This window comes from Bombilactobacillus sp. ESL1197, assembly GCF_058107145.1.
The window spans coordinates 57672-288357 of sequence record NZ_JBYLTY010000001.1; the positions used below are offsets into that span (position 1 = coordinate 57672).

201 protein-coding genes, 1 tRNA gene, 3 rRNA genes, 1 riboswitch and 1 other annotated feature (2 of these 207 only partly in view) are annotated in these 230686 nt (G+C 38.5%); of the genes, 70 read left to right on the plus strand and 135 right to left on the minus strand.

Translation table 11 applies throughout. From position 1 onward, the window contains the following. Both AC3B6B_RS00145 and AC3B6B_RS00150 read left to right on the plus strand, forming a co-directional pair. Positions 1–7, plus strand: the 3' end of a protein-coding gene (locus tag AC3B6B_RS00145) for an aminotransferase class I/II-fold pyridoxal phosphate-dependent enzyme (protein WP_489756693.1). It extends 1175 nt beyond the left edge of the window; the window shows 7 of its 1182 coding nt (coding positions 1176–1182); the start codon falls outside the window, past its left edge; it ends in the stop codon at positions 5–7. Continuing rightward, on the plus strand, positions 7–996 hold the full coding sequence (locus AC3B6B_RS00150; RefSeq protein WP_489756694.1) for a D-2-hydroxyacid dehydrogenase: 990 nt from the start codon (positions 7–9) through the stop codon (positions 994–996). Before AC3B6B_RS00145 ends, AC3B6B_RS00150 begins: the two co-directional genes overlap by 1 nt. 269 nt (positions 997–1265) lie before the next feature. Here AC3B6B_RS00150 and AC3B6B_RS00155 read toward each other — a convergent pair whose 3' ends face one another. Further along, positions 1266–2741, minus strand: coding sequence for a phage tail tip lysozyme (locus AC3B6B_RS00155; RefSeq protein WP_489756695.1), 1476 nt, complete (start codon positions 2739–2741; stop codon positions 1266–1268). Between the two features lie 234 nt (positions 2742–2975). Here AC3B6B_RS00155 and AC3B6B_RS00160 point away from each other — a divergent pair, with 234 nt between their 5' ends. Then, the gene (locus AC3B6B_RS00160) at positions 2976–4262 is read left to right on the plus strand and encodes an APC family permease (RefSeq protein WP_489756696.1); all 1287 of its coding nucleotides are present in this window, start codon (positions 2976–2978) and stop codon (positions 4260–4262) included. Between the two features lie 107 nt (positions 4263–4369). On the opposite strand, the gene AC3B6B_RS00165 is transcribed toward AC3B6B_RS00160, so the two are convergent. Genes AC3B6B_RS00165 through AC3B6B_RS00175 form a run of 3 tightly spaced genes read right to left on the minus strand, consistent with a single transcriptional unit; the run spans position 4370 to position 6690 of the window. Continuing rightward, on the minus strand, positions 4370–5164 hold the full coding sequence (locus AC3B6B_RS00165; protein WP_489756697.1) for a metal ABC transporter permease: 795 nt from the start codon (positions 5162–5164) through the stop codon (positions 4370–4372). 1 nt (position 5165) lies between these two features. Continuing rightward, complete coding sequence (locus AC3B6B_RS00170) at positions 5166–5795, minus strand: metal ABC transporter ATP-binding protein (protein ID WP_489756698.1); 630 nt, start codon at positions 5793–5795, stop codon at positions 5166–5168. Next, complete coding sequence (locus AC3B6B_RS00175) at positions 5788–6690, minus strand: metal ABC transporter solute-binding protein, Zn/Mn family (RefSeq protein WP_489756699.1); 903 nt, start codon at positions 6688–6690, stop codon at positions 5788–5790. The genes AC3B6B_RS00170 and AC3B6B_RS00175 overlap by 8 nt, the downstream gene beginning before the upstream one ends. Positions 6691–6972: 282 nt before the next feature. Between AC3B6B_RS00175 and AC3B6B_RS00180 the strand changes: the two genes are divergently transcribed. Beyond that, positions 6973–7404, plus strand: a complete 432-nt coding sequence (locus AC3B6B_RS00180) for a Fur family transcriptional regulator (protein WP_489756700.1) — start codon at positions 6973–6975, stop codon at positions 7402–7404. A 34-nt stretch (positions 7405–7438) separates the two neighbouring features. Here the strand turns inward: AC3B6B_RS00180 and AC3B6B_RS00185 are convergent, their stop codons facing one another. Further along, entirely contained in the window at positions 7439–8623 is a 1185-nt protein-coding gene (locus tag AC3B6B_RS00185; protein ID WP_489756701.1) for a MalY/PatB family protein, read from the minus strand. A 247-nt stretch (positions 8624–8870) separates the two neighbouring features. Here AC3B6B_RS00185 and AC3B6B_RS00190 point away from each other — a divergent pair, with 247 nt between their 5' ends. The 5 genes from AC3B6B_RS00190 to AC3B6B_RS00210 all read left to right on the plus strand — a co-directional run bounded on the left by AC3B6B_RS00190 (position 8871) and on the right by AC3B6B_RS00210 (position 13906). Continuing rightward, positions 8871–9869, plus strand: coding sequence for an ADP-ribosylglycohydrolase family protein (locus tag AC3B6B_RS00190; RefSeq protein ID WP_489756702.1), 999 nt, complete (start codon positions 8871–8873; stop codon positions 9867–9869). Between the two features lie 10 nt (positions 9870–9879). Continuing rightward, positions 9880–11247 (plus strand): purine-cytosine permease family protein, encoded by a 1368-nt coding sequence (locus AC3B6B_RS00195; RefSeq protein ID WP_489756703.1) that lies wholly within the window; start codon positions 9880–9882, stop codon positions 11245–11247. Next, the gene (locus AC3B6B_RS00200; protein ID WP_489756704.1) at positions 11237–12121 is read left to right on the plus strand and encodes a PfkB family carbohydrate kinase; all 885 of its coding nucleotides are present in this window, start codon (positions 11237–11239) and stop codon (positions 12119–12121) included. The genes AC3B6B_RS00195 and AC3B6B_RS00200 overlap by 11 nt, the downstream gene beginning before the upstream one ends. Before the next feature lie 305 nt (positions 12122–12426). Continuing rightward, entirely contained in the window at positions 12427–13518 is a 1092-nt protein-coding gene (locus tag AC3B6B_RS00205) for an MFS transporter (protein ID WP_489757687.1), read from the plus strand. Between the two features lie 61 nt (positions 13519–13579). Next, on the plus strand, positions 13580–13906 hold the full coding sequence (locus AC3B6B_RS00210; RefSeq protein ID WP_489756705.1) for a hypothetical protein: 327 nt from the start codon (positions 13580–13582) through the stop codon (positions 13904–13906). A 72-nt stretch (positions 13907–13978) separates the two neighbouring features. Here the strand turns inward: AC3B6B_RS00210 and AC3B6B_RS00215 are convergent, their stop codons facing one another. The 11 genes from AC3B6B_RS00215 to AC3B6B_RS00265 form a co-directional block, all read right to left on the minus strand. Beyond that, on the minus strand, positions 13979–14455 hold the full coding sequence (locus tag AC3B6B_RS00215; RefSeq protein ID WP_489756706.1) for a PTS sugar transporter subunit IIA: 477 nt from the start codon (positions 14453–14455) through the stop codon (positions 13979–13981). A 1-nt stretch (position 14456) separates the two neighbouring features. After that, on the minus strand, positions 14457–15641 hold the full coding sequence (locus AC3B6B_RS00220; protein ID WP_489756707.1) for a MalY/PatB family protein: 1185 nt from the start codon (positions 15639–15641) through the stop codon (positions 14457–14459). After that, positions 15631–17235 (minus strand): maltose/glucose-specific PTS transporter subunit IIBC, encoded by a 1605-nt coding sequence (gene malX, locus AC3B6B_RS00225; protein WP_489756708.1) that lies wholly within the window; start codon positions 17233–17235, stop codon positions 15631–15633. The genes AC3B6B_RS00220 and malX overlap by 11 nt, the downstream gene beginning before the upstream one ends. A gap of 154 nt (positions 17236–17389) precedes the next feature. Continuing rightward, positions 17390–18145 carry a MurR/RpiR family transcriptional regulator gene (locus tag AC3B6B_RS00230; protein WP_489756709.1) on the minus strand — a complete coding sequence of 252 codons (756 nt, stop codon included), beginning with the start codon at positions 18143–18145 and terminating at the stop codon, positions 17390–17392. Positions 18146–18313: 168 nt separating this feature from the next. Then, positions 18314–19009 carry an ATP-binding cassette domain-containing protein gene (locus AC3B6B_RS00235; RefSeq protein ID WP_489756710.1) on the minus strand — a complete coding sequence of 232 codons (696 nt, stop codon included), beginning with the start codon at positions 19007–19009 and terminating at the stop codon, positions 18314–18316. 12 nt (positions 19010–19021) lie between these two features. Next, complete coding sequence (locus tag AC3B6B_RS00240; RefSeq protein ID WP_489756711.1) at positions 19022–19786, minus strand: hypothetical protein; 765 nt, start codon at positions 19784–19786, stop codon at positions 19022–19024. Positions 19787–19797: 11 nt separating this feature from the next. After that, complete coding sequence (locus AC3B6B_RS00245; RefSeq protein WP_489756712.1) at positions 19798–20874, minus strand: YcaO-like family protein; 1077 nt, start codon at positions 20872–20874, stop codon at positions 19798–19800. A 12-nt stretch (positions 20875–20886) separates the two neighbouring features. Further along, entirely contained in the window at positions 20887–21912 is a 1026-nt protein-coding gene (locus tag AC3B6B_RS00250; RefSeq protein ID WP_489756713.1) for a YcaO-like family protein, read from the minus strand. 5 nt (positions 21913–21917) lie between these two features. Then, the gene (locus AC3B6B_RS00255) at positions 21918–22754 is read right to left on the minus strand and encodes a nitroreductase family protein (protein ID WP_489756714.1); all 837 of its coding nucleotides are present in this window, start codon (positions 22752–22754) and stop codon (positions 21918–21920) included. Continuing rightward, positions 22744–23616, minus strand: coding sequence for an McbB family protein (locus AC3B6B_RS00260; protein WP_489756715.1), 873 nt, complete (start codon positions 23614–23616; stop codon positions 22744–22746). The genes AC3B6B_RS00255 and AC3B6B_RS00260 overlap by 11 nt, the downstream gene beginning before the upstream one ends. 93 nt (positions 23617–23709) lie before the next feature. Next, on the minus strand, positions 23710–23934 hold the full coding sequence (locus AC3B6B_RS00265) for a hypothetical protein (protein WP_489756716.1): 225 nt from the start codon (positions 23932–23934) through the stop codon (positions 23710–23712). A 314-nt stretch (positions 23935–24248) separates the two neighbouring features. On the opposite strand from AC3B6B_RS00265, the gene AC3B6B_RS00270 reads away from it, so the two are divergent. After that, complete coding sequence (locus tag AC3B6B_RS00270; RefSeq protein ID WP_489756717.1) at positions 24249–24875, plus strand: nitroreductase family protein; 627 nt, start codon at positions 24249–24251, stop codon at positions 24873–24875. A 56-nt stretch (positions 24876–24931) separates the two neighbouring features. Beyond that, complete coding sequence (locus tag AC3B6B_RS00275; RefSeq protein WP_489756718.1) at positions 24932–25330, plus strand: GNAT family N-acetyltransferase; 399 nt, start codon at positions 24932–24934, stop codon at positions 25328–25330. A 178-nt stretch (positions 25331–25508) separates the two neighbouring features. On the opposite strand, the gene AC3B6B_RS00280 is transcribed toward AC3B6B_RS00275, so the two are convergent. Both AC3B6B_RS00280 and AC3B6B_RS00285 read right to left on the minus strand, forming a co-directional pair. Continuing rightward, positions 25509–27233 (minus strand): pyruvate oxidase, encoded by a 1725-nt coding sequence (locus AC3B6B_RS00280; RefSeq protein ID WP_489756719.1) that lies wholly within the window; start codon positions 27231–27233, stop codon positions 25509–25511. 244 nt (positions 27234–27477) lie between these two features. Beyond that, a complete protein-coding gene (locus AC3B6B_RS00285) occupies positions 27478–27903 on the minus strand; it encodes a PaaI family thioesterase (protein WP_489757688.1) in 426 nt (141 codons plus the stop codon). Here AC3B6B_RS00285 and menB point away from each other — a divergent pair. The 3 genes from menB to AC3B6B_RS00300 all read left to right on the plus strand — a co-directional run bounded on the left by menB (position 27884) and on the right by AC3B6B_RS00300 (position 30941). Continuing rightward, positions 27884–28699 (plus strand): 1,4-dihydroxy-2-naphthoyl-CoA synthase, encoded by an 816-nt coding sequence (gene menB / locus AC3B6B_RS00290; protein ID WP_489756720.1) that lies wholly within the window; start codon positions 27884–27886, stop codon positions 28697–28699. The genes AC3B6B_RS00285 and menB overlap by 20 nt on opposite strands. A 236-nt stretch (positions 28700–28935) precedes the next feature. Beyond that, positions 28936–30354 (plus strand): o-succinylbenzoate--CoA ligase, encoded by a 1419-nt coding sequence (locus AC3B6B_RS00295; protein ID WP_489756721.1) that lies wholly within the window; start codon positions 28936–28938, stop codon positions 30352–30354. A 53-nt stretch (positions 30355–30407) separates the two neighbouring features. After that, complete coding sequence (locus AC3B6B_RS00300; RefSeq protein ID WP_489756722.1) at positions 30408–30941, plus strand: DUF308 domain-containing protein; 534 nt, start codon at positions 30408–30410, stop codon at positions 30939–30941. A 57-nt stretch (positions 30942–30998) separates the two neighbouring features. Here AC3B6B_RS00300 and AC3B6B_RS00305 read toward each other — a convergent pair whose 3' ends face one another. Beyond that, positions 30999–32369, minus strand: a complete 1371-nt coding sequence (locus AC3B6B_RS00305) for an NAD-dependent succinate-semialdehyde dehydrogenase (protein WP_489756723.1) — start codon at positions 32367–32369, stop codon at positions 30999–31001. A 334-nt stretch (positions 32370–32703) separates the two neighbouring features. On the opposite strand from AC3B6B_RS00305, the gene AC3B6B_RS00310 reads away from it, so the two are divergent. Together AC3B6B_RS00310 and AC3B6B_RS00315 are read left to right on the plus strand one after the other, a co-directional pair. Next, entirely contained in the window at positions 32704–33138 is a 435-nt protein-coding gene (locus AC3B6B_RS00310) for a MarR family winged helix-turn-helix transcriptional regulator (RefSeq protein WP_489756724.1), read from the plus strand. A 10-nt stretch (positions 33139–33148) separates the two neighbouring features. Continuing rightward, positions 33149–33586, plus strand: a complete 438-nt coding sequence (locus AC3B6B_RS00315) for a GNAT family N-acetyltransferase (protein ID WP_489756725.1) — start codon at positions 33149–33151, stop codon at positions 33584–33586. Positions 33587–33700: 114 nt separating this feature from the next. On the opposite strand, the gene AC3B6B_RS00320 is transcribed toward AC3B6B_RS00315, so the two are convergent. The 8 genes from AC3B6B_RS00320 to AC3B6B_RS00355 all read right to left on the minus strand — a co-directional run bounded on the left by AC3B6B_RS00320 (position 33701) and on the right by AC3B6B_RS00355 (position 42254). Beyond that, positions 33701–34396: an L-ribulose-5-phosphate 4-epimerase gene (locus AC3B6B_RS00320; protein ID WP_489756726.1), complete on the minus strand. Its 696-nt coding sequence runs from the start codon at positions 34394–34396 to the stop codon at positions 33701–33703. Positions 34397–34467: 71 nt separating this feature from the next. Beyond that, a complete protein-coding gene (locus tag AC3B6B_RS00325; RefSeq protein ID WP_489756727.1) occupies positions 34468–35340 on the minus strand; it encodes an L-ribulose-5-phosphate 3-epimerase in 873 nt (290 codons plus the stop codon). Then, complete coding sequence (locus AC3B6B_RS00330) at positions 35337–36869, minus strand: FGGY-family carbohydrate kinase (RefSeq protein WP_489756728.1); 1533 nt, start codon at positions 36867–36869, stop codon at positions 35337–35339. Before AC3B6B_RS00330 ends, AC3B6B_RS00325 begins: the two co-directional genes overlap by 4 nt. A 12-nt stretch (positions 36870–36881) precedes the next feature. After that, positions 36882–37886, minus strand: a complete 1005-nt coding sequence (locus AC3B6B_RS00335) for a hypothetical protein (RefSeq protein ID WP_489756729.1) — start codon at positions 37884–37886, stop codon at positions 36882–36884. Positions 37887–38002: 116 nt separating this feature from the next. Beyond that, positions 38003–38959 carry an NAD(P)-dependent oxidoreductase gene (locus AC3B6B_RS00340; RefSeq protein WP_489756730.1) on the minus strand — a complete coding sequence of 319 codons (957 nt, stop codon included), beginning with the start codon at positions 38957–38959 and terminating at the stop codon, positions 38003–38005. A gap of 108 nt (positions 38960–39067) precedes the next feature. Beyond that, positions 39068–40036: an amidohydrolase family protein gene (locus tag AC3B6B_RS00345; protein WP_489756731.1), complete on the minus strand. Its 969-nt coding sequence runs from the start codon at positions 40034–40036 to the stop codon at positions 39068–39070. Positions 40037–40057: 21 nt separating this feature from the next. After that, a complete protein-coding gene (locus AC3B6B_RS00350) occupies positions 40058–41509 on the minus strand; it encodes a PTS transporter subunit IIC (RefSeq protein ID WP_489756732.1) in 1452 nt (483 codons plus the stop codon). Positions 41510–41522: 13 nt separating this feature from the next. Then, positions 41523–42254 carry a hypothetical protein gene (locus AC3B6B_RS00355; protein WP_489756733.1) on the minus strand — a complete coding sequence of 244 codons (732 nt, stop codon included), beginning with the start codon at positions 42252–42254 and terminating at the stop codon, positions 41523–41525. A 146-nt stretch (positions 42255–42400) separates the two neighbouring features. Here AC3B6B_RS00355 and AC3B6B_RS00360 point away from each other — a divergent pair, with 146 nt between their 5' ends. After that, positions 42401–43411, plus strand: a complete 1011-nt coding sequence (locus AC3B6B_RS00360) for a LacI family DNA-binding transcriptional regulator (RefSeq protein WP_489756734.1) — start codon at positions 42401–42403, stop codon at positions 43409–43411. 172 nt (positions 43412–43583) lie between these two features. Here the strand turns inward: AC3B6B_RS00360 and celB are convergent, their stop codons facing one another. From celB to AC3B6B_RS00440, 16 genes are all read right to left on the minus strand, one after another. After that, positions 43584–44954, minus strand: coding sequence for a PTS cellobiose transporter subunit IIC (celB, locus tag AC3B6B_RS00365; protein ID WP_489756735.1), 1371 nt, complete (start codon positions 44952–44954; stop codon positions 43584–43586). After that, positions 44954–46330 (minus strand): glycoside hydrolase family 1 protein, encoded by a 1377-nt coding sequence (locus tag AC3B6B_RS00370; RefSeq protein WP_489756736.1) that lies wholly within the window; start codon positions 46328–46330, stop codon positions 44954–44956. Before AC3B6B_RS00370 ends, celB begins: the two co-directional genes overlap by 1 nt. A gap of 226 nt (positions 46331–46556) precedes the next feature. Next, positions 46557–48197 carry a mannitol dehydrogenase family protein gene (locus AC3B6B_RS00375; RefSeq protein WP_489756737.1) on the minus strand — a complete coding sequence of 547 codons (1641 nt, stop codon included), beginning with the start codon at positions 48195–48197 and terminating at the stop codon, positions 46557–46559. Between the two features lie 280 nt (positions 48198–48477). Beyond that, positions 48478–49263, minus strand: coding sequence for a 2-keto-4-pentenoate hydratase (locus AC3B6B_RS00380; RefSeq protein WP_489756738.1), 786 nt, complete (start codon positions 49261–49263; stop codon positions 48478–48480). Positions 49264–49580: 317 nt separating this feature from the next. Further along, positions 49581–50129, minus strand: a complete 549-nt coding sequence (locus AC3B6B_RS00385; protein ID WP_489756739.1) for a cysteine hydrolase family protein — start codon at positions 50127–50129, stop codon at positions 49581–49583. A gap of 267 nt (positions 50130–50396) precedes the next feature. Beyond that, a complete protein-coding gene (locus tag AC3B6B_RS00390) occupies positions 50397–51104 on the minus strand; it encodes a B3/B4 domain-containing protein (RefSeq protein WP_489756740.1) in 708 nt (235 codons plus the stop codon). Between the two features lie 250 nt (positions 51105–51354). Next, entirely contained in the window at positions 51355–53580 is a 2226-nt protein-coding gene (locus AC3B6B_RS00395) for a putative mucin/carbohydrate-binding domain-containing protein (protein WP_489756741.1), read from the minus strand. Positions 53581–53994: 414 nt separating this feature from the next. Further along, positions 53995–54939 carry an aldo/keto reductase gene (locus tag AC3B6B_RS00400; protein WP_489756742.1) on the minus strand — a complete coding sequence of 315 codons (945 nt, stop codon included), beginning with the start codon at positions 54937–54939 and terminating at the stop codon, positions 53995–53997. Between the two features lie 258 nt (positions 54940–55197). After that, positions 55198–57144, minus strand: a complete 1947-nt coding sequence (locus AC3B6B_RS00405; protein WP_489756743.1) for a M13 family metallopeptidase — start codon at positions 57142–57144, stop codon at positions 55198–55200. A gap of 162 nt (positions 57145–57306) precedes the next feature. Further along, on the minus strand, positions 57307–58137 hold the full coding sequence (locus AC3B6B_RS00410; RefSeq protein WP_489756744.1) for a phosphoenolpyruvate hydrolase family protein: 831 nt from the start codon (positions 58135–58137) through the stop codon (positions 57307–57309). Position 58138: 1 nt separating this feature from the next. Next, entirely contained in the window at positions 58139–59353 is a 1215-nt protein-coding gene (locus AC3B6B_RS00415) for a Tm-1-like ATP-binding domain-containing protein (RefSeq protein ID WP_489756745.1), read from the minus strand. A gap of 85 nt (positions 59354–59438) precedes the next feature. After that, complete coding sequence (locus tag AC3B6B_RS00420) at positions 59439–60623, minus strand: phosphoenolpyruvate hydrolase family protein (RefSeq protein WP_489756746.1); 1185 nt, start codon at positions 60621–60623, stop codon at positions 59439–59441. A gap of 231 nt (positions 60624–60854) precedes the next feature. Continuing rightward, a complete protein-coding gene (locus AC3B6B_RS00425) occupies positions 60855–62324 on the minus strand; it encodes a UDP-glucose--hexose-1-phosphate uridylyltransferase (protein WP_489756747.1) in 1470 nt (489 codons plus the stop codon). Positions 62325–62329: 5 nt separating this feature from the next. Beyond that, positions 62330–63505, minus strand: coding sequence for a galactokinase (locus tag AC3B6B_RS00430; protein WP_489756748.1), 1176 nt, complete (start codon positions 63503–63505; stop codon positions 62330–62332). A 65-nt stretch (positions 63506–63570) separates the two neighbouring features. After that, positions 63571–65775, minus strand: a complete 2205-nt coding sequence (locus AC3B6B_RS00435) for an alpha-galactosidase (RefSeq protein WP_489756749.1) — start codon at positions 65773–65775, stop codon at positions 63571–63573. A gap of 11 nt (positions 65776–65786) precedes the next feature. Next, on the minus strand, positions 65787–67715 hold the full coding sequence (locus AC3B6B_RS00440; RefSeq protein ID WP_489756750.1) for a sugar MFS transporter: 1929 nt from the start codon (positions 67713–67715) through the stop codon (positions 65787–65789). A gap of 158 nt (positions 67716–67873) precedes the next feature. Between AC3B6B_RS00440 and AC3B6B_RS00445 the strand changes: the two genes are divergently transcribed. Both AC3B6B_RS00445 and AC3B6B_RS00450 read left to right on the plus strand, forming a co-directional pair. Then, entirely contained in the window at positions 67874–68761 is an 888-nt protein-coding gene (locus tag AC3B6B_RS00445; RefSeq protein ID WP_489756751.1) for an AraC family transcriptional regulator, read from the plus strand. Positions 68762–68857: 96 nt separating this feature from the next. After that, positions 68858–69871, plus strand: coding sequence for an NAD(P)H-dependent glycerol-3-phosphate dehydrogenase (locus AC3B6B_RS00450; protein WP_489756752.1), 1014 nt, complete (start codon positions 68858–68860; stop codon positions 69869–69871). Between the two features lie 293 nt (positions 69872–70164). Here AC3B6B_RS00450 and AC3B6B_RS00455 read toward each other — a convergent pair whose 3' ends face one another. The 6 genes from AC3B6B_RS00455 to AC3B6B_RS00480 all read right to left on the minus strand — a co-directional run bounded on the left by AC3B6B_RS00455 (position 70165) and on the right by AC3B6B_RS00480 (position 76169). Beyond that, positions 70165–71421 carry a Fic family protein gene (locus AC3B6B_RS00455; RefSeq protein ID WP_489756753.1) on the minus strand — a complete coding sequence of 419 codons (1257 nt, stop codon included), beginning with the start codon at positions 71419–71421 and terminating at the stop codon, positions 70165–70167. Between the two features lie 365 nt (positions 71422–71786). Then, positions 71787–72257, minus strand: coding sequence for a universal stress protein (locus AC3B6B_RS00460; protein ID WP_489756754.1), 471 nt, complete (start codon positions 72255–72257; stop codon positions 71787–71789). Between the two features lie 20 nt (positions 72258–72277). Further along, complete coding sequence (locus tag AC3B6B_RS00465; protein ID WP_489756755.1) at positions 72278–73528, minus strand: carboxylate--amine ligase; 1251 nt, start codon at positions 73526–73528, stop codon at positions 72278–72280. 490 nt (positions 73529–74018) lie between these two features. After that, the gene (locus AC3B6B_RS00470) at positions 74019–74891 is read right to left on the minus strand and encodes a hypothetical protein (protein ID WP_489756756.1); all 873 of its coding nucleotides are present in this window, start codon (positions 74889–74891) and stop codon (positions 74019–74021) included. Between the two features lie 186 nt (positions 74892–75077). After that, positions 75078–75596: a GNAT family N-acetyltransferase gene (locus tag AC3B6B_RS00475; protein WP_489756757.1), complete on the minus strand. Its 519-nt coding sequence runs from the start codon at positions 75594–75596 to the stop codon at positions 75078–75080. Between the two features lie 81 nt (positions 75597–75677). Further along, entirely contained in the window at positions 75678–76169 is a 492-nt protein-coding gene (locus AC3B6B_RS00480) for a hypothetical protein (protein ID WP_489756758.1), read from the minus strand. A 496-nt stretch (positions 76170–76665) separates the two neighbouring features. Here AC3B6B_RS00480 and AC3B6B_RS00485 point away from each other — a divergent pair, with 496 nt between their 5' ends. Next, positions 76666–78555, plus strand: a complete 1890-nt coding sequence (locus tag AC3B6B_RS00485) for a beta-glucoside-specific PTS transporter subunit IIABC (RefSeq protein WP_489756759.1) — start codon at positions 76666–76668, stop codon at positions 78553–78555. Positions 78556–78615: 60 nt separating this feature from the next. Here the strand turns inward: AC3B6B_RS00485 and AC3B6B_RS00490 are convergent, their stop codons facing one another. Then, the gene (locus tag AC3B6B_RS00490; protein WP_489756760.1) at positions 78616–79098 is read right to left on the minus strand and encodes a universal stress protein; all 483 of its coding nucleotides are present in this window, start codon (positions 79096–79098) and stop codon (positions 78616–78618) included. Positions 79099–79314: 216 nt separating this feature from the next. Between AC3B6B_RS00490 and AC3B6B_RS00495 the strand changes: the two genes are divergently transcribed. After that, a complete protein-coding gene (locus tag AC3B6B_RS00495; RefSeq protein WP_489756761.1) occupies positions 79315–80127 on the plus strand; it encodes a tyrosine-protein phosphatase in 813 nt (270 codons plus the stop codon). Positions 80128–80343: 216 nt separating this feature from the next. Beyond that, entirely contained in the window at positions 80344–81408 is a 1065-nt protein-coding gene (locus AC3B6B_RS00500; RefSeq protein WP_489756762.1) for an alcohol dehydrogenase catalytic domain-containing protein, read from the plus strand. Between the two features lie 80 nt (positions 81409–81488). Here AC3B6B_RS00500 and AC3B6B_RS00505 read toward each other — a convergent pair whose 3' ends face one another. Continuing rightward, on the minus strand, positions 81489–83855 hold the full coding sequence (locus AC3B6B_RS00505) for a phosphoketolase family protein (RefSeq protein ID WP_489756763.1): 2367 nt from the start codon (positions 83853–83855) through the stop codon (positions 81489–81491). Positions 83856–83997: 142 nt separating this feature from the next. Beyond that, positions 83998–84723, minus strand: coding sequence for a GntR family transcriptional regulator (locus AC3B6B_RS00510; protein ID WP_489756764.1), 726 nt, complete (start codon positions 84721–84723; stop codon positions 83998–84000). 229 nt (positions 84724–84952) lie between these two features. On the opposite strand from AC3B6B_RS00510, the gene AC3B6B_RS00515 reads away from it, so the two are divergent. Then, complete coding sequence (locus AC3B6B_RS00515) at positions 84953–87544, plus strand: BspA family leucine-rich repeat surface protein (protein WP_489756765.1); 2592 nt, start codon at positions 84953–84955, stop codon at positions 87542–87544. Between the two features lie 205 nt (positions 87545–87749). Here the strand turns inward: AC3B6B_RS00515 and budC are convergent, their stop codons facing one another. Next, positions 87750–88523 carry a meso-2,3-butanediol dehydrogenase gene (budC, locus tag AC3B6B_RS00520; RefSeq protein ID WP_489756766.1) on the minus strand — a complete coding sequence of 258 codons (774 nt, stop codon included), beginning with the start codon at positions 88521–88523 and terminating at the stop codon, positions 87750–87752. A 62-nt stretch (positions 88524–88585) separates the two neighbouring features. Between budC and AC3B6B_RS00525 the strand changes: the two genes are divergently transcribed. After that, positions 88586–88924, plus strand: a complete 339-nt coding sequence (locus AC3B6B_RS00525; RefSeq protein ID WP_489756767.1) for a winged helix-turn-helix transcriptional regulator — start codon at positions 88586–88588, stop codon at positions 88922–88924. Here AC3B6B_RS00525 and AC3B6B_RS00530 read toward each other — a convergent pair. Both AC3B6B_RS00530 and AC3B6B_RS00535 read right to left on the minus strand, forming a co-directional pair. Beyond that, positions 88921–89823, minus strand: coding sequence for a TIM barrel protein (locus AC3B6B_RS00530; RefSeq protein WP_489756768.1), 903 nt, complete (start codon positions 89821–89823; stop codon positions 88921–88923). The two genes, AC3B6B_RS00525 and AC3B6B_RS00530, sit on opposite strands and share 4 nt — an antisense overlap. Positions 89824–89861: 38 nt before the next feature. Continuing rightward, positions 89862–90995 carry an NADH-dependent flavin oxidoreductase gene (locus tag AC3B6B_RS00535; protein ID WP_489756769.1) on the minus strand — a complete coding sequence of 378 codons (1134 nt, stop codon included), beginning with the start codon at positions 90993–90995 and terminating at the stop codon, positions 89862–89864. A gap of 150 nt (positions 90996–91145) precedes the next feature. Between AC3B6B_RS00535 and AC3B6B_RS00540 the strand changes: the two genes are divergently transcribed. The 4 genes from AC3B6B_RS00540 to AC3B6B_RS00555 all read left to right on the plus strand — a co-directional run bounded on the left by AC3B6B_RS00540 (position 91146) and on the right by AC3B6B_RS00555 (position 96160). Next, entirely contained in the window at positions 91146–91766 is a 621-nt protein-coding gene (locus AC3B6B_RS00540) for an endonuclease III domain-containing protein (RefSeq protein ID WP_489756770.1), read from the plus strand. Between the two features lie 56 nt (positions 91767–91822). Further along, the gene (locus AC3B6B_RS00545; protein ID WP_489757689.1) at positions 91823–93352 is read left to right on the plus strand and encodes a ClC family H(+)/Cl(-) exchange transporter; all 1530 of its coding nucleotides are present in this window, start codon (positions 91823–91825) and stop codon (positions 93350–93352) included. A 166-nt stretch (positions 93353–93518) separates the two neighbouring features. Beyond that, positions 93519–94670: a cation:proton antiporter gene (locus tag AC3B6B_RS00550; RefSeq protein WP_489756771.1), complete on the plus strand. Its 1152-nt coding sequence runs from the start codon at positions 93519–93521 to the stop codon at positions 94668–94670. A gap of 134 nt (positions 94671–94804) precedes the next feature. After that, entirely contained in the window at positions 94805–96160 is a 1356-nt protein-coding gene (locus AC3B6B_RS00555; RefSeq protein WP_489756772.1) for a hemolysin family protein, read from the plus strand. 97 nt (positions 96161–96257) lie between these two features. On the opposite strand, the gene AC3B6B_RS00560 is transcribed toward AC3B6B_RS00555, so the two are convergent. After that, entirely contained in the window at positions 96258–97457 is a 1200-nt protein-coding gene (locus tag AC3B6B_RS00560; protein WP_489756773.1) for a CPBP family intramembrane glutamic endopeptidase, read from the minus strand. Positions 97458–97775: 318 nt separating this feature from the next. Here AC3B6B_RS00560 and AC3B6B_RS00565 point away from each other — a divergent pair, with 318 nt between their 5' ends. Then, entirely contained in the window at positions 97776–99104 is a 1329-nt protein-coding gene (locus AC3B6B_RS00565; RefSeq protein WP_489756774.1) for a YhgE/Pip domain-containing protein, read from the plus strand. 2 nt (positions 99105–99106) lie between these two features. Next, entirely contained in the window at positions 99107–99685 is a 579-nt protein-coding gene (locus AC3B6B_RS00570) for a TetR/AcrR family transcriptional regulator (protein ID WP_489756775.1), read from the plus strand. A gap of 288 nt (positions 99686–99973) precedes the next feature. On the opposite strand, the gene asnA is transcribed toward AC3B6B_RS00570, so the two are convergent. Beyond that, the gene (gene asnA / locus AC3B6B_RS00575; RefSeq protein WP_489756776.1) at positions 99974–100981 is read right to left on the minus strand and encodes an aspartate--ammonia ligase; all 1008 of its coding nucleotides are present in this window, start codon (positions 100979–100981) and stop codon (positions 99974–99976) included. A gap of 62 nt (positions 100982–101043) precedes the next feature. After that, positions 101044–101279 (minus strand) — a binding site (T-box leader). 187 nt (positions 101280–101466) lie between these two features. Here asnA and AC3B6B_RS00580 point away from each other — a divergent pair. From AC3B6B_RS00580 to AC3B6B_RS00595, 4 genes are all read left to right on the plus strand, one after another. Beyond that, a complete protein-coding gene (locus AC3B6B_RS00580; protein ID WP_489756777.1) occupies positions 101467–102822 on the plus strand; it encodes a sugar porter family MFS transporter in 1356 nt (451 codons plus the stop codon). 112 nt (positions 102823–102934) lie between these two features. Beyond that, positions 102935–104278, plus strand: a complete 1344-nt coding sequence (gene xylA / locus AC3B6B_RS00585) for a xylose isomerase (RefSeq protein WP_489756778.1) — start codon at positions 102935–102937, stop codon at positions 104276–104278. Between the two features lie 112 nt (positions 104279–104390). After that, a complete protein-coding gene (xylB, locus tag AC3B6B_RS00590) occupies positions 104391–105887 on the plus strand; it encodes a xylulokinase (RefSeq protein WP_489756779.1) in 1497 nt (498 codons plus the stop codon). A 172-nt stretch (positions 105888–106059) separates the two neighbouring features. Next, the gene (locus tag AC3B6B_RS00595; protein WP_489756780.1) at positions 106060–107232 is read left to right on the plus strand and encodes an ROK family protein; all 1173 of its coding nucleotides are present in this window, start codon (positions 106060–106062) and stop codon (positions 107230–107232) included. 153 nt (positions 107233–107385) lie between these two features. Here AC3B6B_RS00595 and AC3B6B_RS00600 read toward each other — a convergent pair whose 3' ends face one another. Further along, on the minus strand, positions 107386–108630 hold the full coding sequence (locus AC3B6B_RS00600; RefSeq protein ID WP_489756781.1) for an MFS transporter: 1245 nt from the start codon (positions 108628–108630) through the stop codon (positions 107386–107388). 8 nt (positions 108631–108638) lie between these two features. Then, positions 108639–110303 (minus strand): glycoside hydrolase family 43 protein, encoded by a 1665-nt coding sequence (locus AC3B6B_RS00605; protein ID WP_489756782.1) that lies wholly within the window; start codon positions 110301–110303, stop codon positions 108639–108641. Between the two features lie 158 nt (positions 110304–110461). Between AC3B6B_RS00605 and AC3B6B_RS00610 the strand changes: the two genes are divergently transcribed. The 3 genes from AC3B6B_RS00610 (at position 110462) to AC3B6B_RS00620 (ending at position 114439) form a co-directional block, all read left to right on the plus strand. Continuing rightward, complete coding sequence (locus tag AC3B6B_RS00610) at positions 110462–111280, plus strand: helix-turn-helix transcriptional regulator (RefSeq protein WP_489756783.1); 819 nt, start codon at positions 110462–110464, stop codon at positions 111278–111280. A 677-nt stretch (positions 111281–111957) separates the two neighbouring features. Further along, a complete protein-coding gene (gene fba, locus AC3B6B_RS00615) occupies positions 111958–112872 on the plus strand; it encodes a class II fructose-1,6-bisphosphate aldolase (protein ID WP_489756784.1) in 915 nt (304 codons plus the stop codon). A 154-nt stretch (positions 112873–113026) separates the two neighbouring features. Beyond that, entirely contained in the window at positions 113027–114439 is a 1413-nt protein-coding gene (locus AC3B6B_RS00620; RefSeq protein WP_489756785.1) for a C69 family dipeptidase, read from the plus strand. Positions 114440–114615: 176 nt separating this feature from the next. On the opposite strand, the gene AC3B6B_RS00625 is transcribed toward AC3B6B_RS00620, so the two are convergent. Together AC3B6B_RS00625 and AC3B6B_RS00630 are read right to left on the minus strand one after the other, a co-directional pair. Continuing rightward, entirely contained in the window at positions 114616–115539 is a 924-nt protein-coding gene (locus AC3B6B_RS00625) for an alpha/beta hydrolase (RefSeq protein WP_489756786.1), read from the minus strand. Beyond that, a complete protein-coding gene (locus AC3B6B_RS00630) occupies positions 115536–116183 on the minus strand; it encodes an HAD hydrolase-like protein (protein WP_489756787.1) in 648 nt (215 codons plus the stop codon). The genes AC3B6B_RS00625 and AC3B6B_RS00630 overlap by 4 nt, the downstream gene beginning before the upstream one ends. A 73-nt stretch (positions 116184–116256) precedes the next feature. Here AC3B6B_RS00630 and AC3B6B_RS00635 point away from each other — a divergent pair, with 73 nt between their 5' ends. Then, positions 116257–118581: an HAD-IC family P-type ATPase gene (locus AC3B6B_RS00635; RefSeq protein ID WP_489756788.1), complete on the plus strand. Its 2325-nt coding sequence runs from the start codon at positions 116257–116259 to the stop codon at positions 118579–118581. Positions 118582–118684: 103 nt separating this feature from the next. On the opposite strand, the gene AC3B6B_RS00640 is transcribed toward AC3B6B_RS00635, so the two are convergent. Further along, a complete protein-coding gene (locus tag AC3B6B_RS00640) occupies positions 118685–119065 on the minus strand; it encodes a YueI family protein (protein ID WP_489756789.1) in 381 nt (126 codons plus the stop codon). 17 nt (positions 119066–119082) lie between these two features. After that, on the minus strand, positions 119083–119826 hold the full coding sequence (locus AC3B6B_RS00645; RefSeq protein ID WP_489756790.1) for a glycosyltransferase family 2 protein: 744 nt from the start codon (positions 119824–119826) through the stop codon (positions 119083–119085). A gap of 59 nt (positions 119827–119885) precedes the next feature. Here AC3B6B_RS00645 and AC3B6B_RS00650 point away from each other — a divergent pair, with 59 nt between their 5' ends. Next, the gene (locus AC3B6B_RS00650) at positions 119886–120656 is read left to right on the plus strand and encodes a tyrosine-protein phosphatase (RefSeq protein WP_489756791.1); all 771 of its coding nucleotides are present in this window, start codon (positions 119886–119888) and stop codon (positions 120654–120656) included. Between the two features lie 85 nt (positions 120657–120741). Here the strand turns inward: AC3B6B_RS00650 and AC3B6B_RS00655 are convergent, their stop codons facing one another. The 3 genes from AC3B6B_RS00655 to AC3B6B_RS00665 form a co-directional block, all read right to left on the minus strand. Then, entirely contained in the window at positions 120742–121725 is a 984-nt protein-coding gene (locus AC3B6B_RS00655; protein WP_489756792.1) for a LacI family DNA-binding transcriptional regulator, read from the minus strand. Positions 121726–121845: 120 nt separating this feature from the next. Continuing rightward, positions 121846–123270 (minus strand): glycoside hydrolase family 32 protein, encoded by a 1425-nt coding sequence (locus AC3B6B_RS00660; protein WP_489756793.1) that lies wholly within the window; start codon positions 123268–123270, stop codon positions 121846–121848. A gap of 21 nt (positions 123271–123291) precedes the next feature. Then, positions 123292–124566, minus strand: a complete 1275-nt coding sequence (locus AC3B6B_RS00665; RefSeq protein ID WP_489756794.1) for an MFS transporter — start codon at positions 124564–124566, stop codon at positions 123292–123294. Positions 124567–124951: 385 nt separating this feature from the next. Here AC3B6B_RS00665 and AC3B6B_RS00670 point away from each other — a divergent pair, with 385 nt between their 5' ends. Then, entirely contained in the window at positions 124952–125644 is a 693-nt protein-coding gene (locus tag AC3B6B_RS00670) for a hypothetical protein (RefSeq protein ID WP_489756795.1), read from the plus strand. 66 nt (positions 125645–125710) lie between these two features. Here the strand turns inward: AC3B6B_RS00670 and AC3B6B_RS00675 are convergent, their stop codons facing one another. Together AC3B6B_RS00675 and AC3B6B_RS00680 are read right to left on the minus strand one after the other, a co-directional pair. Continuing rightward, the gene (locus AC3B6B_RS00675; protein WP_489756796.1) at positions 125711–126253 is read right to left on the minus strand and encodes a TetR/AcrR family transcriptional regulator; all 543 of its coding nucleotides are present in this window, start codon (positions 126251–126253) and stop codon (positions 125711–125713) included. Positions 126254–127027: 774 nt separating this feature from the next. After that, positions 127028–127660 (minus strand): hypothetical protein, encoded by a 633-nt coding sequence (locus tag AC3B6B_RS00680; protein ID WP_489756797.1) that lies wholly within the window; start codon positions 127658–127660, stop codon positions 127028–127030. A gap of 627 nt (positions 127661–128287) precedes the next feature. Here AC3B6B_RS00680 and trpX point away from each other — a divergent pair. Genes trpX through AC3B6B_RS00695 form a run of 3 tightly spaced genes read left to right on the plus strand, consistent with a single transcriptional unit; the run spans position 128288 to position 130987 of the window. Continuing rightward, positions 128288–129292, plus strand: a complete 1005-nt coding sequence (gene trpX, locus AC3B6B_RS00685; RefSeq protein WP_489756798.1) for a tryptophan ABC transporter substrate-binding protein — start codon at positions 128288–128290, stop codon at positions 129290–129292. Continuing rightward, positions 129289–130191 (plus strand): ABC transporter permease, encoded by a 903-nt coding sequence (locus AC3B6B_RS00690; RefSeq protein ID WP_489756799.1) that lies wholly within the window; start codon positions 129289–129291, stop codon positions 130189–130191. The genes trpX and AC3B6B_RS00690 overlap by 4 nt, the downstream gene beginning before the upstream one ends. Next, the gene (locus tag AC3B6B_RS00695; protein ID WP_489756800.1) at positions 130181–130987 is read left to right on the plus strand and encodes an ABC transporter ATP-binding protein; all 807 of its coding nucleotides are present in this window, start codon (positions 130181–130183) and stop codon (positions 130985–130987) included. The genes AC3B6B_RS00690 and AC3B6B_RS00695 overlap by 11 nt, the downstream gene beginning before the upstream one ends. 26 nt (positions 130988–131013) lie before the next feature. Here AC3B6B_RS00695 and AC3B6B_RS00700 read toward each other — a convergent pair whose 3' ends face one another. The 3 genes from AC3B6B_RS00700 to AC3B6B_RS00710 all read right to left on the minus strand — a co-directional run bounded on the left by AC3B6B_RS00700 (position 131014) and on the right by AC3B6B_RS00710 (position 135284). Further along, positions 131014–132489: a glycoside hydrolase family 1 protein gene (locus AC3B6B_RS00700; RefSeq protein ID WP_489756801.1), complete on the minus strand. Its 1476-nt coding sequence runs from the start codon at positions 132487–132489 to the stop codon at positions 131014–131016. A gap of 146 nt (positions 132490–132635) precedes the next feature. Beyond that, the gene (locus AC3B6B_RS00705; RefSeq protein WP_489756795.1) at positions 132636–133328 is read right to left on the minus strand and encodes a hypothetical protein; all 693 of its coding nucleotides are present in this window, start codon (positions 133326–133328) and stop codon (positions 132636–132638) included. A 315-nt stretch (positions 133329–133643) separates the two neighbouring features. Continuing rightward, positions 133644–135284: a peptide ABC transporter substrate-binding protein gene (locus AC3B6B_RS00710; RefSeq protein WP_489756802.1), complete on the minus strand. Its 1641-nt coding sequence runs from the start codon at positions 135282–135284 to the stop codon at positions 133644–133646. A 219-nt stretch (positions 135285–135503) separates the two neighbouring features. Between AC3B6B_RS00710 and AC3B6B_RS00715 the strand changes: the two genes are divergently transcribed. After that, complete coding sequence (locus AC3B6B_RS00715) at positions 135504–136031, plus strand: GNAT family N-acetyltransferase (RefSeq protein WP_489756803.1); 528 nt, start codon at positions 135504–135506, stop codon at positions 136029–136031. Here AC3B6B_RS00715 and AC3B6B_RS00720 read toward each other — a convergent pair whose 3' ends face one another. Together AC3B6B_RS00720 and AC3B6B_RS00725 are read right to left on the minus strand one after the other, a co-directional pair. Continuing rightward, positions 136032–136973: an alpha/beta hydrolase gene (locus AC3B6B_RS00720; RefSeq protein ID WP_489756804.1), complete on the minus strand. Its 942-nt coding sequence runs from the start codon at positions 136971–136973 to the stop codon at positions 136032–136034. It abuts the gene before it with no gap. After that, the gene (locus AC3B6B_RS00725; protein WP_489756805.1) at positions 136974–138158 is read right to left on the minus strand and encodes an MFS transporter; all 1185 of its coding nucleotides are present in this window, start codon (positions 138156–138158) and stop codon (positions 136974–136976) included. A gap of 79 nt (positions 138159–138237) precedes the next feature. On the opposite strand from AC3B6B_RS00725, the gene AC3B6B_RS00730 reads away from it, so the two are divergent. Both AC3B6B_RS00730 and AC3B6B_RS00735 read left to right on the plus strand, forming a co-directional pair. Continuing rightward, positions 138238–139344: a hypothetical protein gene (locus AC3B6B_RS00730; protein ID WP_489756806.1), complete on the plus strand. Its 1107-nt coding sequence runs from the start codon at positions 138238–138240 to the stop codon at positions 139342–139344. After that, positions 139322–140155, plus strand: coding sequence for an alpha/beta hydrolase (locus AC3B6B_RS00735; RefSeq protein ID WP_489756807.1), 834 nt, complete (start codon positions 139322–139324; stop codon positions 140153–140155). The genes AC3B6B_RS00730 and AC3B6B_RS00735 overlap by 23 nt, the downstream gene beginning before the upstream one ends. Before the next feature lie 173 nt (positions 140156–140328). Here AC3B6B_RS00735 and AC3B6B_RS00740 read toward each other — a convergent pair whose 3' ends face one another. The 24 genes from AC3B6B_RS00740 to fabZ (AC3B6B_RS00855) all read right to left on the minus strand — a co-directional run bounded on the left by AC3B6B_RS00740 (position 140329) and on the right by fabZ (AC3B6B_RS00855) (position 163337). Next, the gene (locus tag AC3B6B_RS00740) at positions 140329–140778 is read right to left on the minus strand and encodes a threonine/serine exporter family protein (protein ID WP_489756808.1); all 450 of its coding nucleotides are present in this window, start codon (positions 140776–140778) and stop codon (positions 140329–140331) included. Between the two features lie 17 nt (positions 140779–140795). Beyond that, entirely contained in the window at positions 140796–141551 is a 756-nt protein-coding gene (locus tag AC3B6B_RS00745; RefSeq protein WP_489756809.1) for a threonine/serine exporter family protein, read from the minus strand. Positions 141552–141627: 76 nt separating this feature from the next. Continuing rightward, positions 141628–141744 (minus strand): 5S ribosomal RNA (gene rrf / locus AC3B6B_RS00750). Positions 141745–141817: 73 nt separating this feature from the next. After that, positions 141818–144734, minus strand: a 23S ribosomal RNA gene (locus AC3B6B_RS00755). A gap of 155 nt (positions 144735–144889) precedes the next feature. Beyond that, a 16S ribosomal RNA gene (locus AC3B6B_RS00760) occupies positions 144890–146456 on the minus strand. Together the 16S, 23S and 5S rRNA genes form the textbook arrangement of a ribosomal RNA operon. A gap of 399 nt (positions 146457–146855) precedes the next feature. After that, complete coding sequence (locus tag AC3B6B_RS00765) at positions 146856–147983, minus strand: LCP family protein (protein WP_489756810.1); 1128 nt, start codon at positions 147981–147983, stop codon at positions 146856–146858. 147 nt (positions 147984–148130) lie between these two features. Then, a complete protein-coding gene (locus AC3B6B_RS00770) occupies positions 148131–148877 on the minus strand; it encodes an aspartate/glutamate racemase family protein (RefSeq protein ID WP_489756811.1) in 747 nt (248 codons plus the stop codon). Between the two features lie 2 nt (positions 148878–148879). Beyond that, positions 148880–150412, minus strand: coding sequence for a UDP-N-acetylmuramoyl-L-alanyl-D-glutamate--2,6-diaminopimelate ligase (locus tag AC3B6B_RS00775; RefSeq protein WP_489756812.1), 1533 nt, complete (start codon positions 150410–150412; stop codon positions 148880–148882). Next, entirely contained in the window at positions 150409–151452 is a 1044-nt protein-coding gene (locus tag AC3B6B_RS00780) for a sensor histidine kinase (protein WP_489756813.1), read from the minus strand. Before AC3B6B_RS00780 ends, AC3B6B_RS00775 begins: the two co-directional genes overlap by 4 nt. A 2-nt stretch (positions 151453–151454) precedes the next feature. Continuing rightward, a complete protein-coding gene (locus AC3B6B_RS00785) occupies positions 151455–152141 on the minus strand; it encodes a response regulator transcription factor (protein ID WP_489757690.1) in 687 nt (228 codons plus the stop codon). A gap of 70 nt (positions 152142–152211) precedes the next feature. Further along, positions 152212–153207, minus strand: a complete 996-nt coding sequence (locus tag AC3B6B_RS00790) for a zinc-ribbon domain-containing protein (RefSeq protein ID WP_489756814.1) — start codon at positions 153205–153207, stop codon at positions 152212–152214. 158 nt (positions 153208–153365) lie between these two features. Beyond that, positions 153366–154109: a carboxyltransferase subunit alpha gene (gene accA / locus AC3B6B_RS00795; RefSeq protein ID WP_489757691.1), complete on the minus strand. Its 744-nt coding sequence runs from the start codon at positions 154107–154109 to the stop codon at positions 153366–153368. Positions 154110–154125: 16 nt separating this feature from the next. Next, positions 154126–154983 (minus strand): acetyl-CoA carboxylase carboxyltransferase subunit beta, encoded by an 858-nt coding sequence (locus AC3B6B_RS00800; RefSeq protein WP_489756815.1) that lies wholly within the window; start codon positions 154981–154983, stop codon positions 154126–154128. Further along, complete coding sequence (locus AC3B6B_RS00805; protein ID WP_489756816.1) at positions 154976–156361, minus strand: acetyl-CoA carboxylase biotin carboxylase subunit; 1386 nt, start codon at positions 156359–156361, stop codon at positions 154976–154978. Before AC3B6B_RS00805 ends, AC3B6B_RS00800 begins: the two co-directional genes overlap by 8 nt. A gap of 12 nt (positions 156362–156373) precedes the next feature. Continuing rightward, the gene (gene fabZ, locus AC3B6B_RS00810; RefSeq protein ID WP_489756817.1) at positions 156374–156820 is read right to left on the minus strand and encodes a 3-hydroxyacyl-ACP dehydratase FabZ; all 447 of its coding nucleotides are present in this window, start codon (positions 156818–156820) and stop codon (positions 156374–156376) included. Between the two features lie 17 nt (positions 156821–156837). Further along, the gene (locus AC3B6B_RS00815) at positions 156838–157263 is read right to left on the minus strand and encodes an acetyl-CoA carboxylase biotin carboxyl carrier protein (protein ID WP_489756818.1); all 426 of its coding nucleotides are present in this window, start codon (positions 157261–157263) and stop codon (positions 156838–156840) included. Further along, entirely contained in the window at positions 157264–158496 is a 1233-nt protein-coding gene (gene fabF / locus AC3B6B_RS00820; protein ID WP_489756819.1) for a beta-ketoacyl-ACP synthase II, read from the minus strand. A gap of 11 nt (positions 158497–158507) precedes the next feature. After that, positions 158508–159242 carry a 3-oxoacyl-[acyl-carrier-protein] reductase gene (gene fabG / locus AC3B6B_RS00825; RefSeq protein WP_489756820.1) on the minus strand — a complete coding sequence of 245 codons (735 nt, stop codon included), beginning with the start codon at positions 159240–159242 and terminating at the stop codon, positions 158508–158510. Next, positions 159242–160192, minus strand: a complete 951-nt coding sequence (locus AC3B6B_RS00830) for an ACP S-malonyltransferase (RefSeq protein ID WP_489756821.1) — start codon at positions 160190–160192, stop codon at positions 159242–159244. The genes fabG and AC3B6B_RS00830 overlap by 1 nt, the downstream gene beginning before the upstream one ends. Next, entirely contained in the window at positions 160182–161135 is a 954-nt protein-coding gene (gene fabK / locus AC3B6B_RS00835; protein ID WP_489756822.1) for an enoyl-[acyl-carrier-protein] reductase FabK, read from the minus strand. The genes AC3B6B_RS00830 and fabK overlap by 11 nt, the downstream gene beginning before the upstream one ends. A 2-nt stretch (positions 161136–161137) precedes the next feature. Then, positions 161138–161386: an acyl carrier protein gene (locus AC3B6B_RS00840; protein ID WP_489756823.1), complete on the minus strand. Its 249-nt coding sequence runs from the start codon at positions 161384–161386 to the stop codon at positions 161138–161140. A 26-nt stretch (positions 161387–161412) separates the two neighbouring features. Continuing rightward, a complete protein-coding gene (locus tag AC3B6B_RS00845) occupies positions 161413–162384 on the minus strand; it encodes a beta-ketoacyl-ACP synthase III (protein WP_489756824.1) in 972 nt (323 codons plus the stop codon). Between the two features lie 6 nt (positions 162385–162390). Further along, positions 162391–162852 (minus strand): MarR family winged helix-turn-helix transcriptional regulator, encoded by a 462-nt coding sequence (locus AC3B6B_RS00850; protein WP_489756825.1) that lies wholly within the window; start codon positions 162850–162852, stop codon positions 162391–162393. Positions 162853–162896: 44 nt separating this feature from the next. Further along, complete coding sequence (gene fabZ / locus AC3B6B_RS00855) at positions 162897–163337, minus strand: 3-hydroxyacyl-ACP dehydratase FabZ (protein WP_489756826.1); 441 nt, start codon at positions 163335–163337, stop codon at positions 162897–162899. A 194-nt stretch (positions 163338–163531) separates the two neighbouring features. Between fabZ (AC3B6B_RS00855) and AC3B6B_RS00860 the strand changes: the two genes are divergently transcribed. After that, positions 163532–164287 (plus strand): biotin--[acetyl-CoA-carboxylase] ligase, encoded by a 756-nt coding sequence (locus AC3B6B_RS00860; RefSeq protein ID WP_489756827.1) that lies wholly within the window; start codon positions 163532–163534, stop codon positions 164285–164287. A 199-nt stretch (positions 164288–164486) separates the two neighbouring features. Here AC3B6B_RS00860 and AC3B6B_RS00865 read toward each other — a convergent pair whose 3' ends face one another. Together AC3B6B_RS00865 and AC3B6B_RS00870 are read right to left on the minus strand one after the other, a co-directional pair. Further along, entirely contained in the window at positions 164487–164750 is a 264-nt protein-coding gene (locus AC3B6B_RS00865; RefSeq protein WP_489756828.1) for a SemiSWEET family transporter, read from the minus strand. Between the two features lie 79 nt (positions 164751–164829). Further along, entirely contained in the window at positions 164830–165462 is a 633-nt protein-coding gene (locus tag AC3B6B_RS00870) for an NAD-dependent epimerase/dehydratase family protein (protein WP_489756829.1), read from the minus strand. Between the two features lie 74 nt (positions 165463–165536). Here AC3B6B_RS00870 and AC3B6B_RS00875 point away from each other — a divergent pair, with 74 nt between their 5' ends. Beyond that, positions 165537–166286: a threonine/serine exporter family protein gene (locus AC3B6B_RS00875; protein ID WP_489756830.1), complete on the plus strand. Its 750-nt coding sequence runs from the start codon at positions 165537–165539 to the stop codon at positions 166284–166286. Positions 166287–166298: 12 nt separating this feature from the next. Next, a complete protein-coding gene (locus tag AC3B6B_RS00880) occupies positions 166299–166754 on the plus strand; it encodes a threonine/serine exporter family protein (protein WP_489756831.1) in 456 nt (151 codons plus the stop codon). A gap of 142 nt (positions 166755–166896) precedes the next feature. On the opposite strand, the gene AC3B6B_RS00885 is transcribed toward AC3B6B_RS00880, so the two are convergent. Next, positions 166897–167142 (minus strand): hypothetical protein, encoded by a 246-nt coding sequence (locus AC3B6B_RS00885; RefSeq protein ID WP_489756832.1) that lies wholly within the window; start codon positions 167140–167142, stop codon positions 166897–166899. Then, complete coding sequence (mgtA, locus tag AC3B6B_RS00890) at positions 167139–169781, minus strand: magnesium-translocating P-type ATPase (RefSeq protein ID WP_489756833.1); 2643 nt, start codon at positions 169779–169781, stop codon at positions 167139–167141. The genes AC3B6B_RS00885 and mgtA overlap by 4 nt, the downstream gene beginning before the upstream one ends. Before the next feature lie 203 nt (positions 169782–169984). After that, positions 169985–170147, minus strand: a riboswitch (M-box (ykoK) riboswitch). Between the two features lie 209 nt (positions 170148–170356). Here mgtA and AC3B6B_RS00895 point away from each other — a divergent pair. After that, entirely contained in the window at positions 170357–171793 is a 1437-nt protein-coding gene (locus AC3B6B_RS00895) for a nicotinate phosphoribosyltransferase (protein WP_489757692.1), read from the plus strand. A 95-nt stretch (positions 171794–171888) separates the two neighbouring features. On the opposite strand, the gene AC3B6B_RS00900 is transcribed toward AC3B6B_RS00895, so the two are convergent. Together AC3B6B_RS00900 and AC3B6B_RS00905 are read right to left on the minus strand one after the other, a co-directional pair. Then, positions 171889–172416, minus strand: a complete 528-nt coding sequence (locus AC3B6B_RS00900) for a flavodoxin (RefSeq protein ID WP_489756834.1) — start codon at positions 172414–172416, stop codon at positions 171889–171891. A gap of 138 nt (positions 172417–172554) precedes the next feature. After that, entirely contained in the window at positions 172555–173994 is a 1440-nt protein-coding gene (locus AC3B6B_RS00905; RefSeq protein ID WP_489756835.1) for a 6-phospho-beta-glucosidase, read from the minus strand. Positions 173995–174517: 523 nt separating this feature from the next. On the opposite strand from AC3B6B_RS00905, the gene AC3B6B_RS00910 reads away from it, so the two are divergent. Genes AC3B6B_RS00910 through AC3B6B_RS00920 form a run of 3 tightly spaced genes read left to right on the plus strand, consistent with a single transcriptional unit; the run spans position 174518 to position 177072 of the window. Then, positions 174518–175261, plus strand: a complete 744-nt coding sequence (locus tag AC3B6B_RS00910) for a hypothetical protein (RefSeq protein WP_489756836.1) — start codon at positions 174518–174520, stop codon at positions 175259–175261. Further along, positions 175262–175933, plus strand: a complete 672-nt coding sequence (locus AC3B6B_RS00915) for an ABC transporter ATP-binding protein (protein ID WP_489756837.1) — start codon at positions 175262–175264, stop codon at positions 175931–175933. After that, positions 175930–177072 carry an ABC transporter permease gene (locus tag AC3B6B_RS00920; protein ID WP_489756838.1) on the plus strand — a complete coding sequence of 381 codons (1143 nt, stop codon included), beginning with the start codon at positions 175930–175932 and terminating at the stop codon, positions 177070–177072. The genes AC3B6B_RS00915 and AC3B6B_RS00920 overlap by 4 nt, the downstream gene beginning before the upstream one ends. A gap of 146 nt (positions 177073–177218) precedes the next feature. On the opposite strand, the gene AC3B6B_RS00925 is transcribed toward AC3B6B_RS00920, so the two are convergent. Further along, positions 177219–177665 (minus strand): pyridoxamine 5'-phosphate oxidase family protein, encoded by a 447-nt coding sequence (locus tag AC3B6B_RS00925; RefSeq protein WP_489756839.1) that lies wholly within the window; start codon positions 177663–177665, stop codon positions 177219–177221. Between the two features lie 188 nt (positions 177666–177853). On the opposite strand from AC3B6B_RS00925, the gene amaP reads away from it, so the two are divergent. Genes amaP through AC3B6B_RS00940 form a run of 3 tightly spaced genes read left to right on the plus strand, consistent with a single transcriptional unit; the run spans position 177854 to position 179127 of the window. After that, complete coding sequence (gene amaP / locus AC3B6B_RS00930; RefSeq protein ID WP_489756840.1) at positions 177854–178411, plus strand: alkaline shock response membrane anchor protein AmaP; 558 nt, start codon at positions 177854–177856, stop codon at positions 178409–178411. A 12-nt stretch (positions 178412–178423) separates the two neighbouring features. Further along, the gene (locus AC3B6B_RS00935) at positions 178424–178603 is read left to right on the plus strand and encodes a DUF2273 domain-containing protein (RefSeq protein WP_489756841.1); all 180 of its coding nucleotides are present in this window, start codon (positions 178424–178426) and stop codon (positions 178601–178603) included. A gap of 29 nt (positions 178604–178632) precedes the next feature. Continuing rightward, on the plus strand, positions 178633–179127 hold the full coding sequence (locus AC3B6B_RS00940; RefSeq protein WP_489756842.1) for an Asp23/Gls24 family envelope stress response protein: 495 nt from the start codon (positions 178633–178635) through the stop codon (positions 179125–179127). A 249-nt stretch (positions 179128–179376) separates the two neighbouring features. Here AC3B6B_RS00940 and AC3B6B_RS00945 read toward each other — a convergent pair whose 3' ends face one another. From AC3B6B_RS00945 to AC3B6B_RS00960, 4 genes are all read right to left on the minus strand, one after another. Continuing rightward, a complete protein-coding gene (locus AC3B6B_RS00945; RefSeq protein WP_489756843.1) occupies positions 179377–180246 on the minus strand; it encodes an aldo/keto reductase in 870 nt (289 codons plus the stop codon). Positions 180247–180949: 703 nt separating this feature from the next. Continuing rightward, positions 180950–182356 (minus strand): DHA2 family efflux MFS transporter permease subunit, encoded by a 1407-nt coding sequence (locus AC3B6B_RS00950; RefSeq protein ID WP_489757693.1) that lies wholly within the window; start codon positions 182354–182356, stop codon positions 180950–180952. Positions 182357–182585: 229 nt separating this feature from the next. Further along, positions 182586–183158 carry a DNA-3-methyladenine glycosylase I gene (locus AC3B6B_RS00955; RefSeq protein ID WP_489756844.1) on the minus strand — a complete coding sequence of 191 codons (573 nt, stop codon included), beginning with the start codon at positions 183156–183158 and terminating at the stop codon, positions 182586–182588. After that, positions 183145–183771, minus strand: a complete 627-nt coding sequence (locus tag AC3B6B_RS00960; protein WP_489756845.1) for a histidine phosphatase family protein — start codon at positions 183769–183771, stop codon at positions 183145–183147. Before AC3B6B_RS00960 ends, AC3B6B_RS00955 begins: the two co-directional genes overlap by 14 nt. A gap of 314 nt (positions 183772–184085) precedes the next feature. On the opposite strand from AC3B6B_RS00960, the gene AC3B6B_RS00965 reads away from it, so the two are divergent. After that, on the plus strand, positions 184086–184988 hold the full coding sequence (locus tag AC3B6B_RS00965) for a LysR family transcriptional regulator (protein ID WP_489756846.1): 903 nt from the start codon (positions 184086–184088) through the stop codon (positions 184986–184988). 76 nt (positions 184989–185064) lie between these two features. Here the strand turns inward: AC3B6B_RS00965 and scrK are convergent, their stop codons facing one another. The 3 genes from scrK to AC3B6B_RS00980 all read right to left on the minus strand — a co-directional run bounded on the left by scrK (position 185065) and on the right by AC3B6B_RS00980 (position 187993). Continuing rightward, positions 185065–185940 (minus strand): fructokinase ScrK, encoded by an 876-nt coding sequence (gene scrK / locus AC3B6B_RS00970; protein ID WP_489756847.1) that lies wholly within the window; start codon positions 185938–185940, stop codon positions 185065–185067. A 120-nt stretch (positions 185941–186060) separates the two neighbouring features. Next, the gene (locus AC3B6B_RS00975) at positions 186061–186795 is read right to left on the minus strand and encodes a LytR/AlgR family response regulator transcription factor (protein ID WP_489756848.1); all 735 of its coding nucleotides are present in this window, start codon (positions 186793–186795) and stop codon (positions 186061–186063) included. A gap of 1 nt (position 186796) precedes the next feature. Continuing rightward, positions 186797–187993, minus strand: coding sequence for a GHKL domain-containing protein (locus AC3B6B_RS00980; RefSeq protein ID WP_489756849.1), 1197 nt, complete (start codon positions 187991–187993; stop codon positions 186797–186799). A 480-nt stretch (positions 187994–188473) separates the two neighbouring features. Between AC3B6B_RS00980 and AC3B6B_RS00985 the strand changes: the two genes are divergently transcribed. The 4 genes from AC3B6B_RS00985 to AC3B6B_RS01000 all read left to right on the plus strand — a co-directional run bounded on the left by AC3B6B_RS00985 (position 188474) and on the right by AC3B6B_RS01000 (position 193985). Then, positions 188474–189040: a hypothetical protein gene (locus AC3B6B_RS00985; protein WP_489756850.1), complete on the plus strand. Its 567-nt coding sequence runs from the start codon at positions 188474–188476 to the stop codon at positions 189038–189040. 276 nt (positions 189041–189316) lie between these two features. Further along, positions 189317–190744, plus strand: a complete 1428-nt coding sequence (locus AC3B6B_RS00990; protein WP_489756851.1) for a C69 family dipeptidase — start codon at positions 189317–189319, stop codon at positions 190742–190744. A gap of 89 nt (positions 190745–190833) precedes the next feature. Further along, a complete protein-coding gene (locus AC3B6B_RS00995; protein WP_489756852.1) occupies positions 190834–191829 on the plus strand; it encodes a D-2-hydroxyacid dehydrogenase in 996 nt (331 codons plus the stop codon). A gap of 488 nt (positions 191830–192317) precedes the next feature. After that, on the plus strand, positions 192318–193985 hold the full coding sequence (locus tag AC3B6B_RS01000) for a glycoside hydrolase family 13 protein (protein ID WP_489756853.1): 1668 nt from the start codon (positions 192318–192320) through the stop codon (positions 193983–193985). A gap of 69 nt (positions 193986–194054) precedes the next feature. On the opposite strand, the gene AC3B6B_RS01005 is transcribed toward AC3B6B_RS01000, so the two are convergent. Both AC3B6B_RS01005 and AC3B6B_RS01010 read right to left on the minus strand, forming a co-directional pair. After that, on the minus strand, positions 194055–194207 hold the full coding sequence (locus AC3B6B_RS01005) for a hypothetical protein (RefSeq protein ID WP_489756854.1): 153 nt from the start codon (positions 194205–194207) through the stop codon (positions 194055–194057). A 125-nt stretch (positions 194208–194332) separates the two neighbouring features. Further along, a complete protein-coding gene (locus tag AC3B6B_RS01010; protein ID WP_489756855.1) occupies positions 194333–195187 on the minus strand; it encodes a CAP domain-containing protein in 855 nt (284 codons plus the stop codon). Positions 195188–195334: 147 nt separating this feature from the next. Here AC3B6B_RS01010 and AC3B6B_RS01015 point away from each other — a divergent pair, with 147 nt between their 5' ends. From AC3B6B_RS01015 to AC3B6B_RS01030, 4 genes are all read left to right on the plus strand, one after another. Next, positions 195335–195790 (plus strand): MarR family winged helix-turn-helix transcriptional regulator, encoded by a 456-nt coding sequence (locus tag AC3B6B_RS01015; RefSeq protein WP_489756856.1) that lies wholly within the window; start codon positions 195335–195337, stop codon positions 195788–195790. Beyond that, positions 195783–196724, plus strand: a complete 942-nt coding sequence (locus tag AC3B6B_RS01020) for a nucleoside hydrolase (RefSeq protein ID WP_489756857.1) — start codon at positions 195783–195785, stop codon at positions 196722–196724. The genes AC3B6B_RS01015 and AC3B6B_RS01020 overlap by 8 nt, the downstream gene beginning before the upstream one ends. 243 nt (positions 196725–196967) lie before the next feature. Beyond that, positions 196968–198767: a heavy metal translocating P-type ATPase gene (locus tag AC3B6B_RS01025; protein ID WP_489756858.1), complete on the plus strand. Its 1800-nt coding sequence runs from the start codon at positions 196968–196970 to the stop codon at positions 198765–198767. 266 nt (positions 198768–199033) lie between these two features. Beyond that, positions 199034–199894 (plus strand): helix-turn-helix domain-containing protein, encoded by an 861-nt coding sequence (locus AC3B6B_RS01030; protein WP_489756859.1) that lies wholly within the window; start codon positions 199034–199036, stop codon positions 199892–199894. 151 nt (positions 199895–200045) lie between these two features. Here AC3B6B_RS01030 and AC3B6B_RS01035 read toward each other — a convergent pair whose 3' ends face one another. The 11 genes from AC3B6B_RS01035 to yycF form a co-directional block, all read right to left on the minus strand. After that, positions 200046–200801 carry a YibE/F family protein gene (locus AC3B6B_RS01035; protein ID WP_489756860.1) on the minus strand — a complete coding sequence of 252 codons (756 nt, stop codon included), beginning with the start codon at positions 200799–200801 and terminating at the stop codon, positions 200046–200048. Next, on the minus strand, positions 200798–201886 hold the full coding sequence (locus AC3B6B_RS01040) for a YibE/F family protein (protein ID WP_489756861.1): 1089 nt from the start codon (positions 201884–201886) through the stop codon (positions 200798–200800). The genes AC3B6B_RS01035 and AC3B6B_RS01040 overlap by 4 nt, the downstream gene beginning before the upstream one ends. Positions 201887–201994: 108 nt before the next feature. Next, positions 201995–202351, minus strand: coding sequence for an arsenate reductase family protein (locus AC3B6B_RS01045; protein WP_489756862.1), 357 nt, complete (start codon positions 202349–202351; stop codon positions 201995–201997). A gap of 161 nt (positions 202352–202512) precedes the next feature. Beyond that, positions 202513–203121, minus strand: a complete 609-nt coding sequence (gene apf, locus AC3B6B_RS01050) for an aggregation-promoting factor (protein WP_489756863.1) — start codon at positions 203119–203121, stop codon at positions 202513–202515. A gap of 367 nt (positions 203122–203488) precedes the next feature. After that, entirely contained in the window at positions 203489–203968 is a 480-nt protein-coding gene (rlmH, locus tag AC3B6B_RS01055; protein ID WP_489756864.1) for a 23S rRNA (pseudouridine(1915)-N(3))-methyltransferase RlmH, read from the minus strand. 314 nt (positions 203969–204282) lie between these two features. Beyond that, entirely contained in the window at positions 204283–205542 is a 1260-nt protein-coding gene (locus tag AC3B6B_RS01060; RefSeq protein ID WP_489756865.1) for a S1C family serine protease, read from the minus strand. A 187-nt stretch (positions 205543–205729) separates the two neighbouring features. Next, positions 205730–206518, minus strand: coding sequence for an MBL fold metallo-hydrolase (locus AC3B6B_RS01065; RefSeq protein ID WP_489757694.1), 789 nt, complete (start codon positions 206516–206518; stop codon positions 205730–205732). Continuing rightward, complete coding sequence (locus tag AC3B6B_RS01070) at positions 206508–207347, minus strand: two-component system regulatory protein YycI (RefSeq protein WP_489756866.1); 840 nt, start codon at positions 207345–207347, stop codon at positions 206508–206510. The genes AC3B6B_RS01065 and AC3B6B_RS01070 overlap by 11 nt, the downstream gene beginning before the upstream one ends. Before the next feature lie 3 nt (positions 207348–207350). Next, complete coding sequence (locus AC3B6B_RS01075) at positions 207351–208682, minus strand: YycH family regulatory protein (RefSeq protein WP_489756867.1); 1332 nt, start codon at positions 208680–208682, stop codon at positions 207351–207353. Next, positions 208666–210540, minus strand: coding sequence for a cell wall metabolism sensor histidine kinase WalK (gene walK, locus AC3B6B_RS01080; protein ID WP_489756868.1), 1875 nt, complete (start codon positions 210538–210540; stop codon positions 208666–208668). The genes AC3B6B_RS01075 and walK overlap by 17 nt, the downstream gene beginning before the upstream one ends. Before the next feature lie 15 nt (positions 210541–210555). Then, positions 210556–211281 (minus strand): response regulator YycF, encoded by a 726-nt coding sequence (yycF, locus tag AC3B6B_RS01085; protein ID WP_489756869.1) that lies wholly within the window; start codon positions 211279–211281, stop codon positions 210556–210558. Positions 211282–211403: 122 nt separating this feature from the next. Between yycF and AC3B6B_RS01090 the strand changes: the two genes are divergently transcribed. Together AC3B6B_RS01090 and AC3B6B_RS01095 are read left to right on the plus strand one after the other, a co-directional pair. Then, positions 211404–211476 (plus strand) — tRNA-Lys (locus AC3B6B_RS01090). Between the two features lie 184 nt (positions 211477–211660). Further along, positions 211661–214141: a glycoside hydrolase family 2 TIM barrel-domain containing protein gene (locus tag AC3B6B_RS01095; RefSeq protein WP_489756870.1), complete on the plus strand. Its 2481-nt coding sequence runs from the start codon at positions 211661–211663 to the stop codon at positions 214139–214141. Positions 214142–214219: 78 nt separating this feature from the next. Here AC3B6B_RS01095 and AC3B6B_RS01100 read toward each other — a convergent pair whose 3' ends face one another. Further along, positions 214220–215389: a pyridoxal phosphate-dependent aminotransferase gene (locus tag AC3B6B_RS01100; protein ID WP_489756871.1), complete on the minus strand. Its 1170-nt coding sequence runs from the start codon at positions 215387–215389 to the stop codon at positions 214220–214222. Between the two features lie 156 nt (positions 215390–215545). On the opposite strand from AC3B6B_RS01100, the gene AC3B6B_RS01105 reads away from it, so the two are divergent. Next, complete coding sequence (locus AC3B6B_RS01105; protein ID WP_489756872.1) at positions 215546–215986, plus strand: 8-oxo-dGTP diphosphatase; 441 nt, start codon at positions 215546–215548, stop codon at positions 215984–215986. Positions 215987–215999: 13 nt separating this feature from the next. Here AC3B6B_RS01105 and AC3B6B_RS01110 read toward each other — a convergent pair whose 3' ends face one another. Next, positions 216000–216419 (minus strand): GtrA family protein, encoded by a 420-nt coding sequence (locus AC3B6B_RS01110; protein ID WP_489757695.1) that lies wholly within the window; start codon positions 216417–216419, stop codon positions 216000–216002. Positions 216420–216504: 85 nt separating this feature from the next. Here AC3B6B_RS01110 and AC3B6B_RS01115 point away from each other — a divergent pair, with 85 nt between their 5' ends. Then, positions 216505–217947, plus strand: a complete 1443-nt coding sequence (locus AC3B6B_RS01115) for an APC family permease (protein WP_489756873.1) — start codon at positions 216505–216507, stop codon at positions 217945–217947. Positions 217948–218079: 132 nt separating this feature from the next. Here AC3B6B_RS01115 and AC3B6B_RS01120 read toward each other — a convergent pair whose 3' ends face one another. Both AC3B6B_RS01120 and AC3B6B_RS01125 read right to left on the minus strand, forming a co-directional pair. Continuing rightward, positions 218080–220716 carry a transglycosylase domain-containing protein gene (locus tag AC3B6B_RS01120; RefSeq protein ID WP_489756874.1) on the minus strand — a complete coding sequence of 879 codons (2637 nt, stop codon included), beginning with the start codon at positions 220714–220716 and terminating at the stop codon, positions 218080–218082. A 12-nt stretch (positions 220717–220728) separates the two neighbouring features. Further along, positions 220729–221994, minus strand: a complete 1266-nt coding sequence (locus tag AC3B6B_RS01125; RefSeq protein WP_489756875.1) for a hypothetical protein — start codon at positions 221992–221994, stop codon at positions 220729–220731. 45 nt (positions 221995–222039) lie between these two features. Between AC3B6B_RS01125 and AC3B6B_RS01130 the strand changes: the two genes are divergently transcribed. Continuing rightward, a complete protein-coding gene (locus tag AC3B6B_RS01130; RefSeq protein WP_489756876.1) occupies positions 222040–222960 on the plus strand; it encodes a hypothetical protein in 921 nt (306 codons plus the stop codon). A 112-nt stretch (positions 222961–223072) separates the two neighbouring features. Here the strand turns inward: AC3B6B_RS01130 and AC3B6B_RS01135 are convergent, their stop codons facing one another. The 7 genes from AC3B6B_RS01135 to AC3B6B_RS01165 all read right to left on the minus strand — a co-directional run. After that, on the minus strand, positions 223073–224356 hold the full coding sequence (locus tag AC3B6B_RS01135) for an adenylosuccinate synthase (protein WP_489756877.1): 1284 nt from the start codon (positions 224354–224356) through the stop codon (positions 223073–223075). Positions 224357–224425: 69 nt separating this feature from the next. Continuing rightward, on the minus strand, positions 224426–225574 hold the full coding sequence (locus AC3B6B_RS01140) for a hypothetical protein (protein ID WP_489756878.1): 1149 nt from the start codon (positions 225572–225574) through the stop codon (positions 224426–224428). Between the two features lie 3 nt (positions 225575–225577). Further along, the gene (gene dnaB / locus AC3B6B_RS01145; protein WP_489756879.1) at positions 225578–226954 is read right to left on the minus strand and encodes a replicative DNA helicase; all 1377 of its coding nucleotides are present in this window, start codon (positions 226952–226954) and stop codon (positions 225578–225580) included. Between the two features lie 179 nt (positions 226955–227133). Further along, entirely contained in the window at positions 227134–227862 is a 729-nt protein-coding gene (locus tag AC3B6B_RS01150; RefSeq protein ID WP_489757696.1) for an LrgB family protein, read from the minus strand. Next, positions 227862–228299 (minus strand): CidA/LrgA family protein, encoded by a 438-nt coding sequence (locus AC3B6B_RS01155; protein WP_489756880.1) that lies wholly within the window; start codon positions 228297–228299, stop codon positions 227862–227864. Before AC3B6B_RS01155 ends, AC3B6B_RS01150 begins: the two co-directional genes overlap by 1 nt. 316 nt (positions 228300–228615) lie before the next feature. Then, on the minus strand, positions 228616–229068 hold the full coding sequence (gene rplI / locus AC3B6B_RS01160; RefSeq protein WP_489756881.1) for a 50S ribosomal protein L9: 453 nt from the start codon (positions 229066–229068) through the stop codon (positions 228616–228618). A 13-nt stretch (positions 229069–229081) separates the two neighbouring features. Next, a protein-coding gene (locus tag AC3B6B_RS01165) for a DHH family phosphoesterase (RefSeq protein ID WP_489756882.1) crosses the window boundary here: on the minus strand, positions 229082–230686 show its 3' portion. The gene runs 429 nt beyond the window's last position; the window shows 1605 of its 2034 coding nt (coding positions 430–2034); its start codon lies off the right edge, out of view; its stop codon occupies positions 229082–229084.

Genomic DNA, 230686 nt, shown 5'->3' on the forward strand with positions numbered 1-230686 from the left:
AAACTAATGAAAATTTTATTATTGAGTGTTCGTGACGATGAAAAAAAGGCAATTAACAATTGGCAAGAACGCCATCCAGAAGTCCAAGTGACAATGTCTGATCAAGAACTCCATCCGGAGACGATTGACTTAGTGAAAGATTATGATGGTTTAGTTATTCAACAACGCAGTCCCATTGAATCCAGTGTTTATCCCGCTTTGAAGGCCGCGGGCCTTCAGCAAATCACTACCCGCACCGCTGGCGTTGATGTCATTGATTTAGCATTAGCTAAACAAAATGGCCTTCAAGTCAGCAACGTTCCTGCTTATTCGCCCCGCTCCGTCGCTGAGCTAACGCTCGCCCATACTTTACGTTTAATTCGGAAGCAAGAGTTGGTTGATCAACGAGTTGCTCAACAAGATTACCGCTGGGCCGGTCTACAAGGAACAGAGATTCACACTTTAACCATCGGAATTATTGGTGCCGGTCGGATTGGTGGCACGTCCGCAAAATTATTTAATTTGCTGGGCGCTCAGGTGATTGCTTATGATACCAAACCTAATCATGAGTTGGATTCGATTTTAACTTTCAAAACGAAAACAGAAGTACTGCAAGAAGCCGATGTATTATGCTTACATGTGGACTTAAACCCCACCTCCGAGGACTTGATTGATGCTCCCGAGCTCAAATTAATGAAACCGACGGCCTATTTAATCAATGAATGCCGTGGACCAGTCGTTGACAACGATGCTTTGATTGCTGCTCTACAAGAAAAGCGCTTAGCAGGTGCTGCTTTGGATGCTGTTTCTGGTGAAGAAAAATTCTTTAACTTTGATTTACGTAACAAACCATTACCAAGCAAACAATTAGAAATCTTGCAGGCCATGGATAATGTCATTATCACCCCTCACGTGGGTTTTTACACTAATGTAGCGGTCCAAAACATGGTGGATATTAGCCTAGACGATACTTTACAGCTCATTAGTACTGGCACATGTGAACACCTCATCAAGTGATAAGGCAATCCTATTAGATATAGTTTGAGTCACATAAAAAAGGTTCATCCAAATTTGGACGAACCTTTTTTAAAATTTCTATCTGCTCATTAATCCTTTTTATTGTACAAAAAAAGTCACATCCAGCAAAATGAAAGTGACTTCGCAACAGTCCCCGCAAAAAATGCTAGAGATATTGTAGATTTTTCTTCCTATCCTTCTAAACTTAATAATTATTTTTTGTCAACAATCTACTAATTTTTGTCTCAGCTTCTATTAATATAGTAGATTTAATTTAATTTGGGCACATAATTCCAACTACCATCAGCCGCATTAATCACTAGCCACGTATAGCCTTCAGCACTGACGGTTTTAAAATAATGCACCGTTTCGCCAGGATTATAATGACCTAAAATCTTGCTTTGCAAACTCGGCGTTAGATGAATACTCGATAAAGTCTGCACCACATAGATTTGCAAAACATTCGTATCTGCCGTTGGTTCAGGTAACAATAAATAGCAGAGATTCCCCGAAGCACTGCGATATTCTAACCACCAATGATCATTTTGATAAAATTTGCGTTGATATTTAATCAGCGTATGTTCCGGCAATTGACCAATCGTATCCGCCTGCGAATTGGGTTGATCATAAACTGGGATCGCTTTTAAAATATGGTATTCGCCGCTAGTATTAATGATGCGTTTCGATGCAATTAATAAGTAACGCAAATCTTTTGACGCGGAACGATAAGCTAACCAATCACCCGCACTATTCGTGAGTTGTTTTTCATAATGAATGACTTTGCCTGCCGCTAGCGTTCCAATTTTTTTGGCCGTAATTTCGGGCTGATCGTAGACAATCGTCTTCTTTAATAAAGTATAGGCGTGACGTGGTGGTTCATGTTGCACTGGTGTTTGATTAGCTGCTGCTTGACTGGGGATTAATACATAACACTTTTGCCCCCGGGGATTGTAATAAACCAGCCAAGTTTGGCCGGCAATTTGTTCCGTATTAACATAATTAATTGTTTCACCAGCCGCGTACTCACCTACAATCATGCCATCTTCATCAGGTTGCAAGCGAATCGGAGTAACTTGATTGACCGTATAATTACGTGGAACAGCTGCTGTTTCGTTTTGAGGTTGTTGTAAATAATGATACCAATACTGAGCTTGTGTCCCACGTTGCAGTTGCAAAGTAGGCGCTACTCCCCGATAGCTCTTTGCAAAAACCTCCGCTAAAACTTCTGGTTTGGCAGTACTTTGAATATATTGCACCCCTGTCATTTCATAAATGGTTGATGGTTGAAAATGTTGACTGATTTGTAATTCGTAATTTAAAAAGGCACACTGCCCTACAACCGTTTGATAATCCAAGTGCTGGTGCTGACACCAACCCGCTAGTTCCGCTAATTTGGTCCACTGCAACAAACCATAACCTTGATTTTGCAGATTAACTTGCAACTGGCTGACAACAGACATATTGCCTAATACTCCCGCAATCGCCTGTTCACTCCAATCCTTAGCTAATAATTCTTGCCGCACTGTCCGTGCAGTTTTAATTTGAAAGGGCTGATAATCAGCACTATAAACCAAACTGGACATGCGGTAAATACTCTGAGCTGTTACCAATTCTGAGGCATTGTCAGAAGTAGAACTGGTATCAGGGTGATCGTTGGCAGCCGCTGCTTGTTCAGGAGTTAATTTAGGTAAAATGGAAGTTTGAAAATGACGCTTAGAAAAATGCGATGAATTTTTTTTCTTCATTAAATTAAGTTCCTTCAATTAAATTCCTACAAAATAATGAAAGCTCTAGATTTATTTTAATACAAAACAGCAGAAATTGCTGTGCAGTTAAAACAAATAATTAATTATCTAACTAGCAATCATTTCAGCAATCCAAGTTTTAAACTTATTTTGACCAATCAAAATCCTAACTGAAACTAATGCACTTCGTTATACTCAACTTATGACAATAATAATTGAGAGGAATGTGGCCCCATGCAACAACACAAATTAGGATTTTTCAGTATTGTTTTACTTGGCGTTAATGGCATCATTGGTTCTGGAATTTTTCTACTGCCACAACAAATCGCTCATTTGGTCGGCAATGGTAGCTTTTTAGTCATTATTTTTGACGCCTTTTTAGTCATCAGTCTTGCCCTTTGTTTCGCCCAAGCGGCGACTTACTTTCATGAAGATGGCGGCGCTTATTTGTATGCCAAAAGTGCCTTTGGCAATTTTGTGGGGTTTGAAGTCGGCTTTATGACTTGGGCCATTTGCATTATTGCTCAAGCAACTATGGGTGCTGCTTTAGCCACCGAACTTCAAGCAATCTTTCCCACTATTTTGCACCCAAAGATTATTGTTACCCTCCTGATTATCTCTTTAGCTTTATTAAACATTGGCGGTGTGAAAGTTTCCAAAATGTTGATTAATTGTAGTTCATTAGCTAAATTAATCCCCTTAATCCTTTTTATTGTCGTGGGTAGCTTTTTTATCCACGGGACTAATTTGCACACTCAATGGCCCGCTTCACAAAAGCTCATGCAAAATTTTGCGCCAGCAGCAGTGACCATGTTTTATGCCTGTACCGGCTTTGAAAGTATGGTCTTAGCTGCTGGAGAGATGCAGCACGTCCAAAAGAATTTACCGCGGGCTATTATCGTCGTGATCGGTTGCGTTACTAGTATTTATTTACTCATTCAAATCGTGGCTACGGGCATTTTGGGAGCTCAATTATCCCAAGTTGCCGTACCGCTACAACAAGCTGCACACCAAGTTACCGGTTCGTGGGGACAAGCCGTAATGGCTAGTGGGACTTTGCTGTCTATGCTCGGGGTTCTAATCACTTCGAGTTTTGTCACACCGCGCGCGGCCGTTGCTTTAGCAGCTGATGGTAGCCTGCCACATTGGTTAAATTGGCGCAACCATCACCAAGCGCCAGTGTTGGCCATCATAATTGGCACTGCCTTGACTTTAATCATTACTTGGCAAGGATCATTCAACTTGTTGGCACAAATTAGTGCCGTTTCGCGTTTTGCTCAATATCTGCCAACTTGTCTGGCCGTTTTAGTTTTTGCTAAAACCAAAACCTTAACCGCCCAACAGTTTAAATTAAAAGGTGGACCCTTTATTCCTCTATTGGCTATTGGCGTTAGCTGCTGGTTACTAACGCAAGTTCCCCACCACCAACTATTGTTAGGCTTAGGTGCATTACTCTTAGGCGTTCCCCTTTATGTCGGCATGAAAATTTACCGTCATTGGCAAGTACGAACTAAATCATAATTTTAACCATAAAAAAAGAAAGCGGCTGGGACACAAATCGTTTAATTAACTAATGTTCACCCTGAACATTAATTTTAGTGTCCCTACCTCTTTCTTGACCGTTCAATTTAATTACGCACTACTTTATGATACAAAGCGGCGCCCAGATACAAGATAGTTTCAATAGTAGTAATAAAAAAGGTCACCGGTAAATTGGTCCAATAACCGAGCATTAAACCCAACCACGTTCCCATTAAGGCTAAAACAATGCTTATCATGATTAAACTGTGTACCGACTTGCCAAAGAATTGCGCCGTTGCTGCTGGCAAAGTTAATAATGCAAAGACTAACAGTGAGCCGACAATTTGCGACACAATACTAATCGTTAACGACATCATCACCAAAAAAACTAAATTAATTAACCAACTCAGTCGCACACTATTTTGAGCCCCGACTGGATCAAAGGCATCAAATTTTAACCGTCGATAAATCAACAATAAAACAACACATTCGATAATGGCAATGAGTAAAATTTGGTGTACATCATGCGTACTGATGCCCACAATACTACCAAATAAAATATTGGTGGCATAAGAAGAGCTGGCTTTGGAAATCGACAAAAACAAAACTCCTAGACCCATAAAAAAAGCGGAAATCAAACTAATAATGGTGCCCTTCAAGGCCTTGGTTTTATTAAAGCAACCCGCAATCAGTGCACTCAAAACTGTAAAACAGAGCATGCCATTTAAAGGACTCCAATTGAGCCATAAGCCAAAACTAGCCCCCGAAAAACCAATTTCAGACATCGTGTGCGTTAAGAAAGATAATTTTTTGGCAGTCACAAAAACGCCAATAATCCCACATAATAATGAAATGATGGTGGCGACGATAAACGCATTTTGCATAAATTCATACTGAAACATTCTAATCACGTCCTTGTAATTCTAAGCGTTTAGCTTGACCGTAATGCTGTAGTAATTCCGGATCATGAGTAATAAAGATAACGGTCGTGCCTTGGTGATTCAATTCTTCAACTACATCCATTACTTCAAACTTAGCTTGTTGATCTAAACTCGCCGTGGGTTCATCCAGAATTAGTAATTGCGGTTGATCCACAATTGCTTGAGCTAAATAAGCGCGTTGCTTCTCACCACCGGACATTTGTCCCATCCGTAATGTTTGCTTTTTCAGTAAATGCACCCGTGTTAAAGCAGTCTGCACTTGGCCCTTTTCCTGAGTAGTCAACCACGGACGCAAAGAATGACTGAGCTTTAAGGTAACAAAATCCTTAGCTGCTAAAGGGTAATCTTCATCCAAATTACGAAATTGCGGAACATAACCAATTTGGTTTAAACTAATACGTTCAATTAACTGTCCTTTAGTTGGCAATAATTGTTTTAAAATCACGCGTAATAAGGTGGTTTTGCCCGAACCATTCGGACCAGTAATACAAAAAAAATCTCCTTGCGTAATCGCAAAAGATAGATTTTGAAAAACAATTTTTTGTTCAAACTGAACACTTAGTTGATCTGCTTGAATCAAAACTTTATTCATGTGCTTGCGCCTCAATTTTTTGAACTTGACGATATTGCCGCTGCATCCACTCTTGGTAAGTTAAATGCGCTGGCTGAGTTTCAGTAACTTTAACAATCGGAACATGATGTTTCTGCGCTAATTGAACTAAATTATCAACCACCGTATTGGTTGTTTGTTGATTAACAACAAAAAAAGCAATTTTGTGTTCGGTAATTAACCGCTGTAACTCTTGCACAGCTTGAGGAGTCGGATCAGAACCTTCTTCAATGGCTTTAGCAAACTGTTTATTAGCTACTTGATAGCCCATTTGGTGTAACGAGTAATTAAAGACGGGTTCACTGACCGCCACTAACTTTTTAGTGCGTTGTGCTTTAATTTGGTGTAACTGGGTTTGTAGAGGTGCTAAGGTTTTTAAATAGCGGGTTTGATTGCGCTCAAAATCGTGACGGTATTGTGGTAATTGGTGACTCAACTTTTTGGTTAATACCACGGACGTTTGTGCTAAAGCCTGCGGGTCATACCAAATGTGCGGATTAGCTCCGAGCGACTTGTGCATCACTTGCCCCACATTAATGGCTTGCACTTGCTGGTTATCTACCAATAATTTATCCATCCAACTGTCATAGCCTAAGCCATTATACACGGCAATTTTTGCTTGACTGGCAGTTTTAGCATCCTGCGTTGTCGGTTCAAAATCGTGCGGATCAGCATTGGGATTAGTAATTAACGATTGAACCTTGGCATGGGAACCAGCAATTTGTCGAGCTAACTGAGCATAAGTCGGCGTAGAAGTAACAATCTGCAGTTTTTGCTGTGTCGCTTGCGGCTGTGAATCTAGCTTTTGACAACCAGTAACGATGAACAAAGTCAAAACCAAAATCAGCCACAACCATCGCCGTTGTTGAACCTTCATCAAAGTAATTCCTCCACTACATAAATTAGCATTAGCTAAATAGTAATAATTACTTTTTAGATTGTATCATACTTTATTTTAGTCGTCTAACCAATAACATAGTAATATTTTATTGCGAGTATTTTTCAACAATAACGATCATAATCCATTAAATAATAGTTTTGATAATTATCCCTTCTACCATAAAGAACTATTCTTTCGTAGCTGTATGCTATAATTAAAGCGTTTGAGAAAGCCACTACATAATTTTGAGCAACATAATTATTATCTAGGAGTAATTCAATGGAACCATTACAACTAGCTTTTCAAATTCTACAAGACAATCATCTCAAACTCACCAAGCAACGCCGCAGCTTATTAGAATATTTAGTTCAACACAGCAATTACTACATTTCCTTAGCCCAATTAGATCAACACTTACGGGCAACTTTTCCAAAAATGAGTCATGAAACCATTTATCGTAATGTCAAAGAAATGCAAAACTTGGCGATCGTTGAAACTAAAATGTTCACCAATGGCTTGCGCGTGAAATTCCAGTGTGACTTCACTACCAAAGAACATAGCCACTTCATTTGCCAAATTTGTGGTCGCGCTTATGAAATTCCCTTACCCGATTTTGAAGTAGCTTTACAGCAATTAAAAAATGCCCAAATTGACTCCTTTCATGTTGAAGTCTTGGGCATTTGTGAAAAGTGTCAGCACCAAAAACTTTAGTACTGCACTCAGATTACTAACTAATTAACCGCAACTATTTAGCCAAAGCTTGCAGAACTTTGATCAGGCGTTGCACACCTTGTTCTAACGTGGCTCTGGAAGTAGCAAAATTCAAGCGAATAAACAGCCCATCAGCGTCAGTTAAACCAAACTCACTGTTCGTTTGGACACCAACGCCACCTTGATCTAAAGCTTGTTGTAATTCTTGTTCAGAAACCTTTAAATAACTGACATCAATCCAAGATAAATAAGTGGCTTGACTGCGCGTTACCTTAGCTGGCGTTTGTTCTTCAATTTGCGTCGTCAAAAACTGTAAATTGGCTGCTAAATAACGCAATAACTCACTCAACCAGTCTTGACCGTTCGTATAAGCAGCTTTTAAAGCGGGCAAAGCAAACGCTGTTGGTAAATCCGGATTCGAAGCATACGCTGCTACTTGTTGCATTGCTGTTTGATAAGCTTCATTTGTAGTGTAGTAATAGGCAAATTGTAAACCTGCCAAGTTAAACGTTTTGGAAGGTGACTTAAAAGTAATAATGTGATCTTGATATTCAGGACAAACTGTAGCCAATGGCGCATAATGATTGCCGGGTAAAATCAAATCACTATGAATATCATCAGATAAAATAATCACGTGGTACTTCTGACAAATTTGGACAAAATTTTTCAATTCCGCCGTTGTCCAGACCCGCCCGGTTGGATTATGCGGATTACATAAAATCGCCATTTTGACCTGGTTAGCTTTGATCTTATCTTCAAAATCCGCCCAGTCAATTTGATAGCCCTGCATAGTCTTTTTCAAAGGATTAGTGATTAATCGGCGTTTGCTCTCCTCCACTGCAATTTTAAAGTGACCGTACAACGGCGTTTGCGTAATAATCGCATCACCTTCGTTAGTTAAACCGCGAATGGCCAGCGACAATCCATTGACTACGCCAGCACTATAGCCTAAATTATCTGGATCAATCTGCCAATTGTTTTGTTGTTGCAACCACTGCGCAATTACCTGGGGAATATCCGTCATGTTTGGTTCCACATTGTAACCATAAATTCCTTGCGCGGCTTGTTTTTGAATTGCTTCAACCACGGCCTTGGGTGATTGAAAGTCCATATCTGCAATCCACATGGGAATTACATCGGGATTATCGTAGACATCTTTTGCACCGTCCCACTTAATACTATACGTATTTTTACGTTGATTAACTTGGTCAAAGTTCATATTAATTACTCCTTTTTCTCAACATTATATGATTAATTTTACTACAAAGATTAGACCATTTTAAAAAAATGAATTGCTTAAGTCAACATTCATCAATAATTATTACATTATTTTATTTTTAATAGCTATTTTTCATCCTAGTCAATCAAGTGTCCGCTTGAATGGCTATTTATTTTTGTTCGATTTTAAACTATCATTAAAAATGATTAACGTTGCTAGTTATTTTTTAACAATAAAGGAGAAAACATTGCGTTCCAATAATAAAATTTTAGGAACTTTATATGGTCAAGCGATCGGTGATGCTCTAGGCATGCCTACTGAACTCTGGACGCAACAACAAATCCAGGCCACTTTCCCTAATGGAATTAGTGATTTTGTTGCCGGCCCTGCCAACAACGACATTGCCAAATATTTTCAACGCGGGCAATACACCGATGACACTAACCAAGCCTTAGTTATTTTAGAATCTTTGATTCAAACTAATTGGCAACCCGAGACGGACAATTTAGTCCAACATCTTTTAGCCTGGGCAAAAGATGTTAATGCTTGGGAAAATAATATTCTCGGACCTAGTAGTAAAGCTGCCTTAACTTTAGCGCTACATCATCAACCTACAGCTTCTGTGACCGCCACCGCTTTGACCAACGGTGCCGCCATGCGAATTGCGCCGATTGGTACTTTATTTACCCCTGATCAGCAAAATGATTTGGTGCAACTGGTTGTGCAAGTTACTCAGGTTACCCATTCGAGTGATGTTGCTTATAGTGGTGCGTGCTTAATTGCTGGTGCCGTCAGTGCGGCCATGGTCTACACTGATTGGGAACAAATTGTTGATTTTGCGTTGCAAACTAGCGCGTTAGGGTTTCAGCAAGGAGCTCCGACTTGGGCGGCAAACATCAACCAGCGTGTTAAATTAGCCATACACTTAGCCCAACAATTTCAGCAACAACCACAGCAATTTCGCCAAGCAATCTATGAAGTGCTGGGAACCGGCACGATGCTCTCGGAAAGTGTGCCGGCAGCGTTTGCCATTGCTTATTATTGGCGTGATGTTCAAAAGTGTGCACTCTTCTGTGCTAATTTAGGGGGCGACACCGATACCATTGGTGCCATGGCCACCGCCATTTGTGGCGCTTATCAAGGAGTTGAGGCAATTCCTCCTAACTGGCTTCAACTGATTGATCAACAAAATCCCCAGCATAATTTGCAGAGCATTGCACAAGCAATTAACCAGTTTCGCCAATAAGGAGTAAATCATGACTAAACAAGAACAAATTATTATTCCAAAAAAAGAACGTACCTTGAAACCACTAGCTTTATTTTATAATTGGTTTGCCGCTAACATTGGTATTATGGGATTCGTTTATGGTGCCATTATTGTTAGCTACCATTTGTCAATGTTTCAAGCCGTCTTAGCCGCTTTAATTGGTTCTCTGTCCTTTATTTTTCCGGGTTTTATCGCCATGATTGGGCAAAAAAATGGTATCACGACTTTTAAACTGAGCCGCGCACCGTTTGGTATTAATGGCAATAAAATTCCTAATATCGTAGCGTGGATTAACATGGTCGGTTGGCTCGCCGTTAATATTATTACCGGAACTTTATTATTCGTTGCCATGTTGCAGACTTTGCACTTACCCAAAAATCCCGTCACCATTTTGATTTGTCTGTTGATTTTCACCAGTTTAATTGTCTTATCCGGCTTTTTAAAAGAAGACCTATTAGCCAAAATTCAAACGTGGCTAAGTTGGATTTTTGGAATTTTAACCTTTGTAATTTTTATTTTCTTCTTATTAAAAACCAATTGGCAAACTGCCTGGTCTATGCATCATGGTTCTTGGATCAAAGGTTGGTTGCCTGCAGTCAGCATCATTGCTGCGGGTTCGGGCATTTCTTGGTCTATGGCTGCTGCTGATTGGGGCGCTTACGTCCAACCGCAAACCAATTTGCATAAAACTTTTTGGTCGACGACCCTTGGCGGTGCTTTGCCATTGTTTGTGTTAATGATTGGTGGGATTTTCTTAAGCACTAGTGCCCCAACTTTGGCTAATAGTAGCGATCCTTACCAAGTGATGTACAGCGTCTTACCAACTTGGATGGGTGTCTTATACTTCTTGATTGCCGCTGGCGGTTTAGTGCCCCAGTGTATGGTTTCTTTTCGCTCCGCACGGATTAATCTGCAAACCTTTGGCATTAATCTCAAACAATCGAGTTCCTTAATTGTTCATAGTTTGCTCGTTTTTGGAATTGCTATTTATGTTTTATTCTTTTCTGCTGGCTTCTTAAGTAACTTCGAACTTTTCTTAAATTTCTTAGGTATTTGTTTAGTAACTTGGTTGGCCGTCTTTTTAAGTGACTTTTTGTTTAAACGCCAACACGGCTATGACCTCAAGTTGATTCAAACTCAAACTGCTCCCAAATATCGCTGGTTTAATATTCTAACGTGGTTAATTGCTACTGTAAGCGGATTGTTATTTACTAATAATGCTGTTTGGCAGGGACCCTTTGCTTACGGTATTTTTAAAAATAATAGCCTAGGTGTCTTTGTGGCCGCCTTAGTAGCCTTAATCTTAATCGCCATTGAACAGATCTTCAACCAGGGAGGAAAACAAAATGCAGCCTAAAGTCTTAGTTATCGGCGCTGCCTTAGTGGATTTGCTGACCCAAGTATCTAGTTTACCGACTTCCGGCAGCGATATCGGCGCTAGTTCGCCTCAGACCACGGTCGGGGGATGTGCGCTCAATGTTTACAGTGCTTTACAACAGCAACAAATTGCCAGTGACTTACTCGTGCCGCTTGGTCAAGGACCATTTGCCCAAATTATTCAACAGCAATTTCAGCAATGGCACATCGAGCCTTTGTTAGCGCAAGGACACCAAGACAACGGCTGGGATTTATGTTTAGTTGAGCCTAATGGAGAACGGAGCTTTTTAACTTTCGCTGGGATTGAATTACAATGGCAAGCAGATTGGTTTCAGGCTTGCGATTGGGCCAGTTACCAATATATCTATCTTAGTGGCTATGAGTTAGAAAATTCATCTTGTGCCCAGCTAATTTTGCACCAATTACAGACCCATGCCCCGCACACACCAATTTTATTTGATACCTCGCCACGCATTGGCACCATTGAACAAGCTACTTTACAAAAACTCTGGCAATTGCCAACTATGGTTCACGCTAATCAAGTTGAATTACAAACCTTGGCGCCCCAAACCACCGATCTCCAGCAACAATTAGCGACTATTTTTGCTGTCACCCAACAGCCCGTTATCGTAACGTTAGGCGCCCGTGGGTGCGTCATTTACGATGGTCAAACTTATCAAAGCGTTCCTGCTCCAAAAATTAAAACTATCCAAAATACCAGCGGCGCTGGTGATGCTCATTGTGGCGGCCTCTTAGCTGGTTTAATGCAGCAAAAATCGTGGTCTAATACTTTACAGCAAGCTAACCAAGTTGCAGGCACTATTGTTCAAAAACTAAACAGTAATTTTTATTAACCAGCTGCGAGCAAAATCGAGTAAAAGCTGAGTACTAACCTAGATTAGACTTTGAAGTTTGCTTTTTAACTTAAAAGTCTAATTGTAGTTAAACGCAAGCTTTTGTGTTGCGAGCGTAATTATAACCAGCTGCGAGCAAAACCGAATACTAACTGCAACTCATGAAACTAGTCAAACACAAATTTATATTATAAAATTAATGAAAAATGTTTAAATATTGAGGGTTATTATTCTATGTTCAATCACAAAACCAGAAAACTGCTACTCGGCATTGTCATTCTAGCAATTATTGCGCGCCTATCATCATCAACCTCGCCCGCGGACAAGCTTTTCCACATGCCAATAGTACGGCTGTAGAGTCCATCGCCACGATTGGTGATGCCGCTGCTGTGATTTCCGCTTTAGTCTTTGGTAAATTGTTAGACCGCTGGACTTTTAAACAAATTGCTTTAATTAGTGTTAGCATTTTAACGTTGGGCGGCTTATTACCGCTTCTTTTTCATCAATCAGTCAATCAATTATTGCTTTGGGGCTTTTTAGCAGGGCTAGGAACCGGCGGGATCACGACTATCTTACCTAGTTTACAAGCCTATACCTTCCAAGGTGAGCAACTCGCCACCATGCTCGGCAGCGTTGTGGCCTTAGAAAATGGTTCATCAATGGTGATGGTCTTCTTTAGTGGGCTGTTAGCAAGCCACAACTGGCTACACGCTTACTATCTTTTCTTTTTAGCAGCAATGGCTTTAATTATTATTAGTTTTGTCGTACCTAATAAACGTCCAGATCAAAAAGCAGACACAGACGAAAACACTCAAGTTACTCAAACTAAGTTTGGCTCAATTATCTATTATTTGATTGTGGCCAGCGTCATGATTGCGTTAGAAGCCGTGCTCTATAATAAAAATGCTGTTTATATTCAACATTTCCATTTAGGAACACCCGCTTTAACGGGCCGGATTATGATGTTGGATGGCTTGGCTGCTATTGTGATGGGTCTTGTTATCCGTTGGGTACGCCAATTATTTAAACAATATCTTTTAGTGGCCAATTTCTTTCTAGTCGCCCTCGGCGGTTTTTTATTACTAAGACTGCACACCACCACTAGCATTGCCATTGCCACCTTTTTAATTGGAAGTGGCAGTGCCCTTACCTTAATGACAGTTCCTTATCTACTCTCTGGCTTAGCCACCGCCAAACATTATCCCCTAGTCATGGGCTGTTTTTCCGCGATTACCAGTCTTGGATTTTCCGGATCCGCTTTATTTTTCAACAATTTAGTTCCTAAATTTAGTCCCAACTTACTAACCGGAACTTACCAATTACAAATTATCATCGCGTTAGTAATGGGCGTCATTATTTTTCTACGCACCTTTTTTCAACAACGGTTAAAAAATTAATTTTACAATCAAGAGTTTTCGTGTCATGATTAAAGTATGTAATTAGAGGAGGATGAGATATTTGGCACAGCCATATAGTGAAAAAGCGGTTGCTGCATTTTTACAATTTTACGTACATCACTTTCAGGATGATGATTTAGAGGTTATTTCTCAATATGATGTCGATCATCATGTCACTGAATTAAATGCTTTTATTGCTCATGATCGCAGCTTTCGAATGAAAGATATTGTTCCAGTTTTAATCAAACAACATTCAGATATTATCAACGCCTTGTTGGAAGACTTGTTAAAGAATGCTGGACTAGAGATGGAACAACTCAATACACCACAATTGTGGGAAAATTGGTATCGTGAAGAAAAAGCTAAAATCAAGGAACCAGAACGTTAAACATAGCTTAAATAAAAAAACTGTCAGTGAACGCCGTAAAAAGTGTTCACTGACAGTTTTTTTTAATGAGAACTATTCCAAAGTTGCCACGACAGCTCCTGCATTGACTGTTTGCAGGTCATTCACTTGAAGTTGTTCTTCTTTTAAATTAGTAAAGATAACAATGACACTCGGATTTTTCTGCTGCTGTTGAATCATGGCCAAATCCATCTGTGCTAAAGCTGTGCCTGCTGTCACACTTTGGCCGGCTTGCACCTTAATCTCAAAAGGGGCACCATTTAATTCGACCGTATCAATCCCTAAATGTAATAAAACTTCATGATCTTGCTGATCCTTTAGAGTAATCGCGTGCTTCGTAGGAAAAATGGATACAATGGTACCATTAACGGGCGCGACTACTTGACCGTCGCTAGGAATCACCGCATAACCTTGCCCCATCATGCCACTTGAGAAGACTCCGTCCTTCAAAGCAGCTAAAGTAATTAATTGCCCATTGGCCGGTGCGACTATTTCATCTGCTACTCTTTTTTTCTTTTTCAAGCCAAACATCTTAAAACCTCCCGTCGATAAATTTCTTAATCCGCGATAAAGCCGTTTTGATTTGAGAGCGCGGCATTGCTAAATTAATCCGTGTAAAGTCTTGACCGTCACCGACAAAGTCCGTCCCCGCTTCTAAGATAACGCCTTGTTGCGTAGCCAACTCTTGCGTAAACTCTGCACCACTAATTCCCAAATCGCTAACTTTGACCCACAAGAGATATGATGATTCCATAGGAATCAATTGTAGCCGCTGATCTGTTAACATTTGTTGGGCTAATTCATAATTCTGTGAAACATAATCGACCATCGCGCGCCGCCAATCGTTCCCCGTTTGATAACCGGCAACAATAGCTGTAATTCCGAAAATATTCGGTGACGTAATCGAATTTTTTTGATAGTTAGCGCGCAAATGTGCACGTAATTGTGGATTAGGAATAATTGAATATGATGTTTTTAAGCCACCTAGATTAAAGACTTTATTCGGCGAAGTCAAAAAGATTAAATTTTGTAAATACTTGTCCGGTAAACTCAACGCTGAAGTGTGGTGACCATTATTTAAAATGTGTTCACTATGAACTTCATCGCTGACCATAATTACTTGATTATCCAAGCACAGTTGGGCCACGCGTTCAATTTCTTGTGGCGACCAGATCCGCCCGGAAGGATTATGCGGATTACAGAAAAATAATAAATGTGGTTGTTGAACCTGTAATTGGTGCTCTAAGTCATCCCAAGCAATTTCATAGCGATTATTTTTTAAAATTAACGGACTCATTCCAACCGGCACGTGATTATCGCGAGCGCAGCGGCCAAAAGGACCGTAAGTGGGTGTCAAAGTCATCACACCATGTTGGGCGTCACAAAATTGTTGCACTAAATTATACATCGTCGCCACACTACCATAGCCTAACGTAATCCAGGCTGGATCGACAAAGACTTGGTGTTGCTGTTGTTGCCATTGTACTACGGTTTGATAAAATTCCGGATACGTGTACGTATAACCAAAGGTTCCCCGCTGACTAGCTTTCATGAAAGCATCTAAAATTCCTTGGGGGGAACGAAAGTCCATATCAGCAATCCACATGGGAATAAAATCGTCCGGAATAGGACCAAATTCGTGTTCAATAATCGTCCGATCCCACTTGCGACATTTTTCATCATGACGATCAATAATTTCATCAAAGTTATACTCCATCAGCTTGTGTAGTTTCTCCTTTACCGATTGATTGCTCTTTTAATACCGCATCAAATTGTTTACGCACTGTGGCAATTTGGGTGCCAATAATCACTTGCACATTTTGTTTATCTAAAATCATAACTCCTAACGCGCCAGCTGCTTTCAATTGTTCTTCATTCACTAAATCCGTATCCTGAACAATCAAACGTAAGCGGGTCACGCAGTTATCGACGTTCACAATATTAGCGGCACCACCAACACCTGCCAAAATTTGTGGCACATCGAATTGCTCACCTGAATCCTCTGTATCTGTTGCACTAGCGTGCTTTTCACGACCAGGAGTCTTTAAGTTATACTTTTCAATGGCCCATTTGAAAACAAAGTAGTAAATGGCAAACCAAACCACTCCGACAATTGGGACAATCCACCAACGAGTAGCGGGTCCTTGCAAGACACCAAAGATCAACCAATCTAAAATACCACCATCAGTATTGCCAATCCCAACATTTAATAAGGCCATCACCATATAACCTAAACCAGACATAATACTATGGAAAATATACAAAGCTGGTGAAATAAATAAGAATAAGAACTCAATTGGTTCCGTAATTCCCGTTACAAACGAAGCAATCACTCCCGAAATCAACAAGCCTTTAACTTTCTTCCGATTTTCAGGGAAGGACGTTTTATAAATCGCTAATGCGACTGCTGGTAAAGCAAACATCATCGTGGGCATATAACCTTGCGATAAGAAGGCGGTCGCATGGTGGCTAATCGGCAAGCCGTGTTGCAATTCCTGATAAAAGATATTTAACGCTCCGACAACGTGATGACCGGCCACCACTGCGGTCCCACCAGCTTGAGTAAAACGAATCATCGCTAACAAAATATGATGCAAACCTAGCGGAATCAATAACCGTAAACAAGTACCATAGATAAATGGTCCAAAGACACCGGCTTTTTGAATCAGCCAACCTAAGCTGTTAATAGCTGTTGAAAAGATCGGCCAAATCATGGGAATTACTAAGCCCACTAAAGCCATAACCAAGGCTGTCATAATCGGTACAAAACGCGTGCCACTAAAGAATGCAAACGAATCTGGTAACTGCGTTTGGTAAAAATGAATATGAATAACATACACAATTAAACCGACAATAATTCCACCTAAAACACCCATTTCAATAGTTTGAATCCCAAAGGTGTTCGATTGACCGGCAGCTTGCATTTTGCTGACAGGAACTAGTTGATGGGTAACTTTTAAATAAAAGTTAATGGACATATTCATCACAAAATAGCCCACAAATCCTGCAAAAGCAGCAATACCTTTTTCTTCACGGGCTAAACCTAACGGAATCGCCATCGCAAACATAATTGGTAAATAAGTAAAGGCAAAACCACCAATTGTCGACATAAACTGAAAGATCAAGTGAATTGGTGTGATCTTTAAAAATGGTAATAATTTAAGCATACTCGGGCTGGAAAAGGCACTCCCAATTCCTAATAACAAGCCCATAAATGCCAATAACGAAACTGGTAACATGAAAGTTTTACCTAAACCTTGGAAAAACTCCCAAGCAGTAACTTTTTTCTTTGGTTCTTCTTGTTCCGACATCTCGTTACTCCTTCTCTTTTTTTGAATACGATTACAGAATAAAACAAATTTACTGGCGAAAATAGCCCTTTCAAGGATAATGTCGGAATTTACATTTTTTGTAAATGGTTACAATTTTAACAATAAAAAACGAACGACCTAGTAAATCTGGTAACTACAAACAATATTGGTAAATATACTCATCAATAATTAACTCCACTAACCGTAAAAGTGGAATGCGCGTCGACAAATCCAAATCTTGATAATAAATGTTCGGAACTGGCAGCTCAAAAGCTTCGGTGACTTTCCCCGCCAAAGAACTCTGAACATTGCCAATAATGCCAACCGTATTAACCAACCGTTGCTGTAAAATTCCCGCACAACGCCCCATCACCGCGGTTTCTCCGGAACAAGAGATCAAAAATACCAAATCGCTAGGATCAATCGTGGAGACCACCCGATCAATCTCATCCCATTCGGAACGACTCGAAGAATTTTTACCTGCAAACATTAAGCGCCGCGCACCATCCACTGCCACCGTATAAGACGGTCCCAATCCTAAAAATTCAATATGGTGCGCTTGATTAATTAATTGCGTCACCCGCTTTAACTGTAATAAATCTAAGTCTTCGCGCCCAATCAGAGGAATTGCACCCGAATGCTTTAAAAAATCCCTTTTGGTGATTTGCTCTGCCTGCTCGCCTTCCAACGCTTTACGCAAATAAAACTTAAATTCCGTTAAATTTTGATAGCCTAATTTTTTGATCGTCCGACTAACTGTTGCTGTCGATACATAAGTTTGCCGCGCAATTTGGGCAATATCCTGCTTTAAAAATTCAGGTGCCGCGCGTTTCAGATAGTCAAACACTTGCCGTTCTGCGGTACTTAAAGTTGCACTTTGCCGTTCAATATTTTTAAAAAATAAAGTCATCGCTGTCTCCCTTTGACCATTGTAAAAAAATTCACTTGTTTATTATAAAGATTTTGAGCTTTAACTGCAGCAAAATCAATTATTTTATCACTAAAAAAGTCTTCATCATAATCAGTAAGTTCCTAACTATGATGAAGACTTAACAATGATACGAAAATTAATTAATTACTACTCATTACCTGTTAAGACAGCAAAAGCTTCTTCAGGATCAGATTTTTGTGCGACGGCTATAAACTCTTCAAAGCTATTAAAAGTTCGAATTTTTTGATGACTCAGCAGATGAATATAACAATCAGCTTCTACCAAGTGTTGCAAATCATGCGTAGTAACAATTACTAATTTCTGAGGATCTTGAGCTAAAGTTAAAAGTTGATCGTTGATTTGTCTATTAGCTACTGGATCCACGCCGCTTGTAGGTTCATCAAGTAGAAAAACATTCTTTTGTAAAAAACTTTCCAAAAAGATTAACAACCAGCGCTTTTCTCCCACAGACATAGATCCTAATTTACGATTCATTAAACCAGAATATAACTTTTTAAAGTGCGGGCTTAATTGATTAACTTCAATCTTTTGATAGCCAGTAGCAATCCCAAAAATAAATTGCTTTAAATCATTACCATTTAAGGAACCAAAGAAGATTGGATTTTGCGTTTGATAAACAATTTCGTTAGTCTTTATCGATGACACAATTGTTCCATTATCAACTTTTTGAACACCACTGATCAGGTCAAACAACGTGCTCTTTCCGGAACCGTTATACCCAATTAAATAATTAATTTTTCCAGGCAAAAATTGACAATCACAGTTTTTGAAGATTGTATGATCCTGATAACTAAATGAAATATTATCCAAAACAATTTTCATGTCCACACACTCCTAATTTCTAGATGTTAAGGAATTGATTCTAACTTTAGCACTGGCCACATAACCAATGAAAAAATAAATGATAAATAAAACAAAAATCGACAATACTTGATATAGGTTAATCACATGTGGAGTTTTAAACAAATTAAGTATGACAACAATAACTTGTGTTACATAATCAGCTGGATTCATGCCAAAAAGTAACTCTCCCCAAAAGGAACCCGTATCTTGACGAACAGCCGATAACCAGATTAACCCTAGTAGTATTAAATTAGCCAAGATGCTACTTGTATTCACGCGCATTGGAAAAATGGTTAGCAATACGCTAAATAACATGACTGGTATGGCCGAACAAATATAAATCAATGTATAGATCAAAATAATCATAATTATTTTGTTAAAATTAAATATTGCCATAAAAATTCCAAACATCAAGACACACAAATATCCAAAAATAAATTCACTCACTAGTAGGCCATAGACTGGAAATTTGCGATTTCCTCCAGATATCATCGTGACAGTTTTTAAAAAACCACTTTCGCGAAAACTAATTATTTGTAATGCAATTCCATTGATAGCTACTGAAACAATCATATATGCTAGATAATCACTGGTTGAAGCTAACAATTTAATTATGGAAATACCTCCTATAGATAATCGTCGAAAGTTAGAAAAAATATATAAAGCAGTTGGTAATAACAAAGTATATATAAGTGGTATTTTTTCAGACCAAATAATTTTATTAAAGGTTTTAGCATAATTAAGAATAATTTTCATGTTGTTTAACCTCACGGAAAAGGAATTGACTTGCCCATGTTAGGAAAGTCTTGTATTCCAAACACATTAGCTATCTTATATTTATGTGGATCAATTATTTGAGTATTCATGTGTGGAAAAGCATCAGGGGAAAAAACTTTAACTATTCTTAGGTTAGTTTGACTAATAGCAGGAGGTATTGAAAGAGCATAATAATCTATAGGAACTTTTTGTATAACTTTTTTTAAATTAATCAAATTGCTGTTTTGACATTTTTCAGGATAATAGTTCGTAATATCTCCCTCCAAAAAAGTATATTTTTGAATAAATTCTTTAGAAGTTTGATTTAAAAAATTTCTCTTATATAACTCTTGTTCATTTAAATTGGGGTTGTTTTGGTACAATAAAATAGATTCATAGCTTTGACAAAATTCATCCAATGCACCTTTTAAAGCCTCACTAAAAGATAGGTTTGCATCCAAGCCTATAGAAAATGAATCTTTATTACCTCCTATTATTAAAATAACAAAAATATCGCTATACAAAGAAATATCATAGACTTTAAAGTAAGAAAAAATACTACTGAACCTTTTAATTAAATGCCTACTTTCAGGATAATTATTTAATAAATTTATAGGGTACTCTCTTCCCCTTTTTTTAGATAACCAAGTCAATATTAAAGACTGTCTCTCCACAAACTCCAAAATAGCAGCATAAAGTGCTAATTCAGAATTAGTATGCGAAGCAACGCCACACGAATCAGTAAATATTTTCTTATATCCATTTAATCCTCTTAGTGAATAATTCATATATACTTCAGCTGGATTAACATTTAACACACTGTCATCAAATAACGAAAAAGCAGGTATTTTAGAAATTTTTGAATTAATATTGTAAAACATGGACAATCTTTCATTATATTCTCCAAAGCATGCCATTACTGCATTTTTTTTATTAAACGTTGCAGAGTTACCAGTTGCGTTCTTTATCTTTAAGGGTAATATCGAAGTATGACAAAAGTTTGTTTCTAAGAATTTTTTATCCTCAAAAGATATATTTTGTATCAAAAATGAACTATCTATATTTGCATTATTATTTTTTATATACATGATAATATGTCCTTACATAATTGGATTATCAGGAAAATCATTTTTTAAAACATCTCTACTTATTCTATGATATATCTTTCTATCAAATTTAAGATTTTGCTTAAATGGTACATAATTGATCAATTCAGGAGAAAAAGATCTTATACAAATCAATTTTTTATATGAAACGCTCAGTGAATGAATATATAAATGATTTGTAAATCTACGTAATGACAATTTTAAGTCTTTAATAGAGATATTATTTTCATTACGCCAATTGAAAGATTCTTTTTTTGAGTATGATGATAGTTTCCTTTCGGTATTAATATCATCAAAAGACTTTTTCTTCATTGAAGTATAGTTATCATAAAGCATTCCCTTATAATCAATAATACTATTATTATCATTTTCTATTTTGGCTAAAAAGACCGCTTCATTAACAGCTTTTTCTAAAGAATACTTTAAAGAAAGACCAGACCCCGTACCCACAACAATTGGATGTCCATTTACGTATAAAAATACATAAACAACTAAAACAGGATAAAAACTATCATTGATAAAAACTTTATGATCATAATTTTCCCCTGTGATATTAATCAAAATATTTTTCATTGATTCAGAATACAATTGATATCCTTCATTGTTATACCAGAAAAGCATTGTAGCATTCTTTTCAATCAATTCTAATATGGAATTATACACAGCATAGTTACCATTAGTATCTGCTGCTGTAGAAGTTGTATCTAGACATCCTTTATCAGCAAAATAGAAATTATTTTTGTTTATTTCTTTTACACAACCGCTAAAAATGTCAATAGTTTGAACAAGGATTTCGTTGCTTGAACTTCCAGACAAACTTCTTCTTTCTACTGATTCCGAAAATGCTTTTTTTGTTGCTAATAATTTATTAATTCCAAAGGACCCACAATCATTGGGTGAATAGGTATCTTCATTTAATAGAATGCCTATTCTAGAAGATGCAAAAAAAGATTTTGTTTTATCACAACTAAACATTGTATTATAGATGTGGTTGTTATCATCTGGATAGACAGTAAACATAATATTCACCTATTAGTATCTTTCAATCCAAACCACTGTAGAAGAGTAACAGGCGTCATTTTCGCATTCAATCCACAGGCACGAGTCAACGCATTATCATTAAATCCAGACCAAATACAATCCCCGAATTCCTTATAACACGATACATGAGATAAGTGTAAACTCTCTGCAATTAATCCTGATTCTATTAGTGCATGCCTATATCCTCTACGACCATATTTTAAAATAGCTCTTTCTAAATCTATTGCATATGCAAAACATATATTAGACAAAAGTTGGCCAGGAAAAGCCGAGTTAACATTTATTGATAACATTTTAAAATCTTTTTTATTGGATATCTTCTTAATCAATTGAAGTGAATAATGCTCTGAATCATAAACATATACACCTGCATCAATATCTTGTATTTCATTATTACTAAAAACAATCATAACTGGAATTACTGGATACAGCCCTCCTGCTGAACCATAATTTTTTGAGCCTAATCCCTCATATCTACCAAACGCCTTACCTAATATATCTGCTATTTTACTTTTATCAATATATTTATCTTTTTTAAAATGTCTCGTAGATTGAGGATAATTATAATTAGGTATCTTATAATTAGGAAACATTTCTATAGTATCTAAAGGGTTATCTGGAAGTATGTCTTTATACTCCACAAGTTTTTCCCATTCTATAACTCCTGAATTGAAAGTCCAGTTATAAGGAACCTGCCAGGTCGTTGATTGATGAAATTTTTCAATATCATTTAATATTCGTTTACTTAATAATTGTTCTGACATTTTTTTTGCAATTAAAAGTTCCTTTTCAGAAGATGCACTTTTATCATTATTTTTCATAACAATCACATAACTCCCAATATACAGAAAAGTCTTTATATACTTTGTTATTATTTAAATCTATTTTTGTAACTAACGAAAGCGACTCTGGATTAATGCTAGAATATTCACCGTCTCCTATAAAATTATTTATTATGGAAAACAATGACAAGGAAATAAAGTCTTTCTGGTAGTCTGGTAATTGTGTACTTATAATCATTTCACTATCTGTTTTATAAATATCATCAATTATTTCTTGATAACTTACATCTCCGGTAGTGTTAATACGTAATTGAGCTTTTATATTCTCCAAATTACACTGATGACAAGGATTATACCATTCGGTTTTATACAAATTATCTATATAATAATTGCCAGCATAATAATAACCAAACAATGATATGCTATTGCTATCAATGATTTTTTCTCTAATCAAGTTGGCATCCTTAAAACTGTATTTCGTTAAAGAAACTATTATCATATCATCAGTAGATAAATTCATGTTTAAAAATTCTTGAACCTCAGTAACACTAATACTTTCTACATTTAAATCTAATTTAGATCTTAAATAAGAAAAAACATTGGATTTAATATGCAAGTCATCTGATACAATCACAATATTTTTAATTTCAATTGAATATGTTGTGATGCTTTTTTTTAAAACTTTTTTATTTATTAAAAATGATATAAGCTCATCAGTATCTTCACAAAAAACACTATATATTTCATCATATGAGACAAGCTTTCTTGAATCTCTATCCCATTTAAATAAAAGGTTTGACAAATCTTTATCATTGATAACAGTTATACCATATTCATTTTGAAGTAACTCATTTACACCACTATATAAGAAAAAGGGTAATATTTCATAACTACCTTTCATTTTATGATTCCTCCATATGGCCAATTTATTATAATCTTCAATATATTATTTAAGGCCACATGTGATACCATGCGACCTTAAAATAATATATTTTTACCTTTTGCTTACAGTAGAACTACCACTACTAGAAGAACAACAAAAGTAATTATTACCATCATGTATTTCGGTTAATTTATTACTTTTAAGACTTCCTCCATATCCAAATTTATGTTCTGAATTTTGTTCCAAAGATCTATTAAGTTTTGCACTTGCTTTTTTGTCTCGAATTTTCAAATAATCTTTTGTTTTTAAAGAATCCTTGGCTTTAATAGTTTGCATATTTTAATCCTCCTATATGAATGTAATTAGAATTATATTAATATAAGATTAAAAGTCAATGGCATTTTTTAATTTATTATTGCTCAATATCAAGATTAACTACAATCTTGTATCAAAGTATTACTTCAGAATAGCTTTAACTTAATAAATAGTTTTTTTATGTGCCAAAATTGTTAGCTTAATAGAATTTTTTAAAATTCAATTCTGGAACCTTTTAAAGTTGACTTTCCAAATCACCAGCCCAATGTTAGCCTTTTCATTTTTTAACAATAAAACTATAATAAAGTTAGATTAAATAAGAAGAAGGCTAAAACATGAACCAAGAGATGATTAATTTTTTAGTAGCACGTAAATCCATTCGTAAATATGATCCGGCCCAAACTATTTCCGATGAAACTATTAATAAAATGTTGGAGTTGGCAGCCACGGCACCTTCTAGTAACAACGCGCAGCCCTGGAAAGTCGTGGTGATCAAAGACAAAGCTAAGTTAAAAGTTTTACGTCAGTTGGCTTCCGACCAAGAGCAAGTCGAAACAGCCTCAGCACTGTTCTTTATTTTAGGCGATTTATCTGCTTATCAAACCGAAACTCTAACCGATTTTTCCATTAATCATGGCTTGTTAGATGCCCATGATCAAACGGCCATTACTGCATATCAACAGGGCTTAGAAAACTTTTATCAAACACACCCCGAAGATAAAACTGCGCAAGGTGTTAATTTAGACACTGGTTTATTTGCGATGAATTTAATGCATGTGGTGCGGTGTTTTGGCTATGATTCCGTGGCAATGCGTGGCGTTGATTTTCCTAAAGTCATGGATTGCTTAAATATTGATTCCCATTTAATTCCGATTATGTTCTTATCCGTCGGTATAGCCGCCGAACAAGGTAACGATAAACAACGCTATCTTGTATCGGATTTTGCTCGGATTATTGAATAAGTTTCAAAACTAATTTATCATATAAAACAAACTATAATACTCAGGGAAGTGCAAGCATGATTACTTACAGTAACCAAGTCAACGTGACAGTTGAAACCTATATTGATCTTTTAAAAAGATCCACTTTAGCTTTGCGCCGCCCAATCGAGCAACCTAAAAAGATTGCGCAAGTCTTAAAGGATTCTGATATTCTCTGGACTGCTTGGGATCAAGACCAACTAGTCGGGGTAGCCCGCGCCTTAGTTGATTCTGGCTATGATCTTTGCTACTTAAGTGACCTAGCCGTAGATGCTAACTATCAAAAACAAGGTATTGGTAAAACATTAGTTAACAAATTAAATACACAAATTGGTCCGCACACCAAACTTTATTTATTAGCGGCACCCAAAGCAATGGAATATTATCCAAAGATTGGTTTCGAGAAAGTGGAGAATGCTTTTCAATTAAGAAAATAATCCTTAGTTTATTTAGATTGAAATGATTCATTCAATATGTAAATAAAATAAGATTTTAACTCTAGGTTAGTTGAAAAAACTTGGTTAAAATCTTATTTTTTATTGTTATCCATTTTCTAAAAATGGTTATACCAAAAAAGCCGTCTTCTCTCGAAAACGACTTTCAGCAAACTATATTTTATAAAAATTGCCGTAAGATTTCACGTAATGGTGGCATCTTAGGGATTTGGAACTTGTCTTTGAAATATTCAAAACCAAACTTCAAATAACCTTCAGCTTCATCTTTAATAATCTTACCTGGTAATGGAGCTTCATCATAAACCGCAGCATTAATTAAAACTGGCTTAGTAGGGTTCTTGTATTGTTCCATAGCTTGAGCAAATTCTTCATCGTTAGTAACATTGATGCCAATACCACCACAAGCTTCAGCAAATTTAGCAAAATCAATATCTGCCAAATCAATGCCGTAATTTTGTTGGCCCGCAGATTGTTGTTCATATTCAATGAAGGCTAACAAATGATTATTTAACACAACAACGACCATTGGCAAATCATATTTAACTGCAGTAACAAAGTCTTGCATGACCATGGCAAAAGCACCATCGCCGCAAACTGCATAAGTTGGGCGTTGTGGCATCGCAATTTTAGAAGCAATGGATCCCGGTAAAGCACAGCCCATAGTTCCTAACCATGCAGAAATCGTATATTTTTGCGTGGACTTAACATCAACAAACCGGGCACCAAATGAAGTTGAAGTCCCCACATCAACGGACCAAACCGTATTAGCTGGTGCCACTTCACTCATTTTAGCAAACATCTTGGATGGTAAAACGCCATTATGCTTCTTGTTCTTAACGTCGTTCATCCAAGCGCGCCAAGTTTGCATATTCTTTTGACAAGCTTTTAAGAATGGCCGATCGCTGATCACTTCGCCACGGGTATTTAATAAGGTTAATGCATCTTTGGTATCTGCCACGATCGCCAAATCAATATTATGACGGTGACCAATTTTACTTGGGTCATTATCAATTTGAATTGTTGGAATCTTTTGATTGATATAAGGTGCATAAGGATAATCAGTTCCGATTAACATTAATAAATCGGCGTTAAACATTGCTTCATAAGCAGGTTTCGTACCTAATTTACCGATTTGTCCTAACGCATTGGGATGATCATCATCAATGGTTCCCTTAGCGGGCATTGTTTGAATAAATGGAATGGAGTAACGTTCCACAAATTCTTTAGCTTGTTCTTGCGCTTCTTTAGCACCGACACCAATCAAAGCTACTGGCTTTTTGGCTTTTTTGATCATGGCTAAAGCTTGATCAATATCTTTCACATCAGCACTGGGAGCATCCAAACGGAATTGATCAGCCGTTGGTTTAAACGTATCAGAAATTTTATGATCCGGTACATCATCTGGAATCGTCAAAACTGCAACGCCTTTATTCGTATAAGCGGCCCGAATTGCTTCGTCCATAACTGCTGGTAAGGTTTCTGGGTTAGTTACCAAACGATTATAAACAGCAACGTCTTCGAACAATTGTGGTGTATTGACTTCTTGGAAGAAACCAGTATTTAATAAATGAGATTGAATTTGACCCAAAATAGCCACAACTGGTGCGTGATCCATCTTAGCATCATATAAACCATTTAACATATGAATGGCACCAGGTCCACCAATGGACAAGCAAACACTCACTTGACCAGTTAATTTGGCATGCGAAGCAGCAGCTAACGCAGCAACTTCTTCATGCCGAACTTGTGTAAATTTAATTTGATCGCGTTTGCGATACAAAGCTTCAATGGTTGTATCTACAGAATCCCCAGGTAAACCATATACATTATCAATGCCCCAAGCTTGCATAACTTGAACCATTTTATCGGCAGCATTAATTTTCATTATATCTCTCCATCTCCGATTAAATCTGAACAACATCTTGAAATTACATTATTCTACTCTACCACGAATCAATCACAAACAAAAGTTAAATGCCCAATCCTAATTAATTAGGAAAAATTTAATATTTTCACATTCATTTGTGAAGACAGCTACAATCTCCCCCTTCCTGCAAAATTTGAACCACCAATTCTAAAGAATCAACTTAGCACTTTTCCTCAACACCAAACTTTGATATGCTAAGATGTTATTTAGAGGATTTAGCTACTGCCATCAAGGTGACAGTACTGATACTAGTTGGCTCTTGGATTGAAGTTTGATAAGTACTAGCTTGCCAAACTTGAATCCGCCGACCAATTTGAATCGGGTGTGCTTCTGCAAATAATTCACCTTGCTTCACCGAACGTAAATGATTCGTTTGAATTTGTGTGCCGACGGCTACTTGCTCAGCTGGTAAATTTAAATTAGCGCCTAAACTAGCCGCGGTTTCGGCTAAAACACTATTCATGCCTCCATGCAACTGGCCGTAAGGTTGTAAGACTTGTGCTGTAATGGGTAATTGCAATAAAACCGTTTGGGGAGCTTGGTGTAGGATTTTGATCCCGAGATATTGAATTAAATCGATTGTTCTGACCTCCAGAAAGGAAAATTTTATGACGAATTGGCAAACTATTAAGAATTATTCAGAAATTTTATTTGAGCGACAAGATAAAATCGCCAAAATTACAATTAATCGCCCCCAGGTGCGTAACGCCTTTACTCCGGACACGATTCAAGAAATGATTGAGGCCTTTAACTATTGCCGTGACGACGCAAGTATTGGTGTAATTATCTTAACCGGTCAAGGCGATTTAGCCTTTTGTTCCGGTGGTGACCAAAAAGTGCGCGGCAACGGTGGATACGTTGGTAAAGATAAAATTGCCCGGCTCAACGTCTTAGACTTACAACACTTAATTCGCGTGATCCCGAAGCCCGTGATTGCCATGGTCAAAGGCTGGTCCGTTGGTGGGGGTAATATCTTACAATTAGTCTGTGATTTAACCATTGCGGCTGACAATGCCCAGTTCATGCAAACAGGACCAAAAGTTGGTAGTTTTGATGCCGGTTATGGCTCCGCTTATTTAGCCCGAGTCATTGGTCATAAGCGCGCCAAAGAAGTCTGGTTTTTATGCAAACCTTATAGTGCCCAAGAGGCTTTTGAAATGGGCTGGATCAATAAGGTCGTTCCGTTGGCCGACGTTGAAACGGAAACGCTAGCTTGGTGTCACGAAATTTTAAAGAAATCACCAACCGCCATTCGCTTCATTAAGGCTGCCATGAATGCTGATACGGACGGCCTAGCCGGTCTGCAACAAATTGCTGGCGACTCCACCATGTTATTTTATGAGACAGATGAAGGTAAAGAAGGTCGTGACGCTTTCTTAGAAAAACGCGAACCCGATTTCGATAAGTTCCCCAAGTTCCCATAACAAGCTGTGAACAAAATTGGTTAAAAGCTGAAGACTAACCTAGCCCAATTTAAAAGTCGTTTTTTGACTTTGAATTTGGCGTAGTTAGATACATTCTTTTGCTCTTTGGAGCGCAATTATCAAGCTGCAAACCTAAACATTTGATGATCTTCATCGCACACCTAGTAACCAAAGACTGAAATCCAACAGTGGTTCCAGTCTTTTTTGAGGCTCAGCCTTTAGAAAGAAGTTTTTTAATGCAAAACTGGTTAAACAAACGAACGCAATTATCACCTAACAAAATAGCCTTATATTATCAAGACCAGTACTATACATTCCAACAAATTCAACAATTAGTCAAACATCGTGCCCAAAAATTGGCCAACTTATCCATTCACCCCCAAGATCATGTGGGGTTATTTGGACACAATACTTTAGATACTTATTTGAATATCTTAGCATTGCAACAATTAAATGCGACCATTGTCTTTTGCAATATTCGCTTAGCCGCGACCGAATTAGTCCAACAATTACAAGATGCTCAAGTAAAGTTCTGTCTGAGTGATCAAAACGACTTACAATTGCCAACAGATAAGGTTCAAATCATTACTCCACATTCTTTATCCACATTAGCGCCCCAACCCTATTCCACTTTCAGCATTCAAAGTGACGATGTGGCTAGTTTGATGTATACGTCGGGAACCACGGGGCAACCGAAAGGTGTGTTGCAAACTTATGGTAATCACTGGGCCTCTGCCATGAACACTTTATTGAATTTTCAAATTACGGCCAGTGATTGTTGGCTGTGCGTGGTACCATTGTTTCATATCTCAGGCTTTTCTATTTTGCTGCGCTCTTTAATTTACGGCATTCCGTTGTATCTAGCAGATAAGTTTGACGCTACCAACGATAATCAATTACTTTGTCAACAACCAATCACGATTATGTCAGTGGTCCCCACTATGCTCCAAGAACTCTTGCAAGTTAAAACTACTGCCTACAACTCCCGCTTTCGCTTAATGTTTCTCGGAGGAGCCCCTATTGATCAAAAAACCTTACAAGTTTGTCAAACCCAACATATTCCGGTAGTACAATCTTATGGTATGACCGAAACCTGCTCCAACGTTGTAGCCTTAAATCCTCCAGATGCACAACGTAAATTAGGCTCTTGTGGTCAAGCTTTATTCAGCAATCAAATTCGCATTGCGCCAAACGGTGAGATCCAGCTCCAATCTCCAGCATTAACCCCGGGTTATTGGCAAAAGCCGGAATTATTTCAACAAAAATTAACCGCTGATGGCTGGTTTAAAACGGGCGACATTGGCTATCTGGATGATGAACAATTTTTATTCGTGCAAGGCAGAATTGATGATATGTTCGTTTCTGGTGGTGAGAATATTTTCCCCGCCGAAATTGAAAATCTGTACCAACAATTACCCCAAATTCACAATATTTGTGTGACCCACCAGTCTGATCGTCACTGGGGTAGTGTTCCCGTTGCTTATGTCGAATTGAACCAGCCCGTCACTGCCGCACAATTAACCGCCTATGGTCGCCAATATTTAGCACACTATAAAGTTCCCGTGGAATTTCGGCAAGTCGCAGCTTTACCGAAAACCAGCAGTGGTAAACTAAAACGGCAGGGACTCGAACAACTAAAATTCCAATTGCTTTAACAAAAATTGCCCTTGATTATGAACGTGATTCACACAAAGAGGAGTTATTGACTATGAAACAATATTATCGCCAATTTAATTGGTATCGCTGGCTCAGAATTATTTTTCTCGCAGTCACCGGAATTGTTATTTTAATTAATCCCGATAAAAGTTTAAACGCGATTTTATATTTAATTTCTGCTTACCTGATCGGTCTAGGATTAATCGCTTTACATGATGGTTGGCTCTTATCCAAAAGTCATAGCGACAATAATAGCCCGTACACCACTGCGGTAGTTTCTTTTTTACTAGCAATTCTCATCTTTCCCATTGCCCACCTCTTGCTTCCACTCTTACCCGTTATTTTAGGCATTGTCTTATTAGTTAACGGTGTCAATCAATTTTTTAACGCCCGCAGCAATCGCAAATATATCAATGTGACTCCGTGGTGGGACTACTGCTACTCTTTGTTATTAATCATTTTAGGTATTGCCTTAGTCTTTAATCCCTTTGATATGTTGCGCTTTTTCTTTCGTTTATTGGGCGGCGGTTTAATCATTTTAGCCGTCATGGAATTTATCAATACCCGTATTTATAAAAATAAGTAGTAAAAAAAGATTCGCCGAAACGGGCGAATCTTTTTGATTACTTCAATTTTGTAAAATTTATTTCTTTGGTTCAAATACCAAGTGCTCATTAACAAAGGCATTTAAGCCCAAATCGCTTAATTCCCGACCATAGCCAGAGTTTTTGACGCCACCAAATGGTAATTCTGGTAAAGAAGCCCAGCCAGAATTAATAAAGGACATCCCCGTTTCAATTTTCGCAGCCACAGCTTTCGCATGATCGACATCACCTGAAAAGACCGTATTGCCTAGGCCGTAACTTGAATCGTTCGCCAAATCAATTGCTTCTTGTTCAGAATTAACTTTATAAACCGAAGCAACCGGACCAAACATTTCTTGATTAAAGATCGGATTATCTTTGTCAATGTCAGTTAAAATTGTTGGTTGGAAGAAGAAACCTTTGCTGTCAATTGGTTCGTTACCATAAACTAATTTGGCACCATGTTCGATAGCCGTATCGACTTGTTGCTGTAATTTTTCTTGCGCACTCTTTGAACTCAAAGGTGCTACAACCGTTGTGGGATCCATGGGATCACCAATTTTAGCATTCGCAAAAGCTTCCTTTAACATGGCAACAAAACTGTCATACTTATCGGCCATGACAATGAAACGTTTGGAAGAAGTGCAGACTTGTCCCGCATTATACAACCGTGCATCCGGGGCAATCTTCTTTAATTCAGCGTCATCAGCATCACTTAAAATAATGAAGGCGTCGTTACCACCTAATTCCAAAGTCGACTTCTTCAAAGCATCACCGGCTTCTTTCGCTACTGAAGCGCCACCACGTTCAGAACCAGTTAAGCAAACCCCAGCTACGCGCGGATCATGAATGGCTTTTGACACCAAGTCATAACTAATAAAGAGGTTGGTTAATGCGCCTTTCGGGGCACCAGCTTTTAAAACTAAGTCCGCTAATTTTTGGGCTGAAGTTGGGCAAATCGAAGCATGCTTCAAAATCATGGGGTTACCAACAATAAAGTTCGGAGCAAAGACCCGTACTACTTGATATAGTGGAAAGTTCCAGGGTTCAACTGCCACAATAATTCCAGTTGCTTGTTTTAAGTAATAAGCTTTACCAGCAGGGGTTTCTAATGGAACTGACTGCATTAATTCTTCACCGTGCTGCGCATAATATTCGGCAATGGCCGCACACAATTGCACTTCGCCTTTAGCCTCCGTCAATAACTTACCCATATCATAGGTCATTGCCTTCGCTAACTCATCTTCATTTTCTGTGAGCGCTTGCGCAATTTGGTGTAAAATTTGGGCACGTTCAGCCACCGGTTGGTCGCGCATTGCTTTGTAGAGTTGGTGACCAGTAGCTAGCGCTGCTTCAAGGTCAGCTGGTGTTGCATCATCATACTGTTTTAATAGTTCACCTGTATAAGGATAGATTGTTTGATATGCCATAAGAGACACTCCTTTCAAAATTCACAATATCATTATAATACTATCTGTGCTATTCAGCGACACTAAAGCGTTTATTTTTAGGTCATAATATCGTTTACTAAGTTTTAACTTATAAAAAATATAATCAAATTCAATTCACAAACTTGAAAAACCAGCTTTTATTTTCAGGATATCTTAATCATACTGAACCCCCGAATTTTTTTGTAAATTTAAACGTACAATGCCACAGCGTATTTTATCCTTAACTCTGAATAAGAACACAAAAATTAATTTTAATTATTTTTAGTGGACAAAAGCCACTATCCATTATTATAATAAGTCAAAAGGAGGTGATATGGAAATGGATCCCAACTCAGCTGCGTTAATTCGGCATTTTAACCGACATTATACTTTACTATTAGGCATCTTAGATAAGCAAGTTTTCGATACTGACTTAACTTGGCCCGAGAGTCGAATGCTTTTAGAGATTAGTTTTCATTATCCAGTCACGCCGATGAAGCTGTCCCGGTCGTTACATCTGGATAAAAGCTATACTAGCCGTTTAATCAATCAACTTGTGCGCAAACAGGAAATCACAAAAGAACCTTCTTCAACGGATTTACGTTCAGTGGATATCTTCTTAACTTCCCATGGTCAGCAAACTGTGGCTTACCTTAATCAAAAATCGGATGCACAAATCCAAAAAATTATTGCTTCTGTTCCTGAACGACAGCAGACCCAATTGTATCAAGCTTTTAAATTAATCAATACGATTTTGTTTGAGAAATGAGGTAAATTTTATGTGGCAGGCAAAAAATTTCGAGACATTAACCCCTTACGAACTATACCAAATCTATTTTTTAAGAACTAAAACTTTTGTCGTTGATCAAAAACGAATCTATCAAGAAGTTGATGCTCACGACTTAACGGCTTGGCATGTCTTTAACATTGTTGATCAGCAAGTTATCGCCTATGCGCGCATTTTTCCAGAAGGCGACCATCTTACTTTCGGCCGTGTGGTAACTGATCAAAAATATCGTGGTCAAGGCTTAGGACGAGAATTAATGGAACAGATCTTCCAAACCATTACAGCACAATTTCCCGGCAAACCAATTGCTATTGAAGCACAACAACAAGTTGAGGCGTTCTATCAAAAATTCGACTTTGTCAGTCAAGGACAACCGTTCATCTTTGAGTCAACACCACACATTAAGATGGTTCATTCAGCATTGTCCTAACGCCATCGAACTCCAGACCAAATTGCAACTAATATGACCCCCGAAGTTGTCCTAGCTTCGGGGGTCACAGCGTTACTCACATTTAGTTATTGTATTGAAAAGCATTTTTAAAAATTATTTTTGACCGTAATATGCATTATCACCATGTTTTCGGTAATAATGTTTATCCAACAAATATTGCGGCAAATGACAATTAGCTCGGGTTAATTGCATCGTATGATAGTCTTCAGCGGCCACTGTTTCCAGCACTTTGGCATTATAGACAGCATTTTGAGCATCATTTCCCCAAGCAAACGGTCCGTGTTGACTCACTAATGTTCCCGGAGTCGCCTGATAATCCAAGTGGCGCTCCTTAAAAGTTTCTACAATGGCTTGACCGGTATTTTCTTCATAACCCGCTTCAATTTCTTGTTGGGTCAAAGCCCGCGCTGCCGGAATATCATTGTAAAAAGTATCCGCATGGGTCGTATTTAAAGCTGGAATATCCATTTTAGCAGCCGCAAAAGCAACTGCCCACGGTGAATGGGTGTGCACAATCCCACCAATTTTGGGAAAAGCATTATACAAAACCACATGCGTAGGAGTATCACTTGAAGGATTCAAGTCACCTTCAACGACTTGCCCTTGCAAATTAACCACAACTAAATCTGCTGGTTGCAAAGCATCATATGCTACTCCCGAAGGCTTAATGACAAAGAGACCTTGCTTACGATCAATGCCCGAGACGTTACCCCAGGTAAAAGTCACTAAGTCTAATTTCGGTAATTGCATATTGGCTTCATAAACTTCTTGTTTTAATTGTTCTAACATGTTAACCCCCCTCAATTAAAAATTTGCTGACAACTGGGATTTCAACTAATCCTCAACTTTTAGCACCTGTTTTATAGAGCAGCTTGCTTTAAGCCCACTTGCGCAAACAATTGGTCAAAAAATTCCTTCGCTTGGCGCACTTTAGCCACGGGATCAGCAGCTTTTTGACTCCACATTTCTACTGTAAAACTTCCAGCATAACCGAGTCGCTTAAAAGCGCGTAAGCACCCTTCAAAATCTACGTCACCTTGACCAAAGGGTACTTCTTTGAACTGGCCCGGACTAGTAGTAGTTACTTTTTTAGTATCTTTTAAATGAACCGCCACAATTTGTTTCATATTGATCTCTAAATCAGTAATAACATCATTTTGCGGCCATGCTGAAATATTGCCAATATCCGGATATCCTTGCAGCCATGGACTAGCAATTTGCTGTTTAACTTCTTGAATTTTACTCAAGGAATTTAAAAACGGATCATCCATCGTTTCAATGGAGAGCATGACTAATCTGGAGGCTGCCATATCGACACAGCGTTGTAAATTTTCAATAAATAGTTCATGACTTAACGGAGTCTTTTTATCATAATAAACATCGTAGCCCGCTAATTGAATGTTTCGAATGCCTAAGTCTACCGCTAAGTCGAGTGCTTGTTGCATCATAGTCAGCGCCTTTTCTTGAATTGCCGGATCCTTCGCTCCCAAAGGGTAACGCCGGTGTCCAGACAACATTAACGTATTAATATGACTATGCGTTACCCACAAAGCTTGCCGAAATTCTTGTCGTTCCCGACGGCTCCACGTTAAACGTTTTAAGCGCTCATCACTTTCATCAATCGAAAATTCCAAAAAGTTAAACCCTAATTCATGTACCAATTCAAACGTTTGTTGCCACGTTAAATTTTGCGGTAATGCTTTTTCGTAAATGCCTAATGGATTAGTGATCATTTTGTACCTCCCAATTGTTGCTGTAACTGCACTACGGCTGGCCAACTAGTATTTAAAGCTTGCACTAATTCTTGATAGACTTGATATTTGGCTTGATACACAGCACTAGCTTGTAAATCTGGTTCAAAGCGTTGCTTAACGTGTGTCATTTGGTGAACGGCCGTTTTAAAGTCGGGCCAAGCCCCTTGAGCCACCGCACAACAAATGGCACCTCCTAACCCGCCTAATTCCGTAGCTTGCGGAATTTCCACAGGTAATTGCAAAACATCCGCAAACATTTGCATCCATTGCATTGAATTAACCGCTCCACCAGACAAGCGAACAACTTGTGGCTGCGTGGTGACTTGTAATAACTGTTGGACATGGGTCTTATGTGCAAAACAAATACCCTCATAAACTGCCCGAATCAACTCAGATTTACTGGTATTACTCCGTAAACCGATTAAGGCTCCCTGCGCATCGGGATGCGCATTACTCCCGTACAGAAATGGCAAGAAGAAGACCTGCGCATAACTCGGATCGGTAACCTTTAAAAAATCTTCTAAATAGTCATAGATTGAACGCTGTTGTTTCTTTGCGTTAAGCGTTTCATCAGCTAACAACATTTTAATCATTAAAGCCAAATTGCCGGCTGATGTCGGGCTAGAGGCTTCAACTAAATTTTGTTGTGTCACGAAGAGCGAATTCATCAAACCTAATTGTTGGGGGGCACGCGCCGAACCCACTAGTAAGTTCATATTCCAAGTACCTGCAATCATACTTAATAAACTTTCATCCAAAACGCCCGTCGCTAACGTACAAGCATCAATATCAAACATGCCCCCAAAAACTGGTGTTTGGGGCTTTAAGCCGGTCACTTGCGCGGCAGCTGCGGTTAAATGCCCACACATCGTGGTTGCTTGCACTAATGGTGGCAAGGCTGCTTTGATTTCGGGGATCCCAAAGAAGTCAAGTAAGCGCTCATCATACTGTTGCGTTGTCAAATTGAGCAAGTTATTGCCCGAAGCATCACCGATTTCTTGATAGATTTCTCCCGTTAACAGGTAGCGAATAAAATCCTTATTAGAAAAAACGGTCCCTATTTGTTGATAAACGGCCGGTTGATTTTGTTTGAGCCAAGCTAATAAAACAGGCGCTTGACTAGCCATGACATGTTGTTGACTAATGGGATAAATTTGAGTAACTTGCGCTTCAAATTGTTGTGCTAGCTCAATAGCTCGCTGATCAGTCGATAAAATACCATTATGAAAAATTTGCTGGTGACGATCTAAGAGATATAGTCCTTTGCCATGTCCTACAACCGTCACTGCGGCAATTTGTTCAGCGCTCAAGGCTGCTTGTGTCAGAGCTTGTCTAATGGCTTGACCCAAATGTGCCAATAAATCTTGCAGTTTAATTTCTTGAACCTCGGCATCTGCTCGGACTTTTTGAGTGGGAAACGCACTAACTGCTACCTGTTGCCCATTCAGGTCACAAATCACTACTTTGGTTTTGGTACCACCATTATCAATCGTTAAATAATACCGCATGACCTATTCCTCCTAATCCAGCAAGATTTGGTAAACTGCCACTTCATTAGCCTCGCGATTAGCCGCTAACAAATAAGATTGTTGCTGCTTTTGATAAACCAAAACATTACTGGGACCAACACCAGTTTCAATTAATTGCAGTTTTAAATCGGGATGCTCAATTAACGCTAAGCCTTGTTGCCCAGCTCGCCAACCGAATAGGAAATACTCTCGACTCCCAATCGGCCCGCCAAAAAGTGCATGTCCAAAGGGGGTGGGAGTGGTTGTTTGTTGCAATAACTGAAAATGTTGATCATATAAGCGTAAATGTGCCCCGTGAAAATCCGTAATGGTTAAATACTCTGGCGCACCATCTTGATTAATATCCGCACAACAAATATCGGACGTCGCGGCTGTGGTCAATTGTTGTAACTGCCACGACTGCGTTTCAGTCGGCCAACTTAAACGGAAAACTCCTTCTCGACCCGTGATTAAAGAACAAGTCGCTAAACGCTGATAACCATGATTTTGCGTAATGCGCTGTTTGAGTGCGTGCAGGTTAAGCAGGCGTGCTTGATCATCATCATATTCCCCCACCCAAATTTTACCGGGATCTGACCAATCGTTCGTCTTTTGTTTACTGTTAGCAATCGAGCAACCAACATACCAAAAGCCCGTTTGCCCGGTTTTGGGAATAATATCAAAGCGGTGAATATACGGACACTCACCGACAATTGTTTGTTGCCAACCGTGTCCCGTAAAAGTTTCTTTGACAATCCGACAGGTGGCTGAGTTAAAGCCGGGATAAAACTTTTGTGTTGCTAAAAAATTCAAAGTGCCAGGAATAGCAACTAACGTCATCGTGCCCCCAATATTGGGCCAGACAGTGATTTTTTGCCAATGATGATTCAAATCATAGGCATAACAAGGTTGGTCTTCTTCGGAAGCAACAATCAAAAAATCCTGATTTAAAGCTTGTAAGTGTAACAAAGCATAACAGTGATCCAATTGATCACTAAAAACTTTTTTAAATTTCATTTGGAACACCTTGCCTCTATTCAAAAATAAAAGAAGGTTAGGACAACAATTTGCCCCAGCCTCCTATGAATCAGACGAACATCTGCTAAAGCTTGCGATTAACTTTTCATTTAAATTTACTGATTAACTTGATTAGGCGCACTATGATCTTGGAAGTAATTAATCAAGTTAGTCGAAGCTTCTTGCGCGATCGCCGTGCGCGCTTCTAACGTACCCGTCCCGGCGTGTGGACTTAAGACTACATTATCTAAGTCTCTTAGAGCTTGTGGAATATTGGGTTCTGTCTCAAAAACATCTAATCCCGCACCCGCAATTTCGCCGGTTTGTAAAGCTTTGATGAGATCATCTTGCTTAATTAATACTCCCCGGGCGGCATTTACAATATAAGCAGTTGGTTTCATCTGCCGAAAAACAGCTGCATTAAAAATACCAATGGTCGATGGTAAGGAAGGTGCATGTAACGTAATTACATCACTTTGCTGAACCAAAGTCTCAAAATCAACATATTTCACGGCTAATTTTTGTTCCAAGTCACTATCTAATCGGCGTGCATCATTATAGATAACTTGCATGCCTAAAACTTGGGCAAATGCTGCTACTTGCGAACCAATGCGGCCCATACCGTAAACCCCTAAGGTTTTACCTTGTAAGCTCATGCCCATGTATTTCTGCTCGGAAACATCAACCCAGTCGCCGCGCCGGACCAGTTGATCATAAAAATGTAAGCGCCGCACCGTTGCCAAGATCAAGGCAATCGTCATTTCCGCCGTTGGTACACGCACCCCTTGGGGACAATTAGTTACCACAATACCTTTTTGTTTCGCATACTCAATATCAATATGGTCAAAACCTACACCATTAGCGGTAATAATTTTCAAGTTAGGACCCGCATCAATCAGTTCGCGATCCGCTTTGGTGCCCATTAATAACAGACCGTCGTATTCTTTTAAATGCTCCAAAATCCAGGCGCGCGTTTCAATTTCTGGTTCATAGGTCACATCAAACGTGGCTTTTAATTCCGTTAAACCCGCTTCTGGAATAATTCCTGTGACTAAAATTTTTGCTTTACTCATTAATTGATTGCTCCTTTATTAATTCATCGGTGAACTCATTAGCTGGAAGTTCTAGTTGCACTCTCAACTAGCTTTATTTGTCTAGTAAGTAGCTTAGACTAGTCTGCGTTATTTTTTAAACACGGGATCTTCGGCTACCCGCATGGCTTGCACATTTTTTTCTTTAAAGTAAATGCGTTCGGCATTGTTATACATCACATCTTCTAATTCACTAGGCGTAAAGATATCCGTCGCTTCTAACCAAGTTGCTAAATTATGATAGGAGTTAAAAGTTGAAGACCACGGAGAATCTGTGCCCCAGAAAATCCGTTTAGCACCTAGGACACTCTTAGCTAAGCGCACATCTTTTTGACACCGTGGAAATGGAAATTCCGTCTCCCCTTCAATGTCTTGAATAGCTGATAATTCGGTCGCAATATTGTCATACGGTTGCCATTGGGTTAATGCATTTTCTAAACGATCCAAATGATCCGCATTCGGGAAAGATAAGTGACAAACCACAAAATCTAACTGTGGATAGCGCTGTGCTAAGGTGGCGATTGCTTCGGGTTCATAACTAAATTGAGTATAATCACCATAATCAGTCGTAATGACAAAACCAGGATAGTCCGCTAAATAGTGCAAAATCTTACCCACTTCTGGATTAGTATCTAAGCGAAATGGTTTGTGATAACCGTGCAGACCGCCACCTTCACTAATTTCAAACTTTAAAGCCCGAAAGCCTAAGTCTTCGACATGCCGCCGCACAATTTGCATCGCATTTTCAGTAAAAGGATCAACCGAAAAAGCGGCCACAAAACGCTCAGGATACTTTTTAACTGTTTGGTAAGAATAATAGTTTTGGTAACCATTCAAACTACCTTGTAATAAAACCGCCTTATTAATACCGTTGTCATCCATCACTTGCAATGCTGATTCGGCTAAGAAATTATCATCACCCCAGCCATCAGGAATTAATTTGACTAATGTACCATCATCCCAAATCGTTTGCCCATGACCTAAAGGTGTCATGCGTCCTTTGCCGTTTAAGCCAGCAATTGACCGTACTAAATGTAAATGTCCATCAATTTTTTTCATCATGAAACTTCCTTTCTCAAATCAATACTCAATTTTTTCTTGACTACCAGCGTAACCAGCATTTTTATCCGCCATCTTGTTCAAATAGCGCCAAATCTGTGGCCGATATCTGCGTAATACATACAACAGTACCAAGTAAACAACAATTACTAAACCAATCCACAGTGGATTCTTCGAAATAAAGGCAGCAAAGACTAGTGCATTCAAGGGCCGTGCCATCAAATTAAAACTCGTAATCAAGACAATGCCAGCTGGAATTGCCGCACCGTAATGTGACACAGCTCCCGTATAAATGCTGCCTAACCAGCTAGAAGCATACAGACCTAAACTAAACCAAACAATGCCGTTCGCGATTACTTTTAAAATATTGCCCCGTGTTAAGGCGACAATGGATTCCACCATGAACGGCAAGGAAATCAAGTCCACAATTGGCAAAGTTTTATTTCCCGGTAAGATAAAGGCGATTAACACCATAATTGGAATTAAGATCACGCCCGAAATAATGGTTGCAGGTTCACCATAACCAACGCCATCATCAACGCCCAAGAACCACCGCTTTTTATCTTTGACCGGATCAACTTGACTCGCAGTTTGCGTTTGTTGCTTTTTGCGCTTGTCAATTTCATCTGCCAACGGCGTAAAGGCTTTGGAAAAGACGTCCGTAATTAATGGGAAAATTGTCATGACCGCTGACAACTCAATCGCAAAGGATAAGATTTGCCCCCAAGCTTTTAAAGTTCCCAGTTTCGTTAAGTTACCCAAAATGCCAATCAATAAACCTAAAATAGCTCCTAACGTTGTCGGTTCGCCAAAGACACCCAGTTTATTTTTAAAGTATTCCGGAGTCATCTTAACCTTGTTAAAACCTAATAAATTCCACAATGGATCTAAAATAATAGCCGGAATCACTTGCTCAATATTATGTAGCGAAGCGACTGATGCATTCTTCACCCCATAATAATCAGACCAACGATCCGCTTGGACTTCTGCTAATAATAGTGCATATAGTAACATAAAGAATGATAGTCCCAAAGATAACCAGAAGTTATGCGTAACGTAATAACATAACGTGCCCCAAATCATAAAACCAAAATTATTCCATAAATTCGAAGCCATAAAGATTTTAGTCACACCGAAAGCAAATAATAACAACTCCGCAATTAAACCAAAAACGAAGAAACTTAAACCAACTGATGAACCAAACGAAGCTAACGAGCCTGCTTGCCAGCCAATATCTACGACCGGTAATTTAATTCCCGTTTGGTTGACCATTTGCTTAATGATTTTCGTGACAACTGGTGTAAAAGCTTGAATAATCCAACCAAAGCCAGTTAAACCAACTCCTGCATAGAACGCACTCATCATCGCTGTTTTAACTTTTACCCGTAAACAAACTGCGACAATAAAAATCATGATCGGAACCACTACGCTAGCACCAAAAACTTGAAATATTTGATTGACTGTTTCTAACATAACTTCACCTTCCTTACTGCGCTAACAAATGTTGAATTTGTTGTAAATTTTGCGCTAACGTAGCCTGATCAGTGGCATATTCCAAACCAATTTGCTCAACTTTCGACACTGTCGGCAAAAAGTCTGACCATGAAATTGATCCTTGCATTAAATCCGTCGTCACTTGTTGATTTTGAACATTTTTCAAATGCAAGTAGTTCGTGACTGGCTGTAAAGTTTGCCAGGCTTGAGTAATACTAGCATCTAGCCAATACCAGTTCGCCACGTCAAAACAATAATGAACGTTTGTCAATTGTGGGGTGAGACTTTGAAAGAACTGTGCAGTTTGTGTCAAATCACTTTGAGTCGGGGTTTGATTATTCTCAATCTCTAATTGACAATCTGCTGGCAAAATTTGCGCTAATTGCGTTGCCCAATTAGCATTCGTAGGCGCAAATTCACCTAAATTCAGTTTTAACGACTGTGCCTGTAAAGTTTGCTGTAAGTGGACATACTGTGACAATTTAGGATTTAGTTGTCCGGCTTGAAACAAAACATCATTAATACTTAAATACAACGGCAAATTAATTTGTTGGGCTTGTTTTTGTAGTTGTTGTAAAACTAATGGCTGTAAATCCAACCATTCACTACGTAACTCCAGCACATCAAAACCTAATAATTTAGTTTGTTGCATAATTTTTTGATATGGCACCTGTGCTTGAATCAAGTGCTGAAAAACAGCAGTATTGGCAATATATTTTGGCATTTTATCACCTCCTTTAATTTTTTGTGAAATAAATATCAATATTAAACGATTAACCTTTTAACTTAACGGTTAAAGGTCATTTACCATTTGCCCGCACGAATCTGCTATACTAAAGATAAAAATTATCTCTGTTCGAAGGTTACATTATGACAAAATTAACAATTAAAGATATTGCCCAAATGGCAAACGTTTCAACCGCCACTGTCTCTAATTTTTTAAACGGTAATTACCAACGAATGTCATTAAAAACGCGACAAAAATTAGAAACCATTGTTCGCAGTACTAACTTTGCTCCTAACGGTAGTGCCCGCAATTTGGCCCGCAACGAAAATAACACTATTGGCATTTCTCTCGCCGACATTACTAATCCTTTTACTTCGCAAATGTTATCTGGTATTTACGATCAATGCGATCGGTTCAACTACCGCGTTCTTTTTACCAATTCGAACAATCGTGAACAAAAGGAAATGGATAATATTATCCGTTTAACTAATGAGAAAGTGGCAGGCATGATCGTCGATCCAGTCAATCCGGATAGTCCGGTCTATAAATCACTGTCGAATCAAACAACTGTCATGGTTGACCGCCAACAAAGTCCCTTGAATATTGACACTGTTGCAACTGATAACGTCGAATCAGTCAAACAATTAGTTGCTAAGATGAAGCAGAAAAACTATGATTTATACTTTGTCACTTGGCCCTTTCAAAACATTAGTACTCGGACTCAGCGCTTTGAAGGTTTTTTAAAAGCCACCGGTTATCGCAACACGGTCGATCACTTGTTAACCGTGCCACATAACGGCTTAGATCAAGAATACGAACAATTCACAAATAATCTAGCCACCATCATGCACCAACAACGCAATAAAAAGATTGGTTTTTTCTGTATGAATGCGCGGGTACTACTACGGTTATTAAAAGCTATGCAAACACTCAATTATAGTTATCCCGCAGATTATGGAGTTGCAACCTACGAAGAGTTTGATTGGATGCAAGTGATTAATCCAAAAATTAGCTGCATTCGCCAAGACTCCTTTTTAATTGGGCAAACCGCTATTCAATTATTACATCAAAAAATCACTACCAAAGATCGTGGTTCGCAAGCACCACAATTAAAACTTATTCCCACCAAACAGATTACCGGCGCCAGTTTTTAAACCAAATACCGATTTGGTTGAGCAAATTTAGTTAACCGTTTAACTAAATTACAATCTTATTGTATTCGTTTTCCTCCAATTGTCAACCTTAATTTTTCAGCGTGTTGTTTCTAATAACTTGCTGATACTAAAAAAGCCGCAGATTCCTGCGACTTTTGAACTGTACAAATTTTTAATTTACTGGATTAGCGACTGGTTCGGAAGTTGCTTGTTGTTCCTCTTGATATAATTTCTTGTCATACATCTTCAAAAATGGATAGTAAATGACTAGTGACACGACTAAATTCAACAACGCCACTGCGGCAGCCATCAAATTGCCACTTGTTCCAATAAAAGCGCCAACACCCACCGGCAAAATCCAGGCAATCGCGGCGTTAACATAACCCACAAAGTGTAGTTTAATTGCCACATAGGCAATGGAAGCTAAGATCATGGGATTAACGATAAACGGAATAATCAAATATGGATTATAAACAATCGGTGCTCCAAAAATCACTGGTTCGTTAATATTGAAGATGGCTGGTAAAATCGCTGTTTTGCCTAAAGTTTTCAATTGCGCCGATTTGGCCACAGTTAGCATTAAAATTACTAAGCCCAGCGTACCACCAGCGCCACCAATAAAGACCCACATATTAATAAAATCGCCGGCAAAAATATTATGCTGACCATTAATATTTTCGGTTAAAGCCACTAATAAAATGGGGTTTACAAAACTATTCTTGATAATTGCCGTCCCGTGAACACCAACAGCCCAGAGTAAGTGAATCAATAATAAAATTACCATCATGCCTAACCATGATCCGGTCAGATTTTTGACAAAGCCAAATGGTGCAGATAATAGTTGATGTAAATCGGTCCCCATTAAGCCTAAGATAATATCTAAACCAATCATTACCACTGCCACTAAAATAGCGGGAATTAACGAGGCGAAGGAGCGACTAACACCTTCCGGGACCCCTTGGGGCATTTTAATGGTGACATTTTTATTGACACACAAACGGTACAGCTGCACGGCAATAACTCCCGTAATAATTGCAATAAAAATTCCGACGCCACCAAAGCGAGTCAGCCAACCATTAACCATGGATACTCCACCAGCTAGATAGTTATGGGCGGCAACCACTTTATCTGCACCCACAGCGGATCCTTTTTGCCAAGAAATACTAGGAATGGTTAACAAAAACGCAAATAATGACAGTAAAGCTCCGGTAAACGAATTAAGTTGAGTTTCCCCAGCTTTGCGATATTGTTCAATGTAATAATAACCTAAAGCCACTGCGTAATAGAGCGCAATGGAACCCAAAGCCATGGTATTGCCCAACATGTAAAAGCCACTAAATTTCATAATGGTATTTTTGAAAAAATTAGCCGCAAAGGGAAAAATTTGTGGCAAATTATTTAAAATTAGAAAGATAGACGCCACAATCGTAAAGGGCACTGCTGCCAAACTGGCATCCATGATGGCCCGAATGATTTTGGTATTGGCTAATTTATTGAGTGGCGGTAACAAGTACTTATTTAAAAAATCAAAGATTGCTTGCATTACTCGACTCCTCGCTGTTTAATCACTTGCTGATACCAGAAATAACTATCTTTGGGATAACGGGCCAGCGTTTTTAAATCTTGCTCTGTCCGATCGACATAAATTAAGCCATAACGCTTTTTCATTCCTTCATGCACACTCACTAAATCTAAGGCTGACCACGGTAAATAACCTTTAACAGGCACTCCAGCTGCCACAGCCTGTTGCACACTAAAAATATGTTGTTTGAGATAATCAATACGGTATGGATCATGAATTTGGTGATCACTGGTCAATTCATCATATGCCCCTAAGCCATTTTCCGTAATATAAATTGGCAATTGATAGCGATCATTAATGACTTCCAGTGTTGTTTGTAAACCTAAAGGATCTACTGTCCAGTTAAAATCATTTTTCTGTAGATACGGATTGGTCAAGCCTTTATAAAAGCCTTCTTCATAGACGTCTTCTGATTGCTGATCGCTGACGCCACTGAGCCGGTCTTGGTGCGTCTTGGGATATTCAACAGTTACACTCGTGTAATAATTGATTCCCAAAAAGTCCGGAAAGTTCTCGGTTACCAAAGCTTGATCTTCTGGTAAAATTTCCAAATCAATGCCGGTTTGGTGTAAATAAGATTTAAACAGGGGATTCAGCCGCCCACGTACCGAAAAGTCTAAATACGCCCAGTTCCGCACCGCATTAAAATATTCCGCCGCACGAATGTCTTTCGGATCAGCACTCCCCGGATAAACGTAAGAAATATTAGGCACTGGACCAATTTGAGCCTGCGGTAACATTTGGTGGCATAAAGCAAAGGCCTTTTTTTCAGCAATCATTAGATTATAAAAAGCTTGGTAGCGCTGCTGATGAGTATAAGTAAAACCTAAAATTTTGCGATCAGCTAACAACATAATGTTAGGTTCATTAATAGTTAACCAATAATGAACTTGATCACCAAAATTTTCAAACAAAGTTTGTGCATATTGCTCATAGGCTTGGACCGTTTGTCGATTAGTCCAACCACCTTGGTCCTGCAAGCTCTGGGGCAAATCAAAGTGATACATTGTCACCATCGGTTCAATATCAAAGTGATGCATTGTATTAAACACGTCTTGATAATGTTTAATCGCTAACGGATTAACCGCACCCACACCTTGGGGAATAATCCGCGTCCACGGGATCGAAATCCGTAACGCCTTGGCTCCCATCCGAGCCAATAATTCAATATCTTCCTGATAGCGGTGATAATGATCACTAGCCACTGTAAAATCAGCAATTTGTGGATCGCGTTGGCGACAGTCTTGCACCGAAGCAGACTTGCCATCTTCACTTGCCGCCCCTTCGGTTTGGTGGGCTGATAATGATGCCCCCCATAAAAAATCTTTATCTAGCATAATAACTCCTTTATTTTAAGTATATTAATTCAGAATCATCTGTCATACGAAGCATTATGAAAGCCTTACCATGCTTTGTCAAGTAAGTGCTGTCCTTCACCAAACAAATATCGTATTCTAACGTAAAAACTTATTTTGTACAACAAAAAAGCACCTAAAATATAGGCACTCCATTGTAATTTTTTAAAGTTAGTTATTGCGTAGTAACAAATTATATCCCTGTCACCTAATGAAATCGCTCCCCCTTAGTGGTCACTGTATCGTGCAACACTTGCCGTACCGCACCCGGGCCAGCAATTAAGCGTTGAAAGTAATTTTCAACCTTAGTACCCACGCCAATTGCATAGAGATCATTCCCAAAACTACTACGATTACTTAAGATGGGCTGTAAAACCTGGTGCACATCTACATCAGAAGCTCCTAACTGTACGTCTTGTACATAAGCTTTTAAGGTTGCCAATTGGGGATCGGGACTTTGCACAAACTGCTGTCCTTGGTCATCTACACCCATTAAGTAACGACACCAACCTGCTAAAATTAAAGGAATAAATTCCAAAGTTTGCGGATCACGTGTGGGATCATCTACATAATGTTGCAACGTTACTCCATAGCGGATCGCTAATAATTGTGACGTATCCGTGGCAATCCGATATGGGGTATCTGGAATATTTTTATTAGGCAAACGCTTGTCAATTAATTCTGCAATAAACTTTTGTGGATTAATAATCTTGGGATCTTTGACTACGGGTAAAGCTTCACCATAACCCAAATTCTTGATTAAACCTAATAAATCGGCATCAGCCACTTCATCAGCAATCGAAGTAAAGCCTAGTAACGAGCCGAAGATTGCTAAGGCAGTATGCAAAGGATTCAAGCACGCCGTTACTTTCATTTGATCAGCATCATTAACCGTGGCTCGGTCAGTCATAATAACCCCCGCTTGTTCCAACTGCGGACGCCCATTTGGAAAGTTATCCTCAATGACTAAATAGTGCACTTCCTCAGTGTTGGCAAAGGGTGCAATCACGGTGGTTTTAGCTGTGGTCAAAATTTGTGTATCACTAAAACCACTTTGTTGTAATTGTTGGGCTACATCAGCACTTGGACTGGGCGTAATCCGATCAATCATACTGCACGGGAAGGTGATTAACTCAGGATTAGTCAAATAATCAATAAAATCGGCTGCTACCAACTGATTATCAACCCAGCCTTTGGCAATTCGTAAAACTTCCGTTTGCAGTTTTAAACCATTCTGTGAAAAGTTATCGGTACTGACTAACGCTAGTGGTAATTGACCAGCTTTAAAACGTTCATATAACAAGTGCGCCACAATACCCATATTGGTGATTGGTGCCTCCGGTCCGTGAGCAATGTCTGCCTGGGCTGCCTTGGTTAAGTTGCCGGCCACATCAACTAATGAATAACCTTTTTCCGTAATTGAAAAAGTCACCAATTGTAGTGTTGGTGCCACAAAATAGTTCGTCAATTGCGCCCACTGCTGGGCATCATTATGATCTACAAATAGTGAAGCGGCCACACTAGCTAACAATTCTTTATCTAACGTGCCGTCCTCTTTGAGAACAACACTAAGCATCCGATTATTGGCTGGCTGATAAATTTTTTCAATCACTTCGGGATCAAAAGTTTCCGCCACAATGATTCCGCGGTCTAATTCCCCCTGATTTAATAAATCTTGAGCAATCTTTGCATGAAAACAACGAAATAAATTGCCGCCACCAAAATGAATCCAAATGGGAGCTTGGAGCGTTTTTTGCGTGAGCGCAGTTTGATCGTATTGGGGAACGGTAATGCCCGCCTCTCGAAAACTTGCTGCTTGTTGTTGATAATCATCCGTCAATCGAACCATATCATTACTCCTTTAAGTTTAGTTATGCTTAAGTAAATATTAGCCAAGTAACTCAACTAGTAGCTGCTGCTCTGACTAATTGGTTTGATATTCCTAGAAAGACAGTTACGCTCGCCATTGTTTCTAGAATTAAGCTTGATTTTGCGTAATCGCTTTCTAAAAATATCTTTTATTATACCATTTTTAATTTTAGCTATAAAACATTAAAAGAGCCTAACTTCGATCACCGATCGAACATTAGACCCTTAAATCATTTAAAACATGACCACTAATAATGACATTAGTCAGTTACATTCAAAGTGACTGTTCCAAAATCATCCGTAAATTTTGCTTCCCAAGTTCCTGGTTGTAAGTGTGGCGGCAAGATAAATGTTCCGGTTGACGCATGCGTCCCCGCTGGGAAACTAAAGCCTTGCTCAGACAATTTTTTAACTAACCATTTTAAAGCTGTCACTGGATTACCCAAAACTTCACTGCCTTGGCCATGGGCTTGTTCCTCACCATTAAAAGTTAAAACTGCAAAAACGTGAGCTAAATCCGCTAGCTTTAAGGTAGCACCATCTTTCACCTTGCCACCCACGACTGCGCCCCCAACAGCCGTATCACTTAATACTAAATATTTATTCAGATCCGGGAACCAGTTCGTAAACCGCGCATCAGGCACCTCCATATCCGCAGCAACATAACAATTTTGTAACAACTCGGTTTCTGACATTGTAGGGGTCAGCGGTCGTTTAGCAGTAAATTCAAATTCAACTTCGACCAAAGGCTCATTGTAATCTTTCAAACTCAAGGTGGTTCCAGAATCTAAAAATTTGTCCGCTACCTGCGCGCCATAAAGTGGTGAATCAGCATCAAACATTTTTTGCGTTTGCTCTGAAGTTAAAGATACCTTATAACCGGCTGTGGGCTGCCCCTTTAATTTCATCACTGATTGTTGCACCTCATATGCTGTGTCAAAATCATTGACCACATCAGCATAATCAAAACTTTGGAGTGGTTGATTATTCTTAAATGCTTGGTATAAATCCTTAGCTAATTGGTTTTGTTGTTCTGTCAGTGTCATGATACTCTCTCCTTTGTTAGAGAAATAAAAAAGATCCGCGGCTTATATTTTAAGCAGCGGACCTATGAAATGAATCATCAGCTGCCTACCAAATTGGCTTTGATAGGCACCACAAGTTGTCAGCACCTATCATTCAATAATGATAATGCTGATAATAATTTGTGTAGTTGCTTGTACTGATGATGTCATTGTTTTACCCCTCTTTAGTATTTTATAATTTAGTTATAAAACTTTAATTTAGAAATGTCAACAGTTAATCTAATTCAATTTCAAAACTAAGTAACTATTGACAAGTCTTCAAAGTCAAAATGGAAAGCTTAAATATATTTTTCCACGTCAACGGTTTTGATAATTGTCGCAAATTCTTGATCCAAGGTAGCAATTGACACATCCTGAACTTCTTGGGCGCTATAACTTTGACCACGATAATCCTTAATTGCAAAAGAAGCCGTTGCATCTTCCACTAAGTAAGTATCAAATCCTAAATTTCCAGCCATTCGCGTAGTGGTGGATACGCAATGCGGCGTGGTCAATCCACAAATGAATAATTTTTTAATTTGATGCTCTCGTAAAATATTTTCTAATTTAGTTCCAATAAAAGCACTGTTCACCGTTTTCTCCAAAACAATTTCCGAAGATAAAGGTTCGGCCTGCTCTTGAAATTGGAAACCAGGACTTTGAAAATAAAACCGCGATTGCGGATCATCACTAATATGATGTACGTTAATAACTAATTTTTCTTGCTTACGAAAAATTTGTAACAACTGTTGCACATTATCTTCAGCAAATTCATTATTCCGCGCTCCCCAGCTACCATCGCGAAAAGTTTTTTGTACATCAATTACCACTAATGCTACATTTTCCATATCAAATTCTCCTTATTGATTAACTAAATTTTAGAGATTAGTTTGTATTTTAACTATAGCGATGTCTTATATATCTTTGATTTGACAATAAATACCCTGATACTATCACTTTAGACCAAAGTTTACCACACGTTTTCAGCTGTTCAAATCTGACTTACCAATTATTTCTGCAACTGAATAGATCACTACCATTCACAACACTATACGGAAAAAGCTGTTCATCAACTTACGATGAGCAGCCTTTTTATTTCAAGAATATTAAAGATGTTACTTACTAAAATCAATCGCTGGATTTTCCTGATTAACAAGCCAAGTTTGCGTTTGGACTCCTAAATATTTCTGTAGTAGATTTTGCAACAATTCTACAGCTTGCTTTTGATCATCCGCACGTTCAGGATTAACATTTTCTAAATAGAAAATCACATTTTTAGAATGTTCACTAATCTCTACGCGACTACTATCCCGCCAATTCCAGCACCGACAAACAACTGACTCTTCATCTTGATAAATTACTTCACCTGGCAAAGCTTCCTCAGCAGAATCTTCGCCAATTGGGAAGAACTGCTCACCACCGTGCGCAATCGTTAACTCTAAATGGCCTTGCAACAAATCCATGTCCTGTCCACCCAAAGGAAATGCCCAAGTCAAGGACACAATATTATAAAGATCGACAATCGGATTAATCGAACCGACACCTTTACCTTGCTTAGCACGTTTTAATAAGTTTTCAACTGAACTACGAGCCCCTCTTTTGGTTTTAAACTTGTGATAAGCTTGCCGCCAATCTTGAACTACCGGATTTTGGCCAATAGCATCCTCTGACAACCATTTAACAGCATTCTGGTTAGCTTCAGCCAACAACTTTGGCATATCAGCTTGCGAATGATTATCAACATCTTTGGCAACAATTACCGAAATACTGGCCTCTGGAAATAATTGCCAGAGCTTTGGACTAACCGTAAATTTGGTTAACATAGTTTTCTCTCCTCTGAACACCAGAAATAAATCATTTTCTCTTCACAATTCATATTATAGACTAGCTTTTCCAGACGCCAAATAAATATCTCAAACTTTGTTGCAAATAAAAAAGGACGCCACAGGCGTTAATAAATCTGCGGAATAAATTCCTAGTTTTACTCACCTGACGTCCAATATAAAAAGTAAAGCGGTATTTTTAAATTACATAATCAATAATTTCTAAAACCCTTTTCTTGAAAAGAAGCTATTATCTAAACAAAAGACCATACATCTGTTTGTAGGTACTCTGATATGGTTCATCTAACAAATTGATGTCCGCCAACAAAGCTTTTTTCACTGGCGATTGTGCTAATGGAATATTTTGTTGATCCTGTTGATTCATCAATTGGGAACATTGATTACTAATTTTATTGATCAAAGTTTGTTGTGGATCATTGTTTAAAGCATTGTTCTTTAAACCAAACTTAGTCACAGTCCACTTGTTCATGTTATTAGTTTTATCAACAATGTTATCTGTCGATGTTAAGCGATTCTTCGTTTCTGCATGATAAATCTCCAGTGTATCACCCGGGTTTAAAGCAAAGGTCACATTCCCCTTAGTGACACCAGCACCTTCAATGGTCTTAGTAAAAGTAGTCTTATTGTTGCTGTCTTTCACAGTTATTTGTGCATACTTTTGACCCTTGTAATAAGAATGCGGTGTGGTATTAGTAATTGCCAAAGTTGCCTGGTGCTGATTTAAATTTGTCTTCAAGGTAGCAAACTTATTGTCATTGACACCAAGAAAATCTAATTCCTGATTAGTTAAAGAACTAACACTAACATTTTTCAAAGTCAGTGCTGTATTGTTGTTCGCTTCTTTCACATAAACGTAGTTCTTATTCGGCATGTATTGCTGCATGGCTTTTCCAGAGAAAGCTAAGGTGTAAATACCGTTCGGCACATTCTTAAAGGTAATAGTCTTAGTAGTGATTGGTTGTGAAGCCACCACCTTAGCACCATCCTTTAAAGCAACCGTTATACCCTTTAAGTTCTGGATGTCATCAGTAGTCAGATTCAACGTTAAGTTACCAGTTAAGTTTAACGGGGCAATGTCTTTGTTTTGAACCATTTCAAAATTGGAATTAATTAAAATGTTTTTGTCTAATAATTTCCGCGCAGTAGCTAGTTGAGCTTGTGGTACGACATCAGCTAAGGACGCCACAGCTGGATAATTAGCAGATCGATTTTTTTCTTGTTGTGAACCATTAACGCTTAAGCCCCAACGTTGTAATACCGGGGTAAAGTCCTGGTGACTATTTTCACTGTAAACTTGGTTCATCAAGTCTGGTAATGGGTAGTCACTCTTCTTAAATCCTGGCTGGTTGGCTAATTGCCGATATTCTTGGTACATCTTAGTAAAGGAACTGTCACCAGCTTTTTGCTTGAGCATGGTTAATAGAATTAATTTACCGCGTAAATCAACATCAGCATAACCACCTTTGTCAGTCACTAAGGTTTTGTACAGACTATTTTCTACAGCATCTTTTTTACCATAGTTAAAGAGCCAACCAATTTGATCAGCTTTCTTACCGTATTTAGTATATTGATATTGCACGCCAAACAAATTATTAGACACTTCACCAGTATACATACCGACGCCATCAAAACCAGCTTGATAACCGTGCGCAATTTCGTGTAAAGTAGCCCAATCAAGTTTGGTCAGCCACATTTTTACGGATCTGGAAGTATTAGCGGCCCACTGATCGCTATAATAAGCGCCACCAGAGCCATGAGCGTCTGCTTTTAAGAAGTAACGATTTTGACCGTTCATGTTGGTTGGTGTAGATCCGTCAAAACCGGCCATTTTGTTATAAAAAGCAAAAATCTCAGTATAGTGATCAATTAATTCGTCTAGGTTTTTGTAATCAGTTAACTTTCTCACAGCTTCTTTATCGCTCTTGGGAATTAACAATTGAAAGTCTTTGCCCTTAATTAAAGCAAAATTACCGTCGTATTGGTCCCAAGTCTTGAAAAAGGCGGTTTGATCACCTTTGTAGGTATAAATTGGTAACGGCTTTTGCGCTCTCGTATCTTCGATTTCATATTCTAAAGTCGCAGATGTCTTGCCATAAGGAGTATCGACAAAGGGTACTAATGGTGAATCTGCACTCACAGTTGTCCAGTTGGAACCGACCGTCACACTTTTTTCCATTTTCGAATCATAACCCAGTAACCGCAAGGTTAAGTTACCAGTAAAGTTAGGATTAGTTTGCCGAACTTTCAAGACCGTATTTTCACGCAAGATAAATCCCAAATCTTGGCGATCATGATACTTACCCTTACTCATACCCGCATTTTCAATCCAAGTTGGTTCGGGCAAACTAGTAATGGTTTGCGTTTTGGTAGCCGCCTTAATATTCAGTGCGCTACTAATAAAGAAAAAGAACATCAACAAAAATAATCCTGATATTCTTAAGAAATTTTTCTTCACTTTGATTCCTCCAAAACATAATTTTTTAAACTGCTCAGTTTTCCAAAATAACAGCAGCAAAACAAAATGCTGCGCTTCTCTATGATAGAACTAAAACAAAAATGATTTAACCATTAAGCACTAGCAGTTTTCAATTTTTAAGTATCCATTGCCAGCTCCTCTGATTAATTGATTATTATTTTTGATATATCAAGATTTAGTACAGCAAAAATAGTTCACACAATAAGATAAATGCACAAGAAAACATCTTAACATTTACCAAGCATTAATCCAACCTTATTGATCAATTTAATTTATAATTTTCGAACATAAATAGTGACAACTAAAACAAAAAAGGTTGCGACAAAAATTGTTTAGAAGTTTGGCTTGCACTTCCAACTTTTGTCTCAACCTAATCTTTTGATCTAGTATCTATTAAAACATCTTAAATGCTTGATCAATTGTTTGATATTCACTCGCAGTTAAATTAATTTTCAAGGCGGCGGCATTGCCCTGAACTTGCTTGACATTCCGTGCTCCTGGGATGACCACACTAACTAGTGGATTAGCCATATACCAAGCTAAAACAACTTGCGTGACTGTCGCAGCATGAGCTTGCGCAATGGTCCGAACTTGTTCCAAGCCAGTAATTGCATCATTGAACTTAGATTCAGTTAAATCTTCCAATAACTTACCGCCGTCACTTTGGTGGAACTTGTTCCAATCGGCTTTAGTATATTTACCAGTTAACAAGCCCGAAGCTAATGGGAAATATGGTACAAATGAGATTTGATGATCTTTGAGATATTGCATTTCTTCTTGGGCTGGACTTTTATAGATTAGACTAAATTGATCTTCTACAATGTCAACTTGACCATCTTTATTAGCTTCCTTAATTTGCTCCAAAGAAAAGTTAGACACCCCGATGGCACGAATTTTACCTGCTTTTTTCAAATCAACTAAAGCAGCCACGGCTTCATCTTTAGGAGTATTTTCATCAGGAAAATGAATATAAAAAATATCAATGTAGTCGGTCTTTAACCGCTTCAAAGCCTTATCAACAGCTTCTGTTAAAAATTGTGGAGTGTTATTCATGGCGAAGTTTTGGGCTGGATCTTGTGCCGCCTTATCAGCCACAATTATCTTGGAACGATCATATTCTTGCAAGACGTCGCCAATAATCTCTTCCGAACGCCCGCGTCCATAATCAAACGCCGTATCTAAAAAATTAACACCTTGGGCAATAGATTCGCGTAACAAATCATAGCCATCTTGCTCCTTCAAATTTTGAAATAGATTATGACCACCAACTTTATTAGCACCCAAACCTAACTTAATTGTCGTTACATCACTTTTACCAATCTGAACTGTCTCAACCATAATAATCTCTCCTTTCGTCAGCACTAGTTATTCTGCAATTTTCGCCAAAATATATTCATTAATCCCCAAACTCATCGATAGCGCTAACATTTGTTCCTATAAATTATTATATTCCTAAAAAACACTTTTACTAGTGTTTATTTTGAAATTGCTACCAAACGACGGCAAACAAATTCTTAATTAGGCCAAATTGGAACAATAAAAAAGTCGGCAACAGGCAATGAAATTGCTTGTTTACCAACTTTCTGATTTGATTAACTACCAAATATTGACCCGCTTTTCTGGTTCTAACCACATACCATCATGTTCACCAACGTTAAACGTGGTATAAAACTCGTCCATGTTTTGGGCTTGGACATTGGCCCGTAAAGGAGCTGGCGCATGCACATCCATACTCAAAAACATTTCCATCAATTGTGGTGTGGATTTGGTCCGCCAAACGCGCGCCCAATTCATAAAGAATTCTTTTAAATCAGCATCTGCTTCGGACTTAGTGGCCTCTAAAGCACAGCTTAAACCACCAGCATCTGCCACATTTTCACTCACAACCAATTTGCCATTGACTTTGCCATCCGCAAAATCAATCCCATCAAATTCATGAATCATCTTTTGCGTTAGTTCTTTAAATTTCGCATAATCTTCTTTAGTCCACCAATCATGCAGGTTTCCATATTCATCAAATTGAGCACCGTTATTATCAAAACCATGCGAAATTTCATGAGCGATCACGGCCCCAATGCCGCCGTAATTAGCACTGCTAGATTGCTCTAAACTGTAAAATGGCGCCTGTAAAATTCCGGCGGGGAATGTAATGTCATTACGAGAGGGGTCATAACAAGCATTAACCAAATGCCCCGGCATTGCCCATTCGCCCCGATCCACTGGTAGTTTAAATTTAGCAAAATTGTCAGCAATCAAAACTTCAGTAATGGCTTGAATATTAGCCCATAAAGATTCCTTTGGATCAACAGTTATCTTTTGGAAAACAGCATTAACTTTTTCAGGATAGCCTATTTTGAGCACCATCTTATCTAACTTCACAACAGCTTGTTGTTTGGTTTGAGAGCTTAGCCAATCATTCTGCTGAATCCGCTGTTCATAAATTGCAATCATTTTACGGACCATTTGCTCAACATCCGCTTTGGCTTGCTCACCAAAATAAGTTTGCCCATAATACTGGCCAATGACTTCATCAAAATATGAGCCTGCTAAATGATAAGCTTGCTTTAATGGTGCCTGTAATTCTTGATTACCGCTCAAAGCCAAACTGAACTGTCCGGCAATTTCGCGTAAATCCTGACTTAAATAAGCACCCGCACCCATAACATAATTAACTAACGTCCAGCTCTTTAAGTTATCAAAAGTAGCTGCATTAACAATCTCTGTAAAGTATTTATAAAAACGCGGTTCACTGACATTGACAGTGGCTACATTGTCTTCGACTGCTCCTTCAATCAAACTCTGAAAATCAACGACACCGCCTAATTTAGTCAAATCACTTAAGGCTGTTGGGTTATAGTCTTTGACATAATCGGCTTTTTCTTCAGCACTTTTCACTACTTTAGCTAATGACTGATCAAACGCCACGGCTTGTTGGGCAATCTGGTTAGCATTGGCGGCAGTTTCTCCAATGGCTTGTAGTAATTGTGTTGCTGTTTGTTGATAAACTGCTAACAATTTTTGACCACTCGGATTATCTTCATAATAAGTCGTATCCGGCAAGATCAAACCCGGCGCAGAAAAATCGACAACATTTTTACTGGTATCCTTCATATCTGCCGTCACATAAACACTAAAAGGCAATGGATATCCTGCTGCTAGCCATGCTGGCAATTGCTTAACCCAATCGGCCAAACTAGTAACTTGCTTGATTTGCTCATAACCAGCTTGGGCAGGCTGAAATCCCTCTTGATTGCGGCGCTCCATATCAGCAGCTACTTGATAAAATTTAACAGCCTGCGCCAGTAACGGATTAGTAATTTCTTTAGTACCCGCCGCAAAATCTGCCAAATCTTGCATTAACTGTTGTTCAATACCTAAATCCAAATCCGAAAAACCACCGACACGCGACTTGTCAGCAGGAATTTTAGCAGTCTTTAGCCATTCACCATTGACCGCTAAATACAAATTATCTTGCGGGGTTGCAGTTGCACCTTTAGTCGTATCGCCTTGACCACCAACTACTTGTTGGATTGTTGAACTCATATCGTTGCCTCCTATAACTTTATTAATAGTTCAAATTCTATCACAATCAAGTGACGGACGATAATATTTACAAACAACATTATAATAATGCAATAAAAAAGCTCCTAGATCTAATCGCATCTAGGGGCTATTTGAATTTAATTAAAATATAAATGGATACTATTATTTGCGAATTGCTTCAAACTTTTCTGTTTGTTCTTTAATACTCTTTTCTGCTGCTAAACGTTCAATGCTGGAAGCACCAAAGAATCCGTCAATTCCGTTAACACGTTCAATAACATAAGCTGCATCTTCAGGTTCAGCAATTGGACCACCATGACAAATTACCATAATATCTGGGTTGACTTTACGTCCAGCATCCAAAATTGCCTGTACTTTTTCAACGCATTCATCCAAAGTTAAAGCGGTCTGTGCCCCAATGGCACCTTTGGTAGTTAACCCCATATGCGCAACCAAGATATCAGCACCCGCTTCAGCCATTTTCGTTGCCTGATCAGTATCAAAAACATAAGGTGTTGTTAGCATTCCTAATTCATGAGCCTTATGAATCATGTCTACTTCTAGATCATAACCCATACCTGTTTCTTCCAAGTTTTGACGAAATACACCATCAATCAAACCAACCGTTGGAAAGTTTTGAACACCATTAAACCCTTGATCCTTTAATTGCTTTAAATAAATATCCATTACTCTAAACGGATCAGTTCCACAAACGCCCGCTAAAACAGGAGTATGCTTAACAATTGGTAGCACTTCTTGGCCCATCTCAACTACAATCTGATTAGCGTCACCATAAGACAATAGACCGGCTAAAGAACCACGACCAGCCATTCGATAACGACCAGAATTATAAATAATTAACATATCTGCACCACCAGCTTCACTACTTTTAGCAGTAATACCGGTTCCTGCACCAACCCCAACTAACACTTCACCTGTTTGGCGTTTTTGTTTAAAATCTGCAATAATTTGACTTCTGCTTCTATTATCCAATCTAATCATTTCCTTTCATCAAATAATTTAATTCCGTCACACAATTAGAGGTAAATTGTGGATCATTTATGTTATAGGGTAATTCTTTAACTGTAACTAACTGATTATACAAGCGAGATTTTAATGTAGTAACAAATGCTTGATCAGCATCAGGATCATAAAATGGACCACCTATAGCATCCAACTCTGAAAATCCTTTTAAAGGAATCATAAACGTAACAGGTGATTGTGCCTGATTTAATTTATCACTAATATATTCGGCAAACATTTTATTTTCAGCTGGCGTTGTCCGCATTAAGGTTACAGTCGGATTATGCTTAACTAAATTGCGCTGTCGATACTTATCAGGAACACTATCAAATGTTCCAAAATTAACCATGTCTAAAGCTCCTGGAGCAATTACTTCAGGAATTTTGGATATAATCCCCGCTTCTAATCGTGTAGGTCCAGCTGTCAGGACACCGCCACAAAGTTCATCAGCAATTTCTGTAGTAGTTAAATCTATAATGCCCTCAAAATAATTTTGGGAAATTAAAGATTCCATCGTTTTACCACCAGTTCCTGTAGCATGAAAAACCAAAGTTTCTAAGTTTTGCTGTGTCAATAATTGACGCACATGATCCACTGCCGGAGTAGTCACTCCAAACATGGTAGCTCCAATTAATGCCTTGTCATCACTTTCAGTATGAACTTTCAAATTAACCATTCCCGAAACAGCTTTGGCAGCATTTTCGAATACATTCCGTGAGATTTTATTGATACCGGAAACATCAACGATTGATGGCATCATTAAAATGTCACTGGTTCCTACATAGTCACTAGTATTACCTGAAGCCATCGTCGAAACCATGACTTTAGGCACACCCAAAGGTAATGTCCGCATCGCTGGAGTAACCAAAGCAGTTCCACCTGAACCTCCTAGTGATAAAATTCCTTGAAATTTACCTTCTCGATATAACCTTGGCAATAGTATTCTTAACCCATGGCCCAAGATAGCATTAGCTTCACCACGTGTATAACTACTGCGAATATCATCCATGGTTAATTCTTCAACATTAGCTATTTGATCATCATCAATATCTACTGGTACCGTTGGTTCAAAAACACCTGCATTGATCATAATTACTTCGTTTCCCAACTGTTCCAGTATCTGACGAACATAGCCATACTCTTGACCTTTGGTATCTAAAGTCCCTACTAAAGCAATTGTGCTCATTAATTAACCTCCCTTCAACTTTATGAATTCATATTATGTCAAAAGCGGTTACAAAAACAGGTAATATTGTTCACGCTACTAGTGATTATATGTGTTTTAAATAAACACTAGGAGATTGACCAAAATACTTTTTAAAAATTTTATTAAACTGTGCATAATCAGAATAACCAACTAATTCCGCAATTTTACTAAGTGATTGCTCTTGATGTTTCATCAATTCTACTGCTTTATTAAGACGAAAACGGACCAGATATTCTGTAAATGATTTATTAGTTTGCTTCTTAAACATCGTGCTTAGATAAGTAGGTGATAAATGTAAAATCTGTGCTAAATCTGCTAAGCGAATAGGTCTTGAATAGTTATTTTGAATATAATTTTCAATAAATTGAATTGGTTGATAATGGAGGCAATCATCACTTAAAGTCTTTATAGTCAAAGAATCATCTGGTGTATGATCAGCGGTTTTAAAATCATGAACTTGTTTGGCAATTGTCTGTTCCTGAATAATACGTTCAAAAGTAGAACCACCAATATAGCCACTAATAGTCGGCAAAAGATTATAGATATAACGAACTTCTGTTAAATCATTGATAACACCTCCGTACAACATCAGGATACTTTGACAAGAGGCTTGGTTCAAAGCTTCACAAACATTTTTAACTTTATCAATAATTGATTCAAAAGTAGCCATTCTACGTGCACCAAGTACACCACCTTCTGTTAACCCCAGGTGAATGCAAATGACATCCACTCCAACTTGATTAGCTGCTAGCGCTTCCTTTTCATTGGTAACAAAAGCTACCGTAAAAACACCCTGCTTATGTAGCGTTTCTAACAACTCAATTTCTTGATCATACTTAATATTGGCTTCACTCAAGGCTTCTCTAAATTGACCATCTAACAAACTAACCGTAGGATAATTTACTACACCGGAAATGTGATACTGCTTTAAAAAGTTGATAAGATTCGACACACTTAGGTAAGGATCGGTAGCATTAATACCAATCACGCAAGGAAAATCATTAATAAGTGGCAATATTTCTTGCTTAGTGATATCAAAAATCTGACGATTACTGTTAGTAAAAGGTAAATATGCCCCTAAAGATGAGCGTCCCATTTGGCGAAATTTTCCAGAATTCAAAACCATAATAAAGTCTGCTCCAGCATTTAAGGCACGTAATGCACTCATCCCTGTGGTAGTACTAATACTTAAGAGCGGATGCTTTAATTTTAATTGTCTTTTCAATAAACTTTTTAATTGATTAACCATAAATTGACCTCTGATAAAGATTTACTTTTAATCAAATCTTACTATTTTCAACAATAATTAAAAAGACACTGGTTTGTCCAATAATCTAGTAACATTAAATATGTCATTTGGATGTGACTCCACACAAAAAGTATAGAACAAAAAAATGTTCGCATTTAATACGAACATTTTTTGTGCTTTAAAAGTCAGATATTTTGGTTAAACTTTTCAGCGACTTTGGGCCAATTTAATTTAAGACTGATTAACAGCTTGAATAAACCGTTGAAAAGCAGCTTGACCACTGTTATCTTGTTTAAACACACCGACATCTGCCAAGACTTGTTGAAACACCAAACCTAATTCTTGTTGCAAAATTTGTTGAATATTATGTGTATCAATCTCTGGATACTTCTGTTGCATCATTTGCGCCCAAGGTCGATGATAATCAGCCATTTGGTTTGGTTGTTGTAATAAAAATTTAGTTACTTCTTGTAATTCGGGAACTAAGCGCGGCGGTAAAATGGCTAAGCCCATCACTTCAATTAAACCAATATTTTCTCGTTTAATATGATGCAAATTTTGATGTGGATGAAAAATACCATCCGGATATTGAATTGAAGTGCGATTATCGCGCAATGCTAAATCTAACACGTATTGCCCCTGCTTTTGATAAGCAATGGGCGTAATTGTATGGTGATTTTGCCCTGCAGTTTGTGCTAACACCGCGACTGTTTCATCAGAATATTGTTGCCAAACTCGTAAAATTCGCGTAGCCGCAGCGACCAGGTGTTGCTGATTAGTGCCTTGCAAGCGAATAGTGGCTACCGGCCACTTCACAATACCAGCCGTCACATCAGTAAAATCTTTTAACGAAATAACAGTTTGTATCGGCGCTTTTTGCATTGCAAACTGATGCAGACCACCTTGATAATGATCATGGCCTAAAATTGAGCCACCAACAATTGGTAAATCAGCGTTACTGCCAAAAAAATAGTGTGGCAAAATTTTAACAGCTGCTAATAAATTACTAAAAGTGGTTACGTCAATTTTCATCAGCCGCTCCGCTTGTGATAACACAATACAATGTTGCTCAAAATAAGCATACGGTGAATACTGCAAGCCCCACATTTCACCACCTAAACTCAGCCGAATTAAGCGATGATTGCGACGCGGTGCTTGCTGTTCACTTCCCAAATAGCCTTCATTTTCAAAACTAAGAGCATCATGAGGATAGCCACTAACTTGTTTTTTGGCCTTGGCAATTTGCTTAGGATCTTTTTCCGGCTTCGAAAGATTAATCGTAATTTCCAAATCACCATATGAACTCGGCGTTTGAAAGGCAATATTCTTTTTAATTGCGGCTTCTTGAACATACCCATTAGATTGACATAAATGATAAAAGTTTGTGGTTGCTTGTTGTGGACTTAATTGATATTGATTCCAAAATATTTGATTAATTCGGCTCGGAGTCGGCGTATACAAATCTGTTAATTCCGCTAACAGCTGTGCTGATTGCCACGGTTTCGTTATTCGTTGATTATTTTGCGCACAAGTAACTAATTGTTGTGCTAATTCCAATAAAGACCCTTGCAGCGCTGAGCCTTGCGGCGTAGAACCAACCTTTTGCAAAATCAAATTAATTAAATAACGTCGATCTAGCGGTTGGTAAGTTTGCTGTGTTTGAATAATTCGGTCGGCGTACACTTCAATCAAAGTTGCCATTAAACTCAACCTTCCTTAATTTCATGAGGTCCATCAGCAATTTCTGCTACATAAAAATCCGCTGTTTGGTGCATTGCTTGTTGGTAAGTTTGCCCTACCTGTTGAATAAATGCTGTCGTTTGTTCATTTTGCACAATCGCAATCGCGCACCCACCAAAGCCTGCCCCCGTCATCCGAGCTCCTAAGGCGCCAAATTGCCAAGCGGCATGTACTAAAGTATCTAACGCCATGCCACTAACAGCAAAATCTTGTTCCAAGGAAACATGCGACGCGTTTAACAAATGACCAAATGTCGTTAGATCTTGTTGTTTCAAGGCAGTTTGTGCCCGTAAAGTGCGTTGATTCTCCCAAACGACATGGCGGGCTTTACTCAAAACGTCTGCATCCACCAACAAATAGCTATATTCATCTAATTGCTGCGGCGTAACCTCACACAAAGTTTGAATTGCTAATTTGGTTTGCAACAAATTTAACGCAGTTTCACAAGCATTTCGCCGTTCATTATATTTTGAACCAGCTAAAGCTCGCGGTTGATTGGAATTCATAATCACAATTTGATAGTCGCCCAAGTTCACCGGTACATATTGATAAGTTAACGTCTTCGTATCTAATAAAATAGCCTGCTGCTTTTGTCCTAACGCCACCGCGTACTGATCCATAATTCCCGAATTGACTCCAATAAAGGCATTTTCTACTTGCTGTCCATTCAAAGCCAATTGTTGTAAAGAAATCGACAGATTAAACTGGCTTTGACAAATAATCCCTAGCAATAACTCTAAAGAAGCTGATGAAGATAAGCCTGCACTATTAGGCAAATCCCCCTGAATCAAAATGTCAAATCCATGTGTTAATTGAAACTTTTGCCGCAGTAATAATTCTAATGTTCCCACAACATAATTCAGCCACGTATTATCCTTAAATAAATGTAAATTAGCCAAATCAATTTCACAGATACCACTTGTGGCAAAGTTTTCGGAGTAAAGTCGCCACTTTTGATCGGTTCGTGGTCTGATAGCCGCATAGGTTCCTAGACTAATTGCACAAGGTAAGACCATCCCGCCATTATAGTCCAGGTGTTCACCAATTAAATTGATCCGTCCCGGTGCAAAATAAAAGTTCGTGGGTTGCTGTGCAAATTGTTGTACAAAAGCGTTCGTTAAAGTTGCTGGGGTAATGGTCATAAAATTTCCTTCTTTATTAAACAAGGTTGTAACAAGATATGTTGAGTAATTCAATAATCCTCAATTTAAATTGCTTTAATTACCAATAATTGTGCTTGAAAATCAGCTTCTTGCTTCGTTAACTTGGGCAAAACATAACCCGCATTCATTAACTGACTGCCTGAATAAGCAGCTGGTTGTCCATTAATCTGGTACTGCTTCTTAGGATCTAAGCCCTGCAATTTCAACCGTGCATTCAAACATTGGGGCTGATTGAGTAATTGATAATGCGCTACGATGACCACTGTTTGTTCAGCATTAACGACACCCCAACTTAACTCATTATGGTTGCCTGCCAGCGGACTTTGTAAACGATAAAAATTTCCAAATTGAAAGATCTTCCGATAACGTTTATAAAACTGAATTTGGTGTTTAATCTGAGCTAATTGATCAGGAGTTAATTGCGTTATATCTAATTCATAACCTAAATCGCCAAAGTAGGCCACCGCTCCGCGAGTTTTTAAGGATGTCTTGCGTCCCAATTGTTCATTGGGGCTCGCTGAAACATGTGCTCCCATCATTGACAAAGAATAACCAAACGACGTTCCGTATTGAATCAATAAGCGCTCCATGGCATCAGTGTCATCACTAGTCCAAGCTTGTGGCGCATAATACATCAGTCCTAAGTCAAAGCGCCCGCCTCCGGAAGCGCAAGATTCAAACAATACCTTGGGAAACTTGGTTGTTAACCGCTCATACAATTGGTAAACACCTAAAATATAACGGTGTGCTAACTCTTGCTGCTGCTCGGGGGCAAAAGCTGCACTGTACATTTCGGTAATATAGCGATTCATATCCCATTTCACATAATCTAACTGCGTTTGGGCAATAATCTCACTCAAAGCTTGTGCTAAATAATCTACGACTTCTGGCCGCGCTAAGTCTAAAACATACTGGTGCCGTCCTGGCGTTAACTTACGTCCCGGAACATGGAGCACCCAATCGGGGTGTTGTTGATATAATTGGCTTTCTAAAGAAATCATTTCGGGTTCAAACCATAAACCAAATTTTAATCCTTTGTGGTGAATCTTTTGCGCTAAATGGGCTACTCCCTGTGGCAACTTACGGCGATCGCTCACCCAATCACCTAAAGAAGTAGTATCATCATCCCGCTTGCCAAACCAACCATCATCTAAGACAAATAATTCAATCCCCAAATCTTTTGCTTGATCAGCCAAATGTAACAACTTAGTTTCATCAAAATCAAAATACGTGGCTTCCCAATTATTAATTAAAATTGGGCGTTCTTGCTGTGCAAATTGGGGCGCTACGAGGTGCTTCTGGTAAAAATCACTCAGTTGCTGACTCAATTGATTTAAGCCCGCTGTAGTATAGCTAAAAATCGCTTCGGGCGTTTGAAAACTGGTTTGAGGCTTTAATTGCCAACAAAACTCGTCCGGGTTAATCCCTACTAAAACTCGCGCTTGTTGATACTGATCTACTTCCACACTATCCAAAAAGTTGCCAGAATAAACAAAGTTAAAGCCCATAGCCTCACCAGTCAAATTAGTTGTTGTTGGCCGCGCTAAAATAAAGAACGGATTATGTTGATGACTTGAAGCCGTGCGTAAACTACTAATACTTTGCACACCGTCATGTAGATGATTACGACTTAAATGGCGCTCACGGGCCCAGGAACCTGCAAATTGTAAGAAGTCATAATCACTATCTGGCAAGTCTAACTGTAAACTTAAAGCCCGAGGTAATTGTACTGCTTGGGTACTTAAATTTTCAAAACGAGCACTGCGGACAATAACATCTTGGGCTGGAAAAATTGTGTAATTTAATTGCAATTCTAAATTTGCCAACTCATCATGTAAAAAAATGGTTAATGTTTGACTTTGATCTTGATTATCATCAAATGTGGACGGTAGATGTGCTAGGCGTTGTTTTCCATTAGATAATTGATATTTTTGATATTGAAATTCACTAATGCGATCCCCCGCCGGTGAAGTAACTTGGTAAGCACTTGGTCGAAAATCACCATGACCAAAACTACTATACTCCTGATTGATTACGTCCCATTGAAATTCTTGACCATCAACCTCTTGCGCTGGAGTGGCATCTTGTCCAGCTACTTGTGTTAAATTAGCAAGATTAATAGGCTCACTTAAGCGAGCTCCATAATATAACTGTTGTAAATCACCAGTGGGCAAAACTTGAAATAAATAACTGGCATGGTTTGTTTGTAAATGAAAGGTCTTTTTTGCTTCATCAATAATAATCGCCATAATTTTACTCCTTATTTTTGTACCTTCAGTAACGGTTGTTGTGCTGTAATGTTTTGCTCTGGCTGCGTTAATAATTCGAATTTAGTTAATTCATTAGCGTTTAAAATAGTCAGTAATACTTCATCTGACAAACCAGCAGCTTGAATCACTTGCGGATCAAATTCTAGTAAAACATCACCAGACTGGACTTCTTGCCCTCGATCGACCAACAAATTAAAGCCTTGGCCACGTAACTGCACCGTATCAATACCGACATGAATCAGGACCATTAATCCATTATCTGCCAACAGACCAATTGCATGTTTACTTGGTAATAAAAGTTGCACTGTCCCACTAATAGGGGCAACAATTTGGTTCGTTTGCGGCATGATGCCAACTCCGCGACCCATTTTACCGGCAGCAAAGGTTGGATCGGCTACTTGTGCTAAGGTTTGTACTTGTCCAGTCACTGGAGCTAACAAAACTAGTTCGTCATCAGCAACTGCGGCACTACTATCCGTCTTGTTGCTCTCTGGTGCATTAGTTGTTGTTTGCGCAAATTCACTACCCCAACTAGCTTCTAGTTGACTAACAATTTGTGCATGTTTAGCTTCCGTAATTTTAACCTTGCGTAAATAAACTACTAATGAACAACATAATAACAATAGTGGCACTGCTAACATATAACATTTAAATTGCCAAGAATCCGCACTGGTAATACTTGAGACCTTGGCATTACCTGACATATGAGTAGCGATAACAATGATCGAAACTAAACCATTAACAATCGCAGAAGCTAATTTATCCACCAACGGCCGAACAGATAAGACTAATGATTCATCACGATGGTGTAATTTTAACTGACCATATTCAATCGTATCAGTCATTGTCAACATAATAACCAAGAACAATAATGGTTGTGGTGCAGCCGCTAGTGCCGCCGAAAAGATCACAAATGGTGTGGAAAAGTTAGCAAAGAATAATAAGAAAATGCCTAGCATCATCACCAGTGTTCCAATTAAAAAGACCTTCCGTCTTTGAAAACGGTGCGCCAAAGCTGGAAACAGCGAAACGGAAATCATCCCCACAATAAAGTTGACCGTACCATAAATCGCAAATTTAGAAGAATTACCTAAAATAAAGGTAAAGTAATAGAGTAATAATGAGTTCACCAAATCCCAGCCCATCGCAAAGAAGAAGTGAGCCACTGCCGTCCACATTAACTGATCATTTTGGAAAAGAATTTTAAAAACATCTTTAGTACTGGTTTTCTGCTTATTTTCACGTAAAGGTGTGGATTGCTCTTTAGTACCAATGCCAATAATTAATGCACCCAGAATGGATAACAAAGCAGTGACAACTCCAAAAGCAAACCAGCCCCGCCGATCACCTTGACCGCCATTATAATGGACTGAGAAAAAGAGGGCGATCGGAACTACCGCTAAGGTAACTAAATTACCGCCAATTGTCGAACCTAGACGCCCCCAGGTGCTGATAGTATCTCGTTCATTGGAATCTAGCGTCAACGCTGGTACCATGGACCAAATACCAATATCTTTAAAAGAATAAAAAACATCCATGATAATGTAGATGACTGCAAAAGCAACAATATATAATCCCGGATTGTTGGTTGCTAGATTACCTAAACTTGTATATAACACCGCTAAGGCAATACCAGACACGATGGCTCCCGTAATCACCCACGGCTTAAATTTACCAAAGCGCGTATGCGTATTATCTACCATATTACCGATAAACGGATCAATAAATAATTCAGCAATTCGAATTACCACCATCGTGGTTGTAATTAAGCCAATCATTTGGTTATTAAAATGATTATTATTGGTAATAAACAAATGATTGGTAATGAACATAATGAAATAATTCAACATGGCTGCCGCAAAAAAGTCATGTCCAAAAGTCCCCAGCATATAGGAAACTCGTGTTTTTAATTTTGCCATTTTCTCACCTCAGTATTTACGGCCATTCAAGTAAAATGTTTACGTTTACTTGAATCGCTTACATTTAATTGTAAATGAAGCCTTTTCAAATTAAAATTGCCTTGATTGTGTTAAAATCGATTAAATGTAGTTTTTTATTCCGTTATAAGGAGCTTTTCATGCAAAAAATCGTCAATATTTTCAACCAAACCACTGATCCTAATGCTAATCTCTTTTTAACCCACGCCGGTTTTTCCACTAATTTAGCCGATCATCATTACGGTCCAACAATGCGCCATGAGTATTTAATTCATATTATTTTGAAAGGACAAGGGATTGTCAAAACGCAACAACAAATTTGGCAATTAAGCGCTGGTGATGGATTTTTATCAACGCCACAACAAGTCATTGCTTACCAAGCGGATCACCAGAATCCGTGGCAATATTTATTTTTTGGTTTTCAAGGTAGTAAAGCCCATCTTTATTTAGACAAAATGGGCTTTTCCAACCAGCGCTTAGTCTTTCAAACCAGCCAATTAAACTTTTTTGTGGATTGCGTCAAACAATGTCTACAACACCAATCTAAAAACTTGGTCGATGAACTATTCATGACAGGGATTATTTACCAATTATTAGCAGGGTTAGCTCATTATCAAACAGACGTGATTACACCGGACAAAGCCGTCATCTTACATCCCTGTACGATCAAAGCCACCGATTACTTAGCACAACATTTTCAAGAACCAATTACGGTCAAAACCATGTGTCAGGCTATTGGTTTTGATCGCGTTTATGTTTCCAAATTATTTAAACAAGATTTACAAATGACGCCGCACGACTATTTGAACCATTTAAGAATTGAATATGCGGTAGATTTATTAAGTATGACTACCATGTCTATCAGTGATGTTGCCCACGTCGTTGGCTTTTCCAATGTGGATGTTTTTATTCGCTCTTTTAAAAAACTCTTCGCCATTACCCCCAAACAATTTCAAAAACGTGAAACCACCAGTCATTCCATCAAAAACGATTTGACTAAAAAACTGAATTTTCAATTACGGCGTTAAGACCGACTCTCATGACAGGTTACTGAATTTTTCAATACAACTAATTCATTCCAGAGTATAATGGAATTGATAAATTATTAAGATAAGGGTGAAGTTATGAAAAGCAAAATTGCGGTTTTAGGAGCTGGATCTTGGGGCAGTATCCTAGCCAGTGTACTAGTTCAAAACGGTCATGATGTTCATTTATGGACACGCAGTGCCCAACAAGTTCACGAGTTAAACACACAACATACCAACGAGCACTATATTCAAAATTATCACTATCCGCAAGAGTTAATTGCCACCACTGACTTTACAACTGCTTTAACAGGCGCACAAATAGTCTTATTTGCAGTACCGACTCCTGCCATTCGCAGTGTGGCGCAACAAATTCAACCTATTTTACAAACTTTGCCACAACTACCGATTATTGTGCATGCTAGTAAGGGATTAGAACAACAAACTCATTTACGAATTTCAGAAATCTTACAGGCTGTGTTACCGACCAATCTTTATCAAGCTATCGTTGCTTTATCCGGTCCAAGTCACGCTGAAGAAGTTGCTAAAAAAGACATCACCTTAATTACTGCAGCCAGTGCTGATTTGGCCGCAGCCCAAACAGTCCAACAGATTTTTATGAACGACTATTTTCGTGTTTATACTAATTCGGACGTAATTGGCGTGGAATTAGGCGCCGCTTTAAAAAACGTTATCGCCTTAGGAACCGGGGCCCTCGTTGGACTCGGTTATGGCGATAATGCCAAGGCGGCTTTAATGACCCGTGGCTTAGCAGAAATTTCGCGCCTCGGAGTTAAGCTTGGCGCCAACCCATTAACCTTTACCGGTTTATCAGGCGTGGGTGATTTAGTGGTAACTTGTACCAGTGTTCATTCTCGGAATTGGCGCGCTGGTAAACAATTAGGCCAAGGCCAAAAATTACAAGACGTGATTGATAATATGGGCATGGTCGTTGAAGGAGTCAAAACTTGCCAGTCTGTTTATGAATTAGCGCAACAAGAACAAATCGAAATGCCAATCACCGAAGCTATTTATCACGTTTTATACCAAGAAGCCGACGTGAAAGCAGAAGTTAAAAAACTTATGCAACGTGAAGGCAAAGCAGAAATTTAATCATATTTTGAACATAAAGCTGGAACAAATATCAGTAGTAGATGCAAACTACTAATATTTATCCCAGCTTTTTTTTGATGATACAAAAAACGCTCAAGTAGATTAAACTTGAACGATTCAGACATTATTCAGTAAGTCAAATTCGTCTAAGACCACTATAATATTTACGATATTTCATGTTACTAAGAAATTACATCTTTAAAGAAACATCAAATGCAAAAAAGTATCCACTGAACAACTCCTTTTTTACTCTAAATTTATATAATTAACCAATGGCTAATTAAAAGTTAACTTTATAGCTTTCTTTTCAAGTTATCTGAAAGGACATGGGATTTGGGGGCTTTTCCAACTACTTTGATTAATTGTTCTTCCTCCAGATAATCAATTGATTTGCCTAGTTTATATCTCGTGATTCCCATATTTTTGGCTAATAGTCCATCAGTTAATGGTGGTAAATATGTTCCAAATATGTGTTGCTGAAATAAAATCATTATAATATTCTTACTTATATCTTTATCTGTATTATTGCCTTCAATATTTAAATTTTTAACTATTTGCTTTGCTCTGTCAAACTGTTGTTTATCTTCGTCAATATTAGTGAGCATTTTTTCTTGGCCCAATATAAGTAAATTCATCATAGACATGATAAATAAAGTTGCTTCACCATAATTTTTTTCATCTTCCATTTCTGAAAAAGCTCGGTAATATCTCCCCTTATGTTCCGCTATTGCAGAAGAAAATGTAATTGCAGAAAAAGGATCTAATTTGCGAGAAAGATAAGAGCAAGTGATGAACCTACCAGTTCTACCATTACCATCATAAAAAGGATGAATATATTCATAAAAATAATGTGCTATAAAACATCGCTGCAAGCATGGTAAATCTTTATTATTCATTTCAGCAACTAGTTTATTTAAATCGTCAGTAATTTGTTTTTCATCATAATCTCCAACATGAATTGTTTTATCTCCATCTTTAATTTCAACAATATCTTTTCTAAATTTTTCTCCATCAGGAAAGTCATCGTTATCAATTTCCTCTTTTACTAATTTATCCCATATTTTTCTAAATTCTTCAATTTTATCTATCTTATTGTATTGATTATCTTGAAAAGTCAAGTACTGGGTAATTAAACCACTAAATCTTCTTTTTGAATTTTTATTCTGTATAATATGGTTTAATGTATCACTTAATTCTTTCTTAGAGCTATGTACCCCTTCTATATCGTTAGTACTTTGTAATTCATCAATTAAATTATTCATGAATAATTGACCATGTACCACTGGCGGCAAATCCGATAGCTTATCTTTTATTAATGATGAATTTGAAAATACTTTTTCCATTAGTAATTCCATTTCTATATTCGGTACATAGAAAATCTTAAACGCTTTATTTGAAATACGTTCCTGCTTCTTTTTAGAAAAAGGATGTATCTGTAAGTCAACAGAAACAGTAGCTTCATTATGTCTTCTTGAATTGATTATACTATTAAATTTGTCTGGATCTGAATGATTTATATAATATAACTTGCTTAATCCTTTATAATCCAAAGTCACTACCTCAATCCTATCTATCTTTTACAAAAAGGACATTTTTTGTAAAAGATGAATTATATTTTCCATTAAGTTTAGCAAAAAAACGTTTTTTTGCAAAAGATAAATTTTGGTTCTCATTGAGTTTAGTAAAAAACTGTTTTTTTGTAAAAGATAAGTTTAAGCATCATTCAGACTGACTGAAAATTTAGAATGACACAACTATTACCTAGAACCATTTTTAAATGATACAAAAAAAGTACTTCTCAAGTAAATGTCGAAACAATAAAACCAATACTCAAATTCTGTTTAGAATTACATAAGCATTACTTAATTAATTGTTCCCACTTCACTGAAGAAGTACCTCATCATTATTTTAAAAATTAGTCACGCACTATTAACACACTAACAGGTGATTTTTCCATAATTCCTTTGGCTTCATTGCCGACAGTCTTGCCTAACAAGGTTTTGGCTTCAGAACCTAACACAATTAAGTCTGGCTGAAAATCAGCCACAACTTCATCCAAAATAACTTTATCGGGATCACCTTCGGCTAAGATAGGCTTAGCTTCTTTCACACCAAAATTATCAGCTTTTTTCAGATATTCTAACAAGTCATGTGACAAGTTCAAACGCTTATCATCCATTTTTTCTGGTGACATGCTGTCAAAAACATTCACATCTTGCGTTTCTAAAACAGCAACAATTCCTAGTTGTGCATCCAAATCTCTCGCCATGGTACAAGCAGCATTAAATGCATGATCAGATGAAGTAAAATCGTCCACATCAATGCCTACTAAAATCTTCTTAAACCGCTTTTCTGTTACTTGGTAATTCTTCAATTCTGAATCCAAATTCCTAACCTCCACTAAAATTATTTAAAGTTTTGGCCCTTATTTTCTTCAAAGTAACGTTTGAATCGTCCTCGATAGCGATAAAACATGTAACTTAACAACACTAAACGTTTAATTCCGAAGTCACCTTTATAGAAAACAGTTGTGCCATACCGATCTTGTCGCAATAATTCGAGAGCAATTTCTTTATATTGATTTTCCAAAGCATACTTTTTAAAGACAGCCGTCGGAACTCCCAGCCATAGTTGATGCTGTGCTTTATTCTTATTACCGTAAACGGTTGGCTGTTCATCCAAGGTTTGTTTGACATAATCATCAACCACAAATTGAGCCAAATTATAACCATTTAAAGTAACATAAAAGCTACTACGTCCTTGGCGTAAATTAATTTCAAACAGCTTAAATTCCTGATCACGATCATCGAATTTCATATCAAAATTAGCGAAACCGGTAAATTCAATTTCTTCCAAGAAGCGTTGCAAAACATCGTACAACTTTTGATTGTATTCCGGTAAAATTGCCACATAATTACCAATTGCCGCCGGTGTCGGATCTTCCAATAACGGATGGCCTAAGCACATTAACTTGACATGATGATGTTGGTCAACATAGGCGTTTAAGACCCGCATATGTGAATCATCTCCCGGAATAAATTCCTGCAAAATCAAGTCGGATTCATAACCATTATCATAAATTTTGGCAACAATATCCAGAAATTCCGCTTCATCTTGAATAGTAAATGCTTTTTTGCGCCCTTCAAAATGAATATCCAACCACTCAACACTATTAGCTGGTTTTAACGCTACTGGATAATCAAACGGTACCGTCAAGTCCTGTTGTTGATACATTTGTTTGGTAATTATTTTTGTTTGTGGATGTGGCAAATGGTATTGTTCACAAATCTGATAAAATGATTCTTTATTATTTAATTTGCGTAACAAGTCATAGTCGACATAAGGACAAACAAAAGTTTGTGATAATTCTTCTTTATGCTTAGAAATCAATTCCGCATAACCGTCACCCATCGCCAATAATATAACAGGTTCTGTATGGTCAGCATACTTTTTGGCAATTTGGCGCATGTTTTCAATAAATGCTGGATCCTCAGTAAAACCGTCATATAAATTGACATTAATAATTTTTGAATACTTGGTGGGTGCCAAAGCTTCTTGAGCATAGGCTTGCACTGGTTGATGCGTTAGTTCATAAAACGACCGCGCAAAACCGTAAGCATTAATATCACTGCCTAAAATAACTGGTGTAAAATTCACTTCACTCTGATTATCGATAATCTCTCACATTCCTTTATTACTAAGTTTGAATTAATTAATTTTGAGTTTCCGAAACTGATCTCAGCTATTCAATGGAATAATCAATGATCAAGTACAACCACATTGTACCAAATCAGCCGTCAAATATAGCACTAAATTTCAAATTACAACCAAATTTTAAACTTTACTGCGACAAAAGCGCTTAGCAGCTGAGCATAGTCAAGAATCAGTACTTAAGTTTTGCACTTTAAACTTGAGGACTATTCGTAGCTAGACGCAAACTGCTGCTTTTGGCACTTGGAGCGCTAATCAATACACTGCGACAAAGGGTGCTTAGAAGCTGAGCACTAACCTAGGCCAAAACTAAAGTGATTCTTAGCTTTAGTTATTGGGCGTAGTTAGGCGCAAGTTTTTGCCCTTTGGAGTGCTAATCAATATACTGCGGCAAAGAACGCTTACTCATTTGCTCAAGAACCTGCGGCCTGACAATTTAAGCATCAGTCTTAGTGGTACTATCTTTAACATTAATCGCAGGTTGCTGCTTTAAACCAAAATCCGCTTGCTGAATATTTTTTTTAGGTGGTTGATTTAACATCATATCATCATCACCCACATACATATTAGGGGCTACTTGATAAAATAGTTGTCCTTGGTTATTTTTAATCACTTTACCAATTTTCCACGTCGACTGCTTAGCAAAATCAACGCCATCGCCCATGTACAAATAACCTTGAGCATTATAAATTTTCGTTGTGGAATTTTTGATGGTTCCAATCAATCCCATATTTTGCGCCGGATGTCCATTAATTCCAAAATCGGGCTGTTGCACAATATGATCTGGCGTGCCATCCACCGCTAAATCATCATCACGGACATACAAGTTGGGCGCAACTTGATAAAACAAATGGCCTTGAGCATTCTGAAGTACTTTGCCAATTTTCCACGTTGATTGATAAGCCAGATCGACCCCATCATTGATGCCTTGTTGACCATCAGCATAATAAGTCGCACTAATCGGGTTTTTAATCGTTCCGACCAAACGCTGTTTCAAGCGACCCGATGTTGGTTCAAAATTAGCCCAAACATCACTACTCTTGACCCATTCGTTACCCGCAATTTGATAATAGAACAGATTACTCATCGTTTTAATTTTGCCGACACGCCAATCAGTATTAACCGGCACAAAGCGCTGTTTAATCAATTGCCCTTGATTATCGTATAAATTAGTATATGGCCCGCTGGTAGTAGTAACCACTTTATAATTATAATCTTTTGCGTGGACTGTCTCGCCCTTCTGTGCCATGAATACGCCCCAAACACTACTAATTAATAAGAAACTACTGATAATTTTTGATTTTGACATTGCCAAACTCCCCCTCAATTAAAAATAAGTCTCTCTAAGGCTTATTATAGTCGGGCACACCATGAACGCCAAAATTTGTTATTACTCAACTGCAATTTATTTAAAAGAAAAAAATAAGATTTCTGAATTCTAACTTTTTCATAGCAAAGTCAGAGTTTAGAAATCTCATAGTCAGACTGAATTCAATTAAATAAACCGCTGATAGGCAACACATGGTTTATGCATTACATTATCAATCGTCCCGCATTGGGTAAAACCATTTTTTTCAATCACATGGCGCATGGCCAAGTTATCGAAGTGCGTATCAATACGGACATCACTAAAATTCAACGAAGCGGCAATTGTTAATAGGTGCTGAATAAAAATTGATGATAGACCTTCGCCTTGATGTCCCTGACAAATCGCTACGCGATGAATAATGGCATAATTTTTGTGCGAATCCGGACTCCATTGACCATCATAAATTTGATCATAATTACTCTCACCCTGATCCTCCAAGGCGGCAACACCGGCAATTTGATCATCTTTAATTAAAAAGTAAGCGATACCTCGGTCAATATCATCTTGTAAAATAGCTTGATCAGGGTAACCATCTTGCCACAAGTCGACACCCCGACCGCGAAGGACACCTTTCGCTTCTTCAATAATTTCGACCACTAATTCAATTTCATCAGCGTGAACTTTCCGTAAATATGTGACTGGCATTATCTATCCCTCCCAAAATTGAAACACCAGAACATGGTACATAGGTCAATCACAAATTGCAACCTTTTAAATAAAATTTTTTTACTTTTGCCACTGCTCAATTTGATTAGCCGCCAAAGCAATTGATAGTACCGCATCTGGCGATAAATTATTCCGCAAATCACTCATTAGTGTATTGCTGGCGACTGCCCCGATAACTTCTAACGCATATTCAATTAAATGTAGATCACTTTGAGCATTATAACTGCCTGTTTGGTAAGGATTTTCGTGATTATAGTCAAAATTAATTTCATTGTTCACAAAACTGCCATCAACATGATTAACTAAAATCCGATCTTGCAGTTGGGCTAAAGTTTGTTGTTCATGTTGCAAAGTTAAGCGATGATCGGATTCATTTTGGTAATATTGTTCTTCGGTCATAGTTAAATAATTTTGCACAGGCTGGCGTAAAATGGCCAAACCATCTAACAGTTCATAGATCTTTTGCACATCTAAAGTTTCAGTCTGTGCAACAATTTGCGCGCTGTGTTCTTCTAACCAATCGGCTAATTGACTAATCGTTTGTGTTTCCATAGTTTTCCTCCCGCAAGCCACAGGCTTTTATTATTAAATTATAACTGTTTCGCCTATGAGATACCAGCAACTATACTGCAACCCCGGCACTTAAAAGCTAAGCACAGCAAAAGTTGCTTTTACCTTTAGTTTTTGAACATAGTTAAACTCACGTTTTTACTTCTTGGAAAAAATGCTAGATTAATCTGTGCCAAAAACCAATTTAAGCTATGAAAAAAATGTAAAAAGTATGATTTTAAATGTACATATTTACAAATTAGTGTTTTAACAGCACTTAATTTATTACTATTTTTTGCGAAATTTAATTGTAATAATCGCTTTTATGAGCAATAATGCTTTTATTTTTAACCAATATTTCCTAATTACAGAAAATTTATCTTAATTTTACTTTAATTGATATTGTTAATTTTTTTTCTTTAGTATAGAATTAACTTTTAGGTTAAAAACGTTATCAATCAAATATTGATAGCATTACTCTAATAATGGAGGGATTACATTGAACGAAAAGGATTTAGCGGGACAAATCCTTCAGCTCGTTGGCGGTGATGAAAACGTCAACGCTGCTTGGCATTGTGCCACGCGTTTACGCTTTACTTTAAAGGATGAAAGTAAAGCTCAGAAAGATAAAATTGAAAGCCTTGATGGTGTGATTACTGTCGTGCAAGCCGGAGGACAATATCAAGTTGTTATTGGTAACAATGTTGGTAGCGTATACGATGCTTTAGTTGGTATCGACCCCCGCTTGGGTGAAGGTGATGATGCACCTGCTACACCAGCGGCCAGTGAAGGTAAGAAAAAGTTAACTGCTAAGGGCATGTTTGATGCTTTTGTTTCCTTTATTTCTGGTGCTTTCACACCGTTTTTAGGTGCCATGGCTGGTGCCGGTATTTTAAAGGGCTTATTATCTTTATTTGTCGTCTTACACTGGATGACACCCAAGACTGGTGCTTATCAAATTTGGTATGCCGCGGCTGATGGAATCTTCTATTTCTTACCAGTTATTTTAGCGTTTACTGCTGCTAAGCAAATGAAAGTTAACCAATATGTGACCGTTGCCATTGGGATGGCTTTGGTTTATCCAACCATGGTTAACATGAAAGGCTTAGACTTCTTCTCCATTCCAGTTTCTAAAGCTACTTATACAAGTACGGTTATTCCTATCTTGTTAGTGGTAGTCGTTCAAAAATGGTTAGAACCTTTATTTAACAAGTTTTGGCATGAGTCAGTGCGTAACATTTTAACGCCATTATGTATGTTAATGATTTTGGTTCCATTAACCTTCTTAATTGTAGGACCAATCAGTAACGCCATCAGTGGTTTCTTAGCTGGTATTGTTTTAGCTTTGTACCAACATGTCCGGATTCTCTCTGGATTAGTCCTCGGTGCTTTCTGGGAAGTCTTTGTTATTTTTGGTGTGCATTGGGCGTTTGTTCCTGTTATGATGAACGACTTATCAAAATGGGGCTATGATCCATTAATGCCAATCTTATTACCAGCTGTTTTATCGCAAGCTGGTGCTGCTTTAGGAGTCTTTTTAAAGACTAAAGATGACAAGATGAAAGGTTTAGCTGGTTCGAACACCATTACCGCAATCTTCGGTATTACTGAACCAACCGTTTATGGTATTACCTTAAAAATGAAGAAACCATTTTACTGTGCTGTCGTTGCTGGTGGAATTGGTGGGGCCATTGTCGCCTTTTCCGGTGTGCATGCCAATACCGTTGGTTTAGCCAGCATCTTGAGTTTGCCAACCTTCATCAGTAAAGGTTTCGCTTTATCTTGTGTGGGTGATGCTTTGGCCTTCGTCTTAGCTGCCATCTTCACTTATCTCTGGGGTGGTGTCAACAAAGATGTTGCTCCAGCAGCAGCTACTACCGAAACAACTACTGCTTCTACTGAAAATATTTCCACTGCTACAACTAATAACGGCACTGAAACAGAATTAATTGCCCCAGTTGCCGGTACTGTTATTCCAATTACTAGTGTTAGTGATCAAGTTTTTGCCTCTGAGGCAATGGGTAAAGGAATCGCCATTGTACCTACTGCTAAAGTTGTAACGTCACCAATCTCTGGAACCATTAGTGTTGCTTATCCAACTGGACACGCTGTCGGCATCACCGGTGATGATGGTGTTGAAGTGCTATTGCACTTAGGAATTGACACAGTTAACTTGAACGGTGAACACTTCAAATTATTGGTTGAAAAAGATCAACACGTTGAAGCGGGAACACCTTTAATTGAATTCGATTACGAAGCAATCAAGGCAGCCGGTTATGACAATACGGTAATGATGATTGTGACTAATACGGACAATTATGATTTCCAATTTACCGATGACACAGAAGCTGATGGTAACCCATTGATTACCGTTACTCCGAAAAATTAGTAATAATCAAAAAATCCTTCAAAAATTTTGAAGGATTTTTTTGTACAATCATTTAATTAATTATTTATTTTTGGCAGGTACGGTTTTATTATCCAATTCTGTCCGCACTACAATCACATCTGTTGCAGCATTGCGAATCACATATGAAGAAACTGAACCGACCAATAGTCGCTCTACCGCATTCAGTCCCGTGGAACCCAAGATAATGAGATCATCATCGTAATCCTTAAAGAAATCTGCGGCAATAATTACTTTCGGATCGCCAAAGCGAATATGAATTTGAATTTTATCAGCATCCAAGCCATCAGCAACCATTTGCTCTTTTAATTGCGCTAAATAATTCTGTGAATCTTCCGTAATTTGATAGATGATATCACTAGTTAACATGCCGCCATACGCCCCAACAAACTGCCGCGTATCCAAGACGTTCAAAACATCAACCGTGGCATGATTTCTAATTGCGACTTGTGTTGCTTTTTTAAGTGCCGTTTCTGATTCCTTAGAACCATCCACAGGGACTAAAATTCTTTGATATTCTTGCATAAGGTTTGCCACCCCTTCTCGTCAAAGACAATTGCAGTTCTATCTTGGCGAAGTTTCTAGTCCTAAAATTATAAATAATTTTATTAATTTAATTATAACATAATACTATCATTTTTCAGACAATTTACTTGGAATTTCGTGAATGAAAAATTAAAATGACTCGCCTATTGAACCATATCTTTGATAAAATTAAGTAAAAGTCTACGGAGGTACATTATGGATCAAAAACAATTATTAGATATTTCATCTGGAAATAATTTTCGTGAATTAGGCGGCTATCCCACGAAAGATGGTCACCATTTAAAGTCACATAAATTAATTCGGTCTGGTAGCTTAGGCAGTTTGAATCAGCGAGATTTAGACTATCTCGACGATTATGGCGTCCGGTTTGATATTGACTTTCGGTCTGCCGATGAACAAGCTAAAGTCCCCGATCATGTTCCCGCACAGGCTAAATATTTATTTGACCCGGTTTTCAAAGTAGATTTAACCCAAGCCTCTAAATTTAATGCTGATGAAGAAGATAAAAGCGCCTTGGAAAAAGAGGCTTTATCGGATATTCCTGAAAACGGCCACGCTAACATGTTAGATACTTATCAGGATATCATCAATCTGGACAGTGCCAAAAAAGCCTATCGCATTTTCTTTGAACAATTATTAGCTAATGATCAAGCCGATGAAACTTTATTGTTCCATTGTACTGCTGGCAAAGATCGAACCGGGATTGGTGCAGCCCTACTTTTATCCGCTTTAAATGTTGATGCTGACATTATCATCAAAGACTATCTGTTTACTAATGTGGCATCTAAAGCTTATATTGACCAACAATTGGCCGATTTGCAGGCCCAAGGCTTAAATCCCAAACAATTAATTTCCGCCAAAGCCTTACTAACTGTTAGTCCTGATTATCTGCGCATTGCGGATGCTGAAATCAAAAAAACCGCTGGCAGTTGGTTAAACTTTATTCAAACTGAACTAAATGTCAGTGATGGCGATTTACAAGATTTACGTAAAATTTATTTAGATTAACAAGCAATTAAGCAACGATTCAAGCTTCTAAAATTGGCTAACAAATGCTAAGTTTAGGAGCTTTTTTGTCGTATAGATTCATTATTACCATAGCACTCATAAAATCAGTGGAATGTTAAATAACTGATTTATTGTGAAAAAGTTAATTAGTTGTTACGCCGCTTTCACTAGTCATTTAAAATATAGTTGTCGTTATTAAAGAAAGGAGTAGTTATTATGAAAGCAGCGCGCATTTATGGGAAACAGGATATCCGGATTGAAGATGTAGAACTCCCCGAACCCCAAGATGATCAGGTACAAGTCAAAGTCAAGTTCATTGGAATTTGTGGCAGCGATGTGCACATGTATGCCGATGGTTTTGCTTTACCTTATGAACCGAATCCTTTATCTGGCAAAACTGTTCCGATTATTCAAGGACATGAATTTTCGGGACAAGTAGTTAAGCTTGGCAAAAATGTGCAAAATATTGCGCTCAATGACCGTGTGGCAATTGAGCCTATTTTAGCCTGTGGTCATTGTCCCAATTGTCTGAAGGGGCAATACAATTATTGCCTCAATGCCGTTGGCCCTGATGGTAGCGGCAATTTCATTGGCGTTTCAGATGATGGCGGCATGGCAGAATATGCCAACGTTAAAGCCCAATTTGTTCATCCTATCCCGGATGAAATGGGATTTGACTTAGGAGCTTTAGCGGAACCGACTTCTGTCGCCTATGAAGGCATCAAACGTAGTGGTTTAATTGCCGGCCAAACAGTTGCGGTCATGGGCGCTGGTCCCATTGGATTATGCACGGCACTACTTGCCAAAATTGCTGGAGCCACCAAAGTTTATATTTCTGATGTCTCCACACAACGTCTAGCTAAAGCTCAAGAACTGGGAATTACGAACACTTTAAATCCTACTAGCGATGATGTGGTCGCAAAAATCCATGCTGATTTACCAGCTGGCGTCGATATTGCCTTTGAATGTGCTGGAGTGCAAGCGACATTCGATACTGCTAATCAAGTAACTGCTTCTACTGGCTTAATTCAAGTGGACGCTTTATTTGGTCAATCCATTACTTTGGATATCAATGATGCCATCATGAACGGTCACAATATCCATACCACCCTAGGCTATGAAAACTGTTTTCCCACAGTAATTAACATCATCAATAACCATCAAGAGCTTTTCCAGAAATTAATTACAAAGAAAATTCCGTTAGAACAAACTGTTGACGGAATTAAATCATTAACTACGGATAAATCACAGGTCAAAGTTTTGATTTCTCCCGAACTGTAAATAATTTATCAATCATCAAACCAAAAAATCCTTAAGCCCATTGAGCCTAAGGATTTTTATAATGCTATTTACATATTTAATTAATCTGCAAAGCCTTTGAATTGCCAATTATCAACTTCAGGTAAATCTGCACCATTTTCCCGAATATAATCATGATGCTTTTGTAACTTAGCATCCATTTGGTGACTAAAGTCTTGGGCTTGATCACCATAAACCAAGTTAGCTGCATGTTGGGCTAAGTGGAAGCGATCCAGTTCATTAACGACCCGCATATCAAATGGTGTCGTAATATCACCATTTTCCCGATAACCATGCGCATACATATTATGATTATTCCGTTCGTAGAAGATATCCCGTAATAAATCTTCAAAACCATGGAAAGCAAAGATGATCGGTGCCTTCTTGGTAAAGATGGCATCAAATTGTTCTTGACTCAAGCCGCGCGGATTCTTGCTTGGTACTTGCAACTTCAATAAGTCAACTACACTAACAAAGCGAATCTTCATTTCTGGGAAAGCAGCATGCAATAAATCAATCGCTGCTAAAGATTCCATGTTAGGTTCTGTGCCCGCCGCTGCAAAGACAATATCTGGTTGTTGACCGTGATCATTAGTGGCCCAATCAATGACTTTCACACCTTGTTCCACAATCTCCTTAGCTTCTGCCATGGAGTAGAATTGTGGCCGTGGTTGCTTAGAAGCAATGATTAAATTAATTACTTCTTGTTCATTCAAAGAATGTGCAGCAACTGCAATTAAAGTATTCGCATCGGCTGGTAAATACTCCCGAATATATTCCGGTTTCTTTTCAGCCAAATGAGTTAGAATACCCGGATCTTGGTGTGTATAACCATTATGGTCTTGTTGGAAAGAAGTCGAAGTTGAAATAACATTCAAAGCTGGGTACTTCTTCCGCCAAGGTAATTCGTTGGCCTTACGAATCCACTTGAAGTGTTGCGTCAACATTGAGTCAACTACCCGTAAGAAGGCTTCGTAACTTGAGAAAATTCCGTGACGACCAGTTAAAGTATAACCTTCCAACCAGCCTTCAGCTTGGTGTTCAGACAATTGTGCATCCAAAATTCGCCCAGCTGGAGCTTCAAATTGATCATTCGGCTTTTTAATGGGTTCCAACCATTGGCGCTCACTAGTTTCAAAAATGTGCATCAAGCGATTGGACATGGTTTCATCCGGTCCAAAAATTCTAAAAGTGGTTGGGTTAAGTTTAATAATATCACGTAAATAATTACCTAATTCCACCATATCTTGACCAATGACGGTGCCCGGTTGGTCAAATTTGAATTCATAATCATCAGGATTAGGCAACTTTAATGGTTTTGGATCTAAACCACCATTAGTAATAGGATTCATTGACATCCGTTGGTTACCTTTAGGTGTCAAAGCTTTGATTTCTGGCTTTAAAGTACCATTTTCATCGAATAATTCTTCAGGATGATAAGATTTCAACCAAGATACTAAGGCATCAGCATGTTCCATGTGGTTAGCATCAACTGGAATTGGAATTTGATGTGCTCTAAATGAGCCTTCAATTGGTTCATTATCCCAAGATTTCGGACCAGTCCAGCCCTTGGGTGCCCGGAAAATAATTACTGGCCAATGAGCCATTTTGGCATCTGCAGCTGCATTTTGACGAGCTTCTTGTTGAATGGAATGAATTTTTTCAATGGCTTGATCCATCGCAGCAGCCATTTCGGGATTCATTTTTGCTACATCGTCGCCTTCCACAAAAATTGGATCCCAGCCCATACCGATAAAGTATTGTTTTAGTTCTTCATCAGTTTTTCGAGACAGAATAGTTGGATTTGAAATCTTAAAACCATTTAAGTTTAAGATCGGTAAAACAGCACCATCCGTCACAGGATTAATAAAGACATTAGAGAACCAAGAAGTGGCTAGTGGACCAGTTTCTGCTTCACCATCACCGATTACCGCCGCAGCAATGACGTCGGGATTGTCTAAAATAGCACCAACACCATGAGAGATTGAATAACCTAATTCGCCACCTTCATGCATGGAACCGGGAGTTTCCGGAGCAGCATGTGAAGCCACACCACCGGGGAACGAAAATTGTTTAAATAATTTTTGCATACCGGCTTCGTCAGCAGTGATTTCTGGATAAATCTCACTATAACTGCCATCTAAATAAGAATTAGAGACCATGACCTGTCCACCGTGACCAGGTCCTTCAATGTAGAACATGTTTAAATCATATTTATTGATCACACGATTCAAATGAGTATAAATAAAGTTCTGCCCTGCAATTGTCCCCCAATGTCCAATTGGATGAACCTTTACATCATCAGCTTTGAGTTCCCGCTTTAATAACGGATTATCCTTTAAATATAATTGACCAATTGAAATATAATTAGCCGCATCAAAATATTTGGTCATCAAATCAAAATATTCTGGACTACTGTAATCTGTCATTGCTCTTCCTCCTAAAAATAATTCGGTTGCAAATATTGTGACAATCAGCACTGCAAAATCTACTTCACTAAGAGCCCTTACATGATATTTATAAACCTTGCACAAACTTTTGTCAACCATTTTAAAAAATGGTACGACCCAATTATTTATTTAAATTAACGAAGGTGGCAAAATTCCAGTACTTATAGTGCAAACGCATGCTCGAATATTCAAACGGAATACCGTCATCACGAAAGAAAATCCCCGCCATAATGCCCACTGGTTCAGTCGGTTTTAACTGCAATAATTTTTGATCCGTCGGTGAAGACGGTTCGGCAGCCATATCTAAATACGCCCGATTAATCACCTCTCCTTTTTGTTCTTCTAAGTAATTAAACAAAGAATTTTCCAAAACTTTTTGTGAGAGATTAGGCAACAAGCGGACGGGTAAATAACTCGTCTCAATTAAAATTGGAATTTCATCCAGCTTGCGGAGCCGCTGAAATACATAAACAAAATCGTCGTCATTTAAAAATAAATTTTGTTGGATTTCCAAAGGCGGCTTTTGCACATCTAAACTTAAAACTTGAATTTGCTGCGTTTGTCCATTCTTAACCATGGCTGTTGTTAAACCAACATTGTCACCCGTATAATCTAGTGCAGTTTTATTTTTTAAAAATAGCGGATTAATAAAATTGCCTGAACCTTGTTTTTTAAAGATGATACCTTGATCAGCTAATAGTTGGATCGCCCGCTTAATTGAACTGCGGCTCACGGCAAAGCTTTCACTTAGGCTGCGTTCATCCGGCAATTTGAGATTAGCATAGTGATGGTGAGTAATGTTGCGCTTGATCGTTTGGGCAATTTGAACATAAATTGGTTTACTCATGCATTTTTCCATCCTTACTTTTGAAAGTTATCAAATCTATTATGCCATGTCAGGGTAAGCTTTTTCAAAATGAATCCGCGTCCATGAACAATCACCTCAAATTTATCAAAAGTCAAATAAAATATTTTCAGTAAAACTATTAGAATAATTATTACAATCTCACAAAAATAGAGTAAAATTACAATTATTAACTAGGTAATTCACAGAGTTGGTTCAGGGAGATGCTAGAATGATTGCCAAACGAAATTGGCTGATTATAAAAAATTCTTACTGCACGATTGCTTTCTTAATTGGTTTTATCTGCCTATTTACTAGCCATCTAACCCAAGCGGCTGTTAATTTGCCGCCAACTAACGTTCTGCAATCAAAAAGTATTAATTTACTTCCGACACAAACTCAAAATCCACTGATCAAAGATAGTGAACCACTAGCTAATTTGACTCCACCTAATGGTAACGCCATCGATACCTCTTGGTGGAATTTTACTGCAACCACCGGAACTTTAACCATTAACCTAGATGCCTTAAAGCAAGACAGTACCAAATTTCAGCCGACTTACACAAATTCTGAAAATTACAAATATTATCCGTGGTATTATGCTTTAAACGGCGACTTGTCCCAAATCAAAACTGTGACTTTTCAAAATACCAGTAGTCAAAAATTTACCCCGCCCAATGATGATCTGGGTTGCTTATTTTGGGGAATGAGTAATTTGACCAAGATTAATGGTTTAGACCAACTCAACACTCATTATGTTGTGGTCTTTAGTAGTTTATTTAACGGTTGCCAAAGTTTAGATTCAACGCAAATGAATAAACAAATTGCTGCCTTAGATTTATCTGCCGCTAATACCACGACGAATATGTTTAAAGGCTGTACAGATCTCACGCAATTAGATTTAAGCTCCTGGTCAAAAAGCGCCAATGGTCTCAAGACTAGTAATATGTTTCAAAATTGCACTAACTTAACGACGATTAACCTAGGAACTAACTTTGCTAGCAATAATTTTACCGATATTTCGGGAATGTTTAGCGGGGACAGCGCTTTAACAACTATTCAAAATATTGAACAACTAAATGTTACCAATGCTGCAGATTTATCTAACCTGTTTAACAGTTGTCAAGCACTAACAACCCTCGACTTGAGTCGTTGGCAAATCGGCGCTCAAATCGGCACTAGCAATATTAAAACTATTAATTTAGCTAAAATGTTTCAAGGGTGTACTCATCTAACTAGTATCTCAGGACTTGAACAATGGCAGACTGATAAAGTCGGAGCTGCCAATGGTCTTTTTGATCATTGTAATGCACTAAAAGACATCAACATCAGTACTTGGAACCTGGATCAAGCTACGAACCTTGGCAGTATGTTTTCCAACTGTTCAAGCTTACAAACCATTGCTTGCGCCAATTTAATCGGCAGTCAAAATAAATTTTTTGATAATCTTTTTTATAATGATTCTCAATTAGTCCAACTTGATATCGGCAAATTAAACATGAAATCCAGTACGGCGCAAGCCAATATGTTTACAGGAACGACTAATCTGTGTAAATTAACACTCAGTCCGTATTTGAAATTAGGAACCAGTTGCGGTTTACGAGCTGCCCCTGGAAATGGTAAGGCCTTTAGTACTGATCCAACTGAAGCCAATCCCCAACATCTTTCGACGTCCGATAGTTGGCAAGAATTAGGGACTGGTGTCGACGACTATCGGGCCAATGGTCCTTTATATAGTAATAATGATTTAATCAAACTTTACCCAGGTACAAATAATCCCACAACTGTGAAAACTTACGTCTGGCAATCAGGCTGGTGGGGATTATCATTAACCACGGGCAACTTAGTTTTATTTGATGATGGCAACAAGAGCACTCATCAACCACAAGCAACGACTAATGATACTCAAAACTCACCATTAGGGACTTGGCCGTGGCAGCCTTACGTTGACCAAATCAAAAGCGCGAGCGTTAACGCGACTGTAAACACGGGGAAAGTGAATTTCAGTAACGCCAGTGGCTTACTGGCGAATTGTAAAAATTTACAAACCGTTTCTAATCTCAATGATTTATCGATTGATAACGCCTCAATTGACCATCTTTTTTATCAGGATACTAGTCTGAAACAATTGGATCTAACTAATTTGGACACTACTAAAACGACTAATGATACTAATTGCTTGGCTGGTTTAACTAATTTATGGAAAATCACTTTAGGCAAGCAAACTAAATTAACGCTTGCTGCTAACTTGCCAACAGCTCCTGGCAATAATACCGCTTTTCCAGAAAATAATAACTATCAAAGTTTGACTAACAATTGGCAAGAAGTTAAATCAAGTGACACTAACATTTATCAACCTAGTGGTGCTCTTTTGACTAATGCTCAAATTGAACAACGGGCATTAGGGCAAGTTCAAACCTATATTTGGCAGCCGAGCTGGAAAGTCGTCTTATCTAAATATCCTCGTTCTTTATCACTCAATCACATTTATGATTATCGCGCGGGGTCTGCGCCCTTAGTAGGGCCACAAGAATTTGAAATTCAAGACAATCGTCCTACTCCTAACAATGACTGGCAATTAAATGCCAGTGCACGCCAAACTAAAGGTTCAAATGTTGCAATCTTATTTAACCAGCAAAGTATTATGAATCAAAACACTGTGATTCAATCTAGTAAAAATTTAACTGCAAATACGAGCGAGCAATATCAATGGAATTATCCTGCTAGTACCGGCTTTGGTGTTAGTTGGCAAAATGGTGTACAAAGACCGAGTTTAAACAATCAGTTTATTATTACCTACTCTCTAACAGATTCACTACATTAATTGAATAATAACTTTCAAAATAAAAAAGTTGGAGTAACAATCAGACTGTGACCGCAGCAATGCTTGTTAATACAAGCATTAGTCTCAGATTCTTGTTCTCCAACTTTTATTTATTCAGCGCTTGATTCTAAAAAAACTGTTCGTCGAATTTGACGAAAAATTATATTTATTCTAGCTTCAGCAGCTTGGATTTACCACTAAAATCTTACTCAAGATGAGGTTGCCCCGTAGAAGCGGTCGTGCCGCCGTCAACAGTTAAAATTGTGCCCGTAATGTAAGCAGCATCACTGGATGCTAAGAACAAGACAGCGGGGGCAATATCCGCTGGCCGACCTGGACGTTGTAAAGCAATCCGATTAATAAATGGTTTTAATTGTTCATCAGATTGTGCCATTCCCTTCGTCATATCTGTCAGTGTAAAGGCTGGCGCCACCGCATTCACTCGAATACCATCTTTACCCCAATCTAACGCTAATGATTTGACAAAGCCATTCACGGCATGTTTGCTGGCATTGTAAATGGATTGTTGCCAATCACCATTGCTGCCAGACACTGATGATACCGCAATTAATGTTCCTTTGGTTGCTTTTAAAGCTGAATAGGAAGCTTTCGCCAAATAGAAAAAGCCATCAATATTAGTTGCTCGAACTTTTTCCCAGTCAGCTTGTGTTAAATTAGCAATTTCATCGGCAGCAAAGGCGGCCGCATCACTGACCACAACATCTAACTGACCAAACTGGGAAATTGTTTTGGTTACCGCCATTTGTGCTGTATCCGGCTGAGAAATATCGCCAACAATGACTAAAGTTTTAGCAGCATCATAACCTTGAACAGTTTCTTCCAGTACCTTTTGGCGCCGACCTAAAACAGCCACTTTAGCACCATTATCTAAAAATCCTTGCGCAATGGCGCGGCCAATACCACTGCCACCACCAGTTACTAAAACTACTTGATCATTTAAAGCGTATTTATTAGTCATTTTCAATCTCCAATTGTTATAATGAATTATTATTTCGTACTCCAAGAAAGGTCGTTTCACTCATGAAAAAAACCTACGAACAGTTACTAAAATGCAATTGTGCCACAGCGCAAACTTTATCTTTAATTGGTGGTAAGTGGAAAGTTTTAATCCTGAATCACTTAGCCGAAAAAAGCTACGGTTTTAACGAATTGCAGCGTTCTTTATACGGCATCACCGCGCATACATTGACCCAAACTTTAAAGGAATTAGTGGCAGACCAGCTCATTGTGCGCACCGATTTTCAAACTAATCCGCCCAAAACTCAATATTCTCTTTCCAAAACGGGGCAAGAACTCAAACCACTTTTGAGTGAAATTACTAAGTTTGGTGAAGAATATCCTGCTTTAAGTCTGAATTAATCTAGTTCGGTTAACCTTGCTTTCAAGAAATCGTGCGCTTTAATTGCTAAAGCTAGTGAATCGACGTGGTCTGGATTTAGTTCCGCATCTACCATGACCCAGCCGTGATAACCCTGCTGAATAAAATCAAATACTGGTTGAAAGTCCAAATCTCCTTGTCCGGGAACCGTAAAAGTATCATTTAAAATCGTCTTGCCGAAGGCCGAACCGGTTTGTTGAAACTTCTTCAGCTGCTTTACATGGACATCCTTTAAATGCAGGTACACGATCCGGGCAGCGTATTGCTCTAAAAGTGGCTGATAGGAACCATCTGAAACAAAAGCATGCCCTGTATCTAACAATAGTCCGACTAAATGAGGATCAGTATGATCCATCAAGCGGGATACTTCCGCTATGGTTTGGACACCAGTTCCTAAGTGATGATGATAGGCAATTTGGACATCGTATTTTTGCGCTATTTTGCCAAACTCATTTAATCCTGCACACAATTGTCGCCATTGATCATCAGTAAAGATCGGTTTATCAGTAAAAATATTCTGGTCTGTTCGGCGTTGAATGGAATTAGTTTGTTCTGATAAGACTGTAAAATGAGCTTGCATAGTAGCTAATTTTTGACAATGCCGTTCAAAATCAAGACAGGCTTGTGTGATGCCGTCTCGCAAGATAAAACTGCTAAACCACTGACCCGCAATTTTGATGGTTCTAAGATCTGCTTGTGCTTTCACTCGTTGTGCACTGGGAAAATAACCCGCTCCTTCAGTTCCTTGATAACCTGCTAAAGCAACTTCATCTAGGATTTGCCGGTAATCTGTCTTTTGCCCAATTTTAGGGTCATCTTCATTCCGCCAGCTAATTGGTGAAATCCCCAATTGCACTTGATACTTACTTTCAGAATTCATCAGCTTCACTTCTTTTCAACCAACTAATCCAACAAAATTTAATTATTATCTTTTGCAAAAACTTGGTCGTAACCGCCCATGGTTTCGGCAATTTGCTCTAAAAAGCTCGGTTTGATGCCCAAATCTTCCATGTCAGCTTGCACTAGCCGGTATCTAATCGCCTGTTCCTCATTGCTTTGCACTTTTTGCACCCATTTAGGTTCCCAAATGGACTCGTGCCCCATTGCTACCAGGTCAAATTCTGCACTGGCTGTTTGAGCTTGTTGCGGTGTTTTGATGCCACCAACCACAATTAAGGGCATCGCCCCAGCAACTCGTTTCTGTATAGCTTCATTAACAATGACCGTCGATTTTGGATCACGACTTGGTGTTTTCCAAACATCGCCTTGCGAAACATGTAGATAGTCAATTGGATATTGCTTTAATTCATCAATTAATTGCAACGTATCATCTAAAGTGATCCCCGGATTTTCTAACTCTTCCGGTGACAACCGATAACCGAGCAAAAAGGACTTCGGCGCATATTGTTCAATTACCTGAGCAACCTCCTGCACAACGGCTAATGGGAATTTCATTCGCTTTTCTAGTGATCCGCCCCAAGCATCTGTGCGCCGATTAGAATGCGGAGAGAAAAATTGTTGTAATAAAAAGGTGTTAGCGCCGTGGACTTCCACGCCATCAAAGCCAGCTTGAATCGCTCTTTTTGTAGCTAAGCCAAAGTCCTTAATGGTTTGTTCAATCTCAGCAGGCGTTAATTCACGGGGCACTTGAGCATCTGGACGTTCTGCCGCTACAGCACTGGCACTGACTGATTGTTCTCCCCGCAAAATTTTGTTATTGGACATGCGTCCTGCACTAAAAATTTGAATGACAGCTTTAGTACCATTTTGCTTCATCGCAGCTGCTAAACGACTTAAACCAGGAATAAACTTGTCATCAGCAATACTCAATTCACCTTCAAAACCTTTACCTAAAGCATTGACGTTTGCTGTGGCTGTAATAAATAAACCTGCGCCACCTGTATGCTGAGCATAATAAGCAATTTCATCACTCGTGACCGTTCCATCTTCAAAGGACATTTGTTCTGTCATAGGCGGAATCACAATGCGATTTTTTAATTGCACAGCTTTATTTTTAAAATGATATGGTTGTAAAAACTTGTATTCAGTCATATTTATAATTGGCCTCCCTAGCTTCGTTTTGATCTGTGCCAGTAGTATAATTCATAAAGTTAGTCAATAACAGTACTGACTTTTTTGATACTATTCACTTCAACTTGTCAGAAGCTGACCCTTATCTTATGATGAAGCTAAGAGTTAGAGGTGATACCCATCGACTATTACCAAGTATACTTAGATATGTATCAATTATTTGGACCCCAATTTTGGTGGCCATCAAAATCCGATTACGAAACTCTAATCGGTGCTATTTTGGTGCAAAATACTAATTGGAAAAACGTTGAAAAATCGCTATGTAATTTACGTAGCCAGACTAACTTTGAGCCCCAATTATTATGTAATTTATCCTTAGAACAGCTGAAAATTTTAATTAAACCCAGTGGCTTTTACAACGCTAAAGCCCACACCATTCAAGCGGCGTTTCGTTTCTTACAACCCTATCAGTTCAATTTTCAAACCGTAGCCGATGAATTTCCGCAAGCTAAATTGCGTCAGCAGCTTTTAAAGATTAAAGGCATTGGCAATGAAACAGCTGACGCTATTTTATTGTATATTTTCAACTATCCAGTTTTTATTGCTGATGCTTACTCTAAAAAGATGATTTTCTACTTAGAAAACAAAGACGTACAAAAAAAGACCTATCGGCAAATCAAAAATTACTTAGAGCCACCGTTACTGGCGCATATGTCCGTCAAAGATTTTCAAGAGTTCCACGCTTTAATTGATGATCATTTATTCGATTATCTACATCAAAAACTGAATTAGACTGGTTGAAAAAAGACTAAGTTCCTTCAAAATATGAGTAAGGCAGATGACATGCAATCAATATCAAACGATTTGATACAACTAATTTTAAATTTATTATCAAAGGCATCCTGATTGGCATTTTAACAGGACTGGTCGTTGGTAATTTTCGCTTATTAATTGTTAAATCTTTAGCTACTTGGCTCAAACTTTACCAATTAGCCCATATCCAGCATTCATTCTTATTAGTTATTTTACTTATTAATGTTGCAATTGCCATCATCATTGGTTTATTAACTAAACGACAACCCCACATTATGGGTTCCGGTATTCCGGAAGTTGAAGGCCTATTAACTCAACGGATTAGCTTAAAGTGGTGGCCCATTCTTTGGCGCAAATTCATTGCTGGTGTTTTAGCAATCGGATCAGGGTTGTATTTAGGGCGTGAAGGACCATCCATTCAGCTAGGAGCGGCGGTCGGTCAAGGAATAGGTGAATACTGGGAACCATCAGCTAAAAATCAACGAATTTTATTAGCTAGTGGCGCTGCTGCTGGATTATCAGCGGCCTTTAACGCTCCGATAGCAGGGACTTTATTTATTTTAGAAGAAGTTTATCATGATTTTTCCCCATTAATTTGGATGACCTCCTTATCCGCTGCCATTAGTGCAGATTTAATCTCAATGAATATTTTTGGTTTAAAACCCGTTTTGTACATGGCTCATTTACCCGTGTTTCCCCTCCATTCCTACTACCATTTGTTATTTCTTGGTCTAATTCTGGGAATTTTCAGTTTTTTCTATCAAAGAATTTTATTACTGATGTCTTGGTTATACGCCAAATGTTTCGGCTGGTTACCCCGTATTTTTCATGGTTTAATTCCTTTGTTATTAGTAATTCCTTTAGGCTACTTTTTACCACAAACTCTTGGTGGTGGTAACAGTATTATCTTGAACTTAAGTAAATTGAAGTTGGGACTTCAAGCTTTACTGTTTTTATTATTATTGCGCTTTATTTTTTCGATGATTTCCTATGGCTCAGGACTAGCTGGTGGAATTTTTTTACCAATTTTAACTTTAGGAGCCATTACGGGCACATTATATGGCACTATCGCTGTCAAGTTAGGTTTACTGTCAACCAAATACATCGTCAATCTCCTAGTATTTGCAATGGCTGCTTATTTTGCCGGAATCAGTAAAGCTCCGTTTACTGCTATTTTATTAATTACCGAAATGGTTGGCTCTTTGCAACATCTCGTTCCACTAGCCCTTTTGTCGTTAGTGGCTTACATTGTTGATGATTTATTCGGTGGTGCGCCCATCTACGCATCCTTATTAGCCAAAATGACCATTCCGCAAACGCTCCACCAGATTAGTGGTCACCCCATACAATTTGAGTTACCAATCTCGACTGATAGTTCATTCAACGGTCAACAAGTGCGCGACATTCAGTGGCCGAAGGATTGTTTGTTAATCGGTATTCGCCAAGGCGCCAAAACCCTGATCGCTCACGGTGACACACTCATCATGGCGGGTGAAACCTTAATTATTCTGACCGATGCTAGTCAAGCCGACACAGTTAAAAACCTCTTGCATCAATTGGAATAATCTGCGTATTCTTGCACATTTTACTATTTCTGTTAAGATATCAATGATTATCAATTTTTTAATAAGTATTGGTTGGAGTTTCGACTTTCAAGAATTTGCTTTGGTTTGGGTTGCCAAAGACTTTTTTGAAAGTCTTTTTTTATGATTTGAAGGAGTTTGTTCGCTAATGAAGTTTATGAGTTCATTATGTTTAATCTTAATCACCACCACTATTTTAGGTCATCTTAGTAGTAGATTGCACCTCCCGACTGTTATCGGTGAACTGCTGAGTGGCGTCATTTTAGGCCCGGCATTTTTGCATTGGGTCCAGCCAAACAATTTACTTCAAACTTTTGCAGAGATTGGCGTCGTCTTGTTAATGTTCATGGCCGGGCTGGAAAGTGACTTATCGACCCTCCGCCGCTTTTGGCGTCCCAGCATTTTGGTTGCAGTATTGGGGATGATTTTACCAATTTTCACCGCTTATTTTACTGGCCGCTTTTTTCATTTTTCACGATTAGACAGCTTATTTTTAGGTGTGACATTTGCTGCAACTTCCGTTTCCATTTCTATTGTTGTTTTACAAGAAATGAACCAATTGACCAGTGCCGAAGGAGCCACGATTCTCGGTGCAGCGGTAGTCGATGATATTTTGGCAGTTATCGTTTTTAGCATCTTGCTTAGTTTTGTCGGCAGTCATGTTACAACTAGCACCCAGCAGCAACATTTACCGTTGACACTAGCACTTCAAGTTGGCTATTTGATAGTTTTATTAGTTCTTGGTCGGTGGGTAATTCCCTATCTGATGCAACTTAGTTCTCAATTGCTACTTCCCAATTCCGAAACTATTATGGCCTTAATGATTTGCCTTAGCTTAGCTGTTCTAGCCAATGCAGTCGGTTTAAGTGATGTTATCGGGGCCTTTTTTGCTGGCCTAGCTATCGGTCAAACTAACCATCAAACGAGTATCAATCACGAATTGCAGCCCATCGGCTATGCCATCTTTATTCCAGTCTTTTTTGTCAGCATTGGCTTGAATATTTCTCTATCCGGAATTCTGCAAAACATGGGATTATTTTTAGTATTAGCTATTGGTGGTATCATCGCAAAAATGTTAGGTGCTGGTTTAGGTGCGCGCTTAACTAAATTTTCTAGACATAGTTCTGCTATCATCGGTGCTGGGATGATCTCGCGCGGGGAAATGGCTTTAATTATTGCCCAGTTAGGACTACAGAGTCATTTATTCTCCAGTAATCGTTACTCAGCAATTATTGGTGCTATTATCGCCACAACATTAGTCGCACCGTTACTTTTAAAAGCTGTCTTTTCTCATCCCTAAAAGGTCAGCAACCATTATATAATAATCATTAAATAGCTAATCGAAACTAATTACCGTACCTCTCTCATAGAATAATCTGGCTATCACTGGTATAATTAGTCTCAAAATTCACTTTGAAATGGGGAATAATTGTTTTGTCAGACGCTCAGATATTTATCAACCTTATCTGGATTGTTGTCATCTTTGCGATTGCTTTCTTCTTTATTTTGGCTGAGTTTGCCTTAGTAACCACTCGCGTGAGCCAAATTGAAGATGCAATTGAAAATAAGCAAGGAAATCAAAAAAAATTACACCGTGCACTACACATGGTCAACAACTTAAATGAGTACTTATCCACTACTCAAGTGGGCACAACGGTGACCAGTTTAATTTTAGGTTGGATTGGTGAAGACACCCTACAATCTTTTTTTGATCAAGTTTTGGGTATTTCATTGAAATCTTCAACAACGCTTCACGCTATTAGTTCCGTGGTTGCTTTGCTTTTATTAACTTACCTGCAAGTGGTAATCACTGAAATTGTCCCGAAAAATATCAGTATTGATTTACCAATGAAAATGCTTCTATTAACTGTCACGCCACTACAAGCCTTTCACACCTTAGCCTATCCTTTCGTCTGGCTACTGAATATTTCGGCAACGGGCATTGTCAAAATGATCGGAATGAAGCCCGCTGACTCAGAAAGTGAAGTTTTTAGTCAATCAGAAATTTTACGTTTATCGCGTGATTCGGTCAGCAACGGCGAATTAGACAAAAATGACTTACTGTATATGCAACGGGCCTTTGATCTCAATGACAAAGTAGCTAAAGATATCATGATTGATCGCACCCGGCTTTATGTTGTTGATGTAACTGACACTGTCAATGAAGTCATTAAAGATTATTTACAGCAAGGTTTTTCACGTTTTCCAGTTGTGGCGAATAATAACAAAGACAAAATTTTAGGTTACGTTTATATTTATGATTTAGTGCGGCAAAAACAGGTTAATGGCCAGATTCCCATTAGTCGTATGCTGCGTTCCATTGTGACCGTGCCCGAAAATATGCCGATTCATAATATCTTAACGCAAATGATTGCCAAGCAAACGCCCATCGTCGTCGTCGTTGACGAATATGGTGGTACCAGTGGTATTGTCACTGACAAAGATATTTATGAAGAATTGTTTGGTACGGTTAAAGATGAAGTTGATAATGTTTCCGAAGAGTACATCATCAATAATCATGATGGTTCTTATTCAGTTAGTGGACAAACCACACTTTATGATTTTGAACGTTACTTCAAAGTTGATTTAGCTGAATTTGAAGACGTGGACTCCGTTACTTTATCCGGCTATATGCTCGATCAAAATCCGAACTTGCATTTAAACAGTATTGTCCAGTTAGATAAATTCACCTTTAAAGTGGTGGATTTCGAGCATTCTTATGTTAATAAATTTTTAGTAACTATTAATAAACCAGCCAATCAAAAGTCGGTTCCATCATCAAATGAATAATCGCACCATAACTTTAAAAATTAAAAGCATTACAATCAGAAATTAATCTTGATTGTAATGCTTTTTTAGTTGGTACAATTGAATTAAAATAATATTTTTAACCTAATTGACTTTGCCGAGTAGTGAGATAGCGTTTCGCCAGCCAACTAGAATACAAGACACTCAAGACAAAAACACTCAAAACAATCAGTAAGCCTAATCCCCCATTAACACTCATATTGCCACTTCCAGTCACTGCATTTTGGCACAAGTCCCACAATGTATGGATTAGTATCACTAGTAATAGATTATCGGTAATTAAATATAAAACAGCAAAGAAAACCCCAATGCCCGCCGCATCAATTGTCGATAAGAGTACCGCTTGCCAGTGCTGTGGTGCACTGAAAAGATTCATTACGTGCATTAAACCAAAAGCGATTGAAGAACTCCAAATCGCAAAGCCATAACCGGAATGCTTTTTAACATAAGACAATCCCAGGCTTAAAAATAAACCGCGATAAAGCAGTTCTTCCAACACTCCCGAACGAACTGAAAAGACTATTTGCTCCAGATTGGGCCACTGCCAAGTTTTGAGAGGATGAAGCCAAACTGCTGAATCCAAATAAAAGATAATGATAAAGAAAATAATCATGGAACCAAAGAGAATCCCCTTCTTTTTCAAGCCTGTCCAGTTCCATAAAATGATAGGTTTTAATTGTAATTCCTGAATAGAAATATAGATAAACGGAATGATCATAAAAACCATGCAGGCCAAGAGTGAATTTCTCCAAAAGAGCAGACCGTGCGGGATTGGTACCGCAGAATAAGTATAGCCTGCAAAAATATTAATCATGAATTCATAAACTAAAATAATCAATAATGGCAATACTACTATTAACGACCAGCGATGATGTGGCCGTACTAATGTGATAGTAAAAACACTACTAATGGATAATAATGTCATCAACAAGATGAGCCAGAACGTGCTGATAAAAAATGAGCTGTGTGCCAACCAAGTTTTCAAAACATAATTATTAATAAATACATCTTGCGTCAAAAGTACCAGCACAAACCATTGTCCCCAAAAATTAATTTGATTTAAAATATGGGAGTGAAAACGATGTGTTAATTTCGGTAACCACCGATTATCAAATAAATCAAATCTCAACCCGAACGCGATAAACACAATCCCAATTATTAAATAATTAAATTCCAATTGTTGTGAGAGCATATTGGTTCCTACACCCAAAAACAGCAATATTAAAAAGGTTGCTAAATAACTGAAGTTCATAAACGTTTTCCAACTTTGGTAATTCATCTTTGTTGCCTTCCTTCACATTAATCTGACTATCCCACAAATTATGCCAAAATTTTCCAGAATTAAAAGAGTTTCCTGCTAAGTGCTACAAAAATGAACATTGATGACACATTGCTGCCACTATTCAAACTTTGTTGCGCCTACATAATGAATCTGGAATCAAAAAATTTTGTCATCAATTTAGACGAGTATTGTTTTATTCCAAACCACTTTGTCTTTCCTTAAGATAATTTATTTAACAATTTTTAGCAAGTACGTGCTTGCTTTTAAAAACGAATGCGCGTATGCTCTCCTATATCAAAATAAGGAGTTGAAATCATGCATTTGAAAAAATTTTTAAGTAATCGCGGCACTATCTTAGGTTTTCTAGTAACTTTATTGTTTGGAATTTTCGTTTTTTTGATTTATTTTACTGGTTATCAAGCCATGCCCAACAACTTGGACCAATTACCAGTGACTATTGTCAATCAATCCAAATCTAATCATCAAATTAGTCAGCAATTAAAAAAGCAGCTTCCTTTCAAGCACATTCATGAAACTCGAGATCTCCAACAGGCGCAAGCTAATTTAGCAGCGCGCAAAACTTATTTAATTATTGATATTCCTGCCCATTTTGCACAACAAGCACTGCACAATAAGCAACCACAATTAACCTTTTATGTTAATCAAGCCAATCCCACTAGTGTTAATACTAGTTTGAACACGGTAACTCAAAAAGTTAGCTTCCAGCTTACACGACAGCTAACTTTGAAACAGACTACTTTAAAACTAGCTCAACCACAATTAACTGCATTAAAGCAAACACTAGTCCAACAACAGCAAGCGGCCCAAGTAAAAGTCACCCAAGCTAAACAACAAATTGCTGCCGCACCAGAAGATCAACAGGCCAAATTAACTGCCCAATTACAACGCCAAGTTCAACAGCAACAACAGCAGGCGCAAAAAGCAGCCCAGGGCAAAGCGCAAACAATTCTGCGAGTCGCCAAACAGCAAGCACAAAAACAGAGCCAACCTGTTATTAAAGTTCAACTACACACCACCAATCCCGTTAAACAGGGCATGAATTATTCCATGGCGCCTTTTTTCGCCACCATTGCTTTATTTTTAGGTACGATGATTGCCGCACTATTACTTTACGGAACTTATGCCAAATTTGCCCAACAGATCGGCCGTTTTCAAGCTTTTTTCCATATTGAGATTGTCTACTTGTTAATTTCTTTCGTTAATGGCGGCCTAATTTCCTGGTTCATGAGTGTCATGTTAAATCTCCACCAGCTAAATTTTGGGGTACTCTGGTTGGTTCACAGTATCTTCATGCTGACTGCATTTAATTTTACCAGTGTTATCTACTTTGCCATTGGTCAAATTGGCGTCACATTAAATATTTTGCTCACAATGATTCAAGTAGTTTCTGGTGCGGGCATGCTGCCAGTGAGTGCTATGAATGGCTTTTATCGCACCATGCACTACATCTCACCGATGTATTACAATATTCAGGCAGACATGATTAATTTTTATGGCGGTCATGGTCTAAGTGCCAATATTCAAGGCCAGTTATTCTTATTAATTAGTTTGATTGTTTTGAATTTAATTATTATAATTATTCGTAAAAAACAACCATTTGTTGATTTAAGAAAGCTGAGTTAACTATGACAGACGATACCGACCAAAAAATTATGCTAGCGTTTGCTACATTAGCTAGTAAATATGGCTACCGTGGAACTACAACCCGCAAAATTGCCCAAGAAGCTGGCATTAATGAGAGTACTTTATTTCGCCATTTTCCTAACAAAAAGGCTTTATTGAAGTACTTAGTTGATAATTACATTAAGCAAATTCAAACAAATGCTAAATCTTTTCAAATCAACGGTGATGTGCGGGCTGATTTTCAACGCGCAATGCAAGATTACCGAAATTTTATTGACCAACACCAATTATCATTTTTAATTACGGTACGAGAGGGACATGAATTTCCAGAACTAGTTGATGCTAGCCAAAGATTTTTTGATACGCGCTATCGTCTGTTTGTCGATTTTTTTCAGGAATTACAAAATCGTGGTCTTATTAAAAAAGCCATTAACGTCGAAGCCGAAGTTTTGAATTTAATTTTGATGAACTTTGGCAGTTCCGTGTTGAAATATGACTTATCAAATATGACTATTGGTAGTCATGCTCCAGCAGACAATACAGAGATTTTCTTAGATCATTTGATTGCGGACAAAGACTAGAATTGAACCATAAAACTACCCAAATATGAATTTTAAACTAAATAACAATGATTTAAACCAATATAAAAAGGCGTTCTTAAACTTATCAGAAAAGTTTTTGAGCGTCTTTTTTAGTTATTAAGAACCACATGTTCTAAATTCATTTTACAAATTGATATGATACTATTACAACTCGTAAATTTATGTTCCTCAAGTTGGATGAGTTATGAATTAAAACCATTATTGTTCGTTTTTCTGGAGCAGATTGAGCATAAGAATAATTTTGATTAACTACTGCAAAACCATTTTTTACAGCAATTGGATTTTGGCCGCTGCACATTGCTCTTGCATTTCTTCGGGCCAGACACTAGCTTGCACTTCACCAATGTGTGCTTTACCTAACAATAACATGCATAAGCGTGACTGCCCGATACCACCACCAATCGTTAATGGTAACTCGTTATGCAAAATACCTTGGTGATACGGATATTTTAACCGGTCAGTTGCTTTTTCATGTTCCAACTGACTTTGCAGCGATTTTTCGTCAACCCGAATTCCCATACTGGACAACTCTAAAGCAGCTTGCAACGGTTCATACCAGAATAAGATATCCCCATTTAATTGCCAATCATCATAGTCTGGCGCCCGGCCGTCATGTTTTTGACCATTGCTTAATTCACCGCCAATTTGCATTAAGAAAACGGCGCCCAATTCTTTACAAATCGCGTTTTCACGTTCCCGTGGCGATAAATCTGGATAACGGTCTAATAACTCTTGTGTAGTAATGAAATGTATTTCATCAGGCAAATGATAAACCGCTTGTGGATAACGATACCAGACTTCATCTTCTAAATGCTTCACTACTTTAAAAATTAACTTAACAGTTTGCTTTAATGTATCTAATGTGCGTTCTTCGCGTTTAATTACTCGTTCCCAATCCCACTGATCAACGTAAATCGAGTGAAAATTATCCAAATCTTCATCTTTGCGAATCGCATTCATGTTTGTATATAAGCCTTCATGAACTTGAAAACCGTATTTTTGTAGTGCTGCGCGCTTCCACTTAGCTAACGAATGGACAATCTCAATTGAGTCATCAGGATAATCTTTCATCTTAAAAGCTACCGGAGTTTCCACGCCATTTAAGTTATCATTCAAACCGGTGCCATGTGGTAAGAACATCGGCGCACTTAATCGCTCTAAGTGCATGGCTGCACCAAATTCGGTTTGAAAAGTTTCCCGAATATACCGAATTGCTTTTTCGGTTTCTCGAACTGATAATTTTGGATCATAGTCTTTCGGAATTATTAATGTCATGGAAATATCCTCCTTAATTAATTATCAATTAAATAAAACTAAAAAAAAGTCCTTCATCCCAATCAAGGGACGAAGGACTCGCGGTACCACCCTAGTTGCTTTGCAGCCAACTCAAACACGTACAAACATACGCTATGGATGATAACGGCCATTACCGGCAAACCTTACTTAACTAGTATTTTCAGGCCTACAACTGACGAAAGTGTTTTTCAAATAGTTAATTCTGGTATTGGGTTCTCACCGCTCCCAACTCACTGTCCAGTTCAACTATTTTACTCCTCTTTCTGAATGTTTTTAGTTTTTATGGTTATCACTATAACACCAAAAATTAAAATTGCAAGATATATATTAAAAATAGATTAGCAAAAAATGTTATTTAATAGCTATATTATTATCTTCAGACACGTTTGAAAACGTTTTTTATTTTGCTATAATAGTTTGTATCATAAACCAACTTAATTACAAAATAAAAAAGAGGAAAAACCATGAAAAAAATTTCAACTGGTTTCATTTATTTTTTTGGTGCATTAGGTGGATTACTTTTCGGTTACGATACAGGCGTTATTTCTGGAGCCATTTTATTTATTCAAAAGCAATTCCATTTAAACAGTTGGCAACAAGGTTGGGTCGTTAGTGCCGTCTTAGCTGGAGCAATCATTGGTTCGGCAATCATTGGACCACTTTCTGACAAGTTTGGCAGAAGAAAACTATTGTTATTATCATCTATTATCTTTTTTATCGGAGCTATTGGTTCAGCATTTTCGCAAGGATTTTGGAATCTGATTATTTTTAGAATTATTTTAGGGATGGCCGTTGGTGCGGCCTCAGCTTTAATCCCCACTTATTTATCAGAACTAGCACCCGCAGAAAAACGTGGTACCGTCTCTAGCTTATTTCAATTAATGGTAATGATTGGTATTTTTATCGCATATGTCACCAACTATTCCTTTTCCGGAATGTATACAGGCTGGCGTTGGATGTTAGGTTTTGCTGCTATTCCTGCTACAATTCTATTCTTTGGTGGATTATTATTACCTGAAAGTCCCCGCTTTTTAATCAAAATTCAACATGAAGATCAAGCTAAGCAAATTCTCTTAAACATGAACCATGGTAACCAGGCTGCTGTAGAAACGGAACTCAATAACATTCATGCTGCTGCTCAAATTAAGAGTGGTGGTTGGAGCGAATTATTTAGTAAAACAGTGCGTCCGGCTTTAATAATCGGTATTGGACTGGCTATTTTTCAACAAATTATGGGGTGCAATACTGTTTTATACTACGCACCAACAATTTTCACCGATGTAGGCTTTGGCGTTTCTGCAGCATTATTAGCACATATAGGTATTGGAATCTTTAATGTTATTGTAACTGCCGTAGCCGTCATTATAATGGATAAAATTGATCGTAAAAAATTATTGAATATTGGTTCCGTTGGCATGGGGACTTCATTATTTATTATGAGTTTTGCCATGAAATTTTCTGGAAAATCACAAATTGCGGCAATCATCTGCGTATTAGCATTAACTATTTACATTGCTTTCTTCTCAGGAACCTGGGGACCAATTATGTGGATCATGGTTGGTGAAGTCTTTCCATTAAATATTCGCGGTTTAGGCAATTCATTTTCTAGCGTCATCAATTGGACTGCCAATATGATTGTTTCGTTAACTTTCCCTTCTTTATTAAACTATTTTGGTACTGGTAGTTTATTTATTGGTTATGGAATTCTTTGCTTCGCAGCTCTTTGGTTCGTGCACAAATACGTTTTCGAAACCAGAAATCGCAGTCTGGAAGAAATCGAAGCAACTCTAAGAAGCAAAAGTCATCAATCTATTCATTAGTTAAAAATGTAAGCCTTTTATTATTGCTTGACTTATAAAAATAAAAGATGTATTTTAGTAATTGAATTAAGTTGGTTTTTTATACAAACTAATTAATTGGGAGGAATTTCTCATGAGTTATTGGAATATTGATAAAATAAAATATGTTGGTCATCAAAACAATACCAAATCTACTCTCGGATTTCGTTACTATAACCCTGACGAAGTGATTGCTGGCAAAAAAATGCGGGATTGGTTACGTTTTTCGGTTGCTTATTGGCATACCTTTGATCAACGACTAGTTGATCCTTTTGGTGATGGTACTGCTATTCGCCCCTATGATAAATACACCGATCCAATGGATAATGCCCTAGCCAAGGTTGACGCTGCCTTTGAATTATATGACAAATTAGGCGTCGATTTTTTAGCATTTCATGATCGTGATTTAGCTCCTGAAGGCGATACCCTAAGGGAAACTAATAAAAACCTTGATAAAATCGTAGATAAGATTGTTGAATACCAAAAAACTACTGGCATGAAAGTTTTATGGAATACTTCTAATATGTTTACCAACCCGCGCTTCGTTGCTGGAGCCGCCACTTCACCATACGCCGACATTTATGCCTATGCCGCTGCTCAATTAAAGCATAGTTTGGAAATTGGCAAGCGTGTTGGTTCTGAAAACTATGTATTTTGGGGTGGGCGTGAAGGCTACGAATCACTTTGGAATACTGATATGAAAAAAGAACAAGAGCATATCGCCCACTTCTTCCATATGGCCAAAGATTATGCTAAAAAAATTGGATTTAATGCTCAAATGTTATTAGAGCCTAAACCAAAAGAACCAATGACCCATCAATATGACTTTGATGCTGCCACTACCATTGGCTTTATGAAAGAATATGACTTAGATAAAGACTTTAAATTAAATCTTGAAGGCAACCATGCCAACTTAGCTGGACACACTTATCAACACGAAATTCGAGTGGCTAGAGATGCCGGACTGTTAGGATCACTTGATGCTAATCAAGGAGACAAGTTATTAGGATGGGACATTGATGAGTTTCCATCTAACTTATATGAAACTGTTGCCGCAATGTACGAAGTTGTTGAAAATGGTAGCATTGGACCACATGGTGGCTTAAACTTTGATGCTAAGCCGCGGCGCTCTTCTTTTGAAGCTAACGATTTATTCTACAGTCATATTGTTGGTATGGATACCTTTGCTGCTGGCTTAAGAGTTGCTGTTAAGCTCAAGGAAGACAAAGTTCTAGAAAACATTGTGTCTGAACGCTATAGTTCTTATCAAACTGGTATTGGCGCAGAAATAGAAAATGGAACTGCAGATTTCAATAGTTTGGAACAATATATCATTGATAAGCCACAATCCGAATTAAGGGCTGCTACATCATCTGACCATCTGGAACAAATCAAAGATATCATCAATCAATATATCATTTCTACTTTGAGTGAATAAATTAATCAAGTTAAAGACTGAGACTGTAAAGATAAAAAGTGCCTAAAAGTTTATGTAACAACCTTTTTACCTTGAAGTCTCAGTCTTTATTATTTTCAAGGAGATGAGTTTCATGGAAAAGTATGTATTAGGAATTGATCTAGGAACTAGCGCAGTTAAAGTATCGGCCGTATCTCAAGATGGAATCATCATTGCACAAACCAGTTCTTCATTTGCAGTTAGTCATCCCCGGCCAGGTTTTAGTGAGCAAGACCCCAACTTATGGGTCACGGGCACCAGCAACGCGATTCAAACATTGCTACAATCTTCTCCCATTCAAGCAAAACAAGTTGAAGGCTTAAGTTTTTCTGGACAAATGCATGGCTTAGTTTTATTGAATAAACAAAACCAAATCTTAAGACCAGCCATTTTATGGGACGACACTCGTACTACTTCGCAATGTCAAGAAATTATGCAAAAAATGGGGCCACGTTTTATCGATATAACTTATAACAAACCGCTAGAAGGTTTTACTTTGCCTAAATTACTTTGGGTACAAGAGCACGAACCAGAAATCTGGCAACAGGCCCAACTTTTTTTATTACCTAAAGACTACTTACGCTATCAAATTACTGGTAATCTAGCAACTGATTATTCTGATGCCACCGGTACCGTCATGCTCGACGCTCAAAAACAAAATTGGAGTTCAGAAATTTGTCAAACATTTAATATTCCACTGAGTATGTGTCCTCATTTAATACCATCCACAGCCTTTACTGGGTTCATAACACCAGCTTTTGCTCAAAAAACCGGCTTACAGACTACTACTAAAACATTTGCCGGTGCTGCTGATAACGCTGCCGGTGCTATTGGTGCAGGTATTTTAAAGCCTAATATGGTTTTATCAAGTATTGGTACATCTGGCGTAATTCTCAAATACGAAACTGACAAAACCAATTATCAAGGCGAACTTCAATTTGAAAGCCATGGCATATCTAATTCTTACTACTCTATGGGTGTTACTTTAGCAGCAGGTGATTCCTTTAATTGGTTTAAGCAAACTTTTTATCCCAATAATAGCTTTGAAGATATGACTGCTGATGCCCAGCAGTCAACTCTGGGAGCTAACGGATTGTTATTTACTCCTTATTTGGTAGGCGAACGTACTCCTTATGCCGATTCACAGATTCGTGGTAGTTTTATTGGCATAGATCGCAATCACAAAAAACAAGACTTTGTGCGAGCGGTTATGGAAGGTATCACATTTAGTCTACAAGATTTATTAGATATTTATACTCAAAATAACTGTCAGTTTGACACCGTAGTCTCAATTGGCGGTGGGGCTAAAAGTCAGTTATGGTTACAAATGCAAGCAGATATTTTTAATAAAAAAGTTGTTTGCTTAACGACAGAACAAGGTCCTGGATTAGGAGCAGCAATGATTGCCGCAGTAGGCTTAAAGTGGTTTGACAGCTTTAATAACTGTGCTAACACTTTTATCCATCTTAATAAAAGTTATACCCCTCAGCCAGATAACGTTCAACAATATCAAGCTTTACATCAAATCTATCAAGAAGTTTATCCCCAAACTAAAAAGATCAGTAAGGAATTACTCAAATTTAAGCACTAAAGTTATTTATAAAATCTTCAAGCGTAAGAATGATTGCTTGGAGATTTTTTAGTTAATAAAGAATATTTAGAACAGCATTTTGTCATAGGGGCCAAAAAACACTTTCTATATATCTTTTTTTTAAAGTTGTATAATTAAACCAACTAAATTCTAAAGAAAGTGTAGGAAAAGCATGAGCAAAATTGCTAGTCGTAAGGCTTTTCATCAAAATAATATCAATCGTGTTTTACAGCAAGTCATTAATAATGGTCCTATTTCTCGAATTGAAATTGCCCGCAATTTAGAACTTAATAAATCATCAATTACCGCTCTATACAATGAAATTGAACAAGTAGGTTATTTGAAAGAAGTTGGTAATGGCTCAGCCTCCAAAAATGGCGGTCGAAAACCCGTTTTAGTTAGTTTAAATGAAAAGTTTGGGTATACCATCAGTATTGATATTGGTTATCGACACCTCCACTTTATGGCTAACTACTTGAATGGCAGTATTGCTTATTACCAAACTAAGGAATTAACTAAGCATAATATTCAAGACATTCTCAAATTAATCGATCAAACCATTGATACGTTTATAAAACAAGAAACTGAGACTACCAATGGGTTATTGGGGATTTGCTTTTCCATTCATGGTGTAGTTTTTCAAAATAAAATTCTCAAATCACCATTTTTAAAAATGGACAATATTGATCTAGTTCAAAAATACCAAACCAAATATCACGTTCCAGTTATTTTAGAGAATGAAGCTAATTTATCAGCCGTTTATGAACGTGATTTTAACGAAGCTAAAAATGAAGACAATATTTTATGTATTAGCATCCACAAAGGAATCGGTGCCGGAATTATTTTAAATCGGCACCTTTACTATGGTTCCAATGGTGCTGCCGGTGAAATCGGTAATTCCTTAATGTTTACCCATCACAATCAATATCAATATGAAAAAGTTGAACAATATTGCTCAGAAGACGCCATCTTAGACACTGTTAAAGAACAAAAACAAGTATCTTCTTTTAATCGCCAAGACCTCGAACAATTACTTCAACAAAACGATCCAGAAGTTCAAGCAGTTTTGGATTCTTTTATCACCTCCATTGCTCGCATTATTTTTAATGCAGCGGTTTCTTTTGCACCAGAAAAAATATTTATTAATTCTCCGCTAATGGAAGAACTGCCAAGTATTTTTAAAGCAATTCAAGCGACCACCAGTGAATTAAAAATGATTCCTAGTTTACAATTAACTAAGCATTCACACCATGCTATTTTATTGGGAGCATGCTCGTTAATTACACATCACGTTTTAGATTTAGATCAATATGACTTGATTCTGAATAACACTAATATTGATTGATGATCCTGTTCAAGATTTGTTTTTGAATTAAAAATAAAAGACTAGAGCACATTGTAGAAGTTAGATATTATCAGATTAAACCATTCAACTTCTAAACCACTTTGTAACTCTAGTCTTTTATTTTAAGATTGAATTTCTAACAACTCAATCCAACTATTTTTTAACTGATTTAATACACAAAATGGAAATTCCACCAATTAAGGAAAAAGCAAATGAAACAATAAAAATGGCTGAAAAATGGAACCAAGAGATAACCGCTGCCGCAATCACTGGTGCTAAAGCTTGAGTAATAGTATTACCTAAATTATAAATTCCTAAGAAAAAGGCCACTCGATTCTGATCCGGGATAACTTCCAGATTTAACAAATTATCTAAAGAGTTCCAAATACCCATTCCTAATCCGGCAAACAATGAGTAAATTACAATTCCAGCCGTATTACGCACTAAGAATAAGGTCAAAGCACCAATAGCTAAGAAAATCGTTGAGAAACCTACTGGAATTTTTAAAATTTTCAATTTATCAGAAATGGGGCCAGCAGTAAAGCCCATCAAGACACCCAAAATCACCATAATAGTATTAACTAACTGAATGGAAGATTGCGTTTGACTACCACGATGTAAAAAATCAGTCATAATATACAAAATATAACCTGTAATCGCAAAATTGCCGATACCTTGAAAAAATTTACCAATTAATCCTAAATAATAATCGCGGCCAACAGACCAACCAGGAAAAATTGCCTTAATTTCTTTCCAAGACCAATGATTATGTGTTTTATCTTTTTTAGAAACTTCAATTTGCTCATCCAAATTAGATGGTTCATGAACAATAATCGTCGCAACTGTAGTTCCTACAAAAGTAAAGATACCAAAAATCAAAAATCCTAATTGATAATGGCTTAAAAACATTGCTCCAACAATATTAAAGGCATTATTCCCCAAAGCCATCCCTAAGCCACCATAAGCCGAAGAAGCAGTTCCCTTTCCTTCTTCAGGAGCTAAATCTAACCAAGCCACCATTGGTGCCACAATAGTATTCAAAGCAATTTGTCCTAAAATCCAAATCACTAATAAATAAGGAATACTTTTGGCAAAAGATGCCATAATCATTAAGATCATGAACGCTAAAGATCCTCCAAAAATCCAAGGTGCCCGCTTGCCGAAACGTGAACGGGTGCGATCAGATAAGGCCCCAGCCACCATATTAGATAAAGCGGCTGCAATCATACCACAAGTTGAAAATAACGCCACAATATTCACCTTATTAGCTGCATCTAAATGCTGAATAATTGCTGGTAAAAATAAACTATTTAAAGTTACATATGGTCCTAACCAACTAGCTGGGCCAATAATCAATCCTGGAACTAAACGTTTTAAAGGAATCGTTAATTTTTTCATAGATCATCTTACTCCTCTTTAAAATTTTCAACGCGATAATAATCAAAATCCGCAAACGACTGATGTTGGTAAGCATCTACTGCTCCGATAAAATTAAATAATCCTGTAAAACCACCAATTTCACCAGGTTCTCCATTAACGCCTTCATCTGATAGATAAGTAACATCAATCTGATTTTCCAAAATTTTCCATGATTCATTCGTTGAAAAACGGTAACTAACAGTCACCATTCCTGCTTGATACTTCAATTTGAGCTCAATATGCCCCGCAGTTATCGCTACTTCATTAAATAGATGATCAATGCGTTCACCTAATTTGGCTTGTAAAATTCTTAAAACTACACCTTGTTCATCGTCAGTTTGACATAAGCGTGCGTACAACCAGTTATTAGAGTCATAATAAAGTCCTAAACCAGCCGTTTGCGAATAATGCTGTGGTTGAAATCGCAGACTAGTCTGTACCTCATAATTAAAGGAGGTTGCACGAGTCGCCATAATAGATGGATCGTCCTGTGAAAAGAATGAATTACGACCATAAATGCGCAAATGACCTGGATTATCAGTCGTATTAACCCAATCAGAACTCTGTTCATGATAAGGTGTCATAAAACGTAAATCATAAGTCTTTTGTTCAAATTCATCTTGAAAACTATCATGATCATATTGAACAGCAGTGGTTCCTTTCGGAGCAGCAACTTTAATTTTGGCTAAGTTAGAGCCATCTGCCATTTCTAACCAATCTTCTTGATTCCAAACCATTTTTTGTAAGGAAGTTTCACGTCCTAATGGATTTAACTTAGTTGTTGGTAAAGGCCGTGACATCAAATGTGCTAAATACCATTCATGATTAGGAGTTTCAACCAGTGAACCATGGCCTGCTTTTTGCATTGGTGAATTGGGATTATACATTTCAAAATGTCCCGCGTCAGGATCGCCTAGAGAGAAAAGATGATGTGGCGAAGACGTAATAATCGGTTCGCCTGTCGGGTTAGGTTGATATGGACCAAAAATCTGTGATGAGCGACCAATTTCAACTCCATGAGCATAACCAGTTCCCCCCGCAGCAATTAATAGATAATAATAGGAATTATGCCGGTAAATTTGTGGTGCTTCGGCACATCCTCTAGTCGTAAAGTGCGTCGCAACTCGATGCCATGGACCAACTTTGCAAGTTGGCAAATCAATCTGCGCAATGACAATATGTCCTGGAGCTTGAAAACCAGTACGACTTTCCCACTCTAAAATAGAAAGATAATGTTTGCCATCAGTATCATGAAATAAGGCTGGATCAAATCCAATGGATGTCACATAAGCTGGTTTAGTCCACGGACCAGTGATTCTATCAGCCGACATAATATAGGAATCCGCGTTAAATTCACGACCAGCCATATTTTGCATATGCGAAAAAATTAACCAAAATTTCTGTTGGTGTTCATCAAACGATAGATGTGGTGCCCAAATACCAGCTGGTGTATTAGTTCCTCGCAAATTAATTTCTCCAGCTGTTAGTGCATAAGAAATTAGCTGCCAATTTACTAAATCTTTGGAGTGAAAAATTTGAATAGCTGGATTCCAATGAAAAGTGGAATTAGCAATGTAATAATCGTCTCCCACTCTAATGATCGAAGGATCTGGTGCCATTCCCGGAATAATTGGATTATTAATCTCTGACATAAAAACTCTCCCCATTAAAAATATTGATTAATAGCATAATCTGGTTATTAATTAACTGAAATCATGCTATAATGAAAGCGATTTTGTGTCAATTGATTTAGTTTGTTTAGTAAATAAATTAACATTAAGATGTAAGAATTGTCGCTTTTAGAAAGGTAATGAAAATTTTGGATCATCATGAAAATGTTATTCCCAATTTAAAAATTGGTGTGCGCTTTTATGAATCAGACGTCACTATCAATGGTTATGTACCCTTTCACTGGCATAGTAGTATTGAATTAGTTTTTGTGATGAAAGGCAAACTATTATTTAACTTTGACGGGCAAACTCATCCGGTATATCCTAATCAATTTATTGTAGTTTCTTCCGGTGTTATTCACGATGTCACTAATACGCCCAATCAATCACTAGTTTTACAAATACCATTACAATTCATCGAGCCTTATCTGACACATCCGGAAAAGTTAAATTTTCAAATCATTGATAACAATTCCCAGCCTGCACAAATAATTATGGCTCTACTTAAGCAATTGAATACCATCGTTCAAACCAAGACTCCCAGCACTAATTTAAAGATTGGAACGATTATCTTGCAAATAATGCAACAATTAATCGACAATTTTGCTCAAAGCCAAGAACAAACATCGGAAAGCACTAGTTATTTAAAAGACATTATCGTTTACATTAATAATCACTTTACACAGCAAATCAAGGTCCAGGATTTAGCCAAAATGTTTGATTACAACGCCAGTTATTTATCCCGCTTATTTAAACAGCAAACCGATATCACAATTACACAATATATTTATAAATTAAGATTAACCGCCTTTTATCAGGATTTAATTGATACTGATTTATCTATTAAAGATCTTATGAATAAATATGGTCTCAAAAATCCTAGAACTACTCGAAATCTTTTTAAAAAAATGTATGGTAAATTACCTATTCAAGTTCGCCAAGAACAAACATCTCTTTAGTTTTACATGATTTAATTTTTTTGAGAGATAGAAAAAGTTTCAGAATAAGTATTTAAAAACAAGCAAATTAGAATTGCCCATATGCCATTTTAATTTGCGCAATTTCCCGGGAAAATTTGCTGGTAGCACTCGCTATTTTTAGCTATATTTAGATTAAAAAAGCAAGGAGCCTTAACCTATGAAAATCCAATTTGCAGCTCAACTCTTACAATTAAGAAAAGAAAAAGGAATCTCACAAGAACAATGAGCTCAAAGTTTAAATGTTACCCGCCAAACCATCTCCAAGTGAGAACTTCAAGAAGCTACTCCTGACCTAAATAAAATCCAGGAGATTGCCGCTTGTTTCAAGGTACCTGTTGAAGAACTGCTCTTTGGTTCAGATTTTAAAAATAAAACTATCCCTGTATCTAAAAACAAAAAGCGCTCTCAGCCTATTAATAATGGTTGGGAATTTTTAGCTCGATATTTTTGGAACATTATTATTGGTGTTTGTGTCTTGGCATTTGCTTTATCATTTTTTATCTAAATTAAGAAAAAAATTACCTCGTTCTGTTGCTCAGATCACACAATTACTAACAATTCCGATTTAAAATCGATTACATCATGGAAATGATTGTTCCATTTTCAGAATTACGGTACAATGTGTCTGTAGGTTGTACATCTAGGAGGGTATTTAAATGGCTTATTTAGATAACGGTAATCAAATCTTTAAAGACGCACGGAAAAATCATTACGCTGTTGGTGCTTATAACACTAACAACGTTGAATGGACACGCGCTATTTTGCGGGCTGCTGAAGAAACAAGAACTCCATTATTAATTCAAGTTTCTACTGGCGCTGCTAAATATATGGGTGGTTACAAATTCGTCAAAGACATGGTCGAAGATCAAATGGATTCCATGAACATCTCCGTTCCAGTTGTTTTGAACTTGGATCACGGTGACTATGACTCAGCCATTGAATGTATCAAATTAGGCTATTCATCAGTTATGTTTGATGGTCATGCTTTACCAACAGAAGAGAACTTGGCTAAGACCAAAGAAATCGTTAAGTTGGCTCATGAACGTGGTATTTCTGTTGAAGCTGAAATTGGTAAAATCGGTGAAAACCAAGGCGCTGAAGGTGGCGAATTAGCTTCTGTTGAAGATGCTAAAGCCTTTGTTGCTGCTGGCGTTGACAAATTAGCTTGTGGAATTGGTAATATCCACGGTGTTTATCCAGAAGGCTGGACGGGCTTAAACTTTGACCGTTTGAAAGAAATCGCTGATGCCGTTGATGTACCTTTAGTTTTGCATGGTGGTTCTGGTATTCCTGAAGAACAAATCAAGAAGGCGATCTCTCTTGGTATTTCTAAAGTGAACATCAACACAGAATTCCAATTAGCTTTCCAAGAAGCTACTCGTAAATACTTTGAAGAACACAAAGATGAAGATAAAGCTAACAAGGGTTATGATCCTCGTAAGTTACTTCTTCCTGGTGCTGAAGCTATTACTGATTCCATGAAGGAAATGATCGGTTGGTTAGGTACTCCATCAATTGATGAAGAATTAAAATCTGCTGCCTTTGATCGTAGCTCCTTAAACGAAGAATAATAACAATTAAATTTATTGACTAAACGCAACTGGCAATTTTTCAGCCAGTTGCGTTTTTTGATTTGGAAATTCGATAAAAACCGTGAAACCTACTGTATTTCTTCAGGAATTGGCTTAAAATATAGGTGAAATAAATAATTAAGAGAGGCTTATCATGAAACCACACCGAAAAAAAGGTTCTTGTACAACAATTCTAGTCGGAAAGAATGCATCCATTGATGGTTCGACCATCATTGCGCGCAATGAAGACGGTAATGCACCGCTGCATCCACAAAAATTTGTTTACGTGAAACCTGAAGATCAACCGCATCATTATCAAGCTGTTTTAAGTAAATTCAATTTGGATTTACCAGCCAATCCGTTAGGCTATACTTCCACTCCGGAAGCTGTTATTGGTCACGGGCTCTGGGCAGCGGCAGGGATCAATAGTGAAAATGTCGCTATGAGTGCTACAGAAACGATTACCACCAACAGTCGCATTTTGGGGCTGGACCCCTTAGTCGACGATGGCTTAGGAGAAGAAGATATCCCCACCATTGTCTTGCCCTATATCCACAGTGCGCGCCAAGGAGTAGAACGTTTAGGACAATTGTTAGAAGACTACGGCACCTATGAGACTAACGGCATTTGCTTTGCCGATAATGATGAAGTTTGGTATTTCGAAAGTATTGCCGGTCACCACTGGGCCGCAATCCGGATTCCTGATGATTCTTATGTAATTGCTCCTAATCGCTTTAACATTACTGATTTTGATTTTCAATCGCCCGATACCCTCTGCTGTAGCGATTTAGAGGACTTAATTGAACAAAACAACTTAAATCCCGATCCCGAAGGCTATAATTTACGTCATATTTTTGGTAGTGCCACTATCAAAGATACTCGTTACAATAATCCTCGTGCGTGGTTCGGACAAAAATATTTCAATCCCGAATTTCAAACGACACCAATTGATCAAGACTTGCCTTTTATTTGTCAGACAACGAAAAAAATCAGCATTGAAGATGTCAAGTTTGTCTTAAGTTCCCATTACCAAAACACGCCGTATGATGTTTATGGTACAACCAATAGTGCGGAACAAAAGAAATTATTCCGGCCTATTGGCATCAACCGCAATCAAGAGTTACACATTTTACAGATTCGCAATAATGTTCCTCAAGAAATTGCCGGTGTTCATTGGTTAGCCTTTGGCCCCAATACTTTTAACGCGGTGATTCCTTTCTACGCCAACATTAACGATACTCCAGCAACTTATCGCGATACCACTGACCAATTTGATCCTCAAAAAATGTACTGGTTAGCTAATACTTTAGCCGCTTTTGGTGATGGACATTTTAATTTGGTTGAAGATTCCGAGAATGCTTTCGAACAAAAAACGGTCGCCGCTTGTCGTCATTTACAAATTCAAGCCGATCAACAAGCGATTAAAGAAAGTGATGTCCCCAGTTATTTAACCCAAGTTAATGACCAAATGGCCCAAATTTCTTTGACCAATTCGACCGAATTATTAGGTGAGATGGTGGGCTTAGTGGCTCCACGGATGAATTTACAATTTACTTTGCACGATTAAATTAAAGTTGTGACAAAGAGCGGGTCAAAGCTACACTATTACTGTAGCTAGATACAAACTTATGCTTCTGAGAGCAATGTCACATAAAAATTGTGCTCAATTCCGCTTCAAAGCAAAAAAAGAACTTTCCATCCGGAAAGTTCTTTTTTACATATACAACTGATATTAAAACCCAACTATTTAAAATAATGTTGTGCCCAGTCTAAGACTTTGGTTTGATATTGTTGTGGTTGTTTTTGATAAGACTGCGCATGACTAGCGCCCTTCACTAACCACAATTTTTTAGGACCATGATCATTATCATAGTTAATCCGCGCATTTTTAGTCGGCACAAAAGTGTCTTTAGTACCGTGAATAATAAACAGTGGTACGTGATTGTGCTTTAAAGTTTGCGCAGTATTCGCATCATAAAAGCTATACTTGGCAATCATTTTAGTAAACATATTAGCGGTTGGAATCAACGGAAAACTTGGCAAGTGAAAGAGGGCCTGTAATTCGTGTTCCAATTCACCCTTAATCGAAGCGTAACCACAATCGGCGACCGCAAACTTGACTTGCTGTGGCACGTTTAACCCCAAATAATACATGACCGTGGCCGCACCCATACTAACGCCAAATAAACCAATCTGACTCTGCGTGCCATTTTTACGTAAAATTTGCTGCACCCAGCCTTGATAATCCTTGCGATCTAACCAGCCGTAACCCAAGTATTGGCCACCACTAAGTCCTGAAGCGCGATCATCCGGTGCCAACACATTATAGCCTGCTTGATGGAATAATTTAATATATGCACCCATTGTTAAACTATTATCGCCATAGCCATGGGCCAATAACATCGTTTTCTTCGTCGTCTGAGCAGCTGGATAATAGCGCGCTTTTAAATGAACTCGTGCTTTATCACTTGTTGTTTGCTGCCAAACTTGCTGCGGCGTTTTTTTGGCCCATAGCTCACTGGTCGTTAATGCTTGACCAGCGTTACGGGCACTGTAGCCCCCCTTTTTAATTGCAAAATTAAACAAATAATAGGCGCCACCCAAATCTGCCGCGAGCAACAACACGACTAAAGTGATCACCAATGCTTTCCAGTGCTTTTTAATCATGCCTGAACCTTCTTCACTAAATCTAACGGTTGCTCAATTAAATCAACGACGCCCGCCTGCTGTAATTCTTGAGCCGTACCAAAACCGTACAATACCCCAATCGTTGCTATTTGATTAGCTTGTGCGCCGAGAACGTCCGTATTACGGTCACCAATCATCAGCGTTTCGGCGGCTGTTAATTGATTATCAGTTAAAGCTTGAGCGATGATCTCTTTTTTAGACATGGTTTCACTCAAATCAGCGCCGTAAATACCATTAAATTGGTCTGTTAAGTTTAATTCTGCTAAAATTTGACGCGCAAAATTCTCCGGTTTGGCTGTTGCCACAAAAAGTTGTTTTCCTAATTGGCGTAATTGTGCTAACATTTCAGTAATCTGCGGATAAAGATTTAATTCTAACCAACCTTTTCGACCATAGTAATCTTGAAAATCTGCAATCAGTTTAGTCGACAATTCACTGTGTGCCGGAATTTGACTGTATTGCGCCAAGCTTTCCATCAAAGGTGGCCCAATGAACTTCCGTAATTGGCTATCAGCTGGGACTGCTAAGCCTTCCGTTTGATACGCAAACTTCAAGGAATTCATAATTCCTAAGCCACTATCAACTAGGGTTCCATCTAAATCAAAAAAAATATTTCTTAACAAATTAATTCCTTCTTCACAATTTTTTTACAAAATAAGACTACAATCATTCGTATATCATAATTGAGGTGAACTCATGAAAGGTACTAACGTCCAAACTGGTCTGAGTCAACAACAGGTGCAAGAACAGTGCCAGCATGGCAATACTAATCAGGTCAAAAATCAAAATTCCACACCAATCTCTAAAATTATATCAAAAAATCTGATTACTTTATTTAATCTGGTCAATTTAGTCATTGCCATTTTGATTTTTAGTACTGGTCGTTTCGCTAATCTGTTCTTTTTAGGACCCGTCGTCGCCAATTTTATCATCGGTACATATCAAGAAATCCACGCTAAAAGGCAGTTGGATCATTTAACTTTTTTAAATCGCCAAAAAACCCAAGTTCTCCGTGCTGGACAGCAAACTACGGTCTTTCAAGATGAATTAGTCTTGCATGATCTCGTAATCTTACAGCGTGGTAACCAAATTCCCGCCGATGGTCGCGTTCGGCAAACCTCCCATTTAGAAGTTGATGAATCTAACCTTACTGGCGAATCAACCCCGGTCATTAAAACCGAAAATGATCAAGTTCTATCCGGCAGTTCCGTTGTTAGTGGCCAGGCCCTGGTTGAATTAACAGCTGTGGGGGAGCAAAGCTTTGCGAATCGCTTAGCCAATTCTGCCAAGCAACAACAACACAATGTTTCACAATTATTAAACATCATCAACCAAATTATCAAAGTTCTCACCTATATCATTGTCCCCTTAGGATTGTTGCTCTTTTGGAGCAGTTTTCAGCATTCCCATAATTGGTCAGCGGCCATTTTAGGGACCTCCGCCTCCATTATCGGCATGATTCCTCAGGGACTCGTCTTACTAACTTCTGTGGCCCTGGCCGTTGGCGCGGTTCACTTGAGCCATAAACAAGTCCTAGTCAAATCTATGACGGCGCTCGAATCCTTAGCACGCGTTGATACACTATGTTTAGACAAAACTGGCACCATTACCACGGGCAACCTGCAATTAACTCAAGTAATTGCGGAAAGTTTAACTACGCAACAGTTGTTAGCCATTAGTCAAACTATCGTTCGTGCTACCAATGAAACCAATGAAACGGCCCAGGCCATTTTAACAGCGCAAGAACCAGCAGCTGATTTACCAGCCATTGAGAGTATCGTAGCTTTTTCTTCACAACGTAAATGGTCCGCCGTTAATTTAAAACACCAAGGCTCGTTTGCCTTAGGTGCCCCGAATTTTATCTTACATGACACTGACCAAATTAAGCGCGCGCAAACTTATGCGCAACAAGGTTATCGTGTCTTGGCTGTCGTCCAATCACCAAAACTCATTACTGAAACCATTGAACAGCCACAACTCTTAGGCTATCTTTTGATTCAAGATGAAGTGCGACCGACGGCGGCTAATACTTTTCAATATCTTCAAACGCAAGGTGTCGCTTTAAAAATCATTTCTGGCGACGATCCAGCTACCGTTCAAACCATTGCGCAACAAGTTAATTTAAGTACCGACATCAAAGCTATTGATATGTCCAGTGTGGCTGTAGACCGTCCCCTCGAAGATTACGGCCAAATTGCCCAAAAATATACCGTTTTCGGGCGCACTTTACCGGAGCAAAAGCAAAAATTAATCAAAGGTTTACAACAAAACCAGCACCAAATCGCCATGACCGGTGATGGAGTCAACGATGTTTTAGCAATGCGCCAATCGGATTGTGGCATTGCTATTGCGGGCAACAGTGATGCCGCTGAAAGTGCTGCCGACTTTGTTTTATTAAACCAAGATTTTGATTCCATGATTTACGTTCTGAATGAAGGGCGGCGCGTTATTAATAACATTGAACGAGTAGCAGCCTTATATCTGATTAAAACTATGTATTCAGTGCTGTTAACCATTTGTTTTATTGTTATGCGCACCAACTATCCTTTTCATCCGGCACAATTAACGCCGATTAACGCTTTAACCGTAGGAATTCCCACCTTATTTTTAGCCTTGCAGCCTGATTTTCGTCCTCCTGAAGGCCGCTTTTACAAAAATGTCATGCAAGTGGCGTTGCCAGCTGCTTTAGATATTACATTATTTGTAGTCTTACTTGTCTTATTTGGTACTAAGTATCAACTTCATTACCCATTAACTTCTACCTTGGCAGTTTTTGCCGTTAGCATGATCAGTTTTGCTGCATTATGGACTATCTCGCGCCCCATTAATCGCGGTACACTAATTATTTTCACCCTCCTTTTTATCACTAATCTACTCATGTTCATTGGTTGGGGTAAACCGTTTGAGCTGTTGAATTTGTTTCATCATCAACAACTTTATTGGAGCTTAATCATCCTAATCACCTTTTATCCGGTATTTAAAATTTTACGTGAATTTCTGGTCCGTTACTGCTTCAAATAATACCGCGACAAAAGTCGCCTAAAAGCTGAGGAACGATTAAGCAAAAAATTGAAGTTTGACTTTGTAAACTGAATGATTAATTTGTTGTTAACCATCATTTAAATTAAATCAGAATTGGGCCTTTAACAGCTTGTTTGGCATCCGCAATCACTAATCCCATTTCTTGATCGCCTAATGCTTTAGTGGCGGTTCTCAGATTTTGTTGATTGATAATCGTAAAAGCATAATTTAATTGCACCGCTAGCTTCACTAATGGCTGACGATAACTATGACTCAAACGACCATTAATATACAAATGATACTGCGGATACCTTTGCATGACTTGTTTAATTACTGCTAAATTTTGCACTTGGCGCACTTGTGCTACCGTTAAGGCTAACGCGACTCGCTCTTGAAAATTACCCAAAAATTTACGTTTTTCATCGGGTTTCAGCTGCGGTTTGCCAAAAACATTTTGCTTTAAATAGTCTTCTACACTTGTCATTTCTACACCTAGATTCATCAAAGATGATACTTTTTAACTTGATACAAAGTTTTTAAAATTCGATAATTAGCCTGACCAATACTTTTAACATGCTGCAAGTTATACGTATGGGTTGCACTTTGACCATGTTGCCAGTAATGATACAATGGCGTAGAGTCCACATAGAAGCGACTTGTCAACGCCACGTATTTGATATTAAACACCTGATCTTCCATCAAAGACAAGTCGGGTGCAAAAGTTAAATGATGCTTGCGAATCGTTGTCAGGCGATAAACTTTATTCCAGGTGTAACCCATAACTGAGCCATTTGTCATTTTAGTTATTTGTTTAACTAATTGTGCTTGCGAATAATAAGCTGGAGGCAATGGTTGGATTTTATTGAGAACTTTCTTCGCAGATTCTTTAACAAAACCACACACGGCTAAGTCTAATTGTTGATCTTGAAAGCACGTTAAAAAATAATCGGTAAATTGTGGTTCCAGCCAGTCATCACCATCAATAAAAGTAATTAAGTCCCCCTGTGCTTCTAAGATTCCCCGATTGCGAGCCGCCGAAATGCCTTGATTAGTTGTCTGACTGATTAACCGAAAGTTAGCGTGGTGGTGGACAAACTCTTGGGCAATCGCCACCGTTTGATCAGTGGAAGCATCATTAACCATCAACAATTCAAAATTCTGATTAATTTGTTGAACAATAGACGTTAAACTACGTCGGAGCAATTGTTCTTCGTTATACAAAGGCATCACTAACGTTAATTTCACTATAAACTGTCTCCTAATTTTCAATACCTATATTGTATTAATTTCAGTGAGGATTCTCAATGCAAAGAATTTTTCAATTTTCTAACACTAATAATTTTCGAGAATTGGGCGGTTATCCCACAACCGACCACCGTCACATTCGCTGGCACAAAATTTTGCGTGCAGGTTACTTAAGCGCCTTAACACCGCGTGAATTGCGCTACTTAAAGCATTACGGCTTACGCTACAGTTTTGATTTGCGATCTGAATATGAACGAAAAAATTGGCCGGATCCCGAGACTTCATTTTTAACATTAATTGCCGCACCACTCTATGCAGCACCTTCTAGTACTACTACCGGTGATAAGCTTTATCAAACATTGCCCCCGGACCAACAATTTTCGGGGTTACCCGGCATGTACCAACAAGTTGTCTTAGATCATTATTCCCAACAAGTTTTTTATCATTTTTTCGCGGTTTTATTAGAAAATCAGCACCCCAATCAATCCGTTGTCTTCCATTGTTCAGCGGGTAAAGATCGCACAGGCATTTTAGCCATTTTACTACTCCTAGTTTTACAAGTACCCATCGACTATATTACGCAAGATTATCTTCTGACTAATCTCATGTACACCCACGCCACTGATCTAGCTTATTTAGATAATCCTAACGATCAAACTATTCAACAAATGAATTTCACACCCGCGGATCAAGCTGCTGTTGTGGCTATTCAGACGGCCGTAACGGCCGTGTATGGTTCCTGGCCAAAATTTGAACAACAAATTCTGGGTTTAAGCCCTACTAAGAAAGCACTTTTACTTCAGTTATACACTACCAAAGATTCAATATAAAAGAGTCCCTTCATCAAGTTCGTGATCCAGTTACCAATAAATACTGCAACTGTGATCAAATTGAAACTTGTACAAGGGACTCTTTTTATTTTTGGAAACCAGTTTGGCCGGCATGCCATTGGACGGGCAAAATATATTCCGAATCTGTGGCCTGTCCGTGTAATCTTTGCTGTAAAACTTCAACTGCCAGTTGCGCTAATTGAGCAATTGGCTGTACAACAGTCGTTAATTGTGGAAAGAGATTTTGTAATAAAGTAGTGCCATCATAGCCCACTACTAACAAATCGTCAGGTACTCGGCGCCCAAATTCTAAAGCCACTTGGCAAATTAAGATCGCGTCTGTATCATTAGCGGCAAAAATAGCTTCAACATCTGGATGTTCTTGAAAAATCTTTTGAAAAACGCGCCGCTTAGCCGCGGCACTAATATTAAAATCTAGTTCATACGTCACTGGCGTTAACTGATGGTCTTGCATCACTTGTTCATAAGCTCGCCTTCGCTGTTGGGCGGGCGTAGCGAGATCATGGGGACCATTCGTATGAATAATTTTCGTGACGCCTTGATCCAACAAATGTTGGGTCGCTAACTGACCGCCGTGAAAGTTGTCCGAAGCAATAATGGGTATGTCATCACTGACAATGCGATCAATCGCCACAATCGGCAAATTTTTTTTCTGATACTGGCTTAAGCCTTGATTATGCGTACCGACAATTAAACCATCCACCTGTTTAATTAATAGTTGATCCAAATAGTCCGCTTCCTTACGCGAATTATTCATCGAATTACCAATTAAAACTTTAAAGCCTTGTTGATATAATTGATTCTCCAAACTCGTAGTCAACTCACCAAAAAAAGGATCCGCCACAGATGGTAATAAGATACCAATCAAGTCCGTTTTATGATGATACAATTGGCGTGCCACAACATTGGGATGATAATCCAATTGGTCCATGGCTGCATAAACTTTATCAATCGTCGTTTGACTTAAATAGCCGCGGCGATTCAAGACACGTGAAACCGTCGTTTTCGAAACTCCTGCCAGTTGCGCAACATCTTCTAATTTTGGCACCTAACATTGCTCCCCACTTTTTTAGTTTCATTATAGCTCAACTATTTTGACCAAAAAAGTTGCTATGAAAAAGTGGTTAGGACAAAAAGAATGGTTCGTCAATTTCAACAAACAATCTTTTTAATATTGATTCGTGTCTGCTTCCAACTGGTAAACCAAACTATCAGCTACTCCTTGACCGTCAGCTTGCAGTTGAATTACAGGTGCTTGGTTAAAGTAATAACGTTCACTAAAGACCACTTCGCCTTGATTGACAAAAATTTCTAAGGAACTACGATCAACAAAAATTTGTAATTGCAACTGATCACAATTTTGTAATTGACCATAACGCGCCGTTTCGCGGTCGGTGCGACTTACAATTAATTGCTGTTGCTTAACTAAATAAGTGAGCTTTGTTTGGGCAGTAGTGGTGGGATCTTGAAACATAACTTCGATTTTAGTACCCTGAAATTGTACTAGATCTACGTTTAATTGCCATTCCACCGTGGCTTGATCTTGACTAATGATTATTGGCTTTTCACTTAAGGCACAGCTTTGTTGTTGCAATACCTTTTGTCTTAAGGACTGCACTTCTTGAATCGGTCGCATATATAAATGCTCATTTTGCCAAACTAACTCGCGGGGCAAAGTTAACGCTCCCGACCAACCATCAGCTTGTTCTGGCATGTCACTTTCCCACATTGCTAGCCAGCCAACCACAATGCGCCGGCCATCAGGAGCAAGCATCGTTTGCGTCGCATAAAAGTCATGCCCTAAATCTAATTCGTGAAAACCCATCTGGGCAAACTGCGGTGTTTGATAATCTAGCTGACCCGCAAAGTAAACCGTTTGGTGTAAGTTCAAATATTGCTGGTTTTGTGCTTGAATCCCTTGCGGCGAAGTCAACAATAAGTCTTGACCGTTTAAATGAAACAAATCCGGACACTCCCACATATAACCTTCTAGTTGACTATTTTTAGCTTGCGTCAGTGGTCCTAAATAGTCCCAGTCCACTAAATTATCGGAGAGATACAACAATACGCGGCCCAAGCCAGCCTTAGTTTGCCCACCTAAAATAACATAGTAATGACCGTCATGCTCCCAAACTTTGGGATCGCGAAATTCTTGTGTATTATCGGCTGGCGGTGTAGCAATAACGGGATTATGTTCATATTTGGTAAAATGAATGCCATCAGTGCTATAAGCTAAGTTTTGATTCTGCCAGTAACGATCGGGATCTTTTTCATCATAATAGTTATTACCGGTATAAATTAAATACAAAGTATCATCTTTAACAATCGCACTACCAGAAAAACAACCGTTTTGATCTTCCGCATCGCCTGGTGTTAATGCCACAGGCAAAGTTTCCCAGTGTAATAAATCCTTACTGCGCGCATGACCCCAGTGCATCGGTCCCCATTTAGGGGCATCCGGATAGTACTGATAAAACATATGATAATAACCTTGAAAATAACAAAAACCATTGGGATCATTAATCCAACCCGCTGGAGCCATCAAATGATATCCCAAGCGATAACGCTGATTAGTTACTTGTAAAGCTGTCATTTTTTTACCTCAACTTTTAATTTATGAACGAATAAAGGGATCACCGTTAACATCTTGATCATCTTTTTTCAAAACGAAGAATGCATAAATTCCCGCTAACAAAACTGTAATGGCAATCACATGAAAGGTACTACTATAACCAATATGATCGCGCAAGGTTCCTAAGGGGTTGGACAGTAACACTTGACCAATCTGTGACGCGACTTGAAAGCCAATCATATATAATGTCGCAGATAATTTGGTATCAAAATGTAATGTGAAATAACGGAAGATCGGCAACGAAAACAGTGGTACTTCAATTGAATGTAACATTTTAATGCAGGAAATCGCAACCGGATTATGGAACAAGCCGCAAGCTCCAATACGCACAAACATAACTGTCACACCAAGTAATAAGGCATTTCGGACACCAATTTTCCGCATCAAGATCGGCACTAAACTCATCATTAAAGCTTCGCAAAAAACTTGAATCGAATTTAACGTACCATACATATGTTGACCCAAAGCGGGATTAGCAAATAATTTCGTATAAAAATCTGGGAACATTTGTTGATCAAAAACCGTATAGAAAGTATTCGTAAACATAATAAAGATAATAATGAGCCATAACTCTTTCATTTTTAACAAACTCAACATATCTTTCAGAGATGGTGTATCACTGCCTTCGCCTTCAAAAGTTAGGTTTTGATCCACCGTTTTTTCTTGTTTAGGCTTCCAAAAGATTAATTCCAATAATAGCAACACCCCAAATCCCGAGGCTACGACAAAATTCAGTTTGGGATTAATGACAAAGAGATATCCTGCTAATAGTGCCACCATTGCATAACCAAAAGAACCCCAAGCCCGCGCTTGACCATATTCAAAATCAAAGCGGCGACTCATCTTTTCTGCCACGGCTTCAAAAATTCCCGAAGCCGATAAGAAACCGGCTGATAAAAAGACGGCCCCGACAATAATTCCTAAAATAAAATGATGACTTAATAATGGTGCGTAAATCCAGACAAAAAACGGTCCGATTAAAGCATCTAAAATTGCACAAAAAATTAATAAGTAACGTTTAATCACTAATTTATCCTGTAAAGTACCATAGATAAACATTAAACATAGAGTAACTAACGAATTGGCTGAATAAATAGTTCCCACAGCACCACCAGATAAACCTAAACCATTTTGTTTAGAAGTCAGCCAAACTTGAAAGAATGACCACCAAACACCCCAAGATGCAAAAAACAAAAGTAACGTCACTGAATTTTGTAAATAAGAAGGATTCTTCAGCGTTTTTTTAAGATTTAACATACAAATTTCAATCCTTTCTGCGGTGACTCTGACTGTCAACCGGTTATCATAATCTTAAAACGTTTACAGATATTATTATATGATTTCGTTTTCATATGTCAACCGGTTATCATATTTTTTAGATAATCTTTTTTTAATCCATTAATCATCAAATGAAACGAAATATCAAAGTTTAATCCTTTTTTTGGAAATTCTGTCCCACTTTTGAAACAATTATCCGACAATTACTTTTGTTGTGTCGTTTCTGCAACACTTCAACCATTCTTGTAGTGGTTCTTTGCCTAAATTTTGGTTAATATACAATTGTCAACTGAGAGAAGTTCTCTCATCTGATCATAATTGTAGAACATTGTAACTTAAGACCTCTTATTAGGAGGTTGTTACAATGAAAACATTTTTAAGTCTTTTAAGCGTTTTAGCATTAAACGCTTCTGTGGTTTTTACTAATCCTGCTGGTTACTCCCCTAGTGCCGCAGCTGATGATGTAAAAACTGAAACAATGAGTGCTGTAAACCCCATATCAAATAATAAAAAACAGCAACCCATTCAAGTTAAGTCGGAATTAGCCAGTACTCCCCATACTGGTAGTTCTCTTAACTACTTCCCCAAAGATACTACTAGTCAAATGAATCAAAGTTCTCCCCAGAACAATGAATCAAAACAAACGGTACCTTCCCCCCAAGCAGATACCGCAAAGACCCCAACGTTGAGTGGTCAGCAAAGTAGTGATACTACTAATGCCATCGCGTTTAACAATGTTAAGTTTCCAATCGGAGATTTCCACGGCAATGGAAATGTTCCCGGAGACGGACATATTTATCGTTGGGATGACGCACCAGTTGATAATTGGTTTTTACTAGAGCGTTCAACACCGCAAGCAAACATGGTCTGGAAGTTACAAGTAGGTTCTACAATTTCGGCAAATAATCAGACATATCATGTATATTCCATTTTAAATGGAGTGAGTCATAGTGACCCACGGCCGATGGAAGCTTTAAAGAGCAATGGTGGGATTTTAATTCAAACATGTGAACAACCAGTTTACAATTCCCCGTTAACCTTTGTGCTCGCTAAATAAATAATTGTAGATAAAAATAAAAAGATTAGACACGTTGGTCTAATCTTTTTTAGTAGCTTGATTTGATTAATCATTATCTAAAAACAAATTCTTATACGATATCTCTGCTAGATGTTGACTTAATTCCTCGGCTGGTTCTTTTGACCCATCAAAATACCATTGCCGCACAGCACCTAAACCGCCTTCCACATTATACCAAACTAAATCAAAAGATTTATGTGGTAATACTCCTTTAACAATATAGTTAGTTAACGTTTTGACAAATAAAAAGAAACATTCATCGCTACACAACACCCGAAACTTTTGATTATCATCTTTAATTTTTAAAAGTGCCTGCGTCAAAATTTTAGTATATGCTGCCAAGAAATCTGGTTGTTTACGGCACTCCCTTACCGCATTAATCCAAAGATCACAATTTTGCTCGATGATTTCTATCATGATTTCATAAGTATTACGATAATGTGCATAAAAAGTCGATCGATTCACATTAGCTACATTGCACAACTCTTTGATAGTAATGTCATCTAACATCTTCTTCTGCATCAATTGAACTAAAGAAGTTTGTAACATTAGTTTAGTATAGTTAAAACGTGCTGATTTTGTTAACATGAGAATCCCCCCAATACCCATACATGTTTATCATAAACCCTAAGTCAAATAAATGTAACAAAAAAGACACTACATATCGAATTACCAAAGTCCTCCCCAGAACAATGAATCCAGATAAAGTGTCTTAATGTTATTTTATCTATTACTATCAATAAGCTAATAACTATTCTACGGCAATAGAACAATATGCTATTAAAACTTATTGGTTTTTATAACGCACTAATGATAATTACCTTTTATTAAAACGTACAGTACCGCAAGCAAACGGATCATAGTCTAATTAAGTAAGTTCTATCATTGCACAATTAATATTATAGCACGTAGAACTATAAAATAACACCCTAAATCCAGTTAAATTATTTTTATTTGCTGGATCTTGAGGCAAATCCCCATCAGTAGGGGTTTTGAATTAAAGTAATTGTTCACCCTTTCCTCAACAAAAGCCTTTCAGAAAACAAATTGCCCACTAGCTAGTAGCTAAGCTTGTGCAATGATTAATTTATTTCAACCCATTATCTTTTATTTTTCTGAAAAATCCAGTGCAATTTCATTCAGATTAGTCAATATTAAATTACAAAATAAATAATTTTTTCGCAACTTTTGCAATAATTAATAAGTGAACCTGACCTTATGTAAAAATAATCGCTGCTTTTGCCAGTAACATTAACTGACTAGTTAGCACCCAACTTCTCAGAGCTTTTGTACCCACCGCAATATTTTAATCTACAAAAAAAAGCATTGATATAATTTCAAATCAATGCTTTGTCTTAATTATTATTTAGCTAGTACATAAAAGTTAGAAACTTTTTGATTGTTAGTGGTTTGAATGTAAAGAACAATGCCACCATTTTCTGCTTGAATAGCAGCAGGACGAGAAGTACTTTGATCAGTTTTAGCTAGTAAATCATAAACTTGATAGCTTTTTTGATTAACTACAACCTTTGTACCTACTCGTAAATTTTGAACCATGTTTGCTTGCGTTCCTGTACGTTCTAGTAAAAACCAATTATCGCGTGGTGCATCGGTCCAGTGATAAACCTTACCTGAGTCGGGAATAATACCATTGCCGTGGTAATCTGCGACTTGATAAGTTGAATTATCAATTGTCATCACATCTCGGGGATAACTTTCAGGATGACTAGGATCAATAATGGTGACACTCGCCTGTGAAACTGCAGTGCTAGAACCGCTTGTTGTGTTTACCACTGCGGGGGAAGATTTCACTGGTTGATTATTATTAGTTGTTTTAATGGTTTTAGTTGCTTGTTCTTGATGATTAACAGTAATTTCTTGTGTCGGCTGAACAGTATTTCTATCCGCCAAAGTTTGACGATTCATCTGTCCAATCGGTAGTGCTAAGTTAATTGCTAAAGCACTGAAAATTGTTAATAAAGTTTTACCTTTCATGTTGGTTGCCTCCTTAATTAGCCAGAGGTCCAAAATCACGAGTATTACAAGTTTGTTTAAATGTCCCTTTTAAGGAACAACTATATAATAACCACATCAATTCTTAATAACAACGACAGCTGTTGTTAAAATGTTGCAAAAACGACACAATCAAAAACGTTGTCGGATAATCGTCCCATAAATGAAACACTATTTCATAAAAAATGAGAATAAATAAAATTCATATCCATTTTACCCATTTTTCTTAGTCTAGCACCAATAATCTCTCATTGTCTTCATACTTTGTTACTCATTAAAAGCTTCGATAGCTTCCAAACTCTTATTCAGATTAAGTTGACATTGTTTAAAGTCTCAGTTATACTAATGCCAATTTAGACATGAAAGGATGATCAACATGAGTCAGTTAACAATTAGTAACGTTCAACTATCTTGGCAAAGCCAGCACTGCTGATCGTAATCGTTCTAAGCGGATACGATCTGGCAAACAGTTTGTATCCGTGCTGACTTATTTTTTCATTCCCAAAGCCTGCATGGTTCTAACACAGCAGACTTTGGCTTCTCAAGGGCAAACCAGAGTAATGCTGGTTTGCCTTTTTTATTTGCCCGGATAATTTAACGAGGTGAATCATGAAACGAATGCTAACATTTATTAGTCTAATATTGATTTTTCTGGGCTTTGCTTTCTTTCAAAATCCCAAAGTTAACACCCAAACTGCTACCAATTCCACGCAAGTAACGCGTGTGGGAATTTTACAAATGGTCACTCATCCCGCCTTGGATCAAATTCATAAAGGCGTAGTTCTAGGATTAAAGAAAAAAGGATTTATTGTCGGTAAAAATTTGCGGATTGATTTTTTAAATGCGCAGGGTGATCAAAGCAATCTCAAAACTATGTCCCAACAATTAGCTAACAAAGATCATTTGTTAGTCGGGATCGCTACTCCAGCTGCACAGGCTTTAGCCAACAGTGCTCAAAGTAATACTCCCATTATGTTAGCCGGCATTTCTGCTCCTGCTTCTAGTGGCTTAGTCAAGTCCGAACGCCATCCAGGTGCTAATATTACAGGTTCTTCTGGTTTGAATCCTGTTAAACAACAGTTCAAACTCATTAGAACTATCATGCCACAGGCTCAAAGAATTGGTATTATCTATACTTCCTCTGATCATGGTGGGCAAACTAACGCCCATGCTTTTGCCAAAGTGGTCCGCCAAGCAGGTTTAACACCCAAATTGTTCACTATCACGAACACCAATGATTTACAACAAGTTGCTGCCCAAATGGTGACACAAGTCGATGCCGTTTACGCTCCCCAAGATAATGGCATTGCTTCCGCGATGAAGACTTTAGTCAAAGTAACTAATAATGCTAACATTCCGGTTTTTCCTTGTGCGGAAACCATGGTGCCTGATGGTGGCAGTGCTGCTTATGCAATTAAGCAAAAAGATTTAGGAATCGTAGCTGGTGAAATGGCGGGCAATGTTTTACATGGACACCAAACCGCTAATTATCCGGTGCAACACGTGATCAAAGGACATTATCTTATCAATGAAAAAGAAGTTCAGCGCCTGCATTTACATGTTCCCGCTAAAATTATGCAAGCTGCGCAGAGAGATGGAGGCATTATCAAATGAGTTTAATTACATCAAGTATCGGGCAAGGATTACTCTGGGCTATTTTAGGTATTGCGTTGTTTTTAACTTTTCGTATTCTCAATTTTGCTGATATGACCGTTGAAGGAACCTTTCCTCTAGGGGCAGCGGTTACTGTAACTGCCATTACCCACGGTCTTTCACCTTTAATAGCCACCATTTTGGGTTGTTTAGCAGGAGCTGTGGGAGGCTTAATTACTGGATTGTTATATACAAAGGGGAAGATTCCCATCTTATTAGCGGGCATTTTAGTTATGACTGGCTGTCTATCCGTTAACCTGCGAATTATGGGGGGCGCTAATGTCTCACTACTAGGCCAAAAAACTTTTTTCACTGCCGCTTTCTTCAAAACTTTACCCCGTTATTTTGACAGTATTACCATTGGTGGGTTGGCTATCATTATTATTACTGGATTAATTTGCTGCTTTTTAATGACTGACTTAGGCCAAGCTTTCATTGTAACTGGTGATAATCCGACCATGGCGCAGTCGTTAGGCATTAACACCGATAATATGACTATTCTAGGTTTAGCCATTTCCAATGGTTTGGTTGGACTCAGTGGCGCCTTAATCGCTCAAAATAATGGTTACGCTGACGCTAATATGGGTATTGGCATTATTGTAATTGCTTTAGCGTCCATCATTATTGGCGAAGTTGTTTTTGGCGAATTAACCCTCAATCAGCGCTTAATTGCGGTCACTTTAGGTAGTATTATTTATCGTTTTATTCTCCTAATTGTTCTGCAACTAGGTTTTTCGACTAATGATTTAAATTTGATTTCGGCCATTATCTTAGCCATTTGTTTGATGTTACCGCAATTGCGACATTGGTTAAAATTAGACACTATTTTTGCAAAAGGAGGCCCTAATAATGACAAATAGCCAACCAATCCTACAATTAAAAAACATTACCACTTTAGTTAACCAAAAGACGAATAATGAGGCTACTATCCTTAATCAACTAAATTTCAAAATTTATCCTGGAGATTTCATTACCATTGTTGGTGCTAATGGTGCCGGTAAATCGACTTTGTTTAACGTGTTAGCGGGAGATATTAAACCAAATTATGGGCAAATTTTACACCATAAAAAAGATATTACGACAACTTCAATTGCCCAACGTACTAAATTTTTAAGCCGGGTTTTCCAAGACCCTAAAAGTGGTACCGCACCTAGAATGACGGTGGCCGAAAATATTTTATTAGCAACTAAAAGAGGGCAAAAGCGGGGGTTACATTTTCGTCATTTGCAGGCTAATCGGCCCCAAATCAAAGCACTAACTACCCGCATCGGCAATAGCTTGAACCAACGTCTCGATACTCCAACCGAAAATTTGTCTGGCGGTCAAAGACAAACTTTAAGTTTTTTGATGGCCACCTTAAACCAACCCGAGCTTTTATTATTAGATGAGCATACCGCCGCATTAGACCCGCATAGTAGCCAACAGTTACTGGACCAGACTAACCAGATTGTTACCCAACAACATTTAACTTGTTTAATGATTACCCACCATCTTGAAGATGCGCTCCAATATGGTAATCGGCTAATTGTTTTAAATCAGGGGCAAATTCAAGCTGACTTTACAGCCGCTGAAAAAAAGCAGCTAACCGCTACTGCGTTAGCTGCACTCTTAACCCAATCCGCGCACGAATCTCCAGAAAACATTTCTCAGTCCTAACATGCAATCCTTTTTATTAAGGACGGCTATTCAGTCAAGGCTGCACCATTAGTTGCAATAATCTTTTTCAGCCAATAATAGGACTTTTTAGGCGTTCTGTTTAAAGTTCCTCGGCCCTGATCATCCATATCCACATAAATTAGACCGTAACGTTTTTTCATTTCACCTGTGGACAGCGAAACTAAATCAATTGGCCCCCACATCGTATATCCCAGACATGGCACATGATCAATATTAATTGCCGCGGCCATCGCAGTTAGGTGTTGTTTCAGATAATCAATTCGGTAATCATCGGCCACATAACCATGTTCATCAACTTGATCCTCCGCTCCTAATCCATTTTCCACAATAAAGATGGGCTTTTGCAGGCGATCATAGATTTCATTCATACAATACCTTAACCCCAACGGATCAACGGGCCAACCCCAAGGTGTAGTTGGTAAATAGGGATTGGAATGACCGCCAACATTAAACCATTGATCCTGAGCTTGCGTCGTATTTGAACGATAATAACTAAAAGCGATGTAGTCTAATTGTCCCGCTTGTAAAATTTTGCGATCTGCCGCAGTAATGTCCAAGTGCTGAAAACCGTGATGCTGCCAAACTTCGGGAGCATAGTTAGGATAATAGCCCCGACTCATCACATCTATAAAATACCAATTTTCACGCCGTTCTTGCAGCTGCCAGAAGACATCCTCTGGTTTACAAGTAGCTGGATAAAGACCGCTCATGGCATACATGGCCCCAAATTGACTTTGGGGCATGAGTTGATGCCCTAATTGAACTGCTTTCGCAGAAGCGACAAACATATTATGAGCTGCTTGATAACGTTGTTGACCACTGGCTTGTCGCACACCCGTTGGACCAAAGCCACGGACCGCATTAATTTCATTAAAGGTTAACCAGTAACGACAGCGATCCCCAAAAGCCTCAAATAATGTGCGCGCATATTTAACATAGTAATCAATCACTTTGGTAGACGCCCAGCCATTATATTTTTGTGCCAAATTCATTGGTAATTCATCGTGACAAATCGTAATTAACGGTTCCATCTGATATTTGGTTAATTCATTAATGACGTCATCATAAAATTTTAAACCCGCTGGATTCGGTTGATCTTCTTCACCCGTTGGAAAAATTCGACTCCAACAAATCGAAAAGCGAAAAACATTAAAGCCCATGCCAGCCATCAGCTTAATATCCTCTTGATAATGATGATAAAAGTCGACCGCTTGATGACTAGGATAATATTGCTGCTCTAAAAATACTGGTTGGGCATCTGCAGGCACCGAATCAGCGTCAAAAAAGGAACTTTTGGGTTGAAGCAAATTGCCCTGAGCATCTTGCAGCGTGTGATGTCGCGGGTGGGCTTTGGAACCGGCAGTTTCATAATCACGTGATAAGATGCCACGACCACCTTCATTAAAACCACCTTCATATTGAAAATCTGCTGTCGCCCCACCCCACAAGAAACCTTGTGGCAATTTTGTATCTTGCACCATTAATTATCTAACCTCTTTACTCCAAAATTAGTTGACCGTTTTCATTTTACCATGATTATACGACTTTATTCCTAGATTAATTGCAGACAAAAAGCCTTATCGTTCATCATAGAAACGATAAGGCTTTTATTTTTATCTACAATTATTTATTTAGCGAGCACAAAGGTTAACGGGGAATTGTAAACTGGTTGTTCACATGTTTGAATTAAAATCCCACCATTGCTCTTTAAAGCTTCCATCGGCCGTGGGTCACTATGACTCACTCCATTTAAAATGGAATATACATGATATGTCTGATTATTTGCCGAAATTGTAGAACCTACTTGTAACTTCCAGACCATGTTTGCTTGCGGTGTTGAACGCTCTAGTAAAAACCAATTATCAACTGGTGCGTCATCCCAACGATAAATATGTCCGTCTCCGGGAACATTTCCATTGCCGTGGAAATCTCCGATTGGAAACTTAACATTGTTAAACGCGATGGCATTAGTAGTATCACTACTTTGCTGACCACTCAACGTTGGGGTCTTTGCGGTATCTGCTTGGGGGGAAGGTACCGTTTGTTTTGATTCATTGTTCTGGGGAGAACTTTGATTCATTTGACTAGTAGTATCTTTGGGGAAGTAGTTAAGAGAACTACCAGTATGGGGAGTACTGGCTAATTCCGACTTAACTTGAATGGGTTGCTGTTTTTTATTATTTGATATGGGGTTTACAGCACTCATTGTTTCAGTTTTTACATCATCAGCTGCGGCACTAGGGGAGTAACCAGCAGGATTAGTAAAAACCACAGAAGCGTTTAATGCTAAAACGCTTAAAAGACTTAAAAATGTTTTCATTGTAACAACCTCCTAATAAGAGGTCTTAAGTTACAATGTTCTACAATTATGATCAGATGAGAGAACTTCTCTCAGTTGACAATTGTATATTAACCAAAATTTAGGCAAAGAACCACTACAAGAACGGTTGAAGTGTTGCAGAAACGACACAACAAAAGTAATTGTCGGATAATTGTTTCAAAAGTGGGACAGAATTTCCAAAAAAGGGATTAAACTTTGATATTTCGTTTCATTTGATGCGGAAAGTAAAAAAAATAGAATCTTCATTAAAGGTGTCTTTCGACACACTTGAAGATTCTATCAAACATTCTTCAACTACTTTTTCAGACGGACGTTAGTCATGTTATACATATTGTCCGGATTCAATTCCAGGTTCTTAATTCTAGATTTCGTCATAAAGGCTTGACCATTTTGATATAGCGGAATGACACCTTGTTGTTCATTAATGATATCTTGCGCTGCTTTCATATCGTTCCAACGTGCGGTGACATTATTGGCATCTTCATTCATGCTCTTATTCAATAAAGCGTCATACTGTGGATTACTCCACTTACCACTATTATAAGAATTATTAGTCATAAATAAGGTTAAGAAATTAATCGGATCTGGAAAATCTGCATTCCATTGCGTAATGACCATATCAAAGTCTCCACTCACTGAGCGACTGAGTCGACTCTTATACGGTACATTATTCAATGTAACTTTCAAACCTGGTAATTTTTGTAATTGACTTTGTAAAAATTCACTTTGTTGTTTGGCAATATCCGTATCGTCACTTAACAAAACCAAATTAAATTTTTTCTTGGTTTGACCACTTTCTTGTAATCCTTGTTTCCATAACTGCTTAGCTTTAGCCAAATCATATTTGGTATAGGCTTTACCAGTGCCACTCGTTTCACTGACAAAATCTTTCGATTGATCCTTAGGATCATAAGCCATATCGGCAGCCGTTACAGAAGTAGCTACTGAAGTTCCATTACCCAAAACTTTTTTCGTCAATTGTTTGCGGTCAATTGCAAAGGATAAAGCTTGCCGAATTTTTTGATTCTTGAACATCGGCAACTTCTTCTGGTTGAGTTCAATATAATCAGTCGAATTTTGCTTTTGGACGCTATAACCCTTGGAATTCTTCATTTGTTTAGAAGTATCGCCACTCAATTCCGCACGGTCCAACTTATCCGATTGATACAAATTCAACGCAGTCGAAGCATCTTTGACGACTTGGTATTTCAAAGTTTTGACCTTAACGTGCTTGGCATTCCAATAAGTATTATTCTTAACTTCAGTCCACGTATTATCGGAATTACTCCAATTCTGCAATTTGTAGGGTCCATCGAAAACTAAAGTCTTCGAATTGGTTCCATACTTCTTCCCCCACTTTTTAGTGGCCCGCGGATTCTGCGGATAAAATTGCGAGCCCGTTAATAATTCATTAAAATATGGAATTGGCTTCTCTAGAGTAACCTGTAAAGTATGTGCATCTAAGGCTTTAACCCCCAAAGAATCCACTGGTTTTTTCCCGGCAGTAATCGCCTTGGCGTTAGCAATCCCCTCATAGATATAAGCGTATTGAGATTTAGTTTGGGGATTAACCGTCCGCCGCCAAGAATTAACAAAATCGTTAGCCACTACTGGATCGCCATTGCTCCATTTAGCGTTCTTGCGTAATGGAAAGGTATAAGTTAAACCGTTATTGGTTGGCTTAACCACTTTAGTGGATAATTCTGGTTCGATAGTCTTACCATTATAACGATATAAACCTGCCATGGTATTCTGTGCCGCTTGCGCGCTCAAAATATCAGTCATCATGGAAGTATCCATGGTTGCTAACAGGTCTTTGGACATAATCCGCACTTCATTAGTGGGCGCTTGAGCCTGTTTGGAACCACAGCCTACCATTAATACAGCCGCCGTCAAGGTCATGCCACCACCCAGCAACATCTTTGGTAACTTCATTGCTCCCATCTCTTCTCCCTTAAATTTTGTAGCCGTTTAGTTGTGTTGAGTTTACTCTCTTTTTAATTAAAAGTAAATGAGATGTTGTGGCTATTTTTATAATTATTATTAATGTAAAAATAATCAGCAACCCGACCAACACGAACCAAACACTTGAGTTACGCGTTTAAAACTACTATAATCACTTTTATTAAGATTAATTATGAGGAGATTTTTTTAATGCCAGCAACTTTTCGTTTAGCGACGCTGCCAGATTTAAGTACCATCGTTACCATTTATAACCAAAGTATTCCTATCCAAACGATTACCGCCGATTTAGAACCCGTTACTGTCGCCCAACGCCAAAGCTGGTTTTTAGAACATCAACAAAATCCCCTACGTCCGTTATGGGTTATTTTACAAAAGCAACAAATTGTGGGCTGGGCTAGCTTATCCGATTTTTATGGTCGGGCTGCTTATCAAACTACCAGTGAAATCAGTATTTATTTAGATAAGAATGCACAACATCAAGGTCTCGGCCAAGCCACCCTAGATTTTATTTTTCCGCAATTAAAAAGTTTGCATATAAAAACAGTTGTTGCCTATATTTTTAGTGCCAACTTAGCCAGTGAACATTTATTTAGTAAAAATAATTTCCAACGTTGGGGTCACTTACCGGCCGTAGCCAATAATCAAGGCAAAGTTTTGGACTTAGATATTTGGGGCCGCCACTTTCAAGATTTTTGCAGTAAAAAAGCTGGTCATTAATCACTGACCAGCTTCAAACTTATTTTTGACCGTGACCTGTGCACAGAATTGTTGAATCACTTGTGCGTAACGCTGCGGATCACTTTCAATGGAACGAATATGGCTCCCATCAACAAAGTCCACCAATTGCACTGCTGAAGTTACTCCTTGCATTAATTGAGCTGACATTTGTGGGGGCACCGTCGTATCTTTTAAACCACGAATTAGCAAAACCGGGACTTTCGTTTGCTGCAATGCTGGTCGAACATCAATTTGCGCATAACTGGCACCAAACTTAACTTTCGACCATAATGAAATCAACTGGGTTATGGCTTTACTAGGCAACTTAAACTGACGATGAATAGTATACTCACTAATAGCCTGGGCATTAGTGTAACTAGAATCAGCAATCACGCCAGCTAATTGTGGCGGCAAAGATAAAGCCAAACTCTGTAAAACAGTCGCTGCTCCCATCGACGCCCCAAATAAAATCAAAGGTGCCTGTAATTGAGATTGTTGTTGTAGCCACTGCAGCCACAACTGCACATCGTATTTTTCCAAATAACCATAACTTAAATAATCACCTCCACTTAAACCCGCAGCGCGATTATCAGGTTGTAAAACGTTATAGCCCAATTGATAAAATAAACCACCAATTTTATCTAATGAATGATGATCCACCCCAAAACCATGAACAATTAAAACCGTTCCTAAGTTTTGGGGATTACTGGTCAAAAAGCCCGTTAACGTCCAGCCATCATGGGCTACTAACTGGACTGTGCGATGTGGTAATTGTTCAAACTGTTGGGCCCATTTAATGGCTTGGTTAGTGGATGCATATTGTGGTGGTTGCGTTTTTAACGCTGAACTGTCACGACGCTGTACATATTCAAACAAGACTTTTCCGATTAGTAAAGGAACTGTTCCTAAAACTGTTACACCGGCTAATTTTTTCTTAAACATTTATCGGACCTCCTTTACTAAAAAAACGCCCATGGCAGCTAATGTAATCGTAATAAAAATCAATAAAAATAGATTATTAAAAGTCCATTGAGTTGCCAATAGACTGCCTAAATAAGGACCGACAGCCCGTCCTAATGAACCAAAGATGACATAAAAGCTTTGATAGCGTCCTTGGTTATCCGCGTTCGCAAATTTATTGAGTAAGGCAGGAATGGTGGGGAACGTAACTGATTCTCCAATGGTTAGTAATAACATGCTCCACACATATTGACTATAATGTGTCGCATTAGGTAACAATAAAAATGACCCCGCCATAATCAATAATCCCGTACCAATCTGAAATTTTAAGGATTGAAACAAATGCGTCATGATTTGATTCATCAAGGGCTGAATAATAATCAGTGACGCCGCGTTAATACTAAATAATAAACTATACTGGTGCATTGTTAAATGCCGATCTAACATATATAAGGACATATTGCTATCCCACTGTGAGTAACCTAACCAGACAATTAAAGTGGCTAAGCATAAAAGTATCAAATTCAACCTCAAATGTTGGGACTTTAACTGGTTAGTGTGCCCATTATTAGTTGAAGGAGCGTGGTAGTTTGCATGCTGGACCTGTTGAACGCCATCCAAGATCGAACCACGCCAAAACACAATTACCAAACACAAGCCAAAACACAATGCTGGCAAAAAGAAAGTTAAAAAAATACTACTTTGAAAAATGACACTCACCAGCATGGAGCCAATGGCAATCCCGACATTAGCTGCCAGATACATTGCATTGAAAACCTTTTGGGGCGTATGACTTTGCTGAGCTGCCACCGCCGTATATGAGTTCACCGCCGTATAACTAATGCCCATGCCTAAGCCTACGATCACTAACCAAACGGGATACAAGGGCCACTGATGATTAACCGCCATAATCACAAAACCGAGTGCCGCTAATAAATAGCCACAGCACAACGTTTTCGTATGCGAAAACCGATCAAACAAATAACCGCCCAAAGCATTACCCAGCATCATCACTAAGGAATAGATCATTAGGACCCAACCAGCAGTAATCATTGATTCGTGTAAATATTTCGTTATAAAAATAGTATTCACTGGTAAAATAAAGCCCATAACGAGATTAAAAATTACATTCATAATTAATAACCACCGTTGCTGTTCATTTGCCATCGAAGAATTCCTTTCCGTTTTTGGATTAAGTCATAGTTACTAACATCTAGCCACAATCTTTTGAAGAGGAGCATTTAGATTGAACATTCATTTATCAAATATTAAACAACAAGGACAACAAATCTTAACTTGGATCTATCCTTTTGTCCTAGTTGATGCTTATTCACATCTCATCACTAGTAGCGTTATAAACCCGAATGGTTTTTTACGTCATCTCTTACATTTACCGAACCTCAGTCACTATTTACCCTTATTCCTAAATTTAAATAATTTATTGGAGTTCGGTATTTTATTACTACTTAGCTATCTTATTTCCCAAAAATTCCAGCCGCAAGCATCTTTAGTCACACATTGCTGCACTTGCTTAGTAATTATTTTAACTTGTTTAAACCATGATACCAATCTTTATCTGAATCAACCACCGATTTTATTGGTGATTATTATTAGTTTGATAAGTTCCTTAATTTTAAGTCGTCTCCACTGTCCCACCCTGATTATTACTGTGGCTATTATTTTGGGCTATAGCTTAAATTGGTTAAACCCTTTGAGTTGGTTCAATAATATTCCTGGTATTTCCACTAATGTTCAAAAAATTCAACCACTCAGTTTATTTTTTCTGACAATTATTCGTTGTCTGGGCAGTTGGCTCGGGCTCATCAATCCCTTTAATGCTAAAAGTCAAGCCATCAATTCGCCCGCAGCTACTGCCAATTTGAGTGCTGCTTTATCACATCAAAGTTTGCCTTATCCATTGAATACCCATTCGCTTTATACTAGCTATACCTTTTTAGGAGGAATCGGGTGCTGTTTGGGGTTAATTTTTGCGCTTTTGTATTATCATCGCTACCAAATCGTGCTCGAAAATTTGATTCCCAGCATGTTTGGACTGAACGCCCCATTACTCATTAAACTACCAGTCTTATTCAATTATCGCTTCCTAATTCCCTTTATTGTGAGCCCCTTAGTAAGCATGCTGATTGGTTACTGTTTCATTAATTTGAAATGGGCGTCACCTGCCATTTACCAAATTTTTGCCGGCACCCCAACTTTTCTTTGGAACTTTTTAGGAACCAATGGCAACTGGGCAGCTTTGTTCGCGACTCTTTTAGCCATCCTTAGTTCCACTTTAATTTATTTGCCATTTGTGAAAGCGGAGGTTGCCCATGAAAAAATCACTGTGGATTAAAATTATTCTCTTGATCTTTGTCCTCAGCAGTATTCCTGCCTATTTTCAAATGAAGCAGGCTGTTTATAGTGAAAAAGCGTTCCACAATTCAACACTATCCCCGGTGATCTTTATCCCTGGCAGTTCTGCTTCACAAAATCGCTTTGATGATTTATTAAAGCAATATAATACCCCTAAAAAAAGACATAGTATTGTCAAAATTACGGTGCGGACGAACAATCACTTGCATGTGACGGGTAAAATTACTGCTCATGATAAACAACCTTTTATTGTGATTGCTTTTCAAAATAACGCTGACGGATACCAGAATATTAAAAAGCAAACTTACTGGCTCAAATTAGCTATCAATTATTTAACTGCTAATTATAACTTTAACAACTTCTCTGCCGTCGGTCACTCTAACGGCGGCTTAATTTGGACGTGGTATTTAGAAAAATATTTTAATCAAAACGCTTTGCGCATCAATCATTTAATTACCATTGGTACGCCCTACAATTCTTTAGAATCCAATATCAAAAATCAAACCGCAATTTTTCACCAATTACACCAGCACCGCAAGAAGTTACCCAAGAATTTAATTGTCGATTCCATTGCGGGCACTAAAAATTATCAAGATGATGGCACTGTACCTTATCAAAGTGTCGAAGCGGGTAAATATATTTTTCAAAATACGGTCGCTAAATACACACAGGCCACCGTCACTGGTGACGATAGTGAGCATTCCAGTTTATTAGCTAACCAACAAGTTCGAACCATTATTCGTGAAAACATCTTGAACCAATTTAATTTTAATAATGAAAAAAAGCCATAACTTTTGTTATGGCTTTTTTAAAGGGATATTACTTCAAGTAATATTTATCATCAGTTCACATCTAATGATAAAGATGTCACCATATCCGCTGGCTATTGTTATTAATAACAATCGACATTCCCAGAATCATCACTAAAAAGTGATCACTCGACTCATCGCATATCATCAATTTATCATGAATAACGCCGAAATGCAAGATCTACAATTAATTGGGCTAAGATATAGCCCATTGCAATTGCCCCAATAATTAAAATGACTAGCACTGTTAAATGCAGCCCTTCGAAGATTTGTCCAAAAACCAGTGCTCGTACAGCTTGATATGCGGTTGCTCCAGGAACTAGTGGCACCAACGCTGGTATATTAAATAGACTCACGGGCATCTTTTTATAACGCGCACATAAATAACTAACAATTCCAATCATTAGTGCCGCAATTAAGTTAGCGAATACTTTACCTGATTTCACAAAATTACTTAAAATCCAATAAATCATCCAGCCTAATGATCCACAAACACCACTAGTAATGAGCGCTGTGCGCGGAATATTAATACAGAGTGCATATCCAATGGTGCCGACAAAGCTAAATGTAATTTGAATGATAATTTGAATCGCATTTAGTATCATATACGAAACTCCCTTCTTTAAAAGAATCTCAGTACCATTGCGATACCGCCGCCAATCGCCATTGCACTCAAAATTGCCGAACCCATTCGAGCTAATCCCGATATTAAGTGCCGTGCCATCAGGTCGCGCAGTGCGTTCGTTAACGATACTCCTGGCACTAAGGGCATCACAGCACCAATAATTAAGTAGTTTAAATTATTCACACAGTGACTTTTTTGAAGCACAACAGCTAAGAGCGCAATAGTGGTTGCTGCTAAAAAAGTACTGATAAAACTAATATCAATCCATTGTTTGACAAAATAATCAATTAAATAACCAATCATTCCTACAATTCCTGCAGGCACAAAATCAACCCAATCATATTCGCCCACAAATAAAATCATCAAGGTGCAACTCAACAAAAAAGCACCAGCTGCTTTTAACCACAATGGAAAATCTAACATCGACCGCTCAATTTGCTGTAACCCTTGTTCTAATTGCTCTAAAGTTAATTGTTCAGCCACAAATTGACGTGATAATGAATTAACTTCCGTCACTTTATATAAATTAGTCGTTTCGTGGTTAATTTGCACCATTCTTGTATTAGTCAAACGATCAGCGCTTAAAAAAATTCCCGTCGGCGTCGTATAAATCTCCGGGTGTTCAATTCCACCCTTTAGCAAAATTCGTTGCATTGTATCCTGGGCACGATGCATTTCTGCTCCGGATTCAATCATAATTTTTCCCGCTAATAATCCGACGTCAACTATTCGTCGTTGTTGTTTGTAAGCCATAATCAGTACTCATCCCATTCTTTTTAAAGACACAAAAAAAGATTATCATTATTAAAATGATAATCTTTTATAAACAGCATGGCAACGACCTATCCTCGCAGGTAGTTTCCCACCAACTACTTTCGGCGCTGAGAAGCTTAACTTCTGTGTTCGGCATGATTCCAGGTGTTTCCTCCTCGCTATCGCCACCACACTTGCTCTCTTCTTACCTTCTGAAAGAACCTTAGTCCTCTCAAAACTGAATATTATGTTCTTACTCGACACCCTTGGTTAAGCCCTCGACCGATTAGTATTGCTCAGCTCCATGTATCACTACACTTCCACTCGCAACCTATCTACCTCATCTTCTTTGAGGGGTCTTACTTCATTACTGAATGGGAAATCTCATCTTGAGGTGGGTTTCACACTTAGATGCTTTCAGCGTTTATCCCTTCCATACTTAGCTACCCAGCTATGCCTTTGGCAAGACAACTGGTACACCAGTGGTATGTCCATCCCGGTCCTCTCGTACTAAGGACAGATCCTCTCAAATTTCCTACGCCCGCGACGGATAGGGACCGAACTGTCTCACGACGTTCTGAACCCAGCTCGCGTACCGCTTTAATGGGCGAACAGCCCAACCCTTGGGACCGACTACAGCCCCAGGATGCGATGAGCCGACATCGAGGTGCCAAACCTCCCCGTCGATGTGAACTCTTGGGGGAGATAAGCCTGTTATCCCCAGGGTAGCTTTTGTCCGTTGAGCGATGGCCCTTCCATACGGTGCCACCGGATCATTAAGCCCGACTTTCGTCCCTGCTCGACTTGTCTGTCTCGCAGTCAAGCTCCCTTCTACCTTTACACTCTACGAATGATTTCCAACCATTCTGAGGGAACCTTTGGGCGCCTCCGTTACTGTTTAGGAGGCGACCGCCCCAGTCAAACTGCCCACCTGACACTGTCTCCCGCCGTGCTTCAACGGCGCGGGTTAGAGCTTTCATATAACAAGGGTAGTATCCCACCAGCGCCTCCTTCGATACTAGCGTACCGATCTCTACGGCTCCTACCTATCCTGTACATGTTACACAAAAACTCAATATCAAGCTACAGTAAAGCTCCATGGGGTCTTTCCGTCCTGTCGCGGGTAACCTGCATCTTCACGGGTATTATAATTTCACCGAGTCTATCGTTGAGACAGTGCCCAAATCATTACGCCTTTCGTGCGGGTCGGAACTTACCCGACAAGGAATTTCGCTACCTTAGGACCGTTATAGTTACGGCCGCCGTTTACTGGGGCTTCAATTCTGGGCTTCGACCGAAGTCTAACTCATCCTCTTAACCTTCCAGCACCGGGCAGGCGTCAGCCCCTATACGTCATCTTACGATTTTGCAGAGACCTGTGTTTTTGATAAACAGTTGTTTGGGCCTTTTCACTGCGGCTGGCTCTTACACCAGCACCCCTTCTTCCAAAGTTACGGGGCTATTTTGCCGAGTTCCTTAACGATAGTTCTCTCGCTCACCTTAGGATTCTCTCCTTGACTACCTGTGTCGGTTTGCGGTACGGGTATTCAGTGTCTCACTAGAAGCTTTTCTCGGCAGTGTGACTATTGTGCTTCGCTACTTTAATTTCGCTCCCTATCACAACTCATCCTTCGCGGTTATAAGCATTTGACTCATATCCAGACTCGCTGCTTAGACATGCTTTTCCAGCTGCATGCTCACAATTCATCTCCTGCGTCCCTCCATCGTTCAAACAACACTGAACAGTACAGGAATCTCAACCTGTTTTCCATCGATTACGCCTCTCGGCCTCATCTTAGGTCCCGACTAACCCTGGGCGGACGAGCCTTCCCCAGGAAACCTTAGTCATCCGGTGGACCAGATTCTCACTGGTCTTTCGCTACTCATACCGGCATTCTCACTTCTAAGCTCTCCACCAGTCCTCTCGATCTGGCTTCTTCGTGCTTACAACGCTCTCCTACCACGTACATCTTTCGATGCACATCCACAGTTTCGGTACCATACTTAGCCCCGGTACATTTTCGGCGCAGAACCACTCGACTAGTGAGCTATTACGCACTCTTTAAATGAGTTGCTGCTTCTAAGCCAACATCCTAGTTGTCTGTGCAGTTCCACTTCCTTTTCCACTTAGTATGGATTTTGGGACCTTAACTGGTGATCTGGGCTGTTCCCCTTTCGACGATGGATCTTATCACTCACCGTCTGACTCCCGGAGAAAGATCTTTGGCATTCGGAGTTTATCTGAATTCAGTAACCCATGTTGGGCCCCTAGTCCAAACAGTGCTCTACCTCCAAGATCCTCTTCTCCGAGGCTAGCCCTAAAGCTATTTCGGAGAGAACCAGCTATCTCCAAGTTCGTTTGGAATTTCACCGCTACCCACACCTCATCCCCGCAATTTTCAACTTACGTGGGTTCGGTCCTCCAGTGCGTTTTACCGCACCTTCAACCTGGACATGGGTAGGTCACTTGGTTTCGGGTCTACGACTACGTACTCTCTTTCGCCCTATTCAGACTCGCTTTCGCTACGGCTCCGTCTTCTCAACTTAACCTCGCACGCAATCGTAACTCGCCGGTTCATTCTACAAAAGGCACGCCATCACTCTTTAACGAGCTCTGACTACTTGTAGGCACACGGTTTCAGGATCTATTTCACTCCCCTTCCGGGGTGCTTTTCACCTTTCCCTCACGGTACTTGTTCTCTATCGGTCACTAGGGAGTATTTAGCCTTGGGAGATGGTCCTCCCTGCTTCCGACGGGGTTTCACGTGCCCCGCCGTACTCAGGATACTGGTAGAGTGTCTCTGATTTCGCCTACTAGACTATCACTATCTCTGGTTCAGCTTCCCAACTGATTCAGCTATCTTCGACTATCTCACGTCCCAGTCCTACAACCCCAAAGAGCATGCTCTCTGGTTTGGGCTCTTTCCGTTTCGCTCGCCGCTACTCAGGAAATCGATTTTTCTTTCTCTTCCTATGGCTACTTAGATGTTTCAGTTCACCATGTCTTCCTCACTTACAACTTTCGTCGCAGTGTGACTAAGCTTTACCTTAGCCGGGTTCCCCCATTCGGATATCTCCGGATCTTCGTTTACTTACAACTCCCCGGAGCATTTCGCTGTTCGTTGCGTCCTTCTTCGGCTCCTAGTACCTAGGCATCCACCGTGCGCCCTTATTATCTTAACCTTATTTACTACTGTTTCTTACTTTCTTCGAATCTCTCGATTCTCGGTGTCTTTCTTCTCATAATATTCAGTTTTCAAAGTACTAATGTTTGAGAGTAGACCTCTCAAAACTAAACAAAGTTTCTTGCCAACTGCTTTCCGTTTATTTTTCCTTAGAAAGGAGGTGATCCAGCCGCAGGTTCTCCTACGGCTACCTTGTTACGACTTCACCCTAATCATTTGTCCTACCTTAGACGGCTAGCTCCCCGAAGGGTTACCCCACCGGCTTTGGGTATTACAAACTCTCATGGTGTGACGGGCGGTGTGTACAAGGCCCGAGAACGTATTCACCGTGGCATGCTGATCCACGATTACTAGCGATTCCAACTTCATACAGGCGAGTTGCAGCCTGCAATCCGAACTGAGAATGGTTTTTAGAGTTCTGCTTGCCCTCACGAGTTCGCTTCTCGTTGTACCATCCATTGTAGCACGTGTGTAGCCCAGGTCATAAGGGGCATGATGATTTGACGTCGTCCCCACCTTCCTCCGGTTTGTCACCGGCAGTCTCACTAGAGTGCCCAACTTAATGCTGGCAACTAGTAACAAGGGTTGCGCTCGTTGCGGGACTTAACCCAACATCTCACGACACGAGCTGACGACAACCATGCACCACCTGTCTTCCTGTCCCCGAAGGGAACCCTGTATCTCTACAGCTTTCAGGAGATGTCAAGACCTGGTAAGGTTCTTCGCGTTGCTTCGAATTAAACCACATGCTCCACCGCTTGTGCGGGCCCCCGTCAATTCCTTTGAGTTTCAACCTTGCGGTCGTACTCCCCAGGCGGAGTGCTTAATGCGTTAGCTGCAGCACTGAGAGGCGGAAACCTCCCAACACTTAGCACTCATCGTTTACGGCATGGACTACCAGGGTATCTAATCCTGTTCGCTACCCATGCTTTCGAGCCTCAGCGTCAGTTACAGACCAGAGAGCCGCCTTCGCCACTGGTGTTCTTCCATATATCTACGCATTTCACCGCTACACATGGAGTTCCACTCTCCTCTTCTGCACTCAAGTTTGACAGTTTCCGATGCACTTCCTCAGTTAAGCTGAGGGCTTTCACATTCAGACTTTTCAAACCGCCTGCGCTCCCTTTACGCCCAATAAATCCGGACAACGCTTGCCACCTACGTATTACCGCGGCTGCTGGCACGTAGTTAGCCGTGACTTTCTGGTTGAATACCGTCACTACTTGAGCAGTTACTCTCAAGCACGTTCTTCTTCAACAACAGGATTTTACGATCCGAAAACCTTCTTCATCCACGCGGCGTTGCTCCATCAGACTTTCGTCCATTGTGGAAGATTCCCTACTGCTGCCTCCCGTAGGAGTTTGGGCCGTGTCTCAGTCCCAATGTGGCCGATTACCCTCTCAGGTCGGCTACGTATCATCGCCTTGGTGGGCCTTTACCTCACCAACTAGCTAATACGCCGCAGGTCCATCCTTTAGTGACAGCCGAAACCGTCTTTCATTCCTTAATCATGTGATTAAGCACTTTATGCGGTATTAGCAACTGTTTCCAATTGTTATCCCCCGCTAAAGGGCAGGTTACCTACGTGTTACTCACCCATCCGCCGCTCGCGTCCATATCTTCCTACCCGAAGGTATTCCGTTACTTCTGCTCGCTCGACTTGCATGTATTAGGCACGCCGCCAGCGTTCGTCCTGAGCCAGGATCAAACTCTCATTTTTTGTTAGTTTGTTGACTCAGACTTAGAACTCTAACGTTCTTTGTCTTCTTTATTACTTTTAAATTGACAGGTTCTTTTTCAAGAACCCAGCACTTGGCTTTTAAAGAAACTTTGTTCAGTTTTCAAAGATCTACTTAACTTTTTGTTGATTACCACTTGATTAAGCGGCTTATTTAGTTTATCATCTTATCATGAGCTTGTCAACTGTTTTTTTTATTTGCTTAACAGTGACGCGCATGACTCATTGACAACAGAAAATATATTATCAACTTTTTTACCCTTTTGCAACCCCTTTGCCCATCTTTTTTTATTCTTTTTTGTTACTTATTGCTCTATCCCTTGGTATGACTGCTTTTTTACGATATAAAAAAAGCAATTTATTTTTAAAATAAATTGCTTTTTAGTTATCAATCAAGTAATTACTATTAACATTTTCGCCATAAATTACATAATTTTGATTTACTTTTTCCTTAAAATCAAAACCATTTTTCGTCACATTCATTTTATTTTGTCGTGTCTCGACGTTATTAATCTTTTCTTTATCTTGGCCAACACTGGTTCTTAATTTATCCGATACGCGCTGTAATTCTTTAGTTGGCGCTACTTCATAAGAAATTCCGTCAATTAGGGTGCCGTGCCCTTGCAAATGATCAGAGTCCATGTTTTTAGACGCTCCTCGATAATATTGAATTAACGCAGTAATATCATCCAATGATAGATTAGTACTCATCGAATTAGAAATGCTATTCAACACTTTTTGAAGATTAGGTAACGTACTTAGAGAAGTTGCTTTTTTGACAATTGCCATAATAACCTGACGTTGTCGCATTTGCCGACCATAATCGCCTTGCGGATCGTCGTAACGCATTCGTGCGTAAGACAGACTTTGTTTGCCGTTAATGACTTGCTTACCTTTATGAAAACTACTGCCATCGTAACTGAACGCAAACGGTGCATCTACTTCAACTCCACCGACTGCGTCTACTATTTTAGGCAGTGAATGAAAGTCCAAAGTAATATAATTATCAATCTTGATATTAACTAATTTTTGCACAGTTTTCACCGCTGCCTCAGACTCTCCTAAATTATAAGCGGAATTAATTTTCTGAATCACATGCTGGCCGCTTTTTATCCCATAAATTTCCGATAAAGTATCCCGTGGAATACTCATTAACACTGTTTTTTTAGTTTGTGGATTGATCGTTGCCAAAATCATAGTATCTGAATTACCACGATCAGTGCGTCCTTCATCGCCTGTATCTACTCCTAACAATAGAATAGTAACTGGCTTTTTTTGCGCGATCGTTTTGGAAGGTCGAATTGCGGTACTCGGCCGATAAGCATTGCCTAAAGCATTACTAGCTTGCGAGTAAATCCGAAAGCCGTAAGCCCCGACGATAAAAATAGCCATAATTAAAAAGAGCAAAATGCTCTTCAAAAAACGATGACTTCCCATTTGGTGCTGTGATTGCATCGAAACTTTTTGATTGCGTTTCAATAAGGATTTATTTGGTTCTGAATTATTCATTACTTCAATTAACCTCAAAATTCTAAATGATTTACTCAACTGTGAATTTTGATTTAGCGCTAAGCTAAATAAGCTTTTCACAATTTAGATTATTAATTATACATTATCAAAGCAATAATGCAATTCTAATATAAAATAATTTTCAGTCTAGGACTGCGCTACTCCAGCTTGAATCATTACGGGTAAGCCTTGCTGTAGCCTTTGACCTAAATTGACACAAGTATCAACCATAATACTTTGCGCATCAACTACTGAATAATTATGTTGCGGTGCTTTCTCTTGGGCCAAAGAAAGTTCTGTACAACCTAAAATAACCACGTCGGCTCCAAAATCATGCACCATTCGCTTGAGAATCTGATGATATAACTGTGCATCAACTACCCCTTGTTCTTTGATACAATCATAGATCAAAGTCATCACATCCGCCTGCAGCTGTTCATCACCCAACGTATAATCTAATCCCTGTTGTTGTAATTCTTGTTGATAGACTTGATCCGCTAAAGTACCTTTCGTGGCAATTAATCCCACTTTTTGCGCTCGGGGATAGTGCTGTTTCAAATAGCTAACAGCACTCCGGGGCATATGCAATAATGGAATTGACGTCTCTTGTTGTAATTGTTCATAGAAATAATGCGCAGTATTGCAAATAATCACCATAAAAGCGGGCTGTAAGAGTGATTGTTGTTGAATATCTTCTAACAAATCGGGATAAAAATTCGGTTTTTGATGATCCAAAATATAATCGGTTCGATCAGGAATACTAGCATGATTGACTAATAAATAATTTAAATATTCTTGATCCTTAATTGCAGGGGTTCTTGCATTTAACAGACGCACAAAACTTTCCGTGGCTGCCGTGCCCATGCCGCCAATAATTGTAAAAAAGTCTTTCATCGCTATCCCTCAATTTCTTGAACTATCTGTTGTGCCACATTTAAGTCATTGGGATAATCCACATTCACACCACGAATTTTTTGGTACTTATCTTCACCTTTACCAGCTAACACGACAATATCTTGCGGTTGACTAGTAGTAATCGCCGCTTGAATCGCCTGCTGACGATCTAGAATAATTGCCACTTGCACTTTCGTATGATCAATTAACTGATTGATTTCTTCACAAATAGCTTGAGGATCTTCAAATCCCGGGTCATCAGTCGTCAAATACGCCTGATTAGCATATTTACTCAGAGCTTTAGCAAAGCCTGAACGCCGTGAAACGCCCTTGTCGCCTGTACTACCAACTACCACGATAATTTTGGATTGTGGATTTTCCGTTTTTAAAAAATGTAACAATGCCGACATGCTAGCGTAATTATGCGCATAGTCAACGTAAATCGTGCCGTGTTGCTTGGTCTTGATTGACTCCATCCGTCCCGGAATATGCACATCCATAATAGATGTTTGAGCCAATTCATAAGGGGCCCCCGCAATCCCAGCACCGATAATTGCGGCAGTTGCATTGGCTTCATTAAAGTCACCGATCAAACTTAATTGATAATCACCAGCAATATTCAGTTGCTGAGCTTTAGCACTTTGAGCCCTGATCGTAAATTCACTTTCTGCCAATGTACTCTCTTTACTCTGATAAACAAAGTCCGCCACTTGTTCATTGCCACCTTGGCGTGAAAAAACATACAGTTTAGAACTAGGAGTTGTCGCTTTAGCTGCTAAATATACTTCGTCAAAATAGTCAGTATCCCCATTAATCACACAACTCTTTGAATTTACTAAGAGCTGTAATTTGCAATGAAGATAATCGGCAAAATCGGGATGTTCATTGGGACCAATATGATCAGGTGAGATGTTTAAAAAGAAGCCAACATCATATGTTAAACCATAAACACGGTTACGCTTATAAGCCTGTGATGAGACTTCCATCACCAAATGCGTCATCCCACTATCTACGGCTTCACGCATATCATGAAACAAATCCAGTGATTCTGGAGTAGTTAAATTGGACTTAAATTTCTGACTGGGCTTCGGTCCTAAAATCCGATCAATCGTCGAAAATAAGGCGGTCTTTTGATTCGAATAATTTTGCAAGATTCCACGTGTAAAATAGGCCGAAGTCGTTTTCCCTTTAGTTCCTGTAAAAGCAATAATAAACAGATCATTCTGCGGGTAACCATAAAAAGCTGCCCCTAATAACGCCATCGCTTTCTGTACGTCGGTTACAATTAAGGCATTCATGCCCTTGATATCTGGATATGCTACTTCAGAAACATAAGTTGTTGCTCCATTAGCCTGAGCCTGCTTTAAATAACTTTCTTTAAAATGTGTTCCTTTGCAAAAGAACATACCATCCTTTTGTGCCTGCCGTGAATCGTAAGTTACGGCGGTAATTTCATTGTCAAACACAATATCAGCCTGTTTTAGCAACTTATGTTCCTGCAATAATAAAGTACAACCATTTAAAATCAAAGTCATGATTTATCTCCTTCACTGGTTAAATTTTTCGGTAAGTCAATCTGAAAACAAGTTTGTTGTGCATCAGAGTGGACTGTAATCTGTCCATGTTGCATTTGCACCAAGCTTTTGGCAATGGCCAACCCTAAGCCTGTCCCCCCCGTTTTACTCGAACGAGACTGATCGACACGATAAAAACGATCAAACAAGTGTTGCTGATTTTCTGGAGCAATCGCTTGGCCATTATTAATCACCTGTAAAATTACGTGATCTTGTTGTTCTTTAGCGCACAACCAAATATGATCGGCACCTTGACCATACTTGATGGCATTAATTACTAAATTATTAAAAACTCGCCCAAGCTTTTGACTATCAGCTTGCATGATTAACTGCGGAATATCACTGACCACTTCCATTTGAATATGCTGTTTTTTAGCTTCTAATTCAAAATCTGCATCAATCTGTTCCAGCATTTGAATCATATCGAATGTTTGAATATTTAATTTAGTGTTCGAGTTATTAGCACGAACATATTCAAATAAATCATTCACTAACGAACGTAATTGTAACGATTTTTGATAAGCAATATGCACGTATTTTTGCACATCGGCCGTTGACGTTTGCGGATTTTGTTCAATTAAACCTAAAAAGCCAATAATTGACGTCAATGGCGTCCGTAAATCATGACTCACATTAGTAATCAATTCGTCTTTACTTTGTTCCGCAGCCACTTGATTTTTCATGGATTCACTGGCGGTTTGCATCACTTTATCCATTTGCTGAATTAATTGTTGTAGTTCCAAAATAGTAATGCCATCAGCACTAGTCGCTTCGCCACGCGCCAAATGTTGCAGATAATACTGTGTACGATGTAATTGGCGTTGATACAAATATTGATAGGCTAAAAGAATTATTATTAACCCATCTAACAATCCTATCAGCCACCATAACTGGGGCGTTTGATTAATCATCGTGGCCCATTTGAGTTCACCGCCGACGGCCAATACGAAAATAATGGTCGTTATATAAACTACCCACCGACGGGATAGCATTGCCTTCATGTTTAAGCCTCCACTTTGTAGCCAACACCCCAAACGGTTTCGATGACTTGTTCACCATTAGTTGCTTCTTCTAATTTATCACGCAAATGACTCACATGAACCATCACTGTTTTGGCAGAAATCACACTTTCTTGCTTCCAGACACGCTCAAAGATCTCATCTGCAGAAAAGACGCGATTAGGATGACTGGCTAGTAAATATAAAATGCCAAATTCCAATGCTGTGAGTTGCACTTTCACTCCCGCATTGGTCACGACTTCGTGGGAGCTTTTATCGATGGTAATTGGTCCAATTTCTAATTTATCTGGTAAAATCTCGTGACCTTGAGCATGGGTCCGGCGCAACAAAGATTTCACCCGGGCCATCACCTCTAACGGATTAAAGGGTTTAACCACATAGTCATCAGCACCCGTAATTAATCCTTGGATTTTATCCAAATCACTAGTTTTGGCAGAAACTACAATAATGGGAATTTGTGAATCCTTGCGTAATTTTTTAATCACTTCAATTCCTGACATTCCGGGCATCATAATGTCTAATATTAAGAGTGCAATATCCGGATTAGCTTTTAATTGATTGAGCGCTTGTACACCAGAATTAGCAACAACTGGTTGATAGCCTTCATTTTTTAAATAAATGCTGAGCAGTTCCACAATATCTTGGTCATCGTCTACCACTAAAATTTTCAACAATTATCGCCTCACAAGTTAACTTCTATCTCCCAAACTTAAACATATCATACCATATCTTAAGAAACGCTTATTGCCGCACATTACTCTGTTTGAATTGATGCCAATCCCAAATTGTCAAAATTAATAATAAAATACTCAATGTTAAAGCTGATTTGCCACTAGCACCGAGACTTAGTGGTTGCATGACACCACTTTTGGCGGCAAAGCTCAAACTCACATGTAAGATTAACCAACCGCCAAAGTACCACAGTAAGTTCCAAACATTACCCCACTTAATTAACTTTTTCCCAAAATGATTCGGCATCAAGGCGCCCAAGATAATCAATAATGGTCCGGCAGCAATAATCCATAATCCTAGATCCGGATTAATTTGAAAATGTAAGTAATAATTTAACAAGTTAAGTGCTTGTTTAATAGTCTGCGCTAAAGAGAAATTGGTCACCACATTGCTGCCAAAAAAGTTATTACTAAAAAAGTTTGGCCAGTAGCTGCTACTCAATAAAATACCTGCAATAATTAATAACAGCCACGAGCGCTGACTTTTTGACTTGGTTGTTGGCACAACCGTTGACACTTCTGTTACTCCCGCTTGAGTTTGTGGTTGTAAGGGTTTGGTAAAATTCGGTTGTTGATAGTGATCAACGCGCGCTTTAACCATTGGACGCCGTTTAATAGCCGCAGAAGTTGCCGGCTGTTTGCGGCGAAAAGCATTCCGGATTTTTTGATCCAGATTAGTTTGCCGCCGATTAGCGTGCCAATAACCAGCCACAATCAACCCTAATGCGACCACTAAGCTCAACCATTTACCAATATAAACATAAGTCAAAATAACAAAAATAACGGCTAAAACATCTATAATGGGATTATTCTTGAGCCAGAGCAAAAAACTAACCATAGAATTAGTCGAAGATTGATGATAACGCTGTGCCCGCGAATAAGTTTGATCTCTACCATCAGCATCAGCGTGCGCTCTTTGCGGCTTCGCCACTAATTGATAACCACAGGTCGGACATTTTTTGGCATTAGCTTTGATTTTGGCACCACAGTTGGGACAATATTGCATCAAAATCATCCTTTCAATTTCAGTTATATTAATTGATAATTATAGTTTTATCTTAAAGGATAATTATGAAGAATTACCAAATTTTATCAACTAAATTTTTAAACAAATTAAGCGCAACCAACAAAATAGGTGCTGGCTGCGCTTAATCAGACATTTTATTAAAATTTACGAAATCGTTCTTTGCGCTGTTGCAATAAATCAGACAAACTTAACTGATCGAATTGAGCCAATTGTTGATCAATCAAGGTCTGTAATTGTTTGGCTTGCTCATCTAAAACCGTCTCGGGTAAAACTTGTTCAATAATTTGATTTTGTTTCAACCAAGCGGGTTCAATATGCATCATTTCCGCTGCTTTATTAGCCAGCTTGGAATCTTTCCACATAATAGAAGCAAAGCCTTCTGGCGAAAGAACAGTATACATACTGTGTTCTAGCATCCACACTTGATCAGAACAGGCCAAAGCTAACGCGCCACCCGAACCTGCTTCGCCAATAATAATAGTTAAAATGGGAACTTGCAGTTGCAACATTTCACTGATGCTCTTAGCCAATATTTGGCCTTGACCTTTCACTTCAGCCTCTTCACCCGGATAAGCACCTGGAGTATTAATCAACGTGACAATTGGTGCACCCATTTTTTGCGCTAATTTCATTACGCGTAAAGCTTTCCGATAACCTTGCGGGGTTGGACTACCAAAATGAGTGGCTAGGCGTTCCTCTAATTCCTGACCTTTATTCGTGGCTACTACCGCCACCGTCCGTTGCTTGAGCTTAGCAAAGCCGGCAATAATCGCCGGATCATCACTATCCACTTGATCGCCATGTACAGCAAAAAAGTCCGTAAATAATTGATCAATCAGCGGTTGCAAGTCAGCTTTCCTATCACTTCGCGCACCTTCCATGATCGTACTAACTTGTTTACTCACTTTGCGCAGCTCCCTTCCACTTTTGACCAGCAAAAATTGTCAAGATTTGATCTAATTTCTGTAGTTGTTGTGGTCGCGCCACAATTTCATCAATAAAACCATGCTGATAAGCGTTTTCTACACTTTGAAAATCTGAAGGCAATTTCTTATTGATGGTTTGCTCAATGACGCGCCGCCCAGCAAAACCTAACAACGCTTGGGGTTCTGCTAGCGTAATATCAGCCTGTGAGGCAAAGCTAGCTGTTACGCCTCCGGTAGTCGGATCCATGATCACTGCCACATACAATAATCCAGCTTGGCGATGTTCATTAATTGCTTGCGAGATTTTCGCCATCTGCATTAAGGAATGAATTCCTTCTTGCATCCGAGCACCACCAGAAGCAGTGAACATAACAACTGGTAATTTTCGTTCTGTTGCTTGCTCAAATAAACGGGTAATTTTTTCACCAGTAGCTGTTCCTAAACTTCCCATAATGAAGTTAGGATCCATAATTCCTAAAGCCACATCATGTTGAGCCAACTTGGCTTGTCCAGTTAAAACTGAATCCAATAATTTTGTCTTCGTCTGAGCCTTATGCAATTTCTCTTGATAATCTGGAAACTTTAAAGGATCAGTCGTGGCTAACTCAGCATCCCATTCTTGAAAATCTTTCGTTAACATCTTCAAGCGTTGGCGAGCATTCACCCGAAAACCATAACCACATTCCGGACAAACTTGAAATTTACCGGCCCGCCGAAAATAAAACTTACTGCCACAATGAGGACAATAACGAAAAATTCCTTGTGGAACATTATGATAATAACTATTTAAGGCTTGAATCGGATGAGGCGCAAAATGATTTTCACTCATCGTCACTAGCCCCCTTTGAGGATTGTGCCATATATTGCGGTAAAAACTTTTGATCAATATATGTGGTCAAATAATGACCTTGGCGAACTTCCTCTTGTTGTAATAATTGAATCAAGAAATCATCGTTCGTCGTGACACCATCAATTTTGAATTCTCGCAATGAATTAATCAAACGGCGCAAAACGACCGGGCGCTGTGAACCAAAAGCAATAATCTTAATAATCATTGAATCATAAAATGGTGATATCTGATCACCACTGTTCACGCCACTTTCAACGCGAACCCCTAGCCCACCGGGCCAGGACATTTGCTTAATCTGACCAGCCTGCGGTTGAAAATTCTTTTTCGGATCTTCCGCATTAATTCTCGCTTCGATAGCTGCACCATGGATCTGCACATCCGCTTGCGTCATGGACAAATCAGCGCCTGCAGCAATTTTTAATTGCTCTTGCACCAAATCAACTTGCGCTACTTCTTCAGTAATAGAATGTTCTACCTGAATCCGCGTATTCATTTCCATGAAATAAAAATGATGTTGCGGATCCATTAAAAATTCAATCGTCCCTACATTTTGATAGTCAATTGCTTTGACTGCGCGAATGGCTAACTGCTGCAAATGTTGCCGTTCTTGCTCATTAATCTCTACGCAAGGCGTTTCTTCCAAAACTTTTTGTTGCCGTCGTTGTAAGGAACAGTCTCGTTCAGGCAAGGCCACCACGTGCCCTGCTTGATCAGCCATAATCTGAACTTCAATATGCTTAGCAGGAGAGATAATCTTTTCCAAATACATGCGGTCATCACCAAAAGATAACTTTGCTTCTTCTTGCGCTTGCACAAAAGAATCACTTAATTCTTCTGGTTTAAAAACTTTACGAATTCCTTTACCGCCACCACCAGCAGCGGCTTTGAGCATGACTGGATAACCGACTTTTTGGGCAATTGCTAATGCTTCTTGCGCATTAGCGACAAAACCTTCACTACCCGGAATAACCGGCACCTCATTTTGTTGCATGGTAATCCGCGCATTAGCCTTATTACCCATCAACGCAATGGTTTTGGCCTTCGGACCAATAAAAGTCAACTGACATTCTTCACACAATTGTGCAAATTCCGGACTTTCGGATAAAAAGCCATAACCTGGGTGGATTGCTTGCGCTCCTGTTAATAAAGCCGCACTCACAATGTTTTGCATATTCAAATAGGAATCAGCTGGTTGTGGGCCACCAATGCAAACTGCTTCATCGGCTTCTTTCACATGTTGTGCATTTTTATCAGCCGTTGAATAAACTGCTACTGAGGTAATATTTAATTCGCGTAAAGCGCGAATAATCCGCACAGCAATTTCCCCACGGTTGGCAATTAAAACTTTTTCCAACATTTCAACTCTCACCTACTGTACGGCAAATGTTAATTCACCAGAACAAGCAATTTGGTCATCAACATAAGCAGTCGCTTTACCAATACCAATATTTCCACGTAATTTATCTAATTTAACTTCCAAACGTAAACTATCGCCGGGACGTACCATTTGCCGGAATTTAACTTTCTTAACACCACCGAAATAAGCGGTCTTGCCTTTAAATTCAGGCATCGTTAATAAAGCAATTGCCCCTGTTTGTGCCAAAGCTTCCAAGATTAAAGCTCCAGGCATCACGGGGTTACCCGGAAAATGTCCCTGGAAATAACTTTCATTGACAGAAACATTCTTGCGACCAATTGCATATTGACCAGGTTGATAATCTAGTACTCGATCGACTAATAACATTGGGTAACGATGTGGTAAAATTTCTTGAATTTGGACAACATCTAAACTTTGTTTATTTTCATTTGCTTCCATTAATCTTCTGAGCCCTCCTAATTGGGTGTGACAGTAAATAGGGGTTGATCATATTCCACAACCTCTTCATCAGAAACTAAGATTTCACTAATAGTTCCCTTAATCTCACTCTTAACTTCTGTCATCATCTTCATTGCTTCAATGACACAAACAACATCGCCCACTTCTACTTGATCCCCAACTTTTTTAAATTGTGGTTGGTCAGGAGAAGATTGGAGATAAACAATCCCAACTAAAGGCGACTTGATTTGCGGCAATTGTGCTGTATCTTCTACCACAGTAGCTTGATTATCTGGTACTACTGAACTAGGAGTTACGGTGGCTGGAGCAGTTTGACTTTGCTTGCTCAAATACAAATGTCCACCATCAAAATCCAAATCTAATTCATTAATGTTACTTTGATTAACTTGCTTCATGAGAGCTTGAATTTCTTCAAAAGTCATTTAAGCTTGCCACCTTTTCATTGCTAGAACTGCATTATGACCACCAAAACCAAAGGAGTTGCTGAGTGCATAATCAATTGTCCGTTGGTTATTGTTAGTTGTTACTAGGTTCACATCACAGTCTGCATCTTGATTCATAATTCCAACATTCACTGGCAATTGTCCAGATTGTAATGCCAAGGTTGTGGCAACTGCTTCGACTGCACCCGCAGCGCCCAATAAATGACCAGTCATACTCTTCGTACTGGAGACCAAAACTGAACTATCAGCACCAAAAACTTGATTAATAGCCTTTGATTCTGCCGAGTCATTGCCTTTAGTTCCCGTGCCATGAGCATTAATATAGCCCACTTGTTGCGGCGTGATTTGGGCTTCTTGCATAGCCAAACTCATTGCCCGCGCTGCTTGGGTACCTTTCGGGTCTGGAGAAGTAATATGGTAAGCATCAGATGTTGTTCCATAACCAACAATTTCACCCAAAATTTCAGCACCACGCGCTTGAGCATGTTCTAAAGATTCCAAAATTAACGTTCCGGCACCTTCGCCCATCACAAAGCCTGAACGACTTTCGTCAAATGGTAGGCTAGCTTTGGTCGGATCAGTGGCCTTAGACAAGGTTGACAAAGACGCAAAACCTGCAATCCCAATCTGATTAATGGAAGCTTCTGAACCACCAGTAATCATAACGTCACTACGTCCATCTTTAATTTGACGGTAAGCTTCACCGATCGCATTCGTACTGGAAGCACAAGCGGTCACAATTGTCGTACTAATATTATGGGCCTGGTAACGCATAGACAAATTACCAGCTGCCATATTAGCAATCGCAGTGGGCACAAACATTGGTGATACCCGATCCGCACCCTTATCATGCATTTTGATCACTTGTTGTTGAATTGTCGTTAAACCGCCAATACCAGAACCCCAGATTACGCCTAAACGATCGGCATCAGTATTCTTAGCATTGATTTGGGCTTGCGCCATGGCTTCATCGCTAGCATAAACCGCATATTGGGTAAAAGCATCCATGCGCTTCGTATCTTTTTTTGTTAAATGCTGTAACGCATCAAAATCATCTAACTGTCCAGCAACTGTAACTCCTGTACTAGTTGCATCAAAATAAGTAATTGGTTCAAAACCAATCTTTTGTGAATTTAAACCTGCTTGAAAACTAGCAACATCGTTACCGATAGGGGTAACAGCCCCTAGTCCTGTTATTACTACTCTTGTCATAATGATTCTCCTTACTGCATTGTTAAGCCGCCATCGACCGTCAATGTTTGGCCAGTAATATAATTATTTTGAGCCAAAAAGACAGCAGTTTGGGCAATTTCTTCAACTTGACCAAAGCGCTGTAGTGGAATTTGTTTAATAATTTCTTGTTGCCGTTTATCACTTAATTGCTGCGTCATTTGGGTATCAATCATTCCGGGAGCAATTGCATTACAACGTAAATTACGCAAAGCCACTTCTTTCGCAACTGATTTCGTTAACCCAATGATGCCGGCTTTACTGGCAGCATAATTAGCCTGACCAATATTACCAGTCAAGCCAACAACACTGGCTAAATTAATAAAACATCCCGAACGTTGTTTGTACATTGGCCGTAATGCCTGACGAATAACATTAAAAGTTCCCACTAAATTAGTTTGTAAGACACTGTCAAAGTCTTCTTGTGACATCCGGTTCAATAAACCATCGCGAGTAATTCCTGCATTATTAACTACAACATCAATGTGGCCCGCTGCAGCCAATGTTTGCTTAATTAATTGTTCTGCAGAGTCCATCTGCGTCACGTCAGCACTAATATCAAAACATTGAACCCCAAAAGCGGTAATTTGAGCTTGCACGTCGGCACTAATGGGATGCCGCGCATTTAAAACGATATTCGCTCCTTGCTGTGCAAAAGCTTTGGCAATTGCTAAACCAATACCTCGTGAGCTACCGGTTATTAAAACTACTTTGTCTTTGAGTTCCATTAATCCATTGCCTCCAACGCTGTAATTGTCTGTTGCAGTCCATCATAACTATCAACTTGATAAGTAGGAATCTTCCGCACAATCTTTTTAGCAAAGCCTAATAAGGTTTTCCCAGGTCCCAACTCCAGAACTGCCGTTAAATCTGATGCTTGCTGTTGTAAAGTAGCTGCAAAATAAGTGGTCGAAACTAACTGTTGCGTAAGATTATCACTCAAAGTTTGCGGAGCAAATTCTTGTTTAGTGGTCGTACTAAATACTGGAAATGTTCCGGTCTGCCAATTAACTTTCGTTAAGGCCGCATTTAATTGTGCCTGAATTGGTTGCATCAACGGTGTATGAAAAGCTCCACTAACTTTTAATGGAACAACCCGCAGTTTTTCCTGCTGCTGCTTTAATAAATCAACAGCCCGCTCTACTGCTGTAGGGACGCCACCAATGACAATCTGTTGTGGTGTATTAACATTGGCCACACCAATGGCACCGAATTGACTAGCTTGCTGAACTGCTTGTTCAACACTAGCTAAATCGGCTTTCATAATGGCGACCATTTCACTGGCCGTTTGCTCACTAGCTTGTTGCATTAATTCGCCACGCCGCTTAATCAATTGCAAACCGGTAGCAAAATCAACGTAACCACTGCTAGTTAAAGCACTATATTCGCCTAAGCTTAGTCCTAAGCCAAAGCAATCTTTAGTAGTTAAATAGTCTTTTAATTCCTGATATAAGCCCCAACTCATGGCCAAAATAGCCGGTTGCGCCAAGCGCGTTTGTGCTAACTGATCAGACAAAGCTGCATCATATAAAATACTTGGCAAGTCTAACTGTAAAATTTCGGCTGCTTGATCAATATGCTGCTTAAAACTTGGCAAACTTTCGTACAGGTCCTGTGTAATTCCTGTTTTTTGGGCACCTTGACCGCTAAACAGTAATCCCAACATCTTAATAGTCACCGCCTAAAAGCCGATCTGCCCGGGAATAAACATCTTCCAAGATCTCAGCTGCTGGTTGTTCTTTTTTAACCAAACCAGAGATTTCACCAGCCATATAAGCACCGGTCTTGGCATCACCATCTAAAACTGCACGCCGCAAACTACCATTACCTAATTCTTCAATATCACTATAATTAGGATGCTCTTTAGCGGCTTCAGCTTTTTCTAACTTCACATAAGTCTTAGCCATTTTGTTTTTCAAAACTCTAGATGGATGACCTGCAAAGTCACCGGTAACCATTGTGCTGGCATCATTAGCCTTCAAAACCGCTTTTTTATAAGTGGGATGAACTTTAGATTCGGTAGCTACTAAAAAGCGGGTTCCCATTTGGACACCTTGCGCACCCAGCATCATAGCCGCTGCCAAACCACGGCCATCACCAATACCACCAGCCGCAATGACAGGAATATTAACCGCATCAACCACTTGAGGAACTAAGGCCATTGTCGTTAACTTTCCAATATGACCACCAGATTCCATACCTTCTGCAATCACGGCATCTGCACCAACACGTTCCATCATTTTGGCCAATGCTACAGAACCAACGACTGGAATAACTTTGATATTAGCCGCTTTAAAGCGTGTAAAGTAATCGCCAGGATTACCAGCACCCGTAGTAACTAAAGCGATGCTGTCTTTATATTCCAAGACAACTTCCACCACTTCTTCAACATGCGGTGACAATAACATAACATTGACCCCGAAAGGTCGATCGGTTAAAGACCGCGCAATTTTAATCTCTTCGGCAATTGCAGAACCTGGTGCATTGCCTGCACCAATAATTCCTAAACCACCAGCATTGGAAACAGCGGCCGCCAATTTACCATCAGCGACCCAGGCCATTCCCCCTTGAAAAATCGGATATTTCAATCCCAGACTTTGAATAAATGGACTTAACTTCATGCTTAATCTTCCTTTGCTTCTAGTTGTTGCTTCACAAAATCAACTAGATCTTGCACAGTTTGAATACCATCTTCATTTTCAATTTTGATGTCAAATTCATCTTCTAATTCGTTGATTACTTCAAAAATATCCAAACTATCAGCATTTAAATCATCTTTGATATTAGCTTGTAAAGTAACTTCTTCTTCTTCTTCACCTGTTTGGTCGACAATAATTTCTTTGACTTTGTTAAAAATTTCTTGATCTGACATAATATAAAACTCCCTTATAATTAAAATTAATAAACTAACGCTAAACTACCGACGGTTAAACCTCCGCCAAAACCACTTAAGATCAACTTTTGCCCGCGTTGAATTTGCTTGTTTGCAACACTTTGCGCCAATAGTAATGGTACACTAGCTGCCGAAGTATTGCCAAATTCTGCAACATTCTGCAAAAACTTAGTTACGGGTTGATCTAAATGTTGTGCAATACTTTTAATAATGCGCCCATTTGCTTGATGCAATAAAAAGTAATCAATATCATTCACGTTCCAATTAGCTTTGGCTAAAACACGTTGAATGGAATTGGGTACTTCATGGGTGGCAAAGCGATAAACAGCATGACCATCCATCATAAAATAACGCTGTTGTGGATCAGTTTGATCTTGATTAAAGATCGAATTTAACGGCAAATACCCAGCTGTGAGTGCCGAACTTTGCGCACCTAAGGTTTGCAAATCCTCAGCCACCAATCCTGGATGCTTAGCATCAGCTTCCACCAAAACGCCTGCAGCACCATCACCAAATAAGACCGCGGTTGAACGATCTTGCCAATCAACCAATTTAGATAAAGTTTCCGCACCAATCACTAAACCACGTTGGTAAGTAGTTGCTAACAGTTTATCAGCCAAAGCTAAGCCGTAAATAAACCCCGAACAAGCTGCACTAATATCAAACGCAAATGCTTGATTGGCTTGTAACTTGCCTTGAACTAAAGCCGCTGTGGATGGTGTTTGATAATCTGGTGACATCGTCGCCACAATAATAAAATCTAAACTAGTTGCTGGTAAATCACTAGCTGCTAATAACTGCTGTGCTACTTGCAACGCTAAATCTGAAGTTTGTTGCTTTTGCGCAATGTGGCGTTGCTTAATGCCGGTTCTGGAAGCAATCCACTCATCCGAAGTATCCATAAACTTTGTTAGATCATCATTGCTGACAATCTTGTCAGGTACATAATAAGCTGTTTGCTTAATTCTCAATCCCAATCTGGATTACTCCTTTGTTTTATCGATATGCGCGGGAAATTCTAAAAAGGCTCGTAAATTGAGTAAGGCATGTTCAATAATCTCAACTTGGTTCTCGTCAAAGTTTTCAATAAACTTAGCTACCATTTGTCGATGAAACAAATCATGTGCTCGATAAACTAAACGGCCTTTTCTCGTCAAACCCAAACGCACAATTCGGCGGTCATCATCGCCATGAATCCGGACGACATAACCTTTACGTACCAAATTATTAACCATTGTCGTGACTGTACCAGGAGTAATCATTAACTCTTCTGCTAATTGCGAACTGGTTTTGTGATCATACATAGTAATTGCATCAATGGCGTGCATTTCTTTAACTGAAATGTCCTTAAAATCACTCTTTTTTAATTCCCGTTCTTCAACCCGCATAATATCAGTATAAACCGTGGTCAATAACCGGTTGATCCGTTGCATTTTATCTTTCATTCGTATTACTCCTATAGAATGTCAAAATAACTGCAACTAATCCGTTAACTACGAACCGCATCCTCGACAATAAACATTAATTCCGCTGTCACTGCTGGCTTATCATGAACCGACGCCACGCAACTAACCAAGCCAATATTTTGACGTTGTCTTTTTAATTCCACTTTTAACTGCAACTGATCGCCAGCATGAACATCAAACAAAAATTCAGCCTTCGGAATCCCACCTAAGTAAGCTGTTTTATTTTTAAAACTCGGTGAGCTCAAAATAAAAATTGAGGCTGCTTGAGCTAAGGTTTCAATAATCAACGTTGATGGCATCACAAATTGTCCCGGTCGATAACTGTCAACAAACGATTCATCAGCGGTTACGTTCTTCACCGCTTGAATTGATTTATCGACTTGCATGTCTTGCACTCCGTCCATGAAAAAGATCGGATATCGATTGGGAATTAACGCCCGTATTTCACTTGAATTTAGTTCCATTAAGATTCCAACAGCTCCTTTATTTTATTTCAAACATCAAACTGTTTGATGGCAGTATCATATTGCAACTTGCTTAAAATGTCAAATTTGACTATGATAAAGACCGATTTGAATAGCTTTTAGTTCGTCTCTTTTTACGTAATTATTTTATTTTGAAGCTCAAATTAGTTTACTCATGTGAGGTCTAATTAATTATGCAACATTTAACTTTGTTAGAACAACAATTAAACCAGCAGCTGCCGTTTTTAGCTCAGCAAATTGCTTGGTATGATCAAGTCACTTCCACCAACCAATTATTAAAGCAACAAGTCGCCCGCCAAAAAAAATTTTCACCTCAGCTAGTGATCAGTAATCAACAAACGAATGGCTATGGTAAAAAAGGGCGTAACTTTATTTCTCAAACTGGTGGCATTTATCTCTCACTTGGTTTAGCTTTGCCAAAGTTAACTGCCCAAAATCAAGGACTCTTAACAACCGGTATTGCTTGGTGTTTAAATCAGGCCATTGAACAACAATGGCAACTCGAAACCCAAATTAAATGGGTCAATGATCTTTTAGTCAATGATCAAAAAATTTCTGGCATTTTAGTCGAACAGCCGCGTCCCCAAGTTGCTATTATTGGCATTGGTCTTAATCTTTATCAAGAGCACTTAGCAACTGGGGCCAATCTTTTGACCAAACAACCGACTGAGCAAGCAATCTGTCAGTTGATCGTCCATTTATTGCAGCAAATCTGGCACTTCAAAGATCATTTTGCGACTGGCTTTTTCTTACCCGACTATCAAGACAAGCTGGCTTGGAAAAACCAGACAGTGCAAGTGCAAATGGGGCCAAAGGTCGTTTACGGCCAAATTGTCGGTGTTACTCAAAAAGCCAGTTTAATTTTACAAACCGCTCACGGCTTGCAAGTCATTGCCAGTGGTGATGCCACGAAGGTGCGAACAATTTAATCAATCACTGACATGGTGCTTATTGCCATTCTCAAATTTGAGAATTTTATCATAATTAATTTTCAACATTCATCATTAAATACCTCAATTAATCACTTACCAAATTGTTGGTAAAATTAAAAAAGAGAAGTTGGACAAAAAGAAAACATTCGTCGAAATTTACGAAAAATTCTTTTGATCCCCACTTCTCTTTGTTTTTTTATAAAGCTGTTAATACTGCCAAAGCCCCAAAAATCACACCGGCACCATTACTAACGGCCAATGGATAATCACGATGATCTTTGAATAAAGCATAGATAACCCACAATAAGGTATTCAAGACGGTCGCTAGTGGCTGCGCTGGATTACCCTTCGCTCCATGTAAATTACTAATAATTTGTGGGATATAGGAAACATACATTAAAATCGCTGTTCCCGTAGCAATCCAGCCTAAAGTAGTCATAAATCTTTCTTTTTTTGACATCAACCTTACTCCTCCCAGTTCAGTAAAATAACAATAATGTTTTTAGTTTAAAACACCCTTGATTTAATTTACAGTAAAATTACATATTTTTTTCATGCAAGAAACGGCGCCGTTGCAAAAAGCTCACTTGCTGTTGCAAAATTTTATCAATTTCTTGACTAAACGCTATGCGGGTCATCGGCGCAATGGCTGGTAAATTACTCAGTCGTAATAATTGCGCCAAACCCCAACTAGTTAGCCGTTGTCGATCATAAATTAAATTTGGATAGATAATCACTGCTTGCTGCTGTAACTGGTGTTTGACATACAGGGCTGTTTGATCTTTATAAAATAAATATTTTTTCAAGCCCCATGGTGCCCAATTGGCCGCCACATATAACATTTTCGTGGTTAATTGTTGTTGAACAATATAATCTGTCACAATCTTGGCTGGAGCGAAAGTCATCGTTTGATAAGTTATATTTTGCCGGGGCTGTTCTCGTAAAATTCCGACTAAATCAATTACCCAATCACATTGTTTTAACCACGGTTGCCACTGATCATCGTGCAAAATATCAGTGCTTACAAATCGAGCCATTTGCTGAATATTTGTTGGCAAGTTTTGCTGTCCATGACGAGAAAAACTAATGATTTGCCAAGTCGGATGTTTGTGCAGCTGGCGGATCACTTGCTGTCCTAAATAACCGGATCCGCCCATAATTCCAACTTGCACTCTTTTCACCTCCCCCAAACAATTTAACGAATATAGTATAATAATGATTAATTAGTTTCAAAGAAGGTGCTTAGATGCAGCAAGATCAATTAATGGAAGTGTGTCTTTTAGCCGGACAAATTTTAGTGGAAGCCGGTTCAGAAATGTATCGTGTCGAAGATACCATGCGTCGCATTGCCTTTTGTGGTCAAGAAGTTGATAATGCCGCTTTCACCAGTTTAACGGGAGTTCTAGTCAGCTTTAAAAAAGCGCCGTATACTCGTTTTTTACAAATTTCACGGCGCGGCATCAATATGAATAACATTACCAGAGTCAATACACTCTCCCGCCAGTACGAAGCTCAAGAAATTGATTTAGCTACCTTTGAGCAACAATTACGGCAAATCAAGCGCGATCGCCCCTTATTTTCCTTAGCAACGCAAACCTTTGGTGCGGGCTTAGAAAGTGCGTGTTTAATGATTATCTTCACGCAAAAATACGACTGGAAGGATTTTGTGAGTACTTTTATCATTGGCGCTTTAGGTTATTGGATCGCTATCGTAATTGGGCAACACAGTCGTTTGCGGTTCGTCGGCGAATTAATCGGCGCGTTAGTAATTGCCTTATTGGCTATGGGTGACGTTCATTTCTTTGGTGGTCAAAGTATCAATAACATTATCATTGGCGCCATTATGCCGTTAGTGCCCGGCGTCCCGATGACTAATGCTTTACGAGATTTGTTTGAAGGCAATTTGTTAGCGGGGATTGAACGCGGCATTGAGTCCAGCATGGTCGTTGGCGCCATTGCTGTCGGCGTGGGGATTGCTTTTTATTTAATTAGTTAAGGAAGTGCTAGCATGTATCACTTATTAGTACAAATCGGGTTAAGTTTTATCGGCACAGTGGCGTTTGGGCTCTTTATTCAAGTACCAGTCAAAGCTTTAGGCTGGGCCGGATTTGCTGGCAGCTTAGGCTGGACCTGTTATTGGTTGTTGGTTCAAATTAATGTTGGTAAAATTGCCGCGAACTTTTTAGGAGCGCTAGTCGTCGGGTTAAGTGGATTAATCTTAGCACGGGTAAAAAAACAGCCCAGTACCATTTTTAACATTCCTGGACTCGTTCCCTTGGTACCAGGCGCCAGTGCCTACCAAGCCTTGGAACAGTTCATGGCTGGTCAACGTGACAGTGCCTTAACACAGGTTTTACATGTTACCTTATTAACTGGAGCCATTGCTCTAGGCTACGTTCTAGCGCAATTGATTGGGGAAGTTTGGTTTCAACATATCGCTGCCAAATTGCGGCACCCAAAGTAAGTTAAATATTGTGCCAAATTTGAAAGCCAAAGAATGTCTATCAATTAAGACATTGTAGTGTTTCAACGAATAGGAACTTGTATCTAACTGTCTAACTACAATTAAGGACTCAAGCAAAAAATGCTTAAGTCCTTAATTGTAGTTAGTCTTCGGCTTTTAAGTGGCATTTGCTACAACATTTTTGCCAAATACGTTTTACAAATCGGTGTCCTTTAGTACTACAATCCACAATCATTAAACTGGAGCCAACAATAAACAAACCTGCCAATAACCCTGTTGTCCACGTTACAGGTTGCACGAATAGCCAAGCAATTCCGATACATAACCAAGTTAAGGCAATAATTAATTGGGTAGGATAACGTAATTCAGTTTTCAACTTTGATTTCATAACAATTCTCCATAACGTTGGACGTAAATTCTTTTGACGATTGTTACTAATACTAAATAACAAACTACCGTTAATCCGAGTAACCACCAGAAATTAGTTGGCAAAGGAGCCAATTTTAAAAAGTGTCCAATGGCGGTAAACGGAATTAATGAACCAACCAGGACGGCAACTGTTGTGACAAGTAGTACTGGCTTAGCAGCACGACTTTGCACAAAAGGAATTTTCTTTGTTCGCAAAGCGTGCAAAACTAGAGTCTGCGTCCAGAGAGATTCTACAAACCAACCACTATTAAATATTTGAATAAATTCTTGTTGCGCCAAACCATGAACTTGTCCAAAAGTATGCCCCAGTACTTGTGGGCAAATCACAAAATACATGGCTAAATACGTCGTAATATCAAATAATGAACTCGTCGGTCCTAAAATTGCCATAAATCGGCCAATGGAGCGTGCCTCCCATTTGCGTGGAACCTTTAAATACTCGGGATCCATTTTGTCCCATGGAATAACTAAGCAGGACAAATCATAAGTCAAATTTAAAAATAGTAATTGTAACGGCTGCATGGGCAAAAATGGTAAAAAGATACTAGCACACAAAACGGATAACATGTTGCCAAAATTGGAAGAACACGTCGCTTTAATATATTTCATAATGTTACCAAAAGTTTGGCGCCCGACTAAAACTCCTTGTTCTAAGACCTGCAAATCTTTTTGTAATAAGATAATTGCTGCCGACTCTTTGGCAATATCAACAGCACTATCTACGGAAATTCCTACATCGGCAGCTTTCATGGCCGGTGCATCATTAATGCCATCACCTAAAAAGCCCACTACATGTTGATTTTTGCGCAAAGTTTGCACAATTAAAGCTTTTTGCTCAGGCCCGACTTTCACAAAAACGTTGGTTGTTTCCACCGCGCATTGCAACTGTTCAGGAGTTAATTGACTGACTTCTTGTCCCGTTAACACATTCTGTACTGCAAAATTAATTTTTTGACAAACAGCTAAAGTTACTAATTGATTATCACCCGTAATAATTTTGACTTGTGTGCCATACTCTGCCAAAGAAGATAATGCTTGTTTCACCGATTGCTTCGGGGGATCTAAAAAGGTTAAATAGCCTAAAAAGACCATATCTTGTTCATCAGCAACTGTTAATTTAGCATTAGTTGAGGCTTGAGGATTGGTTTTATAGGCCAAGCCTAACACGCGCAAGCCGGCTTGATTCAAATTCCTGACCTGTTGTTGCAATTGCTTTTGCCACTCAGGCGTCAAAGCTACCACTTGTCCTTGGTCCTCTACATAAGAGCAAATTTGTAGTATTTCTTCAAATGCCCCCTTGGTAACCAAGGTGACAGCTTGCTGGGGCACCTGTACCACTGTACTTAAACGGCGCCGTTTAAAATCAAACGGTATTTCATCAATTTTTTGATAATTCGTAACTTCTAAATCCAAAGTTGTCGCAGCTTGGATAATGGCCTGATCCATTAAATTATTTAACCCCGTTTGAAACTGACTATTTAAATAGGCATACTGTAAAACGCGAGGATTGACCTGTTGATGCACGTCTAAATAATGTTCTAAAATAATTTGATCTTGGGTTAACGTCCCCGTTTTATCTGTACATAAGACATCCATGGCGCCAAAGTTTTGAATCGCATTTAAGTCCTTCACCACCGTTTGCTGTTTGGCCATTGTTAAAGCTCCGCGGACTAAATTAGTAGTCACAATCACGGGTAACATTTCGGGCGTCAAGCCCACTGCCGTAGAAACGCCAAACAATAGGGCTTGTAGCCAATTACCTTTGGTTAAACCATTGAGAACACAAACAATCGGGGCCATAATTGCCATAAACCGAATTAAGAGCCACGATGTTTGACTAATCCCCACATCAAAATTAGTCACAGTGGTTTTTTTGTTCGTTAATCCTTGAGTAACTTCCCCAAAACGCGTCTGCTGTCCGGTAGCCACAACCAAGGCCAAAGCTGTACCACTAACCACATTACTCCCCATAAAAATTAATGTTTTTAAATCAGTAATTTGCTCATAATGAGTGTCCGTTGACTGTACTACTTTTTCCACCGGATAACTTTCACCCGTTAACGCCGTTTGTGATACCAATAAATCGCGAGCTTGCAGCACTCTTAAATCTGCAGGAATCAAATCGCCAGCAGCTAATTTAACAATATCTCCGGGTACTAAATCAGCCAAAGCAATTGTTTGTAATTGTCGATCTCGAAAAACCTGGACATTAACCTGCACTAACGATTGCAATTTTTCCGCAGCATTGCTTGATTGAATGGACTGAATTAAAGTCATGGTGCCACTGACAATAACCATTACTAAAATAATTACAGTCGCCGTGAAACTTTTATCAGCTGGACTGGCTAAAACATAATCCGTCCAAAAAGAAATGACAGCTAAAACCAGCAGTACTAGTGTAAAAGGTGTAGCAAAAGCTCGTAAAAATTGGCGATACACGGGAGTTTTGTGGTGATAAATTAACTGATTACTCCCATACTTTTGTTGAAGAGCTGTCACTTCTGGACTCGTCAAACCGGTTGTTTGCGTGTGAAACTGTTGTTGCACCGCTTCCGGAGTCGCTTGAGCCAACTTCAATAATTCTGGATCTGATAACATCAAAAAAGACCTCCTTGTTTTTAAACAAAGGAGGCTCATAAACACCTATTGACTGCCTGATAAACTTTCATTGAAGTTGAGATACAAAGAAAATCTTCATATTAGTAATACAAATAATATTTCTTCATACCGTGCCTAACTGACATTAGTCACAATTTCAATTGATACAGTCAAAAAAAGAAGCCGCAAAAAAATTATTCGCGACTCCTAAAATTTTCGTTTAGCACTACCCGGCGTAAAGACTTAGTCTAGCTACTTGGGAACTTGCCTTCGGTCGGCAAGTTCTGTCCTATACATTGGCGTTTCGCAACGTTTCTGTACAGTAGCATGTGTCCGAATAGGAGCCTCTTTTATTCTTTTAGTTAGTTATCAATTATATATAATACAAATGATAAGTTAACATAGCATAACGTACAAGTCAAGTATTCTGCTTAATCAATTAGAAATTAAGTAATTACCGGTGAAAACTACTCATGCTTTCCTAGTAATGCTATACTAGCTGTGATAGTTTTGACCGATTATTCAGACCATATTGGTTGGTTGAACTCTGTCAAAAAATTAATAAGGACAACTATATCATGAAAAATTTAGCAATGTTGACTGATTTATATGAATTTACCATGGCCAATGGTTATGACGCAGTTAGCAAAGACAAACAAGGCGTGTTTGACGTCTTCTTTCGCAAAGTTCCCGACAATGGTAGCTTTATTATCGCTGCTGGCTTACAGCAAGTTATTGAAGCGGTTGCAGATTTCCACTATACGGATGACGATGTTAAGTATCTCGCTTCATTGAACACATTTAGCCCTAGTTTTTTAGATTATCTCAAGAATTTTAAATTTGACTGCTCCATTACCGCAATCCCCGAAGGTACCCCAGTCTTTCCTCGCGAACCAATTATGACTGTCCAAGGACCTTTAATTCAAACGCAATTGTTAGAAACATTAATTTTAAACATTTTAAACCATGAATCCTTAATTGCTACAAAAGCGCGCCGGATTACTTTTGCCGCACACAACAAACCCGTGATGGAATTTGGTGCGCGCCGCGCCCAAGGACCGGACAGTGCCGTTAACGGTGCCCGAGCAGCAGTTATTGGTGGATGCACCAGTACTTCAAATGTCTTAGCCGCCCAAATGTTTAACATTCCCCCAGCTGGCACAATGGCACATGCTTGGGTAGAATCTTTTCCAGATGAACTTACCGCTTTTCGCCAATGGGCACAAATTTACCCTAACAATGCTTCCTTTTTAATTGACACATATGACGTCTTAAATTCGGGTTTACCTAATGCCATTACTGTCTTTCAAGAATTACAGCAAGGCGGCCAGCAAGTTCAAGGTGGAATTCGCATTGATTCTGGCGATATTGCACAACTAACCAAAAAAGCCCGTCAAGCCCTCAATGATGCTGGATTGTCTCAAATTAAAATCACGGTTTCAAACGCCTTAGACGAACGCGTCATTCAATCATTACTCAATGAAGGTGCACAAATTGATAACTTTGGTGTCGGGGAAAAATTAATTACCAGTGCTTCTTCCCCCGTCCTCAGTGGTGTCTATAAATTAGCAGCCGTCATTGACAATGGACAATTAATTCCGAAGATTAAAGTCAGTGATAATCGAGACAAGTTAACTTTACCGGGCATTAAGAAAACTTATCGCTTATACGACAAACAAAATCACCAAGCTTTTGCGGATGTGATTAGTTTAGCGGATGAAGTTTTACCAACTAATTTGTCAGTAGTGGACTCCAATCCGTTATCCGTTAAAAAGCAGGTTACTCTGGCCAACTTTGATGCTGAAGAATTATCACAACAAATTTTGGACCACGGTCATGTAGTCAAAAGCGAAACTGACGTGTTCAAAATTCAAAAACAATGTCAGCAAAAATTAGCGGAATTACCTGAAGCCACATTAAGAACGGTTAATCCTGATTTTTATCCGGTTTATATCACCACTAAATTGGCTGATTTACAAACCGAATTAATTCAACAAAGTTTAAACAACTAAGAAACAAAAACCACTGAGTAAGCCAGATTAAAAATCTGATTACTCAGTGGTTTTTTATTTTAAATATTGCAGCTCATTATTTTTTATCACAAGCCTTAAGCTTTTAGGTTAATCTTACGCAACCAGTCTTGCACTTTTTGACTGGCTTCTTGACGTTTTCGCCCTTGAATAGCTAGGCCAATGCCCCGTTTTTCTAGTCCGCCTTCAAACGAAAAACCTGGCAACACTTGTTGTGCCCGCACAGTTTGTTTAATCTGCGTAAAGCTCGCACCACTGCCAAAACCACCATGGGTATTAAAGGGAATGACAATTTTATTAGTAAAATCATATTGTTTCAGAAATGTCATGACAATTTGTGGTAAGGCCATATTCCAGGTGGGGGCCCCCACAAAAATTTTTTGATAGTCTTCAAAATTCGTTATTTGCGTTTTAATTGCTGGTAATATATTTTCGTTTTGTTCCAATACATTTTGTCGCACTTGTTCTTCGTAATCTTGGATTGGTGTATCTTTTCCTTGGATTGCAAATAAATCGCCACCAACTAGTTGTTGAACGATCTGCGCCACCGCTTTTGTATTACCCGTTCTACTGTAATAAACAATTAGATTGTTTGCTTTCACCATTCCACATCGCCCCTCAAGTTAATGATTTTGACTTTTTTTCACATAATTTCTTTTTATGACCATCATTACTTATTATTTAGTCAAATTCAAGTATCAAAAAACACTTGCCTCATAATTTCGAGACAAGTGTTTATTAGTTTAATCTAAATTTTCACCATTAGAGGCAATAACCTGCTTATACCAATCAAAGGACTTCTTCTTGTAACGTTTGAAAGTTCCTTGGCAATTGTTATCTTCATCAACATAGATAAAGCCATAGCGTTTTGCCATTTCACCGGTGGAAGCACTAACTAAGTCAATGCACCCCCATGGCGTATAGCCCATCACGTCAACCCCATCATCAATCGCATCATCGATTGCTTTGATATGTTCACGTAAATAATCAATCCGGTAATCATCAGCCACGTAATGATTCTCATCAGCTTGATCCATCGCACCTAAACCATTTTCTACGACAAAGACTGGTTTTTGATAGCGATCAGACAATTCATTTAAGGCAATCCGTAAGCCGGTAGGGTCAATTTGCCAACCCCAATCACTAGACTTCAAGAACGGATTCTCGACGCCACCCATTAAATTACCAGCAGTGGTTTTGTTATCAGAGCGAGTCACTTCCGTCACTGTTGACATGTAGTAACTAAAGCCAATGTAATCAACTGGATATTTAGCCAACAAGTCTAACTCTTCATCCGTATAATCTAAATCACTAATTTGTACACCATCGCGTGCTAATAAACTCTTCGTATAAGCTGGATAATGTCCACGTACTTGCACATCCGCACAGAAGAAATTATTAGCTTGATTATCTTGCAAAGAAGCTAATTGATTGACCGGATTAGAGTCATAGCTGTAATTAGTAGCATACAAAATCATGCAACCAATTTGTAAATCAGGATCTAATTCATGTCCAATTTTGACAGCTTTAGAACTCGAAACAAATTGATTATGCCAAGCTTGGAAAATATTCTTCTTATCATTGGCACCATTAGATACGACTAAACCTTGGCCCATCACTGGAAAATGGGCGGCACTATTAATTTCGTTAAAAGTCATCCAATACTTAACTTGCTTATGGTAACGAGTCAAGACAGTTCTAGCGAAACGTTCGTAAAAGTCGATTAACTTTTTATTTTTCCAGCCACCATAAGTGGTTACTAAGTTTAAAGGCATTTCATAATGTGAAATCGTAATGACTGGTTCAATATTATATTTCAAACATTCAGCAATCAATTCGTCATAAAATTTCAAGCCTGCTTCGTTGGGTTGTTCTTCATCACCATTGGGAAAAATCCGCGACCAAGCAATGGAAAACCGATAACACTTAAAACCCATCTCTGCGAATAATTTGATATCTTCTTTAAAGTGATGGTAATGATCATTACCAATATGGTTGGGATAGAAATACTTATCAGTATCAATCGAAAAATCAAATTCTGGATCATTCACAATAGCCATGCGATCCTTACCGCCGGGCAAAGCATCTGGTAGTGATAAACCCTTGCCACCTTCTTGATAAGCACCTTCTAATTGGTTAGCCGCCGTAGCGCCACCCCATAAAAAGTTTTTTGGAAAACTCATTAAACTTCCTCCTAAATCTTGAATCATTCTGAGCGGTTAACTTTCAACTATGACCAGCGCTACTGCCGATCATTTGTAAACGATGCAACTGTAGCGCTTACTTTTTAGTATAGATTGAAAATTACAAGCGAGAGATCAGCATAAAACTATTACTTTTTATCTGACCAGCAATTTTAACCGCATCTATAGAGAACACTATATCATTTTCTTACATGAAAAATCACAGAAAGTTTTACTTTTTTAATATTATTTCTGTAATCGACAACTGATGTTAACAGGCTGACTAACGGCCATAAAATAAATATTTCATCAAGAAAGTGCAATTAATTTTTTTCTTTTCACTGCTTTTTTCAAAAAGTGCGTTGAAAATTCAATTAATCAGTAATTTAGCAGGTTAATTATTATTTAAATTAAATTTTGGTCTGTCAGATTAAAAGTGAATTGCAAAATTCTCCTTTTAGAGTTATAGTGTGGTAGTACACAGCTGATGTGTTACATACTTCAAAGTTAAAGGATGTTGAATATGAAAAAGAAAAGCCTTTGGATAACAATTATTGTCGTCATTATTCTTGTACTGGGTGGTGGTTTGTGGTGGCACGGTCAACAAGCCCACTCCAAAGCTGCTGCTAAACCGAAGCACACGCAACATAGTTATGTCGTTCATGCTGCTAGCCCGCTGGAGTTATCTGCCAACGTCACTTACCAACAAAAATATCCGGTCGTGAAAGTTAACGATTGGCAATTATTAGTTCAAAACGGCGCCAGCGTTTATCGCGGTGAAAAATTAGATACTACCGGCCAACTAGCTCCAAGCAACGGTGTCTTTGAACTCGGTAACGACCAAAACGCTGTTTATACGACTCCGTTTAAAGCTCAAGGAACCGTTTCAGAATATGATTTAAATAAAATTCAAGTTGGCGATAATGTTCAGGTCAAAGCTTTAACTGGTAACAACACAACAGCTCAAGCGGCTCAGATCACTTATTTACAGTTAAATAGCGTTAAACAAACGGCGGGCGTTTCTTATTATAATTTTGAAACATCACTTCCCCAAACGTATCGTTTAGGGCAACACGTCATTATCTCCATTCCTTCAAAATACACACAAATTCCGAAAAAATTAGTTCATCACCAACAAGTGCAACTAGCAGACGGGACTAAAAAAGCTTTAGGTCCGGAGCAAATTCAACAAAAAGACCCCCAATATTATTATGTTGACCGTAATTATTTACAACCACAAACTAAATTAATTGACAAGGATAAATAAATGACAAATGTAATTCAACTTTCGAACATTCATAAGTCCTATGATCAAAAAAATCAGTATGTCTTAAGTATTCCCGATTTAGCCATTACTGAGGGCGAGTTCGTGGCGGTCATGGGGCCTTCAGGCTCGGGTAAATCCACTTTAATTAATATTCTCGGGTTATTAGACACTGCTTACCAAGGAACTTATCAACTCAACGGGACCAACGTGAAACAAATCAAAAGTGATCGCCGCTTATCACATTTGCGTAATCAATACATTGGTTTTGTCTTTCAAAATTTCAAATTATTGCGCAACTATACTATTTTCGACAATGTCAATTTACCTAATGTTTATAGCAAAAATCCGTTTCGCTCGCGTAGGTCCAGAATTTTAGAACTCTTGGAGCAAGTCGGCTTAAGTGATCAAACCAATAAATACCCCACGCAATTATCTGGTGGTCAGCAACAGCGGGTATCAATTGCACGAGCTTTGGTTAATGACCCCAAACTAATTATTGCCGACGAACCAACCGGAGCCTTAGACTCAGCCACTTCGCTGAAGATCATGGAATTAATGCAACACTTGCACGCTAAGCAACACAAAACCATCATTATGGTGACGCATAGCGAAATGGTGGCACAATTTGCTGATCGGATTATCAAAATCAAAGATGGGCGGTTATATCAATGAAATTTTTTAACAACCTGCGCATCGCTATTAATAGTGTACGCAAACGCTTCTTCCGTAATCTGATGTCGGTCATGGGCATTATCGTGGGCACATTAAGTGTTTTATTAGTCCTCGGCATCGGTAATGGTTTAAGTAAAACGGTGAGTCACCTCTTTTTCCAAGGTTACGAAGGTGACAAGCTCATGATTGAATATATTCCCAACGAAGAGACTGGGAGCTTTCAAAAATCAGATTTACAACTAATTCGCAATTTGCCCCATGTTCAAAAAGTCACTCTGCCGTCTTACGACATTTTGAGTAAGAATCTCGTTTGGCAAGGGCAAAATAAATCATTGGATTTGGAAGCCATTAAATCTGGGCCCAATGCTCATAAAACTAATGTTATTGAATTAAATCAGGCTTTACTCAAAGATACGAATTTTAGTAATATCCGCGTGGGGGAATATCTCTTCATCCAAGATCGCCCGTTTAAAGTTACGAAACTTTATAGTAAACCAGTGCCCGCCATTGGCTCTGGCCCCGCTGGCGGCAGAATCAGTCAAGATGATTATCGTTTACTCAAGGGACGCCATGCTAACGATTATGATGAAATGGATGTCACTTTACAAAAGAACCTCTCCGCAAAACAAGAACAACACGCCAAAGCTCAAATTTTACAAACGTTAGAGAACAAGGGTTTTTATCATACTTTGGGCGATTATAGTTGTCCGGATACAAGTGGTGCCAAAAAACAAATGGATAAAATTATTAAAATGCTGGCCGCCTTTATTGCCATTATTGCCGGGATCTCATTAGTAACTGCCGGGATGGGGATTATGACCACCATGACTGCTAATATTGCTGAACGTACGCAAGAGATTGGTTTACGCCGCTCCATCGGTGCCAGCAAACATGATATTACGTTGCAATTTTTAATGGAAGGAACCCTATTAACTTTAGCTGGTGGGTTGGTATCCTTATTACTAGCCCTGAGTATTCAAGCAATTGTCAATGCCATGCATATTCAACATTTTGCCATGGATATTACAGCCACCAACATTATTATCGTCTTAGTAATTGTCTTATTAGTAGGCATTATCTTTAGCTATACTCCCGCCCGCCGCGCTGCTAAACGCAATATTGTTAACTTAATTAGGTAATTCAAATCGCTAAAACAAAATTCGTTTAACAGTAAAGCACTAACCGAATTCAATTTTAAAGTCTGAATCCGCTGGAGTAGAAACTGTTGACTTTTAAAACACAATCATTAATTAATGCTCGGATGATCTAAGACCCAATGTGAGCATTAATTTTTTGTTTCCATCTTATTATGCGCGCTACTGCCCTGCTGGCTGGTAAAATCATTACTTAAATTAGCAGAGCGTAGTTTAACTGATAACGTATGAAACTGTAAAAAAATGGGATGTTCATATTGTAATTGCTTTTGAAAAGTTGTTAAATTATGCCGCATTTGTTCCGAAATGGGGGCCACAATTTTCAGACTACCTTTTAACATCACTGACGAATAATCTTGTTCGTTAAAAAAAAGTACAGCAGCATTGGCACAATTGGCCAAATTAACCACTGTAGAGTTTTCAAACCGTGTGTAAAACAAGATAGTCGCCACACTGCGTTGATAAGTTAAGGGGGTTAACGAAACAAGACTGGGAAAACCCATTCGATCAATCGTCGCCACTTCACAAACTTTAGCGTTTTTAATGTATTGGTTAGCTTGCAGAATTGTTTGCTTCATGTTATCCACCCATTTCCATTATTTGCCCTTAGTCTACAATTGATACCGTTAAATTACACGTTTCAAGTCTTACTTTGGACAAAAAACTAACAAGATTTAAAATATTTCTCACCAAATAATCATATTATTAGACCGCTAACAGATCGCGTGCTACCATAACAATTAGTTGGAGAAAGGATAGTGAAAAATTGAAACGAAGCAAAAAATGGTTTTTAATTATTAGCTTAATTCTTTTATTACCGCTACCGCTCTATATTTTATGGAGCAATAATCATTTGTGGCAACAATATCTAGGACTAAAATTGCCTGATTTAGTCTCACTAAATGATCTTTGGATTTGGTACCTGGTAATTATTAGTGCCTTGAGTGGTTTATTAATAATTGTCTTATTACTAATTTTAATTTTCTGGCCGACACGCAATAAATTTCAATTAATTCATAAACCCACTGGACAAGTCAAAATTACTAATAAGGCCATTAATGGCTTTATCAACGCTTCACTGGCGGACTTACCTTACCTGCAAAATCCCAAAGTTAGTTCCAAATTAACCAACCATTATTTGCGGATTAAAGTCAGCGGGGATTTAGCTCCCGGTGATAGCGTCAAACAAAAGCTAGTGGCCTACTTAAAGCAACTAGAAGATAATTTACGTCAGTTATTAGGAGTCCAACAAAAGCCCAAGATTGAAATTCGTTTTACCAATTTTGAGTCACAGACTGATCCGAAGAAAAAGCGTGTTTATTAAGGAGGCATTCCAATGAAAGAATGGTTGGACCAACACGCTGGCGAAACTATTGGCGTGATTATTGGTTTACTTTTAGCAGTTTGTTTTTTGGTTTTAGGTTTTTTAAGCACTATTTTCTTAGTAGTACTGGCAATCATCGGTGGCCTTGTTGGTCATTATTGGCCACTACTGCAACAATTGCATGATAAATAATTTAATTTTGGATAAAGGAGAAGATCAAAATGGCACAAACAACAAATACGAATGCAGAACAAATTAAAGGTGAATTAACTTATGATTCCAAAGTTATTCAAAAAATCATTGGCATTGCTTTATCAGATATTGATGGTCTTTTAACAATTGATGGTGGCTTTTTCTCTAATTTAACGGATAAATTAGTCAACAATGATGATGTTACTTCCGGTATTAATGTTGAAGTCGGTAAAAAACAAGTAGCAGTTGATATTGATATTGTTGCTGAATACGGCATTGATATCGCAAAATTATATGATCAAATTAAAAAGCAAATTTTTGAAAAAGTTAAATCCATGACTGATTTAGATGTCGTGGAAGTTAATGTCAGTGTCGTAGACATTAAGACTCAACAACAACATGAAAAAGATTCCGTTAGCTTGCAAGATCGCTTGAGTGGTTCTGCCAAAGATACCAAACAAAAAGTTGAACAAAAGCAATCCCAAAAGCAACAACAAAAGCGTGATGAACAACGAGTTCAATAATTTTAGTTGCGACAAAGAGCGGGTCAAAGCTCAGGATTATAAATTCATGACAAAAGATTTGTTTAGAAACTGAGTATAGCCTAAAAAAAATCCTGAAGTTAGTTTTTAACTTGAGGATTTTTTTGTAGTTAAATGCCAGTTTCTACCCTTTATAAAACAACTCAAATCTGCGTACTATTTTTTTATTTCACTTTCAAAGCAATCAAAAAGACAGCTCAATCTAAATGAGCTGCCATTTTTGGTTAACTTTTATTTATCCGATTTATCATACACTGGAAAATCGTTTGCTTGACCATAATCTTTAATATGTTCAATGGTTTTTAACTGCTCCATATCAGCGGCTGAAATTTCAAAATCAACTTGCGTATTACTCTTAATATGCGCTGGTGTTTGTGACTTTGGTAATGGTAACAAATTGAGTTGTAGACAATAACGAATACATAACTGTGCGGGCTCAACTTGGTACTTAGCAGCCATTTGTTGTACGAGCGGATTTTGTAAAATCTCACCGTGTGCGACTGGTGAATAGGCTTCAACTAAGATATCCTGCTTTTGGCAATAATCAATTAGCTCAAATGGTGTATTAGCAATATGAGCTAACACTTGATTAACCATTGGTTTAACCGAGCCATTCTTCACAATATTATCAACGTCTACCTTTTCAAAATTGGAAACGCCAATAGCGCGCAACTTACCAGCTTGATAGGCTTCTTCTAAAGCGCGCCAAGCCGCTAAGTTACCTTCAAAATAATGTTCACCATTACGAAAATCAGACCACGGCTGCGGTGCATGAATAATCATCAAATCCAGATAGTCCAAATCCATTGTTTGCAGTGATTGATCAATGGCAGCCACTGCTTCTTGATAAGACTTGATTTCAGCAGCCAATTTTGAAGTGACAAAAATATCTGAACGCTTAACTCCTGAAGCTTGTAGGGCTTGACCAATACCGGCTTCATTACCATAAGCTTGAGCTGTATCAATATGACGATAACCAGCAGCCAAAGCTGTTTGAACTGGTTGTTGAACTTGATCATTATCAATTAACCATGTTCCAAAAGCTAACTTAGGAATTTTGACGCCGTTAGCTAAAGTATAGTCTTCTGTTAAAATACTCATCATCATCTCTCCTTTAATAAAATACTGCGACAAAAACCGCTTAAAAGCTGAGGATTAACCTAAACTAAGGGCTTAAGTCGATTCTTGACTTGAGAGCTTAGTTGTAGTTAAACGCAAGCTTTTGGTTTTTGGAACGCTATATCAAATACCGCGACAAAGGACGTTTAAAAACTGAGCAATAACCTAGACCAAAACTAAAGTTGGTTTTAACTTTAGTACTTGGGCGTAGTTAGGCGCAAGTTTTTGTCCTTTGGAGCGCTATATCAAATACTGCGACAAAGGACATTTAAAAACTGAGCAATAACCTAGACCAAGACTAAAGTCGGTTTTAACTTTAGTACTTGGGCGTAGTTAGGCGCAAGTTTTTGTCCTTTGGAGCGCTATATCAAATACTGCGACAAAGGACGTTTAAAAACTGAGCAATAACCTAGACCAAGACTAAAATCGGTTTTAACTTTAGTACTTGGGCGTAGTTAGGCGCAAGTTTTTGTCCTTTGGAGCGCTAATATCAAATACTGCTATCAAACTGCTGAAAAACTACTCAACTACGTTTTAATCATAATACTTATAGTTAACTCTAAGTCAATCAAAACGTCTAAAAAAGCAGCGGATACAAAAAAATGCTCGTATTTAATACGAACATTTTTGCTTTATGATGCACCAAAAGTCAGAAAATTGTTCCAACTTCTGTTTTTCAAACATTTTATTTTTCTTCTAAGTGTGTTTGTGGATCTTGCTTGCGTAAATTAAAAGCAATTAAGACCCCAGCAATGGCTAGAGCTAAGGTGAAGTACAAGCCATAGTGGACACCATTGGTAAACTTCGTTGCCATATTGCCTGCAATATTATGTTGGCCTAAGCTTAAAAAGCTCGTTGATAAGGCCGTAGCCACAGCACCGACAACTTGTTGCATTGTATTTAAAATCGTACTACCATCCGCGGACTCAATTCCAGATAAAGAATTCAAAGCATGCGTTTGAGCAGGTGACATCGCTAGTGGACAGCCAATCATTAAGATCACGTGCGCCAAAATAATGTAAAACAGCGTTGAATGTTGATTGGATAATAATAACATAACCACACCTAAAACAGCGATTAAAAAGCCAGCCACAGCCGGTTTCTTAGCCCCAAAAGTATCATATAAACGGCCTGCTACGGCAGACACAATCGCGTTAATAATCCCTCCAGGTAACATAATCATTCCTGTTAGAGCAACTGGTAGTGACAGTCCTTGCTGCAAATATTGTGGCAATAAATACATTGCCGACAAAATAATCGCAAAGTCTAACATGACGCCTAGTGCTCCTAAGGTAAACGCTGGATGTCTAAAGACATGTAAGTTCAACACTGGAGTGGTCAAATGTAATTGCCGCCAAGCATATAAAACTAAGACAATAATTCCCACAACTAATAAACCTAAGACTAAAGGTGAACCCCAGCCCCATTCACTTGCAAAACTAACGCCTAACACTAAGGCGGAAAAACCAACAACGGATTCTAAAACTGACCAAAGATCAACATGAGGCTTAGAAATTTGCCCAACATTTTTTAAACCAAAGATCGCTAAAATTAAACCAATGGCTAAAAACGGAACAAACAACCAAAATACCCAATGCCAAGTTAATTTGCCTAAAATTAAACCCGTTAACGTGGGACCAACAGCTGGTGCTAACATAATCACCAACGCACAAACACCCATCGCTGCGCCTAATTTATACGGCGGGAAAATCGTCATTGCGACAGTAAACATTAACGGTAAGATTAAACCCGTCCCTAAGCCTTGAATGACTCGACCTAACAACAAAATACCAAAGTTTGGTGCCAGCGCCGCAATAATCGCGCCGACAATAAAATCACTTAACCCAAAAATCACAATTTGCCGTGTCGTAAACCATTTCGTTAATAAACTCGAAAATGGTAACACAATACCAATAACTAACATATAACCAGTGACTAAGAGCTGCACAGTGGCAGCACTGACATTAAAAGCCTTCATTAATTGTGGTAGTGCAATGTTTAATGATGTTTCCGATAACATCCCCACAAAGGCCCCAATTAACATACTAGACATGACTAGCCAGGGTTTTTGCACTTTTACAACAGCTTTCATTTCATCCATGTAAAAACTCCTTTGAATTTCAATTCATTTTTTCGCAACTTGATTATCTTAGCAAAATAAAAAATTTGATGTAAGTTTTTTTTGTAAAAAAATGAAATCAGCACTCCTACTGTCACTCAAATTTCTAGTAATAACTAAAAAAATACCCTTATCACCAAGGAATTGATAATTACCATCAACCCTGCATAATAAAGGCATCTTTGAAGCACTATAAATAAGACTATTTAAAAGAACAACTTTGTAAATGATCATTAACAACACCAATAGCCTGCAAGTAAGAATACATAATCGTGGGACCGACAAATTTAAAACCTTTTTGTTTAAAATCACGGGTCATTTTTTGCGCTAAAGGTGACGTGGTAGGCACCTGTTCTGGCGACTGCCAGTGGTGATTGTGCACCCGATTACCAGCTAAAGTCCAAACCCATTGGTTGAAAGTACCAAATTGTTGTTGTACTGATAAAAAGACTTGGGCATTATTAACCATCGCCGCTAGCTTTCGTTTATTCCTAATTAAAGCTGGATTCTGCAACCAAGCAGCCTGCATTAAGGGATCTGCCTGCGCAATTTTTTGCACGTCAAAATAACAAAATGCTTGATTCATCGCTCGACGCTTATGCAAGACGGTTTTCCAACTTAAGCCTGCTTGCATCATTTCCAGTACTAAAAATTCAAATAACTTACGATCAGCATGCGTCGGCCGACACCATTCGTGGTCATGATAGCGTATCATTAAGGAATCAGCGCCCACCCACGGACAACGCTGAACATTTGGAGAATTAGTTAACTTCATCAAAGACTCCTGGCGCTTGGCGGTTATAATAGCGCAAATATGCGGCCCCCGTCTGTTCATTGACAGCAACGTTAATTACTCCCGCATTTTTGACTTCACCCACAGCACTCACCATGGGAATGTGAAATAGGCGTTGAATCAAAACACGTGACACAGTTCCGTGACATACTAATAAAATTTGTTGATCGTGATGCTGAGCTAATAAATCTTGCCAAAAGCTCTGTAAGCGTTGCGCCAAATGATCGTAACTTTCACCCGTGCAATACTTTACATAGTCCTCAGTTAAATATCCCAATTCGTCAAACACTTGGGGATATTGCTGGTAAATTAAGTCCGTTGCTTGACCGTCCCAATTACCATAATCAATTTCTTTCAAACGAACATCCGTCTTTATCGGCAAAGCGTCTGCACTTAAAATTTCGGCTGTTTGGAATGCTCTTTTCAAAGGACTAGCATAGATACAATCAATTTGTTTAATATCAAAGCTAGTATGTAAAGTTTGTACTTGCTGAATCCCCACCGAATTTAATGGTAAATCGGTTTGAGCACCGTTAATTCGATTACTTTTATTAGTATCCGTTTGGCCATGTCGTACGATAAAAATATTTAACACAATGATCATCCTCAACAATTTTAATTTGCTTCTATTATAACAAATCCCGTTGACCGCGACTTGACTTTTCTAATTTTGCACACTATGATACCTACAACGATCCTTTAATGAAAATTAGTTCTGTGAAGCTACAAAGGAGATTCTTAACATTCAAATAAGCGCTGCACCAATTGTTAGTGCCAGCTAATTTCTCACATCCCTTGTAGTTGTTTGGCAAACTATGAGGGATTTATTGGTTGATAATCAGTTTCAAAGTCTAGTTTCAACATGAACTATTGGTATCTAAAAACACATTTTTAAATCAGGGGGAAATTATGGAACTCAAACAGTTACGATATTTTGCCGCGATCATTTCTCACGATAGTTATCGTCAAGCTGCGCAGTCACTGGGAACCGTTGAATCGAATCTCAGTATTCAAATGAAACATTTAGAAAAAGAATTAGGGACCAAATTGCTGGTGCGCGAAGGCCGCACAATGCGCCCGACAGCAGCCGGGTTAGAACTTTATCGCCATACGAAATTAATTTTACAACAAGCCCAAATTATCAGTCGCGCAATTCCTAGTGTTAAGGAAAATCCTTCTTCCAGACAAACGATACATATTGGCGTCAGTGGTAATTACTTAACGCCACTCATTGTGCAAGCGGGTAAACATTTACGCCAACAATTTCTTTTTGAATTTGTTCAATTAGACACCAACCAAATGTTAACGCAATTAAAAAATAATCAATTAGACTTAGCCATTACTCCGCTAGCACGTAGCATCACGCAAGATCCCTTGTTAGAATTCACTTTTTTGTTCACTGATAAAACCGTTGCCTTAATTCCCAAAAAATGGAGTAAGTTGGCTCAAAAAAAGCAAATTACTTTTGCTGAACTTTTCTTAAACCCCTTAGTAGCCCTCAAGCACCAATTCGTTGTGCGGCAACACTTAGACGAATATTTTCTGCAAAATCATCTCAAAGCCAATATTGAATATGAGGTTAATGATTACTCCGCTTGTCTCGCAATTGTGCAGCAAAATGAAATTGCTGGCATGGTGACCGAATATTTTATGCAACAACAAGCACCGCAAAAACAATTGCAAGTTATCCCCATCATCTCGCAAATTCTGCCCATTCAAATGGGCATTGTCAGTCTCAAGCAACCCAACTTGGCGATCCCTGTTAATCAACTCAAGACTGCCTTATACGAAGAATGCTTAACGATTAAATAATCGCAAAAAAACTGAGTCTCCACCGCGGATCTTTCGCCAGTTAAACTCAGTTTTTACATTTAACATTTAATTTTAATTACGCATTTTGAATTTGGTAAGCTAATGCAAAATTGCCTAAAGTTGCTGAGCCATTATTCTTCACTCGCGGCATGGTAATATACTTATCTAAAGCAGGCACTTGTACATAATCATTCAATAATGTTTTAAATTGTTGGCGCACTTTCACTAAGAAATCTTCGCTAATTACACCGCCACCAAAAACAATATTATTTGGCCGTAAAATTAAGGTTTGTTGCACAGCAGCTTGTGCCACATAATAAGCCATAATGTCCCAAACGTGATGTTCATGTGGGACATCTTTACCGGCTTTGTTTAAGCGTGCTTCAAAGGTTGGGCCTGAAACCAAGCCTTCTAAGCAATCATGATGAAACGGACAAATACCCGCAAAATCCAAATCATCAGGATGGCGTTTGACAAATGTGTGTCCCATTTCTGGATGACCAATACCTTGCAAAATCTTACCGTCTAAAACGGCCCCACCACCGACGCCAGTACCGACAGTGTAATAAACTAAAGAATTAATTTTTTCATTAAATAAATTAGCTGTCACATATTCACCGTATGCGGAGCCGTTAACATCCGTGGTGAAGTAAACAGGCACGTCAAAATTGCGCTTTAACGGGCCAATTAAATCGACATAATGCCACTTGGCTTTCGGCGTATCGGTAATATAACCATAATATTGATTATTTTTTTGTAATTCAATGGGTCCAAACGAAGCGACCGAAATAGCGGCTAATTCAGGAAACTTCTGAAAATATGTAATCATTTGCTGAATTGTCGTTTGCGGATCAGTCGTTGGAAACTGCGTCTGATCTAAAATCCGATAATCCTCGTTGCCCACAGCACAAACAAATTTGGTTCCCCCAGCTTCAACACTACCTAATAACATCTTTTGCTACCCCTTTACAATTTTTCTTAATCATACCGATTTCTCAAAGCATCTGCAAGTTAGCCTAGCTCTCAATCTAACCTAGCGCACTTTTTAAAACTAGCAACATGCTTACTCAACTTAATTAGCAGCTAACAAATTCTCTAAAGTTTTGACCTTGCGACGAGCAACCGGACAAGTAATTCCATTTTGTAAAACAACTACCTTTTGCTTTTTATTAAATTGCAACAGAAAATCAGTATTAATAATAACCGATTTATGAATCCGCACAAAATTAGTGGGCAAGCGCTGCTCCAAATCTTTCAGGTCACTATTTATTGTTTCTTGTTTAGTTATTTCATGAATTAACAGTTTATGGTCACCCAAAGTTTCTATGAACTCTATTTGTTGACAATCTAAATACAAAATTTGATCAGTCGTTTTGACGACCAGTAATTTTCGTTGTTGTTGCTGTTGTTTTAACTGCTCTTGAACTTTAATCAAGATTTGAATGACATCATGTTGCAACTGCTGCGGATTATCTTTAACTATAAAATCCAACGCCGCAACTTGGTATTTAAAAGTTTCCCGAGCTAATTCATCATGTGTCGTCACAAAAACAATAGTACCTAAACTATCAAATTTTCTGATTTCTGCTGCTAATTCCAAACCATTTAATTGTGTCTGCAAATCAATATCTAAAAAATAAATGTTGGGTGTCGAATTGTTCAACTGTAAAGTTTTTAAAACTTCTTGTGGGTCAGCAGTGGCTTGTACAATTTGCATATCTAAATTTTCAATCAATAAATAATTATTAATTATTTTTTGCAATCTTTTTAATTGCGCGTTGTCATCTTCACACAGGTATATATCCATTTTACTGCTCTTTTTTGATAATTAATTTTTGAATAAATTCTTCTTTAGTAACTTCAGTTTGTAAACTCAGATGGGAATATTGCTGGGTAATTTCCTTGATATTTGCCAGTCCTAACCCTGAATGATCAGCTTTAGTTGAGTAATTAGCTTGATAAATTTGTTTGAGATTAATCGAGTTTTGATAATGGTTCTTGATAATTGTCGTTAACTGACTAGAATCGTCATAAATAACAATAGTCATTAAGCTTTGCGCTGCTGTGCTTTTGGCTAAATCTTCAATTGCTTCAAGAGCGTTATCTAATAAAATCCCCAAACAACGATTGTAATCCAGTATTGAAACATTCTGTGGAAATTGTCTCACTTCCTGAGCAATTTCTACATGAATGCGGTCTTTTAAAGTGGTCAATTGTCCTAACTTAACAGCTAATAAACCTTTAATTTCAACAATTTTTAAATTACTCAAAGATGACAGATTAAATAAATCCGTGGTTTGTTGGACCTGATTATTTTTAATTACTCCGTAAAAATATTTTTTCAGACCCGCTAGATCTTGATCTTCAATATAACCAGCCATACCTGACAAAATATTGAGATAATCATGCTTAAACTTACGGAATTCTTGCTGCGCATTTTCTAAAGTCTTCAAATAAGCAGTGAGCTGTTGCCGATTTTCCTGTTCTAGCTGTAATTGTCGTTGTTGATTTCGATCACGACTCCATAACAAAAACGTTAAGATAAATAAAAGACAAGTTCCTAAGAACAAAAGACTAATTTGCGTAATAGTTTGATTGGTAGTAACTGCTTGATTCATTAAATAAAAATAACCAATCATCATCATGATTGTTATCAAGCTAGTAATTAACATAGTTACTCTATGTTTTTGCAGCACCTGATAAGTGTGTAACTTTTCAAAACCCCAATTTAAGAGCTTAACAATCATTAAATCAGATATTAAAGCAATTACAACATTCACCCAGATCCAATTTAAACTATTCTCTTGAATTAAATATGAAATTTTGAAAACTTTATATAGTAGTACTTCACTCAACTGGCTAGTTGTCAGCAAAATTAAAAAAGATAATAATAAGAAAAACAGTTGTTGCAGAATGATTTTTTTATAGAGTAAATAAATTCCGACAATGACAACTTCCATAAATAATAGAACAATTAATGTCCCGCTCACTTTCAGTCTATTCATTATCAGCATAATACCCGTCAAAATCACACCGTTACTGCTTACAAGAATTAAGAACTCTTTGTTGGAAAATTGCATTTGAAAAAACTGCAAATTCACTAAATATGTCACAATATACAATAATAAAATGATTAACATGATTAAACCTAAAATTGATCTAAACGACATTAGCAATCAGACTTTGCTGGAAATAACCATTACTTAGCAATGAAGTACTAACAAATTAATATTCAATTAATTTTGTTGTTAGAGTCACCCTTACACCTAATTTAACTAAAATAATTTTAACATACCTTATGGCATCACTTGCAACGCCAATTTACTACAAGAACAAAGTTCTAGATCTTCTTCAATATCGCAATGTCTATCGAAGCGCCTTTAAGAAAAATTAACCGATAAAGATGAAAATGAACCGTTTAAGATTTGTTACCATGTTCTTCAAAAAACAAATTATTATGAACTCAGACAAGAGAGGTGAGTTCAATGCAAGCAAAGACTAAAAAAACAATTTGGATAGCTATTATTTTATGTATGATAGTTTTCATTATGCTAATTACTAACTTATTCCTAAAAAATCCTTACCAAAGTTTTCAACAAAGTATTCCCTTGAAACGGCAAGTAAACTCCTTAGTCATTAAAACGGGCGGTGCTGATGTACAAATCAATGTAAAACCAAGATCAGTAAATGATATTGATTTAGCAGGTTACTTACCTGTCAAGATGATTCAACCACTCAATCATTGGTCTAAGCAAAATTCTGATAATTTAATTATTGATTTTTCGAGAAGCAGTCATCAAATCGGATTAATCTCTAATAAAAACAACCCCCATATCAAGTTGACTTTATCAGCAAATCAATTAAATCAATTATCCCATTTTAGTGTTAATAGTGATGGTGGAAGTATAACTCTTAACAACACTTCAACAAAAAAGTTACGGTATCAAGCTAATCTTAATGGTGGTCAACTTTATCAACACAATTCCAAATACTATCAATCAGGAAAACAGTTTTTAATTAAAAGTAATGGTGGAAATTTGCATATCGAATAAATCTTAATTACTCAATACAAATAAACTAGAACCCGAATTAATGCCCTTATGGTGGTGCTTGATTAATCACTAGTCAAATTTATTACAGCAAAAGCGTCCAATCCAGCGAAAATGGACTGGGCGCTTTTGCTGTTGGTTACTAATAAAAATCGGTGCAGTTCAAAAAGGTCTTAACAACCAAATTCTCCGTATAAGATTTTAGTGAAATCCAACTTAAATTTAAGAAAGCTTATGTTAGACTTAACTTAAAACTAAAAAACCAAAGGAGTTCAGCAAATGACAAAACATTTATCTGCCTGTACCACGATTTTAGTTGGCAAGAAAGCTTCATTAGATGGTTCCACCATGATTGCGCGTAATGATGATACTTTTCACGCGGTAGCACCACACAAGTTTGAATTTCATCCAGCACAACACTTAGACCACCAACCAGTAGTCAAGTCTTGGTTGAGTAACTTCGAAGCGCCGGTGCCTCAAGATAGTTTCAGTTGGCCAGGAGTTCCCAACGTTGATTACAAACACGAAGGCTATTATGACGAAAGTGGGATTAATTCTCAAAATGTCGCCATGTCCGCCACTGAAAGTACTTATGGTAACGAACGGGCCTTAGCTTATGACCCGCTAGTTGTGGATGGCTTAGACGAAGATTGTATCGTGCGGATGGTTTTACCTTACGTTACTTCTGCTAAACAAGCAGTCCAACGCACGGGCGAATTAATCAAACAATACGGTTCACCCGCAGGAAATTCCGTTTTATTTAGTGACCACAACGATGTTTGGTATATGGAAATTGTTACTGGTCATCATTGGGTGGCTCAACGCATTCCGGACAATGCCTACGCCATTGCTGCTAATCGCGTTTCCATTCAACAAGTCGATTTTGACAATCCACAAGAATTTATGTGGTCCGACCAGATTCAAGAATTTGTCAGTGAGCATCATCTAAATACCGACCAAACTGGTTGGAACTTCCGCCATATTTTTGGAACTGATAATCAAAAAGACCGTCATTACAATAATCCCCGTGTTTGGTTCGGCCAAAAATATTTCAATCCAGAAATTGCGCAAGCACCTGAAGATGGTGAATTACCATTTATTTGTTACACGGATCATAAAATCTCCGTGGAAGATATTGAATACGTCCTTGGTTCTCACTATAACGAAACACCATTTGATCCGTTGCAAGCTGGTGAATCAGCTGATAAGTATCGCTACCGGCCAATTGGGCTCAACCGGACCCAAAATTCCCATATTTTACAGATTAGAAATGATGTTCCAGCTGGTTTAGCCGGCGTTATGTGGCTGTGCTTTGGTTATCCGAGCTTTGCACCATACTTGCCGTTTTACACCAACATGAATGAAACTGATGCTTCCTTTAACGATACTGCCATGAAATTTAATTTAAAAGACGCTTACTGGCTGTACAATGGCTTGTCCGCCTTAGTTGAGAGTCATTACATCAATTTTGTTCAAAGTGACATTGATTTTCTCACCAATTGTAAACAACAATTCCGCACTGCTTTAGCTAACAGTGATCAACAGGCAACTCAGTTAACGGGGGCAGACTTAACTACCTTTTTGACTCAGCAAAACCAAGCATTGGTGCACACTAACCGGCAACAAACTTTAGACTTTATGGGTGATTTAATGACCCAAAGTATCAATTTATCTAAATTAACTTTTAATATGGATAAGAATCTGTAAACCACAACACCTGGTGGTACGTAATAAAACTTGATGTTTAGTAAATTGTCGTGGTAGCTTTTAGTTGATTAATAAGGAGACAGATAAACATGAAAATTGTTAGTTTTAGTATCCGAGACGATGAACGACCAGCTTTACAAGAATGGCAAGAGCAACATCCAGAAGTCGAAGTCCAAATTGAAACTGAATTATTAACTCCCCAAAGTGCCAGCAAAGTCCAAGGCGCTGATGGGATTGTCACTTACCAACAGTTACCTTACACTAGAGCCACTTTACAAGCCGTACATGATTATGGCGTCAACAAAATGTCTTTGCGCAATATTGGAATTGATAATATTGATCAAGCAGCCGCTAAAGAATTTGATTTTCAAATTACGAATGTGCCGGTTTATTCCCCCAACGCCATTGCTGAACATGCTGTTTGGTTAATGGGGCGTTTGTTACGTCGCGAACCCGAAGCCACAGCTAAAGTTGCCCAACGTGACTTGCGCTGGGCCCCAGAAATCGGTCGTGAATTGCGAATGCAAACGGTCGGTATTGTCGGGACTGGCCATATTGGACGCGTCTTAATTCAGATCTTAAAAGGCTTTGGTGCCAAGGTCATTGCTTATGATCCTTACCGCAATCCGGAACTGGAACAAACAGGAATTTATGTCGATGATCTCAATGACTTGTTCAAACAAGCTGATATTATCAGTTTACATGTTCCTTCGACTCCAGAAAATATTCACCTGATTAATGAACAAAGTCTGCAAGAGATGAAACGAAACGCCATGATTATCAACGTTTCACGAGGTGATTTAATTGATACTGATGCCTTAGTAGCTGGATTAAACTCCGGCCAAGTTGGTGCCGCTGGTTTAGATGTTTATGAAAATGAAGTTGGCATCTTTAACGAAGATTGGCGGGGTAAAACTTTTCCAGACGCTACTTTAGACGATTTATTAAACCGCAAAAATGTCATTATTACCCCCCATACCGCCTTTTATACTGAAACCGCGGTGAAAAATATGGTACAAATTGCCCATAATGAAAATCTGAAGATGATTCAAGGTCAAACTCCAGATAATGCTATTAAACTTTAATCACACTACGAAAAAAGCTGGTTTAAAGCTGAGTATTAACCTAGACTAAGGACTTAAGTCGGGCTTTGACTTGAGTTCTTAGTTGTAGTTAAACGTAAGCTTTTAGCTTTTGGAGCGTTAGATCTAACACTGCGACAAGTGCCGGTTAAAAACCGAGGACTAACCTAGGATAAATAATTAAGTTACGACTTTTAACTTGATTGTTTATTTGTAGTTAGACACAGGTTTTTGGCACTTGGAGCGTTAGATCACACTAAAACTTCAACAGATCCATAGCTAAGAGAATGTTCGCAATAATTAATGCGGACATTTTCTTTTTATTTACCAATCTTTCACTCACTAATCTACAACGTTTTATTAATCAATTTTCATTGTAAACGTTTGTACAATATGTTAGAGTACCTGTGTTATCAGCTTGCCACAGCTAGCAAGTGTTGAATTTTTTCTAGTTTTGTGGCAAGTCAATTTACAGATTGAGGAGAACATCTATGGCCAATTGGTTTAAAGATTCAGTAGTTTATCAAATTTACCCCCGCAGTTTTCAAGACAGCAATAATGATGGTATTGGTGATTTAAACGGTATTAAGCAGCGTTTACCTTATTTAAAAAAATTAGGTGTGGATGTTTTATGGCTCAATCCAATTTATCAATCACCTGATGTTGATAATGGTTACGATATTTCGGATTATCGCAAAATCCAACCGGTTTTTGGGACGATGGCTGATTTTGATTCTTTGCTGGCAGCAGCACATCAACAAGGTCTCAAGATTTTGATGGATTTAGTGGTTAACCATACTTCGGATCAGCATCAGTGGTTTCAAATTAGTAAACAATCACAAGATAATCCTTATGCTGACTATTATATTTGGCGCGATCCTGTCGACGGTCACGAGCCAAACAATTGGGGCTCTGCTTTTAGTGGTTCTGCTTGGACTTATGTACCTGAACGAAAACAGTATTATTTACACTTGTTTGCTGAAGGTCAACCAGATTTAAATTGGGAAAATCCCCAAGTTCGCCAAGCTGTATATTCTCTTATGAAGTTTTGGCTAGATAAAGGTGTCGATGGTTTTCGAATGGACGTCATCAACTTTATTTCGAAACCACAAGGCTTACCAGATGCTCTTCAAAAAGACGGTGCTAAGTATGGTGATACCTTTGCCACCGTGGCTGATGGGCCACGACTAGATGAATTTTTACAAGAAATGAACCGAGAAGTGTTATCACAATACGATATTATGACTGTCGGTGAAATGCCTAACTCTAAGCCAGAAGATGTGATCAATTATACGAATTTAGACGGACGCGAATTGAATATGGTCTTTCAATTTGAACATGTAGACTTAGGTGCTAATCCTGATGCTCGGCTTGGCAAATGGAACGACCAACCAACGCAATTAAAAGATTTAAAACGTGTTCTCTCAAAATGGGAAGAAACACTGTCAGGCAAGGCTTGGAATAGTTTATACTGGGGCAATCACGACCAACCGCGGGCGGTATCCCGTTTTGGCAATGATCATCAAACATATCGCGAGCTATCTGCCAAAATGCTAGCGACAACTTTACATTTGCTGCAGGGTACGCCTTACATTTATGAAGGTGAAGAACTGGGCATGACAAATACTAATTTTACCCAATTATCCCAATATGAAGATATTGAATCCATCAATGCTTATCATCAATTAGTGGATCAAGAACAGATCGTGCCCTCACAGACAATGTTGCATTATTTGGCTTACAAGTCCCGCGACAATGCCCGCACGCCCATGCAATGGTCTGCACAAAAAAATGCCGGTTTCACCACCGCCCAACCTTGGTATCAATTAAATACTAATTATCCGCAGATTAATGTGGAGAACGAATTAGCTGATCCAGACTCCGTATTTTACTATTACCAAAAATTAATTCAATTGCGGCATGATTCCGATTTAATCAAATATGGTGATTATCAGTTATTAGATGCTGATGATGAGCAAGTCTTTAGTTATCTCAGACATTATCAAGGTCAAACTTTACTAGTCATGAATAACTTTACTGACCAAACTCTCCAGCGCGACTATCACCAAGAAACTGGGCAATTAATCATTGGCAATTATCCTGATGATTTAGGAACTCAACTACGACCTTATGAAAGTAAAGCTTATTTATTAAAATAGCCGTTGACCACTTAAAAAGTAGAAAAACTCCCGTTAGCCAAAACCAACGGGAGTTTTTCTTAATTATTATTACTTATCAGCTTTATGATAATCTTTCTTCATATCATCTAAACCGTTTTGCAAAAAAGCAAGTACTTCGTCTGTATGTTGACGACGCTTTGCAGAATTCAACTTGGAAACTGGGCGGCGACGTCCGGTCACACCTTTATGTGTATTAGCCATCGTAATCCTCCTCCCTGTTCGAAAATTAATTTAACTCAACTATTTTATTTTACGTAAAAAACCAACAAGATTCAAGTCATAATTCTGATAAATTATTTTTCCAATCAACCACCCTAAATTGGACGTTATTGATGCGGCAAACACTTAACCGCGCTAGCAGGTAACCATTCATCAGCAGCGACTTGGTAAAAGGGCTGACCAGCAATCATTTTAAAACAATTCGTGTACCACTGCGAATTACTCGGCAAAAAGCGTTGAGCTATTTTTTGCCCCAGATGATTATATACAGGCGTAGTTTGCACAGTTTGTACTACGCCGTGTAAGCGAAACATGGCACTCGTGGCATTTTTTTGCGGATATTGCCACCAATCTTCTTTTTGCGACAGGTCATAAGTGGACGGATACTCAGCAGCTAAACCCTGAGCTTGTGTGTATTGATAATAAGCTTGCGCTTGTTGTTGCTGCGTTATTGACCAATTAGTGGTGTCTGGTGTCCAAAAAGTTTGCACCAAGTATAAGACCCCATCACCACTTTGAGCAATTCCCACACCTACTTGCGTGTATAACGGATTAAGCATGTTCTTGCGGTGCCCGAAATCGGGATTACCGTAATCATCATAAAAAAAAGCTAACGCGTTGACGACATTTTGCCGCACATTACCCGTGTCCATAATTCGTTCTAAATTCTCACCTGTATAACTATTGGGATGAAAGGTTCCCCAGTTATTATCATGACTTAAACTACGTTGTTGCGCCAAATCCTGGGCCCGCTGTTGTGAAAAACTTTCCAACTGTGAATCAACTTGTAACACTGGCAAATCGTTTTGCTGCCGCAATCGATTTAATTCTTGATTCAAAGCTTGGTGATACTCACTTAAATTTAATGAAGCAGCATCAACCGGCATCATGTTCATATAACTTGCTATCCATAATACCCATCCGAAAATAAGCACTGGCAGCCAATAGCTTTTGAGTTTCATTGCCGTCCTCCTCGCAAGCCTTTTTTCTTATTATAACTTAACCAATCACCAATAGTTAAATTTAATCTCTGTGTAATCCTGCACGTGGAACTAATGAATTTCCTTAGGCAGTATGCTAACATTATGGTATATGGGGGTGGTTCGTTAGTGACCGAAAACGTTATGCACTTGATCAAAATTGTTTCTAATCAATTATCACGACAAATTAATCATTTTGCTAAACAATTTGGTTTAACTGGTGTACAAATTCAAATTATTGACTATTTAAATCATTTACCACAAAATCAATACGTTTATCAAAAAGACATTGAACGAGAATTTAATATTCGTCGTTCCACTGCAACTAGTGTTTTACAAAAAATGGAAGAAAATGAATTAATTGTTCGCAATATTTCACCGTCTGATTCACGCTTAAAAATTGTTTCCGTTTTACCAAAAGCTGAGGCTTTACAGCCCCAAATCAGTCACTTTTTAGAAGAAAGTAACGAGCAATTACTCAGTAGTTTGAGTACTTTTCAGCGCCATAGTTTCATCAAAGCTTTAGAAAAATTGCCGGCAGAATTATCCAAGCTTAACCACCAGGAGGAAAAGAAAAATGATTGAAAATATTGTTTTTGATTGTGATCCAGGTAGCGATGATTCCATTGCTATTCTTGAAGTTTTTGCACATCCTGAAAAGTTACACGTGACAGCGATGACAACGGTTGGGGGCAATCAAGTACTCAGTAACGTCACTCGCAATTTACAACACATTCTATGGTTTTTAAAACAAACAACCCCGATGGCGCCGGGACAAGCGCAACCGATTATCAAAAATTTACAAAACGCTTCTGAATTCCATGGTAAAAATGGTCTAGCGGGACCAACTTTTCCCCCTGAAGCGGATGAATACCCATTGGCCAGCCAGAACGGTGTGACTTTACTGCACGAAATGATTTCTCACAGTAGTACACCCATGACCATTGTGGCCACTGCACCGTTAACTAATATTGCTTTATTGCTAAAAGTTTTTCCCGAAGATCAAGCAAAGATTAAACAAATCATCATTATGGGTGGCGCTTTAAGTGGGGGTAATGTCACCAAGGATGCTGAATTTAACTTTTACGTTGATCCCGATGCAGCGAATATCGTCTTGACTTCAGGGTTGGATATTGTTTTATGTGGCCTAGACGTGACCAATCACACAGCAATAAGCAGTGCGGAAATCCAGGCTTTAAAAGGTCGCGGTCCAGCTAGTCAATTAGCTTATGAAATTTTAGTACCGTATTCCCGCGCTGAACAAAAAAGTCACGGATTTGATCTGGCTCCGATCCATGATTTATCAACTGCTTCTTATTTATTACAACCTGATATTTTCCAAGGTCAAAAATTAGCTTTAAAAGTTAACACTACTTGGGGCGACTTACGTGGCAAAGTCCAAGTCAACCCCGACCAAGAAGCTTCAGCTAACGTCTTAGTCTTACAACAAGTTGACAGACCCCGTGTGATCCAACTTTTAAGTGATTCCTTGAGTATTTTAGATCAAAGATTATCATAATACTGCGACCAGTAGCGCTCAGAAGTTGAGTATAGCTAGATAAAGGACTTAAGTTTTGGTCTTTAAACTTGAGGACTTTAGCGTAGCTAGACGCCGACTTCTGCTACTGGGAGCGCTAATTAAAACGCTGCGCCACCAAGCCGGTCACTCAACAAACTAAAGAATAGTCAAACTCGTCTGAGTTTGACTATTTTTGGTTTTAGATTATAATGATTCTAAACTAGAAAGTTAGGAAGGTCTATTATGCACTACAAGAAATTATTGGTTATCTTTTTGATTGCGTTAGTTGCTTTAGTTTTACAATTTGGATTGCACCTCAATTTGTGGGCGCAAATTTTAATTACTGTAGTCGGCTTGTTCCTAGCTCTTTCCATGACTGTTGAAATGATTAAAACGTTAAGATCTGGCAAGTATGGCGTTGATTTATTAGCTATTTTGGCCATTATCTCCACGTTAGCGGTGGGCCAGTATTGGGCTAGTTTGATCATTTTATTAATGTTAGTCGGTGGCGATACTTTGGAAGATTATGCAGCCAACCGAGCAGGTAGTGAACTCAAGGCGTTATTAGATCATGCTCCGGAACAAGCACACCGGATCAAGCAGTCGGATGACATTGATGATATTTCTTTAGAGGAAGTTCAAATTAATGATCTGCTATTGGTCAAGCCTGGCGAACAAGTTCCTGTTGACGGAATCGTCACTAAGGGCACCGGCAATTTTGATGAAGCTTCTTTAACGGGAGAATCCAAACCTGTTGAAAAAAATGTTGGTAGTGAACTCATGTCCGGTTCTATCAATGGTTCTTCGGCGATTGAATTTCGCGCCACTAAGTTAGCTGCTGATTCACAGTATCAAAAAATTATTCGCTTGGTTAAAGAATCTCAAGACCAACCAGCGCATTTCGTTCGTTTAGCTGATCGCTACGCGGTACCTTTTACAATTATTGCCTTAATTATTTCGGGCATTGCTTGGATTATCACTAAAGATCCGAACCGTTTTGCCCAAGTTTTAGTAGTTGCTTCGCCATGTCCGTTAATTTTAGCAGCGCCCATTGCATTAGTTTCAGGAATGAGTCGCACTAGTCGCAACGGAATTATTGTTAAAAGTGGAACTTCCATTGAAAAAATGGCGCTCTTAAAAACCATTGCTTTTGATAAAACCGGAACCATCACTCAAGGCCAATTAGCTTTAGACCAAGTACAACCTCAGAATGGTTTTACCAAAGAACAAGTACTCCAGTTTGCCGCAAGTGTCGAACAACAATCGAATCATATTTTAGCTACTTCTTTACTGAACTCTTATCATGATCAATTACTCGAAGTTGACCAATTAAGTGAAGTCACTGCTCAAGGGGTGCAAGGTCAGATTCAGCAGCAATTAATTAAAGCTGGTAAACTCGACTTCGTGGCACCTAATTTACCAGCAGATCATAACGACCAACCGACAATTTACGTCAGTGTTGCCGACCAGTACGCTGGTAAAATTACCTTTTTAGATCAAGTTCGTCCTGAAGCTGCAACGACCATGACCCAACTCAAGCAATTAGGCTTAACCAATTTACAAATGTTAACCGGCGACAATCAAACTACTGCTGAGACAGTTGCTCATGAAGTTGGTGTCCCTACCGTTAAAGCCAATCTCTTACCCGAAGATAAAATTAACGCCTTAAAACAAACGCCCTCAACCCAACGGCCTTTAGCGATGGTCGGCGATGGCGTGAATGACGCTCCTTCTTTAGCCGTTGCTGATGTGGGAATTGCAATGGGCGCCAAAGGTTCAACTGCTGCTAGTGAAGCCGCTGATGTCGTAATTGTCAAAGACGACTTAAGCCGCTTAACTCGAGCACTGATTATTTCGCGCGAAACGATGACCATTGCTAAGCAATCTGTTTTAATTGGAATCTTCATTTGTATTGGCCTGATGTTAATCGCGGCAGTCGGAATTATTCCAACAATTATTGGCGCACTACTGCAAGAAGTAATTGATACAGTTTCTATTTTATGGGCCTTAAAAGCGCGGCATGGTAAAACTAATTTTAACTAACAGCCAACTTTATTATTACTTAAAAGTTACCATTTATGCAAAAATGAGTGGTAACTTTTTCTTTACCCTGATAAGATAGTTTATAATTAAAAGATAAATTGCAGTCAAAAATTAATAATTGGTGTGATTTAGCGGTATACTAGTTAGTAGTAGATACTTTTTGTAGATCATCAGTCACTCAATTATTTTTTTACTGTTTCTGATTTCAGCAAATTATTTTTTTCATAAATCATTGAATTTAGAAGTGATAGGTAGGGAAGTTGTAAATGCAGCATATTGGTCAAACTATTGCTAAAATCCAAAAAATGAAAGGTATTAAAGTTACTGAATTAATCGATAATATTGTCTCACGGTCTGAATATTATCGGTTTATTAACGGACAAACTCAACTAGCAGTTGATGTTTTTTTTCAACTTTTAGATCGGTTACACATTACACTCGAAGAATTTCAATATATTAATAACGATTTTCAACGTTCCGATTTTTTTCTTTATCAAGATAAAATTGCCGATTTATTAAGCAATCATCAAGCCACCGAATTACACCAATTATCCGAAGAAATTAAACAACGCCACGGTTCTGATCCAAACTCCAAGTACCAACATTTAGCCATCCAAGCAGAGCTATCATCTGATTACTTATTGCACCAATTTCATTCGGAAAAAGCCGATCCGTTAGTTAAATATTTTAGCCACTTAGAGTATTGGTCACAGTATGACATTACTTTATTTTTAAACTGTATTTTTGCCTTCAGTAATAAGGCCATTGATCAGTTTTTGCAAGTTTTAATGAAAGACATCAATAAGTATATGTATTACCCGAGTGAAATGAGTTTGGTCGTGCAGATTCATGTGATCTTAGCTTTTTTGGCAATTGAAAAAAAGCAAATTGAAAAACTAGAATTACTAACAGGTTCTTTAAATCAAATTAAGTTATCACCTAATCAATTATTGGAACGCTTGTTGCGCCAATATATTAATGGTGCCGTTAGTTATATTCATGGTCATCCTACAGACGGTCAACCGCAAATGGACTCTGCGATTGCCACCTTAGAGCATTACCAGATGGAACGCTGGACTAATAAATTAAAAGATTCAGAGCAATTAGTCTTTGAATTTAACAATTAATATCAAAAAAGCCAACTAAAAAACGTGTGAGACAAAAATCAGAAGTTAAAGCCTAACTACAAATTAGACCCAAACTTCTGATTTTTAAGGTACTATAAACAGTTATTAGTACCCTCGCCTGCTTTGGTTGGCTTTTTTTGTGATCGATAAATTAATTAGTTGACCCTTTATGGTGACGTCTTTGCCATAAAATATAATAATTCGTTAAGTAAACTGCGCCAATAACTCCTAAAAAAGAGATTAATAATTCCAAAACGGCGGCAATAAAAATAGCATTATTAACAATTTTTTGCCAAGAATAATTGAGCTGGACGAACCATAACCATAAGGTCAAATAACTCCCAAAAAAACTAAATAGCAATGTATTTAAGGCAGTGGCAATATTCTTTTGGCCAATCGCTAACCCCGCCTTTAACAGCTGGTGTTCCTCAATGTTCGGTTGATAACGCACAATTTCCCAGACGCCGGAACTCACAGCAATACTAGCTTCAGCAATGGCACCCAAGGCGCTGATTAAGACCACGACCACTTGAATTTGCGGAAAAGAAACGCCGACCCCTAAAACAAATTGCTCAATTTCTTCAGTATCCTCAACCGAAAAACCGTGACTAAATGACAGTCGTACCACCACTAGGGTCACTAATAAGACCACTGCTAACATAATTAAGGTGGTGACTAACGCCGTTTTTTGAACTTGGGAATTTTTCGTATTTGGATAAATCGCCAAACAAGTTAAGCCAATTGTTAAGAGCACTCCCACTAAGACTGGTGGAAATTCATCGGCAATCAACATAATTAACGCCAATAAAACAATAAAACTACTGGCTAAACTTAAAAATATTTTCCAGCCTTGATAGCCGCAAATTAATAATAAAAGAACTAATAAAAAGAGTGTTAAATAAATCATGCTTGATATCCTCGTAACCATTTACCGGCTAACACAGTGGTAATCGGCACAGCTAAAACAATGCCAATCGCACTAATAACCGTTTGCGTGTAGCCTAGAGTCATTGTTCTAGAAAGTGCAAAACCTAGTGTATTACCATTACGCAAATATAAAACCACAATTGGAATTAACTCTGCAATAAAGATAAAAAATAAAATATTCACTAGCGGTCCGATAATTTCACGACCAATGACTAAGCCCGATTGAAAAATTTCTTTCGCACTAATTTGCGGCTGTTCTTGCAGTAACTGATGCAAAGAGGCCGTAATATCAGTCGTTTCATCCATCACTGCTCCCAAAACCCCTAACAAAGTTTCTGCAAAAAAGACTAATTCAAACGGTTGAATTCCATAATTCAATGTTTCAAAATGGATGCCTTCGTTATGACTTAACTGTAGGATCAAAGCACTCACACCCAAAGCTAGTAGCGTACTACTTAAAGTCGCGACGACAGCAATCAAAGTTTGTCGCGAATAGCCAAAGATAATCCATAACGTGCTTAAAGTTACTAACAAGGTCAAACCTAAACTAATGGCTAAGATATGCTGATTCTGCCATTTTGTCGTTAAAACCAGAGCTCCCACAAAGAATAAGACATTGATTAGTGCGCTACTCAAGGCTTGCCAGCCGGCTTTGTTGAGCAAACCGATTAATAAAACACTCACGATGAGTAACATGCACCACAAAACTCCATCTCGTTTGGGACCGATAATATTAAAATGTTGATTTTTTTGATCTTGACCAATAAATAACTGCGTATGCACAAAATAGCGATTCGTATTGGCCTGTGACTGGAGATAAGTGTTCGATAAAGTCCGCTTTTGCCCCCGTTTAGAACCATTTAAAATTTTGACACGCAGTTTTTGGGTAATACGTTGATCATGATTTTGATAAGAATCTTCTTGATTATGACGCTTGATCACTTGCACTGACTGAACTTGCGCCACCGTTTGGTGGCTAAAGCTCTGCCAATTAACGATACCTAACAATCCCACGATCAGAATGATTAATAGCCACCATTTATTAGGACGAATCTTTTGTTTCAAATAAAATACTCTTTTCTTTGATTAATTAAGCTCTCGCAATTTTTCATCTTCCATAACGAACTATTATAGTCTAACATTCTTACAATCCAAGTCCACACCCAAAGTAACTTATAGCCAAGTTTCATCATAAGTTGCCTCATCAAAACCACAAGTCAAATGATCACCTTCGACTACTAAGGGACGTTTAATTAACTTACCATTGTGAGACATTAATTCGGCTGCTCTATCAATCGACATTGTGGGGAGCTGTTCTTTCAAATTTTGTTCTCGATAATCAACACCATGCGTATTAAAAAAATATTTCAGACCACGATCTTGATGCGCGCTCAACCACTGAACCAACTCTATTTTCGTTGGGGGTTGGGCCACCAAATCTTGAAATTCGTATTGGACATGATGTTCATCCAAATATTTTTGTGCTTTACGCGAAGTGGAACACTTTTTATAACCGTAAAACTTTTTCATATCATGACCTCCTTGGCTCTCCTTAATCATACTAGCATTGCTTATCAGCGTAATCATCATTTTTCTAATATCAATCAGCATAAAAAAGGCGGCCAAAACTGGCCGCCTTTTTCAACACGTGAATATCGAGGATAAATTATTTATTTGATTAAAATTTTAGTTTAGTACCAGCCGTGGCTCATCCAAAATTGTTGTGCACCAGCCCATGAACCGTAACGTGAAGTTACGTAGTTATTGGCAACCCGTTCTTGGTTAGCTGGTGAATAGTCACCATTTAAATAGGAAGAATCTAATTGATACTTACCATAGTAACGACCGTTTTGGGCAGTATAAGAACCACCAGATTCACGACCAGCAATCCATTCACGAGCACTGTCATAATTACCAGTAGCGGCATTTGTAGATTGGCTTGTCTGAGTTGTTGCTTGAACTGCTGGTTGTTGGTAACTAGCTGCATTATTATTAACAGCTTGTTGGACTGAATCAACAGCTGGGGTATTTTGAACTTGGCTATCAGTAGCTTGAGCTACTTGGCCGTCGTCTTTGATGACTAATTTTTGACCCACATAAATCATATTAACATCTTGAATATTGTTATCAGCAGCAACTTGATTAATTAAACTAAGATCATTACGAAGCTGTAAGGAAATACCGGATAAAGTATCACCTGGTTTAACTGTATAAATGCTGTCTGCTTTAGCAACCTGTGAAGCACCGAAGAATGAGACAATACTTAAAACTGTGGCAACGGCTACTTGTCTAAATTTCATAGAATATATACTCTCCTTTAAAATAAAAAAACGAAAATAAATTTACCAAACGGGCTGTGCCGTTCAACAAGAGATATACTAACAGAGAAATATTACGAAAGTGTTTCAAACTAATAATAAATTTCGAGCTATATTACAAACGTGTTACATAGAATCTAATTAATTTTTTAGATTAAGCTTATATGTGAAATGAAAGACTTTTAAAAAAAACAATCGGCGCCAACCAGTATTGTCATTAGGCTTTATTCGACTTTAGTTGGAGCTATTTTATTTTTAGCACGTGCTGATTGAGAATTTCCCCACGGAAACTTCAGTCAATTTTCTCAATTAAATATTACAATTCTCCTCTAAACTAGTCGTTTATTCCTTATTTATGGTATGGATTACCCGCATTAATCATAAATGCACGATAAATTTGTTCCGTTAAGACTAAGCGCATTAACTGATGAGGCATCGTAAATTTACCAAACGACAATTGCAATTGGGCCCGTCGTAAGACTGCCGGACTTAAACCTAGCGATCCACCAATCACGAAAGTTAACTTACTATGACCATAAGTTACTAACTCATCAATCTGAGCTGCTAATTCTGGCGAAGATAATTCTCTTCCTTTAATAGCTAGCGCAAAGACGTACTCATCGGGTTTGATTTTAGCTAAAATCCGTTGCCCCTCTAAGTCCTTAACTTGCTGCATTTGCGCCGCACTTAAATTTTCAGGAGCCTTTTCATCATTCACTTCGACAATCTGCAAGTCACAAAAACTTTGCAGCCGATGTGCATATTCATCAATTCCTTGTACAAAAAATTTCTTCTTAATTTTGCCTACACCAATAATTTTAACTTTCATGCTCTTCTCTTTTCCACAAATTTCTCTCTCAAACAAAATCCACTATAAATAGCTTTTGCTAGACCCATTTGGATATTTATCCACTTATCAACAAGATTTACACAATTCTGTTGATAACTTTTCTGCATAACTGCTTCCAATCTTACCAGTTATAAACAAACTTATCCACTTCCTTGTGGATAAGTTTTCATAATAGCTCTTACTTGTCTAATCGGCCAAATTTTTTTCACTTAATTTGCAAAAAAAACTGGAACTAAAGTTTGTCTAGTCCCAGTTCATATTTATTTCACCGATATTTTGCTAAAGCTCTCGTTTTAATCGGCTTTCGTTAATTTCATATCAACACTCTGTTCTTTGCCATCACGATAGAATTGCAATTTAACCGTATCCCCGACGGAATGGTTATAAAGTTGCGTGTGCAAATCAGCAATATTATTAATTTTCTTACCATTTAAAGCAACAATCACATCATACTTCTTTAAACCAGCCATCTTAGCAACCGAATCGTTGGACACTGAGTAAACTAAAACGCCTGAGTTAACATTGTCTGGTAATTTTAAGATGGAACGTTGTTGCTGACTCGGCACTTGATCCAAGTCGGCCACTTTAATGCCTAAAGCCGGCCGTTGAATCTTACCATTTTGCACTAACTGATTAATGATTTTGACAACTTCATTACTAGGAATGGCAAAGCCCATGCCTTCAACGGAGGTACCGTCTGTACTAGATGCCAGTTTCATTGAATTAATCCCAATGACTTGCCCCGCGGCATTAACCAAGGGACCACCAGAATTTCCAGGATTAATAGCCGTATCTGTTTGTAAAACGGTGGCTTGGCCCGTCTTTTGACCCGTTTTTTCATCCGTCGTATCAATAGTCCGATTTTTGGCAGAAATAATCCCTTCGGTAACTGAAGTAGCATATTTACTGCCTAAAGGTGAACCAATGGCAATGACCGATTCACCCGGTGTGACAGCATCTGAATTGCCAAAAGTAGCGGTGCCTTTAATTTTATCAGAACTAACCGAGAGCACTGCTAAGTCAGTAATCGAATCCGTTCCGACTTTCTTGGCCGTAATCTTGCTACCATCACTCAAAATAACTTCCAACTTTTGTGAACCTGAAACCACATGATTATTAGTTACTACATAAGCTTTACCATTTTGTTTAGCATAAATCACACCCGAACCTTCACTAGATTCTTGTAATTTACTTTTATTATTGGAATCAGTATTACCTTGGGCATTGGAACCATCATCACCATATAGACTGCCAAATAAAGCTCCCAATGAATTATCATCATTTTGCTCTTCACGTTGATAATTAATCACTGAAACGACCGAACCTTTGACCTTTTTAAAAGCATTAGTCATTTGGTTATTCGACTTCACAGTCACATTGCTGACCTTCGTGGTGCCTGCTTTACCGGAGCCTGTGATCACACTTTGATTAGCATTATTGGCGGAATTACCCCAATGACTAAAACCATAAAAACCCAGTCCCACACCGATAAAAGCCGAAACCAAGGCCACAATTGCGACTTTTAATAATCCTAATTGCGAATTATTTTTCAAGTTACGTTTCCCCCTTACATTTGTTTGCAATTTTTGTTGAGATACCTAATCTCCTACTGTACTGAACTACAAGAATAAGTTATCCCACGCTGCAAAAATTAAATCTCTCAATCTATCATGCTTCGACTTTACCTTTAGTCTTGTTCTTATTTTAAACAATAGATGTTAAAAAATCATGAATATTCTTTCAAATTACCGTTAACTTCGTGGCTTGTTGGGGGAAAGTATCATGCAACCAAAAGTCATGATCCACGCCATAATCATGTTGCATTAAAATTTGACTGACTGTTTGATAAGCCAAAGTCGGTAAATTATTATGCGGACTTAAATGACCTAAAAAGACTTGCTTCGTGCGATTCCCGAGCACATCTAACAAAACTTCGGCGCCATCACGATTAGACAAATGTCCTTCGTCACTGATAATTCGTTGCTTCAAAGGCCAGGGATATTGCCCTTGTCGTAACATTTCTAAATCATGATTACATTCCATTAAAAAACCATCCGCATTTTGAATCACATATTTGACCCGATCTGACACATAACCTGTATCGGTTAAATCGACAAAACTATGATCTTGGTAATGAAAATTATAAAATTGCGGATCCACTGCATCGTGAGACACGCTAAAACTTTCGACGTCTAAATCACCTAAGCTGAGTACACTGTTCGCCGCAAAGATATGTTGCTGTGGTTGCGGTATAGATCCTATTTTAGCACTCATTTTTTGCCAAGTCTTTTGGTTTGCATACACATCTAAACCGTACCGCCGCGCCAAGACACCCACGCCTTGAATATGATCACTATGTTCATGCGTGACAAATAAAGAATCAATCTGGTTAATATCTTCACCAATACTTGCTAGTAAAGCCTTAATTTTTTTGCCCGAGAGCCCCGCATCGACTAAGACGTGTTGCTTGGGAGTTTTGATATATAAACAATTGCCCTGACTACTACTAGCTAAAACACTAACTTGCATTGCTGTAGTCACTAACTTTCACTCCTTGTGTAGTATTCTTTTTTAAAATTGCGCCACTAAAGGCATTAACTCGGCGAATTTGTGGTGTATGCTCACCTTTCGGCACAAAAGCAACGTACCAAACGGGAATATAAATCGTACTATTTTTAACTTTTAATAATTTAGCGTAAGCCAAGTCCGCCCATTTCACCTGCGAATTACTCGGAATTTCGTTATTAGTATACAAATTATAAACCGCGCGTTGCTCACTAATTGTGCTTTGTTTTTCATGCAAAACATTCATCGCATTCACATAAGTTTGCTCATAACTGACTAAACGATGATTCACAATTTTAAAATTAATGCGGCCTGTAGGTTCATACACTTGACCTAATTTCACCTTTTGAACAAAAACGATCGTATTAGCCGTCGATAAATGTTTCGCATATTGATATTCGCGGCCATGAGTAACATTTTGGGACTTCGCAACAAAATTGTTCAATTTAGTCACGGCATTTTGGGTCGTTAACGTTAGCGGATTGTCCAAATAACAATTTAATTGCTTTTTAATATCGTCATAACTCCACGTAATCCCACGCAATTTCATTTGCCCTGTATGCAAAATATGTTGATCATCTTGGCTAGCCAAGTAATAACCAGCACTATTTTTGGTGCTTAACTTACCATTAATCGTGATATTATCTTGATTCATTTCTTTTTCTAACGTGGAATGGGCAATATTATTAGTGATTACCACTTGTTTGCGCGTTTGCGTATATGAAGTAAATAAAAAAACATCCAATGCAATAAAGACACATAAAAAGATAATTTCAATTCTGCGAAAGTCCATTAATTACCTCCCATGATTCAACCAACTCGTCAAAGAACGCCATTGATTATTCATCAAAACATAATATTCTGGCGTTAAGTTAACGATTTGCTTGTTTTGATCATCAGCCATCCAGGTATAACCAATTAAAATCTTTTGAATATTTTTCGGATTGTAAGCTGCCTGGGTCAACTTTTGAATCACGGTTTTGGTATCTGGCAACTGCACTGGTGCTTGGTCAGTTGGTAAAGGCACTTGCAAAAATTGCTTCGAAAAAGTTAACCGCTGAGCGTTAGTCGTGTAACTAACATTCACACTGCCCACATCTTCAGGATAAAAAATAGGAAAACCATTCACGTAATTGCGAAAGATCAATTGCTTATTTTTATCATTATAAGAAAAGAAGTATAGCCCGTTCAAGGAACTTCCAGATTTAGCTAAAATTTGAAAAGATTGATCAAACAAGGATCCCATAGTCTGGGGAACGGTGGTTTTAGAATAATCACTATAGGTGACTAAATTAGTTTTATTATCCACCACTAAACTGCGATTAACGCCACTACGATAAGTCGTCATCGTCCCGTTCTTGTGGGTGGAAATATCTGATTCCTGTTGCGAATTCAACAGATTAGACACATAGGTATTATTAGTTTGTTTCGCAATTAAATAACTGACTTTACTCAGCCGTAACGGCTTTTGATAATCCAAATTAGCAGTTTTAAATTTACGATTTTGTTTAATTGTAACTGGTACTGTAAAACTAGCATCTTGCGTAATTTTTCGTAAGCGCTGGGGCAGTAACTTCCGTTGCTGAACTTGATAAACGGCTTGCTTTTGATCATCTAATAAAAAAATCTGAACTCGCTTTTTGCCCGTTGGTCGAGTTACTACTATCCGATTAATTTTTTGTTCACCGTGCTGTTGAATACCGCGTTGATTAATCAATTCCGCCAGCGCATTAATGCTCAATTGCGTCGGATAAATTAATTGCAAGGTATTATTTAATTGCAAATAATGATGATAATTAGCCGCACCATGCTGACTTAACAATTTAACATGACCTAATTTGGCCGTCTTTAAAAGATTCATCGTTGTCGTAATCAAATTGGCTTGATTACTGCTAGCCGCATACTGTTGGTGCTTTTTTGTGAGTAAGAGTTTGGTTGGTAAAAAAATCTCATTCATTTTTTTGGAGACCCCAGCATTACGTTGACTAATTGTTTGCTGTTTACTGCTTGGCGGTAAGGCCTGCTGATACTTGGCATTATTCGTCCAAATTAACCATGACAAAATCAAACTAATCAAAACTGCTACTGCCAAACTTACGCGCAACAACAAATTATTCAGGTGCTTCATCCCACTCACCCTCACTTTCACTAGGATCATATGGTAAGGAAATATAAAAAGTGGAACCCCGATTTTCCGCACTGTTCACCCAAATATGACCACCTTGAGCTTCAATCACTTCTTTAGAAATGGCTAAGCCCAAACCCGTACCACCTTGTTTGCGCGAACGTGCCTTATCAACGCGGTAAAACCGGTCAAAAATACGTTTGATATCTTTACGCGGAATCCCCAAGCCTTGATCGGCAATACTCAAAATCACATTATGATTGGTATCTAACAAGCGGCAAGTGATCGTACCACCGTCAGGTGAATACTTCAAAGCGTTATTCATAATATTATCAATGGCTTGCGTCATTTTATCAGGATCAATCTCAACCCATAAATCACGTTTCGTAAAAATTCGCTTAATTCGATGTGGAACAAAATTCTTTTGTTCAGCTTGCGCATGGTCGGCTTCTTTTTGCAGCATCAAGTCAAACCGATCCAAAATATAATTGAACATTTCGTTAAAATTAACTAACTCAACGTTGATTTTAGCCGTTCCTTGATCTAAGCGCGACAGACTCAACAGGGAGTTAACCATACGAATCATACGTTCCGTTTCTTCTTGCGTCACTTTTAAAAATTGCGGTGCTAATTGCGGATCTTGCCACGCACCATCATTTAAAGTTTCCACATAACTGCGCAAACTCGTCAACGGTGTGCGCAATTCGTGCGAAACATTGGACACAAACTCCCGCCGGTCGCGATCAATCTTTTGTTGCTCCGTCACATCATGTAAGACACAAACGACCCCCGTGACAAACCCCGTATTACGTTTGATTAAAGAAAAGTCAGCCTGCAAAATCAATTCATCACCATCAGCTTGCAGTTCAATAATCCGTTCTTCCTGATTATCTAAAATATCTTCAAAATCTAAATGTTGATCTAAATTTAATAACTCCATTAAATCTAATGGTTGCGTTGAATTCGAATCCACATTCAAAAATTCTTGAGCGGTTTCATTAATAATCGTAATTTTGCCGTGCCGATCTGTGGCTAGCACTCCATCCGACATCTGGGTTAAAACACTATCCAACCGGCGCCGCTCGGCATCGGAATTTTCCTGTTCTTCTTCAACTTTAACCGATAAATTGTTCACCGCAATCGCTAATTGGCCTAATTCATCTTCACTATAAACCCGAACCTGCCCAGAATAGTCCCCGCGGGCCATCCGTAAGGCTTGGCGCTGCATTTCAACAATCGGGCGGGTAATGGCACGCGCTACTACGATGGAAATCACCGCCCCTAAAATCCCGGCAACTAACGACGCTACAAAGAAGATAAAGACAATCCGGTTAATATTTTTATAAACTGGATCCATATCAGCGCGGACATAGACCGCCCCGACCGTTGAATTGTTATCACCATTAGAGTTTAACAAGGGCGTAATGGATAAATAATAACTACCATCACGGTCATTATGTGAAATCTGCGTGAGTTTACGTCCGGAATAAATCACATCTTTAATTTGAGAATTCGCCGTTCGCTTACCTACTGAAGCTTGATTATTGTCACCTTTAATGGCCACAATCCGCCCTTGACTATCAATTACTTCCATCTCAGAAATTTGAATATTCGTAAAATCCCGCACTGTTGCTCGAATATTTTTACGAGCCTTAGCTGTATTACTTGTCAAATTAACTGCTAAAGGCGTAGTTAACCATGAAGGTAATTGTACCTGCGTTTCAAAGGTTTCTACATTTTGCTGCTCTAAACGATGCACAAAATAAGCTCCGATAATTTCAATCGTACTCAACAACAATAAAATAAAAACTAATGCAATTTTGAATTGCATAGAACTAAAAAATTTTGTTCGCTTTGTCACGGCCATAAGCCCCTATTAATCTTTTTTAGGATCCTTCGAACTAGTTTCCGCTTTTAAATAGTAACCAACACCGCGGCGTGTAATTAAATATTCAGGCTTACTAGGATCATCTTCTACTTTTTCACGCAAACGCCGAATTGTGACGTCGACTGTGCGCACATCACCAAAATAATCATAGCCCCAAACTGTTTGTAACAAATTCTCCCGAGTCATTACCTGGCCAATATGCTGCGCTAAGTAATACAATAATTCAAATTCCCGATGCGTTAATTCCAATTCCCGACCATTCTTCATGACCGTATAAGCTTCTGGCAAGATTGTTAAGGAACCAACTTCAATTTCGGCAGTTGAATGTTCATCACTATTGTTCAAATTAACTTTTTGCCGCCGTAAATTAGCCTTAACCCGTGCTACTAATTCACGATTGGAAAAAGGTTTAGTCACATAATCGTCGGCACCCATCTCTAGGCCTAAAACCTTATCTAACTCTGAATCTTTAGCCGTCAGCATAATGATTGGTGTATCTTTGGTCTTGCGCACTTGCCGTGCCACCTCTAAGCCATCAATTTTCGGCAACATTAAATCTAAAATAATTAAATCTGGAGCTTCACTCTCCACTTGCTCTAATGCTTCCTCACCATCAAAAGCTACGACGGTTTGAAAACCTTCTTTATCTAAATTGTATTTGATAATATCAGAAATTGGTTTTTCATCATCAACAATTAAAACTTTATTAGCCATAAGGTAGAATACCTCCTTGGTTTCTCGTATCCAGTATACTAGATTTTAGCAATTCATGACAAAATTCTCTAAATCTTATTGCCAAAAGCTGGAGAATATGCTAATATATTCATTGTGCTTACGGGTGGTTAGCTCAGCTGGCAGAGCAACGGACTCTTAATCCGTGGGTCCAGGGTTCGATCCCCTGACCACCCATCAATCTTAGTAAAAGCTGTTATTATAACTTCAAAAGTTAGTATAACAGCTTTTTTGTTGTATTCAAAATTTACCCCAAGACTACTGACTTCAAGCAAAATGTAGTTTTGTCAATCAGTGATTGTCTCCGTCAATAAAACCATTATAATAATCATGTAATCGTTTTAAAAAAGGAGTGCTATTTTTGAAAAAAACTAACTGGAATCAAGATTGGCTCTTTTGGCAAGACCATAATTCTTTTGCTTTAATTTGGGATGTCCCGAAGACTGCCCAAAACGTCACTTTACCGCATGACGCTATGCAAGAACAACCGGCTTATAGCGCTAGTCCGAACGGCGGCAACACCGGTTTTCGCGATGGTGGTACTTATGTTTACGTGAAGAATCTCTTTGTTCAGCCGGAAGATCAAACTAAAAACTATCAATTACAATTTGACGGTGCCTATATGAATACCTTCGTCTTCGTTAATGGTCAATTAGCCGGTAAGCGTCCGTATGGCTATTCCGCTTTTCGCATTGATTTAACTCCCTTTTTAAATTTTGGGGATAATAACGAAATTCGCGTCCAAGTAAAATCTGGGGCCATGCCTAATAGTCGCTGGTACTCGGGCTCTGGTTTAATTCGCGATGTGTACTTATTAACTAGTGCTACTAAAACTTATTTAACGCCCACTACGCAAATCACAACTTTGCAAGCCACTTCTGCCCAAGCGACGATTAATTTAAAGACGACCATTCAAAACCAAACTATTAATCCAACCGCTGCCTTGCAACTGCAAGTTCAAATTTATGATGAACAGCAACAACTCATCTTGACCGACCACTATCCTGTGCAATTAGCTGCAAACGAACAGCGCCCACTACAGCTACGTTTATCATGGGCACAACCCAGCTTGTGGAGTGCCCAAGAACCACATCTGTATCGTTGCTTATTGCAATTAAGTCAAACAGAACAATTGCTTGATCAAGATGAACTGGTTTTCGGTGTACGACAATTAGCTCTCAATGCCACTCAAGGCTTATTAGTCAATGGTCAAAGTGTCAAATTACGTGGCGCGGGTATTCATCATGATAGTGGTTTGCTAGGAGCTGCAACTTATGATGTCAGTGCCTATCGGCAAATTAAATTGCTGAAACAAGCGGGGTTTAATGCCATTCGCATGGCTCATCAGCCGGCGGCTCCCGCCCTCTTAAAAGCTTGTGATGAACTAGGAATGTATGTCCTTGATGAAACTTTTGACATGTGGAACCGTGCCAAATCTGATTATGATTACAGCCTTTATTTTCAAGAATGGTGGGCCAAAGACGTTCAAGCCATGGTCGAAAAAGATTTTAATCACCCTAGTGTCATTTTATATTCCCTGGGCAATGAAATTCCTGAAATTGGAACCCCACAAGGGATTAGCTTACTGACAAAAATGGAGCAACTGATTAAACAGTTAGATCCGACTCGGTATACTTTATCGGCAGTCAATGGCTTGTATTCGGTAGGTAACGAACTGTTAAATATTATCAGTGAAGTGGTTGATCAACAAGAACCCCAACAAAACCATGAAGCAATTACCGTGAATAATTTTATGGTAGCCATGGATCAATATTTAGATCGCATCGTCGTTGACCGGCGCATTTCCCAAAAACTAGACCAAATTTTCCCGATCACAGATTTAGCGGGCTACAATTATATGACTGCTCGCTATGAACAAGACGTCAAAGATCACCCCCAGCGCTTAATAGTCGGCACCGAAACTTATCCGCCACAGATCTGGCAGAACTGGCCGTTAGTTCAAAAATATCCCCAAATTATTGGAGATTTCACTTGGACGGGTTGGGATTATATCGGTGAAGCCGGCGTGGGCATTCCCGGTTATCACTTTGGTGAAGGCGGGTTTGGCGCCCAATTTCCTGCACAATTAGCTTACGTTGGTGATTTTGACTTAACTGGTTTTCGGCGACCACTTTCGTATTATCGCGAAATCATTTTTGGCTTACGAACCACACCTTATCTTGCAGTGCAAGACCCCAAGCATTATGGTGAGAAACTCATGACTACGCCGTGGATGTTAAGCGATACGATTCACAGTTGGAGTTTTGATGTTGCTGATGATGCGCCCGTAATCGTTGAAGTTTATAGCAATGCTTCTTATGTAGCATTATATTTAAATGAACAATTAATTGCCAGCCAAGCTGTTGATGAACATTGCCGCGTATTATTCAAAACTACTTATCACCCTGGTCAGTTAACAGCCATCGCTTATGATCAACACCACCAAGTAATCGGACAATCCAGCCTCCAGACTGTTGCTGTCCAAGATGCGCAATTACAAGTTCATGTGCAAAATTATTTACCAGAAATGAAGACGCGCCTCAGTTACCAAGCCTTACCGATCAATGGCGCTTTATATTATCTGAACGTGCAATTGTCGGGCTCAGATGGTACTGTTTGTTCTCTTCAAGAACAAACTTGCCAACTGCAAATTATCCAGGGCCAAGCTAAAATCTTAGCCTTTGGTAGTGGTAATCCTAAACCTCAAGCGGATGAACCATTAGCACAAACTCAAACTTTTCACGGTAGAGCTTTAGCGATTGTCCAAAAGTCTGATGTGAAGCAACCAGTTGTCTTAGCAGTGCAAACAGCTAACCACCAGGTTCAACAAATTGAAATTTAACTCATTAAAAAAACGGTCATTCTGCAAGTTGAGATCCTCAGTCAAGCTTGCAAAGTGACCGCTTTTTAATTGTTCAGTTTAAAATAAATTTAATTTGGCAATGCGTTGACAAGCCTCACTATAGCGCGGCTCATCAATCAATAAACCAATCCGCACATAGCCTTCACCAGCGGCGCCAAATCCAGTTCCTGCAGCTACCGCAACCCCAGCTTGCTCTAACAACAAATCAGCAAATTCTTGACTGGTCATCTGTTGCGGTGTCGGCATCCAAGCATAAAACGTTCCACCTGCGGGCACTGGTTTCCAACCAATCGCTTGTGCCGCCCGTTCAAAATCGTCGTGACGTTTTTGATAGCGCGCCACTAATTGTTTAACCGATGTTTGATCACTTCTCAATGCCGCAATCCCGGCTTTTTGAACTGCCGGAAAAACACTGACGAACAGATGATCTTGAATCAAATTAATTGCTTCAATCATCTCTTTATTCCCCACTGCAAAACCTAAGCGCCAGCCCGCCATGTTATATGTTTTCGAAAAAGTATACAGCTCAATGCCGACTTCTTTAGCATGCGGTGTTTGCAAAAAACTGATGGGGCGCTGGCCATCAAAACCAATAGCACCATAAGCAAAATCGTGCACAATTCCCACTTGATTTTGTTGCGCCCAGGCCACCGTATCCTGAAAGAATTCGGGGGTCGCCGTCGCTCCAGTAGGATTATTGGGATAGTTTAAGTATAAGTATTTAGCTGCGGCAACTACTTTCGGATCTAAGGACTGATAATCTGGTAAGAAATTATTCTCTGCTCGCAAAGGCACTAATGCGGTTTTGGCTTGTGCTAAAGCTACTCCGGACAAATAGTCTGGATAACCGGGGTCTGGTAAAAGAATAGTCTCTCCCGGATTTAATAAAGCTAATGGTAATTCGACTAAACCTGTTTTAGAGCCACCCAAGACCGCTACTTCTGTTTCCGGGTCCACTTCCACTCCATATTCACGTTGGTAAAACTCAGCGGCAGCCTGTTTAAATTCTGGTAACCCTCGAAACGGTGAATATTTATGATTTTGGGGATCTTTAGCTGCTGTATTTAATGCCTGAACAATAAAATCAGGCGTTGGTTGATCTGGATTACCTTGACCAAGGTTAATCACGTCGACACCCGCCACAATTTTTGCATTGACCTTTTGAACTAAAGTGGCAAAAAATTGTTGGGGCAGCTGTTGCAATAAATTGGATTCTTCAAATTTCATTTTAATCTTCTCCTCACCTGTTAAGCATATTATAACCACTTTGCTACTAAAAAGTGCATTTTTTTATTCTTTCACGTAGCCTTTTTTCATTTTCAAACAACTAAACGTTATATAATAACAGCAGAATATTTTTTTACGATGGAAAGGATTAATTACATGCGCACTGAACCAGTCGAATTAACTAATATGGTCTTAATTTTAGATGCCCAAAAGCAACAAGTGCTCGTTGAATATCGCCGCGATCCTCATTGGCCGGGGATTGCTTTTCCGGGGGGCCACGTTGAAGCTCACGAAAGTATCACCCGCTCTGCTGAACGTGAAGTCCAAGAAGAAACTGGCTTAACCGTAACTAATTTAGAACTCTGTGGTTTAAAACAATATCCTTTAAGTCATGGACGCTTTATTTGTTTCTTGTATCGTACTACGCACTTTCAAGGTAATATTCAATCATCAACTGAAGGTCCCGTCTTTTGGATGAAGTTAACTGATTTCCCAGGAAATAAACAACTAGCTTCTGGCATGGATGATCTATTAAATGTTATGACTTCCGGTTTCAATGAGGTACTCTATCAAGGACCACAAACCTATTTCTTTTAAATTTATGACTAGTTTAGTGCTCTGTAAAAATAAAAATCTTACTAAAAAAGTAATTGGCAATGACGACTAAAACATTGTCAATAATTTTTACCCAAAAAGCATTCTGGTGTAAAACACTAATTCCCACAGCCATAATGGCCAGATCTAACAGCAAACTTAAAATCCGAAAAAAGAAAAAAGACACAATTTCTTTGCGCGCGGCTTGAGAACTTCTTTGATGTGAATCAAACACATAAAGTTTATTGGTTATATACGCAAAGATCACAGACAATAACCACGCTGTGACATTCGCAATTTGGTAACCACAAAAATGCCACCAAGTATATAAACAATTAAAAACTACTAAATTTATGAGCGTCGTTAAACCACCAAAAATCAAGTAGCTAATAACGCTCCAGTAAGTAACTATCATTTGTTTTAAACGTTGCATAATTTTCTCCACATTAAAATTTTATTGTTATTTTCTTAAAAATTCGTTACACTATGAACCATATTACTATAATTAGGAGGTCTTAACCATGGAACAAACCAAAAAAATCCGTTGGTATAACGTTGCCTTCATTGCCTTTACGTCCGTTTGGGGCTTAGGCAATGTGTTTAACAACTACGCTAACCAAGGCTTAGTCGTTATTACTTCATGGATTTTAATCATGTTATTGTTTTTCATTCCTTACACCTTAATGGTCGGTCAATTGGGCTCGACATTTGAGAATTCCGGCGGAGGGGTTGCCTCATGGATTAAACAATTATCTGGTAGTCGGCTCGCCTATTTAGCAGCTTGGACTTATTGGGTGGTCCAAATTCCTTATTTGGCGCAAAAACCGCAAATGATTATCGTGGGCTTAAGTTGGCTGTTTCAGGGTAACGGTAACTTTGTGAATACCGTGCCAGCACTGCCGTTACAAATTATTTGTTTAGTCATCTTTTTGGGCTTTTTATGGTTGACCGCCCGCGGGTTTACTACTTTAAAAAATCTCGGTAGTTTTGCCGGTATTATTGCTTTCATTATGTCGATGCTCTTTATCATCTTAGGCCTAGCCGCTCCTTTCATGACACACTTAACGATTCAAACACCGCATATGAACCAATTGCATACTTACTTACCGAAATTTGATTTTAATTATTTTACTACTATTTCGATGTTAGTTTTTGCAGTCGGAGGTAGTGAAAAAATCGCCCCCTATGTCAAACAAACACATAACCCCAGTCATGAATTTCCTATCGGCATGATCTGCTTGGCCGTTATGGTCAGCGTTTCCGCTATTTTAGGATCATTTGCTTTAGGGATGATTTTTGATTCGAATCATATTCCTAACGACTTGATGGCTAACGGTGCTTATTATGCCTTTCAGATTCTGGGCAAATATTTCCATGTTGGTAACTTATTCGTTTGGATGTATGCCATCACTAACGTCTTAGGCTCCGCCACCGCTACTGTCATTTCGATTGACGCACCGTTACGCATGTTATTAGAAGATAGTGATCCTCAGTATATTCCGCGGAAGCTTCTCAAAAAAAATAAAAACAATATTTTTATTAATGGTTATTATTTAACCGGTATTTTAGTCACCATTTTAATTATTTTACCTGCTTTCGGCATTGGTGGCATGAATGATTTATACAAGTGGCTATTAAACTTAAATTCTGTCATTAATCCATTTCGATATTTATGGGTCTTTGTCGCTTTTATGGCGTTAAGCAAACAACTCAAGCACCACCAAGCAGATTACATGTTTGTTAGAAAACCACTAACTGGCTTTATTTTGGGCTTATGGTGTTTCTTATTTACAGCTTTTGCCTGCATCTTAGGCATGGTTCCCAAATTAAATTACAGCAGTAATCCGCACGCTTGGTGGTTCCAAATTAGTCTCAATGTGATTACGCCTGTCGTTTTGATTGCGTTAGGCTTTATTCTACCAATGATTGCCCGGCGCCAAAAAAGCGAACTAACTAACAACTAAATTTTAAATTACACTACTAAAAAAGTTTGGGTTTCAACAAATGACCCAAACTTTTTTGATGCAGCCAAAATAACAAGAGATAATTGTACTCAATTGATCCAACTACTGTTGCTTCCTAATAACTGTGCCCCATTAATTAACATCAATCACTGGATCTGGGACATTGCCACCATAACTGCGAATTTGATTAATTAAGTCAATTAATTTTTGCTTTTGAGCTTCTTTATCAGCAGCATTATTTTGATAAGCCGCCTTCACACGACTTAATTGCTCCTCATATTGCGGTCTTAATTTATCAATCATCGCCTGCTTTTTAGTGGCCCGTTGAGTTTCAATTTGATTCTTTTGAGCTTCAAATTTGGCTAAGCGACCATTTTCTTTCTTAGCTTCTAATTGCGCTTGCGTCAAATTTAATTCTCGCTGCAATTGCATAATTTGTTGATTGAAGTTTGCTTTAGCTGACATGCGTTTAACATTCTCATTTTGATAACGGACTTTTTGTAATTTAGTCAATTGGTGACCGTACTGACTTAATTTATCAAAGGGAACCTGCTGGTAACGTTCAATGGCTTGCTGCACCTTACGTTCCCGTTGCAGTTCCTGCTTTTTAGTTAAATGATAGATTAATCGGTAGTCTAAATCCGTTAGACGTTTTTTATTTGCATTAATTTCGGCACTATTAAAGGCCAAGTAACTATCATGGATTACTTGTTCAATACTTTTACCCGTTGCTTCACGCCGCACATAAAGATTATCGCCGTCACGCCGAATGGTATTTGGCATGACAAAATCTTTTTTAGGTTCTTTCAACGCTTTAACTAAATAATCACCTTCAGTTTTAAAAGTCTTAATCGACAACTCCTCTTGCTCGGCCGTTAATGGTTGTTGGTGATCAAAGCCCGTCCAATTAGCAATGGTAAAATATGGTGTCATACCAACAAAATAACTATCTAAATTTTTATCCGTCGTTCCGGTTTTACCAGCGACATAAGGATAATCACTTAAAGCAGCATCCTTGCCCAAACCATTGTTGACCACACTTTGCATCGCATTCAGCATCATATAACTGGCATCTGCCGAATAAACATTGACCGGTACGTGGGGATTTTCATATAAAATTCGTGAATTATTTGTATCATAAATACTGCGGACATTACTGGGGGCAATAAAATTACCTTGTCGAGCAAACGAACTATATGCCGAAGCCATTTCAGTAGTCGTTACTCCCTTCGTAAAGCCTCCCACCGCAATAATAGCATTTTGATCAGCAGGATATAAACCTTGAAATTGCATTTTACCCAAATCTTGATAGAAGCTTTGTTGCTTATCACCTAAGGCCAACTTAAAGGCCACCGTATTAATCGAATCTGCTAAGGCCGTTCTTAAAGTGACTGCGCCGCGATAGCCACTGTACCAGTTGCTCACATTGCCGACAGGTCCATCAACCACTTTGGATTGTGGCGCATAACCGCGCTCAAACGCTGGCGCATAAGCAATTAAAGGCTTAGCCGTGGACCCCGGCTGCCGATAGGCATCACTCGCCCGATTCAATTGATCACCATCTGTCGTTCGGCCACCAACAATCGCTAATACATCGCCAGTCCGATTATCAACGATGGTACTAGCCACTTGCGGCTCTAATTTGCCATCTTGATCACGCTGTTGGTAAGCAGCATACTGCTGTTGCACCAATTGTACGATCTGTTGTTGCAAGTTTTGATCAATGGTTGTTTTGACCACATAACCACCATTTAATAATTCACCATAGTACTTATCATAAGCTTGCGCATACTCATTTTTATAAGTGTTTTTTGCTTGATCATTGTTAAACAAATACTGCATTTGAAAACCGTGAATCGTCATTAATTGTTGTACGGCAGATTTCACCGCATAATTCAAGGCGTAATTTTGCGAAATATCATTATCATACTTAAAGTTATGAATTTTTAAATGTAACGATTGTTTACTAGCATGTTGATAGGTTTTCTTCGAAATCATTTTTTGTTGATACCAGCTATACAAGACCGTATTCCGCCGATTAATTGCTCGTTGCGGATGCAATATCGGATCATACAACACTTGATTATTGGGAATTCCAATTAATAATGCAGCTTGCCCCCACGTTAATTGTTGCTGGGACTTGGAAAAATAATATTGAGCCGCACTACCAATCCCATAACAGCCATGGCCTAAATAAACATCATTCAAATAAAATTCCAAAATTTGCTGCTTGGAAAACTTCTGTTCTAAGGCTTGCGCCACCACCATTTCCTTAATCTTGCGGTCAAAGCTCTGCGTTTGGTCTTTCAAAATCACATTTTTGACCAACTGTTGGGTCAAAGTGGAGCCCCCTTGAACTTGTCTTCTCAAGACTAAGGACACCACCCCCCGCAGCATTCCCGTTAAATCAACCCCGTGATGTTGGTAAAAGCGGCGGTCTTCAACAGCGACCACGCCTTTTTTTAACTTGGGATTAATTAATTGATGCTGAACATACGTTGATTGACTATGCGTTAAAGTTTTCATCACCTTATTATGCCGATCTTTGATCACCGTCGGCTGCTTCGGATAAAAAGTTTTAGTGGTAATATCGTCACTAATCAAGTAGCCGGCAGTCACATCTTTTTGTAATTCTTGCCAATACTGATGTCCAACTTTACTGCCGACAATTAAGAGTAGCACCAAAACGAGTAATATTAGATATTTAATTGCTTTTCTAATTGGATGTGCGCAAACTTTTTGCCACCAACGCTTACCTAAATTTTTCATACTTTCTCCTAATTACCGCACATATAAAACTGTTCCAGGCGTTACAATTGCCATTAATCGCGTTAAATCACTAGTACTTAAAGTTAAAGTATTATGGAGATTAATCATCGAACTAGCAATAAACCCAATTTGATTTTGATTTTCAATTAGCATCGAATTCTTCAACGCCACATTATTCTTCAACCAAAAAATAGTTTCGGCTTGATTAAAATCACTAATATCATTATCTTGGTCGGCAAAACTCGTGGCATCTGCTAAATAATCGCCAAACGAGCTACTACTCAAATCGGTAACCACGCCCGCATTAATTCCGGGATCAGAAATCAAATTTTTAACAGTATAAGTTCCCGTAGGTAAACCATTATTCGTAGCCATTAAGCTGGCCATTTTCGGTAAATATTTAGTACCGTTACGTTGTAATAACGTCAAGGTTTGATCCGCATTAGAATAAAACAAGACATTAGTAGCACTCACATCATCTTGTTGTAAACTATGACTAAACTGGTCTAACTGTTTGGCATTATCAATAATAGTCACATTGGCTGGTTGATAATTCTGTGTTAGCGGGGCATTTTTCAAAGCTTTCAGTTCCGCTTGCTGCTGTTTGACTTGTGCCTGAGTTTGATTTTGTTGGGCCACTTTAAATTCCTTTAAAGCTTTAGCAACTTTCGGGCGCCAATATTTTTTCAGAGCTCGATTTTTGATGAGTTTATAATAAGTATTAATTGTCGAAGCTTTCGTCATGGTTAACTGCTTGGGACTAATAGTCTTCGCTAAATTTTTATTTAGATAAGTTTTAGCATCTTGGGTCTGATCATACCAAATTCTAATGGTATCAATTCGATTTTTTTCTCTTTGATAAATAGTTTGATTTTTTTCCTTTAACAAATTCTGGTCTGTTTGATTTAAGCGTGACGTTGTTACTTGATTAGCGTAATAAGATCCGTCATAATAACGTGCAATTTGTTGCTGATTATCTACTCGCAAAGTTAATAACTGCTGCACTCGCGTCAGTTTTTGCCGCGTGGTCGGATGTAAGGTCAAATGCCCCAATGGACTGTTAGCTAAATTGGTCGTAAAATTTAACCGACGCGTATTAACCCGCGTAACTAAAGCCGACTGTTGGCGATCTTGATATTGTGAATCAATAAAATGCTGGGTACTAACATTAAAGTAGCCATTGCCCAATTCCAACAGAAAGCCTACTACGCCAATGATCACCATCGCCCAGCTAGTCAATTCTAAATTATGCAATAATGATTGTTTATTAATTTTCATAAAAACTAATCTTTCTTAAATTAAGATAATTAATGAGGTGCTCTTGTGAAAAGAAATATGAAAAAAAAAGGTTGTTTAGTTACCCTAATTTTAATGATAGTTATACTAATTCCTACTTATTATAACCGGAAATTAATCATTAATGCCACCAGTAACTGGTTATCTAGTCAAACTATTCCTTTTCAACTCGTCGTGAATCCTAAAACTATCAATCACAGTCAGCATCCTACCAGTCTAACGCTCGACGAAGTCAACGATCAAGACTATCAACACCAACTCAAAAATGCTAATCATATTGTAAAACTTTTTAATCGTAAACAACAATCTTGTGGCTTCTTATCTAAACAGCAAAACCGCCAATTACGCCAGTGGGTTACACAAAAGCCGCACCGCTATTTATATAGTGTGACGCCACTGGTCCTCGGTCAAAACCGGCACGGTCATTATGTAACGGTCAGTGTCAATCGCTACGATGATACTCACCAGATTCATAGTTACCGTTACCGCGTTTATTACCACCAGCAAAAGCCACAACAAGCTCGTTTTTTAGGTAATTTTAGTAGTAATAAACCACCCAAATTTATCACTTGGACAACTCGCGTCGGTATTTCTGGTATTTCTAAGGTTCCAAATTTTATTGATAAAATTAATTCCACCATGTTAAATTCCGGCGTAGCCGCCAAACCAACCACAACTGTGAAACAGTATCAGCAGTTAGCTCAAAATATCGGATTAAGTCAAACTAGTGCTCCTGGCTTAAAAAATTATATTAATCGTGGCGGTGCTGATCAAAAAAATAGCGCCATTACCGCTTATGAATTTAGTGATGTTCCACGTGAAACAAGATTTTATATTACGCAATACAATAATCACCAGCACTACCATTACACCTTGATTTTTAATCGTAATACTAACGCCTTTACTCAGTTTCTCAATGGTATCCAATCAGCAGCTCAAAAAAATTAGAATTACTGGCTGTTTCACATGAAACAATTATTCAAATTAAAAAAAGTCTTTCCTTGATTAATCAGCAGATTAACCAGGAAAGACTTATTTAATTCCAGTAATTAAATAATCATTACCAAATGTTTTTTAAAACAATCGTTTCATTCCGTTTAGGGCCGACAGAAACACTAATTAGCTGCAACCCTGTTAGTTCTTGCACCCGCTTTAAATAATTCTTAGCGGCCAACGGCCATTTATCTAAATCCATTTGCCCTCGTAAATTTTGGGACCATCCGGGCAATTCTTCATAGACTGGCTGGCACTGCGCAATTTGCTGTAAACTGGCTGGATATTCATCAATTGTTGAACCATCAGGCAAACGATATCCGACACAAATTTTAACAGTTTTTAAACCGCTTAAAACGTCAATACAATTTAAGGCTAAGTCCGTGACTCCCGCAACTCGTTTTGCATGCCGTAACACCACCGTATCTAACCAACCAATTCGGCGGGGCCGCTGTGTCACCACTCCATATTCATGCCCAGCCTCGCGGATAAAGTTTCCTGTTTGATCCGTCAACTCTGTTGGAAACGGGCCGTCGCCCACACGCGAAGTATAGGCTTTAGCAACTCCAACCACATGCTGAATCTTAGTGGGACCTACACCAATTCCCGCAGTATAACCACCCACAGGATTTGAAGAAGTGACATATGGATAAGTACCATGGTCAATGTCGAGCATGATGCCCTGCGCACCTTCAAATAAGACATTAGTTCCTTGCTCAATTTGTTCATTTAACATTTTTGAAGTATCAATCACATACGGTTTTAATTGTTGTCCGTAATCATAATATGAAGCAAAAATATCATCAAAAGACAAAGCTTGCCCTTGATAAACTTGAGTAAATTCTTTATTTTTCAAATCTAAGTTTTGGCGTAACTTGGCAGCAAAAGTATCTTTTTCTAATAAATCAATCATCCGAATGCCAATCCGAGCAGCTTTATCCATATAAGCTGGACCAATTCCACGATTAGTGGTGCCAATTTTGTTGGCACCTTTACTCTTTTCCTGTAATTCATCCATGCGGATGTGATACGGTAAAATAATTTGGGCCCGATTAGAAATATAAAAATGTTCAAAGCTGACATGTTGCTGCTTGAGTCGGACAATTTCTTCAACCAAGGATTTGGGATTAATCACGACTCCGTTACCAATCATTGTCACTTTATCAGGATACAAAATACCGGAGGGCACTAAGCGCATTTTATAAGCAGTTTGCTCAACTTCCACCGTATGCCCAGCATTATCACCACCTTGATACCGTGCAATCACTTGACTATCGTGACTAAGAAAATCAGTAATTTTACCTTTTCCTTCGTCGCCCCATTGCATTCCAACTACTACAACACCTGTCATAAATGTCATCCCTTTTTACTAAATTCGGTCCAGTAATATTCTATCAATTACGAACATTAATAGCAACAATTAATCTATTAATTCGTCTTTAGTAAAAAATGTATTTAAATATTCCCAAGTTAAGACCGATAATTGTTGATAAGGCAAACTTTGGCTAGACGTTCTAGTATCCGGTAAATCTTCAAAAACTGCTAAAGTTAACGTTTGCTTATCTAGTGCCTGACAATAAGCTAATTGATCTAACATTTGATCGCGTTGGCGAAAACGGACCATATTTTGCTGTTGCACTAACCTTTGCAGGGCACTTTCCACAAAATCAGCTCCAAATTGCCATTGATCATCTAAAACAGGTTGCACTAAAGTTTTGTGCTGGCGCTGATAATTAAAATATAGAATCAGCATTTGTAAATAATCGCAATTCGGAGAAACAAAATCAATATCCTGCAGGTTAATTAAAGCATAGCCACCAAAACAGCCCAAATGATCTAATAATTTCATGACCAAAAATTGCTGATCTAGTTGCATAATTTGTCCAGCAAAAAATACATCCGCACTTTTGGAACAGTACAACAAAATTAATTGTTGCTGTTGCTGGTAGCGTTGTAAGATTGGCCTTAGTTCCGGATTATTTTTCACCAAAACCGAAGGTGTGTGTTGTAAATGCTGTGTTTGAAACATTGTACTGGCGAGTTGTAACTGGGCGCCGACAAATTCCAAGGCAACAACGCGCTCTAAATCAACGGTTAAATTTTGCCCAATTTTAGCAAAGTTAAAGGAATCTAGTAATTGCAAGTGCAATTGTTGTTGCCGAAAGTCCTGTAACTTCACTTGCAAATAACGATTAGAACCTGCCAAAATTACCAAAATAGCTTGTTGCTGACGCTGCAAAAAGTCCAATAATTGCTGAATCAAATCATTTGCAGCAAACTGCGGCACTGCCAGTTCTTTTGCCCAGTGTATCTTATTAGTAGCCGTTAAATCAATCCGCCGTTTCAGCCGCTTTAAATCTAATCCTTCCGTGGTTACAGACGCAATGCCACTAATCTTTAATAAGACATAACCATCAAGTAAGCCATAATCATTATAGGTATGCACAATGACCCACTTATGATCTAACGCGGTGACAAAACCAGTATAAATGTCACCCGTTTGGCGAATAAACAGATCGACAATTTGCTGATTTTGTTGTGCTTGTTGCAGTTGTTGTACTTTACTCATGAATTAACCTTCTGTCAGTGGTGAAATTGCAGCAAACTTATTATATGATTTCACAAATAATAATTTCACTGTACCACGCGGACCGGAGCGATTTTTGCCAATGATCACTTCCACTTCACCAGCGTTAGTATCATCACTAGCTTCACTACCTTCCTCGTCATCAGCACCATCGTTATAATAATCATCACGATACAGGAAGGCGACCACATCCGCATCTTGTTCAATGGAACCAGATTCACGAATATCTGATAAAACTGGTCGCTTATCTTGTCGTTGCTCTACCCCCCGTGATAGTTGTGATAAAGCAATAACTGGTACATGTAATTCTTTCGCTAGTTTTTTTAATTGTCGTGAAATCGTCGAAACTTCTTGTTGCCGATTCTCTTGACCAGTTCCTTCAATTAGCTGTAAATAATCAATAATAATTAAACCAATATTTCCCGTCTCTTTGACCAGGCGGCGACACTTAGCTCGAATTTCTGCCATCTTAATTCCTGGAGTATCGTCAATATAAATATCGGTTTTGGACAAAATACCCATGGCCACAATTAAATTTTGCCATTCGTCATCGTTCAACGTTCCGGTGCGCAAATGATTCGCATCAATGCTCCCTTGAGCACATAATAACCGGCTAGCTAATTGGTCAGCTCCCATTTCCAAACTAAAAATGGCCACCGTTTGCTGACTATGAACTGCCACATTTTCCGCGACGTTGAGTGCAAAAGCCGTTTTGCCGACGCCAGGACGGGCAGCCAAAATAGTTAATTCATCAGCATGTAAACCAGCAGTCATACTATCTAATTCACTGTATCCGGTAGCTAACCCCGTCACTTGTGAATCTTCTTGAGCTAACTGGTCAATATTTTCAATCGTATCATTTAAAACATCGGCTAATTTTTTAAAGCCGTTATTATTCTGGCTTTCGCCGACTTCCATAATAGCTCGCTCGGCATTGTCCAAGACGTTCGCCACATCAGTATCTTGCTCATCAAAACTTTGGGCCACAATATCAGTTGCCGTATTAATCAACTGCCGTAATACGGCTTTATCAGCCACAATTTTGGCATAATAAACAATATTGGCGGCGGTGGGGACGGTTGTTGCCAAATCCCCTAAATAATTAACGCCGCCAATATCTGCTAACTGATTTTTAGCTTCAAGTTGATTTTTAACAGTCACGACATCAATTGCCTGGTCTGCTTCATTTAATTCCAACATGACAGCAAAAATTAACTGATGCGCATGATAATAGAAAGACTCAGTCGTCAAATATTCAGCCGCATCAACAATTTTTTCTGGACGTAATAGAATCGATCCTAGGACTGATTGTTCAGCCTCTTTATTATTAGGTGGAATTCTCTGCATTGTTGTATCGTTCATGAATTAACCTCATATCTAGTTACAATTTTACCACGGATAATATAGGGATAATATATGTTTTAAAATATTCAAAATAACATTAAATACCATCGAAAGTAAACAAAAAAACCTTTCCTAGTTACCAACGTTTAAATTAACTAACTAGAAAAGGTTTTATCATTTAAATTATAAACTAGTGTTTACAGATGCATCATTTGTGCAAACAGTGGCACTGCAATATTATCAACAATACCAATGATAACAACCGAAACAGCGGCCATCGCACCTTGAACAGAACCTAATTTCAAGGCAAAAGCAGAACCAACGGTATGTCCAGCAGTACCCATACCTAAACCAGCACCGATGGGGTCGCTTTCCAATCTGAACCACTTAACTAACCATTTACCTAAAGCATAAATGATAACGGCGTTCAGGATACATGCCATCGCAGTAACAGCAGTGTTGCCACCAATAGCTGTTGACAATGGTAAAGCAATCGCAGTCGTAGCTGATTGACTCATCATGGAAGCTGTGCCGACCCGACTGAGTCCCAAGAGTTTGGAAATTCCCAAAATAACAAATAAGGAAATAAAGGTACCAATTAACAAACTCAATAAAATAACTAGCCAATTCTTCTTAAACACATCATTACGTTTATAAAGCGGAATTGCAAAAGCAATTGTGGCAGGTGTTAAGAACCAGAAGATTAGATCCCCACCAGGCTTATAGAATTTCGTATAAGCTGCTGCAGTCGTCATTCCCATGCCTTTTCCTAACAAGAAAATTAGAAAAATTCCCAAAACCATCGCTACAAACAACGGTTGAAATAAGAAAAAGCCATGAGTCAAATTAAATAAGTATTGCCCAATTTCAAAAACTCCCAATGAAAGTAAGATACCAAATAAGGGATTCGATAATAACTCTGCCATCATTTGTTCTCTCCTCCTACTTGTTCTTGTGTATCTGTATCAGTATGTTTGATCTTTTTACTGATCCATAATAACAATCTTGTTGTATAAGCCGTTACTACCAACAAAACGATTGTTGATAAAATAATGACGATAACTAATTGGACACCTTCATTTGCCATAATGTTCAAATTAGCAGCTAGAGAAATTCCGGATGGTACAAACAAAAAGGCAATTAAACCAATCATGGCACTTCCAAAGGAATCAACCCACTCTAATTTGATAATATGACAAGTCAATAATAAATATAACAAAATCAAGCCAATAACCGGCGTTGGTACAGGGAATGATTTTGGCATCATATTAGAAATCCACTGTGATACAAACAAAATTGCTGCATAAATTAACATTTGAATCAATAATGGTGCAGCTTTTGGCTTCTTATCTTCTGGTTTCATTTTCACATCACCTATTCTTAAAATTTATCGCACTTATTGTCTAAGAGACCTAAACAATAAATTGGTTCCATCATCACTTTCTTTCTCCCAAAATCGATAAAATTTTAGTTTAATCAAAACTAAAAACTATCTACATATGGTTTATAACGTTTTCACGAATTTGTCAAGTATTTCACAAGATAATTGCTTCACAATCTGCAAGCCCTTACATCTTTGAGCTATTAAAAAAACTAGAATTCACAAGAACCTAGTTTCTTTATAATTTTTCTCAAAAAATTCTGCAACTAATACTGTAATTTACATTACAACAATAATATTACTTTTCACTGACATGCACCCGTATGGAAGCTTCAATCCCTGGATACAATTTCACTGGTACATTCATATAACCTAAAACTTTAATCGGCTCGGCCAATTCAATTTTGCGCTTATCAATTTCAATTTGGTACTGTTGTTTTAAAGCTTGCGCAATTTGTTTACTGGGAATTGACCCAAATAACCGACCATCACTGCCGGCTTTCGATTGTAGTTCAACCACCGTTTCATCTTTTTCTAAAACGGTCTTAATCATTTGAGCACTAGCTTGTTCTTCATCTTTTTCTCGTTGTTCAGCTTGCTTTTTACCATTCAATTCACTGATGGCCTTAGCAGTGGCGACTTGAGCTTTACCGTTTTTAATTAAGAAGTTGCGCGCGTAGCCATCAGCGACTTCTTTGACTTCGCCACGTCGACCCTTACCGCGAACATCTTGTGTGAAAATTACACGCATCTTTTCATGCCTCCTAGTTATTGTCTGCTTGCTTAGGTTTATCTTCTACTTTTTGTTGGATAATTGCAATCAATTCTTTCTTAGCCTGAGCAATTGTATAATCAGCTAATTGCGTTGCCGCATTGGATAAATGACCGCCACCACCCATTTCTTCCATAATGACTTGCACATTAAAGTCACCTAAGCTTCGCGCTGAAATTGCTACTTTGGCATCGGACCTTTTGGTAATCACAAATGAAGCATCAATTTTTGATAAGGTCAATAAAGTATCGGCTGCCTGTGCCGCAATCACGGAATCATAAACTTGATCTTCTTCACCCGTGCAAATGGCAATTTGCGGCGTCACCATTTGTACGGTATCAATTAAATGGTTCCTTTGGATATAGGATGACACATTTTCTTTCAGCAAATTTTGCATTTTCGTGCTGTCAGCCCCTACTGAGCGTAAATAACTGGCCGCATCAAACGTCCGTGTTCCTGAACGTAAAGAAAAGGAATGTGTATCGACAAAAATGCCAGCTAGCATGGCCGTCGCTTCTAGTTTAGATAAAGACTGTTGACTTTGTGGTTGGTATTCAATCATTTCAGTTACCAATTCACTAGCCGAGGAAGCATAAGGCTCAATGTAGGCCAGTAATGGATTAGCAGGAAATTCTTCACCACGCCGATGATGATCAATCACTACCGTTTGATCGGCTAACTTCGCCGCCAATTCTGGGCTAGCGGAACGTGATGGTTTGGATAAGTCGACCATAATCAACATACTTTGCGCATTAGCCTGATCTAACGCCTGTTGTGGCGTAATTAAATCATTTGATAAATGCTGGTCTTGCTCAATCCATTGCAATAAACGTGCAACATCTGTGTGCGCTCCGTTAGCATCAATCACAATTTTACAAGTTTTATTATTCATTTGTGCAATTCGATGAATGCCTAAACAGGCACCTAAAGAATCCATATCAGGTTGTTGGTGCCCCATCACATAAATAACATCAACTTGGTTAAATAACTCTCTTAAGGCTTGGCTAATCATCCGTGCCCGGACACGCGTCCTTTTTTCCATCGGATTGGTGTTGCCGCCATAAAAGCGTGCTGGTTCGTCCGCCTCACGTACAACTGCTTGATCGCCACCTCGACCCAAGGCCAAATCAATATTTTTTTGCGCATCTAACGCTAGTTGGGCCAAGTTATCTTTACCATAGGCAAAGCCAATACTTAAAGTTAACGGCACATTTTGCTGCGAAGTAGTCTTACGAATTTGATCTAAAATTGAAAAACTATTAGCTTCCAGGGCCTTTAGCGCATTCACATAGCCCACCACAATAAAACGGTCACTGGCCACGCGTTTTAAATACATTTCATTTTGATTAGCCCAATCAGTTAATTGATTAGTTAAATAACTATTCAAATCTGAGCGATCCCGATCAGCCATGGTTTGCACAAGCTCATCATAATTATCAATAAACACTTGCCCAATCGAAATTTTTTCATCTTCATACTTTTGCTTAATAGCTACATACTGCGTAACATCCAAAAAATAAATTACGCGAAAATTTGGTTGCACAAAAGTTTGAAATTGAGTTTGACCAATAGTTAATAACGTCGCAGCTTGTTGCTG

Coding starts and splice junctions, on each gene's coding strand:
- AC3B6B_RS00150 (WP_489756694.1), top strand. CDS start 7: ATGAAAATTTTATTATTGAGTGTTCGTGACGATGAAAAAAAGGCAATT.
- AC3B6B_RS00155 (WP_489756695.1), bottom strand. CDS start 2,741: ATGAAGAAAAAAAATTCATCGCATTTTTCTAAGCGTCATTTTCAAACT.
- AC3B6B_RS00160 (WP_489756696.1), top strand. CDS start 2,976: ATGCAACAACACAAATTAGGATTTTTCAGTATTGTTTTACTTGGCGTT.
- AC3B6B_RS00165 (WP_489756697.1), bottom strand. CDS start 5,164: ATGTTTCAGTATGAATTTATGCAAAATGCGTTTATCGTCGCCACCATC.
- AC3B6B_RS00170 (WP_489756698.1), bottom strand. CDS start 5,795: ATGAATAAAGTTTTGATTCAAGCAGATCAACTAAGTGTTCAGTTTGAA.
- AC3B6B_RS00175 (WP_489756699.1), bottom strand. CDS start 6,690: ATGAAGGTTCAACAACGGCGATGGTTGTGGCTGATTTTGGTTTTGACT.
- AC3B6B_RS00180 (WP_489756700.1), top strand. CDS start 6,973: ATGGAACCATTACAACTAGCTTTTCAAATTCTACAAGACAATCATCTC.
- AC3B6B_RS00185 (WP_489756701.1), bottom strand. CDS start 8,623: ATGAACTTTGACCAAGTTAATCAACGTAAAAATACGTATAGTATTAAG.
- AC3B6B_RS00195 (WP_489756703.1), top strand. CDS start 9,880: ATGACTAAACAAGAACAAATTATTATTCCAAAAAAAGAACGTACCTTG.
- AC3B6B_RS00200 (WP_489756704.1), top strand. CDS start 11,237: ATGCAGCCTAAAGTCTTAGTTATCGGCGCTGCCTTAGTGGATTTGCTG.
- AC3B6B_RS00215 (WP_489756706.1), bottom strand. CDS start 14,455: ATGTTTGGCTTGAAAAAGAAAAAAAGAGTAGCAGATGAAATAGTCGCA.
- AC3B6B_RS00220 (WP_489756707.1), bottom strand. CDS start 15,641: ATGGAGTATAACTTTGATGAAATTATTGATCGTCATGATGAAAAATGT.
- malX (WP_489756708.1), bottom strand. CDS start 17,235: ATGTCGGAACAAGAAGAACCAAAGAAAAAAGTTACTGCTTGGGAGTTT.
- AC3B6B_RS00230 (WP_489756709.1), bottom strand. CDS start 18,145: ATGACTTTATTTTTTAAAAATATTGAACGGCAAAGTGCAACTTTAAGT.
- AC3B6B_RS00235 (WP_489756710.1), bottom strand. CDS start 19,009: ATGAAAATTGTTTTGGATAATATTTCATTTAGTTATCAGGATCATACA.
- AC3B6B_RS00240 (WP_489756711.1), bottom strand. CDS start 19,786: ATGAAAATTATTCTTAATTATGCTAAAACCTTTAATAAAATTATTTGG.
- AC3B6B_RS00245 (WP_489756712.1), bottom strand. CDS start 20,874: ATGTATATAAAAAATAATAATGCAAATATAGATAGTTCATTTTTGATA.
- AC3B6B_RS00250 (WP_489756713.1), bottom strand. CDS start 21,912: ATGTTTACTGTCTATCCAGATGATAACAACCACATCTATAATACAATG.
- AC3B6B_RS00255 (WP_489756714.1), bottom strand. CDS start 22,754: ATGAAAAATAATGATAAAAGTGCATCTTCTGAAAAGGAACTTTTAATT.
- AC3B6B_RS00260 (WP_489756715.1), bottom strand. CDS start 23,616: ATGAAAGGTAGTTATGAAATATTACCCTTTTTCTTATATAGTGGTGTA.
- AC3B6B_RS00265 (WP_489756716.1), bottom strand. CDS start 23,934: ATGCAAACTATTAAAGCCAAGGATTCTTTAAAAACAAAAGATTATTTG.
- AC3B6B_RS00270 (WP_489756717.1), top strand. CDS start 24,249: ATGAACCAAGAGATGATTAATTTTTTAGTAGCACGTAAATCCATTCGT.
- AC3B6B_RS00275 (WP_489756718.1), top strand. CDS start 24,932: ATGATTACTTACAGTAACCAAGTCAACGTGACAGTTGAAACCTATATT.
- AC3B6B_RS00280 (WP_489756719.1), bottom strand. CDS start 27,233: ATGAAAATTAATGCTGCCGATAAAATGGTTCAAGTTATGCAAGCTTGG.
- menB (WP_489756720.1), top strand. CDS start 27,884: ATGACGAATTGGCAAACTATTAAGAATTATTCAGAAATTTTATTTGAG.
- AC3B6B_RS00295 (WP_489756721.1), top strand. CDS start 28,936: ATGCAAAACTGGTTAAACAAACGAACGCAATTATCACCTAACAAAATA.
- AC3B6B_RS00300 (WP_489756722.1), top strand. CDS start 30,408: ATGAAACAATATTATCGCCAATTTAATTGGTATCGCTGGCTCAGAATT.
- AC3B6B_RS00305 (WP_489756723.1), bottom strand. CDS start 32,369: ATGGCATATCAAACAATCTATCCTTATACAGGTGAACTATTAAAACAG.
- AC3B6B_RS00310 (WP_489756724.1), top strand. CDS start 32,704: ATGGAAATGGATCCCAACTCAGCTGCGTTAATTCGGCATTTTAACCGA.
- AC3B6B_RS00315 (WP_489756725.1), top strand. CDS start 33,149: ATGTGGCAGGCAAAAAATTTCGAGACATTAACCCCTTACGAACTATAC.
- AC3B6B_RS00320 (WP_489756726.1), bottom strand. CDS start 34,396: ATGTTAGAACAATTAAAACAAGAAGTTTATGAAGCCAATATGCAATTA.
- AC3B6B_RS00325 (WP_489756727.1), bottom strand. CDS start 35,340: ATGATCACTAATCCATTAGGCATTTACGAAAAAGCATTACCGCAAAAT.
- AC3B6B_RS00330 (WP_489756728.1), bottom strand. CDS start 36,869: ATGCGGTATTATTTAACGATTGATAATGGTGGTACCAAAACCAAAGTA.
- AC3B6B_RS00335 (WP_489756729.1), bottom strand. CDS start 37,886: ATGAAATTTAAAAAAGTTTTTAGTGATCAATTGGATCACTGTTATGCT.
- AC3B6B_RS00340 (WP_489756730.1), bottom strand. CDS start 38,959: ATGAGTAAAGCAAAAATTTTAGTCACAGGAATTATTCCAGAAGCGGGT.
- AC3B6B_RS00345 (WP_489756731.1), bottom strand. CDS start 40,036: ATGAAAAAAATTGATGGACATTTACATTTAGTACGGTCAATTGCTGGC.
- AC3B6B_RS00350 (WP_489756732.1), bottom strand. CDS start 41,509: ATGTTAGAAACAGTCAATCAAATATTTCAAGTTTTTGGTGCTAGCGTA.
- AC3B6B_RS00355 (WP_489756733.1), bottom strand. CDS start 42,254: ATGCCAAAATATATTGCCAATACTGCTGTTTTTCAGCACTTGATTCAA.
- AC3B6B_RS00360 (WP_489756734.1), top strand. CDS start 42,401: ATGACAAAATTAACAATTAAAGATATTGCCCAAATGGCAAACGTTTCA.
- celB (WP_489756735.1), bottom strand. CDS start 44,954: ATGCAAGCAATCTTTGATTTTTTAAATAAGTACTTGTTACCGCCACTC.
- AC3B6B_RS00370 (WP_489756736.1), bottom strand. CDS start 46,330: ATGCTAGATAAAGATTTTTTATGGGGGGCATCATTATCAGCCCACCAA.
- AC3B6B_RS00375 (WP_489756737.1), bottom strand. CDS start 48,197: ATGGTTCGATTGACGGATGATTATCAACAACAAGCAGCAAGTTTTCGA.
- AC3B6B_RS00380 (WP_489756738.1), bottom strand. CDS start 49,263: ATGACACTGACAGAACAACAAAACCAATTAGCTAAGGATTTATACCAA.
- AC3B6B_RS00385 (WP_489756739.1), bottom strand. CDS start 50,129: ATGGAAAATGTAGCATTAGTGGTAATTGATGTACAAAAAACTTTTCGC.
- AC3B6B_RS00390 (WP_489756740.1), bottom strand. CDS start 51,104: ATGTTAACCAAATTTACGGTTAGTCCAAAGCTCTGGCAATTATTTCCA.
- AC3B6B_RS00400 (WP_489756742.1), bottom strand. CDS start 54,939: ATGGTTGAGACAGTTCAGATTGGTAAAAGTGATGTAACGACAATTAAG.
- AC3B6B_RS00405 (WP_489756743.1), bottom strand. CDS start 57,144: ATGAGTTCAACAATCCAACAAGTAGTTGGTGGTCAAGGCGATACGACT.
- AC3B6B_RS00415 (WP_489756745.1), bottom strand. CDS start 59,353: ATGAGCACAATTGCTTTAGTAGGGACTTTAGATACCAAAGGTCAAGAG.
- AC3B6B_RS00420 (WP_489756746.1), bottom strand. CDS start 60,623: ATGGTTAATCAATTAAAAAGTTTATTGAAAAGACAATTAAAATTAAAG.
- AC3B6B_RS00425 (WP_489756747.1), bottom strand. CDS start 62,324: ATGGCAACTTTGATTGAAGTGTACGCCGACCGAATTATTCAAACACAG.
- AC3B6B_RS00430 (WP_489756748.1), bottom strand. CDS start 63,505: ATGACCATTACCCCAGCAACTTTAACGAACGCTTTTGTACAACAATTT.
- AC3B6B_RS00435 (WP_489756749.1), bottom strand. CDS start 65,775: ATGGCGATTATTATTGATGAAGCAAAAAAGACCTTTCATTTACAAACA.
- AC3B6B_RS00440 (WP_489756750.1), bottom strand. CDS start 67,715: ATGGCAAAATTAAAAACACGAGTTTCCTATATGCTGGGGACTTTTGGA.
- AC3B6B_RS00445 (WP_489756751.1), top strand. CDS start 67,874: ATGCAAAAAATCGTCAATATTTTCAACCAAACCACTGATCCTAATGCT.
- AC3B6B_RS00450 (WP_489756752.1), top strand. CDS start 68,858: ATGAAAAGCAAAATTGCGGTTTTAGGAGCTGGATCTTGGGGCAGTATC.
- AC3B6B_RS00470 (WP_489756756.1), bottom strand. CDS start 74,891: ATGTCAAAATCAAAAATTATCAGTAGTTTCTTATTAATTAGTAGTGTT.
- AC3B6B_RS00475 (WP_489756757.1), bottom strand. CDS start 75,596: ATGCCAGTCACATATTTACGGAAAGTTCACGCTGATGAAATTGAATTA.
- AC3B6B_RS00480 (WP_489756758.1), bottom strand. CDS start 76,169: ATGGAAACACAAACGATTAGTCAATTAGCCGATTGGTTAGAAGAACAC.
- AC3B6B_RS00490 (WP_489756760.1), bottom strand. CDS start 79,098: ATGCAAGAATATCAAAGAATTTTAGTCCCTGTGGATGGTTCTAAGGAA.
- AC3B6B_RS00495 (WP_489756761.1), top strand. CDS start 79,315: ATGGATCAAAAACAATTATTAGATATTTCATCTGGAAATAATTTTCGT.
- AC3B6B_RS00500 (WP_489756762.1), top strand. CDS start 80,344: ATGAAAGCAGCGCGCATTTATGGGAAACAGGATATCCGGATTGAAGAT.
- AC3B6B_RS00505 (WP_489756763.1), bottom strand. CDS start 83,855: ATGACAGATTACAGTAGTCCAGAATATTTTGATTTGATGACCAAATAT.
- AC3B6B_RS00510 (WP_489756764.1), bottom strand. CDS start 84,723: ATGAGTAAACCAATTTATGTTCAAATTGCCCAAACGATCAAGCGCAAC.
- AC3B6B_RS00515 (WP_489756765.1), top strand. CDS start 84,953: ATGATTGCCAAACGAAATTGGCTGATTATAAAAAATTCTTACTGCACG.
- budC (WP_489756766.1), bottom strand. CDS start 88,523: ATGACTAATAAATACGCTTTAAATGATCAAGTAGTTTTAGTAACTGGT.
- AC3B6B_RS00525 (WP_489756767.1), top strand. CDS start 88,586: ATGAAAAAAACCTACGAACAGTTACTAAAATGCAATTGTGCCACAGCG.
- AC3B6B_RS00530 (WP_489756768.1), bottom strand. CDS start 89,823: ATGAATTCTGAAAGTAAGTATCAAGTGCAATTGGGGATTTCACCAATT.
- AC3B6B_RS00535 (WP_489756769.1), bottom strand. CDS start 90,995: ATGACTGAATACAAGTTTTTACAACCATATCATTTTAAAAATAAAGCT.
- AC3B6B_RS00550 (WP_489756771.1), top strand. CDS start 93,519: ATGAAGTTTATGAGTTCATTATGTTTAATCTTAATCACCACCACTATT.
- AC3B6B_RS00560 (WP_489756773.1), bottom strand. CDS start 97,457: ATGAATTACCAAAGTTGGAAAACGTTTATGAACTTCAGTTATTTAGCA.
- AC3B6B_RS00565 (WP_489756774.1), top strand. CDS start 97,776: ATGCATTTGAAAAAATTTTTAAGTAATCGCGGCACTATCTTAGGTTTT.
- AC3B6B_RS00570 (WP_489756775.1), top strand. CDS start 99,107: ATGACAGACGATACCGACCAAAAAATTATGCTAGCGTTTGCTACATTA.
- asnA (WP_489756776.1), bottom strand. CDS start 100,981: ATGACATTAATAATTCCGAAAGACTATGATCCAAAATTATCAGTTCGA.
- AC3B6B_RS00580 (WP_489756777.1), top strand. CDS start 101,467: ATGAAAAAAATTTCAACTGGTTTCATTTATTTTTTTGGTGCATTAGGT.
- xylA (WP_489756778.1), top strand. CDS start 102,935: ATGAGTTATTGGAATATTGATAAAATAAAATATGTTGGTCATCAAAAC.
- xylB (WP_489756779.1), top strand. CDS start 104,391: ATGGAAAAGTATGTATTAGGAATTGATCTAGGAACTAGCGCAGTTAAA.
- AC3B6B_RS00595 (WP_489756780.1), top strand. CDS start 106,060: ATGAGCAAAATTGCTAGTCGTAAGGCTTTTCATCAAAATAATATCAAT.
- AC3B6B_RS00600 (WP_489756781.1), bottom strand. CDS start 108,630: ATGAAAAAATTAACGATTCCTTTAAAACGTTTAGTTCCAGGATTGATT.
- AC3B6B_RS00605 (WP_489756782.1), bottom strand. CDS start 110,303: ATGTCAGAGATTAATAATCCAATTATTCCGGGAATGGCACCAGATCCT.
- AC3B6B_RS00610 (WP_489756783.1), top strand. CDS start 110,462: ATGAAAATTTTGGATCATCATGAAAATGTTATTCCCAATTTAAAAATT.
- fba (WP_489756784.1), top strand. CDS start 111,958: ATGGCTTATTTAGATAACGGTAATCAAATCTTTAAAGACGCACGGAAA.
- AC3B6B_RS00620 (WP_489756785.1), top strand. CDS start 113,027: ATGAAACCACACCGAAAAAAAGGTTCTTGTACAACAATTCTAGTCGGA.
- AC3B6B_RS00625 (WP_489756786.1), bottom strand. CDS start 115,539: ATGATTAAAAAGCACTGGAAAGCATTGGTGATCACTTTAGTCGTGTTG.
- AC3B6B_RS00635 (WP_489756788.1), top strand. CDS start 116,257: ATGAAAGGTACTAACGTCCAAACTGGTCTGAGTCAACAACAGGTGCAA.
- AC3B6B_RS00640 (WP_489756789.1), bottom strand. CDS start 119,065: ATGACAAGTGTAGAAGACTATTTAAAGCAAAATGTTTTTGGCAAACCG.
- AC3B6B_RS00650 (WP_489756791.1), top strand. CDS start 119,886: ATGCAAAGAATTTTTCAATTTTCTAACACTAATAATTTTCGAGAATTG.
- AC3B6B_RS00660 (WP_489756793.1), bottom strand. CDS start 123,270: ATGACAGCTTTACAAGTAACTAATCAGCGTTATCGCTTGGGATATCAT.
- AC3B6B_RS00665 (WP_489756794.1), bottom strand. CDS start 124,566: ATGTTAAATCTTAAAAAAACGCTGAAGAATCCTTCTTATTTACAAAAT.
- AC3B6B_RS00670 (WP_489756795.1), top strand. CDS start 124,952: ATGAAAACATTTTTAAGTCTTTTAAGCGTTTTAGCATTAAACGCTTCT.
- AC3B6B_RS00675 (WP_489756796.1), bottom strand. CDS start 126,253: ATGTTAACAAAATCAGCACGTTTTAACTATACTAAACTAATGTTACAA.
- AC3B6B_RS00680 (WP_489756797.1), bottom strand. CDS start 127,660: ATGAAAGGTAAAACTTTATTAACAATTTTCAGTGCTTTAGCAATTAAC.
- trpX (WP_489756798.1), top strand. CDS start 128,288: ATGAAACGAATGCTAACATTTATTAGTCTAATATTGATTTTTCTGGGC.
- AC3B6B_RS00690 (WP_489756799.1), top strand. CDS start 129,289: ATGAGTTTAATTACATCAAGTATCGGGCAAGGATTACTCTGGGCTATT.
- AC3B6B_RS00695 (WP_489756800.1), top strand. CDS start 130,181: ATGACAAATAGCCAACCAATCCTACAATTAAAAAACATTACCACTTTA.
- AC3B6B_RS00700 (WP_489756801.1), bottom strand. CDS start 132,489: ATGGTGCAAGATACAAAATTGCCACAAGGTTTCTTGTGGGGTGGGGCG.
- AC3B6B_RS00705 (WP_489756795.1), bottom strand. CDS start 133,328: ATGAAAACATTTTTAAGTCTTTTAAGCGTTTTAGCATTAAACGCTTCT.
- AC3B6B_RS00710 (WP_489756802.1), bottom strand. CDS start 135,284: ATGAAGTTACCAAAGATGTTGCTGGGTGGTGGCATGACCTTGACGGCG.
- AC3B6B_RS00715 (WP_489756803.1), top strand. CDS start 135,504: ATGCCAGCAACTTTTCGTTTAGCGACGCTGCCAGATTTAAGTACCATC.
- AC3B6B_RS00720 (WP_489756804.1), bottom strand. CDS start 136,973: ATGTTTAAGAAAAAATTAGCCGGTGTAACAGTTTTAGGAACAGTTCCT.
- AC3B6B_RS00725 (WP_489756805.1), bottom strand. CDS start 138,158: ATGGCAAATGAACAGCAACGGTGGTTATTAATTATGAATGTAATTTTT.
- AC3B6B_RS00735 (WP_489756807.1), top strand. CDS start 139,322: ATGAAAAAATCACTGTGGATTAAAATTATTCTCTTGATCTTTGTCCTC.
- AC3B6B_RS00740 (WP_489756808.1), bottom strand. CDS start 140,778: ATGATACTAAATGCGATTCAAATTATCATTCAAATTACATTTAGCTTT.
- AC3B6B_RS00745 (WP_489756809.1), bottom strand. CDS start 141,551: ATGGCTTACAAACAACAACGACGAATAGTTGACGTCGGATTATTAGCG.
- AC3B6B_RS00765 (WP_489756810.1), bottom strand. CDS start 147,983: ATGAATAATTCAGAACCAAATAAATCCTTATTGAAACGCAATCAAAAA.
- AC3B6B_RS00770 (WP_489756811.1), bottom strand. CDS start 148,877: ATGAAAGACTTTTTTACAATTATTGGCGGCATGGGCACGGCAGCCACG.
- AC3B6B_RS00775 (WP_489756812.1), bottom strand. CDS start 150,412: ATGACTTTGATTTTAAATGGTTGTACTTTATTATTGCAGGAACATAAG.
- AC3B6B_RS00780 (WP_489756813.1), bottom strand. CDS start 151,452: ATGAAGGCAATGCTATCCCGTCGGTGGGTAGTTTATATAACGACCATT.
- AC3B6B_RS00790 (WP_489756814.1), bottom strand. CDS start 153,207: ATGCAATATTGTCCCAACTGTGGTGCCAAAATCAAAGCTAATGCCAAA.
- accA (WP_489757691.1), bottom strand. CDS start 154,109: ATGGAAGGTGCGCGAAGTGATAGGAAAGCTGACTTGCAACCGCTGATT.
- AC3B6B_RS00800 (WP_489756815.1), bottom strand. CDS start 154,983: ATGAGTGAAAATCATTTTGCGCCTCATCCGATTCAAGCCTTAAATAGT.
- AC3B6B_RS00805 (WP_489756816.1), bottom strand. CDS start 156,361: ATGTTGGAAAAAGTTTTAATTGCCAACCGTGGGGAAATTGCTGTGCGG.
- fabZ (WP_489756817.1), bottom strand. CDS start 156,820: ATGGAAGCAAATGAAAATAAACAAAGTTTAGATGTTGTCCAAATTCAA.
- AC3B6B_RS00815 (WP_489756818.1), bottom strand. CDS start 157,263: ATGACTTTTGAAGAAATTCAAGCTCTCATGAAGCAAGTTAATCAAAGT.
- fabF (WP_489756819.1), bottom strand. CDS start 158,496: ATGACAAGAGTAGTAATAACAGGACTAGGGGCTGTTACCCCTATCGGT.
- fabG (WP_489756820.1), bottom strand. CDS start 159,242: ATGGAACTCAAAGACAAAGTAGTTTTAATAACCGGTAGCTCACGAGGT.
- fabK (WP_489756822.1), bottom strand. CDS start 161,135: ATGAAGTTAAGTCCATTTATTCAAAGTCTGGGATTGAAATATCCGATT.
- AC3B6B_RS00840 (WP_489756823.1), bottom strand. CDS start 161,386: ATGTCAGATCAAGAAATTTTTAACAAAGTCAAAGAAATTATTGTCGAC.
- AC3B6B_RS00850 (WP_489756825.1), bottom strand. CDS start 162,852: ATGAAAGATAAAATGCAACGGATCAACCGGTTATTGACCACGGTTTAT.
- fabZ (WP_489756826.1), bottom strand. CDS start 163,337: ATGGAACTAAATTCAAGTGAAATACGGGCGTTAATTCCCAATCGATAT.
- AC3B6B_RS00860 (WP_489756827.1), top strand. CDS start 163,532: ATGCAACATTTAACTTTGTTAGAACAACAATTAAACCAGCAGCTGCCG.
- AC3B6B_RS00865 (WP_489756828.1), bottom strand. CDS start 164,750: ATGTCAAAAAAAGAAAGATTTATGACTACTTTAGGCTGGATTGCTACG.
- AC3B6B_RS00875 (WP_489756830.1), top strand. CDS start 165,537: ATGCAGCAAGATCAATTAATGGAAGTGTGTCTTTTAGCCGGACAAATT.
- AC3B6B_RS00880 (WP_489756831.1), top strand. CDS start 166,299: ATGTATCACTTATTAGTACAAATCGGGTTAAGTTTTATCGGCACAGTG.
- AC3B6B_RS00885 (WP_489756832.1), bottom strand. CDS start 167,142: ATGAAATCAAAGTTGAAAACTGAATTACGTTATCCTACCCAATTAATT.
- mgtA (WP_489756833.1), bottom strand. CDS start 169,781: ATGTTATCAGATCCAGAATTATTGAAGTTGGCTCAAGCGACTCCGGAA.
- AC3B6B_RS00900 (WP_489756834.1), bottom strand. CDS start 172,416: ATGGTGAAAGCAAACAATCTAATTGTTTATTACAGTAGAACGGGTAAT.
- AC3B6B_RS00905 (WP_489756835.1), bottom strand. CDS start 173,994: ATGAGTTTTCCAAAAAACTTTTTATGGGGTGGCGCTACGGCGGCTAAC.
- AC3B6B_RS00910 (WP_489756836.1), top strand. CDS start 174,518: ATGAAAAAGAAAAGCCTTTGGATAACAATTATTGTCGTCATTATTCTT.
- AC3B6B_RS00915 (WP_489756837.1), top strand. CDS start 175,262: ATGACAAATGTAATTCAACTTTCGAACATTCATAAGTCCTATGATCAA.
- AC3B6B_RS00920 (WP_489756838.1), top strand. CDS start 175,930: ATGAAATTTTTTAACAACCTGCGCATCGCTATTAATAGTGTACGCAAA.
- AC3B6B_RS00925 (WP_489756839.1), bottom strand. CDS start 177,665: ATGAAGCAAACAATTCTGCAAGCTAACCAATACATTAAAAACGCTAAA.
- AC3B6B_RS00935 (WP_489756841.1), top strand. CDS start 178,424: ATGAAAGAATGGTTGGACCAACACGCTGGCGAAACTATTGGCGTGATT.
- AC3B6B_RS00940 (WP_489756842.1), top strand. CDS start 178,633: ATGGCACAAACAACAAATACGAATGCAGAACAAATTAAAGGTGAATTA.
- AC3B6B_RS00945 (WP_489756843.1), bottom strand. CDS start 180,246: ATGAGTATTTTAACAGAAGACTATACTTTAGCTAACGGCGTCAAAATT.
- AC3B6B_RS00950 (WP_489757693.1), bottom strand. CDS start 182,356: ATGAAAGCTGTTGTAAAAGTGCAAAAACCCTGGCTAGTCATGTCTAGT.
- AC3B6B_RS00955 (WP_489756844.1), bottom strand. CDS start 183,158: ATGAAGTTAACTAATTCTCCAAATGTTCAGCGTTGTCCGTGGGTGGGC.
- AC3B6B_RS00965 (WP_489756846.1), top strand. CDS start 184,086: ATGGAACTCAAACAGTTACGATATTTTGCCGCGATCATTTCTCACGAT.
- scrK (WP_489756847.1), bottom strand. CDS start 185,940: ATGTTATTAGGTAGTGTTGAAGCTGGGGGAACCAAATTTGTTTGTGCT.
- AC3B6B_RS00975 (WP_489756848.1), bottom strand. CDS start 186,795: ATGGATATATACCTGTGTGAAGATGACAACGCGCAATTAAAAAGATTG.
- AC3B6B_RS00980 (WP_489756849.1), bottom strand. CDS start 187,993: ATGAATAGACTGAAAGTGAGCGGGACATTAATTGTTCTATTATTTATG.
- AC3B6B_RS00985 (WP_489756850.1), top strand. CDS start 188,474: ATGCAAGCAAAGACTAAAAAAACAATTTGGATAGCTATTATTTTATGT.
- AC3B6B_RS00990 (WP_489756851.1), top strand. CDS start 189,317: ATGACAAAACATTTATCTGCCTGTACCACGATTTTAGTTGGCAAGAAA.
- AC3B6B_RS00995 (WP_489756852.1), top strand. CDS start 190,834: ATGAAAATTGTTAGTTTTAGTATCCGAGACGATGAACGACCAGCTTTA.
- AC3B6B_RS01000 (WP_489756853.1), top strand. CDS start 192,318: ATGGCCAATTGGTTTAAAGATTCAGTAGTTTATCAAATTTACCCCCGC.
- AC3B6B_RS01005 (WP_489756854.1), bottom strand. CDS start 194,207: ATGGCTAATACACATAAAGGTGTGACCGGACGTCGCCGCCCAGTTTCC.
- AC3B6B_RS01010 (WP_489756855.1), bottom strand. CDS start 195,187: ATGAAACTCAAAAGCTATTGGCTGCCAGTGCTTATTTTCGGATGGGTA.
- AC3B6B_RS01020 (WP_489756857.1), top strand. CDS start 195,783: ATGATTGAAAATATTGTTTTTGATTGTGATCCAGGTAGCGATGATTCC.
- AC3B6B_RS01025 (WP_489756858.1), top strand. CDS start 196,968: ATGCACTACAAGAAATTATTGGTTATCTTTTTGATTGCGTTAGTTGCT.
- AC3B6B_RS01030 (WP_489756859.1), top strand. CDS start 199,034: ATGCAGCATATTGGTCAAACTATTGCTAAAATCCAAAAAATGAAAGGT.
- AC3B6B_RS01035 (WP_489756860.1), bottom strand. CDS start 200,801: ATGATTTATTTAACACTCTTTTTATTAGTTCTTTTATTATTAATTTGC.
- AC3B6B_RS01045 (WP_489756862.1), bottom strand. CDS start 202,351: ATGAAAAAGTTTTACGGTTATAAAAAGTGTTCCACTTCGCGTAAAGCA.
- apf (WP_489756863.1), bottom strand. CDS start 203,121: ATGAAATTTAGACAAGTAGCCGTTGCCACAGTTTTAAGTATTGTCTCA.
- rlmH (WP_489756864.1), bottom strand. CDS start 203,968: ATGAAAGTTAAAATTATTGGTGTAGGCAAAATTAAGAAGAAATTTTTT.
- AC3B6B_RS01065 (WP_489757694.1), bottom strand. CDS start 206,518: ATGCAAGTTAGTGTTTTAGCTAGTAGTAGTCAGGGCAATTGTTTATAT.
- AC3B6B_RS01070 (WP_489756866.1), bottom strand. CDS start 207,347: ATGGACTTTCGCAGAATTGAAATTATCTTTTTATGTGTCTTTATTGCA.
- AC3B6B_RS01075 (WP_489756867.1), bottom strand. CDS start 208,682: ATGAAGCACCTGAATAATTTGTTGTTGCGCGTAAGTTTGGCAGTAGCA.
- yycF (WP_489756869.1), bottom strand. CDS start 211,281: ATGGCTAATAAAGTTTTAATTGTTGATGATGAAAAACCAATTTCTGAT.
- AC3B6B_RS01100 (WP_489756871.1), bottom strand. CDS start 215,389: ATGAAATTTGAAGAATCCAATTTATTGCAACAGCTGCCCCAACAATTT.
- AC3B6B_RS01105 (WP_489756872.1), top strand. CDS start 215,546: ATGCGCACTGAACCAGTCGAATTAACTAATATGGTCTTAATTTTAGAT.
- AC3B6B_RS01115 (WP_489756873.1), top strand. CDS start 216,505: ATGGAACAAACCAAAAAAATCCGTTGGTATAACGTTGCCTTCATTGCC.
- AC3B6B_RS01120 (WP_489756874.1), bottom strand. CDS start 220,716: ATGAAAAATTTAGGTAAGCGTTGGTGGCAAAAAGTTTGCGCACATCCA.
- AC3B6B_RS01125 (WP_489756875.1), bottom strand. CDS start 221,994: ATGAAAATTAATAAACAATCATTATTGCATAATTTAGAATTGACTAGC.
- AC3B6B_RS01135 (WP_489756877.1), bottom strand. CDS start 224,356: ATGACAGGTGTTGTAGTAGTTGGAATGCAATGGGGCGACGAAGGAAAA.
- AC3B6B_RS01140 (WP_489756878.1), bottom strand. CDS start 225,574: ATGAGTAAAGTACAACAACTGCAACAAGCACAACAAAATCAGCAAATT.
- dnaB (WP_489756879.1), bottom strand. CDS start 226,954: ATGAACGATACAACAATGCAGAGAATTCCACCTAATAATAAAGAGGCT.
- AC3B6B_RS01150 (WP_489757696.1), bottom strand. CDS start 227,862: ATGGCAGAGTTATTATCGAATCCCTTATTTGGTATCTTACTTTCATTG.
- AC3B6B_RS01155 (WP_489756880.1), bottom strand. CDS start 228,299: ATGAAACCAGAAGATAAGAAGCCAAAAGCTGCACCATTATTGATTCAA.
- rplI (WP_489756881.1), bottom strand. CDS start 229,068: ATGCGTGTAATTTTCACACAAGATGTTCGCGGTAAGGGTCGACGTGGC.